General features: G+C 42.6%; 164 protein-coding genes and 1 tRNA gene (1 of these 165 running past the window's edge). 106 read left to right on the top strand and 59 right to left on the bottom strand.

Going from position 1 to position 169,261, the window contains the following annotated elements; genetic code table 11:
* The coding region (locus tag CVU62_08975; protein ID PKN37845.1) for a hypothetical protein at positions 1-971 on the top strand (971 nt) is incomplete at its 5' end.
* A 121-nt stretch (positions 972-1,092) separates the two neighbouring features.
* Complete coding sequence (locus tag CVU62_08970; protein ID PKN37844.1) at positions 1,093-2,139, top strand: hypothetical protein; 1,047 nt, start codon at positions 1,093-1,095, stop codon at positions 2,137-2,139.
* A gap of 58 nt (positions 2,140-2,197) precedes the next feature.
* Here CVU62_08970 and CVU62_08965 read toward each other — a convergent pair whose 3' ends face one another.
* From CVU62_08965 to CVU62_08955, 3 genes are read right to left on the bottom strand one after another with little or no spacing between them, the layout of a single operon-like run.
* Positions 2,198-2,701: an O-acetyl-ADP-ribose deacetylase gene (locus tag CVU62_08965; protein PKN37843.1), complete on the bottom strand. Its 504-nt coding sequence runs from the start codon at positions 2,699-2,701 to the stop codon at positions 2,198-2,200.
* A gap of 28 nt (positions 2,702-2,729) precedes the next feature.
* The gene (locus CVU62_08960; protein PKN37842.1) at positions 2,730-2,987 is read right to left on the bottom strand and encodes a hypothetical protein; all 258 of its coding nucleotides are present in this window, start codon (positions 2,985-2,987) and stop codon (positions 2,730-2,732) included.
* Positions 2,984-3,442 (bottom strand): hypothetical protein, encoded by a 459-nt coding sequence (locus CVU62_08955; GenBank protein ID PKN37841.1) that lies wholly within the window; start codon positions 3,440-3,442, stop codon positions 2,984-2,986. Before CVU62_08955 ends, CVU62_08960 begins: the two co-directional genes overlap by 4 nt.
* A 236-nt stretch (positions 3,443-3,678) precedes the next feature.
* Between CVU62_08955 and CVU62_08950 the strand changes: the two genes are divergently transcribed.
* Positions 3,679-4,257, top strand: coding sequence for a 3-methyladenine DNA glycosylase (locus CVU62_08950; protein ID PKN37840.1), 579 nt, complete (start codon positions 3,679-3,681; stop codon positions 4,255-4,257).
* A 24-nt stretch (positions 4,258-4,281) separates the two neighbouring features.
* Here the strand turns inward: CVU62_08950 and CVU62_08945 are convergent, their stop codons facing one another.
* Positions 4,282-5,328 carry an AI-2E family transporter gene (locus CVU62_08945; GenBank protein PKN37839.1) on the bottom strand — a complete coding sequence of 349 codons (1,047 nt, stop codon included), beginning with the start codon at positions 5,326-5,328 and terminating at the stop codon, positions 4,282-4,284.
* A 347-nt stretch (positions 5,329-5,675) separates the two neighbouring features.
* On the opposite strand from CVU62_08945, the gene CVU62_08940 reads away from it, so the two are divergent.
* Positions 5,676-5,882, top strand: coding sequence for a hypothetical protein (locus tag CVU62_08940; GenBank protein ID PKN37838.1), 207 nt, complete (start codon positions 5,676-5,678; stop codon positions 5,880-5,882).
* 194 nt (positions 5,883-6,076) lie between these two features.
* Positions 6,077-7,033, top strand: a complete 957-nt coding sequence (locus CVU62_08935) for a hypothetical protein (protein ID PKN37837.1) — start codon at positions 6,077-6,079, stop codon at positions 7,031-7,033.
* Positions 7,034-7,035: 2 nt separating this feature from the next.
* On the opposite strand, the gene CVU62_08930 is transcribed toward CVU62_08935, so the two are convergent.
* Genes CVU62_08930 through CVU62_08920 form a run of 3 tightly spaced genes read right to left on the bottom strand, consistent with a single transcriptional unit; the run spans position 7,036 to position 9,879 of the window.
* Positions 7,036-7,545 carry a hypothetical protein gene (locus tag CVU62_08930; protein ID PKN37836.1) on the bottom strand — a complete coding sequence of 170 codons (510 nt, stop codon included), beginning with the start codon at positions 7,543-7,545 and terminating at the stop codon, positions 7,036-7,038.
* 50 nt (positions 7,546-7,595) lie between these two features.
* On the bottom strand, positions 7,596-8,777 hold the full coding sequence (locus CVU62_08925; protein ID PKN37835.1) for a twitching motility protein: 1,182 nt from the start codon (positions 8,775-8,777) through the stop codon (positions 7,596-7,598).
* 19 nt (positions 8,778-8,796) lie between these two features.
* Entirely contained in the window at positions 8,797-9,879 is a 1,083-nt protein-coding gene (locus CVU62_08920; GenBank protein PKN37834.1) for a type IV pili twitching motility protein PilT, read from the bottom strand.
* Positions 9,880-10,129: 250 nt separating this feature from the next.
* On the opposite strand from CVU62_08920, the gene CVU62_08915 reads away from it, so the two are divergent.
* Positions 10,130-10,205 (top strand) — tRNA-Ala (locus CVU62_08915).
* Between the two features lie 247 nt (positions 10,206-10,452).
* Positions 10,453-12,237 (top strand): hypothetical protein, encoded by a 1,785-nt coding sequence (locus CVU62_08910; protein ID PKN37833.1) that lies wholly within the window; start codon positions 10,453-10,455, stop codon positions 12,235-12,237.
* A gap of 120 nt (positions 12,238-12,357) precedes the next feature.
* On the opposite strand, the gene CVU62_08905 is transcribed toward CVU62_08910, so the two are convergent.
* Entirely contained in the window at positions 12,358-12,990 is a 633-nt protein-coding gene (locus CVU62_08905; protein PKN37832.1) for a hypothetical protein, read from the bottom strand.
* 340 nt (positions 12,991-13,330) lie between these two features.
* Positions 13,331-14,356 (bottom strand): deoxyhypusine synthase, encoded by a 1,026-nt coding sequence (locus CVU62_08900; protein ID PKN37831.1) that lies wholly within the window; start codon positions 14,354-14,356, stop codon positions 13,331-13,333.
* A gap of 652 nt (positions 14,357-15,008) precedes the next feature.
* On the opposite strand from CVU62_08900, the gene CVU62_08895 reads away from it, so the two are divergent.
* Positions 15,009-17,087, top strand: coding sequence for a hypothetical protein (locus tag CVU62_08895; GenBank protein PKN37830.1), 2,079 nt, complete (start codon positions 15,009-15,011; stop codon positions 17,085-17,087).
* 3 nt (positions 17,088-17,090) lie between these two features.
* Entirely contained in the window at positions 17,091-18,527 is a 1,437-nt protein-coding gene (locus CVU62_08890) for a hypothetical protein (GenBank protein PKN37829.1), read from the top strand.
* 165 nt (positions 18,528-18,692) lie between these two features.
* Here CVU62_08890 and CVU62_08885 read toward each other — a convergent pair whose 3' ends face one another.
* From CVU62_08885 to CVU62_08825, 13 genes are all read right to left on the bottom strand, one after another.
* Positions 18,693-20,558: an acyl-CoA dehydrogenase gene (locus tag CVU62_08885; protein ID PKN37828.1), complete on the bottom strand. Its 1,866-nt coding sequence runs from the start codon at positions 20,556-20,558 to the stop codon at positions 18,693-18,695.
* Between the two features lie 170 nt (positions 20,559-20,728).
* A complete protein-coding gene (locus CVU62_08880) occupies positions 20,729-21,871 on the bottom strand; it encodes an acyl-CoA dehydrogenase (GenBank protein PKN37827.1) in 1,143 nt (380 codons plus the stop codon).
* 43 nt (positions 21,872-21,914) lie between these two features.
* Positions 21,915-23,054 (bottom strand): acyl-CoA dehydrogenase, encoded by a 1,140-nt coding sequence (locus CVU62_08875; protein ID PKN37826.1) that lies wholly within the window; start codon positions 23,052-23,054, stop codon positions 21,915-21,917.
* Between the two features lie 9 nt (positions 23,055-23,063).
* Positions 23,064-23,603, bottom strand: a complete 540-nt coding sequence (locus CVU62_08870) for an XRE family transcriptional regulator (GenBank protein ID PKN37825.1) — start codon at positions 23,601-23,603, stop codon at positions 23,064-23,066.
* An 82-nt stretch (positions 23,604-23,685) separates the two neighbouring features.
* The gene (locus CVU62_08865; protein PKN37824.1) at positions 23,686-24,867 is read right to left on the bottom strand and encodes a carnitine dehydratase; all 1,182 of its coding nucleotides are present in this window, start codon (positions 24,865-24,867) and stop codon (positions 23,686-23,688) included.
* Between the two features lie 139 nt (positions 24,868-25,006).
* Positions 25,007-25,927 carry a hypothetical protein gene (locus CVU62_08860; protein PKN37823.1) on the bottom strand — a complete coding sequence of 307 codons (921 nt, stop codon included), beginning with the start codon at positions 25,925-25,927 and terminating at the stop codon, positions 25,007-25,009.
* A 25-nt stretch (positions 25,928-25,952) separates the two neighbouring features.
* Positions 25,953-27,098, bottom strand: coding sequence for an acyl-CoA dehydrogenase (locus CVU62_08855; GenBank protein ID PKN37822.1), 1,146 nt, complete (start codon positions 27,096-27,098; stop codon positions 25,953-25,955).
* Between the two features lie 79 nt (positions 27,099-27,177).
* Complete coding sequence (locus CVU62_08850) at positions 27,178-28,401, bottom strand: acetyl-CoA C-acyltransferase (GenBank protein ID PKN37821.1); 1,224 nt, start codon at positions 28,399-28,401, stop codon at positions 27,178-27,180.
* A gap of 50 nt (positions 28,402-28,451) precedes the next feature.
* Positions 28,452-29,219 carry a 3-hydroxyacyl-CoA dehydrogenase gene (locus CVU62_08845; GenBank protein PKN37820.1) on the bottom strand — a complete coding sequence of 256 codons (768 nt, stop codon included), beginning with the start codon at positions 29,217-29,219 and terminating at the stop codon, positions 28,452-28,454.
* A 341-nt stretch (positions 29,220-29,560) separates the two neighbouring features.
* Positions 29,561-30,352, bottom strand: coding sequence for a TetR/AcrR family transcriptional regulator (locus CVU62_08840; protein ID PKN37819.1), 792 nt, complete (start codon positions 30,350-30,352; stop codon positions 29,561-29,563).
* A 55-nt stretch (positions 30,353-30,407) separates the two neighbouring features.
* On the bottom strand, positions 30,408-31,199 hold the full coding sequence (locus CVU62_08835) for an SAM-dependent methyltransferase (protein ID PKN37818.1): 792 nt from the start codon (positions 31,197-31,199) through the stop codon (positions 30,408-30,410).
* A 239-nt stretch (positions 31,200-31,438) separates the two neighbouring features.
* Positions 31,439-32,401, bottom strand: a complete 963-nt coding sequence (locus tag CVU62_08830; GenBank protein ID PKN37817.1) for a nitronate monooxygenase — start codon at positions 32,399-32,401, stop codon at positions 31,439-31,441.
* Positions 32,402-32,602: 201 nt separating this feature from the next.
* Entirely contained in the window at positions 32,603-33,511 is a 909-nt protein-coding gene (locus CVU62_08825; GenBank protein ID PKN37816.1) for a hypothetical protein, read from the bottom strand.
* 442 nt (positions 33,512-33,953) lie between these two features.
* Between CVU62_08825 and CVU62_08820 the strand changes: the two genes are divergently transcribed.
* The 4 genes from CVU62_08820 (at position 33,954) to dxs (ending at position 38,475) form a co-directional block, all read left to right on the top strand.
* Positions 33,954-35,291, top strand: coding sequence for an exodeoxyribonuclease VII large subunit (locus CVU62_08820; GenBank protein ID PKN37815.1), 1,338 nt, complete (start codon positions 33,954-33,956; stop codon positions 35,289-35,291).
* Positions 35,292-35,409: 118 nt separating this feature from the next.
* The gene (gene xseB, locus CVU62_08815) at positions 35,410-35,640 is read left to right on the top strand and encodes an exodeoxyribonuclease VII small subunit (protein PKN37814.1); all 231 of its coding nucleotides are present in this window, start codon (positions 35,410-35,412) and stop codon (positions 35,638-35,640) included.
* Positions 35,636-36,535 carry a polyprenyl synthetase gene (locus tag CVU62_08810; GenBank protein PKN38059.1) on the top strand — a complete coding sequence of 300 codons (900 nt, stop codon included), beginning with the start codon at positions 35,636-35,638 and terminating at the stop codon, positions 36,533-36,535. Before xseB ends, CVU62_08810 begins: the two co-directional genes overlap by 5 nt.
* A gap of 29 nt (positions 36,536-36,564) precedes the next feature.
* Entirely contained in the window at positions 36,565-38,475 is a 1,911-nt protein-coding gene (gene dxs, locus CVU62_08805; protein PKN37813.1) for a 1-deoxy-D-xylulose-5-phosphate synthase, read from the top strand.
* A 75-nt stretch (positions 38,476-38,550) separates the two neighbouring features.
* Here dxs and CVU62_08800 read toward each other — a convergent pair whose 3' ends face one another.
* Positions 38,551-39,618, bottom strand: a complete 1,068-nt coding sequence (locus tag CVU62_08800; protein ID PKN37812.1) for a 4Fe-4S ferredoxin — start codon at positions 39,616-39,618, stop codon at positions 38,551-38,553.
* 237 nt (positions 39,619-39,855) lie between these two features.
* On the bottom strand, positions 39,856-40,653 hold the full coding sequence (locus CVU62_08795; protein PKN38058.1) for an esterase: 798 nt from the start codon (positions 40,651-40,653) through the stop codon (positions 39,856-39,858).
* 470 nt (positions 40,654-41,123) lie between these two features.
* Here CVU62_08795 and CVU62_08790 point away from each other — a divergent pair, with 470 nt between their 5' ends.
* The 9 genes from CVU62_08790 to CVU62_08750 all read left to right on the top strand — a co-directional run bounded on the left by CVU62_08790 (position 41,124) and on the right by CVU62_08750 (position 49,595).
* Complete coding sequence (locus tag CVU62_08790; GenBank protein ID PKN37811.1) at positions 41,124-41,879, top strand: TlyA family rRNA (cytidine-2'-O)-methyltransferase; 756 nt, start codon at positions 41,124-41,126, stop codon at positions 41,877-41,879.
* Complete coding sequence (ispH, locus tag CVU62_08785; GenBank protein ID PKN37810.1) at positions 41,869-43,596, top strand: 4-hydroxy-3-methylbut-2-enyl diphosphate reductase; 1,728 nt, start codon at positions 41,869-41,871, stop codon at positions 43,594-43,596. The genes CVU62_08790 and ispH overlap by 11 nt, the downstream gene beginning before the upstream one ends.
* A 38-nt stretch (positions 43,597-43,634) precedes the next feature.
* Positions 43,635-44,234: a hypothetical protein gene (locus CVU62_08780; GenBank protein ID PKN37809.1), complete on the top strand. Its 600-nt coding sequence runs from the start codon at positions 43,635-43,637 to the stop codon at positions 44,232-44,234.
* Positions 44,235-44,277: 43 nt separating this feature from the next.
* Positions 44,278-44,499, top strand: coding sequence for a hypothetical protein (locus CVU62_08775; GenBank protein ID PKN37808.1), 222 nt, complete (start codon positions 44,278-44,280; stop codon positions 44,497-44,499).
* A 206-nt stretch (positions 44,500-44,705) separates the two neighbouring features.
* Positions 44,706-44,885, top strand: coding sequence for a ferredoxin (locus CVU62_08770; GenBank protein ID PKN37807.1), 180 nt, complete (start codon positions 44,706-44,708; stop codon positions 44,883-44,885).
* A gap of 236 nt (positions 44,886-45,121) precedes the next feature.
* Entirely contained in the window at positions 45,122-45,769 is a 648-nt protein-coding gene (locus tag CVU62_08765) for a dTMP kinase (protein PKN37806.1), read from the top strand.
* Positions 45,770-45,791: 22 nt separating this feature from the next.
* Positions 45,792-46,799, top strand: a complete 1,008-nt coding sequence (gene holB, locus CVU62_08760) for a DNA polymerase III subunit delta' (GenBank protein PKN37805.1) — start codon at positions 45,792-45,794, stop codon at positions 46,797-46,799.
* Between the two features lie 124 nt (positions 46,800-46,923).
* Positions 46,924-47,673: a stage 0 sporulation protein gene (locus CVU62_08755; protein ID PKN37804.1), complete on the top strand. Its 750-nt coding sequence runs from the start codon at positions 46,924-46,926 to the stop codon at positions 47,671-47,673.
* 23 nt (positions 47,674-47,696) lie between these two features.
* Positions 47,697-49,595 (top strand): methionine--tRNA ligase, encoded by a 1,899-nt coding sequence (locus CVU62_08750; GenBank protein PKN37803.1) that lies wholly within the window; start codon positions 47,697-47,699, stop codon positions 49,593-49,595.
* Between the two features lie 51 nt (positions 49,596-49,646).
* Here CVU62_08750 and CVU62_08745 read toward each other — a convergent pair whose 3' ends face one another.
* Positions 49,647-50,345 carry a hypothetical protein gene (locus CVU62_08745; protein ID PKN37802.1) on the bottom strand — a complete coding sequence of 233 codons (699 nt, stop codon included), beginning with the start codon at positions 50,343-50,345 and terminating at the stop codon, positions 49,647-49,649.
* Between the two features lie 254 nt (positions 50,346-50,599).
* Here CVU62_08745 and CVU62_08740 point away from each other — a divergent pair, with 254 nt between their 5' ends.
* Positions 50,600-52,315: an acyl-CoA dehydrogenase gene (locus CVU62_08740; GenBank protein ID PKN37801.1), complete on the top strand. Its 1,716-nt coding sequence runs from the start codon at positions 50,600-50,602 to the stop codon at positions 52,313-52,315.
* A 94-nt stretch (positions 52,316-52,409) separates the two neighbouring features.
* Here CVU62_08740 and CVU62_08735 read toward each other — a convergent pair whose 3' ends face one another.
* Positions 52,410-54,236 (bottom strand): hypothetical protein, encoded by a 1,827-nt coding sequence (locus tag CVU62_08735; GenBank protein ID PKN37800.1) that lies wholly within the window; start codon positions 54,234-54,236, stop codon positions 52,410-52,412.
* Between the two features lie 130 nt (positions 54,237-54,366).
* Positions 54,367-55,593, bottom strand: a complete 1,227-nt coding sequence (locus CVU62_08730) for a hypothetical protein (protein PKN37799.1) — start codon at positions 55,591-55,593, stop codon at positions 54,367-54,369.
* A 168-nt stretch (positions 55,594-55,761) separates the two neighbouring features.
* On the opposite strand from CVU62_08730, the gene CVU62_08725 reads away from it, so the two are divergent.
* The 3 genes from CVU62_08725 (at position 55,762) to CVU62_08715 (ending at position 58,240) form a co-directional block, all read left to right on the top strand.
* Positions 55,762-56,466 (top strand): hypothetical protein, encoded by a 705-nt coding sequence (locus tag CVU62_08725; GenBank protein PKN37798.1) that lies wholly within the window; start codon positions 55,762-55,764, stop codon positions 56,464-56,466.
* 82 nt (positions 56,467-56,548) lie between these two features.
* On the top strand, positions 56,549-56,893 hold the full coding sequence (locus CVU62_08720; GenBank protein PKN37797.1) for a hypothetical protein: 345 nt from the start codon (positions 56,549-56,551) through the stop codon (positions 56,891-56,893).
* 24 nt (positions 56,894-56,917) lie between these two features.
* Entirely contained in the window at positions 56,918-58,240 is a 1,323-nt protein-coding gene (locus CVU62_08715) for a hypothetical protein (GenBank protein PKN37796.1), read from the top strand.
* Positions 58,241-58,449: 209 nt separating this feature from the next.
* On the opposite strand, the gene CVU62_08710 is transcribed toward CVU62_08715, so the two are convergent.
* Positions 58,450-59,808: a hypothetical protein gene (locus tag CVU62_08710; GenBank protein PKN37795.1), complete on the bottom strand. Its 1,359-nt coding sequence runs from the start codon at positions 59,806-59,808 to the stop codon at positions 58,450-58,452.
* A 249-nt stretch (positions 59,809-60,057) separates the two neighbouring features.
* On the opposite strand from CVU62_08710, the gene CVU62_08705 reads away from it, so the two are divergent.
* The 5 genes from CVU62_08705 to CVU62_08685 all read left to right on the top strand — a co-directional run bounded on the left by CVU62_08705 (position 60,058) and on the right by CVU62_08685 (position 62,955).
* Positions 60,058-60,903: a short chain dehydrogenase gene (locus CVU62_08705; protein PKN37794.1), complete on the top strand. Its 846-nt coding sequence runs from the start codon at positions 60,058-60,060 to the stop codon at positions 60,901-60,903.
* Positions 60,900-61,397 carry a signal peptidase I gene (lepB, locus tag CVU62_08700; GenBank protein ID PKN37793.1) on the top strand — a complete coding sequence of 166 codons (498 nt, stop codon included), beginning with the start codon at positions 60,900-60,902 and terminating at the stop codon, positions 61,395-61,397. The genes CVU62_08705 and lepB overlap by 4 nt, the downstream gene beginning before the upstream one ends.
* Entirely contained in the window at positions 61,391-61,891 is a 501-nt protein-coding gene (locus CVU62_08695; GenBank protein ID PKN37792.1) for a hypothetical protein, read from the top strand. The genes lepB and CVU62_08695 overlap by 7 nt, the downstream gene beginning before the upstream one ends.
* A 45-nt stretch (positions 61,892-61,936) precedes the next feature.
* Positions 61,937-62,392: a hypothetical protein gene (locus CVU62_08690; protein PKN37791.1), complete on the top strand. Its 456-nt coding sequence runs from the start codon at positions 61,937-61,939 to the stop codon at positions 62,390-62,392.
* A gap of 80 nt (positions 62,393-62,472) precedes the next feature.
* Positions 62,473-62,955 carry a hypothetical protein gene (locus CVU62_08685; GenBank protein ID PKN37790.1) on the top strand — a complete coding sequence of 161 codons (483 nt, stop codon included), beginning with the start codon at positions 62,473-62,475 and terminating at the stop codon, positions 62,953-62,955.
* A 390-nt stretch (positions 62,956-63,345) separates the two neighbouring features.
* Here CVU62_08685 and CVU62_08680 read toward each other — a convergent pair whose 3' ends face one another.
* The 4 genes from CVU62_08680 to CVU62_08665 form a co-directional block, all read right to left on the bottom strand.
* Positions 63,346-64,170 (bottom strand): protease HtpX, encoded by an 825-nt coding sequence (locus CVU62_08680; protein PKN37789.1) that lies wholly within the window; start codon positions 64,168-64,170, stop codon positions 63,346-63,348.
* 60 nt (positions 64,171-64,230) lie between these two features.
* On the bottom strand, positions 64,231-64,722 hold the full coding sequence (locus CVU62_08675) for a hypothetical protein (GenBank protein PKN37788.1): 492 nt from the start codon (positions 64,720-64,722) through the stop codon (positions 64,231-64,233).
* Between the two features lie 81 nt (positions 64,723-64,803).
* A complete protein-coding gene (locus CVU62_08670; GenBank protein PKN37787.1) occupies positions 64,804-65,169 on the bottom strand; it encodes a hypothetical protein in 366 nt (121 codons plus the stop codon).
* Between the two features lie 239 nt (positions 65,170-65,408).
* On the bottom strand, positions 65,409-65,741 hold the full coding sequence (locus CVU62_08665) for a hypothetical protein (protein PKN37786.1): 333 nt from the start codon (positions 65,739-65,741) through the stop codon (positions 65,409-65,411).
* A gap of 289 nt (positions 65,742-66,030) precedes the next feature.
* Here CVU62_08665 and CVU62_08660 point away from each other — a divergent pair, with 289 nt between their 5' ends.
* On the top strand, positions 66,031-66,249 hold the full coding sequence (locus CVU62_08660; protein PKN37785.1) for a hypothetical protein: 219 nt from the start codon (positions 66,031-66,033) through the stop codon (positions 66,247-66,249).
* 127 nt (positions 66,250-66,376) lie between these two features.
* Here the strand turns inward: CVU62_08660 and CVU62_08655 are convergent, their stop codons facing one another.
* Positions 66,377-66,895 carry a hypothetical protein gene (locus tag CVU62_08655; protein ID PKN37784.1) on the bottom strand — a complete coding sequence of 173 codons (519 nt, stop codon included), beginning with the start codon at positions 66,893-66,895 and terminating at the stop codon, positions 66,377-66,379.
* Positions 66,896-67,519: 624 nt separating this feature from the next.
* On the opposite strand from CVU62_08655, the gene CVU62_08650 reads away from it, so the two are divergent.
* Positions 67,520-67,795, top strand: a complete 276-nt coding sequence (locus tag CVU62_08650; protein PKN37783.1) for a hypothetical protein — start codon at positions 67,520-67,522, stop codon at positions 67,793-67,795.
* 398 nt (positions 67,796-68,193) lie between these two features.
* Here CVU62_08650 and CVU62_08645 read toward each other — a convergent pair whose 3' ends face one another.
* The 5 genes from CVU62_08645 to CVU62_08625 form a co-directional block, all read right to left on the bottom strand.
* Positions 68,194-70,197, bottom strand: coding sequence for a TIGR03768 family metallophosphoesterase (locus CVU62_08645; GenBank protein ID PKN37782.1), 2,004 nt, complete (start codon positions 70,195-70,197; stop codon positions 68,194-68,196).
* 75 nt (positions 70,198-70,272) lie between these two features.
* Positions 70,273-71,727 carry a hypothetical protein gene (locus tag CVU62_08640; protein PKN37781.1) on the bottom strand — a complete coding sequence of 485 codons (1,455 nt, stop codon included), beginning with the start codon at positions 71,725-71,727 and terminating at the stop codon, positions 70,273-70,275.
* Positions 71,728-71,754: 27 nt separating this feature from the next.
* Positions 71,755-73,215, bottom strand: coding sequence for a hypothetical protein (locus CVU62_08635; GenBank protein PKN37780.1), 1,461 nt, complete (start codon positions 73,213-73,215; stop codon positions 71,755-71,757).
* A gap of 645 nt (positions 73,216-73,860) precedes the next feature.
* Entirely contained in the window at positions 73,861-74,238 is a 378-nt protein-coding gene (locus CVU62_08630) for a hypothetical protein (GenBank protein PKN37779.1), read from the bottom strand.
* 37 nt (positions 74,239-74,275) lie between these two features.
* On the bottom strand, positions 74,276-74,695 hold the full coding sequence (locus tag CVU62_08625; GenBank protein PKN37778.1) for a secondary thiamine-phosphate synthase enzyme: 420 nt from the start codon (positions 74,693-74,695) through the stop codon (positions 74,276-74,278).
* 246 nt (positions 74,696-74,941) lie between these two features.
* Between CVU62_08625 and CVU62_08620 the strand changes: the two genes are divergently transcribed.
* The 9 genes from CVU62_08620 to CVU62_08580 all read left to right on the top strand — a co-directional run bounded on the left by CVU62_08620 (position 74,942) and on the right by CVU62_08580 (position 85,901).
* A complete protein-coding gene (locus tag CVU62_08620; protein ID PKN37777.1) occupies positions 74,942-75,397 on the top strand; it encodes a hypothetical protein in 456 nt (151 codons plus the stop codon).
* A gap of 197 nt (positions 75,398-75,594) precedes the next feature.
* Positions 75,595-75,903 (top strand): hypothetical protein, encoded by a 309-nt coding sequence (locus tag CVU62_08615; protein PKN37776.1) that lies wholly within the window; start codon positions 75,595-75,597, stop codon positions 75,901-75,903.
* A 114-nt stretch (positions 75,904-76,017) separates the two neighbouring features.
* Positions 76,018-76,737, top strand: coding sequence for a hypothetical protein (locus CVU62_08610; protein ID PKN37775.1), 720 nt, complete (start codon positions 76,018-76,020; stop codon positions 76,735-76,737).
* Between the two features lie 108 nt (positions 76,738-76,845).
* The gene (locus CVU62_08605; GenBank protein PKN37774.1) at positions 76,846-78,024 is read left to right on the top strand and encodes an ATPase; all 1,179 of its coding nucleotides are present in this window, start codon (positions 76,846-76,848) and stop codon (positions 78,022-78,024) included.
* A 177-nt stretch (positions 78,025-78,201) separates the two neighbouring features.
* Entirely contained in the window at positions 78,202-78,936 is a 735-nt protein-coding gene (locus CVU62_08600) for a ZIP family zinc transporter (protein ID PKN37773.1), read from the top strand.
* 105 nt (positions 78,937-79,041) lie between these two features.
* Positions 79,042-79,374 carry a hypothetical protein gene (locus CVU62_08595; GenBank protein PKN37772.1) on the top strand — a complete coding sequence of 111 codons (333 nt, stop codon included), beginning with the start codon at positions 79,042-79,044 and terminating at the stop codon, positions 79,372-79,374.
* 687 nt (positions 79,375-80,061) lie between these two features.
* The gene (locus CVU62_08590; protein PKN37771.1) at positions 80,062-81,129 is read left to right on the top strand and encodes a 4Fe-4S ferredoxin; all 1,068 of its coding nucleotides are present in this window, start codon (positions 80,062-80,064) and stop codon (positions 81,127-81,129) included.
* 310 nt (positions 81,130-81,439) lie between these two features.
* Positions 81,440-82,012, top strand: coding sequence for a hypothetical protein (locus tag CVU62_08585; protein ID PKN37770.1), 573 nt, complete (start codon positions 81,440-81,442; stop codon positions 82,010-82,012).
* Positions 82,013-82,730: 718 nt separating this feature from the next.
* On the top strand, positions 82,731-85,901 hold the full coding sequence (locus tag CVU62_08580; protein PKN37769.1) for a hypothetical protein: 3,171 nt from the start codon (positions 82,731-82,733) through the stop codon (positions 85,899-85,901).
* On the opposite strand, the gene CVU62_08575 is transcribed toward CVU62_08580, so the two are convergent.
* Positions 85,898-87,439: an Alw26I/Eco31I/Esp3I family type II restriction endonuclease gene (locus tag CVU62_08575; protein ID PKN37768.1), complete on the bottom strand. Its 1,542-nt coding sequence runs from the start codon at positions 87,437-87,439 to the stop codon at positions 85,898-85,900. The two genes, CVU62_08580 and CVU62_08575, sit on opposite strands and share 4 nt — an antisense overlap.
* Before the next feature lie 113 nt (positions 87,440-87,552).
* A complete protein-coding gene (locus tag CVU62_08570; protein PKN37767.1) occupies positions 87,553-87,786 on the bottom strand; it encodes an XRE family transcriptional regulator in 234 nt (77 codons plus the stop codon).
* 492 nt (positions 87,787-88,278) lie between these two features.
* Here CVU62_08570 and CVU62_08565 point away from each other — a divergent pair, with 492 nt between their 5' ends.
* From CVU62_08565 to CVU62_08520, 10 genes are all read left to right on the top strand, one after another.
* Positions 88,279-88,479, top strand: coding sequence for a hypothetical protein (locus CVU62_08565; protein ID PKN37766.1), 201 nt, complete (start codon positions 88,279-88,281; stop codon positions 88,477-88,479).
* 345 nt (positions 88,480-88,824) lie between these two features.
* On the top strand, positions 88,825-89,322 hold the full coding sequence (locus tag CVU62_08560; protein PKN37765.1) for a flavin reductase: 498 nt from the start codon (positions 88,825-88,827) through the stop codon (positions 89,320-89,322).
* 184 nt (positions 89,323-89,506) lie between these two features.
* On the top strand, positions 89,507-90,040 hold the full coding sequence (locus tag CVU62_08555; GenBank protein ID PKN37764.1) for a hypothetical protein: 534 nt from the start codon (positions 89,507-89,509) through the stop codon (positions 90,038-90,040).
* A gap of 44 nt (positions 90,041-90,084) precedes the next feature.
* Positions 90,085-90,411 carry a pathogenicity locus gene (locus CVU62_08550; protein ID PKN37763.1) on the top strand — a complete coding sequence of 109 codons (327 nt, stop codon included), beginning with the start codon at positions 90,085-90,087 and terminating at the stop codon, positions 90,409-90,411.
* 218 nt (positions 90,412-90,629) lie between these two features.
* Positions 90,630-90,848 (top strand): hypothetical protein, encoded by a 219-nt coding sequence (locus CVU62_08545; GenBank protein ID PKN37762.1) that lies wholly within the window; start codon positions 90,630-90,632, stop codon positions 90,846-90,848.
* Positions 90,849-91,045: 197 nt separating this feature from the next.
* Positions 91,046-91,297 carry a GlsB/YeaQ/YmgE family stress response membrane protein gene (locus tag CVU62_08540; GenBank protein PKN37761.1) on the top strand — a complete coding sequence of 84 codons (252 nt, stop codon included), beginning with the start codon at positions 91,046-91,048 and terminating at the stop codon, positions 91,295-91,297.
* Positions 91,298-91,745: 448 nt separating this feature from the next.
* Positions 91,746-93,521, top strand: a complete 1,776-nt coding sequence (locus tag CVU62_08535; GenBank protein ID PKN37760.1) for a hypothetical protein — start codon at positions 91,746-91,748, stop codon at positions 93,519-93,521.
* A complete protein-coding gene (locus CVU62_08530) occupies positions 93,514-94,779 on the top strand; it encodes a hypothetical protein (protein ID PKN37759.1) in 1,266 nt (421 codons plus the stop codon). The genes CVU62_08535 and CVU62_08530 overlap by 8 nt, the downstream gene beginning before the upstream one ends.
* Before the next feature lie 253 nt (positions 94,780-95,032).
* Complete coding sequence (locus tag CVU62_08525) at positions 95,033-95,245, top strand: hypothetical protein (GenBank protein PKN37758.1); 213 nt, start codon at positions 95,033-95,035, stop codon at positions 95,243-95,245.
* Between the two features lie 150 nt (positions 95,246-95,395).
* Entirely contained in the window at positions 95,396-95,860 is a 465-nt protein-coding gene (locus tag CVU62_08520; protein PKN37757.1) for an NUDIX hydrolase, read from the top strand.
* A gap of 283 nt (positions 95,861-96,143) precedes the next feature.
* Here CVU62_08520 and CVU62_08515 read toward each other — a convergent pair whose 3' ends face one another.
* Entirely contained in the window at positions 96,144-97,934 is a 1,791-nt protein-coding gene (locus CVU62_08515) for an ABC transporter ATP-binding protein (GenBank protein ID PKN37756.1), read from the bottom strand.
* A gap of 233 nt (positions 97,935-98,167) precedes the next feature.
* On the opposite strand from CVU62_08515, the gene CVU62_08510 reads away from it, so the two are divergent.
* The 10 genes from CVU62_08510 (at position 98,168) to CVU62_08465 (ending at position 104,352) form a co-directional block, all read left to right on the top strand.
* The gene (locus CVU62_08510; protein PKN37755.1) at positions 98,168-98,401 is read left to right on the top strand and encodes a hypothetical protein; all 234 of its coding nucleotides are present in this window, start codon (positions 98,168-98,170) and stop codon (positions 98,399-98,401) included.
* Between the two features lie 308 nt (positions 98,402-98,709).
* Positions 98,710-98,946, top strand: a complete 237-nt coding sequence (locus CVU62_08505) for a hypothetical protein (protein PKN37754.1) — start codon at positions 98,710-98,712, stop codon at positions 98,944-98,946.
* An 843-nt stretch (positions 98,947-99,789) separates the two neighbouring features.
* Entirely contained in the window at positions 99,790-100,455 is a 666-nt protein-coding gene (locus CVU62_08500; GenBank protein PKN37753.1) for a hypothetical protein, read from the top strand.
* A 248-nt stretch (positions 100,456-100,703) separates the two neighbouring features.
* Entirely contained in the window at positions 100,704-100,895 is a 192-nt protein-coding gene (locus CVU62_08495; GenBank protein ID PKN37752.1) for a hypothetical protein, read from the top strand.
* The gene (locus tag CVU62_08490; GenBank protein ID PKN37751.1) at positions 100,892-101,080 is read left to right on the top strand and encodes a hypothetical protein; all 189 of its coding nucleotides are present in this window, start codon (positions 100,892-100,894) and stop codon (positions 101,078-101,080) included. Before CVU62_08495 ends, CVU62_08490 begins: the two co-directional genes overlap by 4 nt.
* 101 nt (positions 101,081-101,181) lie before the next feature.
* On the top strand, positions 101,182-101,562 hold the full coding sequence (locus CVU62_08485) for a hypothetical protein (protein ID PKN37750.1): 381 nt from the start codon (positions 101,182-101,184) through the stop codon (positions 101,560-101,562).
* 39 nt (positions 101,563-101,601) lie between these two features.
* Positions 101,602-101,781: a CsbD family protein gene (locus CVU62_08480; protein PKN37749.1), complete on the top strand. Its 180-nt coding sequence runs from the start codon at positions 101,602-101,604 to the stop codon at positions 101,779-101,781.
* Between the two features lie 32 nt (positions 101,782-101,813).
* Positions 101,814-102,101: a transporter gene (locus tag CVU62_08475; GenBank protein PKN38057.1), complete on the top strand. Its 288-nt coding sequence runs from the start codon at positions 101,814-101,816 to the stop codon at positions 102,099-102,101.
* A gap of 22 nt (positions 102,102-102,123) precedes the next feature.
* Positions 102,124-102,729, top strand: a complete 606-nt coding sequence (locus tag CVU62_08470; GenBank protein ID PKN37748.1) for a hypothetical protein — start codon at positions 102,124-102,126, stop codon at positions 102,727-102,729.
* Between the two features lie 384 nt (positions 102,730-103,113).
* Entirely contained in the window at positions 103,114-104,352 is a 1,239-nt protein-coding gene (locus CVU62_08465; GenBank protein ID PKN37747.1) for a hypothetical protein, read from the top strand.
* 62 nt (positions 104,353-104,414) lie between these two features.
* On the opposite strand, the gene CVU62_08460 is transcribed toward CVU62_08465, so the two are convergent.
* Positions 104,415-104,696 carry a hypothetical protein gene (locus CVU62_08460; GenBank protein ID PKN37746.1) on the bottom strand — a complete coding sequence of 94 codons (282 nt, stop codon included), beginning with the start codon at positions 104,694-104,696 and terminating at the stop codon, positions 104,415-104,417.
* 337 nt (positions 104,697-105,033) lie between these two features.
* On the opposite strand from CVU62_08460, the gene CVU62_08455 reads away from it, so the two are divergent.
* The 11 genes from CVU62_08455 to CVU62_08405 all read left to right on the top strand — a co-directional run bounded on the left by CVU62_08455 (position 105,034) and on the right by CVU62_08405 (position 114,848).
* Positions 105,034-105,663, top strand: coding sequence for a hypothetical protein (locus tag CVU62_08455; GenBank protein ID PKN37745.1), 630 nt, complete (start codon positions 105,034-105,036; stop codon positions 105,661-105,663).
* An 84-nt stretch (positions 105,664-105,747) separates the two neighbouring features.
* A complete protein-coding gene (locus tag CVU62_08450) occupies positions 105,748-106,653 on the top strand; it encodes a hypothetical protein (GenBank protein PKN37744.1) in 906 nt (301 codons plus the stop codon).
* Positions 106,654-106,744: 91 nt separating this feature from the next.
* Complete coding sequence (locus CVU62_08445; GenBank protein ID PKN37743.1) at positions 106,745-107,782, top strand: hypothetical protein; 1,038 nt, start codon at positions 106,745-106,747, stop codon at positions 107,780-107,782.
* Positions 107,783-107,796: 14 nt separating this feature from the next.
* Complete coding sequence (locus tag CVU62_08440; protein PKN37742.1) at positions 107,797-108,846, top strand: hypothetical protein; 1,050 nt, start codon at positions 107,797-107,799, stop codon at positions 108,844-108,846.
* The gene (locus CVU62_08435; GenBank protein PKN37741.1) at positions 108,821-109,963 is read left to right on the top strand and encodes a hypothetical protein; all 1,143 of its coding nucleotides are present in this window, start codon (positions 108,821-108,823) and stop codon (positions 109,961-109,963) included. The genes CVU62_08440 and CVU62_08435 overlap by 26 nt, the downstream gene beginning before the upstream one ends.
* A 439-nt stretch (positions 109,964-110,402) precedes the next feature.
* Positions 110,403-110,714: a hypothetical protein gene (locus CVU62_08430; protein PKN37740.1), complete on the top strand. Its 312-nt coding sequence runs from the start codon at positions 110,403-110,405 to the stop codon at positions 110,712-110,714.
* 17 nt (positions 110,715-110,731) lie between these two features.
* Complete coding sequence (locus CVU62_08425) at positions 110,732-112,201, top strand: radical SAM protein (GenBank protein PKN37739.1); 1,470 nt, start codon at positions 110,732-110,734, stop codon at positions 112,199-112,201.
* Positions 112,202-112,230: 29 nt separating this feature from the next.
* Positions 112,231-113,121: a hypothetical protein gene (locus CVU62_08420; GenBank protein PKN37738.1), complete on the top strand. Its 891-nt coding sequence runs from the start codon at positions 112,231-112,233 to the stop codon at positions 113,119-113,121.
* A 147-nt stretch (positions 113,122-113,268) separates the two neighbouring features.
* Entirely contained in the window at positions 113,269-113,649 is a 381-nt protein-coding gene (locus CVU62_08415) for a hypothetical protein (protein ID PKN37737.1), read from the top strand.
* A 27-nt stretch (positions 113,650-113,676) separates the two neighbouring features.
* Positions 113,677-113,871 (top strand): hypothetical protein, encoded by a 195-nt coding sequence (locus CVU62_08410; GenBank protein PKN37736.1) that lies wholly within the window; start codon positions 113,677-113,679, stop codon positions 113,869-113,871.
* A 173-nt stretch (positions 113,872-114,044) separates the two neighbouring features.
* Positions 114,045-114,848, top strand: coding sequence for a cyclase (locus tag CVU62_08405; protein ID PKN37735.1), 804 nt, complete (start codon positions 114,045-114,047; stop codon positions 114,846-114,848).
* Between the two features lie 96 nt (positions 114,849-114,944).
* Here the strand turns inward: CVU62_08405 and CVU62_08400 are convergent, their stop codons facing one another.
* Positions 114,945-115,913 carry an ExsB family transcriptional regulator gene (locus CVU62_08400; protein ID PKN37734.1) on the bottom strand — a complete coding sequence of 323 codons (969 nt, stop codon included), beginning with the start codon at positions 115,911-115,913 and terminating at the stop codon, positions 114,945-114,947.
* A gap of 153 nt (positions 115,914-116,066) precedes the next feature.
* On the opposite strand from CVU62_08400, the gene CVU62_08395 reads away from it, so the two are divergent.
* From CVU62_08395 to CVU62_08360, 8 genes are all read left to right on the top strand, one after another.
* Positions 116,067-116,828 (top strand): imidazole glycerol phosphate synthase subunit HisF, encoded by a 762-nt coding sequence (locus tag CVU62_08395; GenBank protein PKN37733.1) that lies wholly within the window; start codon positions 116,067-116,069, stop codon positions 116,826-116,828.
* 188 nt (positions 116,829-117,016) lie between these two features.
* Complete coding sequence (locus CVU62_08390) at positions 117,017-118,216, top strand: hypothetical protein (GenBank protein PKN37732.1); 1,200 nt, start codon at positions 117,017-117,019, stop codon at positions 118,214-118,216.
* Positions 118,217-118,322: 106 nt separating this feature from the next.
* A complete protein-coding gene (locus tag CVU62_08385) occupies positions 118,323-119,009 on the top strand; it encodes a lipoprotein-releasing system ATP-binding protein LolD (protein ID PKN37731.1) in 687 nt (228 codons plus the stop codon).
* Positions 119,006-120,244 carry an ABC transporter permease gene (locus CVU62_08380; GenBank protein PKN37730.1) on the top strand — a complete coding sequence of 413 codons (1,239 nt, stop codon included), beginning with the start codon at positions 119,006-119,008 and terminating at the stop codon, positions 120,242-120,244. Before CVU62_08385 ends, CVU62_08380 begins: the two co-directional genes overlap by 4 nt.
* 157 nt (positions 120,245-120,401) lie before the next feature.
* A complete protein-coding gene (locus tag CVU62_08375; protein PKN37729.1) occupies positions 120,402-121,172 on the top strand; it encodes an outer membrane lipoprotein-sorting protein in 771 nt (256 codons plus the stop codon).
* A gap of 9 nt (positions 121,173-121,181) precedes the next feature.
* Positions 121,182-122,606, top strand: a complete 1,425-nt coding sequence (locus CVU62_08370) for a hypothetical protein (GenBank protein ID PKN37728.1) — start codon at positions 121,182-121,184, stop codon at positions 122,604-122,606.
* 183 nt (positions 122,607-122,789) lie between these two features.
* Positions 122,790-123,734 carry a hypothetical protein gene (locus tag CVU62_08365; GenBank protein PKN37727.1) on the top strand — a complete coding sequence of 315 codons (945 nt, stop codon included), beginning with the start codon at positions 122,790-122,792 and terminating at the stop codon, positions 123,732-123,734.
* A 78-nt stretch (positions 123,735-123,812) separates the two neighbouring features.
* A complete protein-coding gene (locus CVU62_08360; protein PKN38056.1) occupies positions 123,813-124,397 on the top strand; it encodes a lysine transporter LysE in 585 nt (194 codons plus the stop codon).
* A gap of 743 nt (positions 124,398-125,140) precedes the next feature.
* Here CVU62_08360 and CVU62_08355 read toward each other — a convergent pair.
* A complete protein-coding gene (locus CVU62_08355; GenBank protein PKN37726.1) occupies positions 125,141-125,590 on the bottom strand; it encodes a hypothetical protein in 450 nt (149 codons plus the stop codon).
* Between the two features lie 167 nt (positions 125,591-125,757).
* The gene (locus CVU62_08350) at positions 125,758-126,336 is read right to left on the bottom strand and encodes a hypothetical protein (protein ID PKN37725.1); all 579 of its coding nucleotides are present in this window, start codon (positions 126,334-126,336) and stop codon (positions 125,758-125,760) included.
* A 146-nt stretch (positions 126,337-126,482) separates the two neighbouring features.
* On the opposite strand from CVU62_08350, the gene CVU62_08345 reads away from it, so the two are divergent.
* Both CVU62_08345 and CVU62_08340 read left to right on the top strand, forming a co-directional pair.
* Positions 126,483-127,100: a formylmethanofuran dehydrogenase gene (locus tag CVU62_08345; protein PKN37724.1), complete on the top strand. Its 618-nt coding sequence runs from the start codon at positions 126,483-126,485 to the stop codon at positions 127,098-127,100.
* Positions 127,101-127,270: 170 nt separating this feature from the next.
* Positions 127,271-128,200, top strand: a complete 930-nt coding sequence (locus CVU62_08340; protein ID PKN37723.1) for a hypothetical protein — start codon at positions 127,271-127,273, stop codon at positions 128,198-128,200.
* Positions 128,201-128,376: 176 nt separating this feature from the next.
* On the opposite strand, the gene CVU62_08335 is transcribed toward CVU62_08340, so the two are convergent.
* Positions 128,377-129,003 (bottom strand): hypothetical protein, encoded by a 627-nt coding sequence (locus CVU62_08335; protein ID PKN37722.1) that lies wholly within the window; start codon positions 129,001-129,003, stop codon positions 128,377-128,379.
* 185 nt (positions 129,004-129,188) lie between these two features.
* Between CVU62_08335 and CVU62_08330 the strand changes: the two genes are divergently transcribed.
* A complete protein-coding gene (locus CVU62_08330; protein ID PKN37721.1) occupies positions 129,189-129,962 on the top strand; it encodes an alpha/beta hydrolase in 774 nt (257 codons plus the stop codon).
* Positions 129,963-129,997: 35 nt separating this feature from the next.
* Here CVU62_08330 and CVU62_08325 read toward each other — a convergent pair whose 3' ends face one another.
* The 4 genes from CVU62_08325 to CVU62_08310 form a co-directional block, all read right to left on the bottom strand.
* A complete protein-coding gene (locus CVU62_08325) occupies positions 129,998-131,305 on the bottom strand; it encodes a hypothetical protein (GenBank protein ID PKN37720.1) in 1,308 nt (435 codons plus the stop codon).
* Positions 131,306-131,362: 57 nt separating this feature from the next.
* Positions 131,363-131,785 carry a hypothetical protein gene (locus CVU62_08320; protein ID PKN37719.1) on the bottom strand — a complete coding sequence of 141 codons (423 nt, stop codon included), beginning with the start codon at positions 131,783-131,785 and terminating at the stop codon, positions 131,363-131,365.
* A gap of 82 nt (positions 131,786-131,867) precedes the next feature.
* Positions 131,868-132,293, bottom strand: coding sequence for a MarR family transcriptional regulator (locus CVU62_08315; GenBank protein PKN37718.1), 426 nt, complete (start codon positions 132,291-132,293; stop codon positions 131,868-131,870).
* Positions 132,294-132,431: 138 nt separating this feature from the next.
* Positions 132,432-133,100: a nitroreductase gene (locus CVU62_08310; protein PKN37717.1), complete on the bottom strand. Its 669-nt coding sequence runs from the start codon at positions 133,098-133,100 to the stop codon at positions 132,432-132,434.
* Positions 133,101-133,407: 307 nt separating this feature from the next.
* On the opposite strand from CVU62_08310, the gene CVU62_08305 reads away from it, so the two are divergent.
* The 3 genes from CVU62_08305 (at position 133,408) to CVU62_08295 (ending at position 135,843) form a co-directional block, all read left to right on the top strand.
* Positions 133,408-133,836 carry a hypothetical protein gene (locus CVU62_08305; protein PKN37716.1) on the top strand — a complete coding sequence of 143 codons (429 nt, stop codon included), beginning with the start codon at positions 133,408-133,410 and terminating at the stop codon, positions 133,834-133,836.
* A 152-nt stretch (positions 133,837-133,988) separates the two neighbouring features.
* Positions 133,989-134,774 (top strand): hypothetical protein, encoded by a 786-nt coding sequence (locus tag CVU62_08300; protein PKN37715.1) that lies wholly within the window; start codon positions 133,989-133,991, stop codon positions 134,772-134,774.
* Positions 134,775-135,075: 301 nt separating this feature from the next.
* Positions 135,076-135,843: a hypothetical protein gene (locus CVU62_08295; GenBank protein ID PKN37714.1), complete on the top strand. Its 768-nt coding sequence runs from the start codon at positions 135,076-135,078 to the stop codon at positions 135,841-135,843.
* A gap of 259 nt (positions 135,844-136,102) precedes the next feature.
* On the opposite strand, the gene CVU62_08290 is transcribed toward CVU62_08295, so the two are convergent.
* Genes CVU62_08290 through CVU62_08275 form a run of 4 tightly spaced genes read right to left on the bottom strand, consistent with a single transcriptional unit; the run spans position 136,103 to position 140,876 of the window.
* The gene (locus CVU62_08290) at positions 136,103-137,224 is read right to left on the bottom strand and encodes an alcohol dehydrogenase (protein ID PKN37713.1); all 1,122 of its coding nucleotides are present in this window, start codon (positions 137,222-137,224) and stop codon (positions 136,103-136,105) included.
* A 7-nt stretch (positions 137,225-137,231) separates the two neighbouring features.
* Complete coding sequence (locus CVU62_08285; protein ID PKN37712.1) at positions 137,232-138,245, bottom strand: SAM-dependent methyltransferase; 1,014 nt, start codon at positions 138,243-138,245, stop codon at positions 137,232-137,234.
* Between the two features lie 7 nt (positions 138,246-138,252).
* Positions 138,253-139,356: a hypothetical protein gene (locus tag CVU62_08280; protein PKN37711.1), complete on the bottom strand. Its 1,104-nt coding sequence runs from the start codon at positions 139,354-139,356 to the stop codon at positions 138,253-138,255.
* A complete protein-coding gene (locus tag CVU62_08275; protein ID PKN37710.1) occupies positions 139,353-140,876 on the bottom strand; it encodes a hypothetical protein in 1,524 nt (507 codons plus the stop codon). Before CVU62_08275 ends, CVU62_08280 begins: the two co-directional genes overlap by 4 nt.
* 341 nt (positions 140,877-141,217) lie before the next feature.
* On the opposite strand from CVU62_08275, the gene CVU62_08270 reads away from it, so the two are divergent.
* The 14 genes from CVU62_08270 to CVU62_08205 all read left to right on the top strand — a co-directional run bounded on the left by CVU62_08270 (position 141,218) and on the right by CVU62_08205 (position 157,037).
* Positions 141,218-142,180: a hypothetical protein gene (locus CVU62_08270; GenBank protein ID PKN37709.1), complete on the top strand. Its 963-nt coding sequence runs from the start codon at positions 141,218-141,220 to the stop codon at positions 142,178-142,180.
* A gap of 14 nt (positions 142,181-142,194) precedes the next feature.
* Positions 142,195-143,100 (top strand): hypothetical protein, encoded by a 906-nt coding sequence (locus CVU62_08265; protein PKN37708.1) that lies wholly within the window; start codon positions 142,195-142,197, stop codon positions 143,098-143,100.
* 608 nt (positions 143,101-143,708) lie between these two features.
* Entirely contained in the window at positions 143,709-144,602 is an 894-nt protein-coding gene (locus CVU62_08260; GenBank protein ID PKN38055.1) for a phosphate ABC transporter substrate-binding protein, read from the top strand.
* A 22-nt stretch (positions 144,603-144,624) separates the two neighbouring features.
* Entirely contained in the window at positions 144,625-145,533 is a 909-nt protein-coding gene (gene pstC / locus CVU62_08255; protein PKN37707.1) for a phosphate ABC transporter permease subunit PstC, read from the top strand.
* On the top strand, positions 145,530-146,378 hold the full coding sequence (gene pstA, locus CVU62_08250) for a phosphate ABC transporter, permease protein PstA (protein ID PKN37706.1): 849 nt from the start codon (positions 145,530-145,532) through the stop codon (positions 146,376-146,378). Before pstC ends, pstA begins: the two co-directional genes overlap by 4 nt.
* Before the next feature lie 8 nt (positions 146,379-146,386).
* Entirely contained in the window at positions 146,387-147,196 is an 810-nt protein-coding gene (locus tag CVU62_08245; protein ID PKN37705.1) for a phosphate ABC transporter ATP-binding protein, read from the top strand.
* Position 147,197: 1 nt separating this feature from the next.
* Positions 147,198-148,100 carry a sulfate adenylyltransferase subunit CysD gene (locus tag CVU62_08240; protein ID PKN37704.1) on the top strand — a complete coding sequence of 301 codons (903 nt, stop codon included), beginning with the start codon at positions 147,198-147,200 and terminating at the stop codon, positions 148,098-148,100.
* Positions 148,100-150,016, top strand: a complete 1,917-nt coding sequence (locus CVU62_08235; protein PKN37703.1) for a bifunctional sulfate adenylyltransferase subunit 1/adenylylsulfate kinase — start codon at positions 148,100-148,102, stop codon at positions 150,014-150,016. Before CVU62_08240 ends, CVU62_08235 begins: the two co-directional genes overlap by 1 nt.
* A 146-nt stretch (positions 150,017-150,162) precedes the next feature.
* Entirely contained in the window at positions 150,163-151,107 is a 945-nt protein-coding gene (locus CVU62_08230) for a sulfotransferase (protein PKN37702.1), read from the top strand.
* Positions 151,104-152,225: a hypothetical protein gene (locus CVU62_08225; GenBank protein ID PKN37701.1), complete on the top strand. Its 1,122-nt coding sequence runs from the start codon at positions 151,104-151,106 to the stop codon at positions 152,223-152,225. The genes CVU62_08230 and CVU62_08225 overlap by 4 nt, the downstream gene beginning before the upstream one ends.
* A gap of 153 nt (positions 152,226-152,378) precedes the next feature.
* Positions 152,379-153,545 carry a hypothetical protein gene (locus CVU62_08220; GenBank protein ID PKN37700.1) on the top strand — a complete coding sequence of 389 codons (1,167 nt, stop codon included), beginning with the start codon at positions 152,379-152,381 and terminating at the stop codon, positions 153,543-153,545.
* 61 nt (positions 153,546-153,606) lie between these two features.
* Positions 153,607-154,530, top strand: a complete 924-nt coding sequence (locus CVU62_08215) for a hypothetical protein (GenBank protein ID PKN37699.1) — start codon at positions 153,607-153,609, stop codon at positions 154,528-154,530.
* 38 nt (positions 154,531-154,568) lie between these two features.
* A complete protein-coding gene (locus tag CVU62_08210; GenBank protein PKN37698.1) occupies positions 154,569-156,047 on the top strand; it encodes a hypothetical protein in 1,479 nt (492 codons plus the stop codon).
* A gap of 27 nt (positions 156,048-156,074) precedes the next feature.
* A complete protein-coding gene (locus tag CVU62_08205; protein ID PKN37697.1) occupies positions 156,075-157,037 on the top strand; it encodes a glycosyl transferase in 963 nt (320 codons plus the stop codon).
* A 322-nt stretch (positions 157,038-157,359) separates the two neighbouring features.
* Here CVU62_08205 and CVU62_08200 read toward each other — a convergent pair whose 3' ends face one another.
* Complete coding sequence (locus CVU62_08200) at positions 157,360-159,027, bottom strand: hypothetical protein (GenBank protein PKN37696.1); 1,668 nt, start codon at positions 159,025-159,027, stop codon at positions 157,360-157,362.
* Positions 159,028-159,791: 764 nt separating this feature from the next.
* On the opposite strand from CVU62_08200, the gene CVU62_08195 reads away from it, so the two are divergent.
* Entirely contained in the window at positions 159,792-160,727 is a 936-nt protein-coding gene (locus tag CVU62_08195; protein ID PKN37695.1) for a hypothetical protein, read from the top strand.
* A gap of 162 nt (positions 160,728-160,889) precedes the next feature.
* Here the strand turns inward: CVU62_08195 and CVU62_08190 are convergent, their stop codons facing one another.
* From CVU62_08190 to CVU62_08180, 3 genes are all read right to left on the bottom strand, one after another.
* A complete protein-coding gene (locus tag CVU62_08190) occupies positions 160,890-162,509 on the bottom strand; it encodes a hypothetical protein (protein PKN37694.1) in 1,620 nt (539 codons plus the stop codon).
* A 45-nt stretch (positions 162,510-162,554) separates the two neighbouring features.
* Complete coding sequence (locus tag CVU62_08185; GenBank protein ID PKN37693.1) at positions 162,555-163,643, bottom strand: hypothetical protein; 1,089 nt, start codon at positions 163,641-163,643, stop codon at positions 162,555-162,557.
* A 481-nt stretch (positions 163,644-164,124) separates the two neighbouring features.
* The gene (locus tag CVU62_08180) at positions 164,125-164,331 is read right to left on the bottom strand and encodes a hypothetical protein (protein PKN37692.1); all 207 of its coding nucleotides are present in this window, start codon (positions 164,329-164,331) and stop codon (positions 164,125-164,127) included.
* Positions 164,332-164,457: 126 nt separating this feature from the next.
* On the opposite strand from CVU62_08180, the gene CVU62_08175 reads away from it, so the two are divergent.
* The 4 genes from CVU62_08175 to CVU62_08160 all read left to right on the top strand — a co-directional run bounded on the left by CVU62_08175 (position 164,458) and on the right by CVU62_08160 (position 168,257).
* Positions 164,458-164,565: a hypothetical protein gene (locus tag CVU62_08175; GenBank protein PKN37691.1), complete on the top strand. Its 108-nt coding sequence runs from the start codon at positions 164,458-164,460 to the stop codon at positions 164,563-164,565.
* Positions 164,566-165,004: 439 nt separating this feature from the next.
* Positions 165,005-166,804 carry a hypothetical protein gene (locus tag CVU62_08170; protein ID PKN37690.1) on the top strand — a complete coding sequence of 600 codons (1,800 nt, stop codon included), beginning with the start codon at positions 165,005-165,007 and terminating at the stop codon, positions 166,802-166,804.
* Between the two features lie 680 nt (positions 166,805-167,484).
* A complete protein-coding gene (locus CVU62_08165) occupies positions 167,485-168,048 on the top strand; it encodes a hypothetical protein (protein ID PKN37689.1) in 564 nt (187 codons plus the stop codon).
* 146 nt (positions 168,049-168,194) lie between these two features.
* On the top strand, positions 168,195-168,257 hold the full coding sequence (locus tag CVU62_08160) for a hypothetical protein (protein ID PKN38054.1): 63 nt from the start codon (positions 168,195-168,197) through the stop codon (positions 168,255-168,257).
* Between the two features lie 270 nt (positions 168,258-168,527).
* Here the strand turns inward: CVU62_08160 and CVU62_08155 are convergent, their stop codons facing one another.
* Positions 168,528-169,261, bottom strand: partial view of a hypothetical protein gene (locus CVU62_08155; protein ID PKN37688.1) — the final stretch only. It continues 1,123 nt past the right edge of the window; the window shows 734 of its 1,857 coding nt (coding positions 1,124-1,857); the start codon falls outside the window, past its right edge — the gene reads right to left on this strand; its stop codon occupies positions 168,528-168,530.

The following is a 169,261-nucleotide window of genomic DNA, read 5'->3' as shown; positions in this document are numbered from 1 at the left end:
AAAAAGAGAATATAGTATTATGGCAACTCAAAGAAAAAATCCCTTTCTTTGTTTTGTCGGCGGTTTTCACCATCATCACACTTTATGCTCAATATCCCGATAAATCGGGATTTGTAAGAGATTTCCCCTTTTCCTTGAGTTCCCGGATTGCCAACGCGCTTGTTTCTTTTGTGACTTATCTGGAGAAAATATTCTGGCCCCATGATCTGATTTTTTTCTATCCTTTTTCAAATCAACTTGCAGTCTGGCAGGTATGGGGCGCTACTTTGCTAATTATTGTTATCAGCATTTTCGTCGTAGCAATGGTCAAACGATCACCATATCTCCTTGTTGGATGGCTATGGTATGCAGTAACTCTTGCCCCGGTTATCGGTATCATTCATGTAGGGAAAGGAAAACACGCGATGGCCGACCGCTATACTTATTTACCTCTGATTGGTATCGGCATCGTGCTGGCCTGGGGCATTCCGCTTTTGCTTAAGCGCGAAGATATACGCAAAAAAGTTTTACTACCGGCAGGAATATTCGTTCTGGCTATCCTGACAATTTTAACCTGGCATCAATGTAGTTACTGGAAAAACAGTATTGAGCTTTTTAGTCATACTTTGCATATAACACCGGATTATACCGATGGCTACTACAACAGGGGAATTGCTTACGGCAAGGTCGGTCAGTATCAGCTGGCCATCCATGATTATAATCAGACCATCAGCCTGGACGCGAGTTATATCCAGGCATACAATAACCGGGGTATTACTTATGGTGAGCTCGGCCAGTATCAGCTGGCCGTCGAGGACTTCAATAAAGTTATCGACCTGAGTCCTAATCATATAAAAGCATACTACAACAGGGGGCTTGCTTATTTTCTTCAGGGCAACAAAGAACGGGGCTGCCGTGATGCACAAAAGGCATGTGAATTGGGAAACTGTAAATTATTAGAAAATGCTAATGGTAAAGGACTATGCCGTTGATTTTCATAAAACTGACTTGGACTATTTTAAGAAACATGTATATTATAAAATAACTTTTAAAAAACGACGCTCATAGAATGATCATGCAGAGAGAAATATTTTAATTTGTGGAGGTAGTGTAATGATGGCAGATATCCAGGCCGCAAAAATTCCGGTTATATTACTTTACAGCGTTGATCCGGACTGGACGAAGGAAGAAAAAGACGAAGTGATCCATCTTACCAATCAGCTCGGTCAGGCGCTGATCGATGTAGGGTATCCACTGATTTATGTCCCCATTGCGGATGATGATATTGCCAGTCATCTTGATTGTTTCAATCCCGCCGACCATATCATTTTTAACTGGTGTGAAGGACTTCCCGGAATAGAACATAGTGAGTGGCTGGTGGTAAAACGGCTGGAGATTCTTGGATTTACCTTTACCGGCGCGGATTCCGATTCGCTGGCCCTGGCGCATGATAAATACCGTGTAAAAGCCATCATGGATCAAGAACGCATTCCCACGCCGGCCTGGCGTGTCTTTCATTCACCAGAACCGGGCGACTGGAATATATTCCCGGCAATTGTTAAGCCGATAAATGAACATTGTTCCATGGGCATTACACAAGACTCCGTAGTATTTAATCCTATGGAATTGAAAAATCGCATATCATTCATTCTTGATAAATATTCCCAGCCGGCTTTGGTGGAGGATTTCATTGATGGGCGAGAATTTCATGTTGCCGTCTTGGGCAATGAAAACCTGACGGTGTTACCCGCCGCGGAAATGGATTTTTCTTTTTTCGGCAATATCCAGGACAGGTTGTGCACCTACGATGCCAAATTTATTCCCGGCTCCGAACATTATACAAAAATAGAAACTCTCCTGCCTGCTCCTCTGACCAATGATGAAAAGGAGAATATGGAGTCGGTCTGCAAAAAAGCGTATCATGCTTTAGGATGCCGGGACTATGCCCGTATGGATGTCCGACTACGGGATAACGTATTTTATGTATTGGATGTCAATCCCAATGCAGATATCAGCATTGACGCCAGTATGGCATGTGCCGCCGAAGCGGCCGGCATCAGCTACGGACAAATGGGTAGTCTCATCGTCCACATGGCTGCTCAGAGGCATCCGATATTTGGTAGGTTATTTAAATCGACCAGTGAACAAAAAAAGAAATGATAATAAACACATTTTCTTTCTTACCTTGTTATTAATAATTTAGATAATTGGTGGGCTTCTATGGCAGGAGGGATTCGTAAACTTCTAGATCGCTTGGTGAAAAGCAGCAGAAAATGACCTCTTCTAATTTCGACGATTTTTGAATCACTTCAGATGCTGTATCCACGGCAACTCGAGCTGCCAGTTCAAAGGGATATCCATAAACGCCGGTGCTGATGCTGGGGAAAGCAATCGTTTTAAATCCTTGTTTGTTAGCGATGGCTAAAGAATTCCGGTAACAGGACGCAAGCAACTCCGGCTCGCCGTTTTTACCGCCTCTCCAAACCGGTCCCACAGTATGAATGACAAATCGCGCCGGCAATTCATAGCCCTTTGTCAGTTTTGCCTCGCCGGTTTTGCATCCGCCAAGCAGGCGACATTCTTCAAGCAGTTTGGGCCCTGCGGCGCGATGGATTGCGCCGTCAACTCCGCCTCCGCCAAGAAGCGATGAGTTTGCCGCATTGACAATTGCATCAACAGAAAGGGTAACAATATTTGCCTGAATTGCCCGTAATCTGACCATTGATGTTCTCCAGTTGCTTTATTATTTCTTAAGTTTTGTATTTGTTGAGTTCGCTGATAACCCACGGGTCGATTTCTTCACCAATGAGTACATCGCGATAATCGTTCCTGGCCAGTGTTACCGTGGCTTTCAGCTTTTCCATTGATCCCCTGGAAATAATAATTACATCACGATTTACTCGTTCTTCTTCCCTGTGCCATGATTCCGTGCCGTACTCGGATAATATATCCAGAACTTCCGGAATCTGTTCCTCAGAGAAATATCTTTCAATCCAGTCTTCTATCATTTGCCCTGAAATGCTAAGTAAAGAAAAATAATAAATGCAATTAGCGCAATGCCCATAACCAAAGTTCGCGCAGATATAGCCGTTGGTTCGATCTTTGACGAATTTTCCATATTGCCTATGCTGGTGGTTCCGTAGTTGTTATGGCCTGTCGTTATACCGCTTATGTCACCTGCTGTAATAATGTTAGCCGGCGCAGACCCTGTTTCGGCCGCCTTTAACACTTTTTTGTATAGTTGGCGGACGTCCTGAGGCATTGCGTCAATGCTCTGATATTCTGTGCCGTTGAAGATAATTTTAGTCTGCGTCATTGAAAGGTTTACATGGCGGTCTGCGCCCGCCTGTGAAGCCATCGCCTTTTCAAAAGCGTTCCGGATATCAGGGGGCATTTCTTCGATGGAGTTGTATTCCTTGCCGTTAACTTTGAATGTACGCTTAACATTGACGTTTACATTCATAGCATTTTCCTCCTGTTAGCCTTCATCAAAAAGCAGGAATTGCAAAGTTATTTTCTATACAGTCAACGACGTTCTTATTTTCCCGAACTTATCTAAATCACTATAGATAATAAATAATACCTTGACAGATTTTTTGCAACAAATTACTTCCATTAAAAATATTACAAAGGATCTATTACTGGATTGCCTACCGAAGGCTGGAATATGTTATATATTTTGTATACTTAATATTGATTATGAACATATTGGACAGAAAATTTTATCGGTATGATACGCTTAAAGTTGCCCGCGCGCTTTTAGGGAAAAAATTGGTGCGTCAAATTGGCGACCTGCGGCTTTCCGGCATGGTTGTGGAGACCGAAGCTTACTGCGGCAGGGAAGACAGCGCCTGTCATGCTCATCGCGGCAAGACGCTGCGCAATGCGATGATGTTCGGTGAACCCGGTCATGCTTACATTTATTTTACTTACGGCATGCACTACATGCTCAATCTGGTGACTGAAGATGAAGGCAGTCCGTGCGCTGTGCTTATCCGCGCTGTTGTGCCGCTTGCCGGAATAGAAGAAATGGAAGACCGTAGGAAGAGAAAAGGCGCAGACTTAACCAATGGTCCCGCCAAGCTTTGCCAGGCTTTTTCAATAGACAAAGCTTTGAACGGTTGGGATCTAACGCGTGGTGAAGAATTGTGGGTGGAGGATTACAAAATAATTTCTACTAAATCAATCATCACTACTCCGCGCATAGGGATAGATTATTCAAAGAAGACAGACAGAGAGGCTCTCTGGCGATTTCTGATTAAAACTGAAGAAAAATAAAAACCATGAGTGTTATTTGAAATCTTATTTCTGATAAATTTCCGGAAATAATTTCCAACCGGCGAGAAAAAGAGAAGCGATAACCGGTCCCAGGATAAAACCGGAAAATCCCATAGCAGCTATTCCGCCGAGTGTAGAAAGAAATATTAAAAGAGAGTGCATCTGAGTGTCACGGCCCAGAAGAACCGGTCTTAGCAAATTATCCACACTGCTGATAACCAGCGATCCAAAGATAAGGATGGTGACGCCTTGCCAGATATTTCCCAGCAATAACATAATAATGCCCGCTGGCGCCCAGATTAATGCGCAACCGATAGCAGGAACAATGGAAAGAGCGAACATAAGAACACCCCAGACCAGCGCCCTTTCAATTCCGGTTATATAAAAAATCATTCCTCCTAAAAAACCCTGAATACCGCCTATGATAAAAGTGAATTTTAAAGACGCTTTGGCTGTTGTCAAAAATTGATTAATAAAATGTTCCAGATGTTTATTATCTACGGGAATGTTTTCGGTAATGGTTTTCACCAGCCGTTTTCCATCGCGCAGAAAGAAAAACAGACTGTAAAGCATAACCGCGAACTGGACAACAACAAGAATTGTGTTTTGCGTGAACTCTGATATGTGGCTAAAAACGTAACTGGTAAGAACTTTAAAAGCTTCCTGTGATTTATTAATCAGAAAAGTCTGATCCAAGTTCAAACTGGCAAATATCGGCTTTTTGCTCAAAGCTTTCAGTGCTTCGGAAAAAGTGCCTATCCAATTGCTGCTATAGGAATTAAAGGATTGATAGATATCAATTATTTCCATAATCAGCAGGTCGATGAGTAATCCAACAGGCAGAATTAAACAAAGAATAATACCCATCATCGTTATGCCGGCGCAAATATTGGGGTTTACAATCTTTTTATTAATAAATTTGTATAATGGAGCAAATACACTGGCGATAAGGACTGCCCAGAAAACAGCGAAGAAAAAAGGTTTCAAAATGTAAGCTAATAAACCAGTAATAAAAGCCAGCAATATGAGAAAAATAATGTTTTGAAAATTTGTCTGCTGTTTATCTTTCATATTGTATTCTCTTTAAAAAATACGATGATAATTGTAATAAAATATTCAAAAACAATATGTTACGAAATATTTTACTAATAATAAGCTACAGCAACTTGTAAGTCAATTTATAAATCTGAGCATCAGGCCATGATAAAATAAACAAATTTCCAGAATTTAATTGACATATTAGCAAGTATGGCTATGTTAAGCAAAAGGTGGATAGGAAAATGTCCATAGATAAAGGAGGATATATAATGTTTACAGTTTCGGAAAAGGCGTTGGAAGTAGTTAAAAATTTCATCAAAGAGAAAAAGACGGATCTTGCAGTAAGGATTACAATGTCCATAGGTTGATCCGGTCCCGCTTTGGGCATGGCTCTGGACGAGCCTAATAATGGCGATGAAGTATTTGAAGAAAAAGGAACAAAATTTGTCATTGAGAAAGATATTTTTAATCAGGCAAAGCCAATCAATGTTGATTTTATAAGTACGCCGCAGGGGGATGGATTTAAAATAAATTCCAGCCTATCGCCCGCTGAAGGAAGCGGCTGCGGCTCATCTTGCAGTTGCTAGAAGTTCAGGGAGAGGATTTTCTCTCCCTTTTTTTGTTGAAACTCCAATTCCGAAAGCGAATAACCTAAAGGTCACTATAGGTGTAGCGGAATTGGTAAGTTGAATCCCGATGCATCGGGACAAAGCGGAGGGTTTAATACCCACGTAGCTTGCTGTGAAATCTGTTTCCAAAGCTTGCTTTGGGGTTAATACCCGTGATTAATATCATGATGGAAACAAACAAAAAAACAAAAAAAATTGATTCACTCGGAAATCTGTTCCGGCAAGGAAAATATCGCGAAGCGATTATCCTTGGTGAAAAAATTCACAAAGCATATCCTGAAGAAGAATCTGCCTTATTGATGTTATCATGGGCATATTATGACAGCGGTGACACGGCGCAAGCCGTGAAATATTTGAATATACTATTGGAGCGAGAACTGCAGAGAAAGGTTTTTACAGGTTTTGCTTTTGATGAACTCGTACGCATCTATAAGCAGGATAAAAATTTTCACAAATTGGTGGAAATTTGCGAAAGGGCGGTGACTGCACAACCGGAAGATGTCGGACTTTTGGCTGAATTAGGCAATGCCTATCTCCAATCAGGCAAGGCTAAAAAGGCTTGTGAAATTTATGAAAAACTAATTACTATCGAAGACGATAACCCCGTTTTTTATTGCTATTGGGGCGAAGCTTTATTTGCTGCCGGGTTGATTCAGGAAAGTGAAAAGGCCTATATACAGGCAAGTAAAATTGACTCTGATCAGCCGGACCGTTATTATTTTAAAATTGCTGTTTTATTTCAGCAGTCGGAAAATCATCGGGAAGCTAAAAGATTATTAAACAAATGTGTTTCCGTAAATCCGGCTAACCCACTATATTATTGTTCATTAGGAGATAGTCTTGTTGGTTTGGGGCAAATACCGCAAGCCTTGAAGTCTTATAAAATGGCAGTGCGGTACGATAATACAAGAGCTGGAGCTTACTATAATCGTTTAGGCCATGTGCTCATGAAGGCAAACCACTTTTTAGAAGCAGTTGAGGCTTTTAACTCGGCCATAGCCCATGACGCTGCGCAGCCTTACTATTTAAGTTTGGCCGCAGCTTATAAAGGAATGGGGCTTGTCGATCAGGCTGATAAAATTCTTCGTGAAATAAGCAAAATCAGATAGGGTTAAATTTCTACGTATTTGTGGTAAAATTTCTTAAATACGTGGTAAAAATATTCATTTTCATCTGTTTCTTTTTTAATAATCATACCTATTTGGCCAATGTCTTCTTTGTTGATAATTAAGTTGACGCTTTTATTATATGTATACATGTAGTCCATAGTGGCAAAATTTGCGCTAACTAAAACAACAAAAATTTTCCGGCGAATAGCCATAGATAAACTTTCTAAATATTTAAGAATGTAATTAACTCCATCAGGGCCGGCATCAAAATTTTCATTAACTACAATAAGATTAAAAGTATGAAAGTTTAAGCTTTTTAAAGCTTCTTTAACTTTTAACGATTCAATGACGTTAAAGTCAATTGATTTCAATGCGTCGGTGATCTTTTCCCTGATGACAGGATCGTTTTCGCAAACCAAGGCAGTTTGATTTCCCATATCCTGGTAACCAAAAGGCCGTCCGGAATAATCCATTTCCTCTTCTGATGCCGGTGTCAATTTTTCTTCAATCATGTTAATTCCCTAATCAACATTTTGTGTGGGCCATGGAAATAATTTTAAAATTATTTCCATTGGTCCATTTTAGTTTTACCATATGAGTTGTCAACTTCAAGTGTTCCAATACTGGTTGTTTTTTCACCGCGGGCATTTTTTATCGCGTCTATTCCACGATGTACATTAGCCCTGTTTGTGGCATATGAGATAGCCGTACTTTCAGTAATCAAGCCTTTTTCAAAAAGATCTACAAGACAATTTTCAAAAGAGATCATGCCGAAAGGTCTACCTTGTTCAATAATATCTATATACGTTTTCCCATCCGATTCGCCATGCAGGATAATGTCTTTTACTCGCAGACTGGTACTCATTGCTTCAAAGATGGCAATACGGCCGCCTCCGACTTTGGGTAACAAACGCTGGCAAACGATCCAGCGGATAGAATCTGCCAGACGTACACGTACCTGGTTCTCTTCGTCTGTCGTAAACATTCCCAGGATACGATTGATTGTTTGACCGGCATCAACGGTGTGTAAAGTGCTCAGAACAAGATGGCCTGTTTCTGCAGCATTCAAGGCTATTTCCACTGATTCGCGATCGCGCATTTCACCGACGAGGATTACTTTGGGTGCCTGACGCAGAGCTGCGCGCAAGCCGTTAGCGAAAGAATCAAAATCCTTACCTAATTCGCGCTGGTTAATGGTTGCTTTCTTTTGAGAGTGTGTGTATTCCACCGGATCTTCCAGCGTGATGATATGAACGGCTCTATTTTCGTTGATTTCATTAATGACGGCGGCAAGAGATGTAGTTTTACCGGTACCCGTTGCGCCTGTTACCAAAACAATACCGTTTCTTTCGTTGGCAATTTTGTAATAAGCTTCGGGTAATTCCAGTTCGGCGCATGAAGGAATTTGTGATTCCAGTTTTCTCAAAACTATGGAATATTGACCAAGTTGTGAAAATATATTTACACGAAAACGGGCAACTCCGGGCAACTCATAAGACAGATCGCAGGAGCCTTCTTTAATTAGTGCTTCCATCAGCCGATGGTCCTGGTTAATCAGGTTTAAAGCAAAAATTTCTGTTTGAAACGGTGTAAGTTTTTCGAAATGCGGTCTTAAATCAACAGGGGCTAATTGGCCGGATACCTCTACTTGAAAAGGTTTACCCACGGTTAGATTGATATCGGAAACATCCACATTGGATTCCAGCATTTTTGTCAGTATATGGTCTATCTCCGGTTTTCTCATAAACTATCCTCACAATGATTTATGCTTCAGTAAAATCTGTTGGTGGATATTTCAAAAGCGGACGGAATCGGGCTTTATCGTTTGCTTTGATGTAAGCCTCATCAGCACTGATCCAACCGCGGCTTAAAAGATCCATAATCGCATCGTCTAAAAGTTGCATTCCATACTTTTTGCCCGTTTGCATCATGGAAGGAATTTGATAGGTTTTGGATTCGCGGATCAAGTTACGTACCGCAGGGGTGGCAATACAAATCTCCAGAGCAACACAGCGGCTTTTGATATCAGCTCTTTTAAATAGAACCTGTGAAACAACAGCGCGTAAACCATCGGCCAACGTGGAACGAATTTGCAGCTGTTCGGCTGCGGGGAAAACCTCTATTACTCGATCAACTGTTTTTGCGGCACTGGTTGTATGTACCGTGGAAAAAACCAGATGTCCGGTGGATGCGGCTTCTACAGCGAGCGAGATGGTCTCGAGATCGCGCATTTCACCCACCAGAATAATGTCCGGGTCTTCACGTAATGCTCCGCGTAGTGCGGCGGTGAAAGATTTAGTATGGAGTCCGACTTCCCGTTGATTCACGATACAATTTTGGCTTTTATGAACAAATTCAATAGGATCTTCAATCGTAATAATATGATCTTTACGCAGGCGGTTAGCTTCATCAATAATAGCCGCCAGTGTTGTGGACTTACCGGAACCTGTCGGGCCGGTGACCAACACAAGGCCCCGCGGGAGAGAAGCTAATTTTGATATCACTTCAGGAAGTCCAAGCTGTGTGCAAGTTGAAATTTTATCGGGTATTTCACGAAATACTGCACCTATGCCGTTTTTTTGCCGGAAGTAATTGACACGATAACGCGCGAGGCCAGGAACTTCATAAGCAAAGTCAACGTCACCGGTTTCTTCAAAATGTTTAATTTTATGTTCCGGTGTGATTTCGTAGAGAAGCACTCTCAACATATCATTAGTGAGGACATCATATTTAATTCGCTCAATATCGCCACGGATTCTAAGGGCGGGTTGCTGGCCGGAGACAAGATGAAGATCCGATGCACCCTGGTCATGCATAAGCTGAAAAAAAGCATCAATTTTCGCCATGTATTACTCTCCTCAGTAGGAATTAACTATCTTCTATCATTTTTTTCGGAAAAGAATTAAATAAAATAATCAATTGTTAATGTTATAATCACACATATTTTTGCAGCCTTTTATAATATAACATTATCCCTTAATATTGAAAAACCTTAATAATTTTGTTTACCCAAGAATTATATTAACAATTTCTTGACACTAAGACAAGCAATAATATATGCTCCCTCACGTTTTTCTAGCGGTAATTCTTAAGGTTGGGGATGTAGCTCAGCTGGGAGAGCGCGACGTTCGCAATGTCGAGGCCAGGGGTTCGATCCCCCTCATCTCCACCAAAACCTAATCCGACACAATCCAAGAAAGTCCAAACAATTCAAAATCAGTTTATCGAGGGCGGGTGTGAAAGAATCCGCCTTTTTATTTGAAGCAATTCATAGCGGCTATTCCACTTGACATGATATAAAAAAAAGCGCATATTATCAAATAGATAAATTCATATGGCCATGATTAAAAATCATCAAGTGATCATGGTAGTCATTGTTTTCAACCTCATAGATTACCGCAAAACACAGGGGCAACCCGATGAATGATCAATCCAAAATAAAGCAGTCCCTGATTAAAGATTTATCTTCTCACGAGTACGCCGAGAGCATCATCAATACTGTACGTGAACCATTAATCATTCTGGATCATGATTTAAGGGTGGTTACCGCCAGCCGCTCTTTCTATGAATTCTTCAAGGTAAACCCTGAAGAGACCGTGGGACAGCTTATTTATGATCTGGGCAATAAACAGTGGGATATCCCCATGCTGAGGGAACTGCTGGAAACCATCCTGCCCCAAAAAGCAACCTTTGACAACTATGAGGTGGAACACGAGTTTACGACCATCGGCAGGCGCATCATGCTTTTGAATGCCCGGCAAATTGAACGAGCATCGGGAAAAGAACGGATCATCCTCCTGGCCATCGAAGACATCACCGAGCGTAAACGATTGGAAAACATATTAACGGATTCCGAAGAGCTTTATAAAGGCGTCTTTAAGACGGCGAGCGATGGGATCCTGCTCCTCGAGAAACGCGAAGGAAAGATAACCCATACTAATCCGGCTGCCGAGAAGATGTTGGGCTATTCCACAAAGGATAGCATCGGAAATAAACTTTCGGACATCGGTATTATGATCAATATGGATGATTTCCAAATGATAATGCAAAATTTGAACAAGAATGGTATTATTAACTACACGGATGTTTCGATAAAAACCAAGTCTGGGCGGTATATCGATACGGATGTATATCTCGTAGACAAGACGAAGTTGGTACAATGTAATATTCGTGACATCAGCAAGCGCAAGGAGATCGAATCTCAAAAGAAGGCCGCGCTTGAGTCGCTGCGGGAAAGCGAGGAGAGATACAAGGCTCTTTTCGACCGTTCGCTCGATTTTGTTTACAGCCTTGATTTTGAAGGCTGCTTCATCGATGCCAACGCCGCCGCTTTAAATCGGCTTGGCTATACAAGTGAAGAAATCCATTCTCTCAATTTTACCTCGCTCTTGAGCGAGGATCAGTTGCTGCTTGCAGTCAAAGTAATACGGGAGATTCGGGAAACCGGTATTCAAATGAACCTGCTGGAGTTCAGGTTGCGGTGCAAAGGCGGCACTTATATATACGTGGAGACACACGGATCCGCCGTCATGTCTAATGGAATACCTGTAGCGATCCTGGCAATCGCCAGAGACATCACCGAACGCAAACTGGCTGAGGCAAAACTTCAGCAGATCATTTACAGCCTTAAGAATGCCGTTGGCGCGACCATCCAGGTTATGGTATCCGCTGTAGAGATGAAAGATCCCTATACGGCTGGTCACCAGTTAAGGTCAGCGGACTTGGCCATGGCCATTGCCATGGAGATGGGATTAGCTCAGGAGAAAATTGATGGAATCCATATGGCAGGTTCCATACATGACATCGGGAAATTATCCATACCCGCGGAGATTTTATCCAAGCCCACCAAGCTGACAAATATCGAATTTTCTATGATCAAAGAACACTCCCGTAGTGGATACGAGATGCTGAAGAATGTTGAATCCCCATGGCCGCTGGCACAAATTGTTTACCAACACCATGAACGGATGGACGGATCCGGCTATCCAAGAAATCTGAAAGGGTATGAAATTATCATGGAGGCCCGCATTATGGCTGTGGCTGATGTGGTGGAAGCTATGGCTTCGCACCGTCCCTATCGTCCGGCTTTGGGTATTGAGGCAGCCCTTGAAGAGATAGATAAAAACAAGAGAATTATTTATGATGCTGCTGTCGTAGATGCCTGTCTTAGATTATTTAAGGGTAAAGGATATCAGTTTACATAGGATGGAGAAACTAATCCTACGTGATACGGAAACTTTATAGGTGTGACGCACAGAATCAACTAACCCGGGCGCGTGTGAAAAACCTATTTATTATCGTCTTGTGCGGAGCTGTCTTCAGGACTAAATCCATCCAAGAATGCCCATAAAGATAATTATCAAAAGTAGGTCCAATATATACAGTCCTGAGACTATGAATATCTTCCTCTTCATAGAGACCATATCGTGGATCCAGGCCGCGAAAAGGAACATGGGCAGGTAAGCGCACAGCCAGGTCAGCCAGAAGTTCGGCCAATTCCACCAGTGATAGTTCCACACCAGCATGCCCCACCGGTTAAGAATTATCTCCACAAAAACACAAAATGCCGCAAAGAAGCCCGCCAGAAACCAGCGGTTGTTGACACCGATGATTTTCATTGTTCTGTTCTCGGGGAGGAACTTGGCAAAGATTACTCCGGCGATTGCAAACATCATGCTGATTTCGATATTCAACCCGACAAGTATAACATAGGCGCTGTTGCTCGGGGTAACCCACACCGCTGAGTATCCGGATGAGTGGAACCAGAGTGCGTTGAACGTTTCCCATAGCCAGTCAAATCCCCAGACTGCAAGGCCGGTCAGGATGATAGACCACTTCTTCCTTTCCACCTCAGCAGCGTAGACATAGAGGACCAAGGCGAGAAACGGAATAAGATACCATGAAAAGAAATTGGTACTTCTCAACACTTCCAGTGCCTGCTGCGCATCTGCCGTCATTTTGCACCTCCACTTGCTGAATTTTTTTTATAAGAAATTGTTTTCTGTGTAAGGAAGTATAGAAATATCGATTTTTGATGTCAAGAAAACATTCACAGAGTTAATATAGCGTATGCATCGATGGCTGCGTCTAAGCTGCAATTAGTAATAATTAAGTTTAATAAAAGTATTATCCATAGTAATGCGGAGAAATGTTTTTATAATAAAAAAGCGGGTGTGAAAACATCCGCTTTTTTTCATGAGTGGTATATTATGGGGTATACAGAAAATTACACTTTGAATAAATGTAATTATTAAGACTCCTTATATAATTTATTCGATCCCCCTCATCTCAATAGTTTTATTTTTTCGCATTGAAGATTTTGGACAACTGCCACTTTTTGCGCTTCTTCCAGCCTCCTTTATGATAGGCGTAACTGGCCAAAAGCGGCAGGACTGTTGTTGCTTCAGCGTAAACCATCTGTTCGCAGGAAGAATCCACCTTGCCCCAGGAATTGGCTTCTTTGAGCGTAGAGCTGGAGCAGGCTCCGTCGCGCACATCCGCCACCGTGATTTGAACGGCGAATTTGTGCATCGGTACTTCATGTCCCAATATTTCCGCGCAAACAACCGTATCCTGAGCAAAATTTTTCGGAACACCGCCTCCAATCATCAGTAAACCGCTAGTCCCGGCTTTGATTTTAATATCGGTCAGTTCCCGGAAATCCTTGACTGAATCAATGGAGATATGATTGTCGGGACGGTCATTCTGGTGCAGCACCAGACCGAAGCCGGCGGAACTGTCGGAAAACGCGGGGCAGAAAATAGGAACGTCGTTTTCATAAGCCGTCTGAACAAGAGAATTTTGCTTTTTAGCGTTCTTAACCAAATATCTGCCCATTTCGGCGATGAATTCCCGCGAGGAGTAAGGACGAGGGTCAAGCGCGTCCGCTATTTTCTTGATGGCTCGGTCACAAGCCTGTAAATCATTTTCACTGATGAACGTATCGTAAATCCGGTCTATATAAAGTTTGCGCAATAATTTGTCGTCAATAAAAGGAGTGCCCTGGTAGTGTTTGAATCCCAGAGCTTCAAAGAAATCCATGTCGACAATGGAAGCACCGGTGGCCACTATGGCGTCAATCATGTTGTTTTTCACCAGATCAACATAAACCTGCATACAGCCTGCCGCGGATGTGGAACCGGCCAGCGTCAGGATAACAGCGCAATTTTTTTCTCTGAGCATCCGATCGTAAATATCAGCGGCGTTTGCCAGATCGCGGGCGGAAAAGGACATTTTTTTCATCGCGTTGATAATATCCACCGCGTTGATTTTTTTAATGTCAATGTGTTCGACTTTTTTACTCAGTAAATCTTTCTTTTTCATTAAATCTCGACTCCCTTAAATTTAATTAATTCGTATGCGCGTATTTTTAAATCATAGACTGCTAAAAGTCAACCCATAGAAGTTAACATTCATTTCATCATTCCCCATTTGTGAAGGAAATGATCAAAATAAGTCTAACAATCTAATAATCAGAGCTAATAAAATAAGCGCTAATGACGGCAATGCGGTATTTAATTCAGACGGATTTTATCCTGTAAAGTATCTCCTTTGTACGGGTTGCGTGCTGCAAAAATAACCCTTGACTCTTATTTTGAACATAAATATAAAGGCAAAATCACGAACAAGTTACTTAGCATTGAACATATAAAAACCGGCTTATATGACACGGCGACATTCAAATCCGTTAGCCAGAAACAATTGGTGTCATACTGCGGAAAAATTAGTCACATGCATAGATGACAAAAAATCAGACGATGATTTTAAACGCCTGACTATCCGGCAAGAGCGTCCGTAATATCCTGCCAAATTTCAGGCTACATTTTAACTGCCCCAATTAGACTTCGTCAACGTCATCAAGTAACTCGTTCAGAAATAAATACGATAGTGAACTCTGACGGATTCAGGCCGGAAAGATGATTCATCAAGCCTTTCAGGCCTGCCTGATTCCCTTGGATAAGGGAAAGGAAATCGTATGAAAAAAATTGCCGCTCTGGTAATAGCAAATCCACGCATGGTCCTCGCGATTGCGGCAGTTTTAGCTATTCTTTCTGCCGTGGGAGCGATTTTTACCCCGGTCAACTATGACATTCTTTCGTACATGCCCCGACACGTCGAGTCCGTTAAAGGTCAGAATATAATGGGGCAGGAGTTCAAGGCGGCTAACAAGGCCTATATCCTGATCAAAACCAAACAGACCTCGCAAATTTTAAAGATGAAGAACGACCTGGCGGCTATTCAGGGCGTCGAAAATGTCACGTGGTTGAGTGATTTGGTTGACCCTTCAGTGCCGGACGTCTTCATTCCGCCGGAAGTAATGGGCTTGTATAAGAAGGGTGATTATGCCTTGCTGCACCTGTCGTTTATCGACTCGGCCAAAACCACTGCTGCCCAGGACACCGTCATAAGAATCAAATCCTACCTGAAAGGTGTGGACAATGAGCACTTCTTTACCGGCATGCCGGTCTTTGTCTATGAGGATAAAATTCTTGTTAATGAACAGGTGCCCAAGTGCATGGCGATAGCCACGATCCTTACGCTGATCGTGATCTGGATGGCGACGGGATCGTTCGTTGTATCCCTTCTGTTCCTTTCCTCCATGGGATTGGCCATTTTGTATAATCAAGGCACCAATTTTTTCCTTGGTTCCATATCGGTGTCTACTTATTCTTTTGCACCGGTAGTCCAGTTGGGTGTGACTATCGATTTCTCCATCTTCCTGATGCATCGTTTTCGTGAAGAATGCCTGCGCATGGACAAGCCTGCAGCCATGGCCACGGCCATCGAGAAGACGGCCATGGCCATCATTCCCTGCGCCATGGCCACCATGGCGGGTTTTCTGGCCCTGACCTTCATGCAGATGAAGATTGGTCTGGATATAGGCCTGGTGATGGCCAAGGGAGTATTTCTTGGTCTGCTGGCGACCGTTACAATCCTGCCTGCCTTGATTCTGACCTTCGAACGCTACATTAAAATGCGTGATGTACAGATCGCCAAGGAGCGCTTCACACCTGTGGTCAAACATCTGCTGAAACGTCCCGTGTTGTTGCTTGTCTGCTTTCTTATTCTTTTTATCCCCGCGAGTTACGCTCGATATCACACAAAACTATCCTATAATCTTCAGGACATTACACCACAGGATCTCAAATCCATGCAGGCCGTACCTAAAATTTCGCAGGCTATGGGATCTATGGAAATAATTGACATCCTTTTCCCCCGCCAAACTCCGCGCTGGATGCAAAAGCAAGCCATTGACCGCATAAACAAACTTCCCGGAGTAATTCAGGCCATTGCCCTGGAGAGTCTGGCTGATCCGGCGATTCCGGAATCATTTATACCTCAACAGGCCCGTGAACGCTTTACGCATGGTGAATATTCCCGGGCGATAGTCAGAGTCAATGTCTTGTCCGGATCAAAAGAAGGCAATGATCTAATCCAAAACATACGGGATATTATTAAACAACAGCAAATTACCGGTGCCTATGTCTCCGGTGTGATGGCTACATGCAAAGACATGACGGACATGTCCGTTACCGACTTGGTCAGGGTTGATATTATGGGTTTGATCCTGGTTGGCTTTATCATTGCGGTTACGCTTACTTCAGTATCCATTCCCTTCATTCTGATGGCCGGAATCCAGCTGGCGATTTTTCTGAATTTGACGATTACCTATGTCAACGGCAACTTTATACCCTACATTACCCTGGCATCCCTGTCATCGATCCAGCTTGGATCATGCGTTAATTACGCTATCTTCCTGATTGCGCGCTACAGAGAGGAAAGACACATATTGTTGCCCAATGAAGCCATGCAAAAGAGTCTTTTGGGAACGGCACCCGCCATTTTTGGCTCTGGTTTGTGTCTTTTTTGTTCCACCATTGGTATGGTTTTTATCAGCGATATCGAAATGTTTAAGTCCCTGGCGCTTTTGATCGGTCGCGGTGCTCTTATATCCGTGGCTGTCGTTCTCATCCTGCTTCCAGGTGTAATTATAGTCTGCGATAAGCTTATCTGTGCCACCAGTTTAGGCTGGAGAAAGGTTATAAAGGAGTAAATCGTGAAAAAAAGTATAACAGTCTTAATAATCCTTCTTGTTTTTCTTAGTTTTGTTTCGAATGTATTAGCCCGTACAATATCCCGCAACGAGACAGTATATGTAAATCTAGATGACCAGGGTAACGTAAAAAAAACCGAGGTGGTCACCTGGTTACGAACGGACAATAAAGGCTTATCCCAAGACGTCACAATTCTCAAAGACGTCAAGAACTTACGGGGAACGGATATTCCTCAACTGACAGCAGATGGAAAACTTACATTTACCGTGCCGGCGAAAGACATATTCTACGGCGGCACCACCACCAAGAATCTACCTGTGAAAATCAACATCCAATATCGATTAAACGGTAAAGCTGTAAAACGTAATGTAATAAACGTTAAAAGCGGTAAATTGGAGATCATTATCGGCTTAAAGAACAAAACCAGCACTCTTAAGGAATTTACATACAGGGAAGTTGGCACCGGGAACACCAAGATTGCCAGGGACGAAATTCCGGTTCCTTTCATCGTCATGGTTAGCACTGATCTGGATATTGAACAGTTCAATAACGTAGTGGCTCCGGAAGGCGCTTTTGCTGTAGTCGGGCGCACCATGAAAATGAACTGGATCTGTTTTCCTTATCCTGAAGCAACCGTCAAACTCAGAGCTGATATTAAAAACGCTAAAATTCCATCTATCCTATTTTCCGTCATTCCTAAATTTCCGCCCCTGCCGGAGATGGATGTTGAGTCCAAGCTCAATCAGATTTATGACGGCGTAGATAAGGTTGGCACCAATTTAGTCAAGCTGGAAAACGGAGCGAATCAACTGAATGACGGACAACGACAAATGCTTGCTGCTTTAAAACAGGTAAATGACGGTACTGGCCAGCTCATTCTGGCTTCTAATGCGCAGATGGAAATTATTAATGGCGCCATTAAGATCAATGAGGGCATGTGCACCAAGATAACGCCCCTGACAAAAATTCCATTTGTGTCCGGTGAAGCAATAAAGGCCAAGCATTATCTGGATATTCAGAGAGAACTCCTTACGCTGGCCACCCAGGGCGGCCCGTTTTCACCAGAGATACTGACTTTCTTGAAGGAACAAGGCAAGGATACTCCGCCGGTCAAGGAATTCCCGGGCATAAAGGTTACTACTGATGGTATAACCAAGCTTCATGACGGCTCCCTGCAAATGATCGATGGTGCCAAAAAACTCGAAGATGGATCGCGGCAATTGCAGGCCGGAGCAGCTCAGATCAAAAGGGAAGGTACGGATACAATAAAGGAGCGAATGGTGGCCGGCGCCGATCCCATCATGCGTAAGCTTGCTTCCATTGAGACCGCCAAACAGCTTGTACTGAAATATGATCGTTTTGCCGGTAAGCCGAGCCCGGTGAAAAGTTCGGTAGAAATAATTATGAAAACCCCCGATGAAGCAGCCAATATAAAATAATGTGTCTTAACCTAAGACTTCACTTGATAGAGAGCGTCTAATTTGGTTTTGTGCCGTTATTGCTAATACTTACAAATCCACTGGAGCGTGAAGTTTATAAAACTAACAGATAACAAATGGGGCCCGGAAGGGCCCCACATTATTTTTATAATAACACCTCTTTTTTTAAGAGGCAAAGCTTTCTTCCGGTATATCGAGTATGGACATGTCTTCAGTCTTGATGGCATCCGCAATCGCGTTCACCTCCGGCAGTACGTTCTTGGCAAAAAACCTGGCAGAGTATATTTTCCCTGAATAGAACGCGGCGTCCTTATTATCCTTGCAGAGTTGCGCTAAGGCCTGTTTGTCGTTTATATCGATGCCTTTTTCCTTGGCCAGGGTATCGAGCTTCTCTTGAGCCACGCCGGCTTGCCAGAGCAGCAGCCAACCGGACACGACCTTACCCATCATCATGAGGAAGGGATAAGCGTTGTTAACGGGGATGAGAAACTTACCCTGTTTGGCGCAGGAGGCAAGATACATACCCATTTCGGTGAGTTTGTTTACGGAATTTTGCACGTCCGCCACCATATCTGTGTTGCCATTGAGGTTTTTGTATCTATTTATTGTGTTGCCCATTTCAGTGAGTAAAGACATAAAGTAAGCGCCCTTCTTCATGCCTAGTTTGCGTCCAATGAGGTCCAATGCTTGAACGCCATTGGCACCTTCGTAGATAGACGCGATTTTCACATCTCTCAGGAATTGCTCCACCGGGTACTCGCAGCAAAAGCCGTAACCACCGTAGCACTGCATCGCTGTTTCTGTGACCTTAAAGCCCACATCGGAGCAGTAGGCCTTAACGATGGGGGTGAGTACTTCGGCAATGCCGATCCATTTGTCCTTCTCCGACTCGTCCTTGGCCACTTTCTCCATGTCGAAACAGTAGGCAGTGAAATAGATAAGACCGCGCATGGAGTCGATAGCGGATTTCATAGACAGGAGCATCCTGCGGACGTCCGGGTGCTGAATGATGGGGACACGGGGGGCATTAGGATTTTTGAATTCCATGAGGGACGATCCCTGGATCCGGTCTTTGGTGTACTGGAGGGCATGCAGATAGGCGATGGAGCCGCTGCAGAGCCCCTGCAGACCGACCATGAGCCGGGCTTCGTTCATCATCTGGAACATGACCTTCATGCCTTCACGCTCGTTACCCAAAAGTTCTGCGTAGCAATTGTTGTTGTCACCCAGGGAGATCATGCAGGTGGCGGAACCGCGGATACCCATCTTGTGTTCTATAGCGGATATCTCATAGTCATTGCGCCTGCCCAGTGTGCCGTCTTCGTTGACGAGATACTTGGGCATGAGGAAGATGGAAATTCCTTTGGTACCGGCCGGATCACCCTCTATCCTGGCAAGCACAGGGTGGATGATATTTTCGAACAGATCATTGTCGGCTGCGGTGATGAAGATCTTAGTCCCCTGAAGTTTGAAGGTCCCGTCAGGCTGGCGAATGGCTTTGGTCGTCATGTTGCCCAAATCTGTGCCGGCGTTGGGCTCGGTGAGCGCCATGGTGCCGCCCCAGATACCCTGCACCATCTTGTCCATGTACTTCCTCTTCTGGATTTCGTTGCCATAGGTCAAGATAAGATGCGCAGCCCCCGCGGCGGCAAAAGGGTATGCAGCAAATGCGAAGTTGTGATAAAACCAGTCACTGGCACCAACGGCCACGCTGTTAGGCAGCCCCTGGCCGCCTTCCTCGGGCGGGAACATCATACCGATCCAGCCTCCCTCTTTGAACTTCTGCATTGCCTGATGAAAACACTTGGGAACCGAGACCTTTCCATCCTTAAGCGTACAGCCTTCCTTGTCGCCTTCGGACATGGTCGGGAATATAACATCCGTGCCCATTTTCTCGGCTTCGTTGAGGATCATGTCGAACATGTCCTTGGAAAAATCCTTGAATTGATCATGCTCGCAAAGTTTGTCCACTCCGAGCATATCATACATGATAAAATGCTGGTCCTTCACATCCACAATCTTGCTAGTCATCTCATTTCTCCTTTATGGTCTATTGTTCTGGTAAGTTAATGACCTGCTCCGAGAACTTGTACCTCAAATTAAATTAAAAATTTACTATTTTGCTTCTTTCCGTTTTCGCCTTCTCCTTTTGCGGTCTAATTCTTTTTACGAAGTCAGGATTGATTCTGTGTGGTATATTATTAACGCGATAAAAGGACTTTCGCGAGTGTCATTACCTCGGCTTCCTTTGTTCCCTCATAAAGTTCGAGGATCTTGGCATCACGATAATATTTCTGTACTTTGTATTCTTCGATATATCCATAGCCACCGTGAAGTTCCACGGCAAGATTGGCGCAGAAAACCGCTGTCTGTCCGGCCATGTATTTGGCCATTGCGGAGAGGTGATAATCCGGCTGACTGGAATCAAGCAGCCAGGCTGCTTTGTACGTTATATTGCGCAGGGCCTCTATTTTGATCCACATCTCGGCAAGTTTTTGCATGGTAATCTGGAAAGCACCAAGTGGCTTTCCAAAAGCAGTTCTCTCTTTACAATATTTAATTGACTCGTCCAGACACGCCTGGGAAAGTCCCAAACCCTGAGCCGCTACCATCACACGTGTGGTGTCAAAAAAGTGCATAAGTTGGTGGAATCCGGATCCTCTCTTACCAATAAGATTCTCTTTGGGAATCCTCACTTCATCCAGTGCTATCTCTGCCGTGTCGCTGGCTCTGATTCCCAGCTTTCCTCTTATTTTGGTTTTCGTGATTCCCGGTGCATCGGCAGGTACGATAAACTGACTGAAGCTTTTGTGAACTTTCTGATCCGGATCGGTAATGGCCTGTACCACCATCCAGTCACACACTGTGCCGTTGGTGATGAACATTTTATTGCCGGTGATTACATAGTCATTACCATCCTGGACAGCCCTTGTCTTGTAGCCTGCCACATCCGTACCTGCATTCGGTTCCGTATAGGCTCCCGCAAATACCGCGTCTCCCGAGCAAACCGAAGGAAGATATTTCTCTTTTTGCTCTTTTGTTCCATAATAGTAAATATTTTCACATCCGAATGTAGCAGCAACTATATTCAGACCTATACCCATGCATACCCGGGAAAGTTGTTCGGTTATAATGGTATTACCTAGAAATCCGGCACCGCTTCCTCCGAATTCCTCAGGTATCCAGCAACCGATCAAACCATTGACCCCGGCTTTCTTGCGGATCTCAGCGGTGTACTTTTCTTCCTCGTCTGCCATCTTTGCCACAGGTTCCACTTCCTGTAGGGCAAACTTATATGCCATGTCGGCAAGCATTTTCATTTCGTTAGATAACTCAAAATCCATACCAATCTCCTTTTATAAAATATTTAGTCTTACAGACGTAATCTCAATCTTTCAGAAGGTCCCTGGCGATGACCAGCCTTTGTATTTCAGAAGTTCCCTCATATATGGAAGTGGCTCTGGCATCACGATAGAGCCTCTCAACTTTAAAGTCCTTTAAATAACCGTATCCGCCGTGTATCTGCAGGGCCAGATAAGCGCTTTTGTTGGCGAGTTCCGAAGCGAAAAGCTTGGCCATCGACGCCTCTTTGGTGAAGGGCATTTTATGATCTTTTCTCCAGGCGGCAGACAGGGTCAGTAAATTAGCTGCTTCGAGTCCCGTGGCCATATCAGCGATCATCCATTGAATGGCCTGAAACGAGCTGATAGTCTTGCCGAACTGTCTACGTTCCTTGGCATATCTTATGCTTTCGTCCAGGCATGCGCGGGTTATGCCAATGGCTTGCGACGCTATGCCGATGCGGCCGCTGTCGAGGGCGGTCATGGCTATCTTGAATCCTATGCCTTCTTTTCCTATCAGGTTTTCTTTTGGAACTCTGCAATCATCAAAGAGAAGTTCCACTGTATTGGAAGCCCTCAATCCCATCTTATCTTCCCGTGTGCCTATGGAGAATCCGGGTGTGCCTTTTTCGACGATGAAAGCCGTGAGACCTTTGCTGCCTTTTTCCTGGCCTGTCCTGGTAATGAGATTCACTACATCAGCATACTGTCCGTGGGTAATAAAGATCTTCGTTCCGTTAATCAGATAATAGTCGCCTTTATCCTCGGCCCTTATAGAGAGGCTTCCTGGATCTGATCCGGCACCCGGCTCCGTAAGAGCGAAACATCCCAGCAACTTTCCCTGCGCAAGCCCGACAAGATATTTAGTCTTCTGATTTTCATTTCCGAACTTTAGTAACGGTTCTGTAGAAAGATTGGCCACGGACATAGTCACCGCAGTTGATGCGCACGAATAGGCTATTTCCTGAAGTGCCAAACTATAACTTACCGTGCTGGCGCCAACTCCGCCATACTCAACTGGTACCATCATTCCCAGCAAACCTAACTGTCCCATTTTCTTTACCACTTCCGTAGGGAATATTTCTTCTTTATCCCTTCTGGCAGCTTCGGGCTCTAATTCCTTCCTGGCGAAATCTTTAGCCATAAGTCGGACCATTTTTTGTTCTTCAGTTAGTTGAAAAGACATGTCGCCTCCTTATGGCACATATATGACAACCAGAAGCTCTGCCTTTTCATTGGTTGGATTGCTGAGCTTATGGGAAAGGGAGGAATCAAAGTTTATGCATTCCCCTTTCTTCAAGGTTGAAGTATTCTGACCTACTTGAATAGTGAGATTCCCTTGAAGGACGTAAATAAATTCTTCTCCCTCATGGTGGTATTCAACACCTTTGTGTTCCGTTTCCGGATTAATAGTTACAAGATAAGCTCTTAAATGTTTTTCCTCTCCGGACGCGGTAAGAGATGCATAAGCATAAGATGCGACTCTCTTCTTGTGGCTTGTTTTTCTTCGTTTGAAGGCTTCTTTATTTTCCTGAAGTTGATCCATGTCGATTTTGAGGACGCGGCTCAACTGGAGAACTACCGCAACAGGCGGGGCTGTTGTTCCTTCCTCTATCCCTTTGAGCAACTCTGCCGGATAACCGGTATCGTGCGCAAGAACTTCTATGCGAAGACCTTTTGCTTCTCTCAATCTGCGAAGTCTCGCACCAAAGGATTCTTCTGGTATTCTTATCATAAATCTCCCTTCGTATCTTTTAAGAGTACAGTTAACTAAAATAAAGGTATGTCGTTAATCAGTGTGCACCTGTAAATATATCTCAACTGAATAATCCTGTCTTTGCAAATTCATCGATTTCCTGATTTGTATAACCCAGATCAATCAGAACCTCACGCGTGTGTGCCGCACCGGAAACACCTGCATGCTTATACTCCGCAGGAGTTTCGGAGAATTTAATGGGGGTTCCAATCTGTTTGACACTCCCTCCACCGGGCAGCGCTACGTCCACAACCATCTTGCGCTCAAGTGTCAAAGTGTCGCAGAAGGTCTCCTTAAGGGTCAAAACCGGTTCGACGCAAGCATCAGTCCGGCTGAATATTTCTACCCATTCATCCCGTGTTTTCATAAAGAAAATCTCACGGATTTCTTTCTTAATCCGTGAGATTTCCCGGGGGTGAATGCCACCGGAGATCAGATCGGGACGGTTGATGGCATTGCAGAAATTAGCGAAGAAATGGGGCTCCAGTCCACCAAAACTGATATGTTTGCCGTCTTTTGTCTCATAGAAATCGTACAGTGTTCCGCCGTTGAAATATTCTTCCTCCCGCACCGGCTCACGGCCATCAAAAAGGAATCCCGCGCCGACTGTAGCGTTGAATGCGATCATACCGTCAGTCATGGAGATGTCGATATGTTGGCCACAGCCGGTGCCAAGGCGGTTGATCACTGCTGCGAGAATGCCGATGATGGCGTTGTTTGCGCCGGAGGCGACATCGGCAAGCTGAATACCTACAAGACTGGGACCGGATTCTTTTTTCCCTGAATAAGACATGACGCCGGAACGGGCGATATAGTTAATGTCGTGACCGGCTCGGTCGCGCATGGAACCTGTCTGTCCATAGCCTGTGATTGAGCAGTAAATGATGGCGGGATTAATTCTCTTTAGATCTTCATAGGCCAGCTTGAACTTTGCCATAACTCCTGGCCGGAATTGCTCGATTACAATGTCGTAATCAGCGATCAACTGATGGATGATGGTGATCGCCCTTGAATCCTTGAGATTCAGAGCCATGCAGCGCTTGCCTCGCCGTAGTTGTGTGCCCAGGGCGGACAACTTTATTTCCGGAACGATAGGAGGGGAAAAATCCACAATATCGGGTCGGGAGCCGGAGACGATTTTTAAAACGTCGGCCCCCATGTCGGCCAGACACATCGTGGCATAAGGTCCCGGCAACAGTGTCGTAAAATCCAGTATTTTTAAATCTTGTAACGCGCCCGGCATAAATTCTCCCATCATTTTTTAGCAGTCACGATGCATTATGCACGATCCCGGCAATTTTTTGAAGTACTCAAATCACAGGTTGTTCAAAATTTTTTGATTAACAACCAGCTTCATATTAAAAAAAAGCCGTTCTTGACTATTAATCAAAATATTTGGCTTTATTTGCCAGCGAATATCGAGCTTTCTGTTTGGCCAGTTCGTTGATCATGCACAGGCCGTTGCCCAGTTTGCAGGAATCCATCTCTATTACCCTGTTAAGCAGTTTATCAAACAAATCCGGATCTTTGATGACCGGACATAGATATCTGGCATAAAACACATCCACCAATCCGAATTCACCATTTTCCGCCTTGTTGCCATTGGCAAACGCTTCTTTAGACGGTTCCGGACCACCGCCCAGGCCCATCATAGGCGGCATAATTGCATAAAAGATACCCAGGATGTTCCAACAGGCTCCCCAGGCATAATTGGGATCGAGCTCAATGGCGCGCCTCCCCGCGGCAACGGCGTCCTGAATATCAATAATCTCATCAGGGTTCGCCAACTGCAACGTAACCCTCTTGGCAAGGCAGATTCCGTACCAGGTCAGAGCCTTCAACTCATCCTTGGTCAGGAACTTTACAGCCTCGGTAACTTTGGTCCCTTCTTCTATTGCCTTGCGAAACTTGGCATTATTGGCCTTCAGCGCCCGCATACCATAATCTGTTCCAACCTTGAACAATGATATGGCGTAGTCAATATTTTCATCCTCTACAAAAAGAGCATAGTCCGCATACAGGAAAGATGCTGTTGCCAGCAGGTTATAATCTGTCGGTGCCAGTTCGACCATGCCTGTAATCACCAACAGAGCGCCTGGAAATCCGTCCTTGATAAAAGCGGCATTTTTTTGCCTCATAAGTTTTTCCACGAGATCGTCCACCGACGTATTCACTGTGGTAACGGCGACCTTCTGCACGGTGTGCCTTGTTGCCGCACATCCGGATACACCCATGGCCAACAAAACAATCAAAAAGAGAATCGAAATACCTTTGAGAATCAGCTTAATCTTTTTCGTCATCATTCCAGCCTCCCAATAAAGTTTAGAATTATAACCCCATCATCTTTCCAACAATGACTTTCATCACTTCCGTAGTTCCCGCAAATATAGGAATGACTCTTACATCGCGGGCAAAACGGCAAATAGGATATTCTTCCATGTATCCGTATCCCCCGTGCAACTGTACGCATTGGTAAGCGACGCGGTTTGCCATTTCCGGTATCCAGGCCTTGGCCATGGAGACCTTCATGACAATATCCTCGCCGGCGATATAGTCGCAAATAAGGTTGTCCAGAAATGTTCTGCCCAGTTCAATTTCCGTTGCCATTTCGACAATCTTGAAAGTGTTATGCTGGAAAGAACTAATTGGTTTTCCGAAAACTGTTCTTTCACGCGAGTATTTTATTGTCATCTGCAGCATTGACTCGGCCATGGACTGCGCCATTATAGATGTAACGAGTCTTTCCCCCTGGAGCTTTTTCATCAGGAAAGAAAACCCCTGACCTTCTTGGCCCAGAAGATTAGCAGCGGGAACACGACAATCTACAAAGGTCAACTCTGCCGTGTCCTGACTGTGAAAACCCATTTTGTCGAGATTACGGCCTTTTTCAAAACCAGGTGTGCCGGCTTCCACACAGATAAGGCTGATGCCCTTGGAGGGCGGATCTGCTTTGGTGTCCGTTTTAACGGCAACGATAACGAGATCGCAATTTATACCATTGGAAATGAAGGTTTTCTGCCCGTTGATGATATAGTCTTTTCCGTCCTTTACAGCGGTTGATCTAATGGCTGCCAGGTCTGAACCTGTTCCCGGTTCCGTCATGGCAATCGCTGTAATAATATTTCCCGAGGCACATCCCGGGAGCCAACGTTTTTTCTGTTCTTCATTACCAAAACTGTTAATATAAGGAACGATAATATCGCTGTGAAGACCAGCAAGAAGGCCTGTGGCTCCTAAATAGGATAACTCCTCATTGAGGATTACGGAATACTCATAACCTGCGTTTGATCCTCCATATTGCTCTTCAAGCCAGGGACAAAGAAATCCACTCTTTCCCATTTTTATCCAGATATCTTTGGGTACGATTCCATCATGCTCCCATTTTTCGAGAAAAGGAGCAATCTCTTTTTCCAGAAATTTATGGAAGCTTTCACGAAATATATGATGCTCTTCGGTGAATAGCTTTCTGGGCATGAAATACTCCTTTCTTATTTATTTTTATAGGGGTCAGAAAGCGTTGTTTCTGCTGATAATGCTTTTCTAATGTTCTTACTTAGTCTACACGCAGAATAACCGCCTCACCCTGTGCCAAGCCACCGCATATGGAAGCCACACCGTAGCCGCCGCCCCGTCTCTGAAGTTCATAGGCCAGATGCATCGTGATTCTGGCGGCACTCGCGCCCACGGGATGACCGATGGCAATTGCACCGCCATTGATGTTGGTCTTTTCCAGAATCTCTTTCCATTTCTCGTAATTATCATTCGCCAGCATTTTTGTAGCCGTCAGGGTAACGGCAGCGAACGCTTCATTGATCTCAATCATATTCATCTGATCCAGCGTCAGGCCTGACCTGTCCAATGCCTTCTTAATGGTATAGGCCGGGATTTCGGCAATCGCTCTGGGCGCCGTCGCCGATGCAACGGTAGCCACAATCGTAGCCATAGGTTTTAGACCTTTCTCCTTTGCTTTTGTCCTTGTCATGAACAATATTGCGCTGGATCCCGCACTAATTGGCGGCGCATTACCGGCTGTTACCGTCGGGCTGCCATAAATAGGTTTTAGTTTGGCAAGCGCTTCAATGGTGGTTTTGCGGGGGGATTCATCCTTTTCAATGACTACAGGGTCTCCTTTTTTCTGCGGAATGATCACCGGAATGAGTTCTTCGCCGATTTTATACTTTCCCTCAGCGAAAGCTTTTGCATATTTCGTTTGGCTATCCAAAGCCCATGCATCCTGCATTTCTCTTGTTACACCGTGCTCCAGAGCAACTTCTCCCGCATCTTTGGCTACCGGGTTAAATCCCTTGGCGGCATAGCCCAGTTCAAAAAGACCATCTATGAGCTGAATATGTCCCAACTTTACCCCTTTGCGTAAACCCGGTGCCAGATGTGGTGTCCGGGGCATATTTTCGGCACCTACGGCCATGGCGATTTCCGCTTCACCCGCCTTGATAGCCCGAAAACCAAGACGCAGACAAGAGAGCGAGGAGCAGCAGGCCCGATCAAGGGTAAGCGAAATATTTTCTGCGGGGAACCCCGCGAGGAGAGTAGCCTGCCTTGCCGGCACATCCAATTCCAGAGCAACCTCCGCCAGAACACAACTGCCGTAGTTGATTTCATCGATTTCACCGGGGTTGATTCCAGCCCGTTTTACAACCTCTTGCATGACCATGACTCCGAGATCAATACTGGGGATATCCGCCATGGCCGAATTAAAATTACTGAAAGGTGTTCTTACGGCACTGACAATAACTATATCATCATCCTTGTGTTGCATATGGGATTATCTCCTCATCCGTTTTTTGTGTTTTATGGGGATGATGTGAACTATCGGGCAGCCATCCGAATGGCCCCATCAAGCCTGATCACTTCACCGTTCAACATGCGATTTTCGATAATATGTCTGACAAGAGTTGCAAACTCTGCCGGCTGTCCCAATCTCTGGGGGAAAGGTACCATTTTCCCCAGGGACTCGCGTGCCGCTTCCGGCAGACTATGCAGTAGCGGTGTATCAAAGAGTCCGGGAGCAATAGTCATTACCCTAATTCCATAATCCGCGCATTCCCTGGCAATCGGCAAGGTCATAGCCACAATGCCGCCTTTGGAAGCACTGTAGTCTGCCTGACCGATCTGACCGTCAAAAGCAGCAACAGAAGCAGTGTTGATGATGACGCCTTTTTCTCCATCCGCGTCAGGAACGTTTTTAACCATTTGTTCCACAACCAGCCTGATGACATTGAATGTGCCGACAAGATTTATCTGGATAGTCCTGTTAAAGGCGGCCAGAGGCATGGGACCTTTTTTGGATAAAACTTTCATGGGAGTGGCTCCTCCCGCACAGTTGATGGCGATGTTAATGGTGCCGAAGGCTTCCATGGTTTTGTAGATGGCTCCCTGAACAGCTGCTTCATCAGTCACATCCGTTTTGGCAAAGATAACGTCTTTGCCTAACTCGGCGGCCATTTTTTCGCCTCTTTCAACGGCAAAATCGAAGATGGCGATTTTTGCTCCGCCGGAAAGCAGGTTCCTAACGCAAGCCTCTCCCAGCCCCGAAGCGCCACCGGTTACAATTACAGTACTGCCTTGTACGTTCATAAAAGTCTCCTGTTTTTATTGTTGATAAGAATGGTGTTCCATAAATCTGTTGCTCCTGTCCCTCTGATCATTGTACAGATATCTTGAAGCATAAGAAAGCCCGCATGGGTTGGGTAAGTAACACATACTTATCTGGCTGTCAAATAAATTTTTATGATTCTGTTATGTGAAATTCTTAATGGCCATTCATTGTCGGACGGTCTTAAGTCATTAAAAATACTTGGATTTATGTGAAAGAAATTAAAGACAACATCAGGCCCGGGGAGATTGTGCCTGATGTAAAAAATGTTGCAGATTAGGGATGGTTACGACTGTTATGAAACTACAGAGTGAAAATAAGATTAATGAGAATCCTCGGCTTTTTTGCAGACTTTTTTTCTTGATCCCGTCTTTGCTTGTTTGGCAATGCCATCAAAAACTAATTGACAGATTTCTTCAGTGTATTCTTTGGTTTTTATTTTGGTTCCAAATATTATTTTAGGCAAACACAGATGTTCAATGGCGCCGATGATTATCTGGCGAATGTGACGGGGAGATATGTCCGAACGTATTTCTCCGTGTTTTATTCCTTCTTCAAGAATATCCAATAAAATATCCGCATATTCTCTGATCAGTTCGTAAGTTTCACCGGTAAAAAATGCCGGGAAATTGCGTATTTCAATTATCAGAATTTTTGCAAAGACCGGTGTATCCTGATAGTAATTCAAGGTCGAAGAAATGAATGTTTTAATTTTATTAAATGTTCCTTTGGTATGATCAAGGTCCTTGCGGAGAATTTTCACGAAGTCCGAGGAATATTCCTGTAGAACATAATGCAGTAAATTTCGTTTATCTTTAAAATACTTGTAAATTAAAGCCTCATTGACTCCGGCGGTGTTGGCAATTTCCGCCCAGGTAATGACATCAAAATTTTTCTTCTTCAAAAGAGAAATCATTGCTTTGGAAATCTTAAGATGTCCCGGCGGGATTGATAATTGCTTCTGATCTTTTGGTGCGTCTATCTTATCATTTCTGCATAACAAAGATTTTAACGACGAATCTGTTTTTATATTTAAATGAGAAGTGTTTTTGGGTAAGAAATTATTTTTGTTTGTTTTTTTGATGTTCGACTTAATAAGATATTTCTTATTCATGAGTCAACTATAGAAAGTCCGGTATAGTATGTCAAGAAAAACTTGGCCGCAAAGTTTAAGTCTTGCCGGCTTCGACCTCAAGACGCATCATGTCTATATGATAATTCCCCAGCTCATCCTTCGGGGATCTTTCATCAAATCCATCAATTAATTCTTCAATGAATTGATCGCGAAGATGTTCAGGTATCATATCCGTAAAAGTCATCCACACCGATTTAATGTTTCCTCTCATTCCCTCCCTTCCTTGAAAAGACGCATCCTTGGGAAAAAGCTCCACACGTTTTTCAACGAACCCGAGATCTTTTAGCCAGACGCGGTAATCATCAGTTCCGTAATAACTAAGAGTTGATGAAACGCCATAGATAAAATATTTGCTCCACTTCTCTTTTGATATTACATCAACTAATACCTGAGCCGCATTAAGCGCGTTTCCCTTACCCGCCATCTGAAATAATATCTTGCCGTTCGGTTTTAAACTATTTTTCACTCCCCGAAGCACGGCAACGTGATCCTTTATCCAGTGGAGCACTGCGTTGGAATAAGCTATGTCGAATTCATTATTAAAATCTATTTCGGTGGCATCCATAAGCTGCCAGTCAACGTTCGGATATCTATCTTTCGGGAAATTTTTTCTGGCAAAGTTGAGCATTTCTTCCGAATTATCAATGCCGACAACATTTCCATCCGGCACCCTTTTCGCGATTTCTATCGTCAGCTTTCCATCACCGCATCCTATGTCCAGAACGCTCTCGTTTCCTTTAAGCGCCAGCTTATCTAAAAGCTCAAGCCCCCATTTAAACTGCTGATGTGACGATTCTTTATAAGCTTCAGCATCCCATTTTACCATAAAGGAACCTCGTGCTCTGTGATGTTTCGGGTAACCCAATAGTTTAAAATATGATCTATCTCATGTATCACTTTTCTATTCGGAACATTCTTCAATGCTAAAATGGCAGATCAAATGTCAGGATCAACCAAAATGGCAATTCCATCAATAAAATAAATTCAGCAACCGACAAAATTCCGGAATATCTTTATGAGTTTGATCTAGACCCGCCAGATACGGAAATCATCGGAGATATATTTCTATGCGGCCAGTCTTTTAGCTACCACAGACGCCTGAGCGATGATGCGGTCGAAAAGTTCCTTAACAGTAGGGATATCATGGCAAAGACCGACATCCTGGCCGCACGAAATGATACCCGCGCCCAGATCTCCGTCATGATACATTTTCTTTGCTCTTTCACCGGAAACGATTTGCAGAACTTCCATAATATCACCATGGGTGTTTTCGAGCTCGAGACATCTCTGCGCCGCCGGACTAATCCATACCCTGTGTGTTGCTTCCAGTGAACGCATAATGAGCATCGTATCCAATTCACTGGCCTTTATGAGAGCGTTCTTTAAATTGTCATGAAGGGGAGCTTCTTTTGTCATCAATAAGCGTGTGCCGATGATAACAGCCTGTGCTCCCAAAGCCAACACGGCAAGAAATGATTCGCCGGTAGCAACACCGCCGCCGCCAATAACCGGAATTTTTAAACTTTCCACAACTCTTGGAACTAAAACCATTGTCCCGATATCAAGCTTACCCGTAGCACCGCCGTTTTCCTGACCAACAACCGTAATAATATCGGCGCCGAGACTTTCCGCTTTTTGCGCATAACGAACACCGACGCATTTGTGAATCCACACCAGGCCGGCTTTTTTAAAACGGTTGCACATATCTTCCGGTGCTGAGTGTCCCGAGGTCTCAACGATTTTTACGCCTTTTTCCAGTAACACATCCAGGTATTCATTATTATCAATTGGTTGCATGGTCGGGAAAAAGTTGATATTTACCGCGAAAGGTTTGTCTGTCAATTCGCGGATGCGATCAAGTGCTTCGGCAAACGCTTCTCTGGTTTTGTACATGCAAGAGGCAATGCAACCCAAACCACCGGCATTGGAAATAGCCGCTACAAAATCCGCTGATGAAATCCACATCATAGTCCCGCCAATAATCGGGTATTTAATCTTTAGCATTTCCGTAATCTTCGTCTGGAACATGAACAACCTCCTGTTTTAGTATTCATTCAAAAAATTTTTGCTGTAAAAAAACGGTGTCCTTTAATTCCACTGTTTTCGCATGGGATGAACCATAAAAAACTCAGGAATGTATGTCAAGGAAATCTTCACCACAAAATAATGTGGTGAAGATGATTAATTCTTGCGGCATGAGTCTAAGGGGATACGATGCTTGTTCCCAACTTATTGCGGGAAATAAATAACAGCCTGATCAAGAAGAAATTTCGACTTAACTCTGGCCAGTTCGTTTAAAATATATCCGCCGGGCAGAATCGCCGGATCTGTTTCTATTGCCTCACGCAAAGACTTATTAAACATAACCTGATCTTTTGCCAAAGGGCAATAATATTTGGCCCTGAAATATTTGGCCATCATGAATCTGTTACCGCTTACTCTGTCGGCGGCATCGAATTCTTTTCGCGAATTTTCAACACCTCCGGTAAGTCTCGCGAATTCGGGCAGAATGGAATTAACTATCCCCATAATTATATGAGATATTCCGTAAAAATAAGCCTCATCCAGTTCAATAGCTTTCAGGGCCAGTCCTGAAATTTTAGGTACATCCATGGCTACCGCCGCGTTTGCCAGTGTCAGTAACACCTTTAATCCATAAGCCGTTGATGTCCAGGCCAGTGCGTCCGCGTACTCTTTCCCCAGGTGTTTTGAGCATTCAGCATAGTCAAGTTCCTGCTCGAATTTTTTACGAAATTGTTTGTCCAGCTTTAAAGCACGTAATCCATACTCAATTGCAATATCATATAGCTCTACGGCATAGTCGGGATTTTCATCTTCGACAAAAAGTCCATACGCGGTATAAAGCATGCAGGTTCTGGTCAGTAATTTATAGTTGTTCGGTGACATTTCAGTGACGCCGGTAACCACCAGCAAAGCGCCCGGAAGCCCGTTTCTGATCTCACCGTAATTTTTACTATCAAGAAGTCTTTCCACAAGATCATCAACAGAGGTATCAATCATATTGACAGAGACCTTTTGAACCGTGTGGCGCGCGGCGGTACAACCGGAAAAACAGACTATCAGGAAGATAAATAAAAACAGCATTGATAAGATACATAAGAATCGCTTCTCCTTCATAAGGCTCCCTCCATTTTTAAATTTACGTAATTTAATAATTTTGGTGAAAGATCTTAACAGGAAACTATACTTATACGCTTATCTGTTTTGTGTTTCTAATTTTTTAAAGGAACTGTTCCGGCAATAAATAACAACATTGCCTTTTTCTGAAATATCAGGAAGCCTTCCGCTTATCGTAAAGTATATTTTAACGTTGGCGATAAGGATGAATGTAAAATTACATGTTCCCTCAACAACTGCCACCGGATGCTTACTTTGATAAGCGCTTCTTTTTTGGAGATGGGGAACAATAAACTATGTCTTATTGTATGTCAAGGGTAAATGTGAAGTAGGCGTCACTAGCATGGCCGTAGGAACTGATATTAGTTCGGCCACTCCGGTATTAAATTCAATCTTGTTTTACCCTTAAATATCTGGTAGTTCACAATGCAGGATTATACATATGGAAGAAATTCTTACGGTTTCGCAACTAAATAATAATATTAAATTTCTCCTGGAAGAAACATTCGGGTTTCTGTGGGTGGAAGGTGAAGTTTCCAATCTGCGGCGACCGCAATCAGGACACGTTTATTTCACTTTAAAGGATGATAAAAGTCAGATTAATGCGGTTTTTTTTCGCCAATTCGGTACCTATAAAAGGAAAATTAATTTCGAATTGGAAGAAGGTCTAAAAGTTTTGTGCCGGGCGCGGTTGAATGTCTATCTGCCACGCGGAGAATATCAACTTGTAATTGAATCAGTGGAGCCTCTTGGTATCGGCGCTTTGCAAAAGGCGTTTGAGCAATTGAAAGTCAGGCTTTCAGCGGAAGGGTTGTTTGATGAACGCTATAAAAAAAGTCTTCCCTTTCTACCCCATAAAATCGGTGTGGTGACTTCGCCTACCGGTGCGGTGGTTAAAGATATTTTAAATATAACCAAAAGACGTTTTCCCGTGGCGGATATATTAATTGCTCCGGTGCGGGTGCAGGGCGATGAAGCAGCAGCCGAAATAATTCAAGCTCTGCGCAACTTACATTCTCATGGTAGTGTTGACGTGATTGTTATTGCCCGTGGCGGCGGTTCCCTGGAAGATATCGCTCCTTTCAATGATGAAGCTCTGGCACGTGAAATTTTCAATTCGTCAATACCCATAGTTTCTGCGGTTGGCCATGAAACCGATTTTACAATTTGTGATTTTGTGGCGGATTTGCGCGCGCCCACACCGTCTGCCGCGGCGGAATTGATTGTGCCGGAATGGATGGAATTAATAGCAAAAAATCATACTTTTAAACAAAGACTGATAGACGGTTATTGCCGCTACCTGAAAAAAAGAAAAGATAGGGTTGTCGAATTTCAGGAAAGGCTCAAAGATCCACGTCGTCTTATAATTAATTTACAAATTCAACTGGATTACCTTAGAGAAAGGCTTCGGGCGGCTCTATATCAAAAAAAACAAGATCTATATAATGATCTTCGGCAATTGAATCTGCGAATGCAGCATCAAAATCCGGCAAGGCAGATCTATGAAAAAAAAATCTTATTGAAAAACGTTCAGGAGAATATGGTAAAAAGTTTTTCATATCGCCTGGCAGCAATTCGTGACCTGATTCGGAAGAACTCGGCTGTTTTGGAATCTTTGAGCCCTCTGTCCGTTTTGCAGAGAGGGTACAGCATCACACGCAGCACGGCCAACGGGATGATCGTTAGGCAGGTGGAGGCTCTAAGTATAGGCGAGGACGTTAATGTCCAATTGGCAAAGGGTAATTTTAACGCTAAAATAGAAAAAATATCTCAGGAGTAAGCTCCAATAGAGCAACAGGCGCTTTGCGAATTAGGATGGCGGCATTAAACAGCCGTCTGTGTTACAAGATTTTAACCCCTCAACTTGAGTTGGGGGATTTCTCTAACGGGGTAAAATTATGGCAAAAGAAAAATTTGAAGATGCTCTGGAAAAACTCGAAGATATAGTGAAGAAAATGGAAGCCGGCGATATACCGTTGGATGAAGCCTTGAAATCTTTTGAAGAAGGGATAAGGCTTATTCGTTTTTGTTCAGCCAAATTAGAGGAGACTGAGCGGCGTGTCGAAGTGCTCCTGGGAAAAGAAGAGTCCTTAAAAGTAAAAAATTTTCAGGGGGAAGACGGTGATTGAAAACGAGGTATTCTTAAAAGCGTACCTGCAGGATAGGCAAAAGATTATAGAAGAAGCGTTGGAACATTATCTCCCCGGCGAAGACAATATACCGGCTGACATATATAAGGCGGTTCGCTACAGTGTTTTTAACGGAGGAAAGCGGCTTCGGCCGATTCTTTGCCTGGCGGCGGCGGAGGCAGTCAGTGGAGATCTTGGGCCGGCCATACCGGTTGCCTGCGCTTTGGAATTAATTCACTCCTACTCTCTTATTCATGACGATTTGCCCGCAATGGATAATGATGATTTCCGGCGCGGCAAGCCTACCTGTCACAAAGTTTTCGGAGAAGACATAGCTATTCTCGCCGGTGATGCTCTGCTTACGGAAGCATTTGTTCTTTTATCCCGCGCGGAAAAAGTAAGGCTGTCTGCGGAAAGACATTTAGCGGTCATTCAGGAAATTGCCCAGGCTGCCGGAATTTGCGGTATGGTTGGTGGACAGGCTCTGGATGTATTGTCGGGAAAATTTACGCCTGACGAAAAAACACTTCGTGAAATTCACCGGCGTAAAACGGGAGCGTTGATTGTTGCAGCGGTAAAATCAGGAGCTATTATTTCCAATGCCGGAAAAGATAAGATTCAGGCGTTGGCTGAATATGGGATAAATGTTGGTTTAGCTTTTCAGATAGCGGATGATATTTTAAATGTGGAGGGCGACCGCGATTTAATGGGCAAAGAAACAGGCAGCGACGCCGCTCATGGTAAACTTACCTATCCATCTTTAATGGGATTGGATGTGGCTAAAGAAAAATTGGCAAAACATATAGACGCGGCAGAAGTGAGTCTCTCCGAGTTTGATGAAAGAGCGCGTCCGCTGCTTTTAATTGCGCGCTTTGTAATGGAAAGAAAATCTTAGTTGAATTTGAAATAAGAAAGGCATTAATTTTGGTAAGACAACTAAAAACAGTAAAATACAGTGTTTTGCAAAAAATAGAATATCCTGCGGATATCCGCAAACTCAATATAGTTGAGCTAAATACTCTGGCGCAGGAAATCAGAAGCCTGATAATTAATACAGTTGCAACTTCCGGCGGTCATTTGGCTTCATCTTTGGGAACGGTGGAACTGACTCTGGCTCTTCATTATGTTTTCAATACGCCGCGCGATAAAATCGTCTGGGATGTCGGCCATCAATCTTATACGCATAAAATTATCACCGGACGCAAAGACAGATTTCCAACTTTACGTAAACAAAACGGCCTCAGCGGATTTCCCAGAAGAGAAGAAAGTGTCTATGATGCTTTTAATGTCGGGCATAGCGGAACCTCAATTTCTGCAGCGTCCGGCTTTACCGAAGCCGGAAGTTTAAAAGGTGATAGCAAAAAAATAATAGCTGTTATCGGTGATGGCTCCATGACTACAGGAATGGCTTTCGAAGGCTTGAACTGGGCCGGCGATCGTGAGAAAAACATGATTGTAGTTTTAAATGACAACGAAATGTCCATTTCCCCGAACGTAGGCGCGTTGTCTTCTTATTTAAACCGCCTGATGACCGGCAATGCTTTAACTAAACTTAGAATCAACACAAAAAAGTTATTAATAAAGATTCCGGGTATTGGCAAATATATAGTCCGATTTATTCATCAGATAGAAGAATCATGGAAAACATTTTTTGTCCCCGGAGCGCTTTTCGAAGAAATGGGCTTTACTTATGTGGGGCCGCTGGAGGGACACCGGCTTAATCATCTTATTAAAAATTTTGAGAATGTCAGGGGATTTCCCGGACCTGTGCTTGTTCATGTAATCACCAAAAAAGGTAAGGGTTACGAATTTGCAGAAGAAGATCCGCTGGGCTTTCACGGGGTGGCTCCTTTTGATGTGGAAACCGGTCAGGCTATTTCTTCGCCAACAGATATTCCATCTTATACGAAAGTGTTTGGTCAGACCATTGTCAAACTCGCGCAGGCCGATTCCCGTATTGTGGCTATTACCGCCGCGATGTGTGAGGGCACCGGACTGAATCAGTTCTGCAAGGAATTTTCTGAACGTTTTTATGATGTGGGCATTGCGGAACAGCACGCGGTTACCTTTGCCGCAGGTCTGGCGGCGGAAGGTATTATTCCTGTGGTTGCCATTTATTCGACTTTTCTGCAGAGAGCCTACGATCAGATTGTAAGTGACGTGTGTATGCAAAAGTTGCCGGTTATTTTTGCCATTGACCGCGGTGGTCTTGTCGGCGAAGACGGCGCCACTCATCAGGGGCTTCTGGATTATTCATATTTGCGTTCCATTCCTAATATTGTTGTCATGGCTCCTAAAGATGAAAATGAGCTGCAGCACATGCTCAAGACGGCAGTTGATTGCGGATCTCCTGTATCGCTACGTTATCCACGTGGAAAAGGAGTGGGTGTAACTCTGGATAATGAACTCAAAAATCTGGAGATCGGGAAAGGTGAAGTACTTAAAGACGGGTCTGATTTGGCCATTATTGCGATCGGATCAACGGTCAATCCTGCTTTGGCCGCGGCAGAAAAACTCTTAGTGGAAGGATTCAAGATCAAGGTTATTAATGCCCGTTTTGTCAGACCCCTTGACGAAGAACTGATTCTGAAAACAGCAACGACGATTAATAAAATTATTACGCTTGAAGAAAATATGCTTCAGGGCGGTTTTGGCAGTGCTGTTCTGGAATTATTAGCAGAGAAAGGCTTCACGGACATTGTGGTAAAACGATTGGGCATTCCCGATGAGTTTGTCGAACATGCAACTCAGGCCGAGCAGCGTCACAAATACGGCCTTGATGAAGAAGGCATTATTCTGGCTGTAAGAGATTTTTTGAAAAAATCCCAAAACTGATAATTCCCCTAATTACATGAGTATATAACGGCTCAGAAGTTCATTTGTATAAATTGTTTTTCAGCAAAGATGGTATCAAGTGATTCCGCCTTCATGTTTTTTCGTTAAAATTGCAAATCCCAATTCAATCATCCTGTTATAAGGTTCATGCCTGTCTTCCCTGGGGATCATAGAAATCGATGCCGACGGACACGCCGTTGCGCACAATCCACAACCCAGGCATCTATCGCGATTAATGGCGGGTATGTCAGCAATCTCAATGGCTGCGACAGGGCATCTGTCAATGCATGTTGAACAGGAGGTGCAAGAGGTAGCGTCTATGATCGGTTCATACAAAGGATTAAAAAATTTTTCACGTAAAAGTCCCTTGCCCGCTATTCCTTTCAACGAGGCGCAGCAGCAGGGACAGCAGTTGCATATATTGGCAAGGTGTTTGACATTGGTACAGGCATGTACCAGCCCGGCTTCGTCCGCGCACTTGAGAATATTCAGTGCCTCGTTTGTATCAATTCTTCTGCCGATGCCGTTTCCGATGTAATATTCCGCTGCGGCGCCGAAACTAAGGCAGGTCTCAAGTTCATGGTTGCATCCTTCGCCGTTAATGTGTGCTTCCTTGCGGCATATGCAGGGTGCTACTGCGATGCTGGTAGCCGCGCGTATTTCATCCTCGATAAATTGATATGGCAAAACCGAGATGTCCGGCGATATGTTTTTCCCTACAGGGACCGCTTTAAACCCGGGAACATTGCTGGCACCCATTTCTTTTTGATACGCAGTCTCGTAATATTCCTTATACAACGCGGCCAACTCACTATCCAGTTTGCCGACAGAATATTCATATATGCCAACCATAAAAGGCGCGGTGTTATATAACGTTTCACCTTGCCGTTTCGAGCGGAATACGAGGCCTTTTAACGACATGCGTTCAAGCGTTTTTCCAAGATAGTCCGCTTCCATGCCAGTGCGTTTCGCAATGCTCTGAACATTTTCAGGAAACGGTGTGAGAAGCACGGCAACCCGGGCCTCCTCTTCGGAGAAAAGCTTTTTGAGAATTTTCATTTCAACGCCGGACGCGGTCGCGGGAAATCCCAGCGGAAACTGGTCAAGAAATTGCCTCAATAATGTGTATGCGTCATCTGACATATTCGAAATCTCGTTTATCAATTTTCCGGGATTATTAAATGACACCGCTTATATGTGAAAATATAACAAAACGTTCTTGTATGTCAATTGAGAAACTGTTTACAATAAGTCAAATAACCATATAATTTAAGCTAACAAAAAGGGCATAATAGTGTTGACTGTTCGCTATCATTTGACCTTACAATATCTGGTCTCTTACAACAGAAGAATGAGACAATAAATTGTAGGCAGGAATATTCAATATTTTGTGAGCCATTCCAATACCTTAGGAAAGTGATCCAACGGAGCGTCTTTGTGCGTCATCATGGAGACATGGTTGTAATCGTGCAGGTTGCCGTTTTTTTTGCTGAGTACCATAAAGTCTTTTACGTGATCACCTGATTCCATCATAAAATTCCAAACATCCTTATGATGGCCCAGGCATGGGTCATCGATTGCTGCCATGTAGAGTGTCGGAGGGAGATGAACCTTTTTTGCCGCCTCACCGTAATCAAACCCATCGGTAGTATCGACCCACTTCAGTGACCATATCCAGGCATCTGTGCCATGCCGTATTCCCGCCGATTCATCGTCACCCAGTCCCAGCTTGGTGGAAGGGAAATATCCATGTTTCTTTACTAATTCTCTACCGAGCCGGCAATAAACATGGTTGATTTGAAAAAGACGGTCCATGTTAAAGACACATATCCTGCGTTTTGCCCCGAGATATACTATTGATTTCACGAGCTCCCTGTATTTTGGAAAGCGCACTAAGGTCGAGGAGGTTAATACTCCACCCCATGAATGGCACACAAAGCGTTGGGGAACATTGCCGCGGAGAGATATTATTTTTTCGATAAATGCGGGTATGTCCTCGGTAATTGCCTCGGTTTGGCCATATTTTGAATTGGCATTAACATGAGGGGTACTTTGGCCCCTGCCGCGCAGGTCACCTACGTAAACATCGTAGCCGTATCTGGCCAGATAGGGACCAAGTCCGGCACGTCCCGAATCAGAATAACAGATCTTTCCGTTTTCCACCGCGCCATGCAGCATAAATATCGGGGGCCCTTCTTTATCTATGCAGATGTGTTTGAGATGAATACTGTCTATGGAGTCCATTGGAATCATTAATGATTCCATCTTTAATTCGCCTTTTACAGGTTCCATTGATGATACCTCTAAAACGAAAGCTCATTAAATCGGACAAGTGTTAATTTTTGTTAAACGTTATTATAACGGCTTTCAATATTCAGTAATGGCAATAAAATACATGAACACTGTTCATTATGTCAACCATTGTTCACAAATACTGCTGTGAGATTGATAAGAACTTACTTTTTTAGAGTTGGCTATTATGAAGAATTTCTGGTGTGTCAAAATAATCTTAGCCATAAAATGGAGAAACCATTGCCTGTCTTTTTCAAACTTGTTTTACCATGCAATATCTGGTAGTTCACAATTCAGGAATCACGAATTGAATAATATCTTATAATTTTACAACTCAACAATAATTACCTGAATATATGGCCGCCAAAAAGATTCGTTTGGATAAATTGCTTCTTGATCGCGGAATGTCGCCCACGATAGAGCGAGCCCGTGCGCTGATTTTGGCCCGCGCTGTGAAAGTTAATGACGCCTATCCGGATAAAGCGGGAGAGCTTGTTCCGATTGACTCAGAAATTCATATAAAAGGTGAAGACAATCCTTATGTGAGCCGAGGCGGATTGAAGTTAGCGGGAGCCCTGAAAGAGTTTAACTTGAATGTTGAAAATATTGTTGCCCTTGACGTAGGAGCCTCCACCGGAGGTTTTACGGACTGCCTTTTGCAGGCGGGTGCAAAAAAAGTCTACGCTCTGGATGTCGCCTACGGTCAGTTGGCCTGGAAGTTGCGCGAAGACAAGCGGGTGGTTGTAATCGAACGCACCAATGTCCGGTACTATGACGGCGCTGATCTGGACGAGCAAATTGATCTGGCCGTAATTGATGCTTCCTTTATTTCTCTGAAAATTGTTCTTCCTGCCGTTGTGAAATTGCTTGGCAATAAAGGGCAGATTATGGCGTTGATTAAACCGCAGTTTGAAGTCGCAAAAGAAGAAGTAGGCAAGGGAGGCATAGTGCAAGATCCCGCTATCCATGATCGCGTAGTGCAGGATATCAGCGAATTTTGCGAGTCTCTTGGTTTCGAAATTGAAGGAACTTGCGCGTCACCAATTTTAGGTCCGGCGGGCAACAGAGAGTTTTTTATTCTGGCGCGAAAGAAAGAACAGAATGGAAATTAAACTTGCCAAAACTGCCGGCTTTTGCATGGGCGTGCGCAGAGCTGTGGATATTGTGCTGGATATAGCGCAGCATGAAACCAGCCGCCGGATTTATACTTACGGTCCATTAATTCATAATCCCCAAACAATTGAACTGCTCAAAAATCGCGGCGTTAAGCCGATCGAAAATATCGAAGAAATAAAAGACAAAGAAAATGCCATCCTGATTATTCGCGCTCACGGTATCGCCCCCGCCGAAAGAAAAAAAATCAAGGAAAGCGGAATTAAAATTGTTGATGCCACCTGTCCGAAAGTTGGTTACGTGCAATCTATTATCAAAAAACACGCGGCTCTGGACTATACTGTGGTGATTGTGGGCGATAAGGAGCATCCGGAAGTTGATGGACTTTTGGGTTACACCGGCGGCAGGGGAATTATTATTTCCTCTTTGGATGAAGTGGATGAATTATCTTCCATCGATAAAGTCTGCGTTGTCGCTCAAACAACTCAGGATTCAGAAAATTACAGTAAGATTGTTGAAAAGATTAAAAATGCTTATCCTCACGCGATAGTATTTAACACTATTTGTTCTTCAACGGAAAAACGACAGGCGGAAGTTATAGCAATGGCGAGTGAAATGGATGCGATGTTCATAGTTGGCGGAAAAAATAGCGCCAATACCAGAAGGCTGGCGGATCTTGCTCAAAAGCAGCAAACTCCTTCTTTCCATATTGAAACTCCCGCAGAAATGGAAAATATTAATTTCATCCCCTATAATCGCATTGGAGTTTCGGCAGGTGCTTCCACGCCCAACTGGATTATCGATCGGGTGATGGATAAAATTATGGAAGGTCAAAGCCGTAAACTGAAGAGTATAGGCACATTGCTTAATCTTTGGATATCAGCGATCAAGACAGATGTTTATTCTGCTTTGGGTGCCGGTTGCCTTTGTCTGGCCTGCATGCTGCTACAAAAAATACCCGTGACACTGTCTTCCATTGCGATCGCATCTTTCTTTGTCTACGCGATGCATGTTTTAAATCGGCTGCTCAGTCGCAAGCCGGCCGGTCTTGTCGGTTCTTTTCGTGAAGAAAGTTACTACCGCTATGGTAAATTATATTTTTTTACCGCTTTATTTTCTATAGCGGTGGCTCTTACTTTGGCGTTAAAAAACGCGGTTATTCCTTTTATATTTTTGTTTGTCATTTCTCTTGCCGGTGTAATTTATAATATAAGAATCCTGCCTAAAAAATGGCACTTCCGCAGCTTAAAAGATCTGCCCGGTTCGAAAAATATATTTATGTCTGCTGCCTGGGGAATTGTAGCGGCAATTTTGCCTGCCTTGAACAGAGATTTTTCATTCCATGCCGGGTTAATCGTTGCTTTTGTTTTTACTTTTGGAATTGTTTTTATTCGTTCGGCAATGTCGGATATTTTAGAAATCCAAAGTGATAAATTAATAGGGCAGGAAACGATTCCCGTGTTCTTTGGCAGAAAGAGAACAATAACCATCCTAAGAATCATTTCGTTGATATTATTGGTTCTTCTTCTTTTTTCTTATTTGGTGGATTGGACTTCGGCTCTGAGTATTTTTCTGCTTGCCTGCATATTATATATATGGATTTGTTTTAGGTTTTGTGATAGAGAATCCGCGCTTTCCGGGGCTGTTAAGGAAGGCCTTTTGGAAACCAGCTATATCATGGCTGGTTTTTGTGTTCTCCTGTGGTATATTTTCTGATATAGGAGTTTGGCTCAGCGAAGAAGGGGGTTAGAATTATGAAAAAAAAATTGCTCGTGAAATTAGTTTTATTGACTTTTGTTTTGACGACGATCGCATGCGGCGGATTGCGTTTTTCCCAGTTAGCGCCGGAAGCTAATGATTTTCATCCAAAAAAAATAGCAGTTCTTCCCATAGAAATGGTGAGGCCTGAAGGGACAAAAGAAGTAAAGGCAGAAGTAGAAAAAAATATTGAAGGTGCGCTTATTGAAAAGAAGTGGTTCACCGGTGTGGTGGGAACGGAAAGTTTTAACACGCAGCTATCGGCCAACGAAGAATTAAATAAGGCGATGACGGAATATCTCTCTAAATTGCAGACAGTTAATTTTTCTGATCCTGATCTGAGTAAAAAAATCGGCGAATTACTCAGCGTTGACGCATTATTAATGGTCTCTGTTGATTCGTGGGATTATATTGTTGTGAAAGATGATAAAAAGGCGTTTGTCGGCATGACCATGAAATTATATGAAGCCTCCACCGGAAAACTAATGTGGAAAGGCGGCTATGATATAAAGGAAGATTATATGTTGATCAAGCCTGGTTTGACTAAAGTTGCCCGTGATGTTACTCGTAAATTGATTGCATACATGCCGCATTGAACGGGCGGAAAGAATTAATTTTAACCGATTAGGGGAAAATCAGATGAAAGAGAAGGTGCAAAAAGCTATTGAGCTTATCCGGCCCAATCTACAGGCCGATGGCGGTGATGTTGAGCTTATAGATGTCAGTTCAGATGGAATAGTAAAGGTAAAGTTAACCGGTGCTTGTCATGGTTGTCCCATGGCCCAAATGACTTTGAAGGCGGGGATAGAAAAAGTCATTAAAACGCAAGTTCCTGAAATCAAAGAAGTTGTAGCTGTTTAACTGTTCGTATTCTTTGTTGTAATTACCCTGCAAAACTATCTTGTTTTATCTTTGCTGTTTATGATAATGAGAATGCCGGATTGATTTCTGTTTAGTGAATTGACGATTATCATTGGTTTTGATTAACAAAGATTCTCTGACAACTAACTTGTTAGTGAACTTCAATTTTGTTGAAATAATTATTAATAAAAGGAGTATTAAGAATTATGGCTTATGTAATTACCGACGAATGTATAGCTTGCGGTTCTTGTGAGAGCGAGTGCCCTACCGAGGCAATTTCTGAAGGCGAAGATAAGTATGTTATTGACGCTAAACTTTGTAACGATTGCGGAACTTGTGTCGAACAATGTCCGGTGGAAGCAATTGTACCCGGGGACAATAAATAGATTATTTGGCAAACTCGAAACTGGGAATAGATCCATATTTAGAAGGATATATTCCCGGTTTCTCCTTTTTATATCCCGCGACTTGGGAATCCCCCGGCTCCTGCTTTAGGGAGGCTTTATTTACATACCACTTTTACTTGCCGCTAAGTACGCCTTAATATTTTAACAAAAATTAGAGTTGTGCATTTCAGGCAATGTGTAGTAATTTTTCCAAGATTAGGCGCGAGAGGTAGCCAGTGAAAAAATTAATAACTTTTGAAGGCATTGAAGGTTCGGGAAAATCAACTCAAATAAAGCTTGTTGCCGAATATTTAAGCCGGAGGAATGTGTCTCTTATTGTTACTGCGGAACCATCCGGGACCGACATCGGACGAAAAATCGGGAGTATCCTTTTTAACAGGGAACATAATAATATGTGCGCGGAGACGGAGATGTTTTTGTTTTGCGCGGCGCGATCCCAACATGTCCGAGAGATAATCATGCCCGCATTAAAACAAAATAAAGTGGTTTTGTGCGATCGTTTTTCCGATGCCACTTATGCGTATCAGGGTGCCGGCCGGGGCCTTGATAACAAATTTATCAAGTTAATCAACGATTATTCGTCGATGCTTTTGAAACCGGATTTGACCTTGCTTTTCGATTTGCCTGTTGAAATTGGATTGCAAAGAGCAAATAGGCGCAATGATAAACTCAAGGAATCTTCTTCCATCGATAGATTTGAAAAAGAAAACATGGATTTTCATAGAAGAATTCGGGAAGGTTATCTCAATATTTTGAACAATGATCCGGATCGATTTCGCTTAATTGATGCGAACCGCGATGTTGAAACGATTCAAAAAGATGTGCGCACGTGTATTAATAATTTCATAAATCTGAAAGATTGATTTTTAAAAGTACCATTTAATTATGTCATTTCACGATATATACGGTCATGAAAAAAAAATAGAAACTATCCGGAAAGCTTTGGCTCAAAAGCGAATAGGACATGCTTATCTTTTTAGCGGTATTTCCGCAGTGGGCAAGAAAACTCTGGCTTTGGAATTTGCCAAAGCTCTCAACTGCGAGAAAGAAAATACTCTCCATGATTCCTGTGGTGAATGTTCTTCCTGCAGAAAAATCCAGCGCCGTAGTCATCCCGATGTCTTTTCTGTCGAAGCCGATGGCCAATTCATTCGCATTGATGCCATTCGCGAAATTCAGGAGCAGATGAAATGTAAGCCGCTGGAAGCAAATCAGCGAGTGTTTATTGTTGATGATGCCGACAAAATGAACGATCAGGCAGCCAATGCACTCTTAAAAATACTGGAAGAACCATCTCCCTCTAATAGATTGATTTTGGTTACATCCCGACCTTACTCAATGCTACCGACGATCATTTCGCGTTGTCAGCACGTTCGTTTTAACCCTTTGCGTTTTGATATAGTGGCGAAATTTCTTGTTGACCGGATGGGCATGGACAATCAAGCAGCTCTGCTTTTGGCTGTCTTATCCGGTGGTTCACTGGGTCGTGCGATAGAATTGAATAAAGATGATATCGTTATGTATCGGACAGAACTCCTGGAATTGCTTTCCATCACACGTAAAGATGATCCTTTCAGCTTAATTAATTTCGCGTCTTTTTTGGGGCAGGGGAAAAAGGAAATCAAAGAAGGGCTGAATATTCTTAAAACGTTTTTCAGGGACGTTTTGATTTATAAAGAAACCAAAAAGAGCGACATGTTGATTAACCGGGACAATTCTTCTTTTATTTCCGATCAAGCCGGGCATTTATCCGGGGAGCAAATTCTTCAGAATATTGCTCTGGTCGAGCAGGCCGGGCAGACAATCGAGCTAAACGTCAACAAATCATTGACATTGGAAGCAATGGCATTTAAACTAAATTATTGTGAGACTCAAATTTTAAAAACGAAGTGAATTGAAATTTGTAAGTCGAACAATCCCGCTACAAGCGGAGGGTATAATAACCCACTCATTGGAGCGTAATTAGGGTTGCGCTAGGGTTTATACCCGTGATTAAAAATAACAGGCAGGGTGAAAATTGCTTATAAATATTATTGGAATAAAATTTAAGGAAGAGGGCAGAATATATAATTTTAACGCTGCCGATCTTATTCTTCATAAAAAAGATCAGGTTATTGTTAATACTGATAATGGTCTGGCGCTGGGAGTAGTAGCCGCTGATGTAAAAAGATGTCCGTTGTCGGAAGCTCCGGTAAATCTTAAGAAAGTCGTCCGCAAAGTGACAGCGGAAGACCTGCAGCGTAAAGAAGAGAACGATAAACTGGAAGAAGATGCTCGCAAGTTTTGTTTAGAAAAAATTCAAAAAAGAGGGCTTTCCATGAAATTGATTACAGTGGATTGCTCTTTTGAAAAGAGCAAAATCATTTTTTACTTTACCGCTGAAAATAGAGTTGATTTTCGTGATCTGGTCAAGGATCTGGTCCAAAGATTCAAGGTGCGAATAGAGCTGAAGCAAATCGGCGCCCGTCAGGAAACACGCATGACAAAAGGTATTGCCATTTGCGGCCGGCCGGTTTGTTGCGCGGGTATATTGCAGAATCTGGAGAGGGTCACAGTCAAAATGGCTAAAGAACAAAGCATGTCGCTAAATCCAGAAAAGATTTCCGGCTTGTGCGGCCGGTTGATGTGCTGTCTGGCTTTCGAACATGAAGGGTACGCCGGGCAGAAAAAATGCCCCAAAATTGCTAAGGCTGGCGGTAAGGAAGCTCCGGAAGACAAACGAACAGTAGACTTGGAAAAAATGGATGAGTTCGACAATTTTCAGTAATTAGTGATAGGGATTATTTTTGTATGTCAAAATCATTTTACATAACAACACCAATTTATTACGTTAACGCTTCGCCGCATATAGGACATGCTTATACGACAATTGTTGCCGATGTTCTGGCCAGATATCATCGCATGGCCGGCGAAAAAACTTTTTTTGTTACAGGCACCGATGAGCACGGCGATAAAATTGCTGAAGCCGCGCAGAAAGCCGGAATCACTCCTCAGGAATATGCGGACAAAATCAGCGCGCAGTTTCGCGCTCTTTGTCCTGAACTTGCCATTACCAACGATTATTTCATCAGAACAACCGATGCCAATCATATCGACACAGTGCGTTACATTCTTCAGAAAGTTTACGATGCCGGTGATATTTATTTCGGCAGTTACGGCGGTTATTATTGCTTCGGCTGTGAAAGATTTCTGACGGAGAAGGAAATAGTTGATAATAAATGTCCGGAGCATGGCAGGGAACCGCAATACATTGAGGAAAAAAATTACTTCTTCAAAATGAGCAAATATCAGGATTGGCTGATTGATCATATTAGTAAAAATCCTGATTTCATCCGGCCGGAAAGATATAGAAATGAAGCGCTGGCGTTTTTGCGTGATCCGCTGGAGGATCTTTGCATATCGCGTCCCAAGTCCCGACTGGAATGGGGCATCACTCTACCGTTTGATGAAAACTATGTAACTTATGTCTGGTTTGACGCTCTGATTAATTACGTTACCGCTCTGGGATATCCCGGTGGCGAAAAATTTGAAACATTCTGGCCCGCGGCCGAACACCTCATTGCGAAAGATATTTTGAAGCCGCACGGCATTTACTGGCCGACAATGCTCAAGTCAGCCGGCATTGAACCGTATCAACATTTGAATGTGCATGGTTACTGGAATTCCGATCAGAGCAAAATGTCCAAGAGTCTCGGCAATATTGTCCGGCCGCTTGATTTGAAGGATAAATACGGCTTGGATGCTTTCCGTTATTTCCTTTTAAGGGATATGGTTTTCGGGCTGGATTCCAATTTTTCTGAAGAAGCTTTCGTCCAGCGGTTAAATTCAGATTTGGCCAATGATCTGGGCAATCTGGTCAGCCGCACCATCACCATGGCTGTCAAGTATTGTGACGGCAAAGTGCCCCAAATCGACCTAAAGAAAAAAGATTCCGTCCTGCGTGATGCCGCGCTGAAGGCAGTTGCCGAAGTTGAATCAAGCTTTAAAGATATGTCACTGCATAAAGCCTTGATTGCCATCTGGGAACTTATCAATATCACCAACAAATACATTGTCGAAAATGAGCCGTGGACTTTGGACAAAGATCCGGCGAACAAAGAAAAACTAACGGCAATTATGTATAATTTGCTTGCGGCCTTACGGGCGATATCTATTTTGCTCATGCCTTTTATACCGCAAACCGCGGAGAAAATATTGCAGCAGGTTGGAGCGGGTGACGCTAAAAATCTGAATCTGGCCGGCATAAAGAAAGACGATACATTAAAGGCGGGGAGTCCATTAATCCGGGGCGAATCGCTTTTCCCTCGTATTGTGCAGGAAAAGGAAAACAAAACTCCGGAGAAAAAACCAGCCGTTATTAATTTAAAACCGGAAATTGACTACGAGGAATTCGCCAAAGTTGATTTGCGCGTGGGGAAAATACTGGCAGCAGAGGCTGTTCCCAAGTCCAATAAACTTATAAAACTTAAAGTCGATATCGGTGAAGAACGAACAATTGTTGCCGGAATCGGCAAGGATTACACTCCGGCGGATTTAATTGGCAAAAAAATAGTAATTGTTGCCAATTTAAAACCGGCTAAATTAATGGGAGTAGAATCTTACGGTATGCTTTTGGCTACCGATACGGATAACGGCCTGACTATTCTGACGTTCGACCATGAACCAAAAACCGGTGGGAAAATACGGTAACCGCTCCTCCTTTAAAGAAGAACGGCTACCAATGTTTTTATTATATCACGCTTATTCTTTCAGGAGTTTTTCAATCGCGGGAAGTTCAAATCCATCAACTACCTGGCCTTTGATATAAAACAAAGGTGTTCCTCTGAGTCCCATTTGTGAAACAAGCCGCATGTGAGTTTTAACAGTTTCATCAACTTTTTTATCTGTACATAAAGTAAGTTGGGCATTGTTGTCATACTTACCATTCATGACATCGTCGTAAGTCTTTAATACATCCTTTGAACATAGAATGTGTTTAATTTTGTCTGCCGATTCCTTAGACAGCGGGAAAAAGAAAACATATAAGGTTACGTCCTGTCGTTGAGAAAAGAATTTGTAAGCCAGGCGGCAGTGGTAGCAGTTGGGATCCATGAATTCTACGACAGTCGTTTTCCCCTTGCCAATTTTCAGAGCGCTGTCCAAAGGCATTTTAGCCATTTTTTGCGCAATTTTTTTTGCATTGCTATCCCTGGTCAGATTTTTCCCGTCTTTTGTAATCAAATTTCCATAAAAAATTACATCGTCTTTCGGCATATAGTAGTATATCTGGCTGCCGTTATAGACTTCATACAATCCTTTAATAGTTGTGGGTGTTATGCTTTCAAAATTATTTTTAGGGAAACTTTTCTTAAATTTATCTGCTACAAGTGTGTCTGCCGCAAACACACAAAGTGGAAACAGGAATGCAACAAACAAAAGAGTTGCCGTTAGTTTTTTCACCGTTTGCCTCCTTCAAAAAAATGTGACGCAGTATAAATTTAATTTAATTCCATGTCTAGTTAAAAATTATTTGTGTTGCCTTGACGTTTAATATCCGGTAATATCATCAAATAGTTCTGAAATCCGTTTCATTCTGACATAGTAACATTTTCATTTTCACCTTCATACTTCTATCAGAAAAGACAGAATCGCGTTAAAATAGAAAAATCGCCTGAGTGCGACAAAATAAAAATCATTGGAGAAAGGGGTAAGATATGAATTTTCTACTACAGCCGAAAAAATACAAGAGTCTCATGGCCGACGAAGGGTCAAAGGCTATCATGGACAAGACCATTGCCTTTTTTGAGAAGATGGGTAAAACGAGGCTTCTCGACGACTATAACAAGAAGGTCTGGTATAAGGAGTTTGTCGATTTCATCGGCAAGGAGCGGATATTTGCTAAACTGCTTACCCCCAAACAATATGCCGGGGGCGATCCCGATGCTCGCTGGGACACGGCGCGCAACAGCGAGTACAGCGAATTACTGGCTTTCTATGGTTTGGGCTACTGGTATTGTTTTCAGGTAACGATTCTGGGCTTAGGCCCTATCTGGATGAGTCCTAATGAAACGGCAAAAAAGAAAGCTGCCAGACTCCTTAAAGAAGGAGCGATTTTTGCTTTTGGTCTGTCCGAGAGAACCCACGGGGCCGACATCTACTCTGTAGAGACAGCACTGACACCGAAAAGTGACGGTACATACGTCGCTAATGGCGAGAAGTACTATATCGGCAATGGCAACGAGGCCGAGATGGTCTCCACCCTGGGCAAGATCAAAGACGGCACAGATGACTACACCTTCTTTGTTACCAATTACCGCAACAAGGCGTATGAATTGAAGAAAAACGTTATCTCTCATCAGGAGTACGTATCCAACTTTGCCCTTCACGATTACCCTATCACCGCGGACGATATACTCTCCCGGGGCTCCCATGCCTGGGATTCGGCTCTGAATACTGTAAACATCGGCAAATTCAACATCGGTCCGGCCTCCATTGGTATTGCTGAGCACTGCTTCTATGAAGCCATTACGCATGCGTCCAACCGCATACTCTATGGCGTAAAGGTAACCGACATGCCGCATGTGAAAAAGAACTTCATGGATGCCTGGCTGCGCTTAATCGGGATGAAGCTCTATCAGCGTCGGTCCACCGATTATTTCCGGGGCGCGTCAGATCAGGACCGGCGTTATCTTCTCTACAACCCCACGAGTAAAATGAAAGTTACTTTGCAGTCTGAAGAAGTCATCAACTTACTTTGGGATGTGATTGCCGCCAAAGGTTTCGAGAAGGACACAATATTCCACATGGCCGCCGCCGATGTACGCGGACCTTCCAAACTCGAGGGTACGGTGCATGTAAACGTACAGCTCATTCGCAAGTTCATGAAGAACTATTTCTTTAGCCCGATGGAGTATACAACTACGGCACCCGACTTTTCTACTGCAGATGATTTATTCCTGTTTAATCAGGGTCCCACCAAGGGCTTAGGCAAAGTCCAGTTTCATGACTACAAACCAGTGTTTGAGGACAATAAGAGTCTGCCGAATGTAGCGACGTTCATCAAGCAGATAGAAATATTCAAAGAGATGCTGGAAAAAGCCGGCCCGGACAAGGCTCAGGATATGGACCCCTCATGGTCACTGCCTGTGGGCGAGATGTTTTCCATTGTTGTCTATGGTCAGCTCATTCTTGAGCAGGCTAAGATCGACGGATTTGATGCGGATATATTAAACCAGATCTTCGACTTCATGGTGCGTGACTTTGCTCACTTTGCGCTGCAGATCTATGGCAACCACAGCTCCAAAGATGAACAGCGGGAATACTGCACAAAGATCATGCTTATCAAGGCAGTCGCGAATTCTGAGCAGTACAACAAGGTATGGGAAAAGTATGTTTCCGTTTTGAATGGCGAATACGCCATGAACGAGTAATAAAAAGTAATTTTACAAAAGCCCTAACAAGGGGAAAGCCACGCTAAGCCCATATCTTCCGTTGACGGAGGATATGGGCTCGTTTTCATAATTCTTAATACAGTTTTTCTATTTCCGTTGAATAGACCTTCAGAGCCTCTTTGCGCTTGAGTTTCATGGTCTGGGTAACTAATCCGTTTTCCAGAGTGAAATCTTCACTGGCAAATATGAATTTCTGAGGTATTTCATATCCGCCGTATGATTTTTTAAGATGTCGTTTAATTTCTTCCGATAAAAAATCTTGAATATTCTTATCCTTTACTACTTCCTGCGGGGAACTCTGCGCCCATTTAGCGATCCGGTCATCTTTTTTCATTGTCGCGAAGTCTGGAACAATTACAGCAATATTGTATGCTTTGCCATCGCCCCATACAAAAGCATTGGCAATGTTATGTAACAGCTTGATGTCGGTTTCAATAGATTCAGGGTGAATGTATTTACCGTTGGAAAGTTTATATTCATCTTTAAATCTTCCCGTAATATAGAGAAAACCGTCGTCGGTCAGGCGGCCCTGATCGCCGGTGCGAATTCCTGGAAAGCCTTGCCAGTTATCCTTCATCATGACTTGAGCGGTCTCACCCGGCTTATTGTGATATCCCATCATCACATGAGCGCCGTAAGCGATGATTTCTCCATCACCGCTTTCATCATCAACTATGGACTTGTCAATTTTTACGTGCATATTTTCCACACATTTGCCGACTGATCCATACCTGTTCCCCAAAAGCGGCGAATTCATTGTAATTGCGGGTGAAGTTTCGGTTAACCCGTATGCGTCGTAAGTGGGTATGCCGAGATCGGCAAAGAACATGGCAATATCAGGATTCATTACCGCGCTGGCTGTAAGAACGCCTGTCAGCCGTCCTCCGAATCTTTCCCTGATTTTTGAAAATACGATTTTATCGAGTATTTTAAATTTTACCGATTTATTCGCCTTGGCCCGGCATTTTACCGCTTCCCGGCACGTCATATCGAAAAGTATTTTCTTGAGCCCGCCCTCTGCGTGCATTTTCGCCTGAATACCGTCGTAGATTCTATTGAAGACTTTCGGGACCGCTATAAGGTATGTAGGCCTGACCTTGAGGAAATCTTCCGCCAGCGTGTCGACCGATTCCATCAGCGCGATAGCTCCGCCGAACTGCATGAAATTGTGCAGCTCCGCGCTCAGCCCGTAGCTGTGCGCCCAGGGAAGGATGGCCAGAGAGGTGGAGTTTTCATTAAGAACAGGATAGATGTGATAACCGGCTTGAGAGCATGCCGAAAGATTGCCGTGGGAGAGAAGTACGCCTTTGGGGTCTCCGGTAGTTCCTGACGTATAAATCAAATCCGCCGGCTCCGACCAATGAGGCTTATATGATTGGACCGGATTCTTCTTACCGGCTTCTTCCAGCGCCTGGAGGCTGTTTGTGCCTTCGCCGTAGATGATAAAGATTTCTTTTAAATTTTCGATTTCATCTTTAAAATGTTTTATCTTTTCAAAAAGTTTTTCATCTTTAACAAAAAGATATTTCAGTCCGCTGTCCTTGATAATGTATTGCCATATCTTCGTTAATTCCTTTTCGTACATCGGCACAAACATTGCGCCGAGCCCGTGTGAAGCGTTTTCCAACACATACCATTCGACGGAGTTTCCGATGATAACGCCTACCGCGTCACCTTTCTTTAATCCCAACTGGTGAAGGCCGCCCCTGGCGTTATTTATTCTTTCGGCAAGATGTTTGTAGGTTATCCACTCGTATTGTTTTGTTTGAAGATTTTTTGTTCCAATGGCATTCCGATCACCATATTTGGCTGCCGTGTCTTCAAATAAATCGACAAGATTTCGCGGATGTTTATAAAATTTATCCAGCTCTTCAATTTGCTTTTCCGTGTATGTGATCATAATTTCTCCCCTCTATATTGCGGTTCATTACTATGACCTGCATCCGAAAACAATGGACACCTCTTTAAGCTATTTTGACATTATTTTGTTCAAAAAGCAAAGGGGTGTCAATGTCGTTATTCAAATTGGATTATGCTTCGTTTTTGAATGTTGCTGGCAGATAGATAGAAAAGGTCGTTCCTAGACCAACAGCGGATTCGATTGAAATCAATCCATTGTGGTATTTAATGATGGAATCGCTGATGGCCAGTCCCAGACCGATACCGCCCCGGCCCTTCTTTTTTGTTGTAAAATAGGGATCAAATATACGGGAAAGATTTTCCGGGGGAATTCCCTCTCCATAGTCCTTAATTATGATTCTGACGTAATTTCCCTTTTTCAAAGACTTGATATTTGTTCCGATTGTTGTATTTTCGGCGATAAAATCCACAGTGCCGCCATCGGGCATGGCCTCTTTGGCATTGATCAAAACATTTTCGAATACCTGCCTGATCTGTTTAGCATCGATTTCGCAGGGCCAGAGCTCTTCGACTAAGGAGATATTACATTTGATATTGGAATCCTTAAAAACATTTTGGGCGGCCTCTCTCAAAAGAGGTTCCATCTGCTCCATTTTGTGAACCTGATAACCGCCCTGAGCGAACATGCTAAGCTGGTGAGCCAGTTGTTTAGCTTGCAGGCCAGCCCGTTCCGCCACTGCCAGCCCGTCTTCTATGATTTTATCTTCATCAGTAGCGGATATTTTGGCCAGAAAAACATTACGCAAAATCGCGGAGAGAAGGCTGTCAAAATCTTTCGCCACACCGCCCGCGAATGTGCCCAATGATTCCAGTTTTGTTCGTTGAAGAAGCTCATCCTGCGCCCCTTTTTGTTCAGTAATATCTTCCAGTGTTTCCATGGCGCCGAACAAATTATTATTGGAATCTCTCAGTCCCGCCGCGGTGATCCGAAACCATTTTCCCCTTTCGCCCATATCGGGGAAAAATTGCGATACTTCATAAGCATCGTCCAATAGTTTCGATTTGGTTACTTCTCCCGAGTACAATCTGCCACTTTGATATATTTCATCGTCCAGAATCAAATCGGCCAGACAAGGTCGCGAACTTCTGTAAAAAGCTCTCCATTGATGATCTGTACCGAGAACGTCGCTGGGTTTGATATTGCTCAGCGCCTGCAATGCCCTGTTCCAATAAATTATTTTATGATCCTTGGATAACACGAAAGTGGGAATAGGAGAGCCGTGTATAATACTGATTAGTCTTTGCTCGTACTTGCGGCCGCGCCATATCGAGTACACAAGACTGACAGTTGCTATGATTGCCAGACCCAAAATGAAGATGAGAAAATAATTATTCATAATTTAAGCCCGATTCTTATAACTTATTTTGATAGCAAGATTGAGATAAAAATGCAAGACCTCAATCCAATCAATTATATGCCTTGACTTAATGGATTTTCCCTTTGTATATTACAAATATAACTTAAAAATACAGGATGGAAGTTAAAAAAGAAATAAAGAAATAATATGGCTGAGTCAAACAAAAAAACCGGTATTGGATCATGGCCGCAGGATGACCGGCCCAGGGAAAAATTACTTAAAAAAGGCGCGGGAACACTGAGCAATTCCGAACTTCTGGCAATCCTTTTGCGTACTGGAGTAAAAGGAAAAAGCGCCATTGATCTGGCGCGCCGAATTATTGAAAAATTCAGCACCTTCCGCAACATGAGTCATACCGATATACGCGAGTGGAAAGAATTCAAAGGACTGGGGCCCGCCAAAATCGCGCAAATTCAGGCTGCTCTGGAAATCGGGCGTCGTTTTCGCGATGTTGAAGTCAATGGTTCAAAGCAAAAGATTGCTTCCGCTCAAGATGTCGTTGACATGATCATGCCGCAAATGCGCGACCTCAAGACAGAAATATTTAAAGTTGTCTATCTCAACAGTAACAATCGAATCATCGAAATCAGCGACGCCGCCGTGGGCACAGTCAACCATGCCATGCCGATTGTGCGGGAAATCATCCACACCGCTCTGCAAAAATTCGCTGCGGCAATTATCTGCGTCCACAATCACCCCAGCGCCAATATTGCGCCCAGCCCGGAAGATAAAAAGTTCACTCAGGAATTAACCGCCGCAGGGAAACTCATGGACATTAAAGTTCTCGATCACATTATTATCGGCGATAATACATTTTTTAGTTTCGCAGAAGAAGGATTAACAAGAAACTGACAAAATCAATTTTTTAGTGTAACTGAAAATGAAATTGTTACATTAAATACATTTGGCGGCAAAATATTAAAAGGAGAGAGCAATGGAAACAATGATAGCGTACTGCGGTATTATTTGTTCCAAGTGTCCGGTTTATTTGGCGACCCAGGCCGATGATGATCAAGCCAGAGCCGAGGTAGCCAAGCTCTGGTCAAAACAATACGGAATGAAGATAAAACCGGAAGACGCAAATTGTGACGGCTGTCTCCAAACAAACGGGCGGCTCTTTAGCCATTGCCGTGTCTGCGGCATCAGGGCCTGCGCGATGGAGAAAAAAGTAAGCACGTGTGCCGTGTGCGCGGATTACGCCTGCGAGCAATTGAAGGATTTTCACTCCATTGCGCCTCACGCGGGCAGAATGCTGGAAAAACTGCGGGCAAAATCATAAATACGAAAAGAGCAGAGTAATGATATGAGAAACTATAACGTTCTGATTATCGGTTCGGGTCCGGCAGGAATTTTCGCAGCGATATGGTTGGAAAAACTGGGGATGGATAAAATTGCCATTATTGATCGCCATTCGTATCCCGCTGGAGGACTGCTCAATGACGGTAAACTGAATTTTGATTACCGCGTCGGTCTGGATATTAATGAACTGCAAATTGATCGCGACACGGCAGAAAAAATGATGCAGGAAATTAAACAGGTGTTTATCGGATTTCCGCGCTGCAGGCAAGTAACCTTTATTGATAATAATAAAAAGCTTCTGGCACTTGAAGACATGGCCTCTGAGCATGACGCGCAATTTATCGCGCCCGAGCAGTGGCACTGGGGCACGGATAACGGCAAGGCGCTGGTTGATTATTTGCGCGGCTATCTGAAAAGAACCGATTTCCTGCTGAACACGGAAACTGTGGCCATCGAGAAAATCAGTGACAATAAATTCCGGCTTGTTTGCCGCTGCGATAAAAAAAGAACAAACTACAGTGCGCAAGTCATTTTGGCCGCTCCCGGACGCAGCGGAGCCTATTGGTTTCGTGATATGGCCAGTGAGCTCAATATCAACCATAATTTCGGTCCGATTGATGTGGGCATTCGCCTGGAGCTCAATAGACAATTTTACGATTGTATTACCGATATTGTTTACGATCCCAAATTTATTTTCAAAACACATCGCCATGGAGATAAAGTAAGAACCTTCTGCACCAATCCCGGCGGGCGGGTGCGGGTGGAAAATTACGGCAAATTCAAATTAATTAATGGCGATGCCCTCTCCGGCAAAAAGACAAAAAACACAAATTTTGCCTTGATTAACACCGTTGCTTTGACCAAACCGCTATCCGATACCACTGAGTTCGGGCAAAGTATTGCCAAACAATTTTTTCTGCTGGGCGGCGGCAAACCAATTGTTCAAAGGATAGGCGATTTTCGGGAGGGGAGAAGAAGTTCCGCGGCAACATTCAACAGTACGGTCCGTCATTTTGAAGTTTGCAAGTCAACCTGCAACGCAACCCCCGGTGACATCACTTTGGTCATGCCTGCACGTATTATGGACAATCTATGGGAATCGCTCAAATCACTGGACAAAATAATTCCGGGAATTCTTCATCCGTCAACATTGATTTACGCGCCGGAAATAAAGTTTTTTGACACACATTTTCCGACTGACCGTTATATGGAAACGAATATTAAAGGCGTATTTGTCGCCGGTGACGGCACCGGTAAAAGCCGCGGCATTGTGGGAGCAGCGATATCCGGCATCATCGCCGCGCAGGGGATTATGTCAGGTGTATAACACTGTGATTGGGCAAGAAAAATCTAGATTCATTTTGTTTATGGATCGCCGCAAGATAATTTCTTTTTTAAGTTCAGGTGCCATCTTAAGTAAAAAATCTTTATTTAAAAAAGCCCGGATAAAGTTTTACCCGGGCTTAGGTCCCATTTATTAAAATACACTTTCCGCCCGAACGAAAAAATTTGGGCTGCTGTTAATATTTTACTTAGCTAATTTTTGCCTGTGACCAGTATGTTATCAAGGTATATGTCATTACCATATTGGCTTATACCCAAAAATCCAAGGGTGACCGTTTGTCCCGCATAGGCAGTCAGGTCAATAGAGTGTTGTTTCCATCCTGTTGAACCGTCATAACGGTTGATAGTCGATCCTACGTCTGTCCAGTTGCTACCCCCATCTATGGAAACTTGGGCTTGTACTCTGTCTGTAGCGCCGGAGTATCCGGTGTCGTGATACATATAAAAGGTTAGTGTAACCGAGGTGATCGGACTGGGGATGGCAAAACCGCTTGTGCGGAAGAGGCGTGCTATTTCTCCACTGGAATAAGAATATGATTGGAAACGCGCCATGTATGATCCGCTTTGCGGTGCCGTGCCGGAAGGATGCAACGTGACGGTTGCGATACTCCAGGGGATGGTTCCGCTGACATTTTCGTAATTCCATCCGCCCGCGTCGAGTGAGCCTTCTTCGAATCCGTTATTGAGATATTCCGTAACAAGAGGAGTGCTTCCGAAGTGCCGAACGGGGCGAACCCACTCGACGACATTTTTGGCCATGTTGGCCGCTACGCCATCGGTGTTTTGCACAAGGATGCCGTCGGTTGCGTTGGCCTCGGTTGAACTCCAGTAGGCGTCAGTGGTGTAAAGGCCGCCGATGTATGCTCTCTGCGCGTACATTTCCAGAAGCTCGTCTCTGGAAGGCAGATACCAGTCTGTATATCCTCCGCCGGTGTAGTTTCTGCATATCAGCGCCGCACTAGCCGTGTGCCCTCCTTGAGCAATAATTGCATTGCTGTTAGCCAATCCTGTTCCCAATGCAGTACCTGTCGTTCCTACTGCTGTTGTCGTAACATTGCTCCACGACGCGTAGGGATCTGCGGAACCGCTGTTCCAGAGCTCAGGTGCTGCTTCCAGGCCGCTCATTCCGTCTGCTGTAACGTAGAAAACAATTCCACCGCCGGGACCGGTATCACCAATGGCAAATACTGTTTGTGTCCATTTGGCATAAACAGTAATATTTGCAGTTACTGTTGTAGATGCTGTAAATTCCGTTCCTCCTCCATCTACCTCTGTGTACCACCCGCCAAAAGTATAACCTGTCCTGGTCGGTTCTGTCGGTAATGTGCCTGCGGTTTGTCCCGATGTTACCGTTATACTTGTCGGATCGGCCTCCACCGTTGCTCCCTGGCTGTCAAATGTTACCGTATAAGTAAGCGCAGGATTACCCCACCCCCCTGGGCTGCAGGCCATAATCGCAAGGGTGGCTAGAAGCAATAAAGCAGTATAAATTTTTACTTGAATTCTCATGTTTCCTCCGGGGCAAAATATTTTTGTGGAAAATAATCTCATACTCTGGTTCAAAAATTTTCTATTCCTTACCTTAAAAAAGTAACATATAAAATTTATGTGTCAATTAAAAAGTTTATTTCCGGCGCAATTTGTATTTGAGATCCAATATCAGCATTAAACCCTGTATCGTATAACCAGGATTACCTTGACATACAAGGCCGATATTCTTATAGTTTAAAAAAAGTATGAAAATATTTTTTGCATTACAGACCGTGTGGGCAAATCTTCCAACAACTCGGGAGAATAAAAATGCGGGAGCTGCAAAATAAGAAAGTATTCATTACCGGAGCCGCAAGCGGAATCGGCCGGGCCACTGCGATAGCCATGGGCAAGTTGGGGTGCCGTTTGTTTTTAACCGATATAAACGGAGACGACCTTAAAAAAACGGTTGAAGTAATTTCCAACGTCGGCGGAACTGTGTGTCTGGCACGTCCTTTTGATGTCGGCAATTATCAGGCCATGGCGGATTTCGCTAAAGATGTTCACGCAGGATTCGGTTCTCTGGATATTCTGATAAATGTTGCGGGCATCGCGCTTTTTTCCCAGATAGAAGATATGAGTCACAATGATTGGGAAAAAGTAATCAAAGTAAATCTCTGGGGAGCGATTCACGGCCTGGAGTGTTTTGTGCCCGATATGATTCGCTCTGGTAACGGCGGGCACATAGTTACCATTTCATCAACCGCCGGTATTATCGGCTTGCCCTGGCATGTCGTTTACGCGGGAACGAAGCATGCTCTTGTAGGCATGTCCGAGGTTCTGCGCTATGATTTAAAAAAGCATAAAATAGACGTAAGCGTAGTTTGCCCCGGCGCCGTTAATACAGGGTTAGTGAAGACCGTGGAAATCCACGCCGATAAAGAAGCAACGGATAAGGCACGCACGCATTTTCTTAAAAGAGCAATTTCCCCGGAGAAAGTTGCGGATTTAATCATCGGAGCAATTCGCAGCCGCAAATTTTTTGTCATCACTTCCTTCGACATAAAGTTGCTCTACTTTTTCAAGAAATACTGCTTCCCAATTTATCATCTTATCATGCTGACAATAAACCGCTTTATGGATAAGTCATTAAAAAAGGCTATTGAAAAAAAATGACGGATAGCGCCATAAAAAAATTCTTTTTCCCGCAAATAACAAAACGCTATTTACTGCGCGTCGCCGTGGTTGCCATCACCGCCTTCATTATTTTTAAATACGTATTCATACCGTTTCGCATTCAGGGCGAGAGCATGGCGCCCAACTATGTCACCGGTTCGTTTAATTTCTGCTTTGCCCTGCGTTATCTGTTTTCCAAGCCCGCGCCGCCGGATGTTGTGACTGTGCGGATGGCAGGACAAAAGATTATGCTGCTGAAGCGCGTCGTGGCTACCGAAGGCCAGAGTGTTGAATTCAGAGAAGGCAATCTTTTTGTGGACGGCAAAAAAGTTAACGAGCCCTACGTCGCGGGCAAAAGCGACTGGAATATTCCACCCACTATCGTCAAGCCCGGGCATGTTTATGTAGTGGGAGACAATCGCAGTATGCCTGCAAGAGGGCATACTTTTGGTCAGACACCTGTAACCCGTATTGCAGGAGAGCCGTTATGGTAACAAAAAAGTATCTTGCCGTGGCGTTAATAATTGTTGCGGCAGGCGTAGTACTTTTGCTTTTGTCCGTTGACTGGGAGGCGAGGGCTGTGAAAAAGCAGTTACGCTCGCTGGCAAAAGAAATGACCTGGGCACCGGGCGAAAATCAATTGGAAATTATATCACGCATCAAACACGTGCAGGAAAAAATGGCTCAAACATGTCAGATCGATATACCGGGCTACAATATTTCCCGAGCCGTTTTACAAAATGATGTGCCGGCCTACCTGACGATGGGAAGAAATTATTATAGAAATCTTTCTGTTGAGCTTGAAGATTTGAAAATTGAATCTCTTCAGGTTCCGCAGGCGCATGCCGTCGCCACAGCCTATATAAAAGCAACCGATGCTTACGGCCAAAAGAACGACCAGGCGCTGGCGCTGGAATTCAACCTGCAAAAGATTGAGAAGAAATGGCTTATAACTGAGGCTAAAGAGATGCAGGTGCTTGAGAAGTGATGGAGCAAAAAATAAACAACTGCTTTATTGATAAAGGAGTGATTTATGAAAAAAAACATTTCAGTTATTTCTTTGTTGCTTTCGGTATTATTTCTTGTTGCCGGTTGTGAGAATAGTTCATCCGATTGGGTGAAATATAAGACAGACAAAGATGGGAATGTATATTCATATAGCAAAGGAAGCATGAAAGTGGATTCTGCAAATAATGCAGTTCAGGTCTTAGCTAAAGAAATCTATTCTGATGTCGGTAAAACGATAGAATTACAGTCCAGAATAAAAGATGGCTTGTCTGTGGAGGAATATGGAAACCTTTCCTCAAAAACATGTTTATATGAAATAGACTGTACGAAGCGCAGTATAGCTGTGTTAGCAATAAGTCATTATGATAAGGATAATAAAGCAATATATGCCGGAGGGGAAACAAAAGAAAAGAAATGGTTTGAAATACAACCTGATTCAACGGGAGATGCTCTTCAAAAGGCAGTCTGCCCCGGCAAGTAATTTAAGACGTTCTGCCGAACATAGCGCTGTGAAATATTAAACCTGGAACTTAGAACTTAAAATATTCATGTGAGTATCTTATGAAAGAACAAACTCGGCAGAGGGTGGAAAAAATTGGAGACAGTATTTTTTTGTCGCCTGCCTTTCAGGCCTTGACCATCGGTGTGCCTTTCTGCGTATTCAAGCTGATCTTCGGCCTGCTTGCTCTGCGCGCGGGTGTGGCGTCAGTCTCCTTTCGCGTCTTAGCCTGGCTGGTCATAGCCTGGGCTTTGACAGATCTGATCATGAACCTGACACGTATTTATTTTCACCTTTCCGGCCGGGAGGCTCCTGTTGAATACTGCACTATCGCTCAGGCCGGAAGACTTTTAAAAAGGCCGGGCCTTTTTCTGGCTATTGATACCTTGCTTTCCTTTTCCATAATCTGTTTTGTTCTTTGGTCCGGCTGGATTACACTGCTTGACCGTCAGGAAACCTATTTTTGGTATGCTGCTACCACATTGAACTTAATCAGCGTATCTGTTGTCAATATCTGGATTGAGCTGCGTCGTGAGCCAAGCTGATAGTGAGTCCCAAATTTAAGAAGCGAAGCGCACGGAAGCTTGTTGGACGAATTACACTTGGTGCGTAGCGCTGTGGAAAGACGAACGAAGCAAATTATGATAAAAGACCTCATAAACCTGCAACACAAGACCTTTAAAGAAGGCGGGGGTAATCTAAAATGGATAATATCGCTTATGAGATAGGTAACTTTATAATTAAGGCATTTGATTACGTGGGAATGGAAATAGTTGGAGATATATTCAGGTGGAGTGGCGTTACGGGAGCAGGATATGGAGTAATTTTTATTATTATAATTATAATTTTCTTACTCTATATTATTAAAAAATGAATAATGTATTGGAACCTATTCCGCAAATCCACGACTTGTCGGTATTGGCAGAGACGAGGGATTACGTCGAACCGTCCTTCATCTCCAGCAATCGTTCAATTCTCTTTTCAACAGGCGGATGAGTGCTGAATAAACTCATGATAGTTGAGCCGGAGAGCGGATTAACTATAAACATATGCGCTGTTGCAGGATTGGCGCCCATCGGCACAACCCTGGACATGTTGGACAATTTCATCAAAGCGCCGGCCAATGCTTCGGGATTGCCGGTTACTCTGGCGCTGCCGGCATCGGCTTCGTATTCCCGGGATCGGGAGATGGCCGTCTGCACCAGTGTTGCCGCGACAGGCGCGATAATGGCTATGGCAATGGCGCTGATAACACTGCTGTCGTCACCTCCGAAGAAGACACTCCAGCGTGATAACAAAACAACGGCGCTGGCAATAGTTGCCGCCATCGTGCTGATTAAAATATCCTTATGTTTGATGTGAGACAGCTCATGTGCTATGACGCCTTCGAGTTCATCATTGTTCATCAAACTCAAAAGACCGGAAGTTACTGCGACCGCCGCATGATCTTCATTTCTGCCTGTAGCAAACGCATTGGGTGTGTTGGTTGGAATAACATACAACTTCGGCATTGGTATTTCTGCTTTTTTGGTCAATGATTCCACCGCAACATAAAGATCAGGGGCTTCAGCCTGCGTCACCGGCTGAGCGTCATACATTTTCAAAACGATGGAATCAGAAAACCAGTAGCTGCCAAAATTCATTACGGCGGAAATTATCAGAGCGATGACAACACCTTTTCTCCTGCCGAGCAAATATCCGACAATCACCAGAAGACCGGAAAGCATACTAATCAACATGACAACTTTTAACGTGTTCACTTAGTTTTCTCCTAATGAGACTCGCTAATCCCGATTTTATCGGGGGAAGCGCAAGTCGAATTATCCCCGAAGCGTAGCGAATGGGGACTTGTTTAAAGTTTCTTCAAGCAGTTGTGATGTTGCCTCATAGATCTTCGGGTCTTTGCCGGCCTTAGGACCGGCTACATTGAGCACCTTGATCTCATTTTCTTGTAGCCAGGAAGAGAGGCTTTCTGCCGCCTCTTGCAGGGGCAATTCTTTCAAGTCTATATGAATCCAGTGTTTTTTGTGCTGTATGGCAAATTCTCTGGTTAATGCCGATCCACCGGTGAGAAATCCATGAGAGACGATCACGGTTCCGTCGGAATCGAGAACATTCTGCAGCGTTCGCTTGGAATAGTTTTCCGTGGGCATTTCCTGAAGATGATATTTTACGGGAAGCCTGCCGTCCTCGGTTCTTCTGCCTTTGGGAACCGACCCGCCATAGGGCATGTCATGGTCAATGGCAAAATCAAGCGCTGCCCTGTCCGCTCCGGTCTGCCCGCCGGATATGATTTTTTCTATTTTAAACATTATTGGTGCCTTTGATTATTTTAAATATTTATTGCAAAAATTCAAAATGACACGCAACCGGATTAAGACTCGTTAGATTTTTTATTTGAGAGATTTAGTCTTAATTATTTGCGAGATGTATTTCTCAAGTTTCTTGACTGCTTCGCTTGGTATATCGACGAATTCCACTCCCGCTTCATAAGATTTGTCCTCAATAAGGACTTTGATCCATTTTATTTTTCCCAGGGCGGATATTTCTTTTTCCAGATTCTTTAATTTGAAATCTATCTTGAGGAGGGTATCGACGGGGAAAAGAATACTGGACTCAATTTTAGCACCGGACGCAGAGATATCCTTGCTGTAGTTATACAGTAATTTTTTCTTAGTAATATTTTTTTCTCCGGGAGTGACGGATATAGTGATTTCGTTTAATTCCTTCAGTCGCTGAGCTTTCCTTCTTTCTTTCATAACGAACCTTCTCTCCTTTTCTGTTCACCATTTAGTGACACTCGCTGAGAGCAAGCGGAGTGCCGCTCGAAGCGCTAGTGGAATCCCGACGTCGTCGGGACGCCGCGCTGCGGGGCACTATTCACTATTCACGGTTCTTTCCCGGTTACTTAATTCCTTAAATCTGTTTTTCTTAACCTTGAACATAGAACATTGAACAGTATTTTTACCATTCACTATTTACTCTTCACCATTCACCTTTATAAGAATGGGTCATTTTTATCCTTGCCCCATGGCAGCATCTCAGATTCTTTCCCTTTCATAACAACTAATTCTCCGGGGTCAGCAACAATAACCCAGTTGTCCAAATCGAATTGAATGGAGTTAACGCGAGGGATGTTCATTAAATCCGAAACCAAAGCTTTGACGGTGGACATATTGAAATCTGTATTATTATTATTCCATAGAGAGCCGTATATACATACCGTTCTGTTGGAACTGGTATAACTGATTTTAGTCATATCAGCATTATGACTAACCAGAATATTCCTTACTTTTCTATTAAGTTCATACCTGCAGACTTCATCGGACATAATTACATTCCGGGGGAAGTACGATATTAAAATCTTTAAATACCGGCTTTCCCTCTCTTGATTTGTATTTTATTTTTCTTCACACTCTCACGCAGTGCATAATCTGCCCGCCTGCGCCGGTGGACATTATTTGGGGCACCAGTATTTTTATGCTTTTTGTCACTGGTTTTTTTCATCTGATTCCTTAAGACAAGCCAAGTGGAATAATAACCGGTTACGATTTATCTTTTTAGTTATTTGTATTTATCCATAAAGCTTGAAGCCTCCCCATATGCCAAGAAGTCCACCAATGGTACTTCCTACTAACGAAACGGAGATTGAGTCAGCACCGAGCAGTATAGGTGCATACCCTCCTGCTACGGAACCTATAATCATCCCAATCATTATGAAACTTTTTCTCGACATTGTATTTACTAATGAGCTTTTTTACGATAAGTTGAATAACATAATAGCACTATTCATTATTTTTAAAAGAAGAAAATACACCATCTCCTTTATTACAGATTAAAGTCCGGCATCTTTGCCGAGGTTGATGATTTGTTTGTTGGGGGAAGCCGTCAGGCAGTTAGTATTTTTACCATCTAGGGGTGAGGAGCATATACCCCTAGATGGTAATTTACTAAAATCTAAATAAATTAATCTAGAATACAGACATACTTTTCTTTACCAAAGAGAGAGATAGATCTTTTAACAGCATTAATCTCATTCATATTATACTCAGAATTGAAATCAAACCGTGTAAATAAAGAATTATAGAATTCTTTAAGAAAATCTTCTGGCCCTTGATTTAACACCAGGGTATATTTCTGTCTCCCAAATTGTAATGCCTTATCGTACGAATTCATGTAAATATCCACATTACCACGGTTTTTGCGACTTGTCCGATCTTTGACTATAAAGGTTCCCATATCACTTATATTGATTTCAGTTCCTAATTTAAGCCCTTTACGTTCTAAGTCTGGTGAAACAGCGACTATCCCGGTTCTAACCATTTCTCCGGAAGCTGTCTTACCTTTATTATGGTAACACTCCTTCAACGTGTACGCTGTCACTGATATTTTGATTTCTTCTGCCCATACACTGACAGATGAAATACACAGGATACAAACTCCTAAAAGCACAACTTTTGCTACTAATAGGTTTATTCTTGTCATAATGACCTCCTTGTGTTGAAAAGAGCAAAATCACTCTTTTGCACAGATTGGGTTATGGCTACCTTTGCCTACCCGTAGCTCCTCTATTTAAACACTCTCATAAAGAGTGGAATCTGCTAATTCGTCCTTATTGTCTCATGCTGATCTAGAGCAGAAAAAATATCAGAAGAATAAGGAAATGGAGTTTTAATAAAAGGTTACTTTATTTCTAACAGACTATATCTTGTGTGTCAAGTAAATTTTGACCACAAGATATTGAGTAACATATCTATATATATTGGTATGTTGCATGGACGGGCCAAGGTAGAAAAACAACATTTCGGGAAGGATTAAATACTCAATGTAGAGAAATAAGCTGGTTCGCATTGCTAATTGCATCCGGTGCGCAGTAATCTATTCAGACAATCTCATACAATCTGAACATTTCTTTCAATGGCTTGAACGTTTCATTATGAAAAAGAATTCAAAATTGGTTTTTGAGCGTTGTTGCCAAAGCAGGCATTAATTATATATCCTTATATTTCAAGCAGATAAAAATTATTTTGTTTTCCCTGAAGATCTGGCACGGTCTTTTCATTAATATAAAGACAAATAAACAAATTACCTTAAAGGAGGTAACAGATCATGAAAAAGACATTAGCAACCACAATAGTGACGATGGCAGTAATTCTTTTAACGGCAACTTTCGGATTTGCTGAATTTGCGGCAACAGGCGCCACTAATTTCCCATATTTCCAACTTGGATGCTTAATCCTTGGTGGATTGATCATAGTTTCCCTGAAACGTAAATATGAAAAGATGTATGTTGGAGAAGTAGTCGGCGCATTCGCTCTTTACACAATCCTGATGGCTATGTTCACCAACCCGGTTATTGAAGCTGTAAAAACATTTGTAAGCTAAAAAGTACTTTAACAGAAGATAAACAAAAAAGAATATTTCAAGTGAGGTAAGAGTAAAAAAGCATGATCTGTTAAAGTAACACACCTCCCACCCCACTTTTGCCCCTCAAGGTCAGAAAGACTTGAGGGGCTTCGTATTTTTATCTTTCACCTTAAATGTCATTGCGAGGCAGCCCTCGGCTGCAGCCTGTCCTCGATGTAATCGGGGTGGCAATCTATCTTCACCCTTTAGTGAGCCAAGCTGATCCCGATTTTATCGGGAGAAGCGTAAGGCGAATCCCGACTCGTCGGGATGCCGTGGGGCACCATTCACTTTTTCCCTAATCCTCCAATCCTCCAATCATCTGTCTTTACTCTTTACCCCTTTTGCAGAAACATAGCGCTCCTTCTTGCTTATGCTTATGGAAACAGTGCCTGCATATACGCCTTCATGGCCGGACTTAATTGTTTGTAGAGCATTGCATTATATGACGCATTGTAAGGGACTCCCGGTGCAACTCCATAGATGATCGTCGGGTCTGTGTTAGGATTGCCGGCGGGGAATTGGGCGCCTGCCTGCGGCCTGGTCGGGTCCATGCTGGGAAGGTTTGTAAGAGGAGGGGGGCCAGCAGTAAGTGTTGCCGGATTCGGATTATTTAATCTTAAATTATTTTGAACGATCTGCTGGGCCGCAATTGCATACTTGCGCGATGTCGCAGCAGGCGACCCTGCTTTAACCGCCGGGTCAACATTGATCGTTTTGATTGATATGGTATAGTCACTGTTTAGGTAGATTTCAAACGTGCGAAACTGCTGCGGGAAATCATGCAGCGATGAAGTTTCCACCTGCCAGAAGCCGTATTCAGGATGTGTTGGATCGGGAGAAATAAATGCTTTAACGGTATTGAGATGACGATGTCCGGCGATCCACATGAGAAGATTCGGCGTGTTTTGGAGAGTACTAACCAGTTCTGCCAAAGTTACGGCATTATCAGTAGTAGCTATAGTATCAGTCCACCAACTGTCCGTGGGTCTGGCAGTCCTGTCACCAAGCCACCATTCGGTCTCGTCGCCAATCTTTACGACGGCGATCGGGATATGCGCCGCGATGATCATGAGTTGATTGGCAGCCTGACCAGCCGCCAGTTCTGCCCGAAGCCAGGCCCAGCGGTTCGCGTCAAGAAACCCATGGCCGTGAATATCTTTAGAACCGTCGGCTTCCGACTGAGTATCGTCGAGCACGATAACTTTGATCGGTATATTCGACTTCGGCAGGAAACTATAACAGGCAAAACCACTCTGCTGGGTGGGATTGACCAGATTAAAACCGTGACCGACGGGATTTGAAGATGTATTAAAAAATTCGCTAATCCACTCCGTTCTCAAAAGCGAGCGGCGATTCGCATCGGCGATAACCGTAGGGGGTTCGGTGAACCCGGGGGCTCCGACCTCACCGGCATGGATAATGTTACCTAAAGGAGTTGAACCATCGATTACGCCTTGATAATACAATGTTCCCGTCTTCATGTTGTCCATATTGAACATGACTGGAAAGGTGCCTTCGAGAGTGGGGTTAAGAAAATCAGCTACAGCCCAGACATAACGGCTGATGTATGAATTCCGGATACCAAGAGTCGCGTTGGCATCGACAGGGAAAGAACCGATGTAGAAGTGATCGTGATTGCCGAGAGCCTGATACCAGGGGATCGATTTATCCAGTCCCGCGGCCTTGTAGGGCTTCTGGTAGTCGATGGTGTTTGCTCCGAGATGATCGCCGGAACTAGGGGTAATGACCTTGCCGTCAATGACGTCGATATACCACCTCAGCTCGTTGTACGAAGTATTGTTGCAGGTGTCGCCCAGAGAGATGCCGAAATCAAAAGGATTTGCTTTGTTATCTTTGTTGTGCAGGGCGTTTGCCGTCTGAATGGCGGCGTCGAGGACATGGGTGGTGTACATCATGATCGGTGAGTAGATGGAAGTGTTATTCCCTGACCATGTTGGATCAAGTTGCTGGAGGTAAATCATCTGGTTTGGCGCTTCTTTGTCGGTTATATGGATATCGGTGATGGTAAAGAAATTTAAAAGTTTTGCTTTTGGAGGAAGCGTTGGAACGACATAACCATCCGGCATGATACCGAATGTTGCTGAAGTGGTCCGCGTCTCTGCTGGCAGTGGAGCTCCGAATGTCCAGATGCCATAGCCCCATCCATCATATTGTGAAACCTGGGAAAGTCTTGTCGTATTAGATGCGAAGTCCATAGAAAATGAAAGCATCCGCTGGTCCGTTGTTTGAACATCGGAATCAATCGGGTATCCCTGAACTTGATTGTTATCACTGCTTGAGCATCCCGACAAAGAAAATATCAGCAAGCCCGTTAAAAAGACTAAACAGAACTTTTTGAACTCATACGATAGTTTCATAAAACGCCTCCTCTATATGTCTGAATATCTGTTGACTATGTTTTGATCCTTAACTCCAATATCGCGCCCTGACTCTCAGAACTTAGGAGCCGTTTTCGGCAGCGATGCGGAATCGATGCCTTCGCACAGCGCGTTGTTCACGGTCAGGTTTCCCTGGGCATCAAGCTTCACCGTCCAGATCGTGTCGTAATCGGTCTGCGGCCAGGGGAACGCCGTTGGTGGGACGGTGACGCCATAGCTCTGGAGAAGATACGTTATGAGCGGTGGATAGTGTTCGTGTTCCCACGCCAACAGTACGGTTTGATTGGAGAGATTGACGCCGGCAAGGTTCGTAAATAAAAAGTTACTGGTGGCTTCGGCTACACCCGGATCGGTCGCCTCCCCGATATAAAAACCCGCAACCAGATAATAAGGCAGATTATTGGCGATGGCATAAGGCAGCACTGTTAATGAGGGCCTGACATAGGAAACACTGAAGTCAGCCGCCAGAGTGAACGACTGAGCGGGGTCGATGGAATAAACCACGGTGGGACTGGGTTGGCCCCGCAGAGCGTAGGGAAGAAAGTTGGGAAGGGATAGCGCGCGCCATTGCCCCGCGCCGACAAAGTTGCCGTCTTCGAAACTGTCCGTCGGATGCGCCTCTGCGTGCCGGATCAGGTAAACCGTTTGGTTGGTGTTGGCTCCCGTCGGAACTTTGACGCCGTTAACCCCATCGATCAGTGTGTAACTGAAATAGTCCTGCTGCGTGCAGGAAGCGCTGACTATCGGCGGCGGTGGCAGCACCGGGTAGGTGGCGGGCGGATTCAGTTTGCTGTCGAAGGCAGCCAGGCTGGCGAAACCCTGCGGTGTAATAGAGATCACATAGACAAAATTTGTGCCCATGTAGGTATCGGGAAGATTCAGGTTATACCCCCTGGTCGTTTTGATATTTGTCAGCAGGGCACTGATGGTTTCCCATGGAGCAGAGAAGACATAAAAGCCCGGCTGATTTGCGTTGATGATACGGGTTACGAGGGTAATATTGTTGTTGCTCGCGTCGTTGAAAGCCAGCCCCTGGGCATCGGGGATGTATGGACTAGGCTCTATAACACCGCCGGGCACGTCCCCTAGAGCATACGCTGTATTGATCGGGTAGCTATTGGCGGTCGTACCTTGTACTGTGACCTGGTTGAGAAGGGCAAACTGCTGAATGAATCCGATTGCCGCCATATCAGGATAATTGTTTGCGGTCTGCAAATGCGTCATCGGTGCGAGCGTGTAAATACCGGTTACATTGTTTGTCCCCAGCAGATGCGTTTTCAGGTACGTGGCCATGAGGAGCGAGCGATGTAAACCCTGATTACTGAGGTTTGCCGTGTCTGAATTGACGTCACCGGGTGTCTGATACGCCAAATCCGGGCTTACCACAAAGATCAGATTGATGTTGTCTGCGGAAAGCGCAGGGTTGGAACCGGAACTGCTTGAGCATCCGGCGAGCAGTGTCAGGGCAAGAATCAGAAACAACGACCATACAAAGGATGTTCTTTTCATAATCGTAATCCTCCTTGTTTATGCACGTTAATAGGAGTTCACACAATCGATTAAGCCTTGTTCGTCCATATGGCCTATGCCGCACCAGTAAACAGGCCAATCCTTATCGGTAATAGGATTAAAAGTACCGGTAACGGGAATAGTGTAATTATGTCCTGAAAAATAGTGCTCTCTGTAAAGTTGCTGTTTTGCAATGTCCGTAGCCAACTCCGGATAAAGTTGCAACAAAGAATCGTTTAGAAAACCCTGCAGGAGATACGTTGTCGAAAATGTATAATAGTTGTTGAACTGTTCGGGATTGACAGCGAGGTCATAGTTCAGGGACATGTAGTCGGTAGCTTTGAAAGTATCGCCGGAAATCGTAAAGATCTTAAAAGCGGGATTATTGCCAAAATATGGAGCTATGCCGGGCGTTGTAACAGCCAGAATATCGGGTGACACGATGCGATATTCGTCCATATGCGTATGCGCGGTAAGCATCTGGGTTATCAGGCCCGGATACTTGGAAAGTATTTGCAGAAAACTTGTTTGATAGTCCTGGTTCCACATCATTGCGGCAGTTGTAATATGACCGTTGGCATCGACAGATTGGGCAGTCGAATATTTATCCGCCCCGGGTGGTACATGCATTAAGAGCCAAACCTTTTTACCCCCGGCCTGGGCCAACGCCAGTGTTGTATCAAGCCAGGCGAGCTCGGCGGTTACCGCACTCAAATTGGCATTGCCGAAATACGGGGAAAACTCAAATGTATTGAGTCCTATCACCATCAAGTTAGTTCCCGGCATCTCCGCGGAGTAATATCCTCCGCTCGTGAAAGTGTTAAGAAATGTCTGATGATCTGCAATGCCGTTCAAAAACTGTGTGTAGTATATTTCAGCCGTATTGGAAAGAAAACTGCTGTCCGGGCCAAGCCCTGTGTACGAATCGCTATTTCCGATGGCGAACATGACGGGAATGTTTCCGGCAGATGATCTCGCCTGCTGCATGAAAAAGGCAACCGTTTTGTCGGTAAATGCCTTCATGGCTGCAACGTCTGCATCGTTTCGAGGGCTGGAAGTTCCATTTATGTTCTGATAAAACTGTTGTGGAAGGTAATGCCCCAGAATGTCGCCGGTAAAAATAATGAGCGGACTCGCTCCTAAGTTCTGCTTTATGGAAGAGAGCGCAAGCGCAAGCAAAGGGTAGTTGGTATCGGCACCCCATACCGAAGGTGCTGTTATTTTCGATGTCTTAAAAATATCCTCCCACTCGCCGGCGTCTGCCGCGACAAGCGCCTCAAAAAGAGACGGATCATAAAAAGGATTGAAATGAACATCCGAAAAGACAACCACCGGGAATTCTTGAACCTGATTATTGCTGTCGCTGCTAGAACATCCTGATAAAGAGAAAATCAGCATGCCCACTAAAAAGACTAAGCATAACTTTTTGAATTCAAAAGACGTCTTCATCAAACACCTCTTCCGGTTTTGATTCCTAAATCGAATCATTTCCAATCCTGAAAAAATGATAATGCTTTGTTTAGAAGGAATGATAAAAACACAAAAACCCGCCTTTTTTCAGGAACAGGATTTCAATAACTTTTCCATGGTAATACCCTTCAAAAGGGGTTTAATGTGGTTGTTAACCGATTGACAATGCTTCATTTGAATGATGCTTATTTATAACGCTAAATAGTTGAAAAGTCAAGAAAAATTAGTGATACTCGCTAAGAACTATCCCAGGCACGAAGTGCCGCGGGATAGTGAGGACATTTTATTATTAAGAAATAAAACGAAGTGCAGCTTGAAGCGTAAGGCGAATCCCGACGTCGTCGGGACGCAGCGGAATACCATTCACTATTTTTGTCATTCCCCTTTTTTACTTCCCTCCCTTGAGGGGAGGGATTGAGGGAGGGTGAAAATTTTGTTGCCATTCACATTTCACCCTTCACTGTTTTTTCTAATCCTCTAATCTTTTAGTTTCTTGGATTCCGACCGGAGTTTATCCCGCGTATGCGGGGCCGGAATGACAAAGGAAGTGTTTACTTAATTACTTAAATCTTAAATCTGTGAACCTTGAACTTAGAACGTAGAACATTGAATAGTTTTTTTATCCAATCCTCCAATCCGTCTAATCCTCTAATCATCTATCGTTCACTTTCTTTTCTTCGCTGTTTTCTTCGCAGACTTTTTGGGTGCGGCGACATTTATCTTTTTGCCATCGGCGAGTTTACTTAACTGCCATTCGAGTTTTTTGATCTTTGTAAACGCAGATTTTATCTTTTTATCTTCATCCAGACTTTTGTTGCTTTTGAGAACAGCACAAGCAATTTCGCCCAGTTCATTCATCTGATCTTTTATTTTCACGTGCAGATTAAATAGCTTATACTGTCTTTTCCCTTCCTCGGAGAGTTCATTCATTTTCACGGATACGACATTCGCCCCCTGCATAACTGCAGCAAATCCTTCTTCCCATCCCTTTTTCACATCTTTTTTAATTTTATCCAAAAAACTTTCCATGTTTTTTCCCAATCCTCTAATCCGCCTAACCTTCCAATCTTCTAATCATCTATTCTTCCCCAATAACTTGCACAATAATTTCTCTGTGCCGTGAACGATTATCAAAGTCGATGAACACAACCTGCTGCCATGTTCCCAAAGCCAGCTTGCCGCTGACTACGGGAACGGAAAGCGAAGGCTTCATCAATGCCGCACGGACGTGAGAGAACCCATTGCCATCTTCCCATCGTCTATCATGCGCATAAGGGATGTCTGATGGCGCAATTCTCTCCAGTGCTTCTTTTAAATCCTGCAACGCACCGGACTCATATTCAATGGTCGTTATCGCGCCCGTAGAACCGGGACAGAAAATGGTAACCAGTCCATCGGCAACTGGTGATTGTTTTAAAATAGAAAACACCTGGGGAGTTATATTAATAATGTCGCAGAAGCCTTTTGTATTAATCGAAATCGTTTCTGTAAAAACCATGGATTGCCCCTCATATTCTGATGATGAAGAATAAAAAATTTGTCATGCTATGTCAAGTAATGATACTCGCTTATAGCGGGTCCCAAATCCCCGAAGTGCTGCGCCGGGAAATATTATGAAAACCAATCGTAAAAAAACGGGTTTTTATTGACATAACAAACCGTTCTTCATATAGTCTTGCTGTCAATAAGCAATGCCTTCTATATAAATAAGAAAGTAAAAATATCTGAATTGGTGAGATAACGCATGTCCGAAAAAACAAATGATACATTACCGAAAAATGCAACAGAGGCTCAGGGGCTTTTAATCAAAGCCTTTTACGAGAAATACGGCGATGAAATATTGCCCATAATCGACAACATTCTCGGACGTCAGGGCAAGGCTTTAGGACTTAAAGTCAAGAGTAAGCTGACAAATTGTAATCTTTCGACTATTGCCACGGCCTTTACAAAAAACTTCGACCCGACGACGATAAATGTGATTTCCATATCCGACGAAAAATTCCAGATTCAGGGGACAAAATGTCCTTTCGGACTGGAAAACACATCGAGGCAACTCTGCGAAGCGGTTATGGCGATTGATCGTGAATATTTTTGTACAGCAACAGACGGCAAGACAACCTTAAAGATTATTAAAACCAGAGCCGCTGGAGATGCTATCTGCGACACCGTTTATACCACCAATGCCGTAAACAAGGACTAACGTATAATTTTGGACCAACCAAAATGAATGAATTTACCACCGTATATGATTTAACATCGCAAAGCGCGCAAATGAGCGGATGGTTCCACTTTATTTTTAGCATGGTCCTGATTATTGGCGGTATCTTAGGAGTGATCTTTTATAAACGGATACGTGAGAAGTTAGCAGGTCCTCTACCGAGGAGTATATTCGGCATTATGGTATTAATAGGAATCGGATGGTGGTTAGGGCATGTGGAACTTTTCAATTATGCTATCTTGTGCAACGCAAAAAATATTGAGGTAGCAGAAGGTATCGTTCATGTAATTCGCACACAGCCCTATCAGGGACATACATCCGGCGACAAAATTACCATCGACGGTCAGCCGTTTGAAATTGACTACTTTCATGCAAATACAGGATACAACGAGTCGATTGCCCATGGCGGTGTTTTGAAAGAGGGCGTATATGCCAGAATACACCACTGCGACGGAGTGATCTATAAAGTCGAAATCATAAAGAAATAGCGTAAATGTAATTATCCCCGAAGCGCAGCGGCATACTATTCACTCTCTTATCGAAAAAAGATAACGGGCCTTGTGGCTTAACTAAGCAGGCCAGGCATAGGAGGTAACTTAACCATGAATGACGGTGTCCACGGTTCTGCACGTAAAATAACCTACAATTACAAATTTATATTCCAAGACGGAGAGGAGAGAGAATTTAACATTGAGTTAGACAGCGTCACTTTGAATTTAACACAAACGGAAAATAAAGCTCGCCCTGAATGGACAAAACTCGGCTGTTTCAAGTGCCCTAATTGTACTTTGAATGATCAATACGAATTCTGTCCCATAGCTATTAACATAGCAGACATCATAGATTACTTCCGCAATTTCGTTTCTCACGAACAGGTAGAGGTTATTGTTACTGCCCAAGAAAGAAAATATAGTAAAAAAGTAACTTTACAGCACGGAGTTAGTTCTTTGATCGGCATATATATGGTTACCAGCGGGTGCCCTGTTTTTGAGAAATTAAAGCCTATGGTACGTTTTCATCTGCCCTTTGCTACGGTAGAGGAAACTAAATATCGCGCCATATCGATGTATCTGCTGGGGCAGTATTTTTTATATCAGCAGGGCAGTCAGCCTGATTGGGATTTGAAGAAACTGGCCCAGGCGTATGAGAATGTAAGTATAGTTAACGAAAGCTTTTGTAAAAGGCTCAGGACTATTGAGGGTAAAGACGCTACTCTTAATGCTTTAGTTGTGCTTGATATTTTTGCCGGCAGCGTAAACTTCTCGATAGACAGCCGGATGGTAGATGATTTGGATTATTTGTTTAAAGGTTACTTAAAATAATGCGGTTTCTATGATCGTGAGACAAGCTGCAAAGATACTGGAAAAACAGGATGACAAAAGGAATATTTCATGATATTATCTTTGTAAATTGTAATTGACGGTGACAATATGCAAAGATATATAGAACGAAGCAAAGCCGGTGAAATACAAAAATCTCTACAACATAATCCGGTTACAGCGCTTATTGGTCCGCGTCAATGCGGCAAATCAACACTGGTCCGTCACATTCTGCAGAATAATAAAGATGCCCTCTTTCTTGATCTGGAACTTCCGTCGGACATGCGCAAGCTTGCCGACGCGGAATTGTTTCTTGGGGAACACTCCCGGCAATTAATCTGTATAGATGAAGTACAATTACGGCCAGATCTATTCCCGCTTTTAAGAGCGCTAATAGATAAGGACAGGCGTCCGGGGCGATTTCTTATTCTGGGTTCCGCATCACGTGATCTTATCAGGCAGGGTGGTGAAACACTTGCCGGACGTATCCACTACATTGAACTGACGCCTTTTACCTGGTCGGAACTTCAGAACGATAAAAGCGATAAGAATCGTGATTTTAAAAAACATTGGTGGCGGGGAGGTTTCCCGCCCGCGTTTCTCGCGCCGGAAGACTCGCAAAGCGATACATGGCGAAGAGATATGATTCAGGATTATTTGAGTCGTGACATACCGTCCCTTGGATTTACCATGCCCATACCAGTCATGTCGCGTTTTTGGAAAATGATCGCGCACTATCATGGCTGCATTTTTAATGCCTCGAAAATCGGTCAATCAATGGACATATCGCACAACACAGTTCGCAAATATCTTGATATTCTGGAGCAGACCTTCATGGTGCGCGTTCTGCCGCCTCTGGAGATCAACCTGAAAAAACGCCTGGTCAAATCGCCTAAGATATATCTGCGTGACAGCGGTCTTTTACACACCATTTTAGAGATTGACAGCATGACAGAACTTTACGGGTATCCTGTATTCGGAGCATCATGGGAAGGCTGGTGTATTGAACAAATTATTGCGTCGTTACCATTGTGGCAGCCTTTTTTCTATAGAACATCATCAGGCGAGGAAATTGATCTTGTCTTAGTCCGGGGGAAAAGACGCCTGGCAATCGAGATCAAGGCCTCACTGACGCCACATCTTTCACGGGGATTTGCCGACACAGTCAAAGCACTGAAGCCGGAGCGAGCCCGGATTGTATGTCCCATGACGGATACCGGATACCCGATTAGCAGTGGCGCGCGCGTACTGGGAATTAAGGAATGCTTAAAAGAATTGGGGACGATTTGAAACTCACAGTTTCCCTTATTTTTAAGCGGGTAGTCGATTTTTCTTCCCGCCCTTGAGGGGAGGGATTGAGGAGGGTGATATTTTGTTTTGTCATGCCATTGGCCTTTTCACCATTGACATTTTACTCTTTACCGGTATTTTAAACGTAGAACGTAGAACCTTTTTATGTGAACACTTATGACAACACAAGTTTTATTATATGCATTTCTAACCGGTTTTTCTTTAATCCTTGGTGTAATACTAGGCACCACTTTTAAATTCAGCCAGAGAATTATTGCGGCAATAATGGCCTTTGGATCAGGTGTTCTCATCTGTGCTTTAACTTTCGGGCTCATGGACGAAGCGTTTAAACATGGAGGGTTTGATGCCATAATCATAGGGTTCTTATTAGGCGGTCTGGTTTTTATATTCGGGGATTTTCTGATCCACAGATATGGCGGAAGAAACCATAAAAGAAAGAAGCATTTTACAACCATAAAAGAAACAAACGGGAAGGCAATTGTATTAGGCGCTCTTCTTGACGGGATTCCGGAATCAGTGGCTTTGGGCGTATCTCTTCTGAGTAAAAATGGAATTGGATTCTTAATGCTCGTTGCAATATTTATGTCCAACCTCCCCGAGAGCATATCATCCATCAACGATTTGCAAAAAGAGGGTTTATCCAAAAAGCAGATATATCTGTCATGGTCAATAGTAAGCATATGTGTTGCATTGAGTGTTGTTTTAAGTTTCCTGTTCCTGCAAAAGCTGGATTTAAATACTCTCGGCATAATCGAGTCTTTTGCATCAGGGGCAATCCTGGCAATGCTTGCAGATAGTATGATGCCTGAAGCTTATGAAGAAGGCGGATATCTTATCGGGATTTTAACCATCCTGGGATTTTTAACCGCTTTTATTCTTTCAAAATATTAGTGAGTCCCAAATTCCAGAAGCGTAGCGCACTGGAATTTGTTGGACGAACTATCCCAGGCACGAAGTGCCGCGGGATAATTCTATGCTGAATGAAATGGAGATAATATGTCAAAAGATGAACGCAGGATAAATAAAAGGGCAGATACTAAAGTTGAAATTTCATATGTACATGAACATGATTATCTCATATCTTTTACAAAAAATATTTCGGCAGATGGCATGTTTATTGAGACAGAAAAACCGCCGGCAGTAGGGTCAACAATAAAATTGATTTTTTCCATAGGCAATTTAAAAAAAATAGAAATAAATGCAGAAGTTATGTGGATTAACAAAGGTGCTTCGTCCAAAGATCATGGAATGGGTCTAAAATTCCTTAATATGCCTGCAAAAGACAAAGATGCAATCCTGAAAGAAATTAACATAGTCGCGATTCTATAGAAATATTTCAGAGATCGCTGTCCCTCGTTTTCCCACATTTGTCATACCGGCGGAGGCCGGTATCCAGTTTTTAACTTCCCTCCCTTGAGGGGAGGGATTGAGGGAGGGTGATTTTTTCTTTTTAATGAGCCAAGCTAAGAACGAGTCCCGATGAATCGGGACGACGTTCGAAGCGTAAGGCGAATCCCGACTCGTCGGGATGCCGCGGGACACCATTCACCTTCGGCCCTGTCCCCCGCTGGCGCGAAGTCGGGAGAGTTTCCGAGGGGTGTCCCGATGCAAAATCGGGACGGGGTGGAGTTTTCTTTTAACTCTTCACGTTTCTTTACTAACCCGTCCAATCCTCCAATCCGTCTAATCATCTATTCTTTGCCCCTTTGTCCTTTTCACCATTCACTGTTTTTTCTAATCTTCCAATCCGTCCAATCCTCTAAGCCGCCAATCCGTCTAATCATCTACTCTTTAATGACACTCGCTTTTACGTATTTCTTTCTTCCTGTAATTTTTAAACCTTCAGTCTTGATATTTATTCAACCGTTCAATTGATAATGATTAAATAAAAATTCTCTCTTTAGAAGGGATTGACAATTTTTATAATTAGAATAAGAGTACAACCCAGTTATACCATTGTTAACTCATCAACCTAACCCCTTAACCTTTATTCAAATAAAATGGAGGGACACAACAATGTCAGAAGATATTTTTCGCAGATTACAGCAAAGGCTTGATATGTATTCCTCGGGATTTCCCGCGACAGAAACGGGAATTGAAATAACTATATTGAAAAAGTTGTTCAATCAAAAAGACGCGGAGATGTTTCTCAACATGTCGCCTATGTTGGAAGAGCCGGGATTAGTTGCGCAGCGGCTGGGAAGTCCGATTGAAGAAGTAGCCGGTCATTTGGAAGACATGGCGAAGCGCGGCCTTCTTTTCAGGCTTAGAAAAGGGGATTCGGTCAAATACGGGGCAACTGCCTTCATAATTGGTCTGTACGAGTTTCAGGTCAAACGTCTTGATCGCGAACTGGAAGATCTGATGGAGCAGTATTTTGACCAGAGATTAAATCAATCCATAGCGGAGGCTGACGGGCTTTTACTCCGCACCGTCCCTGTAGAGAAATCGATTGTACCTGAACACCACGTGGCTGCATTCGATGACGCGGTTGCGATCATTAAGAATAAGGATATTATCGCTGTATCCGAATGCATTTGCCGGAAGGGGAAAAAAATCAGGGGCAAAGGTTGCGATAAACCCATCGAAAACTGTTTTTCGTTCGGGTCTTTTGCGCGGTTTTATATAGAAAACAAAATGGGAAGACAAGTGGATGTTGAAGAAGCAGTCGAAATATTAAGAAAAGCACAAGAAGCGGGGCTTGTAACTCAGCCCAGCACCGCCCAGAACCCTGGCGGGATGTGCAACTGCTGTGGCGACTGCTGTGGTATTCTCTTGGCGGTGAAAAAATTTCCCAAACCGGCAGAACTCGTATTTTCTAATTACCAAACTGTGATAAACGGGGAAAACTGCACCGGCTGTGAAATATGCCTGGATCGGTGCCAGATGGAGGCGATTATCATTAATAAAGACGGTGTTGCACAAGTCGACCTTGACCGTTGCATAGGCTGTGGTCTGTGTGTTACTACATGTCCATCAGAGGCGATGGGACTCATTCCAAAGCCCGATGCTAAAAGGCGAATACCACCAAAGACAGGCGGCGAACAGATGATGCAGATCGCGAAAAACAGGGGAGTGATGTAATATACTAATTTTCAATGTCGCATAAGATTGAAAATTGTGATGTTAAGAATATATCACCATCAGTAATACTCAATTCTGGCAATTGTTCCTTGCTAATACTTTGTAAGAAGTAATTACGACGATTACGAAATCGGAATTTTATTTCTTTCTTCCTGAAAGAAACCAATCGTCAACCGTAATAAAAATAGTAGCTTTCAATCCGTAATAAATGAGAATGTTTTTTCTCTTTAAAAAAATGGAAAATGCTATTATGTGATTTGGGTTATTGAGAAAAGCGAAGTTTGTATATTAATTATTGAGAGGAGAGATTATGCGCAAAATTATTGTTGCCATTTTTCTAGTTTTAACCTTTCTTTGTTCTCCGGCAATGAGCATAACGGCAGCAAACTGGTTTAATTATGCATTAGAATTATGGGATGGGGAAAAATATACAGATCCGGGGAAAGCTATTGAATATTTGAACAACGCTCTTCAACTGGAGCCGGATTCTGCCCTTGCTTACAACAGCAGGGGGATTGCTTACAGAAATCTCCACCAGTATCAGATGGCCATCAAGGATTTTAACGTGGCCATCCGTCTAAAGCCGGATTATGCCGTATTTTACAACAATAGGGGACTTTCTTATGTTTCCCTCCGCCAGTATCAGCTTGCTATCAAGGACTATAACGAAGCCATCCGTCTGAATCCGGATTATGCCGTAGCATACTACAACAAAGCTTGCTTATTGGCTCTGCAAAAAGACGCTATACAATCCTGCAACTCGTTAAGATTAGCAATGGAAAGGGGATTCAACGATTCGAAGCATATTCAAGAAGATAAAGATTTTGACAATGTAAGAAACACGGCATGTTTTATTGATATTCTAAATAAATATGGAAAATAAGTTAGCAGGCTAAAACTGGTTACAAATGGCAATCCTCAATTATGACAACTACAAAATACTATGGATTAGTAGGTGAAAGAAATATTTAGCCGACAAGATTTTCTTCAAATAATTAATACAAATTGTGTTAAGAAAAACTAATTACACTCACTATCATATAAACCGACCAATCATCTAAACCGTCTAATCCTCTATTCTTCTCTTTTCCTCATTTTATAGTTGCAATGTTTTTACTATGTTGTTAGTGAAATTCAACTTTTAGAAACGTGGTGAACTTTACCTGGCATGTAACACAGAAGTTGAAAAGGGTGTTTTTTACGCCGATTAAAAACAATAAAGGTCTTATCTTATAGAAGATAATCTAATTAGATACGAGTAAGTAGTAATTGATAAAGAACATTTAAATAATCATCCTCATTTGCTTTTAATCATGCCGACATCATGGTGCAGCAATACTCGCCTGCTACATTCCTCGTGCATCGCGGCAGTTTGCCAAGATTGTAGGCTAGGAGGTTTGTACATTCATTATTATGTAGCGGATCGCAAAAGAGTTATTATTTCGTTTATCATTACCGTCAAAAAATACTATGTTTTAAATCTTAAGCGCAATGCAAAAAGCGCTGTGCAGAGGCTTTCGGATTATTTCTGAGATAAGGATGAGGCCTTGATTTCATGATAATAATTGCGTAGACTATGAATCACAAAATAAAGGGATTGCATGACTTTCAACATTCTTGAGAAAATTCCTAGTATTACTTGGTTTGAGAAGCGAGCCCAGCAACTTCGCAAAGAAACCTCCGAGCGTATTGTTGTGGGATGGAATAGTTCTCACGCAAAATTGGATGATTATTCACACTTTGATCTATATCATGATAAGCTACCACTACCAAGTGGTCGCGCTGCTCTAGTTTTTAATGATCTAGTGACGACAACCGTCTTGACTGAGCATGTGCTACTGGAAGAAGATCCTTATATCGTTACATTTCTGGCCTCAAAAGTAATTGAGCAAACTTTCTATCAGATATACGATCCAATTGCCCCATGTCGTCCGATAAAGAATCTCTCAGTTGCCAAACATTACGGTATATTCTTCACCCCTCCGCACATTGCGGAAGTCATGGTTAAAGGACTCTCAAGAAAAGAAAAAATATCTACTCTCTTAGATCCCTGCTTGGGGAGTGGTGTCTTACTGTGCGCCTCGTTGATTTTCTCTAATGAATATAATTATGAACAATTAATTGGCGTTGAATTAGATAAGCAATTAGCGGAATGGGCTAAAATTGTGATAAAGCGTGTTGCAGAACTATCCGGTTATAACGGAAAGATTGCTGTTGTTGTAGGTGATGGTTTAAGCTATCTTTTGACCGAAACAATTATGCTGACTGCAAATGAGACTAGTGTGATTATTAATCCGCCATATGGCCGACTAAGGCTAACCAAAGATCGTGCTACTAACACTGAGACCTCTTTACAAAATGGAAATATTGAATTATCAACTTCTGTTTCCAATCTTCAGGCTAGCGTTGCTGATTATGTCAAGCATCTCCGCATGAAATATTCATTTATTGCTAATGAGCACGGAATCCTAGAATATTCGAAACTCTTTTTTAGAGCTTGTGCAGAGTTAGCATTTAATGGTGCCATGATTGCAATTATTTCTCCTGACTCTTGGATGTCAGGTAGTGCGGGGCGAGCACTGCGGAAGGTTCTTCTAGAAAGACGGTTAATTGATCGTATTATTCTAATTGAAGAAGATGGCGGGAAATTTTCTACAGTCAACCAAGCAACCTCGATAACATTTCTTGATCAAAGCGACAAAAAAGCTTTTAGAATTGATAAACTTTCAGAACCCAACAAGAGTCCTAGAATGATTAGTTATGAACGGTTAAAGTCGATGGCGCAAACAGATTTTGCAATACCTCGCGTTTCTGGATTTGATCTTGAATTATTCGAACGCCTATCTCAACTAACTAAATTGGGTAGAGTTTCTTGGGTTACTAACGCAAGAGGTGAGGTGGATCAAACGGTCGCTAAACCACTTTTTTTAGCTAATAAGACCAAAATTCGATTGGTTAGAGGGGAACATGTTGAACGTTTTGCATTTAAACACTCATCCTCATTGGAAAAACCGTCTTATCTTGATCCGCATGGTTTTATAGAATTCATTACCAATAAACCGAAACATCAATATTATGATGTCCCAAGAATAGTTGGTCGTCAATGCTCATATGCACAGCAGTCCAGGCGTCTATTATTTTGTCAAATACCAGCAAAACATGCGGTTGGAAACTCATGCAATTTTATCTCTGTTGCATCAGAAAATGAAATTGAGTCAGCGGAAAGGCTATATATCCTTTTAGGATTGTTAAATAGCGCGGTGCTCGATTGGTATTTCAGGATTGAGAACAGTAACAATCATGTTGGTAATTACGAGATAGATAATTTACCATTCCCAGAGTTAGAAGAATGGTTCCCTGTCATTATTTCTTGTGCTTATCAATTAGAACAATTTGCTAAAAATGAAGGCCAAGTCAACACAGACTGGCTTGTTGATCTCCTTGAAGCGGCTGTTGGACTGTCATATGGTCTTAACCCCGAAACCGAGCTTCGCGCAATTCTGTCTCAAATTGGCAGTTGCAATGTAATGAGATCTGTTAATTTTGCAGTTCATATGAAGCGAGGGGTACGTTTCTTGACTTCTGGAATCAGCAATTTATTCTTTAACCACTTGGAGCCATCACTTTCCGAGTTAGACCGTTTGATAATTTCCTACGTGCCAGAGGGCGGTAATTGGCAAAACATACCCGATAGTGTGCCATCAAAGCGTTTGAAGCAAATTCGTGAAATGACGGCTGAAAGAGGTGTCGTACGAACGACTTATTACGGACGCTTGAGGCGAGACCAACCCGCTTATACGATTAATACATACTATAATCGGCCCGGAAATGGAACACACATCCATCCAGTGATTGATCGCACTCTCACTAGTCGTGAAGCGGCCCGCCTGCAAAGCTTCCCAGATAAATACATTTTCCTAGGCAGCGAAGGGGCTATCCACAACCAAATTGGCAATGCTGTGCCACCATTACTGGCATTAGCGATAGGTAAAAAGTTCATTCAGTATGCTCAATCGCGTTGCTTAGTTGATGTATTTTGCGGCGCAGGTGGCTTGAGTTTAGGCTTAGAAAATGCTGGATGGGAAATCATCGGCGCAATTGACAATAATAAAGAAGCTTTAGACACTTATTGTTTCAATCGGCCTTGTGATTTAGAACCGAAGGCTTATCGGGCTGGTTATACTTCTGTTTTTAGACGAGATCTTCATGATCTAAAAGCATTTGAAAATATCATAGAACAATTGATTATATCTCTCAATGGGCGGAGTCTTGACATGTTGGTTGGTGGCCCACCATGTCAGGGATTTTCTCACGCTGGTTTTCGCTTAATTGACGATAAACGAAACGACCTAGCCTCTATTTATTTGCACTTTGCAGAAATGCTACGCCCTCGTATTTTTTTACTGGAAAATGTTGAGGGACTTGTTACATTCAACAAGGGACAGGTTCTTAAAGATATATGCCGGTCGCTTAAAGATATTGGGTATCGAGTATTTGAACCAGTGTGGATATTATGTGCGGAGCAATATGGTACTCCACAAATGCGGAGGCGGGTCTTTGTTGTTGCGACAACAGATTCCTTAATTGATTTGAGACCACCTGAGCCAGTATATAAAAAATGTAATGGGAGGAGAGAAGCCCGAATTGATCCTGACCTTTTTGATTCAGTCCTCCGTCCGCCGCACACTGTTTCAGATGCCCTATCAGGGCTCAGTTTGCCCGTAAAATCTAGTAATGAATTGCTTCGATGGCTTTCAGGCTATGAGTTCTAAATTTCATCTGGAATTAATTCATATCTACTGAAATCAACTGCGGCCGATTTTCCAATTGTATCAAAAACGGTTTGTAATATTTGTTTTGCTGTTATGTCTTTTTCATTTTGGGGCACCTTGTGAGAAACTAAGAGCAATGCGATATTTTTCTCTTTTTGTTCTGGAGTTAAAGACTCACGCATTGCATTTCGCCAAGCTTGATCTTCATGGCAAGTATTACCGGCAATCTGCTTGACTGCTTCTCGGATTATTCTTTCATTCTCTTGAAAGTCTGATCGAACCATATTACGGCGCTCAATAGGTTTCGATGCATATTCAGCTAATGCTTCGAATGCAATTCTGACTATTCTTGCTGCCAAGCTTTTGCGTAGCTTGGTTATTTTTTTTTGTGTTTTAACGTTAGCAAAGGTCAGATTTCCCGGATCAAGTGCGGTGAACTCAAATTCTTCTAGGGCATATTCTGGCTTCAATAAAGTAATCAAAAAACGCACTTGCCCGGTCTTACGTACTTCCCAAAGAGTCCTCAAATACATGTCTTGCAGTGAACGAAGAGAATTGCTCAATGCCTTGGTTTGATTGTCGTCGGAGACAATAGTCTTGTAACAATCCCAATGTGCTCTTACTTGCCAGGAAGCTACGCTCTGTTGCGTCAAATTTTCGTACTCAAGCAATTTATAAACATCGCGTATACTAAATCGCCGATTCTTAGCGGAATTATGGTTTTGGCAAGTGGGCACGAATAAGGGAAGCTGTTTGAAACCACATGCCAGGGGCCCAACGTGATCAGGACTTACTTTTTCAAGTATCTTTCCACAACCTGGGAAGGAACATGTGCCTAGACCAGCTTTGTTATATAAAGCATCAGCCAATGCCCAATTTCCTTCAGCCCACCATTCAAAACTGCGACGATCGTGATTATATCCGCGCATGTTATCATCAAATCGTCCTGGATCATTCTTTTTCCGACAAGTGTTGTGATAATCATGAAATCCATCTAGGCGATCTGGGGGATTCCCCATAAATCCCGGAGAAAGCATATATGATCGGATATAGCTGCTTTTTTCAAATGCCTCCTTAGTCATTCCATATTTTTTGAAGAATTTCCTTCGTTCTGGAAATAATGAGCAAAAATATTCCATAATTGAAACATCTGACATTATTTTCTCTAATTGAAGAAGAAAATCATCAATTGACTGTCCTTTAGTAATATCAAGTGCTGGAAAATCTTTATTCAGGCGATGTGCAAAGGTGTGATTAATGTAAAAATAACCAACATTGAAACTTTCTCCGCAAAGTCGACATACACGATAACCTGTTGGGTGAATAATTCTCGCTGCCAATGTAAATCGGTCGTTTTCATCGTTACGCCCTGGCAATCTTAATTGATCAGCCTTTTGCACCCACCATGCTTTACGTGCAAGATAATCCTTGTAAAATGAGGTCGTCTTCCCTGAACTTACTTGCCAGTTTATTCTTCCATCAGCAGCTTTAGCGTTCGGCATCCCCGCATAGTTATGATGAGATACGATCATTTTCATATATTCAATATAATTGGGGTGAGCCTCAAATTTTCCTCGACCGTACTTGTGACTAGTCAAATTTCAGTCCCTCGATATTGGTAGAATTGATAACTGTGGCACCATCAGTTATGTCAGTCATTCGCTAATTTTGTAACATGAGCAAAAAATGTCTGAGCATCAACGCTTAATGCATCGATTATTTTCTCCAGCGAATCTAAAGTGATGTTTCGCACCCCGCGTTCAATGCCAGATATATAAGTCCTATCCAGTCCAGCCTTATAGGCGAGATCTTCCTGACTCATGTCACAGGATTTACGGAAATGACGAATCGTCAAAGCCACAGCTTGAATTAGTTTTGTTTTCATTATTTTATATTCTCGTAATGTTTATTATTAGTCCACGGACTATAAGTCACATATGACTTAAAATGGTCAAAAAACACTTGGGGAAATAGTGTCAAATCTTTAATCTTGACATTTGACGCTGATTCTTTCCGCAATGTAATAAAATATTATAAGGGTCAACGGTTCTATTTAAATGTTCTGGATTCCCGGAAATCCCCGTCAATCCCCCTTTAGAAAAGGGGGAAGCAAAATAATTTCACCCTCCCTGAATCCCTCCCCGCAAGGGCGGGAAATAAAGATGTGAACGAAAGATTAGGTATGACTCAATAATAGCAAGGCGACTATTATGCAACGCTTTGCATATTAGTCGCGACTTTTGTGCAACGTCCTGATAAATAGTCGTTTATGAAAAGATATCTTTCCTGCGGCTTGCAAAATACTTCTAAATATATAGAATAAACTAAAGTGATAATTTAGTGTTTTTAGCCATAAGATAAGGGAGAATATTTTATCATGACTGATGAAATTAAAGATGTTGAAGCAATTGAAGATGAAGTTTTAGACGCCGAGCTGGAAGACGACGCTCTGGAAAAGAAAATGAGAAAACTGGAGGCGGAAGCTACGCGAATATTAAATCAGTCCAATGAACTCATTCGAGAAATGAATAAAGGAAAAGAAAATCAGGAAAAAACTGAAGAGCAGGGTGAAGAGTAAAAAGTTCTAGGTTCAATGTTCTATGTTCAACGTTCATGGTTTAAAAAACCGGTGAAGAAAACTCCACCTCCGTCACTGCGTGACACCCCCGCCAGCGGGGGACAAGGCTGAAGAAAACTGGATTCCCGATCATCCAGGCATTCGCCAGTCTGCGAGCCGGGAATGACAGATTGTCATTTCGAGGAATGAAATGACGAGAAATCTTTAAGATTCCTCATCCTCGACACGTCGGGATTCGGAATGACAAATAAGAGTGAGGCTGGTGGTAAAATATCACCCTCCCTGAATCCCTCCCCTCAAGGGAGGGAAGTAAAGAGGATAATGACAGTATGAAAGGAGATTATCATGAAAAATCTAAATTATATGAGCATTGCTGAAGATGCCATGAGTAAAATCAAGAAAGGAGCTTTCTTAACCGTTAAGGCCGCGGACGCGCTTAACACGATGACAATCGGCTGGGCCACTTTCGGAGTCATCTGGCAAAAGCCAATCATGATGGTGGCAGTGCGAACTACACGTCACACTTTCGGTATTATGGAAAAGGCTCAAGACTTTACTGTTACAGTCCCTTCAGGAGATATGAGCAAGGCAATCGCCTTTTGCGGATCGAAATCGAGCCGTGATGTGGATAAGTTCAAGATGTGCAATCTGGAAACAGCAGACGGGCAGAAGGTCGTGTCGCCGATCATCAAGGTGCCGGGGATTCATTTTGAATGCAAAATAGTTTACAAATCCGCTATGAATCCTGCTCATCTGGATAAAGATTATGATAAGGCCCTTTATCCGCAAAAAGATTATCACACGCTTTATTTTGGTGAGATACAAGCTTGTTATGAAACGTAATAGTGAAGGGTGAACAGTGAATGGTGAAGAGTGAAAGGGGAAAAGGACAAAGGCAAAGAATAGATGATTAGACGGTTTAGATGTTTGGACGGGTTAGCAAAGAAACGTGAAGAGTGAAAAGTGAAAAAATAAAGGGAATGATTTTATTTAATTTAGAGTTTCTTCTGGGAGATGGATTTATTTTATGAAGAACTTTAATCCCGACAGCTATTGTGGAATTTATTGCGGTGCATGTTCGGTATATATGAGCGGCGCGACCGGGCATTATGACGGGTTTGTTGCCTGCCTGGGAAGTGTGCCGAAAGAAGAAATCGCCTGCAGCGGCTGTAAATCCGATAAGCTTTATGCGGGTTGCCGGTTATGCAAATTCCGCGATTGTGCGGTGAGCAAAGGCATTGCCCACTGCGTTGATTGCGTCGATTATCCCTGCAAGATGTACAAGCAATGGCAATCGGCGGCAAAGTTTCTTCCTCACGTCAGTGAAGCAGCGCCCAGTTTGACGGTTATCAAATTCGATGGTGTTGATACCTGGCTTGCGGCACAGAAAAAACGCTGGTCTTGTCCTGAATGCGGCGCGCCGTTTTCCTGGTATGCACCGGAGTGCTCTGCGTGCGGGCACAGTCTTGCTTCCGAAGCTTATAAAATGGCCGGCTGGCGGAAGCTTCTTTGCCGTTTTCTTCTCCCCATACTGTATCGCAAGGCAAAAGGGAAAGCATAATAATTAGGGATGGCTGTTAATGAAATAAGGCGGGTGCAATTAATTTGAAACGTGTTAAAAAGACAGCAGATGAATTACTGACAATCCCGGGTGTTGGAAAATCTATTGCAGAAGATTTGCGAATTATTGGAATCAAGCAAGTAAATGATCTACGCAATAGAAATCCTGAAGTTCTCTACAATGATTTGCGTAAAAGAATGGGGAAACCGATAGATCGTTGTATGTTGTATGTATTTCGATGTGCCGTATATTTTGCATCCAATACCAAACATGATCCTGAAAAATTGAAGTGGTGGAACTGGAAAGATGCAGGCAAAGGAAAGTCTGTTCAAGGTTCAAGGTTTAAAAAACCGGTGAAGAGTGAAATGTGAAAAATAGAGGAAGAAAACTCCACCTCCGTCACTGCGTGACACCCCCGCCAGCGGGGGACAAGGCTGAAGAAAACTGGATTCCCGATCAACCGGCATTAGCCAGTCTTCGAGTCGGGAATGACGCGCAAGAAATAGAATGAGAGAACGAATCCTTTATTATTACAAGCGAAGCTTGTATATTAATGATTAGATTCACTAAGACCTTTAAAGGAGGCAATATGAATAACAGTATCTTTAAAATAATTGGAATTATGCTATTCTTAGTAATGTCAATTTTATGTCAGTCGTGCACCGAGGCTAAATGCATGTGGGATAAACAGGTATGTAATTTTAATTGTCCATCAACAGTTGGAATGAAGCAGGCTTGCGAACAAAAATGTAATATTTTATATGATATTTGTAGAAACAAAAAACAAATAATAGGGGACGGCGAATAGTGAATAGTGAAAAAGACAAGGGATAAAGAATAGAGGATTGGACGGATTGGAGGATTAGGGAAGAGTGAATGGTGAATGGTGAATGGTGAACGGTGAATGGTGAACGGTGAATAGTGAATAGTGAAGGGTATTAAATACTGGATTCCCAATGACAAAGCCGTAAAACTAAAACATTCAACAGAAGGAGGGCTAAAGTTATGAGCATAACCGGATTGATAACATTTTTAGCTATTGGCGCTGTTGCAGGTTGGTTGGCCGGGATTTTAATGAAAAGCGGCGGTTTTAGTCTGCTTGGTAATATTATTGTCGGCATAATAGGCTCGGTAGTTGGAGGCTTTGCCTTTGGTTTAATTGGTATCACGACCGGTGGCCTGCTTGGTTCAATATTTACTGCGACTGTTGGAGCCGTACTTCTGCTATTCATTGTTTCTCTGATTAAAAAAGGGTAGTAATCGGGGACGGTTAAAGGGGAAGAATAAAGGATTGGACGGATTGGCGGATTGGAGGATTAGAAAAAACAGTGAAGGGTGAAAAAGAAAAGCAGAAGGTTAGAGGATTGGAGGTTTGGACGCTTTAGATTGCCACGACGCCTGAGTGGCGTCTCGCAATGACAATTAAAAGGGTGAATGGAAAAAATCACCCTCCCTCAATCCCTCCCCTCAAGGGCGGGAAGTTAATGACTGGATTCCGGCCAGAACCATGCCGGATTAAAAAGATTTCACCCTTACCAATATTATTGTACTGCGTTTGAAAAATTAATAGGACAGGTATAATAAAAATCGTTAATCGAAGTCATTTTATCATCAAATTAACGAATAATTGACAAAGATGCGTTAATATATGAGAAAAATCAGGAACGGTTAATGGTGAATAGTGAATAGCGAAGGGGATTAAGAAATGTCGGACCTTAAACGAAATAATCTTGATAAATCATTATCTCCTTATCTTCTGCAGCATACATCCAATCCTGTCTGGTGGCAGGAATGGAGCGCGGAAATAATTCAGCACGCGGTTGACGAGAAAAAACCGCTTTTTGTTTCCGTCGGCTATGCCACGTGCCATTGGTGTCACGTGATGGCGGCTGAGGCTTTTTCGGATATCGAAACTGCCGACTTTCTGAACAGCCATTTTATCTGCATTAAGGTGGACAGAGAACAGAGGCCGGACATCGATCAGTTTATGATGCAGTATCTTACCGCGCTAAGCGGAAATGGCGGCTGGCCTCTCAATGTGTTTCTGACTGCCGATCTTCGTCCTATTCATGCGCTGACCTACGCGCCGCAATACTCATTTTTAAGCATAGCTAAAAAAGTTCATGAGTATTATGAAAAAAACGCTGATGATATTGAGCCTTTTATCAACGAAGAAGTACACCCATCGAATGCTGCAGAGGAGTCTTTAGTTAAAAATCTATTATCCTATTACGATCCTGAGTATGGTGGTTTTGGTCCGGCACAAAAATTTCCTCCGCACTCCACGCTGTTATATCTTTTGTATTTCCTCTGTGTGGAAAATAATCCTGATGTTCAAACCCTTTGCCGCAAAACTCTTGATGCCATGCGGTTGCGGGGACTCAATGATCATCTGCAAGGCGGTATCTTTCGCTATTGTGTGGATCGCCAATGGACAATTCCGCATTTCGAAAAGATGCTCTATGATCAGGCAATGGCGCTGTGGTGTTATTCCCTGGCTTATAAGGTTATTGGAGAAAACGAGTATAAAAAAATGGCGGAAGGCATTGTCCGTTGTCTTAATGATTGTTTTGCGGATGACGGATTATTCATTTCGGCGCATGACGCAGATACCGGACATGTGGAAGGGGCAACTTATGTCTGGGGCTATAGTGAACTTAAAGATTTCCTTGCGCCGGATGAATTTAAACGTTTTTGTAAATCATACTATATTGATGAGCAGGGCAACTTTGAAGGCCGTATCCACTTGATTAGAAAAAATGATGTTGATCTTCGGGATATTGAGGAGAAGCTCCTGTCTCTGCGTAAAAAGCGGCCACAGCCGGCGCGGGACAATAAAATTCTTTGCGGGATAAATGCATTAGTCGCCATGGCCCTGATTCAGGCCGGACGGAATCTGGAGCAGCCCCAATTGGAAGAAAAAGCCGCGCAGATCATCCGGCGGTTGATTGATTTGTTTTGGAATGGCAAAGCTCTGGGGCATTCGTATTATAATGGAGCAAAACAAAATCAAAGTTTCCTGTTCGATGCCGCGGCGCTGCTTACCGCAATCAGTATGATGTATGAAAATGATGCATCATGGAATACGCTGATGACGACAATGGCCGCTTATGTTGAATCGTTCCGGGACGGCGAAAAATGGGTGGAGTCCAGAGCGGCTGATTTTAAGCCGGTATTTGCTTCATGGTTCGATCATCCCGTTCCTTCGAGTGTCAGTCTCGCCGAAATGGGTTTGACGCGCGTCGCCTTGCTTACTGGTAAGGAGAAAAAGTCTAAATCTTATCGGGCGCCTTATCAGGCCGATTTTTTCAATATCACAGCAATGATGACCAACGGGCTTTTCCATGTGATCAGTTCCAGGAGCGCTGTGGCGTGGTCTCAACTATCACCAAATACTTTGCAAGTGCGCGGTGAAACCGAAAGCGATTGTTACAGAGGAACATGCAGGCCGTGGGCAAAACAGAATAAGCGGAATGGTTAAAGGTGTCCAGCGCCACACTTTTCTTTTGACATACAGGACTGTTTTATCTTATGCTTGCGCCATGAAAAATATAATTATTCCCCCCGGATTGTTATTGGTCATTGCATTTTTAGTGCTTGCGGGTTGCCAGGGCCGTCTTACTACAGTTGTTACGCACATGCCGTTAGAGCCACCGCAAAAAGATTATTTTCGTCAATTGCCGCCGGGCGAACTGGCATTAAGAAAAATTACCGATCCCAAGCAGATTCCAGACTACACAAAGGCTTGCTCTGATCTCGACGGCTTGCAGGAAGCAATCGCCCGCAGTCTAAGCTATATGGCTAAACCATCCAGCAAAAACTTCTATCCTTATGGCGACATCACTCACGAGCAGGCGGTAAAAAGCCTGCAGGAGCTGGAAAAACTTGTTTCTTTAAAATTGTCACCCCAGCAAATGAATAAGGTTTTGCGGGAAAAATTCGATACGTATATTTCAGTCGGCTGTGATGATCAGGGCACAGTATTGTTTACAGGATATTATACGCCGATTTTTGACGGTTCTCCTGTACGAACAGATCGTTTCAAATATCCTTTATACAAGACGCCTGACGATCTGATAAAAGATCCCGATGGAACGATTCAGGGACAAAGGGCGCCTGATGGACAGATCCATAAATACCCAAGCAGGGTGGATATACAAAAATCAAATATGCTTGCAGGCAACGAGCTTGTCTGGCTTAGCGATCCGTTTGAGGTTTATATTGTGCATGTGCAGGGTTCAGCCAAAATACGAATGCCTGACGGACAGACTGAAGGTATAGCCTATGCCGCTCATAACGGCTGGGAGTACCAGAGTATCAGAAAAAAAATGATAGCCGACGGAAAGTTTACCGAAAAAGATATCAACATGAAAGCTATGATTGATTATTTTAAGGCACATCCCAATGAAGTCGATATGTATGTTAATGAAAACCCCCGTTTTGTTTTCTTCAGGCCTGAGACAGGTGAACCGAGGGGTTCACTCAATGAATCGGTAACTCCATTTAGAACGATTGCAACGGATAAGTCCATTTATCCCAGAGCGATGTTTGCCTTTACCGCGGTTGATTTAGACACGCCCGTAGGATTTGCTTTGGATCAGGATACAGGCGGCGCTATCCGGGCGGCAGGCCGTTGCGATGTTTATATGGGAGTTGGTAACCGTGCCGGTGAACTGGCCGGCAAAACATACCGCGAAGGCCAACTCTATTATCTTTTTGTTAAGCCTGATAGTGAATAGTTCCTCGTGAATAGTGAAAAAAAGACTGCATGGTAGCACTATGACCCGGTTGCTTTTAGCGGGTATCACTTCGATCAAAGCTCCAACATAGTTTCATCTTGCCCTATTAGGAGAAAAGATTATGACAGTTGACTTTTTCTGCTGGAATAAGTGAACCACATGCCGGAAAGCGAAGGAGTTTCTTTCGCAAAAGAAGGTAGAAATCAACGAGCGTGATTTTTTCAAGACACCTTTCACGCGCGAGGAAATCAAGATGTTGTTACAGGGAAAATCAGCCTCCGATATGTTCAGTTTCAAATCTCCAAGTTTCAAGGCGCTGGGGTTGGATCAGGCAAAACTTTCTGATAATGATTTGATTGATCTCATGCTCAAAGAGCCGCGCTTTATCCGCCGTCCCCTGGTGAAGATCGGCAGGAATGTTTATTTTGGTGCGGACAGCAAGGTGTTGGTAGGAATTATCAAGTAGTCCCTCCGGGGGGATTTTATGACTGTCATGCCGTTGAAGAACGGCATCCAGGAAAAAATAAAACTGGATTCCGGCCTTCGCCGGAATGACAAAGATTCGATCTTTGTTTCTCTCGCTCTTAGCGAGTGTCACTAAAAGATGAAAAGCAAAATGAAAAAAACAAGTGCCGGAATTTTGCTGTATCGTGCATTAGATGATGGTTTGGAAGTATTTCTTATTCATCCCGGAGGACCTTATTGGGAAAAAAAGGATGAAGGATCCTGGTCTGTTCCCAAAGGTGAATTCGAAGCGGGAGAAGATCCTTTAGAAGCAGCTAAACGTGAGTTTCGCGAAGAAACCGGTTCTGATATCACAGGCGAGTTTATAGAATTAATACCACTAAAACAGCCCAGTGGAAAAATAGTTTATGCCTGGGCGGTTGAGGGAAATATTGATGCAACATCAATAAAGAGTAATCTGTTTACGATGGAATGGCCGCCCCGCTCAGGAAAAGAACAGGCATTTCCGGAAGCGGATAAAGGCGGCTGGTTTACAATTTTGCAGGCGCGGGAAAAGTTATTGGCAGGTCAACGCGGTTTTTTGGAACAACTACAAAAGTATTTGGGAATGGATTAAATAAAATATTGCCGGGTCCGACATCACGGGACTCTTAATGACATATAATTCTGGATTCCCGCCGGAGTTGATCCCGCGTATGCGGGACGGGAATAACAGAATGAAAGATTGCCACGGCGCACAAGGTGCGCCTCGCAATGGCAATTACAATAAATGAATTGCGGAAATGACAGGAGGCGGACCTGTGTAAAGTGCTGTCATACCGGCGAAGGCCGGTATCCAGTATTAAAAGACAAATGGATTCCGGCTAGACCCATGCCGGAATGACGGCTGTGGGCTGGATTTACATCGTACGCTCTGTCAAATACTCCCAGCGGTGGTAAAATTTATCCAGGGCGTCTTTATCTGCTGCAATTTCTTCTGTTAATTTATGGAGTAAAATATAGTCGCTGAAGTTTTTAGGGTCGGCCAACTGTGCTTCCAGTAATTTGATTTTGTCATGTAAAATTTCAATTTGTTTTTCTACATCCTGCAGTTCCAGCTTTTCTTTATAGCTCAGTTTTGTTTTTTCTTTTTTAGGTCCTTTATCTTTGTCTGTTTTGCGGGCATCGCCGGTATTTTCTTTTTTGCTTGTTTTTAAACTTTCTTCCCATTGTTCGTAGTCGGCAAAAAGTTCTGCCTTGGCATCAGTTGTAAAACCGATAAACAAACTGCATACTCGGGATATCATGTAGCGATCATGCGAAACGATAACCAGCAAACCGCCAAATTCCAGAAGATTTTCTTCGAGTGTTTCGATTGTTCTTATATCCAGATCATTGGTCGGTTCGTCCAAAAGTAAGATATCCGCAGGTTGAAGCATAAGTTTGGCAATTAATATTCTGGCCTGTTCTCCGCCGGATAGCGATGCAATGGTGGAGTTGATCTGCTCAGTTGCAAAACCAAAGCGTTTTATCCACGAAACAAGATGAACCGGTCTGTCTTTAAAGATGACGGTGTCATTGCCGTCGGCTAAAAATTGCTTGATGGTTTTTTGCTGATGCAGGGATTCTCTTAATTGGTCAAAATAAACTATTTTTAAATTGTCGGCATGCTCCACGCTGCCCGCATCAGGTTCTATTTGTTTGCTGAGCAACGTTAACAGGGTCGTTTTACCAACACCGTTTCCTCCGAGCAATCCAATACGCAAACCGGTTGTAAGATTGACGGTGAAGTTTTTCAAAATATGTTTATCGCCGAATGATTTGCTGATGTTTTTGATTTTAACCAGCACTTTGGTTTTTCTGTTGGAGGCACTGAATTCTATTTCGGTCCTGGATGTTTGCTTTTTCTCTTTTAAATCCGCCAATTCTTTTATTAAGTTATGAGCTTCGTCTATTCTGTATTTGGCTTTTGTCCTGCGGGCTTTGGGGCCTCTTCTTAACCACTCTATTTCTGCCCGCACTTTGTTGGACATTACGGCTTCGAGCTTGTTTTGTTGTTCAATGTAGAGCAGACGTTTTTCTAAAAAATCATCATATCTGCCATCGGAGTAAAAAATATTGCCTTCGTAGCGTTTGCTTATTTCCACAATTCTATTGGCGCAGCGCTCCAGTAAAAATCTGTCGTGACTGACCATTACCCAGGTAAACCTGGCGGAACCTAAAAAATTTTCCAGCCAGGCCAGTGCCTGATAGTCCAGATGATTTGTCGGCTCGTCTAAAATTAAAAGTTCCGGTTCATTAACTATCCCGCAGGCAATATCCAGCCGCTTTGTCCAGCCGCCGGAAAGTGTGTTGACTTTTACGGCATGATCATTAAAACCAACGATACTTAAGGCTTTGGCTGTTTTTACGTCGGCATTTTTAAAATCGGTGGCAGCCCTGCTGGCAACAATGTCCCACACAGTAGCGAAAGCCTCGTAATTACTGACTTGAGGTATATAGGCTGTTTTTAAGTTTTTTCTGATGGCGATATTGCCTGCATCGGTGCTTTCGAGGTTCACCATTATTTTAGTTAACGTGGTTTTCCCTGTTCCGTTATCACCGATGATTCCTATCCTTTCACCCTCGTTAACGGTCAGGCAAAGGTCTGTAAAAAGAGCTTTGGTTCCAAATGATTTGCTGATTTTGTCGAGATTCAATAATACGGCCATGCGCGGGACTATATATTAGCTTTGGAGAAAAGAAAAGTGAATGGTGAAGGGTGAAGGTAGAAGATTAGATGATTGGATGGTTAGAGGATTGGAAAATAGAAGATTAGAAGGTTAGAGGATTAGAGGTTTAGAAAAAACAGTAAACTTCATTTGTCATTCCCGACCTGATCGGGAATCCAGTTTTCTGTTCTTGGATCCCCGCCGGAGTAAAATCCCGCGTATGCGGGACCGGTATGACAGAAAATGTTTCACCCTCCCTCAATCCCTCCCATCAAGGGAGGGACGCAAAGAAAGGCGTAGGGAAAAGATTGCCACCCCGATTACATCGAGGGCAGGCGGCAGCCGAGGGCTGCCTCGCAATGACAGAGAAGGTGAAGGGTGCCCCTCAATATGTTGAGGTTCCACCGCATGTTGAGGCCGAACGAATCATTTCATACATCCCCCGTTGTTCCGTCTTGTTAATCTAACTACTTACTATTAAAGGATGAATTAAGATTTCTGATTATTTCCGATTGTTGGCAGGCTACTTGCAATTAATATCTTTATAATGAGAAAAAACAATAGGAGAAAGATTGAGGGGATTTAAAGATTACACGGATTATCTGTCTTATGCCAGAGTCTGTTTGTCTTGGATGGATGAGAAGGGACTTAAACGAACTTACAATATGTTACTTAAACAGCAACGAGATATCAACCCAATTAGTATATGCGACAAATGAAATTCGTGGCTCATAATCTAATTTAAATAAAAGGAGAGCAACGAAAACCAGACGTCATGTCGTCTGGTAAACCAAGAATTTTGCTGGGGTGTGAATCCGTGGACCATAAACAAAAAAAGGATCTGCAGAAGAAGACCGAAAGAAAGCTAGATAATAAGGATAAGAAACAACGCGAGAAGACACAAGAACTGGAAGAGTCAAAGGGAACACTAGTCATTCGTCCCGCCTGGTTCGCCGTGGTTGGGTTCGTTCTCTCGATGGTGGCAGTGCTCTCCTGGTTTTTTTTCCTTTAGTCACATGCGATCCCGGCAAACATAGGCACAGTCATTGACATTGATGATAAGCAACACTATCTTATAAATACGAGATACTGCGATGCCCGTATTGAGTCTATTCTACTGGAAGTTAACAAAAAAGAAATCACAGGGTCTTTGTGGTGATTATCACCCGTAAAAGACCAAGAATTAAAATGAAGGACTCCAGTTAAATGACAAGACGGCATATGCGGGTCTCGTTTTTTTTTGCCAGGGGAAATTAACAAGGAAAGGGGAGTTTAAAATGTGGGAAGCCGTAAGAGCTATAGGTAAAAAAATTAAAAGTGACAGAAAAGAAGTTCATGGAGGATGGATTGTCAGAACATGTAAAACAGATGAGGATGGAAGTGCTGAGGAACAATCTTTTGTGAGTGACCCAAATCACAAATGGAAGATGTCTATAAAGGAATCATTTTAGCCTAAAACAGAGGACCTTTAAAGAAAGGAGAGATGTAATGGGAGACAAGGGCGGCAAAAAAGACAAGGAAAAGGGGCAGAAGCAGAACGCTGTAAGACAGAAACAAAAGTCAAAAGACAAGTTTGATAAGCAGCCCAAAAGACAGCCTTAACATTAGAAGAGTTAAGGGAAATATTTAACTTAAGAGGTAACTCGTTGACTAATTTATAACCCTACTTTCCTTGAGGGTGCCAAAGACTGAAGTTAAAACCACGTTTCGTAAAAAAGAGAACGGGTTTTTTGTATTTTAAAAGAGCAGCTATGAAGAATGCCCTCAGAGAACAATTCAATGAAAAAAATTCATTGTCTTTAATCATTCATGCTCTTTTTTCAATAATTATGATAACAATATAAACGGAGCTGATATGCGCAAAATTATCGTTGCCGTCTTTCTTGTTTTAATGTTTCTCTGTTCCTGCTCGGATTTGAACAATGCTAATAAACTGAAGGCTGATAATACCGTTAAACAAAAACCTGATGATGCCATTGCCCACAGCAACAATGGGATTGCCTGCGCGAACCGCGGCCAGTATCAGCAGGCCATTGAAGAATATAACGAGGCCATACGCCTGCGACCGGAATTAGCTGAGATTTACAGCAACCGGGGGATTGTTTTCGCTAAGCTCGGCCAGTATCAGCGTGCCATAGTGGATTATAACGAGGCCATACGCCTGCAACCGGATTTAGCCGAAGCCTACAACAATAAGGGAGATGCTCACAATAGCCTCCATCAGTATCAACAGGCCATTGATGATTTCAATAAGGCCATCAGCCTGAAGCCGAAAGATGCCAACCTCTATTACAACAGGGGAATTGCTTACGATAACCTTGGCAAGCTGAAGCGTGCCATAGTGGATTATAACGAGGCCATCAACCTGAAGCCTGATGATGCCTTGGCCTACACCAGCCGAGGGCGTGCTTATTTTATGCTGGGCAACAAAAATCTTTTCTGCCGTGATGTGCAAAAAGCTTGTACATTGGGCGACTGCAAATTGTTTGAAATGGCTAAAGGCAAGCGATATTGCCCTTGATTCAGATGGGGACTATAAAACTGATTGCAAATGGCAATTCTCATCTAATCCCAAATTGAAAGTTAGTGAAACTCGCTGATCATGAATCCCCTCAATATGCTGAGGTTCCACCGTATGTTGAGGCCAAACGAATAATTTCATACATCGCCATAATTCCCTCTGATTAATCTAACCACATACTATTAAAGATGAATTAAAATATCTGAGTATTTCCGGTTGTTGGCAGGATAGTTGCAATTACTATCTGCATGATGCTGAAACAGAAAGATAAGAACGGTCAAACATTCGTCTCAGGTGTCTCCCCCCCATCAGTAGGGTTATGGTTATGCCTGATACCTACAAGAAAGGTCAAAAAGACCCGGATTAATTCTTTTATCTTGGACCTTCTCAAAATAGGAAGGGCACCTTTAAACCTGAACAAAAGGATGACCTTTAAATGAAATTGGGGAAAATTATGAATCCATTTGAAAAGTCTGCATGGGTGTTATTTTCGTTTATGGCATCCATTATTTTGATAGCATTTATTTTTGTTGCCGAGCAGATCTCCCAGTCAAGAGGGATAAAGACAGACGATGAATTAAGAGAGAGCAGAGCAGAAAAGATAGAGGTAACGGAGACGAAATGAAGACCGTCAGCATGTTGAGACAAAAAAGTTGAGTAGGCAATACCACTTATCGGGAAAAGCGAAGTTAGAATATTAATTGTTAAGCGATAAAGAATTCATAAATGGAAAAGAAAGAAGAATATCAAATCTCATCATCTGTGAATGAAGGAATTCTTGAAATTATTCTAACAGGCGAAGTAATAGAAAGTGCTGCTGAAAAGATAACAAATGAAGTGACCGCAGTCATAATGGAAAATAGCGTAGAGAATGTGCTGGCGGATATTCGTGCTATCAAGGGACGTTTCTTTACAGAAGCATTTTTTAATGTCAGAAATTACCCTCCCGATATTTATAGGCTTAAAGTCGCCATTATGGACATTCCTCAGAACGCTAACTTCCAATCGTTTCATGAAATTACAGCAAAGAAAGCCGGTGTGTCATTTAAATATTTTACCAATAACGATGCTGCGAGAGATTGGCTTAAGAGCAAGGAAAAAGAATAACACTCCAGCAGATAAATCAAAAACCTAAAGGAGAACAGTATGAAATCGAGCACACAAGACAAAGCAGAAGGCATGTTTCACAAAGTGAAGGGTAAGGTCAAGGAAGTTGCCGGGGAAATAAGCGACAATCCCAAGTTGGAAGAGGAAGGTACAGTTGAAAAGATAACCGGCCAGGTTCAGGAAAAGATCGGTCAGGTCAAGAAGGTTTGGGGGCGGTAGTAAGAGAACGCATAAGCTTGGATATTATTCATATGGAAGATTTTTTAACGTATGAAAACAGCCCGATTAACCATTTTTATTTAACCAAATTAAAAGAAAGGATAAAGATTATGAGCAATGTTTATAAAGTTATCGAAATTATCGGAAGCAGTGATAAATCATGGGAAGATGCTGCTAAAAATGCTGTTGAAGTCACAGCAAAAACCTTAAAAGAAATAAGGATTGCTGAAGTAAAAGAACTCGATATGAGAGTGGAAAAAGGAAAAGTTGTGGAGTATCGGGCGAAATTAAGAGTATCGTTTAAGTATAAACCTGAATAGATTTGTTCCGCCTTTGGCGGGAATGTTCGACTTACAAATAAAAGAATTTAAATCAGACAAACTGGAGAAGGTTATGAAAAAAATATTACTTTCGTTGTTATTGACATTTGTTTTTGCTGTACCTGCTTTTTCACAGATGAGGGATATGCCCATGGGAGGTCATGGTGGCGGACATGGACAGATGATGGAAATGGACCACATGGACATGATGGGCGGTGATATGATGTGCATGGAGAATGCGGATCATATGGGGCTTACCGATGACCAGATGGCGAAGATGAAACCAATACACAGAGAAATGCAGAAAAAGCAAATAAGATCAAAAGCTGACCTTAAGATTGCCCAGATCGAACTTATGGAAATTATGGAAGTGAAAAATTTTGATTTGGATAAGGCCACATTCGCGGTTAAGAAAATTGAAGATATGAAAACCGCTCAGCATTTGGAAATGCTAAAAGCCATGAAAGATATGCGGGCTATTTTGACGGAAGAACAGTTTAAAAACATGCATAAGATGATGTACATGAAAATGGGTGAGGAAAAACACGAAAAGAAGATGGATAAAAAAGACCATAAAAAACAAAGCCATAAAAAAACAGCGGATGATATGAAGGGTATGAAACACTAGAACAGTGAATGGTGAAAAATAGAGGATTAGAAGATTAGATGATTGGAAGATTAGAAGAAACAGTGAATAGTGAAATGTGAAAAGAAGGGACAAGATTTAAGTAATTAAGGAAATACTTCCTTTGTCATTCCGGCCCCGCATACGCGGGATAAACTCCGGCCGGAATCCAGGAAACTAGAGGATTAGATGTTTGGACGGGTTAGTAAAGAAACGTGAAAAGTTTAAGGAATTAAGAACTGGATTGCCAATAACCTGAATAATCTAAACACATTCAGTTGGTTAGATTATCAGGTGTTTAGTGTTCATTGATATATAAGGCCGAAATTCTTATGGCTCAATTATGAAGAGGCAAGATCATATCAACGACGCCGGAACGGAGGCGATATGATACCGAGTCAGGAATCCATTGAATCCACCCCAAAGGAACACCGTCCACGTGTGATTCGCATTGAACCCTCTCCCGGCACTATTATCGTTTTGCTGCTACTATTCGCCGGTCTGTGGGTGCTGAACAGGCTTCTACCGGTGGTTCTGGTACTTGTGGCGGCCCTCATTATCGTCGGCACCATAGGTCCCGCTGTTGAGTGGTTTGAAAAGCGGCGCATGCGCCGGGGTCTGGGCATCGCGATAGTTTTCACCGCACTCTCGGCAGTCACCGTTCTCTTTATCACAATGACAATTCCATCACTCATAGAGCAGGTTACGAGCCTTCTGAATCAGGAACCTGAACTGCGGAAACGTTTGGTGAATTGGTTGGCGGGTTCCCAACTGACCAGCCCCTTGGCAGTACTACTTAGCAAAGTGCATCCCGACGATCTTTTAAAAATGGTTACCTCGAATGCCCTCGAGTTTTCCACCCGCGTCGTCGAGATCTTCGCGTATATCCTGAGTTCCGTATTCCTCGCGCTGTACATCATGATCGATAGGGATCGTCTGCGAGGAGGCCTGTTTTCTATGGTCCCCAGGTCCCACCACATCCGGCTTTCCCGGATCATGCTGAATCTGGAAACCATCGTCGGTGCCTACATACGCGGGCAGGTGATTACCTGTGCTTTAATGGGCGCTTTTGTGTTCATCCTCCTGACTGCCTGCGGTGTCTCTAACGCATTGGCCATCGCGGTGTTTGCGGGCGCTGCCGACGTCCTTCCTTATATTGGTCCCCTGTTTTCGGTGGGCGCCGCAGTGGCGGCAGCTATCTCTCGTGGTCCTACCGTCATTATCATTGTGCTCGTGCTAATGCTTGCCTACGAAGAACTCGAAAGCCGAGTGATAATTCCGCGGATCTATGGACGCGCGTTGCGCCTCCCTTCGTCCGTAATCCTTTTGTCGCTTTTGGCGGGAGGAGTTTTATATGGCATCACCGGGGCGCTTCTTGCTCTTCCGGTAGCGGCGGCAGTGATGATGCTTATTGAGGAACTGCGCGTCGATTTGCCGGGACAGCAGGAGCAAGCGGAAGATGTGGCGATTAGGGAACGCGACGACCGAGGTGAAAAGGAGTATGAACGCCGGGCTGAAGGCATGCCCGCCGAGCAGGCCGCTGCCATCGCCGTCGATATTTCTGCCGATCGTCAGAAGGAAGAAAATAGTCTGACGAGAAAAACTGATGCACCCGGTAAAAAATGACTAAAGATAATAATCCGGGTTGAATTTGTTTTCTGATATTCTATAATTTGACATAATTGCCTTTAAGAGCAAACGATATATACTAGAACTCTAAGGTCGGCACCCAGTTGCGATGCTGCACGAATTGCCGCGAGCGAGTTTTCGGGAACATTTTTATGCGCACCGCGGTGTGCTGCTACAAGTGGCCCGATCGAAGTTGGATCCATTAGCCATTCATAAGCGAGTGGTGACCCATTCTGCTGTAAGCTCTGCGGAGAATCCGAACTGCCACCGCTGCAGGAAATACCCAAAAAACTCAATATGATCAAAAATATGATCTGACAGACAAACCGTTTGCATTTCATGATTAATTTACTTTAGCCTCCATTTCATAAAAAAAAGTGAAGCGCCATTGGAAGCAAAATGGCCGTTCTGCCGTTTTTAAGTTAGCAAAATAAGTATCATGAAGCAATATGCAATCTTTGCCTCTATCGGCAAGTGTCACTATTGAATTGACATACAAGGCTGAAATTCTTATAGTTCAATTTCTGTTGGAATTACTGGACAGAGAGGTGTTCAATATCCCACGGCACTGCGTGCCTGGGATAATTTCCAAATAGCCTTTGGATATTGGATAATTCGTCCAACAAGTTTCGGTGTGCTACGCTTTTGAAACTTGGGACTCAATAAGGAGGATGGAAAATGACTGCTGCAAGCGCTCAAGCATTAAGTGTTTTAAGAAGCACTGAAAACCTGCAATGGTACATCATACCGTTGATGGTGTCCGTCGTGTACATCTACTTTGTTGAAATCGAGAAGAAAAACTGGAGCCCGGTTCTGCTGGGACTGGCGTTTTGGGCAATCGAGTTTATCTGGGAGATTTTCAACGCGCTGCTGTTGCATTTTACAGATTACGCGCCTCTGTGGACAACGCCGGGGAAATCGGCTTTTGTTATTTATGCGGGTCTGAACATTGAAATATCATTTTTCTTTGCTGTTTACGGCCTGATGGTCTTAAAAATTCTGCCGGAAGATAAAAATATGAAAATCCTGGGCATCCCCAACCGGTTATTCATCCCCACGATCCTGGGTCTTGCCGGCGTATTTGTCGAGGTGCTTTTAAACAAAAGCAACATGCTGATATGGGCCTATAAATACTGGAGCTGGCCTAACATTTATTTCATTGTTGTTGCCTACTGTTTCCCACTGCTGGTGCTTGTCTGGCTGCATGATAATCTGACGTTGCGGGCGAAAAAGATCGGCGTGGTGCTTATGCCTGTCCTTGCAATCATGTGTCATATTGTGTTTGCAACAATACTCGGGTGGGTTTGATATCTTGTGGAATAATTTTACTTCTCACATCGGGAGAAATCGCTATTGTGGAGGTAATCAATAAATAAAGGATGTGTTACAAACATGAAAATACAGGCAGAGGGCGATTTTGGCGAGTGGATAACCGTTGGAGGAAACCAGCTTTATCCGGGTTATATCATTAAGGGTAGGCAGCGGCATTTAATGATCGATGCAGGAATGAATCTGATAGGTCCGGCATATATTGCTTCGTTGGAAAAAGTCTTCGGGGACAAAAACGCTCTGGACTATGTTTTTGCGACCCATTCCCATTTCGATCACGTGGGTTCTATTCCCTATCTCAAGAGAAAACTACCTGATCTTCAGGCCGGTGCATTCGAAAGAGTCGGAACTCTGATGAAAAAGAAATCCGTTCTCGATCTGATGACTTCCTTAAGCGAGCTCCAAAGAGGATTTTATCAAGATATCGTCGGTGATGAGGATGTTCGTCTCGAACCTGTGAATTTTGAGTTTAATCTCAAAGAAGGAGACCGGTTTGATCTTGGTGGTTTGACCTGCGAAGTTTACGAGGTGCCGGGACATACCGGCGACTCGCTGGCGTTTTTCATTCCCGAAATTCGCGCGCTCTTCGCGGGAGAAGCTTGTGGTCTTCCGGAAGGCGACAAAGACAGCCACGCAAAAGCCGAATTTCTATCTTCCTATGACGACTACGTTTCATCGCTGGATAAGCTCATAGGGCTTCATCCAAAATTTATCGGCATGGCTCACTTGTGGGTCTTTACAGACGGTGACGCCACCGAGTTTTTACAGCGATCCCGTGAATCCACTCCCCGGTATCGAGAGCTGATTGAGACATATCTCGATGCCGCAAACGGCGACATCAATGATGCTGTGCAATTAATGGCAAAAAAAGAGTACGATGAAAAAGGCACGATTGCCCAGCCCAGAGAATCTTATCTTGAGAATTTAAAAGCGCAAGTGCGGCAGGTAGCGTTAATATCTGCTCGTTAAACATCTTTGCGCGAGCTATGCCACCCAAATAGCATTTCCACCAATGGATCACTAGAGAGCGCGTGTTGCAATAACAAATAAGGAAAATGGAATGAAAAAGGATTTGCTGGTGACTTTGGCGGATGGCAATTACGTTGATCAGGCCAGGCAGCTTTTTTCCAGCGTGTATTGGAATGCGGGCTGGAAGGGCGATTACATGCTGCTGGCTTATGATATTCCTGAAAAAGATTTGAGATGGTTCTATGATAAAGGGATTCTGATCAGGAAATGCGAACCGATATTGACAGAAACTGAAATCCGTATCGGCCATGCTCCTTTAACGACTCTCTGCAAATTTTATTTGTTTACGCCGGAATTTAAGAAATGGAAAAATGTTGTGTTTCTCGACGGGGATATCGTTGTAAGAGGTTCACTGGAATCTCTTACTGAAGCGAAGGGATTTGCGGCGGTAAGAATTCTTAACTTGCTGCGTACTTCGCTGAAAGGGCAGTTTCATGATCGCAACAGGCGCAATAAGCATCTCTTCAGAGAGCTGGAGAGTAAATGTGATTTAAGCAGGCCCGCGTTTAATTCCGGTGTAATGGCTTTTTGCACGGATATGATATCCGAAGATGATTTTCAGAATCTTAAAAATATTCTTTTGCATTTCGAGGATATTATTTATATTTCGGAAGAAACGGTTCTGAATATTTATTTTCATGGCAAGTGGCAGGAGCTGTCTCAGGTTTATAATATTTGTCCAAGTTATGAGATTTATCATTCGGGAGGCAGTCCGGATAACTTGAAAGGAATTGTTTTACACACATATTCTAATTTCCCGGGAGGAAAACCCTGGAATCCTAAAAGTCCTTTGAATTCCGAATGGAAATCAAATCTGGATAAAGCCGACCTGATTGATATTGTTAATCCGCAAACGCCTAATAAAATATTGAGTAAGCGGGAAGAGGCGGAAAATGATTTTTATTTAAAGAATCTGCATAAACGTGATTTATATAAATATTGCCGTTATAAAATGTCTTATTATTACAGATACAATAAATACAGGCTGCGTGCAGGTGTTTTTCTGAAAAATAATTATCCGCAAATTTTCAAACTTCAAAGAAAGTTAAGAAACAAAACATTGATGTAATATCGGGATTTCTAATGAAGGTCATTACTGTTACTCCTGCGGGACGGAAACATTATCTGGAAATACTGGCTGAGTATCTTCTTAATAATCGCCGGTACATTTCAGAGCATCACTTCTGGCTGAATACTTCTGTTAAAGATGACATTGCTTATATTGAAATGCTTGCAGCTAAGCATCCCGATTTCTTTAAAATCAACAGGAAAGAAATGCTTAAAAAATCAGTGAACAGTATCTGGCAGTATTACAGGGATTATGTTGATGATGATACCATCTATATCAAGTTCGATGATGATATCTGTTTTTTCGAAAAAGATGCCGTGAAAAATCTTATTGAACACAGGATCAATAATCCGAAACCTCTTTTTGTTTTCGGCAACATTGTTAATAACGCAGTATGTTCACACTTTTTTCAGAAGGAAGGAATTGTTCCGATGCAATGGGGCAAGGTCGGATATGAATGCCTGGATATTAACGGTTGGCAGAATCCAAAATTTGCCGGGAAAATTCACAGAAAATTTATTAATGATATAAAATCGGACAATCTGAACAGATGGAAAATAGATCACGTAATAATGAATGATTTCAGAAGATTTTCGATTGGCGTAATGTGCTGGTTCGGACGTGATTTAAAAGGTCTGCCGGAGTTAAATTCAGGTTTTGATGAAACGATAGATTGCAGGACGGGAGCGTGGCGTTTCATTCATAGTGACGAATCATTTTTATCACAGGACCTGCCGCAGAGGCTGAATCGTCCCAACATGATTTGCGGTGACGCTCTGTTTGGCCATTTTGCATTTTATATTCAGAGAGATTACCTCGAAGACTGCACGGTTTTACTGGAAGAATACAAGGCCATAGCGTTGGGCGAAAATGGCTTTTCGGTCAAAGTATTCAGAATGATTTTGGGTATAGTGAAACGGCTGACGGGTAATATTTCTATAAATGTAAAAAGTCTTTATTATAAGTTAAGAAGTATTGTAAGAATGTTTCTTGAAAAAAACTATCCCGATACTTATAAATTCTTGAGAAGGTTGATAAATGAAAGAAAATTTTCAGACCGGTAATCTGACCTCTGCCGGAACTTTTAATAAACAACAGACAATAAGAAACGCCGTTTGTCTTTGCACCGACCGAAAAATGTTGATTCCCGCGTTATTCGTTGCTGATGCGGTGAAGTCTTTCGCCAAAGGTTCGGATCATAGCTTTGATACTATTATTTTCGCGGAGCCTTCGGAAGTGACGGATGTCCACAGAAGTTGGATGGAACAGCGCGGAATACTATTTTGCGAAGATATGGACATGTCGCGTCAACGAGGTGTCGGTAAATTTATTGAAAGGTTAAGTACTGCCACGATGATGAAACTATTTCTGGCTGAACATCTTGCCGGCCGTTACGACAAAATATTCTATCTCGACTGTGACCTGACTATCCACGGCGACATATCTTCAATATTTTCTCTGGATACGGCACCGTTTGCGCTGGCCGCTGTTCCTTCTGGCCGTGTTTGGACTGGTTTAAATAAGAAGGTGCACGATGATTTCAATGATCATTGCCACAAATTAGGCATGACCAAACCCTATCGCTTCTTCAATACCGGTGTTCTCTACATTGATGTCGAAAGATGGAACAGCGAAAAATTAGGTGAAAGGGCGCTGGAATTTATCCGGCAAAATACCGAGCTCTGTTCTCTTCCTGATGAACACGCGCTGAATGCTATTCTGGATGGCAACATCGCACAATTATCGCCTATATGGAATACGGCGCCTTCCCCGCGATGGCAAAAAATAAAAAACGGTAAATCCAGTGCGGTCATCATTCACCATATGGGTGATCAAAAACCATGGCGCCGGTTCGTCTATGGCAAGCCTTTGTTCTTCCCTGACCTGACAGCCTATTGCTGCTATAAGGATTTCCTTAAGGATTCTCCCTGGCCGGAATGGCTAGACGAGCAATGGGGCTGGCGCGATCTGTATATGAATATAAGAGGAGAAGTCGCCCGAATCTTGCGTATGTTAAGACTCAGAAGTAAATGGGAAGAGCCATCAGCCCGGCAGCGCAAGGCCTATAACGATGCTGTTCGGCAATATCATGTTGAGGCGCGGTTTTTTGACTTGGAACAAGGTATCGTTATCCGGGAGAACGGCAAGCTTCGACTGAAAAATAAAATTGTAACTATATGATAATATGGTATAAAATAATAATTGACTTGCAAATGGAATTTCCCTATATTGGCACCTAAACAACAAATTACCCATAAAAACATTTCTTGTTAAACGCACAGGAGGTGCAAAATGAAAAAAGATAGACAATGGCAGAAACCGGAATTGGATGTAATGAAACAAAGAAACACAAAGAAGGTTATTGGATCATCCAGTAAAGGGAACGTGCGTTACAATACAGGCATTGGTCCTACTCCTCCAGTGCCTCCTGTTAAAATGGCTTGTATTAAAGACGTTGAATAGAAGGCTCAAGACACCGGCTTTAAAAGAGTAAATTTACTGTTTGTATTTTTCCTATAGTGCTTAATACAGACGAGGGCTAGTTTTCTTTGACCGATGCGGTGATAATTGACAATTATTTAAGCCGGACCCGGCACTTATTTATTTCAAGGAATATTTTATGAAAACAAAAATAAAACCAGACGCCGTATATGTGGCGTCTGGTGATGTTGTTGTGCGTGAAGTGGAAAGTGAGATGATCATCATCCCGTTTGCATCCGGTGTCAACGATTCGGAGAACGAACCATATTTCCTCAACACTACAGGACAGGTTATCTGGCAAAGTTTGGACGGACGGAAGAGCCTGAAAGAAATAATTATGGATTTGGCTGCTGAGTTTAAGGTTCCTGTAAAAGTTATTGAAAAGGACGTTATCGGGTTTGTGGAAAAACTCCTGATGAGAAAGATGCTTGTTGAAGTCTCAGGGACTTAATTTATTACGGTATACATATGATAAATAAGAAAATTGATATTCAGGATACCCGGGAAATTCTCGGCTGGGCTTATTACGACATGAAATGGCTGACGGAAACCCAGGCCAGGGAAGCAAATCAAAAGAGAAATGAACTTCTGCAATCCATATCCGGCAGGGTAAACAGTAATTTTCTGGGAAATAAAATCGGACCAGGGAAATTATCGCCCGGATGTATGAGTTGCGGGCAGGGAACATGGTCATGTATTTTTATTGATTGCTTGTGTACGGCCAATTGCTTCTACTGTCCTCAGGACCGGAAAAACAAGAAGGAAGAGCCGCCAACGGAATCAGGGCTTATTTTTGATAATCCTGACGACTATGTTGATTATCTGGAGAAATTTAAATTTAAAGGCGCTAGCTTTTCCGGAGGAGAACCTCTTCTAAAGTATAAAAAAATACTGACTTATATCAGAAAAACAAGAGAGAGATTTGGCAAGGGAATCTATATCTGGTTGTATACAAACGGCGACCTGGTTGATAAACATAAGCTAAACAGCTTGAAAGAGGCCGGTCTTAATGAGATACGATTTGATATCGCGGCGAGAAATTATGACTTAAAAGCAGTAAAGATGTCTGTGGGTATTATCGATAAGGTTACGGTTGAGATTCCCGCTATTCCGGAAGATTATGAAATACTGAAAAAATGTTTGCCGCGAATGAAAGCGATTGGTGTGGCGCATTTAAATTTGCATCAATTATTCCCCACTCAATACTGCTATAAGCAATTTATTAATCGCCAGTACACCTTTTTGCACCAGCCCACCATGCCTGTTCTGGAATCGGAATTAACTGCATTACGATTGATTAAATATGCCGTGGATAAAAACATCGGATTGCCCATTAATTACTGTTGCTCAATTTATAAACACAGATTTCAGCAAAAAGCATACAGGGAAAGATTCCAGACTTTTATTAAAAAACGATACGAAGTGTCCACGGAATCGGGATTTATCAGAAGACTGGCTATTGAGGATACTCCGGTAAAAATAAAAAGACTCGTGAAGACATTTCAGGAAAATAAATGTAATGATAGCTTGTGGTCTTTAAACAAAAACAGTTCGGAATTGATTGTCCACCATTCGCTTCTGAAATATATTGATTTTAATAAGCACGGCCTGATTGTAGCTTATTTCGCGCCGCAGTTGGCGACTGTCCGCGATGAGGAAGATGAAAACAGCAAAGAAATCGCATTAAATTCCCGCCGAAAAATTTTTGTTGAAAGAAAATTTGTACACGAAATGAAAATAAAAAATTCCGTGGCCATAAAGAGTTTTCAGGAATTATTTATTAAAAAAATGAATAACGGTGATGTTTTTAAAAAATTCTATAGAGATTATGATTTAAAAATAAAAGCCGACATAGATAAGATGATGATCGAAAAAGACCGTCTTGATTTTTTGAAGTCATGGGAATTTATCGGCAGCGGGCTTTACAAAATTTATTGATAATATAGCGGCACGCGGTAAGCGTTTATATGCTAAAAAAAAAATTATTTTTCATCTTCGCCAGAAGTGTTTTAGGACGGTGCATTCCTGACAGAATATTTCTTTCGCTTTATTATCGAAGAAGAATGCGCAGGCGTCTGAATCTGCAAGATCCTCAATCTTTCACCGAAAAAATTCAGTGGCTTAAATTAAATTGGCATGATGATATCCTCACACAATGCGCGGATAAATATGAAGTGCGCAAGTTTGTGCAAGAAAGGATCGGTCCTGAAATACTAAAAGAGTTATACGGCGTTTATGAAAAACCGGAAGATATTGATATCAACAAGCTGCCGGATGCTTTCGTCTTGAAAGTGAATCGTGGCTGCAAACAGAATATATTCTGCAAAAAAAAATCGGAATTTGAGTGGAAGCATTCCTTTCATCTGTTAAAAAAATATTTTAAGAAAGATCTTTATCCCATCTATAGAGAATGGGCATACAAGAATATCACTCCCCGTCTCATCTGCGAAGAGCATCTGACTAAGAATGACGAAATGCTTTATGAATATGGTTTCTATTGCTATGACGGTGTCGTGCGCCAGGTAGAGATAAATAAATACCAAGCCGACTTATTCAGGGTAAATATGTTTGACATTGATTTGAATCTTTTAGAAAACAAATATGGTGACCCTGCTTTGCAGGAACCGGTTACAAGAACTCCACAGTATGAGAAAATGCTTGAGTATGCCGCTGTCCTTTCGAAAGGATTTCCTTTTGTCCGGGTGGATTTGATTTATGTAAATAACCGGATATATTTCGGGGAAATGACTTTTTATCCCCTGGCCGGACTGTGCAAACTCGATCCCGACTCGTTTGATTATTTTCTTGGTTCGTATTTAAAACTTCCTGCTTTACAGACAACCGTAGCAGCAGGGTAAGTGTGTAAATAATTAATCGCACGTTCGCCGAAATAGCCATCTTAGAGGGACAATGAAATAGAATTAATAAAGAGATTGCTTGCAGTGACAAAGTGGATTGGAATGACAAATAATTAAAGACATCTCCAATTAATGAAAGAGGTTGTGATGGCAAACAAAGTATGGCTGGGTGTTGGAAAAAAGGTTGCTCCTGCTCCATTCTGGTTGTGCGAAGCTGGAATTAGTATTGCCGGAAAGGTGATGCGGACTGTTTATCCAAGGATGTTTTCCAAAGATCACTACAGGGTCAGAAGTTTTCTTTTCCTGGAGCTTCTTCGTCTGCGTAAGCCCATTTCTCCTGAACATATCGCCGAGAGTTTGAATATGCCGCTTGATAGGGTGCGAGAAATTCTGGATAAGATTGGCAAGAGACAGAACTGGATTGTGAGAAACGTACAGGGTGAAGTAACCTGGACTTATCCGGTTACTGTGGAAGAAACGAAATTCAAAATTACTTATAACACCGGTGAACAGGTTTGGGCACCTTGAGCAGGCGACTCCCTCGGGGAGCCCTTCGTGAAAGGGCAATTAACCGGCCAGCCATGCAGCATGATACTGGAAACAAAGTGCGCGAATTCATCAAGTCCCATTCGCATGGAGATTGATAGCGCATTAAATTATCAGGTGCTTGATGAAGGTTCTGCCCCGCTTCTTTTTTTCCCGTTGGTGATATTTGGTTCATATTATTATGGCATACGGGACAGGTTTTGACCGGTGTGCGTATTCTTCCGGTCGGAAGATGATGCCAGGGAATATCGAAGAAATAACAAAGCGGTGATGGGGATTTATATCCCCATGGAAAAATGTATGGGACTGATACGTATTTTTTTCAGCGCTCTTTATCTAATTGAGTAAGAGAGAAAAAGAAAAAGGAGTGAGCAATAATGAAAATGAAAAAAATATTTATTGCGGCAGTGTTTATAGCTGTAATGATGACAATGACGTCCTGGACCGGATATGCTGCCGGACATATTGGACATATTCTGGACATGACATATGCTTATGACGAAAATACGATCTACTGGCCAAACGCAACACCATTTAAATTGACGCCGGAATTTCATGGAATGACCGAGAAAGGTTACTGGTATGCGGCCAACTTTTATGCCGCTTCAGAACACGGCGGTACGCATGCCGACGTGCCGCTTCACTTTGCAAAAAATGGGCGCACCATTGATCAGGTTCCTCTTGAGGAATGGATCGGACCGGCAATAAAAATCGACGTGCGGCAGCAGTGTGCCAGCGATAGAAATTACCTGCTCTCCGTCGAGGATATTAAGAAATGGGAGAAAAAGTACGGCCGGATTCCGGCGGGAGCATGGGTAATTATGTACACAGGAATCGGCACACAATTTTATCCCGACCGCAAGAGTGTTTTAGGAACCGATAAGAAAGGTCTGCCGGCGCTTCCTGAATTGAGTTTCCCGGCGTTTTCCCGGGAATCGGCGGAATTTCTTACGAAACAACGAAATATTAAAGGGATTGCCCTTGATACACCAAGCATTGATTATGGCAAGTCAACTGAATTTTGGGTCCACCGCGTTATTTGCGGCGCCGATAAACTCGCGTTGGAAAATATTGCCAACCTGGACAAACTTCCCGTCAAGGGAGCAACTCTGTATGTGATACCCATGTCGATAAAAGGCGGAACGGGAGCTCCGGCCAGGGTTTTCGCCATTATTCGCTGATGCGTGGAGTCATATGTGGCCGGAATAACAGTGGGGGAAAAATTCACCCTCCCTCAATCCCTCCCCTCAAGGGAGGGAAGAAAGAGGGAAAAAATGCTAGACGGCTTCAATCGTTGATGTCGGTTTGGTGGTGATGTTGTAAGTTACGCTGACGACTTCGGGAATTGTTTTGGTGATTTTGGCGGCGATGTCTTCCAGAACATCAAAACAAAGACGTGTCGGCGTTGCGGTTCGCGCGTCCACGCTGTCCCAGCAGCGGATTTCAATTTGATTGCCGAAAACCCTTTTGTTGTTGCGCATGCCTGTAACGCGATCTTCGTGCAAAATAGCCAGATACTGAAACACTTTGACATCTTTAAGCGCCGCTTCTGTAATGGCGGTCGCCTTTCTAACCAGGGCAATCCTGGCGGGTGTGACTTCGCCGATTACACGGGCAGCCAATGCCGGTCCGGGAAATGGTATCCGGTCAAACATAGCCTCCGGCAAACCCAATCCGCGGCCGACTTTTCGAACTCCGTCCTTGCGCAGCTCAATCAGCGGTTCTAAAATTTTATAGCCGAAAGCTTTCTGCGGATCAATTCCGAGTTGTTCAAAAACATTGTGTTGCCTTTTGATTCCCGCGACCGTTTCATCTACATCGGTCAGAATGGTTCCCTGCAGGAGATATTTAGCTTTGCTTTTAATTACCAGTTTGCCGAATATATTTTTGTAAAAAGTCTGGGTGATGGCTTCTCTTTTTTCTTCGGGATCGGTAATGCCTTTGAGTGCGGCGAAGAAAGCTTTGGAGGCAGGTACTACTTCCACCTGAATGCCGAGCTTTTTAAAAGATGCTGCCACTCTGGCTGGTTCGTTTTCCCGCATGATGCCATTATCAATGAAATAAGTTTTCAATTTTTTACCCAGCGCCTTGTGCCCCAGCGCCGTAACCACAGAGGAATCAACTCCCCCGGAGAGTGCATTGACGGCAAATCCGTCGCCAACGGCTTCCCGAATAGCGCGTACTTTATCTTCAATAAATTTCTCCGTGTTCATGTTCGCTGCTTTAATTTCTTTGATTTTAATCATGGTGTCTCCTTTGTGGTTAAATAAGATGGTTGATTATCTAAATTAAAATGATTTGCTTTTCAAGAATTAAATATTTTAATTATTTTAGTTGTAATATGAATAAGTTCGGTTTAAAAAGACCATACATTAAAATAATTTGGGGGAAAATATACTATGCAGCCGATTAAAATAATGCCTTGTCTGGATATGAAAAACGGAAAAGTTGTCAAGGGAATTCATTTTATTGATATTAAGGAAGCGGGCGATCCTGTCGAAAACGCTGCCTTTTATCAAACAGAAGGCGCTGATGAGCTGGCGATGCTGGATATTGCCGCCACGCTGGAAAATCGCAAGACACGCCTGGAATGGGTAAAAAATGTTTCCAGGGTAATAAATATTCCTCTGACTGTCGGCGGCGGAATTTCTTCACTGGAAGATATTGATATGGTTTTGTCAGCGGGAGCGTCTAAAGTTTCAATGAACAGCGCGGCGGTGAAAAATCCTGCGCTTATTCGACAGGCGGCTGATAAATTCGGCAAGGATAAAATAACGGTAGCTATTGACGCGAAAAGAAACGTCCAAATGCCTTCGGGTTTTGAGCTGGTTGTTTCCGGCGGCACATTGCCTGTGGCCAAAGATGCCGTAGTCTGGGCGAAAACTTGTCAGGAGATGGGTGCCGGTGTTATTCTGCCCACAAGCATGGACGGCGACGGTACCAAAGCCGGTTATGATATTCCTTTCACCAAAGCAATTTCCGCAGCTGTCACCCTGCCGGTTGTGGCTTCCGGCGGCGCGGGCAAACTGGAAGATTTTTACGAAGCCGTTGTGGAAGGCGGTGCAACCATTCTGCTGGCTGCTTCGGTTTTTCATTTCCGCCTGCTGAAAATTCAGGATGTGAAAAAGTATTTGCGGAATAGAGGCCTGACCGTCGCTTAACAAATTAGAATTGTTATAAATTCAATCCTCGAAAAAAGGAAGGGCGGGGAGGATTTCGGAACCCCTTTTTTTAAAAGGGGTTCACTAAAACTCCTTACTCAAATAACCATTGACACGCAGCCGATACTCTCTTATCTTTCCACATTACAGAGAAACTTTTCATCAAATATAACCTTAGGAGCAGACATATGACAAAAGATAATAAAGTAGTTCTGCGCAACAAGAAGGGTGATCTCAGAAAACTAGTCATTTTAATGAACAAACAGAATAAGAGGTTTATACCTCCATTCGAGCCGATACTCCAAGCCATTGATTTGGTGACAACGCCGGAAGAGCTTGCCCTACTCTTGAAAATGGGCACGGGTTTGTACTCATATGAACAAGCTTTAGCGCTCAGCGGCATGAGTAGTGAAAAATTCAATCCATTATTCGAAGTCCTTAAACAAAAGGCATTCATAAAGACACAATATTCTGAAGCAGGTACAGAACAATATACTCTTAATCCTTTTATCGTCGGTTGGTTTGAAGGCATTGTTACTTACTTGCTCGGCAAACCCGAAGAAAAAGAATTCGCGCGACGATATATGAACTTTTTTAATTCGCTGAGGAATCGTAACTTATTCCCCATCAGAAAGGTAATGGATATCATGGGCAAGTATGCTCCGGTATCCAATCAGAGTGTCGGCATAGTTCATGAGTCAAAGAACGAAAAGGGAAAGTCCAGGATCATTATTGATGAAAAAATAGTTGTGCCGGATTCTATGATTTATCCGGCAAATTCCATTAATGATATGATTATGGAATATGGAAGGAAAAGCATCATCGGTCAGTTTAAAGCCTGCATGTGCCGTAAGGTAACTGAAAATGTTGGTGATCCATGCCGCTTTAAGATGCCAGACGATATAGGATGCATGGGTTTTGGCGATCAAATTAAAACTTATATGAAATATGGATATATGCGTCAAATCAGCAAGGAAGAAGCCTTTGATATTATACAAAAGGCAAGAGATTGCGGCGCTGTCCATACGGTGTTTCACGAAAAGGATGATACGAAGCTCCCTCAAGTCGCTCTGTGCAACTGCTGCTGGGACTGCTGCGGAATATTACGCTCCTACAACATGGGAGCAGTTCCTTTGCGCTATAGCTGTTTTTATATGGCTAAGATTACAGATAGCTCAAAATGCACGGGATGCGGAAAGTGTGCAAAGTATTGTCCGACAGCCGCGATATCAGTCATAGATAAAAAAGTGCAGCTTGATACAAAGAAATGCATTGGTTGCGGTCAATGCGTTCATCAGTGTGCCTTCTCAGCCGTTGAACTTGTTGAGAATAAACGCACCGCGTTTCTGCCGATGCTCAAAAAATCCGAGATAAGAATAACAACATAATGACGATGTCACGCATATGAAACTCTGGGAGAACAATAAGGTATTGCTGATTCAGTTCAAATGAATAATCGATTTTAATCAATACTTTCATCTATGGAAAAATAAGATGGCCTTAATCGAAATGAAAAATATAACCAAGGATTATTATCTTGGCGAAACGGTGGTGCATGCTCTGAGAGGCATTGACCTGCAGATAGATAAAAAAGAGTTTGTGGCTATATGGGGACCATCAGGTTCCGGAAAAACAACTCTTCTGAATCTGATCAGCGCCATTGATGAACCTACTTTGGGTGAATTGACAATTGCCGGTAAAGATGTGCGATTATTGACTGATGATCAGAAAAGTGAACATCGCAATCAGGCCATCGGATTCATTTTTCAGGGATTTAATCTGGTTCCTGTTCTTTCCGCACTGGAAAATGTGATGCTGCCCCTGCAAATCAAAGGTGCGCCGGTGACCCAGGCGAGAAAACAGGCGCTGGCCCGTCTGGAAGAAGTCGGCTTGAGCGAACTTATCCATAATCGTCCGGCGAAAATGTCGGGTGGCCAGCAGCAGAGGGTTTCGATCGCGCGGGCGCTGGTTAATAATCCTTCTCTTATCATTGCCGATGAACCTACTGCCAATCTCGATTCCGAAACCGCCCGGATGATAATTGAGATTATGCGCGAGCTGAACGAAAAAGACGAAATCACTTTTATTTTTTCCACCCACGATCAGAGACTCCTGGATAAGGTTAAGCGCTCTGTGCTTCTGGAAGACGGTAAGATTGTTAATGGAGCGGCATATACATGATGAAATGGATGAAGCTGGCATTCCGGAATATTTTGAGAAACAGGCGTCGCTCTTTTGTTACGATGGTTGCTATCGGCGTAGGTTTTGCCGCGATCAGCCTGTATTACGGGTATATTCATAATGTGTATAACGGACTTGAAATTATGGCGATTCGAGGCGAGGGGCTGGGTAATTTAAGAATCAACAGAGCCGGTTGGCAGGAAAAAGGAAAGCTCGAGCCGGAAAAATATATGTTCTCCGGTGAGGATACTCAAAAAATCATCAAGCTTGTCGGAGAAGAAAAGGGCGTAATGTTGGCTACGCCGCAGATTCAGGTTACCGGCATCGTAACCAATGGAATAGTTTCCACTGTTTTTATAGCTCAGGGTGTTGTTCCCAGGGATGACAAAATTATTAAAGGACGATGGACTGAATATTTCCCGGTTATTGGACAACGCTTGAGCGACGATAAACGCTATGGAGTGGAAATAACGAAAGATCTGAGCAAATATCTCGATTTAACGCCGAACAAGGACGGGGTTGTTATGGCGCCCACAATAAGCGGACAGATGAATGCTCTGGATATACAAATAAACGGAGTTTATGATTCCGGCAATGATTTTTCCAACGATAAATTTATGCGCTTCAATTATTATTTCGCTCAGTCTTTGCTGGACACTCAGTCGGCGGAAAGAATCGTGATCCTGCTTAAAAATTGGGAAGAAACTGAGCAGATGCGAATGCTGCTTCTTAAAAAATTAAAGGCAGCAGGCATAGATTGCGAAATCAGAACATGGAATGAGCTTTCCATGTCTTTCTCCAAACAAAAAGCTTTCCTCGATACGATGTTTATGTTTATTTTCTCCATTGTTCTGGTGATAGTGGTAATGACTACGGTCAATACGATGGGCATGGCTATTCTGGAAAGGACCAGAGAAATTGGTACGTTGCGGGCTTTAGGTTTGAAACGCAAGGGAGTATCCGTTCTTTTCGCTCTGGAAGGAGCCATGCTGGGATTCTTCGGCAGTTTAATGGGCATTGTATTGCATACATGCGTATGGGCCATTGTTAAAGTTTATCCGCCCAAGTACATACCTCCCGGATTTTCCAAACCCGTGTCGATGTATGTGGATATGGTACCGCTGGTACTGGGTGTTTTATTACTGAGCCTTGTTTTGCTGTCCATGGTCGCGGCGATAATTCCCGCGAGACGTGCGGCAAGGCAGAATATAGTAGATGCGCTGGGACATGTCTGATAACGTTTAAATACAATGCCGCCTCGTTATCCTTTGACCGGGTGCGCAACCGAAGGGCGCGCAATAAAAACAAAGGATATTACATTACCGGGAAGTGACGCCTATCAGGCGGCAGCTTCCAATCTAAATAGTATATGTTAAAATTTTTTTTGTGGAGATGATGATGAGTCAACAATTTATGAAACTATCCTTTATTATAATTGGATTTGTTTTAATTGCTTTTTTGGGTGTGTTTGTGCCAACGGTTCACGCACAGATGAGTCACAAGGAAATGCTTCAAAAAGCGGATGAAGCTCGCGGCAACGCCGAGGGAATACAGTGGGAGATTTCCATGGATTCTATTGAGGGCGGACGTGAGCAGCATAGAACATTACGGGTAAACGCCAGAGGTTATAATTCTCTTGTCGATACTTTGGCGCCGGCTAATGTGAAAGGTCAAAAGCTGTTAATGCAGGACCGTAATATGTGGTTTTCCAAGCCGGGGCTTTCCAAAGCGGTTCCGATTTCCCCGCGGCAAAAACTGATGGGTACCGCGGCTAATGGAGATATTGCTTCTACTAATTACGCGGGTGATTATAAAATTGTAAGCACCGAAGATGGTCAATTGAACAGCGAAGCGTGTTTGGTAATGGATTTGCAGGCTGTGGACAGCAGAGCAACTTATGACCGGATAAAATACTGGGTATCGAAGGAACGTATTGTTGGGTTAAAAGCCGAATTCTATACCGTCTCCGGTAAAATGTTTAAAACGGCGACGTTTGAATACAAGAACAGCATTACCATAAATGACAAGCCGCGTGAGTTTATCTCCAAAATGATAATCAACAGCGCGATAATAAAAGATGATGTTACGGCTATTAAATATAGCAAACCTGTACTGAAAAAAGTTTCGAATGCTGTTTTTAATCTTAACCTTCTTACAAGATAAGATTGTTTTATGAGAAAAGACAAAACTCCCCAAATTATTTGTGCGACTTTTTTTCTGTTTATAGTCTTTTTTTTGTGGCTGCCGGTTATAACCGTGGCAGAGGAAATTTCTTCAGGGAAAAATACCGGAGAGCAGATCGAAAAAGTTGCTCCGGGAAATGCGACTGACGCCGAAGTTACGGAATCATCAGATGAAAATCAAACTCAATTCCAAAAAATCAAAAATCATTTTTCCGCAGATTTGCGGATTTATACTTATGGCATTGTTCAGGAACCGGCCAAAACGAGCCAGAATCCCAACAATGATTTTATGCAGTATCCTCAGTATATGGCCGTTGCGGAAATAAGGCCTGATTTTCGTTTTGATTCTAAATTCCTGGACATGGTCTTCAAACCACGGGCTAAATTCGACTTTCAATCATGGCAGGAAGGAGTGCTCAAAGACGAAACTAAGTGGGACGATGAGTGGTATGTAAACGAATGGCTGGTTCGTTTTAAAGCATGGGAAAAACTTTTTGTGTCCTATGGACGGGAGAATCTGCAATGGGGGCCTTCCTTCCTTTTTTCTCCGTCTAATCCTTTTTTCTACGATAATGGCAGGCGCAATCCTTATGTTGAAATTCCGGGTATGGATTTCGGCCGTCTGGTATTTATTCCTCACCGTCTCTGGACAATATCTTTAATAGTCAATATGAATGAAGGCCGCAATATTCTTCCTGGTCCCGATCCCTTTGAAAAAACTTACGCTGTAAAAATAGATTACACGGGCAGGGAAAATTATGCCTCTTTAATTGTTTCGCGAAAAGATCATAGAAAGACATTGGGATTATTCGGTGGATGGACTGTATCTGACGCTTTGCTGCTTTATGGAGAAGGCAGCATACAGAGAGGAAGTGATGCATTGTATCCTCAAAAGGATGTATCGCCTTTAGGAGCGTCAATGAGCAAAATCTATGAGGGTGACAGGGATGTCAAACCGATTATTTTGGTGGGAAGTTCTTATACTCTGGAAGGCAGTGGGACTTTTTCTCTTGAATACGTCTATAACATGCCTGGATACAACAGCGAAGAAGCCGATACTTACTTCGCACTCAGACGCGACGCGGCCACAGCTTTTGAAGCCGGCGGATCTCCGGGCTTACTGGGACAAGCTGTTTTATCCCAGACAGCAAATCCCGGACTGAGATTTTTAAGAAGAAATTATGTGATGCTGCAATATAATCAGGCAAACATCAGAAATAAATTGGACGTTACAGTTCGTTGGACACAAAATATCGATGACGGCTCCGCTCAATTTCTTGGTCTTTTGTCTTATTCCCTTGGAGACCATTGGGAACTTTTTTCTTCGGGTGTAGTCAATGCCGGACCGGGAGATACTGAATTTGGCAGCACTCTCAGTTATCAGGTAATGTTTGGTGTGAAATGGGTTTTTTAGAGTTTTTCTCTGAATCTGAAAATCGCTTTATATTTGTTATTCAATCCGATAATAAAATTCATTAATAATTACGATATATTTCAGTTAAGAGCCTTGACAGTAAGTTGTCGTCATGTTCTATTACAACGATGCAACGGCAGGATGTTTCATTAAATATAAAAATATATTTTTAGAGGTAACAAAATGAATAAAAAAATATTTTCGTTGATATTACTTTTTTTGGTTGCGGTTATATCATGCGCGGCGACCGATGCTTCACGTTATCGCGAAGGATCCAATGAGGGACAGGTTACTAATCTGACGGTGCAGGATGAACAGCGTTTAACTAAAGAAGCGCTTCCCAAAATGCTTAAGGATTATCCGGCAGCTAAAAATCAGGAAATTCAAAAATATGTTTCCGGTCTGGGAATCAAAATTGTCAGGGCCAATAAGCTGGAGGGGAATCCTTATCATTACACATTTACTGTTGTTGATGTTGCCGATATCAATGCTTTTGCCATGCCCGCCGGGTCAGTATTTGTGACAGCACCTCTTATCGCTATGGCTTCCAATGAGGCGGAACTTGCCGGTGTAATTTCTCATGAAATCGGCCACGTTGTCGCCCGGCATGCAGCGGAGCGAATGTACGCCATGGAAAAAGCTCAGAATAAGACTTGGATGTATGCAGCCGGCGGCGCCGCTGTTGGCGCAGTCGTAGGTTATGGTCTGGGAAGACTTATTTGTGACGAAGGTGATACAGCCTGTCATGCCAAAGCTGCCTTATTAGGAGGAGCAGTCGGTGTGGGTGGCGGTTTTCTTGCCCAGAAATATACCTTTCTGGTAAATTCAAGAGAAGATGAGATGGAAGCTGATCGTGCCGGTTTTAAGTTTGCTGTAGCAGCGGGATACGATAAAGATCAGGTGGGTAAATTTTACGAAAAGCTTCTGGAAATGGAAAAAAGCGGCAACAAAAGCGGGGGGCCCCTTGTCAAAAATCTTTCTGACGCCTTAAGCACACACCCGCCCAGCGAGGAAAGAGTCAAACAGATGAATGAAATGGCCGCTCAAAGCCCGGTAAGAAAAGCCATCACTAACACCGCAGATTTCAACAAAGCTAAACAGATTGCCGTGGCGATGAAAAAGAAATAAAATTTTACAATAACAGTGTTGACTACTCTTTTAACCATTTTTGTTTCATCTTTTATTATTGCGCTCTCCGGCGCTCTAATGCCGGGGCCGCTTTTAACTGTTACGATAAGTGAGAGCTCACAGCGCGGTTTTATTACAGGGCCGCTGTTGATTGCCGGCCATGCTATTCTGGAACTTGTGCTTGTCGCTGCCCTTCTTCTTGGTTTGGCACCTTTTTTTCAGTTGCCTGCTGTTTTTGTCGTAAGCGCCATTGGAGGAGCTTTGATTCTCTTCTGGATGGCTTTCGGAATGTTCCGTTCTTTGCCTTCGCTGCATCTTTCACTGGAGGGAAACAACACAAGAAGAAATCACCCGATGATCAGTGGTATATTAATGAGCGTGGCTAATCCCTATTGGATAATATGGTGGGCCACAATAGGACTTGGTTATATCCTCTATTCCTGGCAGTTTGGGTTCTGGGGAATTGCCTTTTTCTTTACCGGACATATTCTGGCTGATCTGAGCTGGTATTCTCTTGTATCGGCGGCGGTTGCCGGAGGAAGGAATTTTCTAACTGACCGCCTTTACCGTGGCCTGATTGCGGTCTGTGCTGTTTTTTTGGTTGTGTTTGCCGGATATTTTGTCTATGCGGGTTTTACGAAACTGAATGCCATTATTTTCTGATGGTGAGGTAGTGAACGCTATAACCATCTAAATAATTAATGATTTTAATTAAAAAGAAATGTATAAAAACTAACAAATAAGGCGTATTCTTAATTGTCCAGTCTTGGTTAAAGGAGGATTGTTTAATGAAAAAAATCACGCAAGTATTTTTGCTGTTTATTTTTGTTTTTATTGTCAACGCTTGTATACCAGTGCCGGTTCCCGTAGGTACTTCGTCACCAGGCTATGAACAGCCGTATGGTTATGGTTATGGCTACGACAATCAATATGGATATGACGATCAATATGGCTATGGTTACGACGACGAGTATGTCGATGTTCCGATAGTTTACGGAGAGCCAATGTACTATACACCTCCGATAACTGTAACATTTGTCTTCGATTATTTTACATATGAAATGGTTGGCGGGTATGTAGACATTGTCTTCTGGAGGGGTGGACATCGTTACCATCATGAACCATGGTATGATCATGGAAGAAGAATCTCTCCCGATTATATACGTACAAATCCGCATCATAGAATTCGTGGTCCTGAATTTTTCAAACATCGTGAAAAACTACGGAAAAACCATAAGATTTCTCACCCCGACAATTACTATGGTTTGAAGCATCCTAAAAAACCGGATCAACAAAGACCAAAACCTGGAGAGCAAAGGCCGCAGTTGGAACAAAAACAACCTCCGCAAATAGAGAAGCGACCTCAGTGGGGAGAGCCGCCTCCTAAACAAACAGAACAGCGTCCTTCACTGGAACAGAAAGGAATTCCGCAGGTGGAGAAGAGACCTCAATGGGGCGAGCAGGAACCACAGCAGACAGAGAAACGACCTCAGTGGAGCCAACAGCCTCAACAGATAGAGAAGAAACCTCAATTGCGTGAACAGGAAACACCGCAAACAGACAGGCGTCCTCAATGGGGTCAGCAGCAAACCCCACAGGTGGAAAAGAAACCCCAATGGGGGCAACAACTTCAACAAACAGAACAAAAACCTCAATGGGGTAAAAAGGAACCGCAACAGACAGATAAGCGCCCGCAGTGGGGACAGCAGCAGCCTAAGACTCAGCAGGGGACCTTGCGTCAGCCATCTCAACAGACAAAACAGCTTTATCAGAAAGAAAAGCAAAAACGTTTGCAGGAGAAGCAGAAAAAGATAAGAAAGAAACCGGAAAAGGATCAGAAACAAGAACAAGAACAAGAACAGACACCGGAGGAAAAGACAAAGCAGCGACCACAGCCGCGATGGTAAACGATTGCATAATGTGTTTGCCCCGGACGCACAATAAAAATGGAATGTAAAACAAAAGCGGCATCCCCCAAAAGTAAGGATGCCGCTTTTGTAATATTATGCCCTGAATAATCAATCTAATACCTTAATCCTGATGGTTTAATCTCGCAGCGGTCTGAAAATCCGGCGGGTGGTACGCCCATCGCCTGCAAGAGTCTCGCCCAGTAATTAACTTGAGCAGCAGTGCTAGCCAGAATCACGATTTCCCGTTCGCTAAATTCGGCTTTTAATTTACTGATGAATTCCTGCGGAAATTGTAAAGGCGTGCGGGAAATTAAAACAGCATATTCCATTGCGGTAATTTCGCGAGGTGAAAATGTTTTTACAGAAGCAATATCATTTATACCCTGCAGCACCGCAAGCTCTTTCGCCGTAATTCCGTATTGATCATAGTCATAATAATTCATATCGATGCAGAAAGGACAGGCTAAGGAAAAGGAGGTTCGCAGACGGACAAGCTTGAGTATCCGTTTGTCCAGATTGCCATCTTTGTGCGCAACCAAGGCTTCCATGATTCCGGAACTGATGGCTGCTTTTGGATACCAAGCCAGCAATTTACCGGGCAAAAGATCACGACCAGTCACTTTTCTGGAAATCCAAATGCCGATTTTTAAATAAAAGGGGATATGTTTAGGTGGGTCGATAAAGGCTTTCATAATCAACTCCTTGGCAGATTTAATTTATAGACCTTTCCTGATAATATGCTGTTGATCTTTTCATATTGCAATAAGTAATTTTATGATTTATTAAAACGTAGCGATTTTTTAAATTACGTTCAAATAAAAATTTTGGAACAGGTTTTATGTCTAATATAAACAGTAACAAGGAAATACCGGATGATCTGAATAAATGCGTGGAATTTCACGGACATATTTGCCCCGGCTTGATATACGGTTACCGGGTGGCCAAAGAGGCGATGAAATTAATGAACCTCTCGCGATCTGTTGATGAGGAAGTTGTTGCCATTTGTGAAAATGATTCCTGCGCTGTGGATGCTCTTCAGGTTTTGCTGGGGACTGTGGTGGGGAAAGGTAATCTGATAATAAATAATTTCGGGAAGAATGCTTTCACGGTACTGAGCCGCTCCCAGCGTCAGGCTTATAGATTTTCTCGAAATACCCGTTATGATTACAAAGGCAAGGCCAAAAGCGAGTTTGACCGGTTGGAGGCTGTTGTTGCTGCCGGAAATGCGTCGGAAGATGATCGGCGCAATCTGAAGCGACTAAAGGTAAATGATCTCTTGGAGCGTCCCTTCGAAGAAATATTTACAACTACAGAAATGCCATTCGATGAACCACTTTACGCTCCGCTTGCTCCATCTGAACCGTGTGCAATATGCGGTGAGATGACTATGGCATCAAAAATGATGAGATTAGAAGATGGGCGGCAGGTTTGCTTACCGTGTTCAAAAAAAGCATGAGGTCACCACCGGAATAATTTGCCATTAATAAAAAAAACATATATATGGTGGCCAGTTTTACCATTAATACGACTATCGCGCAGGTATGCTTAATTACCCGCATATTAAATGGCAACTAAAGAGTAAATGTACAGCTCAATGAACTATCAAGAAAGGTTTAAACTTAAGTAATGGATTGGAACATATTGGATCGTGAGGAAATAAAAGCAAGAAAATTAAAAGAGTTAATAAAGATATTTTATTTTTGTTTGTTAATTTTTTTTCTGCTGCCTCTGCCCGTGTCGGCTGCTGATAATCCTCTTCCCAAAGAATTGACAAATTATATCGAAGCTCTGAAGAAACAATGCGCGAAATATGGCTGGAGTGATATCAAGCCGGGAGAGATTCCATGGGAATATTATCGCACAACGCAGAAAAAACACCCGCTCATTTTTGTTCATTTTGGCGATTCGGGAAAAAATTGCGTTCTTTTTCTTGGGGCTGTTCACGGTGACGAGCCGCCGACCGTATATCTTATGCTCAAAATGGCTCACTACATAAAAGACAATCCGCAGATTTTTAAAGATAAGTGCATTGTCATTGCGCCACTCGTTAATCCCGATGGGTTCCTTTCAAAAAATCCCCGGCGGGTCAATGCCAACGGGGTTGATATCAACAGAAACTTTCCCACTAAAGACTGGCATGATGAAGCGCTGAAACAGTGGAAGAGAAAACAGCATAAAAACAGGAGATATTATCCCGGGCAAAAACCGTCATCGGAACAGGAAACTATGTTTCAGATTGCCCTGATAAAAAGGTTTAATCCGCAAAAAATACTTTCCGTTCACTCGCCGCTTAATTTTTTCGATTATGACGGTCCTTCCTCTGATTTGGATTCATTTGAACACTGGTTGGAAAAAATAAGTAAAGAATCAAATCACCCTTTGCGGAAATTTGGGTTTTTCCCCGGTTCTTTGGGCAATTATGCAGGCCATGAAAGAAATATTTTTACGTTAACCTTAGAGTTGCCTTCATCCAAAGCCGGTAAGGCTAAAGAGTATTTCGATAAGTTTCAGACATCGATTTTAAAATTTATCAATCTGTCCGTTTTAGTTGAGTAGTAACAACGTCAAAACTGGATTTGAGGTTCTAAGTATTTATTGTGAGACTCAAATTTCAAAAATGAAGTGAATTGAAATTTGTAAGTCGAATCCCGACTTCGTCGGGACAAAGCGGAGGGTGTAATACCCCGCAGCTTGCTTTGGGGTTTCATACCCGTGATTAACGTTGTCTCAAATTAAGGGCAAAAACCATTGTCTTTAGCCATTTCTAACAATTTGCAATTTCCCAATGTGCAAGCTCTTTGCGCGTCGAAACAGCCAAGCGTTTTGTTGCCATGCGATAAGAAATAAATACCCCGGTTATTATAAGCGCTGGCATAATTTGGCTGCAGGCTAATGGCCTTATTGTAATCTTCGATGGCTTGCTGATACTGGCCAAGTTTATCATAAGCAAATCCCCGACCATGATAGGCCTCGGCATCATTCGGTTGCAGGCTAATGGCTTGATTAAAATCTTCGATGGCTTGCTGATACTGGCCGATTTCACTATAAAGGGTTCCCCTGTTGTAAAATGCTTCGGAATAAGCCGGTTTGAGGCTAATTGCCTGATTGTAGTCCTTTATCGCAGGCTGGTACTGGCCAAGATTTTCGTAAGCAACACCCCTGTTGTAATAAATTTCGGCATCATTCGGTTGGATTTTAATGGCATTGCCCAAATATAAGATAGCTTTATGCGGGTCGGTAAATTTTTTGCCATCCGACAAGGCGATTGCCTTATTGAACCAGTCGGCCGCTGTTTCACTCATGGCCGGGGAGCAAAGAAATGTTAAAACAAGAAATATGGGAATTACAATTTTGCGCATAACGCCTCCGTTTACACATTTATATTGATATCATAATTATGAGAAAAATTGCAGCAAAGATTTTTTAATTTGGCGGAAGTGAGATCATAAAACGGTTTTTTGTTCCGCTCTTTTATCTTTGTTTTTTTATTCTTTCATGCTAAAAATCAACTCCAGGTTGAGATAGAAAATATGGAGGCAGACAAATGTCTCAAACAATTATGATGATTCACGGAATGTGGTGTAATGACTGGTACTGGCAAAACTATAAAAAGTTTTTTGAAGACAGAGGATATCGTTGTATTACCCCAATCTTGCGGTATCATGATATTGATCCCAAATCTGTTCCTCCCCCGGAGCTTGGAATAACAAGCATCCTTGATTACGCTGACGATCTTGAAAGAGAAATTAAGCGACTTGATTCTATGCCCATTCTGATGGGTCATTCCATGGGCGGTCTGCTTGCCCAGATTCTCGGAAGCAGAGGTCTTGCCCAATCTCTCATCCTTCTGACACCTGTATCGCCAAGAGGAATCCTTGTGTTAGAATATTCAGTTTGGAGGAGCTTTTGGAGTTCTCTAACCACTTGGAGAGGATGGAGAAAACCATTCAGGCTGAAATTTAATGAAGCAGTATATTCCATGTTACAAGTATTTCCTGAGAGGGGGCAACGGGAGATATACGAGCATTTCGTGTATGAGTCCGGACGTGCTGCGGCCGAGATAGGATTTTGGTTATTTGATTGGCGCAAAGCTACATATGTGGATGAATCCAAAGTGACATGCCCTGTGTTGGTTGTCGCAGGATCAGAAGACGGGATTACTCCGGCTTCCGTGGTGAAAAAGGTGGCAAATAAATATAAAACCGTTTCCACATACAAAGAATTCCCCAACCATAGCCACTGGGCTATCGGTGAGCCAGGGTGGCAGGAAATTGCTCAATATGTTGAAGACTGGCTGAAACCGCAACGAAAAGCATAAACACAACTTAATCTGAAAAAGATCATCATCGATCTTTATCGATTTTCCATGTCGATATGTCTGTAAAGATCCTGCGGTGTCTTAAACGGCTTGTGTCTCTCTACGCGATGAAGTTTGACGGCGCTCTGCTTGCATCCAATGGCGCATATGCCGCAGCCGATGCATAGCTCCGGCTTTAATTTCCATCGCTTGTTGTCTTTATCAACGGTAATTGCATGGAATAAACATCGGTTAGCGCATTTCCCGCAGAAAGCGCAAATTTCCTTATTCGATTTAGGAAGGAAGTTAGAAGGCGCCACAGCAGTGGGATTGTCCCAGCGTGTCCGTCCACGAACTTCGGAACAACAACACTCGCAACAAAGGCAAATTACCCTGCTGGTGTTTTCCTCCGAGTTTTCCGTTGCCGCAACAAGCCCCATTTCCATCATCCCATCAAGATAATCTTTGGCTTGTTTCTTGGTTACCTGCCTGCCCAAACCCATGCCCTCCATTGCCTGTCCCATAAAACCAAGCATGATACATGAACCGATAGGATTTCTTTCCCTGCATTCCCGGATACCGAGTTTTTCAGTCCGCTCCCGGCACGGACAAGGCACGAGCGTGGCAGAGGCTGCTGCGTCTATGATTTCGTGTGCTTCTTCGGTATCCAGGATTTTCTGTTCAGGGGCAAGTGTTTTAGAAACAGGAATTGTCCGGTATAAAGGGGTTCCCTTTGCGCCCGTTTCATAGAATTTATAGTATTTGTCTTCAATGAAAAATTTCTTATATAACTCAGCTCCTTTCAAGACTTCGGGACTGATTCGATCATGAAAATTCTGAAGATTTTTCAGAAGCGATATGTGAGGAAATGCGTATAATTTCATGGAAATAAATTCCATGCCCGACTTTATTCCGTATCTTCTGACACTCTCCAAAGTGCTCGTGAAAAACTCTGCCAGGACTCTGGCGGTTTCTTTGAGTCCTTCACCTTTGTAGGCTTTCCATAGCACAACGACTGTCCGAATAGGCCATGTTGCCTTTGAGGCCTTGATGATTTTACGCATATCAACCACGACATTCTTATCAGACATCTGCTTTAGCGCTTTATTAACTTCCACAAGTGGCTGGCCGGAAACTTTAGCTATTTGGGTTGCGGTCATGAAACTTGCAGGCTTGATTGTGGTAGAAAAAATGTCGGTTATGACGTTAAGATGTCTGGCTATTGTTGCTTCCTGGGGTGTGTAAAGTAACTGAAGGTATTCTAAAAAAGCTTCCGAGAAACCCTCGCCGGATTTTGATCGGGGTGCCCGCCATGCCATTTTGTTAATATTGGCGGCAATTGCGACATACGGGGATTCATTCATAATTATTTCCTCAGCTTCCAAACAGGTAAATCCAATATTATAAAAGGCATCTATTTATTAATCCGTTTCCCTTCCCAAGAGATATGAAAATGGAATAGCAACTAAATCGCCTATGATGTATATCACAAAAATTGCCGCTAAGAGAGTCGCATATAATGAATTATTTCCGCTCATCACCAGGGGAATATATACGCCGAGCATCCATACTGTCTTATATACAAGCTGCAGCATAAGGACGGGTACAAATCGGAGCGGTGCGCGTAAAGCAAAAATTGACAGAATGGCAAAAGCCACCATGGCACTGCCCATATATCCAAAAATTAAGGGATCCTGAGCGGGAAAAGGCATTAAACATTGGGTTGTTGATTGAACAAAAGCAGGAGCTACAATTATTAATAATCCGTAACCCCCCGCACCTAGTATGGTATACCAGTACATCAACTTCAACCAAGACCATCGAACATTAATGTTTGCAGACATTGCGACCTCCTTCTGTATTAATTTATTGTAAATAAATTAAAAGGCCTTTGATAAAGTTCCTTTCCAACCAAGTGTCCCACTATCAGGCCTCCGTCATTTTTTGTCCTAGCTTTTCCAGCGAACGTTCAAACGCAACCATATCTTTATTAAGCGTTTTTTTAATGTCTTCATTTAGTTGCCGTATGAGGGGCAGTATTTCTTCAGCCAATTTCCGACCCTTAGGGGATAACTGAATACAGATACTACGCCGGTTTGAAGAGTCTTCTTTTCGCTCTACCAATCCTTCCTTGACGAGACGATCGGTAAAACCAGTGATGGCTGGACTTTCTACCTGTATTCGTTCTGCAATGTCTTTAACATTACTGAATTCGTTCTCGAGCAAATCTAAAAGGATAAATACCTGACCAATGGTTACGCCATATTTTGACAGAGTGTTGTTATAGAAACGCTGCGTTTTTCGCGCAAGCGCTCCCAATCGGAAACAATAATAATCTCTGAATGTATTCATACTCCTGCCTATGTTAACAGATTAATAGTTAACACGTTAATTGGTTTTGGTTTGTTTGTCAATAAGATAATTTAAAGAAATAGCAAATACGGAATGTTGTTTAAATAATAATTATTACACAGTTAATTACTTCAGCGTTCACTCCACCCAAGTAGTCAGATTTTCCGCCGGTTCTCTTTCCGAGCGAATGTGATTAGCCGGGAAATTCAGATCAGGATAGCCAATGGCAATTGCAATCATTAAACGCTTGGTTTGCGGTATGTCGGTATGTTCGCGAAACACTTCCGGATATAAGACGCCCTGATCCTCGATGCAGGTACCAAGGCCAAAGTGCATCGCCGCAAGGCAGATGTTCTGCATTACCGCGCCTAGATCAAGCAGTGGTCCTGCTTCTCCTAAAACTTTGTCGCATATGATGATGATGGCTGCCGGAGCATCGAAAAAACGAAAACCCCGCTCCAGCCACCAGGCGCGTTTTTCCGTATCTTCACGCTGGATGTCCATAGCTTTGAACAACTGTTTGGCGAGAGCTATCTGGCGCTGTTTGTAAACACCTTCATTAGGCCAGCTTACCACCAGATGATCCGGTACAATGGGCGCCCCGTTTTTTAGTTTTTCCACGATAGCGGCTCTGAGTTTGTCGAGCTTTTTGCCGCTCACCACCGCAAATTCCCATGGTTGGGTATTCATGGCCGATGGAGCTCTGCAGGCAATGTTTAGAATTTCCATAATTGTGTCTTTGGGTACCGGCTTGTTTTTAAATGCCCGGATGCTTCTGCGCTGCTGAATGGCTTCTATCAAATCCATATTGATTGCTCCTCAAATGTTCCAAAAATTACATAATAAAATAAAGCTGCTCTTATTTTCATAAGAGTCTGAATAATTGGCGGGAGTGCCTGGAAATCGAACTCAATCCGCTGTTAAGATTATATGGTAATGTTAATTAATTAGCAAGAACTGGTCTGTCAAGGTAAAAAACAAATGTTTGTCTGTGCCTGTAAATTTTCAGGCAAAATGAATTATTTGCTGTTGTGGATTTCAATTGTTAAGTATGATAAATGTATAAAATATTACATCAATATATAAATTTTCCCAATTACCTTAAGGGGGGAATATGAAACGAATTCTTTTTATATCATGTGTATTTTTCGCTTTGGTAATTTCTGCTAACGCCGGAGAATTGTATCGATGTATTGATAGCAGAGGTAATTCAGTATTTACAGACAGTCCGCAAGATGGGATGAGAGGTTGTGTTCTAGAAGAATCTTATGTACAACCTTCATCGGAAGAGACGGAAGGTGAAAAGGGAAAGATTGTAGAAAAAGATAAGGTAGTTGAACGAGAAAAAGTAACATCCGAAGCAAAAGTGAAACGTATAAATGATTGCATTAATTGTTGCAATGACAGGATTCCGGGATGTTATAACTTTACTGCTGACAGCAGGCTTTGCACTGCGGAGAATCAAAATTGTGCTGCCATGTGCAAATCAGAAGGTTCTGCTCCTTCGTCGTGGAGTGACTGTTGGTCTCAGTCTAAAAAATAATTAACATGAATTAATAATGTTAATATCGAATTAAAAATATTTTAATGGTAATCCGAACTCTTGCTGATTCAAGCATATTGATTTATCCTAAGAAAACATCAATCTGTTAATTGTTAAGCGATATCTTATTGCAAATATTTTTAAGAAAAGGAATGACTATGAATTATTTTGATGAATCAATAATTAATGCTCTTAACGGGTTTTCCAGAGTATCCGAAGCCTTTGATTATTTCATGGCTCTTTTGATAAGCAATTACCTTGTAAAAGGTGGAATCCTGATGACGATACTTTGGTGGTTCTGGTTTTGGGATAAAAATGATAAAAAACAAAATCAGCCTTTGCGCGAGCTTAAAGGTAAAAAGCAGAATCAGCCTGTACGTGAGTGTAAGGAAGAAAAGCAGAATAAGCTTTTGCGTGAGCGCATTGTATTGACGTTAGTAGCATGTCTTATTGCTATATTCTTGGGTAGATTTTTAGCTTATGTTCTGCCCTTCAGACTTCGGCCCTTGCAAGGCATGGTTAACTTCATTGCCCCGTATGGGATCGATCCGAATGCTTTTGGTTCATGGAGTTCATTCCCCAGCGATCATGCCGTTTTATTTTTTGCACTGGCAACGGGGATATTTTTAATATCAAGAATGACCGGCACGCTGGTAACAATATATATTCTTCTGATAATTTGCTTTCCAAGAGTTTACTGTGGTCTTCATTATCCAACAGACATCTTTGCCGGTGCTCTTGTAGGTGTTGGAATTGGATGGCTTGTTATTACAACAAAAATTAGTAAATATATATCACAACCGGCAATTCTTTGGCTCAGCAAGGAACCGCGCTCTTTTTATGCGTGTTTTTTTCTTCTGACATATCAAATTGCCACCATGTTTGATCCTGTCAGAGAGATAGGGACCTTTTTTATGTGTCTGATCCTGCCGGTTTGATTTTTGGGAGAGCTTTGCTGTTAATAAAGAAAAATCCTCCAGTTCTGGTTGGCTAAGGTGTGTGTCTTAATCTTTTTAAGTCTCCCATATTTATTAATATAGTTGGCTATATCCAATGCATAATCTGAATAATAATAAATTAACAGATAGTAACCCTATATGCACTTCCGCGAATATATCTGCAAAGTTCATTATTTGTTAAATCAAATTTTAAAATCCGAAATAAACACAGTTCAACACTTTTTGCGATCATGATTGCCTTGACACGCAAGGTTACGTTTCTTATACTCACACAAGAAGAATGATTTTTATTAAAAAGGTACTGTGTCATATGAAACTCAGTAACATACCTCTGTGGATGAGGGCGTTTGGAATTCATTTCCCAATTGCCATGTTAGCACGGAGAAAGATGATAAGGACTTCAAAATTAATTACCCGATATGGTTCTATAAACATACGTCAAGGGACGACCGACATACATACTTTTTTACAGGTCATAAAAGATTACGAAATGCTTAAAATAAGAAAAAGTGACACCTGTCTTGATCTCGGTGCGAATATAGGATCGTTTTCATTGTATGCTGCGTCTAAAGGAGCAAAGGTAATAGCTTTTGAACCCGACAGTGAAAACTATGAGTTACTTGCCAGTAATGTTATCGGCAAAAACATAATACCGGTCAAGAAAGCAGTATGGAAAGATGATTTGGGAGTAGAATTATTCAGCTATAAAACATCAAAAAGTCGTGTTTCTGTATACAACCATTTTGAAGAAGCAGCGATCAGGGAGAAAGTGCCGAGCATTACTCTCCCGGAAGTTATCAAAACTTACAATCCGCAAATAATAAAATGTGACATAGAAGGCGCAGAATTAGAGGTCTTCAAAAAAATAGAGCAAACAGATCTTAGTAATATACGTGAGATGGTTATTGAATATCATCCTTTCAACAAAGATAATAATATAAAAAATTTTGTGGAGAAGATAAAATCTTTTGGGTTTGCAGTTGACTTAATAAAAAAGTCAAAAAATAATTTAAGGATACCAGTGATAATTCACGCTGCAAGGGAATAAAATAAAACCGGACTATGCACCGGAGAAAAACTATTTTTCATGTGTTTCGCAATCCATCGTTTAATCTATATCAAATTGAAATCCTTAAATCCGACAACGGCTGATCAATAAATAGTTGCAGGCTAAAGAAAAAAACCTGATGCTTTTACAGGATCAAGGTTTACTGAAGCTGAAAAATTAACCGTGTAACTTATAAGGTTTTCGTGAATATTTAAAAAAACTGATCTATAACTTAGGCATGTGGTGCAAATAAAAGACTTTACTTGTCGCAATTAAAGTTCACTAAAACCTTACAGTTTTCTTCAAGAATCTTTTCCGGTAAATTTAAAAGGTCACTGATTTCATCCGGACCATTGATGATACAGGTTACCGCATCGTCAAGAGATATGCGCCCATTGCGACACAAAGTCAAAATCTTTGCAAATGCACCGCCAAGATGCCCTCTCGACCCTATTATAGAAACCGCATTGGTAATCATGTGGTCCACTGCATCCAATGACAAAGGCTCACCGCTCCTGCCGAGAATAGCTACGCGTCCGTTAGCATTTAATCTGCGGAATACCCTGCTGATATTGGCCATGTTTCCGGACGCTTCTATTACAACATCAATAGAGGACGGGCCATGCTCGAAGAATTCATCAATGTCGTAGATCTCATTGCTCCATTTTTCGGCCAGTTTTCGCCTGAACAAAACAGGTTCAACCATATGCACCTGAGAGGCACCGAAAACAAACTTGCTCAACATGGCAGCAAATAATCCAATAGGACCGGCACCAAAGATGGCAACAACGTCTCCGGCTCCCACATGTGTGTTCTGGCAAGCTACATAGGCGACCCCGGCAGGTTCTATACAGGCGGCAGCCCGCATTCCTTTTTCATTTTGTGCTATATCGCTGACATCGTGGGTAATCATGGAAGGAACGTCGACAATATCACCGAAGAGCCCGTCTTTTTCCAATCCCAAAAGTAGCGCATGGCGGCATTGATTAAAGTCACCCCTTCGGCATTCATCGCAATAGTGGCAGACTATAATTGATTCAAATGTAACACAAGCGCCGGGTTGAATGTGGCGGACTTGCGATCCGACTTCCAGAACTTTGCCGATTCCCTCGTGGCCGATTATCCGGCCCGCAGCTGTGATCTGAGCCGGCGCTGAACATCTTATATAGCCTGTATCAGGATGCGCGGTTACGAGATGTATGTCCGTACCGCATATGCCCGCGTACAGCATTTTTACCCGAATTTCGTCCGGACGCAGTAACGGTAATTTTCGTTTTTCCACCACTATTCTGGGGTTCTTGTATATTTGGTGAGGTCCTGGTCGGGCAATACCTTTTACAGGATCAATGTCCGCATAAACGACAACGACTCTGGATTCCATAAATCATTCACTCCACCTTTAAAGGTTTGAACTCCATCAGCGATTGATGTGTGGGCAAAAGTTGCATTGTGCCCGCCAAAGTCAACCCCGCGGCTTTGGCCATCGTCTCATATTCGGCACAAGTATGAGCATCGCCTTGCGGAGTTGTTGCCAACATTCTAAAAGCAAACGCCGCCTGCTCCGGTGGTGATATGCGGTCCGGATTGGGCATAATATCTATCACAAAGACAGAACCGTCGACAGAAAGAGAATCTTTAGCCTTGCAAAGCAGATGAACGCATCCATCTTGATTAAAATGATGAAGTATATTAGGCAGTAAAACAAGATCGTAGTTATTGCCCCAGTCAATGTCGAAAGCATCACCACTCATTGTTATATATCGATCAGCCACTCCGGCTAAATCGGCATTTCTTCTGGCAACCGCCAAAACATTTTCCCAGTCAATGGCCGTGACCAAAGCATCTTTTATAACATTTGCCACTTCTATGCCAAAAAGGCCGTGACCTGCCGCTACATCTAACACTCTGCGTGGTTGCATTGCTTTTTTTGCAATGTAGGCGATGGTTCTTTTAGCCGCTACAGAAGCGAAAGGAATCATTGCCTGCGCGAATTTTACCCAAACGAGGCTCTCCTGTGAAATCTTTGTCAATCCGGAAGCTCCTCCTCTTATCACATAAGACGATGGATCGTCGATGATCATAGAGACTATTTCCGGCGCAGCCAGAAAATCAATTACATCACCAAGATAATTAGGCGACGTCCGATCGAGAAACCTTTTTGCTTCTGCTGAAAGATTATAGAGATTTGTATTTTTTCCCAACAAACCAATAGCACAAAGGAAATCACAAAGAATACGCACGCCGCGCTGTGAAGCACCGGTAATATCGGAGATTTGCTCAGCACTTAAACAGCGATTACCGATATTGGTAAAAATATCTAATTCAATAGCGGCCTTCATTGCTGCTGTCTTTTGGTATGAAAGACTTATATCATACACCGGATTGTTTGATATTTTATTCATTATATTTTCAGCGGTTTATAAAGTTCCTTATTTTATTAACGAGATCCTGTGAGTAATCTTCCGTCCAGGAGTTGTGATGCCCACGACATATGTTAATATAAACAGTTTCTCTGGAAATCCGTCTCCACGCGTACCCACTAAATTGCAGAGCAATATATAATACGGATACATTTAGTGAAAGAGGTTTATAATTGAAGAAAACATTTCTGTAATGCTGTTCTATCTTTTGGCGTTCTTCGGATTTGTCATCAAGCCTTTGCGTATGGAAAAGTCTGCCTGTATAGTATCCCCAAAAATCTTTTATTGATGTTCGCTTTTGAGGCCATGACTCCTGACAGAAGAGAAGAACGCGACGCCAGCTATCTTTCGTCAAAGCGTCCAACCCTATCAATTTTCTCCAGATCCAGATCAGGTGCTTATGCCGCTTACTTTTATGAAAACCCATTAAACGCATAAAGAAATCTGAAGTTGTATAAATGAACTGTGCGGACTTTCTGACTGACATTATTACCGGATCGATCATGACCACAGCTTTTATTTCTTTGCCCATTAAAATAAGTTGTCTTGCCACTTCAAATGCAACCAACGCTCCTTTACAGTGTCCCAGTAATATATACGTACCCTCTGGTTGTTCTTCAAGAACATTTTGCAACCTTTCTTTTGCCATATCTTCGATGGAGTCGGGCATATTCCCTTCATGAGGTAAATGAGGCGCTATTGCGTTGATAAGGTAATCTTCGCCTAGCATTTTGGAGAAGCTTTTTACGGACCACCCTCCATGCTCTATGCTGGCATGAAAAAAATGAATTATCTTCCCATTTGCAGAACCTATCAAAACGGATACTTGAGGCTTAATTTTATCCGCTGACATAATTTTATTTAATAAAACCCGTACCGTGCCCGTCTCGAATATTATTGACTTCGGTAATGATTTTCCTGTGAGCTTTTCGATTTCCAGCAAAACTTCCATTGAGAGTAATGAATCTCCGCCACACTCAAAAAAGTCGTCATCGATAGTCAAATGTTCATTCTTGAGTGCACTTCTCCAGATATCCAAAATTTCTTTTTCCACTGTAATGTCACTCAAACTTTCCTGTTTTATACTGCTCATGAATAAAGCTCGCTTAATTTTCTGCGCAGCGCCTTCCCGCCAAGACCTTTCGGAATACTTTCCACGATTTGAACTCGTCGGGGAATTTTATTCCATGATAAATGTGCGCTCATAAAGCGTCGAAATTCGACAGTGTCCAAAGTTGCTCCAGGACGTAACACTACTGCAGCTGCAACATCCTCGCCCAGTCGCGGATGCTGTACGGCAAAGGCCACAGCCTCGAGAACATCTGGATGTTTTAATATAATGGCTTCAATCTCAAAGGGTGAAATTTTTTCACTACCGCGATTAATAAGCTCCTTAATTCTATCGTGAATCGTTAAAAAACCATCCTTGTCCAAACTGCCAATGTCTCCCGTCCGAAACCAGTCTTTGGAAAAAGCCGTCTGATTCAACTCCTGACCATTTAAGTATCCCTTTATAACATTAGGCCCGCGAACCCAGATTTCCCCTTTCTGGCCTGACGGTAAAGAATCACTGTTGTTTCCGGCGATGATCACGGTATCATGAGGCGGAATTCCGACAGTTCCTGATTTACATGGCCCGGGTGGAGGCAAGTTTGTGGAAATCTGACTTGCTTCCGTCATGCCATAGTGTTCAAGAACAGGAATTCCCAGCGCCAGTTGCAAGTTTGATCGAACATTTTCAGGTAATGGGGCGCCACCTGAACCGGCAAAGCGAAGCTTATGATTCAAGCCCGATGAGGTTGAACCTAATTTTTCAGAAATTACCAAATGCATTGTAGGTGATGCTGAAAACCATGTCGGACTTAATTTCTCAAACCATTCAACTAAATTCACCTCATTAGGACTCGATGGGAACGCTACGCTGCCGCCGGAAAGAAGAGGTGCCAGTATTGTGAATGTCAGTCCATGGCTGTAATATGGAGGCGCAATGCTCAGACATCGATCGTTTTGATTGAGATTAAACCAAGTACGAGTGCGTTGGGCCGCGGCCAGCAAGCCTGAGTGATGGCAAGGAACTAATTTCGGTTCTGCTGTAGTTCCGGAAGTTTGAAATATGACAGCGACATCATCAGATGGTCCATTATTCATTTTAAATTTATTTGAAATATCAGGAGCAGACATCGAAAAAGAAAGTTCATGCTTATCCTGTGGTATAAGTTCGAATATAGCAATCCCCTGCTTTTCAGCGACAGACCGGGTGGCGGTATTTTCACCGGCCAGCACGCAGACTGCGTCTATGTTCAGAAGTTTGAGCCGTATTTCAATTTCTGCCTCTGTCAGATTCTGGTCCAGGGGAACGGCTGCCGCAAAACACGCAACAGCTACTATTGCCAGTGTGGCCGGTGCTGTATCTTTTACAGCAATTGCTATACGGGCATAATCTTTAAGTCCTGATTTGTTCAGTGTGTCAGCAACGTGGTCTATCTGCCCCGCCAGTTGGGCATACGAAAGTGGATGGTACTTTGAAGATATTATGGCAACAGCTGCCGGATTTACATGAGCAGAATTCTTTATTACTTCTTTGATACTATTGTTCTGTGAAAGACAATTCATCTAGTCATTATTCTTTTGTAAAGCTTATTTTCTTTGAGGGAAAATATAGGTTAATCATAATTGTATGTCAATGAAGATTTAGCCTCGAAATTTATAGTGCTACACCGATGAGAGAAGTGGTGGTATTTTGCGATATCAGTTCTCTTGAAAATCTTACTTTTATTTTGGTTCCTCCGACCGTCATAAAAGTGTTTAAAAAATTAGGACCGTAGCATCGTCCTCTTATTTGTTCAATTCACTCAACATTTAAACAGAAACTGGTCAAAAACTGCTGAGATCAAACTTAATATATGTTATAATTTAAAAAATAGTATACGTTTTAGAATAAGGAGGACACTTGTTTGACAAATGTTCCAGTAGCTTTCATTTGTGACAGCCGTTACGCTCTACCAACCGCTGTTGCTATCACTTCCCTGATTTGCAATAAGAATCAGGAAACGTATTATGATATTTATATAATAGCAGCCGACTTATCGGAAATAGAAATAGAAAAATTTTATGAATTAAGAGCAAGCAGGGCCGATATTCATATAATAAAAGTATCTTCGAAAAAGTTTAAAGACATACCTCAATTTATTCACATTACTTCTACGTCTTGTTTTAAATTTGATTTACCGAATTTAATTCCCCAGCATGATAAAATTCTGTATTTGGATAGTGATATTATAATACAAAAAGATTTGAGTGGTCTGTTTGAAATAAACGTCGATGATTATTATGCCGCAGTGGTCAAAGATATCGGGATGGTTGATAATGATCTTCATATTAAAGATTATTTTAACTCCGGAGTAATGATGCTGAATCTTAAATTGATGAGAAAAAACAATGCATCGACGGCATTGTTTAATTATCGCAAATCAGCGGAAAACTTGACTTTTATGGATCAGGATTGCTTCAACATTTTGTTTGATAAGAAAGTTAAATTATTGCCGACAATATATAATTGTTGTTATAACATTTTTATGCATTATAGAGGCGGTTACACTCTTGATAATATAAACAAATGTTTTGGAACGGATTATTCATCTTTGGATAATATAATAAATGATTCATACATTATCCATTTGGCCAGCCACGAAAAGCCTTGGATTTATTTTGATAGTGATTTTGTCCGTGAGTGGGACGAGTATTTTAAAAAGTCACCGTTTAAACTTCACAAATTAAAACGAAAGTCAGTTAAATTGCGAAGATTTATAGACTCACATAATTTTACAAAACTACCATATAATTTCCTCCAGCACTGGCATAATAATGGTTTTAAATTCGCCATGGGCAAAATAAGAAAAAAAATGTTGAAAATATAAAGTGATTGGTCGTTATGTTCAGGCACAAGATACGACAATTTTTGAATGGTTTTTCCTGGAGTCATAAGCTGGCTTCCAAAAGGATATTCCGGCAGGCATATTTAAAAAAGAGCGTAAAACAGCGTCTGTCGCCGCAAAATCAACTGTCATATTTTGTTTTGAACATTCTTGACCATTGCAATCTTAAGTGCAAAGGTTGCGACCATTTTGCCTCTGTTGCAGATGAGAGATTTGTTTCAGCGGATGATATAAAAAAAGACTTGGCCCAAATGTCAAAAATACTGAAAGGAGATTTTCCACGCATCGGGGTAATGGGAGGAGAACCTTTACTGCATCCGCAACTGAAAGAAATATTGATTTCCACACGATTGTCCTTTCCAAAGACACTAATTGAGCTTTTAACAAACGGGATTCTATTGCTGAAGCAAGACGAAGATTTCTGGCGGATATGCCGCGAACAAAATATTATCATTGCCAACACTAGATACCCTATCAATTTAGATTACAAGGCGATGAAAGAAACAGCGGCGACTCATGGTGTTATGTTTGAATATGGCAGAGGCACCGAAAAGTTTCCCAGATATTCTTATAAGAAAACTTTAGACATTGAGGGAAACCAGAATCCGACAAAGAGCTTTATCGAATGTTTTGGTGACAATATGTATCCGCTTTTGATGGAGGGCAAATTGTATGGATGCACCATTGCGCCAAATGTTCGTCATTTCAATAAGAGGTTTGGAACGAACATGAAACTTGAAGATGGAGATTTTCTGGATATTTACAGTATAGAAAAAGTATCTGAACTTCTTAATTTTATCGGCAATCCAAAGCCATTTTGCCGCTATTGCGATATAAGCAATCGATCGTATGGTAACAAGTGGGAACGATCCAGACAGGAAATGAGTGAGTGGGTTAAATAGATTATATTTGCTTGTACCGTCTTAGGATACCGCAATTCAAATGATAATCTAAAAATTTTGCAGTCATGCTCAACAGCAACTTAGCAGTTAAAGTCAAACAAGCAATTCGTGCAAAGAATACCATGTACTTTATTCTTAAAAAATGATTATTTGCTGTTATGCGTTAGTTTCACTTGTGACCGACGTGATCTTCAGGTTATTTAAGTTATCGGAGAAAGTTAAGTTAGAAAATTATACTATTTTCAATTCGAAGAAATATTAATCTACATTAGAATGACCTAAATAATTTTTTAACCTCGCGAAAAACCATACTTTGTGATAATAGTCCTTTCGATTTCCCAGGGCATTGTATTTCCCCTTAATGCGTGCCTTTTTATCACTGGTCGGTTGATGTGGCGGAAAAAATAAGTCAGTATCTTGTTTGTGATCACACAGATGTAAATTACGATCTTAATTTTTCTCCCGCAATTTTTAACTTAACAAAAAAATTTTCGAGGGGTTGGTTTTTTATGCTTCTGAAATGGATTAACAAGAAATCAAGCTTTGTGTTTTTAATGGCGGTTGTCGCCGTTTTTTTTCAATATGATTTGTCAAAACCAGCTCCGGCTATGGCGGCATCAGCGGATAAAAAAGTATCCATTGAAGGAACCATCAGGGTTTCCGGTGCATGGGCGTTGTATCCCATGATGATCAAATGGGCGGAAGAATTCAAGAAAATTTATCCGCAGGTTAGAATAGATGTGTCCGCCGGCGGAGCCGGAAAGGGCGTGACGGATGCTCTGACAGGTTTGGTGGATATCGGTATGGTTTCCAGAGAACTGAGACCGGAGGAAATAAGACAAAAGGCTTTTTATGTGTCAGTAGTTAAAGATGCCGTTTTCCCGACAATCAATTCAGGCAATCCGGTAATGAAAGAACTTTCACAGAAGGGATTGAAGAAGAAGTTTATGCAGGACATGTGGGTGACCGGCAGGGAAATGACCTGGGGTGAATTAACCGGCGTAAACAATAATCAGAAAATAAGAGTTTACACTCGTTCCGATTCCTGCGGCGCGGCAGAAACATGGGCCAAATATCTGGGTGCAAAACAGGAAGATCTTAAAGGAGTAGCTGTTTATGGCGATCCTGGTGTTGCCCAAGCCGTGAGAAAAGATAAAACGTCCCTTGGTTATAACAATCTGAATTACGCCTACGATATGAAAACGGGACAGCCGCAATCTGGCCTTCAGGTGGTACCAGTAGATGTCAACGAGAACGGCCGTGTGGATTCCGGCGAAAAACTACGCACAAAAAAGGAGGCTATCAAGGCAATATTGTCCGGTATTTATCCGTCCCCACCAGCAAGAGACCTTTATCTTGTGACCAAGGATTCCTTGCGAGGTGCGTCAAAAGTATTTGTGCAATGGATACTTTCCGACGGACAGAAATATGTTGAGGAAGTCGGTTATTTAAAATTAAGTGCCAGACAGATTAAAGAAGCTTTGAATAAAACAGGCAAGTAATGAGGGAGAAAAAGGCGGGAGGATGTTTGGAGAAGGTTTGTTGAAAAAAAGACAGATCAAAGAGGTTCTCGCGCTTTATTCCGGTCGCTTAATGTTGATTTTTATCAATGCTTTGGCGCTTCTTATTTTTTGCGGATTACTACTGAAAGCTCAACCGATTCTCCAGACCATATCAATATCCGATTTATTATTTTCATCATCCTGGCATCCGATGAAAAATGAGTTCGGCTTGTTCGTTTTCATTGTCAGCACGCTGGAAGTAACCATGCTGGCCATGATTATTGCCGTTCCCGTCTGTCTGCTTGCGGCTATTTATCTTTCGGAATACGCGAGCCGGCATTTTCGCGAATTCGCGCGGTTCATTATCGATATTCTGGCCGGTATTCCATCAGTTGTCTATGGTCTGTGCGGTGTGCTGGTCATCGTGCCATTGGTCGGCACTATTGGTGAACTTGCCGGAGTTTCGACAACCGGTTACAGCCTGCTTGCTGGTGGTCTTGTTTTGGCCGTCATGGTTATTCCATTTATTATTTCTATTACAGTGGAAGTATTGAGAATGGTGCCCGAGCCAATCAGAGAATGCGCTCTGGCTCTGGGTGCAACCAAATGGGAAACAATAAAATATGTGGTTCTTAAAAAAGCAAAAAGAGGAATTATGGCCGCTGTTGTTCTGGGATTTGCCCGCGCATTTGGCGAAACAATGGCCGTGTTGATGGTTGTGGGCAATGTTGCCTTGCTGCCATCTTCGGTTTTTGATCCTGCTTATCCTTTGCCCGCTTTGATTGCGAATAATTATGGTGAAGTTATGTCCATACCTTTGTATGATGCGGCTCTTATGTCCGCGGCGTTGATACTAATGCTTGTTGTCGCGCTGTTTAGCCTGACCGCTCATTACACACTGCTGAGAATTGGAGAAACAATCGAACGATGAAATCAAGAAAGATTGAAGAAAATATTTTCAAGTTCCTCATGGCTTTGGCGCTTTTTATGGTCTTTCTGGCCCTGGCAGGCATTATCATTGTTGTAGCCATAAAAGGCCTTTCTTCTCTTAATCTTTCCATGATTACCGAGACGCCGAAAGGCGGTTACTATCTGGGCAAGGAGGGGGGCATTGCCAATGCCATCATTGGGTCGCTTTATCTGGTAATCGGCGCTACTATTTTGTCGATTATTTTCAGCCTGCCAATAGCTCTGGCACTGCAGAAGGAATATCTGGGACGACGTTTCGCTGATTTTACCAGACTTGTGCTCGATATTCTCTGGGGAACGCCTTCGATTGTTTACGGTGCCTTTGGTTTTGTCATCATGGTTTATTTTGGTTTGAGAGCTTCTCTTTTAGGCGGCATTATAGTATTAACATTGCTGATGATTCCGATTATGAGCCGGGCCATGGATGAAGCCATTCGTCTTGTTCCCTTTGAGCTTAAGGAAATGTCTTACGCTCTGGGCGCGACAAAGATAGAGACAACACTGGCCGTTGTTTTGCGACAGGCGTTTCCCGGTTTGTGCACGGCGGTTATTCTGGCATTCGGTCGAGGAATCGGCGATGCCGCGTCAATATTGTTTACGGCGGGATATACGGACGAGATTCCTCGCTCTCTGATGGATCCGGTGGCGTCACTGCCGCTGGCCGTGTTTTTTCAGGCGGGTACACCGGTGCCGGAGGTTCAGGCCAGGGCTTTTGCTGCGGCCCTGATTCTTCTTTTTATTGTAATGATAATTAATATCATCGCCAGAATTTTAGGATGGCGGTTTTCAAAAAATATAGTGAGATAACTTCAACAATGTCGCATATCAGGATTAAGCAATTAAATATATCATATGGACGTCATCAGGTTTTAAAAAACGTCAGTCTTGATATACCCGATCGCCAGATTGTCGCTATTATAGGTCCATCAGGTTGCGGGAAAACAACACTGCTCAAGAGCATGAACAGACTTCTGGATTTGAATGAGGATGTAACGGCAATGGGCGATATACTTATTGACGGTGTTAGTATTTATAATGCCGCTATGGATGTCACTGAGCTGAGAAAAAAAATAGGTTTTCTGCCGCAGCGCCCTTATCCTCTACCCATGTCTGTTTTTGACAATGTTGCATTTGGACCACGTATTCATGGTTTGAAATATTTTCCCCGCGCTGACAAGGCCGTAGCAAATGACGGCCAGCGTTTAAAGGGTAAAAGCAAAACAAACATGCTTTTGTTTGTGGAGCACTATCTTCGTTTGGCAGGTCTTTGGGAGGAAGTCAAAGATCGACTGCATGAACCGGCGGCAAAGCTATCCATCGGCCAGCAGCAACGGTTAGCGCTGGCGCGTGTTCTTTCCATCGAGCCTGAAGTCATTCTGGCCGATGAGCCGACATCTGCCCTTGATCCTGTTTCCGCGAAGCTTGTGGAAGAACAATTCAAGCTGCTGAAGAAAAATTACACGATTATTATTGTTACCCATATTCTGCGTCAGGCCAGAAGACTGGCCGATTACATTGTTTTTATGTACATGGGTGATTTAATCGAACACAAACCGGCGGCGGAGTTTTTCGAAAGACCGGAGAATGAAAAAACGAAGGCCTATATCAGTGGAGAAATAAGCTGAAATGAATTCTTTTTCCATATCTTACTTAAGGCATCTTGAATCGGAATCCATCCACATCATGCGTGAAGTTGTTGCCGAATTTAAAAATCCGGTGATGCTTTATTCGGTGGGCAAGGATTCCAGTGTGATGGTGCGCCTGGCGCAGAAAGCGTTTTATCCGGGCAAATTTCCTTTTCCTTTGATGCATGTGGACACTGGTTACAAGTTTCCGGAGATGTACAAATTCCGCGAAGAATTCTGTCAAAAAATCGGAGCGCGCCTGATTGTGGAAAGAAACGAGGAATGGATTGTCCAAGGTTGTCATCCGCAGAAAATAGGCGTGGATAAATGCTGCAGCCATCTAAAGACCGGTGCTCTGCTGGATGCTTTGAGAAAACACGGATTTGACGTCGCATTCGGCGGCGCCAGAAGGGAAGAAGAAAAATCCCGTGCCAAAGAAAGAGTTTTTTCCCTGCGGGATTCCTTCGGGCAGTGGGATCCCAAGAATCAGCGTCCGGAACTGTGGGATATATATAATACCAGAATTAACGAGGGAGAAACAATGCGTGTTTTCCCCTTGAGCAACTGGACAGAGCGGGATATCTGGGAATATATCAAACTGGAACAGATTCCCGTTGTTCCTATTTATTTTTCTCTTCAGCGGGAAGTAATTGTTCAAAAAGGTATTCTTATTCCAGTCTCCGATGATTTCACCGGTGATAGAAAGAAAGTAAAAACGGTTTTGTGCCGTTTTCGCTCTCTAGGTTGTATCCCCTGCACCGGAGCCATCGCCTCCGCGGCGACAACTATTGACGAAATTATCGGTGAGGTTAGAGCCGCGAAAAAATCGGAAAGAGAAAACCGCGTCATTGACTTGACCAGCGACAGCTCCATGGAACAAAAAAAGAAGGAAGGCTACTTCTAGTGTACTCAGGTGAAAAATCTTTGCTGCGTTTCACGACCACCGGTAGTGTTGATGACGGAAAATCAACGCTGATCGGGCGGTTGTTGTATGAAACGAAATCCATCTATGACGATCAGTTCGCGGCAATCGAGAAAACCTCCAAAAAGAAGGGATTAAAGGAAGTCGAACTGGCCTACCTGTTGGACGGACTGGCGGCGGAAAGAGAACAGGGCATTACGATTGATGTGGCTTACCGTTATTTTGAAACGCCCAAAAGAAAATTTGTCATCACCGATACGCCGGGTCATGTGCAGTACACCAGAAACATGGTGACCGGAGCTTCCAAGGCCGATTGCGCCGTAATTTTGATTGACGCCCGCAATGGAGTTTTAACCCAGTCGAAGAGACACGGATTCATTGTCTCTCTTTTGCAGATTCCGCATCTGATTGTTGCGGTTAACAAAATGGACCTGGTTGATTACGCAGAGGATGTTTTCAGTCGTATCATCGAAGAATATGAAAACTTCTCTCAGAAACTGGATATTCACGATATCGTTTATATTCCCGTATCGGCCCTCAAAGGAGATAATGTTGTTACCAAGAGCAAGAAGATGCCCTGGTATGACGGCACACCGCTGCTGCATTATCTGGAAAATATCCATGTGACCGCGGATCGTAATCTGGTCGATTTTCGCTTCCCCGTGCAGTATGTCATCCGTCCGCATCTTGATTTCCGGGGTTTCGCGGGGAAAATTATTTCCGGAACGATTACGCCGGGAGAAGAAGTGGTCGTCCTGCCTTCAGGTAAATCATCTTCTGTCAAAGCCATTACGACTTATGACGGTGAATTAAGGGAAGCCTTTTGTCCGCAATCGGTCGTTCTGTCGCTGAACGATGAAGTTGATGTCAGCAGGGGTGATATGATTGTCCGGAAGAAAAATCTGCCTCAAATTGAAAATCGCATGGAAGCCATGATTTGCTGGATGGATGAAAAACCCATGACCATGACCAAAACATATATTATGAAACATACGACCAAATACGTTAAAGCTAATATAACAAAAATAATTTACAAGGTTGATGTTGATACACTGCATCGCCAACCGGTTGAAGAGTTTCATCTCAATGACATAGGAAGAATAGAGATTAGCACCTTAACACCGGTTTTTTTCGATCCTTATAAGTTAAACCATGTCACCGGCAGTTTCATTTTGATTGACCCTCTGACCAATAACACGGTTGCCGCCGGAATGATCAGAGATGTCGCCAGACATATTGAAGATTATGCTGATACAAAGCCCAAAGGAGGCGATCAACCTAAAAAATCGCCGCATACCATATGGCGGGGATTAAATATTGAACTTGCCGACAGAGAAAAGCAAAATGCTCACAGGGCGGTTGTGCTGTGGTTTACCGGCTTATCCGGTTCCGGTAAATCAACAATCGCCGCCACTCTGGAGAAAAGATTGTTTAATCGAGACTGTAAGACAACGTTGCTTGATGGCGATAATATCAGGCACGGTCTCTGTTCCGATCTGGGCTTTTCCGCTTTGGACAGAAAAGAAAACATTCGCCGGGCCGGGGAAGTCGCGAAATTATTTTTTGAGCATGGCAATATCGTTCTTTGCACATTTATCTCGCCTTTTAGGCAGGACAGAAATTTCGTAAGAAGTCTTTTCCCCGAGGGAAAATTCATTGAAATTCATGTTCGTTGCGATATCGATGAATGCCGCAGGCGTGATCCGAACGGATTATACAAAAAAGCGCATTCAGGGCTGATAAAAGATTTTACAGGACTTTCTTCACCCTACGAGTCTCCGGAAAAACCTGATTTAATCATCGATACCCAAAATTACACCTTGCAAAAATGCGTTGACATATTGGAAGAGTTTCTAATCGGTCATTCCATAATCCACAATAAAAACATTTCGAATTAACAGAATACGGGTAAGAAATGGCTGAATCTTAACTTAAGATATGATAATGATATTTTACAATAGGTTGTTTACGATCTGTCATTAGAGTACCACTGAATAACCAAATAGGAATGTAATATAAATAGAAATAAACAAAAAAGGGTTAAATGGGAGAAAATTTAAAACAAATCGCCCCGGTATTGCCGAATTTTTTGATTGTCGGAGCTGCCAAATGTGGGACAACGTCTCTTTACTACTACCTTAAGCAACATCCTGACGTATTTATGAGTCCCTTGAAAGAACCTAAATTTTTTAGTAATTATAAGACGACTCCAGGCAAAGGTATGGGCGACAATTTTAGATTTAAAAAAAAAATTAATTCTTTTGATGATTACGTTAAACTTTTCAAAACAAACAACGGCAAGAAGGCAGTGGGCGAGGCAAGTGTAGACACAATTTTCTATTTTGAGCGAACAATACCAGCTATTAAAAGCTATCTTGGTGATCCCCGGATCATTATAATCCTGAGAAATCCGATAAGACGTGCCTATTCCGCCTATAATTTTTTAGTACGGGATGGATACGAAGAACTGTCCTTCAAAAATGCCCTGATCGCGGAGGAACAAGGAAGGCGAGATGAATACTCATTTATTTGGCAATATAGGAAATGTGGTTTGTATGCTTGTCCGGTGCACGCCTTTCAAACTAATTTCAGCCGGGTAAAAATTTTACTCTACGACGACTTAATGCGAGATGCAATCACGCTGGTTCAATCAGTATATGCGTTTCTTGATATTGATCCCGACTTCATTCCGAATACGGAACACAGACACAATACTTCAGCCATTCCCCGCTGGCGTCTTTTGAATAATCTTTTTATGAAACCGAAAAGACTACACAAAGTTGCCCGAAAAATTGGCGGTACTATATTAGGCATGGATCGATGGATTAGCCTGCGTGATGGTATTCGCGCTACCAACATGCAAAAGCCATTGCCCATGAATCCTGAAGTTGAACAGGAACTCAGGCGGTTCTATCGCGATGATATTTTAAAACTGCAGGATTATATTGGTAGAGACTTGAGTTCCTGGCTCAAAGGAGAAGATAAATGAAAATATTTAACCTTAGGGATGTACTACCGCAAATACCTGCTCTCATGCTGAAAGGTAAATTTGATTTTGAATTCGAAATGCTGCCTTACAGAGCGGAGAATATACGCTTGCGTAAAGCGGTCAATTTTTTTATAGCCGGCCTGAACCAGTTTTTATTGCCGGCGCGGCCGCTGGGATATCCGGTCATTGCCCAGGTGGAACCGGCTAATTACTGCAATCTTAATTGCCCGCTGTGTTTGACTTCATCCGTAACCAAAGCCAGGCCCAAAGCTCTTTTGTCGCTGGAAAACTTTAAACGTTTCATAGACGAATGCGGAGACCATCTGTTGTTGCTCATCCTCTGGAACTGGGGAGAACCATTTCTGAACCCTGATCTTATTCCGATGATCACCTATGCCAAAGCGAAGGGAATAGTCGTTCATACCAGCACCAACGGTAATGTGTCGCTGAATGAGTTACAAATTGAAGCATTGGTGGATTCCGGTCTGGATAGTCTGGTCGTGGCTGTGGACGGCGCCAGTCAGGAAACCTATGAGAAATACCGGCAGGGTGGCCGTTTGGATCGGGTTATTTTGAACATTGAAAATATTCTCCGTGTACGCTCAGCAAAAGGCCGAACAACGCCTCGTCTCAATATGCGTTTTGTCGTCATGCACCATAATGAATCCGAATTACAACAAGTCCGGGAGCTTGCTCAAAAACTAGGGGTTGATTTCTTTACTCTGAAAACGGTGGATATGCCTCTGGATAGAGGATGCGATCTTGATAAAACCTATGCGCCGGGGGAAAACAGTTACCGAAGGTACGACTACGATAAGGAAACTTTTACGCGGAAAGAAAAACCTTTTGTCTGTATGCGACCGTGGAAGCGCGTTACTCTGGAAGCTTCCGGTGAGGTCATTGCCTGCGAATACGACTACAAAAATGCACATTCCTTCGGAAACATCGGCCATAATGGAACACTCCGTGCCTGGAAGAGTAAAGCTTCTGAGGATTTCCGGAAGGTATTCAATCTGGGGAATAATGATTCTTATTTGTGCCGCAACTGTACCTATAAGAACAGAATTGCCGATGATTGCACAATCGAACGTTTCAATATCAAGCCTGCAAAACCATGATGAGTGTATCCGGAGTATGGATTGATGCCGAAGTTTAGCAGGATAAATCCAGTTTGTTATAGGGGGAAACTTCTGCCTCAGGCGCTGGCAACACTTCGCGGCCAGGGTTGCCGGTTAGAGGCTCCAAGTTCATATCGAGGTGGGTTATAGACAGTGAAGATTGCTCTTTTAGGTCCGACACATCCTTTTCGGGGTGGGATTGTACATTTCAACGGCAATTTGGCCAAAGCTCTCCGCAGCAGACAGGAATTGAATGTGGATTTGTTTTACTGGTCCAAGCCCTATCCCACTTTTTTGAATGCCGGCGCTGCCGCTTCCTGGCCGGATGAGCAAAGCTCCACAACCTTTCACCAAGTGGGTCTTAGTATTCTGAGTTATACCAATCCCATGACATGGATAACTCTGATCAGACTTTTGCGGCGTGGCCGATACGACATCTTCATAACCCATTGGGTGCACCCGGTTCACTTTCCGGTTTTTAAATTTCTATTCACGGCTATCCGGTTCTTGACGAAAACAAATATATGCCTGATCGTGCATAACTGCCTGCCCCACGAGCATGTGCCCGGCGCCGCCTTTATGAGTAAGTCCGTTATGAAAATGGCTCACCGGCTGGTAATGCATAGTCTTCCGGAATCAGAGCTGGGTATACGAATCGGGCTGAAGAAAGAAAATATAGTAACAGCATTTCACCCCATTTATGATCAATTTGCGCTCCCGACCGAACCGCGGGAGTCAATTAAACGCGACCTCGGTCTGCGTAAAATTGTGTTCCTTTTTTTCGGATTCATCAAGCCTTACAAAGGGCTGGAATGCCTGGTGGAAGCATTCTGCAATCTTGCGGCCAGATATCCTGACGTTTCCCTGCTTGTGGTGGGAGAACAATTTCACGAGACACAAGGGAAAAACCCTGAAAACGATTCTCTTCTCAGGAACTTGCCGCTGGACGATCCCATCAGGAAACAAATTGTCCGGATCGACCGCTATGTGGCCAACGAGGAGGTTGGCCGTTATTTCTCAGTTGCCGACGTGCTGGTTACCCCGTATCTGTCAGTAACACAATCCGGACCACTTCAGGTGGCTTATGCTTTTGACAAGCCAGTTATCGCCAGTGATTTACCGGCCTTTCGTGAATGTGTCAGTCATGGAGAAAGCGGATACCTTTTTTCGACGGGAGATGCGCGGGATCTTGCGGACAAGATGGAGCTCTTCTTGAACAAACCAGTTGACTCCGGGCAAGTGCGGCAGTATCGTTGGCGGTTCAGTTGGGAGCGCTATATCGGGCTGATGCTGGATTCCCGGCATACAGGAATTAAGTAATTTATTTTAATCTTTATGAAGCTCTCTTTGCTAAAGAAAGAAACATCTTTAATTAAAAAATATGAGCAATATTGAAAAAGAAGACAGTAAGAAAAGTTCACCAATAGTCAGTGTTATTCTTTTGACCATGAACCGGAAAAAGATGCTGGAGAGTTGTTTGAGGTCAGTGCAGAAACAGGCGCATCCGAATATGGAAATTATTGTGGTCGATAACGCGTCTTCTGACGGAACCGGGGACATGATTCAAGGCATTTTCCCGGATGTGCGATATTTTTATTCTAGTGATAATCTTGGTGTTCCCGGCGGAAGGAATTACGGAGTGCGAATGTCCACAGGGGAGTTCTGTGTATTTATCGATGACGATGCTGTTTTCGCTGATGACAAAGCACTTAGCCGTGTAGTTTCTTATTTTCGCTCCGATAGGGGATTAGGTTGCCTTGCCTTTCGAATTGTGAAGCCGAGTGATGGGTTAGAGGAATACAAAAGCATTCCCAGAGGGGACAAAAAAATAATCAATGAAGATTATGAGTGCAGCTATTTCTGCGGTGCCGGTTTTGCTGTTAGACGCGAGATTTTTTTGGAAATCGGGATGTTCTGGGATCACCTGTTTTTTATCGGTGAAGAACAGGACTTCAGTTATCGCCTTATGGATAAAGGATATAAGATTTTGCATCCTTTTTCGATATCCGTTATGCATTATGAAACACCGCAGGCGAGGGTTCCGGGAAAATGGATATATTTCGGTATTCGAAGCCGGTTTTGGATTTCCTTGCGCAACCTGCCATGGCTGTACGCGGTTTCATATACTTTTTTATGGTGCGGATATTATTTTATCTTATCACTTCGACATCGGCATTTTACTTATTTTGTTCAAGGTATTAAGGACGCGTTGGCAGGTGGTTCTCTGGCGATACAAACTCGTTATTGTATTTCCAGAGAAACGATAAATAAATTGAAAAAACTGTCAGGCAGAGTCTATTATTAACGTACGTCCATTATTTCATAAAAAGAGGATAATCGTAATTGTCCAAAACAACACCAACTATTAATGGCAGAGGCGTTGCCTCCATAGTCAAAAACTTAATGTACCTGCTTGGCGGTAAGGGAGTGTATTTTGTTACGCGCTTCTTCTACGTTGTCATTGTGGCAAGAGTTTTTGGCCCTCAAATCTATGGTATGATAAATTATGGGATAGCCTGGTATTTGATGTTTATACCTCTTACCAGGATGGGTATGTCGGTAGTTTTAAGCCGAGATGCGGGGAAAAGCAGACAAACAGGCGATCATACGGCAAATGTTACTCTGGCTCTCAGTATAGTGTCAATAATCGCGGTAACTGCGGCTTACATAATTATTTCACTTTATTTTGAAAATGACCCGGCGTCCCGTTCAATGGTGCTTATTTTTTCTTTTGCGTTAATCGGCCGTTCACTGGCTCTTTGGACAGGAAGCGTTTACACTGCCTATGAATGCAATCAATATTCCTTCCGTCAACAATCATTGTTTCGTTCTCTGGAAGTTGTTCTTGGTCTCGTCGTAATTTTTATCTGGAAAGAAGTTATCCTGGTGGTTGCGATTCATGGATTAGTCTGGTGTTTGGAAGCCATTTACGGTCTGGTAATAATAAACCGCCGCGTACTGGTTTTAAAATTAAATGTAAAATTTGCAGAAATGAGTCATATTTTTAAGCAGGAGCTTCCTCTGGGTATTTCCATGCTTTTAATGACCATACCGTATCAGGGGCCGTTAGTATTTTTTCGTCATGTGATTTCTTCCGGCGATATTCTTGGACAGCTTGCGTTGGCCATGCAGCCTTTATTTCTTCTTGCCAATATTCCGTATGCCTTGAGTGGCACATCTCTTCCGGTTCTGAGCAGGTCAGCGAGCAGAAAAGATGGGAAAGACCGCATTTACGCGGAAACGATGATTCGCTTTTCGGTACTACTTGGATGCTTGGTGGCTTTGTTGGGAACCGCATTCGCTCCCTGGTTGATAATAAAAATATTCGGAGCTCGCTATGCTCAGGCCGGCAATTTGATGGGACCGGTGTTGTGGATATTAATTCCCTTTACAGTACGCCAGGCTTTATCCGGTGTATTGCTGGCTCATAAAAAAGATTTTCAAATATTAGTCGGCGCATTGATTGCCGCTGGTACTTTTGTCATAATAATTTCAGAAGCGGTTTTGAGATATAAAGCTGCAGGCGCTATATTAAGCACTGCGGTTGCTATGTCTCTGACAACCTTTTATTTTATGTTTTTATTGCGAAGGTATATCGCGATCGATCTGCATTCTGTAATTCTAAAACCGCTACTGGTTGTCGTTCCCACTGTCGTAGTGTTTTATGGCCTGAACTTTGCCGGACCGATATTTTCTCTTCTGGGAGCTTTTGCAATTATGTTTCTAATATGTTATTTCATTAAATACCTGACACCTCAGGAAATAATCTGGCTGAAAGATTCTTTTGTATGGATAAGAAAGAAATTGTCTTTTATTAAATAATTATTCCCATATAAAAAGGACCAAGCAATGAAATTGATCATTCAAATTCCATGTTATAACGAATCTGAAACTTTGCCCATTACTCTTGCCGCTTTGCCGCGGTCTGTTCCCGGTTTCAATAAAGTGGAATGGCTGGTTATTGACGACGGTAGCACTGATGATACCGCGAGTGTGGCAAAGAAAGCAGGAGCGGATTATATTGTAAGATACACTCGTAATCAGGGACTGGCCCGTGCTTTTATGACCGGAATAAACGAATGTATCCGGCTCGGGGCGGATGTGATTGTGAACACGGATGCGGACAATCAATACTGCGCGGACGATATTTCCGCCTTGACTCAGCCGGTTTTGGACGGACGTGCCGATTTGGTCATCGGTGCGCGCCCCATTTACAGCATCCGCCATTTTTCGCCACTGAAAAAAATCCTTCAGAAGATCGGCAGTTGGGTAGTTCGAATTGTCAGCCGGACACGTGTTGACGATGCGACGAGTGGTTTTAGGGCGTTCAGTCGAAACGCGGCAAGACAATTCGTGGTATTCAACAACTATACCTATACCTTAGAAACACTCATTCAGGCGGGTCTAAAGAACATGTCGGTCGTTTCCATTCCTGTGCGCGTCAATCCGGATCTTCGTCCATCGCGACTTATTAAAAGTGTACCGGTTTATATATTTAAATCGTTTGCGACAATTGTCCGGATTTTTGTAATCTATCGGCCTTTCCGTTTTTTTGCAGCCATTGGCCTGCTTTTATTTGGCTTGGGATTTATAGTAGGAATGAGATTCCTCTATTATTATTTCACAGGTGGCGGAGGCGGTCACATCCAGTCTCTTGTTCTTGCGTCGGTACTTTTGGGCATGGGTTTCCAGACGATCATGGTGGCTTTTGTCACAGACTTGCTGGCTTCAAACCGGGTGCTGCTCGAGAAGATCAGCTTTCGGCAAATGGGAAACAGTGATTCTAAAGACAATCGAGAGGTTGATTCATAACATCGTGTAGACGGGGTGTTAAGGTAATAAATCATCACAGTGGTTGTAATATATAAACCCGATCTTGGCGTTTTGGCACTTTTTTTTAAAATCCACTGTTGTACAAGTAAAGACCTTCGTTATTGTCAATTATAATATTGTTATTATGCTGGTCTTAATCCGCTCCAAATATTTGTACCACGGGATAATCCCATCAAATATTCATAACCATATTATTGGATCGTTACATAGCTCTAAAAAATGTCAGAAATCGGATTAATACGGCTGTTTTCACGAAAATTTATAAAATATAAACAGATGAAGAGCATGTTCAAATTTCATTTTAAAAATGAACCAGAATAATATTTACATCTGCTTTATTCAGGAGAGATTGTTTGAACGTTCCAATTCTTGTCATTTGACCAGCCGGGACATTTGTACCGAATGTTTCCGCCAGAAATTGATTGACCTTGTTTGGAATATATACAATGAAACAGCGTCCGCTTGAGGAATGGGTTTTTACTTCATTAAACAACATTTTTGCATCCTCGGCGAGTTTCGTCTGATTCTTGAGAAGTCGGGAAACGTTTTGACCGCCTATGCTTCGTAATTTCGACGGTGGATACGAATAGAAATGCGGATGTGGTTTTTCCTCTCTCAGATAATATTCGAGAAATCCCCTGGTCAAAGACGTGCAAATAATGGTGTCGCCCGGAACCAAACGTTCTTTGATGGTTTGCGCTATTATTTTGTTCCCGGGTTTCAGGTCGATTCTGTAATAATCATACAATGTAAATAAAGAAAAAAACATAATAAGAATAACTACCGCATACCGTAGAAAAACGGGACGGAACTGTTGAATGCCAACTGCGGTCAAAAGACAAAAAGCTGGAAAAACAAGTTGGTCGGTGCGTCCTGGTATGTATATACTGGAGCGTAACCAGGATACAATTGCCGCGCAAAGCAAAGGAATGAAACAATAGACGGCAAGCCAGCCAACTCCTGTTTTCCAACGGTCATATTTTTTGCTGAACAGGGGAACCAGACTGATTATTAGTAATAAAAGCATAATCAGCACCGGCAGGATAGGCATCCAGCGCAGTGAATTAAGGGGCACATAGGGAGGCTGCGAACCTCCGGGAGAGAAGGAAGAAACGCTCATGAAAAGCGATCCTCCGAAGCCGTATAGATTCCAGAAGTAATCCCTCCATCCGGTTTTGGGTAGTGCTGAGATCTGGCCGGAAAGAGATGGGATCCAGATGGCATAGACAGCACCTATGCAAACCATACTAAAGCCCCACCACAAAATAGTTCGGCGTTGTCGAAAAAAAAGAAGGATCAGCAAAGCCTGGGCGGGAAGAAGAAACAAACCGTAATTATGAGTAAAGAGGCATAGTATGGTGAATATTCCGTACGCTGCAAGAAATGAGCGCTTCTTTTCCCGAATAAAAAGCAACAGGTAGTACATGGACATAAGAGACATGAGGGGCAGAAGTGTGTACATCCTGATTTGCTGTGAATACATGATCTGAATAGGGGCTACAGAAGCAATCAATGCCGCATAAATTCCCACTTTTTCGGAAAATATTCTTTTGCCGGTAAAATAAACAGCAATGACCAACAAAACTCCGAACAGAACGGACAAACTGCGTAATGCCAATTCCGTTTTTCCGAATACATCCATCCAGTAATGTAATAACAAATAATAAAGAGGAGGGCTTGCATCATGGCTGATACGGGCAATGACACCGGAAGGATTGAGCTCCGCAATAATTACGGAATTTGCTTCGTCAAGCCAAACATCTTCAGCGCTGATATCATAGAACCGCAAAAAAATTGCTAAGACCGCGATTACCAATAGAAAGGCATATCCAGAATACTTGATCACGCGATTGTTATACCTGAGGCTTTTGATAATGCCTTCTTTTTGTATCTGATTATTATCAGGCGGGGATTTGAGTTTTGTTGCTTTTACATCCTGCCGGTTATTTTTTTTCTTTCTCTTCGACATAATTTATTTGTCAACAAAATAATCTTTCAGCGATATCCATACTTGGATGCTTCCGTGGAAACAACAAATATTCTACTTTTCAGCAGGGGCGGATAACATATATCGATTAAAGTATCTGATACATGTTCCCCGCTTTTTGACAGGATATTACTTTCACAAGGGCGAACTATAAGAAAGGTAATTCTGTATGTCAAGAAAATCTTAGAGAATTAATATTGTTTATTGCAGACTGAAACCTTAACTTGTGGTAATAAGTTTATACACGGGAAAGCACTTGAATTTCCCAAAGAAATTGATTAACCATTGGCATTCTTAAAGGAGTTCACAAATGGAAAATAAGCCAACAAATAATATCTCAACATTTATAAATAGAAAAAATATTTAAATTGTTTTCACAGAAGACGCGATAGAGGATTGTGTCGAAAATTTGAAGAACGAAGTAAATGCTATAGTAAAGTTAATGGACCACGATAGTTTGTTAGCGGATTTTTGCACGTTGAAGATACCTCGCATATTTTCAGTATCAGAAATGATCCTACCCTTTTGCATATTCAGCCTGTGTTTGTGGACATTCCGGGAAATACTGAATTCCAAAATTTTCGAGACCGTGGCAAGTAATGCCGGAGCAAAATGAAATGTTTTACTGATATTGATGTTGCAAGAGACTGGCTCAAAAGATAGCAAAGAAAAGGCAAAGAGTTGATTCCTTGATTGACTTATATGTAAAGTCGGATATTAATTAATAAAAGATTCTGTATGGAGATATGATTATGAAAAGATGCTCATTTTGCCTGGAAGAGTTTCCGGATAAAGTTACTATATGTCGTTACTGTGGCAGGCGGCTTGAAACAGTACCGCTGATTGGAAAAAAGACTTCCGTCAAATCTCCGAAAAAAAGACAAAATGGAACGGATTCTATTGACTGGCAAACAAAGCTGGGGGAAATAGGGAAAGACTATAGGATACCCATCATTGTAATTATTATCTTAGTCGTCAGCATTATATTCACAATTTCACAAAAACCAAACGTCGACAAAAGCGCCCAACAAATAAAAGCGATTGAACCCCAGAAGTTTGATGCTCCCGCTGCTCCGGTACATGAATCTACTTCAGCATCTGAACCTGCTCCGACACCTGTCGTGGCTAATAATTTGTTCCGTAATGCATTTGCCCTGTGCTCCAGGGGAAAATGTACCGACCCCGAAAAGGCTCTTGAATATCTGAACGAAGCAATTAAACTGAAACCGGATTACGCTGAGGCCTACAACAACAGGGGGAATGTTTATGGTGACCTTGGCCAGCATAAACAAGCAATTGAGGACTATAATGAAGCCATCCGCCTGAAACCGGATTATGCCATGGCCTATAATAACAGGGGGGTTACTTATCGCGATTTTGGCCAAAATCAGCGAGCAATTGAGGACTATAATGAAGCCATCCGCTTAAACCCGAATGACGCCATGGCCTATAATAACAGGGGGGTTACTTATCGTGATCTTGGCCAAAATCAGCAGGCAATTGAGAACTACAATGAAGCCATCCGCCTGAAACCGGATTATGCCATGGCCTACAGCAACAGGGGTGATGCTTATCTTACTCAGGGTGACAAAGAGTCTGGATGCAGTGATGCGCAAAAAGCATGTGAATTGGGAAGTTGCAAATTGTTAGAATCAGCTAACGGGAAAAAATACTGCCGTTGATTTGATGGTGAACTCAAAAAATTGATTATGAATATCAATCCTTAAGTCTGACAGCGGCCCATTACTGTAACTCTGCAGGAATAGTCAAATATTAAAACGATATGTAGTTGAAAGTAAATGGACTGCACCCCAGGGATGCAGTTCAACCGGACTTTCTATAATTTACGTATATGGGGAGTAAGAATCGATAATTTCGCTAATCGGTTTTCCATCCAAGTCGTAATTTGTTAAACCAAATAAATGTAAAAATGTGGACGCGAAATCCATAATGGAAATCGTTCTTCCTATAGATCCAGGTCTGATTCCGGGTCCCGTCACAATAAATAATCCATGGGGCCTATGATCTCCCGTGCGGCAATAATTGTACTCACCTTCGAGTAATCCAATCTTTTCCGAAGTCAATTTAAGCAAACAGGATTTGTTATTCAATCTCTTGCTTCCTATCATAATTTGTTCATTCCATTCGACTAAAAGATCCGGTAAATGATCAATATATTCGCCTTGAAAAAAGTCAGAAGTTCTTATGACCCTTTGCACCATCGGTTTACCGCTATCCATTTCAACAATACTTAGCAGATCTTTACTTAATTCCTGACATAAATCATTCAATTCTTTTCCCGATTTTATAAAACCATCTGGTTCTCTTCCTTTCAGATTAATCCGGATGCCGCTTACCAGGTTTCCATTTTCATGGGGAAAACATTTGCAATGCTTTAAATCAAATTTGAAAGAGATTTGTGAAGGATCTTCACCAACAACCAGGTTTTGTTTGGCTGATTTGTAGAGTGGAAATAGTACCGGCCTCAAAGCCTCCTGAATTGTATTGGGTATTTTCTGCCATTTTGCTCTTGTCATATTAAAAGTCTTTTTAATTATCCCTTGAACATCGGAGACAGGTCTTTTTCTTAACAGATTCAACTTCTCTAAAATATCTTCAAGCAAGAAGTTTGCACCAATATTATGGGCCATGCCATGAGTTGCAAGGAAAAAAACAAGCGTGTTTTCGTCAACATGTTCTAAGATCTTTCCCACAGCACTATCGATGGCTCTATATACTTCACGGACAGGATCTCCCGTGAGAGCAACAATTTTTTTATTATAATTAGGATGGTTAGTGTCGTGAAGATGCCAACATTGATGACCTACACAATGACTCTCAGAAAACACCTGAGCAAAAAAGTCCCATTCATCTTTATCCATGTAATTTACGGTAAGCTCGCATTTCTTATTAACACCCTCGAGCAGGTGATTTATAAATCTGCAGAAATCACGGGGAGACCTCCCATAGGAGTCACAAGATGCTTTAACCGGATGGTACCCAAATCTCTTGATTACGTCACCCTTTAATTTTTCCGGCCATGTATTAAATCCGTATACTCCATCATGGGATGCCCATTCCACCATTTGAATGCCATTCAATCCTTGCGATGTTCCGGACAAGGGAATATCCAAGATAGCAACTTTCTTCCCGGCGTTGCTCAGAAGATTCCAAAAAGGTTCCCGTTTGCTAAATTCACCAGGATTACAATGATGGAATTCATAAGTATTCGGTTTTATTTGGTTTAAACGATGGAAACCATGACGCGCAGGATTCACGCCTGTATAAAAAGATGGCCAGGTTGATCCTTCATATAACCCTTCAATACTCATTGTTTCTCCGACAAATCCTTTTGCAAAAAGCGATTGAATATTCGGTAATGTTCCATCCGTGGCCCATTTTTGGATTAAAAATTTATCCCCCGCATCCATTGCCAGTAACACGATTTTAGCGAAAGGTTTCATTACTGCATCTCCTGATAATTATAAGAATCCTGGCTTTTAATCTTCTTAAAAAGTGTTATGCATCCAACTACATCTTTTGCAGGCGGGAAACTGTTTTTCCCGAAAGATTATTGATCTGAAATGTCTGGCACTCTTACAGTTCCAAATATTTTCAAAACTATTCTCACGGATATTGCCAAGTATATAGTCATCAATCCACTCGTCAGGACAGAATTTTAAATCGCCGTTAGGTTTCACAAGTACTGCAAGGAAAGGTGCCACACATCTTTTCTTTAACCTATAGCCATCAGAATAAAATTCGTTAATTGCTTTGCCTTTAAGATTTGGAAAGAATTTAATTTTTTCCTCACTTCTTAGCTGAAATATTTCATCGGACAATGCATTTGAATCAATGCATTGAGAAAAAGGGATGCAATGAGATCCCGATCCAGGAGCTGTTCTGTCAATATTTTTATTAACGGTTACTTTGTGAAGCTGCAACTCAGATGGAGTAATAAACCAAAGATGATGGATTGTAAAATAATCTACCTTATCTCCGGTCATTTTTTTTATTGAGTTAATAGTTTTTTTTAAATGACCAACAATCGAAGGGCTAATAGTTATATTTACAGTTATTAGAGGCTTTGTAATGTCTTCCCCTTGTTTGCAATTCAAAAAATGCTGCATATTAGACATTACTTTTCTGTAATTACCTTGTCCGCGCATTTTATCATGTAACGCCTCGGGCCCATCGATTGAAAAAGTAATATGGTCAACACCCAATTGTACGATTTTCTGAATCTTCTGTTTGTCCAAAAGAATTCCATTTGTTGTAAATGATGCTTGTAAATTGAATTTTTTTACATAAGCAATTATTTCCAAGAAGTCTTCCCGGATAAATGGTTCACCTCCTCCGAAATATATATGAGGCCTATACACGATTAACTGATCTATTAACCCTAATATTTCTGCTGTCGTCATCTCTGAATTTAAATATCTATCACCAATCCCACTTTCACCATGAAACCAGCACATTTTACATTTCAAATTACATTTGTTACTCAACTCAATATCAACACAGACAGGCCCTTTTGAAAAATAATTGGAGTGAATAAAACTTATTATTCTAAAATATTTACGAAAAAGAGACAACATAACTCGCCTATAATTATGATTTAATGAATATCCATTTCACTGTCCATTATACGAATCGCAATATATGACAAAAATTAATTTAATATTGAAACTATCTTTTATGAAGCGTCTATTTCCCATTGCATATATTATTATTGATTCGAAGCTCTTCTCGATTTCTTCGAAACAAATCGTGCATTATCATCAGAGTTGTTATCTACTATAATGATATCATACGATAAATGATAGATGGTCACAGCATCTTAACCTGACCCGGGTTACTTGTAACATACGTTATTTTACTTTTCAGCAATTCTTTATTTATCAATTCAGGTAACCCTCTGGCAAATGTTGCTTATGCTGAATGCAAACAAAAAAAAATAAAAGCTGAAATGAAAAATTGAATATAAAATGTGAGGTGCTGTGTTGATATTTATAAGTTGAAGAACTTCATGTGCTTCGGAATCCTACGAAGGCGCAAAAGTTTAGAAGTTTCATCTTATCAATAAGATATTGCGGTATTAACGAGAAGATAAATCATTGTTCCGCCTTGACTTTTTATAACTACATAGTCATCGGTAACATCATCAATGATTCCCTCACTTGCAAAAGGTTCCGGCGCTCCAAAATTAATCGTACATTTAGTATGGTTTGGGTTAAATGTGCATTCTCTTCCAATCTGCTTCTTTAATAATTCTTTATAAGCCATTTTGCGATTCCTTTCTTTAAATGTTATTTACTTCAACATTCTGATAGCTTTCTTAAAGTCATCTTCATCAATGGTATTATACTGGCCAAACATCGCTTTAGTTTAATATTATAATAACACTATTCATTGTTTTTAAAAGAGGAAAATCCAAAGACTGGTGAAACAATAAAAATAACAGCCAGATTTACAGCAAAATTTAAGCCAGCAATGGCATTTAATGAAACGGTGACGTAGCTTTTTAAGCCTTGGGAAAAACGAAGATTGATGGAGGGAAAACAGTGAAAGAACTCTTGAGTGGACAATATTCAAATCCGGTATGGGGTACTTCAAGTCGGAAGTTTAAAGAAAATTAAAGGATAAAAACTTCTTCTGATAGTGTCGCTTTTTTAATTTTTCCAATTCACACAACATTTCAAACTGAACAGCTTATATGTTACAACATCTTATTATTACTTACTTTTAACATGAAAGAAATATCATATTGACACAGAAGCCAGTAAGATATACAGTTTCAAAAATTATTCAAAACGGCATTAATTCAGACTCATTAGTTGATTGACAAATTGCTGATTTATTAGCAGACATTTCCGTAAGGTACAGTTTTCCTTGTTGTGTCGTGGCAGTTAATGAACAACATAAAAATATATTAGGAGAGATATTAAAAGGAGGTATTATGAAAAGATATGCCTGGGTATTAAGTATTTTTTATTTAGCAATTGTTTGTCTTGTCCTGGCAGGTTTTTCAAAAAATGTTGGAGCTAACAGCGGCCCTGTTGCTCAGGATCCTCCTACCCTTGCATCCCCTGTTCCTCCTGGTTATTCCGTCCCTATACTAAAGGATGATTATACCGTTATAGCAAGATATGGCAAATCATTCCTGGCAGAGTACAATGACGGCGGGTCATATCAAAACAAGAAAAGGCTTCTCTATCTGCAAGGAGGTGCCAAATTAAACACATTACCGGCAACAAGAGGCAAGACGGATGCATATCAGAGGGGTTTTGCCGAGGGATACCTTTGTTCTAACGGGGTTTATCGGATGACACATGACTATGTGGATAACTTTCTAAGGGGCCAGATAAGTGTATATAATGGAGCGCCTGGCGACCAGATACCCCAGGAACTTGTGGATGAACTTAAAAATGTATTATTGATAGCAGTGAGATCCCAGGACTATGCCGTTCCCCAGAGGTACAAAGATGAGATGCAGGGTATCGCTGATGGAGCAATGGCTTATTTCGCAGAAAATGGGATCAATAAAGAAATAACCTATAATGAAGTAGAGATGATCAATGTAGGGTTTGATATACTCTATAGCCTTATCTATCAAGGTGGCAGTCTCGCCTGTAATGAATTCGCTGTGTTCGGGAATGGAACCTTAGATGGCAGAGTCTATCATGGAAGGGACTTTATGTTTACCACGGGTGGCGGTGTATTTTCTGACGAGGCCCTTTTAATAGTACAAAAACCTAATGAAGGCTTTCCCTTTGTGGCGGCTTCTGTGCCCGGATTTGTAGGCTTCCCTACCGGCATGAATGCAATGGGCGTGAGCATGGGTATGGATATGGTACCAAACAGGCAAAACAGGGCATTAGTCACCGGTATGGGGGTCTTGCTCCTATGCAGGGATGTTGTCCAGTTTGCGCAATATCTGGGGAATACCAATCAGAATCAATATGACCCTCGCTCCGCGATTGACAGGGTTCGCAATACGTCCCGCGGTGTTTCCTGGCTCTTACAGATATCAGACAAAAATAATTCCGTCGCGTTGGAGACTGTTACCAACAGTATGATTCCGGACCAAAGCGGACTTTTTAGTACGCTCTCAGCAATTCTTCCTGGATTTGGTGCGGCCTATGCTGCTTTACCAAGTCCGATCCAGTTCAGCATTATAAATGCTGCTGGCACTACCGTTAACCTTGCTACTGAAGGATATGGCAATCTTTACCTTCACCCGAAATACGGTGTTGCAGTAAGATCAGCTGCGTATGTTTACCCGGAGGAATTAAATAACTACCAAATAGTAATCCAAATGACTGATCCTCTAGTTTCGAGCGCACCAACTACCAGCATCTCTGCCTTTCCTCCACAGATAGAGAATAAGCCTGATCTGGTGGGCATGAGCAACCACTATATCCTACCGCAGATGAACTTGACGCAAGCAGGCATATTCTACCATACCATAGACACCGAGCAGGGAGGAGGAAGGGAATCTGAGTGGCGTTATCGAACCATGATGTCATATATCTTAAACTATTATGGTAACATCGATGCACAGACTGCCATGTACCTTATCGACTTTCTTAACCCAAACGATCAGGAGAGAAGCGGTTCCTTCTATGGAACCTCAACAACACAGGCAGTAGGTGGCCACCATGTGGTTATGGATACCACATCACTTCAGATGTGGGTTCTCCATGGCTACTATGACGAACCATGGGTACATGTTGATCTTAACAAGTTTCTCAAATAGGTAAAAAGAACGAGAGAGAGGGACAGCCATAAGCTGTCCCTCTCTCTAAAAGTCTTGATTATTGTCCATGCTTTTCTCCTTTTCTAATTATTATTAAAGATAATATCCTACCCACATGACGTTATAATCCTTTGACATTTATTGTTACTTAGGAACACATAGAATCTCTTCCAAGTATACCCATTTTTCATACACAATTTGAAAAAATGGACCACTCAAATTTCAAATCCAGTATGGAACGCTAAAGTAGTAAGGTTAAAGAAATTTATTCGATAAAAACAGGAATTTGCAAATATATTTGGCGGAAGTGCATGGGAATCGAATTCGTCCGCTATTATAATTAATTTAGTAATATCAATTAATTAACAACAGTGAGAATGTTAAGGTTAAAGAAAAGTTAAAGGATAAAAATTTTCCCCCTTAACCTTGAAGGTTTCATCTGAGAAAAACATTCAACCTTTCAATCGCTAATAAGAAATTTACATACGACACTTTAAGGCAAAGATTTTCTTGACATACAATAATGTTCTTTATATATATCGCCATTCAAAATAATGCCTCACAATAATAGCTTCACCAGTACAATAAGAAAAAGGGATTAGAACTGCTCAACACAGAACATTTGCAGGTATGTTCATTAATCAATGATAAGAAAAAATTTTTAAAACAAAGGAGTGGATATGAAAAAGACTTTTGCATTCAGAATGAGAAGATTCAATACAAAGACAATTTCCATTATTACATTGATTTGTTTTTTTATTTCAGGTTGCACTGCAATGACGAAAATTAGTTCTCCTCAGTCCAATGTTTCTTTAAGGATAGATGAAAAAAAATACTCATCTATGCCGCTGGAAGATAGTTTTGGAGTTACAACCTTCGGTAATTATTTGTTTGTAGCCGAAAAAGAGGGATATGAACCTGTCTATGGGGAACTTCCTATGGATCTTAAAATTTCATATCTTGTTTTGGATATATTATTTTTCACACCGTTAATGTTGCTTAACCTTTATTCTGTATTTCCTAATTATGAAATTGATATAGATAAAAAAATTATTCGTTATAGCTATGATAAAACACAATGGTGGGAATTACAAATACCAATTAAAGAATCTGAGAAGGCAAAAGAATATTTTAAAAAAGCAGATAAACAAGATAATAAACCGGTTGCAGATAACAAGACTGTTACAGATAACAAATCTATTGCCGAAATAACGAGCTCTCCAAAAATAGAAAGCAATAACTGACAGTATTTTATCAAAAACTAAAAGAAGTTAGTATTCACTAAAGCTAGGAATGATTGAAATTCAACCCCCTTGGCTTTGGCATTTTTATTTTTATCAAAAGAAAAGCATGAAAAGGAAGGAATCCGAGGACAGGGGAGGCAGTCAAAATAACAACTAAATTTACACCAAAGTTTAAACCAGCAAGGGCATTTAAAGAAGCGGTGAAGTAGTGGTAAACTAACACCGATGGAAAGAAAAAAAGTAAAAGTGTTTCTTTCACCTACTTATCCACAGTATTCGGCATTCATTTAAATTAAGGATTGCCATTCGTAATCCTCAATTAATAATCCATAAATTAGATTATCAACACATTAGTAATGTAACTTACATTCTACTTCATTAATTCTACAAACCTTTATCCATAAAACTGGCACACCATATAAGAAAGGCCGCAAGGCATTTGCCCGGCGGCCTTTCTGTTTACTTAATAAATGCAATTATTAAGGAAGCATCTGCGCTCCATCAACCCATGCCGAGCCGCTGCTGCCGGCTGTTGTACCCGTGCCAGCCGTCACGCTAAGGTTAGTCAGTGTGTAAACCGTATCGACTTCGTCGGAATACAGACTGATGTAACCGCCCGTGCCGCCGATACCGCCTGATGCCGATGCGTTGCCACCCTTGGATGTCAGCTTGCCTGTCGACGTCACATTCCAGCAGTATCCACCATTGCCGCTCCCTAGATAGATGTCGTAAGAGTTGCCTCCGGTACCGCCTGATGCCGTAGCATTGCCGCCGCTATTGTCAATCGTGCCGCTCTGCGTAATCGTTGTGATCGACGTACCATAATTATAATCGTAATCGGTGGCCAGCTCGACATATCCGCCCGTGCCGCCGATACCGCCTGATGCCGATGCGTTGCCACCCTTGGCCGTGACATTAGCCTCGGAGATGATCGGGTAAGCAGGTAGGTATTCGCTATAATACTCGCTGTAAGGTGCGTAGGTGTATAACTCGTAAGACCAATCCGATGCGTTGCCGCCTTGTGTCGTGCCGTTGCCGCCGCTGAGGTTGATGTCGCTAAACCCGAGGAGTTCCACGTCGGGAGCCTGGCCCAGGTAGTTGTAATCGCTACTGCCACTATAAGAAGAGTAAACTTCCACATAGCCGGCATTGCCGCCGGCCTCCCCATTGCCGCCGTTCACGTTGAAACTACCCGATATCTGGCAGACGCCCA

It is taken from the genome of Deltaproteobacteria bacterium HGW-Deltaproteobacteria-2 (assembly GCA_002840505.1).
Classification (GTDB): Bacteria; Desulfobacterota; Syntrophia; order Syntrophales; family Smithellaceae; genus Smithella.
The sequence above is the reverse complement of the archived record's forward strand: the minus strand, read 5'-3'. Positions and strand labels throughout refer to the sequence as shown.

Excerpts from the sequence above, each read along its gene's own strand:
- CVU62_08970 (PKN37844.1), top strand. The coding sequence starts at position 1,093 with ATGATGGCAGATATCCAGGCCGCAAAAATTCCGGTTATATTACTTTAC.
- CVU62_08965 (PKN37843.1), bottom strand. The coding sequence starts at position 2,701 with ATGGTCAGATTACGGGCAATTCAGGCAAATATTGTTACCCTTTCTGTT.
- CVU62_08960 (PKN37842.1), bottom strand. The coding sequence starts at position 2,987 with ATGATAGAAGACTGGATTGAAAGATATTTCTCTGAGGAACAGATTCCG.
- CVU62_08955 (PKN37841.1), bottom strand. The coding sequence starts at position 3,442 with ATGAATGTAAACGTCAATGTTAAGCGTACATTCAAAGTTAACGGCAAG.
- CVU62_08950 (PKN37840.1), top strand. The coding sequence starts at position 3,679 with ATGAACATATTGGACAGAAAATTTTATCGGTATGATACGCTTAAAGTT.
- CVU62_08945 (PKN37839.1), bottom strand. The coding sequence starts at position 5,328 with ATGAAAGATAAACAGCAGACAAATTTTCAAAACATTATTTTTCTCATA.
- CVU62_08930 (PKN37836.1), bottom strand. The coding sequence starts at position 7,545 with ATGATTGAAGAAAAATTGACACCGGCATCAGAAGAGGAAATGGATTAT.
- CVU62_08925 (PKN37835.1), bottom strand. The coding sequence starts at position 8,777 with ATGAGAAAACCGGAGATAGACCATATACTGACAAAAATGCTGGAATCC.
- CVU62_08920 (PKN37834.1), bottom strand. The coding sequence starts at position 9,879 with ATGGCGAAAATTGATGCTTTTTTTCAGCTTATGCATGACCAGGGTGCA.
- CVU62_08910 (PKN37833.1), top strand. The coding sequence starts at position 10,453 with ATGAATGATCAATCCAAAATAAAGCAGTCCCTGATTAAAGATTTATCT.
- CVU62_08905 (PKN37832.1), bottom strand. The coding sequence starts at position 12,990 with ATGACGGCAGATGCGCAGCAGGCACTGGAAGTGTTGAGAAGTACCAAT.
- CVU62_08900 (PKN37831.1), bottom strand. The coding sequence starts at position 14,356 with ATGAAAAAGAAAGATTTACTGAGTAAAAAAGTCGAACACATTGACATT.
- CVU62_08895 (PKN37830.1), top strand. The coding sequence starts at position 15,009 with ATGAAAAAAATTGCCGCTCTGGTAATAGCAAATCCACGCATGGTCCTC.
- CVU62_08885 (PKN37828.1), bottom strand. The coding sequence starts at position 20,558 with ATGACTAGCAAGATTGTGGATGTGAAGGACCAGCATTTTATCATGTAT.
- CVU62_08880 (PKN37827.1), bottom strand. The coding sequence starts at position 21,871 with ATGGATTTTGAGTTATCTAACGAAATGAAAATGCTTGCCGACATGGCA.
- CVU62_08875 (PKN37826.1), bottom strand. The coding sequence starts at position 23,054 with ATGTCTTTTCAACTAACTGAAGAACAAAAAATGGTCCGACTTATGGCT.
- CVU62_08870 (PKN37825.1), bottom strand. The coding sequence starts at position 23,603 with ATGATAAGAATACCAGAAGAATCCTTTGGTGCGAGACTTCGCAGATTG.
- CVU62_08865 (PKN37824.1), bottom strand. The coding sequence starts at position 24,867 with ATGCCGGGCGCGTTACAAGATTTAAAAATACTGGATTTTACGACACTG.
- CVU62_08860 (PKN37823.1), bottom strand. The coding sequence starts at position 25,927 with ATGATGACGAAAAAGATTAAGCTGATTCTCAAAGGTATTTCGATTCTC.
- CVU62_08855 (PKN37822.1), bottom strand. The coding sequence starts at position 27,098 with ATGCCCAGAAAGCTATTCACCGAAGAGCATCATATATTTCGTGAAAGC.
- CVU62_08850 (PKN37821.1), bottom strand. The coding sequence starts at position 28,401 with ATGCAACACAAGGATGATGATATAGTTATTGTCAGTGCCGTAAGAACA.
- CVU62_08845 (PKN37820.1), bottom strand. The coding sequence starts at position 29,219 with ATGAACGTACAAGGCAGTACTGTAATTGTAACCGGTGGCGCTTCGGGG.
- CVU62_08840 (PKN37819.1), bottom strand. The coding sequence starts at position 30,352 with ATGAATAAGAAATATCTTATTAAGTCGAACATCAAAAAAACAAACAAA.
- CVU62_08835 (PKN37818.1), bottom strand. The coding sequence starts at position 31,199 with ATGGTAAAATGGGATGCTGAAGCTTATAAAGAATCGTCACATCAGCAG.
- CVU62_08830 (PKN37817.1), bottom strand. The coding sequence starts at position 32,401 with ATGTTCCAGACGAAGATTACGGAAATGCTAAAGATTAAATACCCGATT.
- CVU62_08825 (PKN37816.1), bottom strand. The coding sequence starts at position 33,511 with ATGAAGGAGAAGCGATTCTTATGTATCTTATCAATGCTGTTTTTATTT.
- CVU62_08820 (PKN37815.1), top strand. The coding sequence starts at position 33,954 with ATGGAAGAAATTCTTACGGTTTCGCAACTAAATAATAATATTAAATTT.
- xseB (PKN37814.1), top strand. The coding sequence starts at position 35,410 with ATGGCAAAAGAAAAATTTGAAGATGCTCTGGAAAAACTCGAAGATATA.
- CVU62_08800 (PKN37812.1), bottom strand. The coding sequence starts at position 39,618 with ATGTCAGATGACGCATACACATTATTGAGGCAATTTCTTGACCAGTTT.
- CVU62_08795 (PKN38058.1), bottom strand. The coding sequence starts at position 40,653 with ATGCTGCATGGCGCGGTGGAAAACGGAAAGATCTGTTATTCTGATTCG.
- CVU62_08790 (PKN37811.1), top strand. The coding sequence starts at position 41,124 with ATGGCCGCCAAAAAGATTCGTTTGGATAAATTGCTTCTTGATCGCGGA.
- ispH (PKN37810.1), top strand. The coding sequence starts at position 41,869 with ATGGAAATTAAACTTGCCAAAACTGCCGGCTTTTGCATGGGCGTGCGC.
- CVU62_08780 (PKN37809.1), top strand. The coding sequence starts at position 43,635 with ATGAAAAAAAAATTGCTCGTGAAATTAGTTTTATTGACTTTTGTTTTG.
- CVU62_08775 (PKN37808.1), top strand. The coding sequence starts at position 44,278 with ATGAAAGAGAAGGTGCAAAAAGCTATTGAGCTTATCCGGCCCAATCTA.
- CVU62_08770 (PKN37807.1), top strand. The coding sequence starts at position 44,706 with ATGGCTTATGTAATTACCGACGAATGTATAGCTTGCGGTTCTTGTGAG.
- holB (PKN37805.1), top strand. The coding sequence starts at position 45,792 with ATGTCATTTCACGATATATACGGTCATGAAAAAAAAATAGAAACTATC.
- CVU62_08750 (PKN37803.1), top strand. The coding sequence starts at position 47,697 with ATGTCAAAATCATTTTACATAACAACACCAATTTATTACGTTAACGCT.
- CVU62_08740 (PKN37801.1), top strand. The coding sequence starts at position 50,600 with ATGAATTTTCTACTACAGCCGAAAAAATACAAGAGTCTCATGGCCGAC.
- CVU62_08735 (PKN37800.1), bottom strand. The coding sequence starts at position 54,236 with ATGATCACATACACGGAAAAGCAAATTGAAGAGCTGGATAAATTTTAT.
- CVU62_08730 (PKN37799.1), bottom strand. The coding sequence starts at position 55,593 with ATGAATAATTATTTTCTCATCTTCATTTTGGGTCTGGCAATCATAGCA.
- CVU62_08725 (PKN37798.1), top strand. The coding sequence starts at position 55,762 with ATGGCTGAGTCAAACAAAAAAACCGGTATTGGATCATGGCCGCAGGAT.
- CVU62_08720 (PKN37797.1), top strand. The coding sequence starts at position 56,549 with ATGGAAACAATGATAGCGTACTGCGGTATTATTTGTTCCAAGTGTCCG.
- CVU62_08715 (PKN37796.1), top strand. The coding sequence starts at position 56,918 with ATGAGAAACTATAACGTTCTGATTATCGGTTCGGGTCCGGCAGGAATT.
- CVU62_08710 (PKN37795.1), bottom strand. The coding sequence starts at position 59,808 with ATGAGATTATTTTCCACAAAAATATTTTGCCCCGGAGGAAACATGAGA.
- CVU62_08705 (PKN37794.1), top strand. The coding sequence starts at position 60,058 with ATGCGGGAGCTGCAAAATAAGAAAGTATTCATTACCGGAGCCGCAAGC.
- lepB (PKN37793.1), top strand. The coding sequence starts at position 60,900 with ATGACGGATAGCGCCATAAAAAAATTCTTTTTCCCGCAAATAACAAAA.
- CVU62_08695 (PKN37792.1), top strand. The coding sequence starts at position 61,391 with ATGGTAACAAAAAAGTATCTTGCCGTGGCGTTAATAATTGTTGCGGCA.
- CVU62_08690 (PKN37791.1), top strand. The coding sequence starts at position 61,937 with ATGAAAAAAAACATTTCAGTTATTTCTTTGTTGCTTTCGGTATTATTT.
- CVU62_08685 (PKN37790.1), top strand. The coding sequence starts at position 62,473 with ATGAAAGAACAAACTCGGCAGAGGGTGGAAAAAATTGGAGACAGTATT.
- CVU62_08675 (PKN37788.1), bottom strand. The coding sequence starts at position 64,722 with ATGTTTAAAATAGAAAAAATCATATCCGGCGGGCAGACCGGAGCGGAC.
- CVU62_08670 (PKN37787.1), bottom strand. The coding sequence starts at position 65,169 with ATGAAAGAAAGAAGGAAAGCTCAGCGACTGAAGGAATTAAACGAAATC.
- CVU62_08665 (PKN37786.1), bottom strand. The coding sequence starts at position 65,741 with ATGTCCGATGAAGTCTGCAGGTATGAACTTAATAGAAAAGTAAGGAAT.
- CVU62_08660 (PKN37785.1), top strand. The coding sequence starts at position 66,031 with ATGGTACTTCCTACTAACGAAACGGAGATTGAGTCAGCACCGAGCAGT.
- CVU62_08655 (PKN37784.1), bottom strand. The coding sequence starts at position 66,895 with ATGACAAGAATAAACCTATTAGTAGCAAAAGTTGTGCTTTTAGGAGTT.
- CVU62_08650 (PKN37783.1), top strand. The coding sequence starts at position 67,520 with ATGAAAAAGACATTAGCAACCACAATAGTGACGATGGCAGTAATTCTT.
- CVU62_08645 (PKN37782.1), bottom strand. The coding sequence starts at position 70,197 with ATGAAACTATCGTATGAGTTCAAAAAGTTCTGTTTAGTCTTTTTAACG.
- CVU62_08640 (PKN37781.1), bottom strand. The coding sequence starts at position 71,727 with ATGAAAAGAACATCCTTTGTATGGTCGTTGTTTCTGATTCTTGCCCTG.
- CVU62_08635 (PKN37780.1), bottom strand. The coding sequence starts at position 73,215 with ATGATTCGATTTAGGAATCAAAACCGGAAGAGGTGTTTGATGAAGACG.
- CVU62_08625 (PKN37778.1), bottom strand. The coding sequence starts at position 74,695 with ATGGTTTTTACAGAAACGATTTCGATTAATACAAAAGGCTTCTGCGAC.
- CVU62_08620 (PKN37777.1), top strand. The coding sequence starts at position 74,942 with ATGTCCGAAAAAACAAATGATACATTACCGAAAAATGCAACAGAGGCT.
- CVU62_08615 (PKN37776.1), top strand. The coding sequence starts at position 75,595 with ATGGTATTAATAGGAATCGGATGGTGGTTAGGGCATGTGGAACTTTTC.
- CVU62_08610 (PKN37775.1), top strand. The coding sequence starts at position 76,018 with ATGAATGACGGTGTCCACGGTTCTGCACGTAAAATAACCTACAATTAC.
- CVU62_08605 (PKN37774.1), top strand. The coding sequence starts at position 76,846 with ATGCAAAGATATATAGAACGAAGCAAAGCCGGTGAAATACAAAAATCT.
- CVU62_08600 (PKN37773.1), top strand. The coding sequence starts at position 78,202 with ATGACAACACAAGTTTTATTATATGCATTTCTAACCGGTTTTTCTTTA.
- CVU62_08595 (PKN37772.1), top strand. The coding sequence starts at position 79,042 with ATGTCAAAAGATGAACGCAGGATAAATAAAAGGGCAGATACTAAAGTT.
- CVU62_08590 (PKN37771.1), top strand. The coding sequence starts at position 80,062 with ATGTCAGAAGATATTTTTCGCAGATTACAGCAAAGGCTTGATATGTAT.
- CVU62_08585 (PKN37770.1), top strand. The coding sequence starts at position 81,440 with ATGCGCAAAATTATTGTTGCCATTTTTCTAGTTTTAACCTTTCTTTGT.
- CVU62_08580 (PKN37769.1), top strand. The coding sequence starts at position 82,731 with ATGACTTTCAACATTCTTGAGAAAATTCCTAGTATTACTTGGTTTGAG.
- CVU62_08575 (PKN37768.1), bottom strand. The coding sequence starts at position 87,439 with ATGAAAATGATCGTATCTCATCATAACTATGCGGGGATGCCGAACGCT.
- CVU62_08570 (PKN37767.1), bottom strand. The coding sequence starts at position 87,786 with ATGAAAACAAAACTAATTCAAGCTGTGGCTTTGACGATTCGTCATTTC.
- CVU62_08565 (PKN37766.1), top strand. The coding sequence starts at position 88,279 with ATGACTGATGAAATTAAAGATGTTGAAGCAATTGAAGATGAAGTTTTA.
- CVU62_08560 (PKN37765.1), top strand. The coding sequence starts at position 88,825 with ATGAAAAATCTAAATTATATGAGCATTGCTGAAGATGCCATGAGTAAA.
- CVU62_08555 (PKN37764.1), top strand. The coding sequence starts at position 89,507 with ATGAAGAACTTTAATCCCGACAGCTATTGTGGAATTTATTGCGGTGCA.
- CVU62_08545 (PKN37762.1), top strand. The coding sequence starts at position 90,630 with ATGAATAACAGTATCTTTAAAATAATTGGAATTATGCTATTCTTAGTA.
- CVU62_08540 (PKN37761.1), top strand. The coding sequence starts at position 91,046 with ATGAGCATAACCGGATTGATAACATTTTTAGCTATTGGCGCTGTTGCA.
- CVU62_08535 (PKN37760.1), top strand. The coding sequence starts at position 91,746 with ATGTCGGACCTTAAACGAAATAATCTTGATAAATCATTATCTCCTTAT.
- CVU62_08530 (PKN37759.1), top strand. The coding sequence starts at position 93,514 with ATGGTTAAAGGTGTCCAGCGCCACACTTTTCTTTTGACATACAGGACT.
- CVU62_08525 (PKN37758.1), top strand. The coding sequence starts at position 95,033 with ATGTTGTTACAGGGAAAATCAGCCTCCGATATGTTCAGTTTCAAATCT.
- CVU62_08520 (PKN37757.1), top strand. The coding sequence starts at position 95,396 with ATGAAAAAAACAAGTGCCGGAATTTTGCTGTATCGTGCATTAGATGAT.
- CVU62_08515 (PKN37756.1), bottom strand. The coding sequence starts at position 97,934 with ATGGCCGTATTATTGAATCTCGACAAAATCAGCAAATCATTTGGAACC.
- CVU62_08510 (PKN37755.1), top strand. The coding sequence starts at position 98,168 with ATGACAGAAAATGTTTCACCCTCCCTCAATCCCTCCCATCAAGGGAGG.
- CVU62_08505 (PKN37754.1), top strand. The coding sequence starts at position 98,710 with ATGTCGTCTGGTAAACCAAGAATTTTGCTGGGGTGTGAATCCGTGGAC.
- CVU62_08500 (PKN37753.1), top strand. The coding sequence starts at position 99,790 with ATGCGCAAAATTATCGTTGCCGTCTTTCTTGTTTTAATGTTTCTCTGT.
- CVU62_08495 (PKN37752.1), top strand. The coding sequence starts at position 100,704 with ATGATGCTGAAACAGAAAGATAAGAACGGTCAAACATTCGTCTCAGGT.
- CVU62_08490 (PKN37751.1), top strand. The coding sequence starts at position 100,892 with ATGAAATTGGGGAAAATTATGAATCCATTTGAAAAGTCTGCATGGGTG.
- CVU62_08485 (PKN37750.1), top strand. The coding sequence starts at position 101,182 with ATGGAAAAGAAAGAAGAATATCAAATCTCATCATCTGTGAATGAAGGA.
- CVU62_08480 (PKN37749.1), top strand. The coding sequence starts at position 101,602 with ATGAAATCGAGCACACAAGACAAAGCAGAAGGCATGTTTCACAAAGTG.
- CVU62_08475 (PKN38057.1), top strand. The coding sequence starts at position 101,814 with ATGGAAGATTTTTTAACGTATGAAAACAGCCCGATTAACCATTTTTAT.
- CVU62_08470 (PKN37748.1), top strand. The coding sequence starts at position 102,124 with ATGTTCGACTTACAAATAAAAGAATTTAAATCAGACAAACTGGAGAAG.
- CVU62_08465 (PKN37747.1), top strand. The coding sequence starts at position 103,114 with ATGATACCGAGTCAGGAATCCATTGAATCCACCCCAAAGGAACACCGT.
- CVU62_08460 (PKN37746.1), bottom strand. The coding sequence starts at position 104,696 with ATGAAATGCAAACGGTTTGTCTGTCAGATCATATTTTTGATCATATTG.
- CVU62_08455 (PKN37745.1), top strand. The coding sequence starts at position 105,034 with ATGACTGCTGCAAGCGCTCAAGCATTAAGTGTTTTAAGAAGCACTGAA.
- CVU62_08450 (PKN37744.1), top strand. The coding sequence starts at position 105,748 with ATGAAAATACAGGCAGAGGGCGATTTTGGCGAGTGGATAACCGTTGGA.
- CVU62_08445 (PKN37743.1), top strand. The coding sequence starts at position 106,745 with ATGAAAAAGGATTTGCTGGTGACTTTGGCGGATGGCAATTACGTTGAT.
- CVU62_08440 (PKN37742.1), top strand. The coding sequence starts at position 107,797 with ATGAAGGTCATTACTGTTACTCCTGCGGGACGGAAACATTATCTGGAA.
- CVU62_08435 (PKN37741.1), top strand. The coding sequence starts at position 108,821 with ATGAAAGAAAATTTTCAGACCGGTAATCTGACCTCTGCCGGAACTTTT.
- CVU62_08430 (PKN37740.1), top strand. The coding sequence starts at position 110,403 with ATGAAAACAAAAATAAAACCAGACGCCGTATATGTGGCGTCTGGTGAT.
- CVU62_08425 (PKN37739.1), top strand. The coding sequence starts at position 110,732 with ATGATAAATAAGAAAATTGATATTCAGGATACCCGGGAAATTCTCGGC.
- CVU62_08420 (PKN37738.1), top strand. The coding sequence starts at position 112,231 with ATGCTAAAAAAAAAATTATTTTTCATCTTCGCCAGAAGTGTTTTAGGA.
- CVU62_08415 (PKN37737.1), top strand. The coding sequence starts at position 113,269 with ATGGCAAACAAAGTATGGCTGGGTGTTGGAAAAAAGGTTGCTCCTGCT.
- CVU62_08405 (PKN37735.1), top strand. The coding sequence starts at position 114,045 with ATGAAAATGAAAAAAATATTTATTGCGGCAGTGTTTATAGCTGTAATG.
- CVU62_08400 (PKN37734.1), bottom strand. The coding sequence starts at position 115,913 with ATGATTAAAATCAAAGAAATTAAAGCAGCGAACATGAACACGGAGAAA.
- CVU62_08395 (PKN37733.1), top strand. The coding sequence starts at position 116,067 with ATGCAGCCGATTAAAATAATGCCTTGTCTGGATATGAAAAACGGAAAA.
- CVU62_08390 (PKN37732.1), top strand. The coding sequence starts at position 117,017 with ATGACAAAAGATAATAAAGTAGTTCTGCGCAACAAGAAGGGTGATCTC.
- CVU62_08385 (PKN37731.1), top strand. The coding sequence starts at position 118,323 with ATGGCCTTAATCGAAATGAAAAATATAACCAAGGATTATTATCTTGGC.
- CVU62_08380 (PKN37730.1), top strand. The coding sequence starts at position 119,006 with ATGATGAAATGGATGAAGCTGGCATTCCGGAATATTTTGAGAAACAGG.
- CVU62_08375 (PKN37729.1), top strand. The coding sequence starts at position 120,402 with ATGATGATGAGTCAACAATTTATGAAACTATCCTTTATTATAATTGGA.
- CVU62_08370 (PKN37728.1), top strand. The coding sequence starts at position 121,182 with ATGAGAAAAGACAAAACTCCCCAAATTATTTGTGCGACTTTTTTTCTG.
- CVU62_08365 (PKN37727.1), top strand. The coding sequence starts at position 122,790 with ATGAATAAAAAAATATTTTCGTTGATATTACTTTTTTTGGTTGCGGTT.
- CVU62_08360 (PKN38056.1), top strand. The coding sequence starts at position 123,813 with ATGCCGGGGCCGCTTTTAACTGTTACGATAAGTGAGAGCTCACAGCGC.
- CVU62_08350 (PKN37725.1), bottom strand. The coding sequence starts at position 126,336 with ATGAAAGCCTTTATCGACCCACCTAAACATATCCCCTTTTATTTAAAA.
- CVU62_08345 (PKN37724.1), top strand. The coding sequence starts at position 126,483 with ATGTCTAATATAAACAGTAACAAGGAAATACCGGATGATCTGAATAAA.
- CVU62_08340 (PKN37723.1), top strand. The coding sequence starts at position 127,271 with ATGGATTGGAACATATTGGATCGTGAGGAAATAAAAGCAAGAAAATTA.
- CVU62_08335 (PKN37722.1), bottom strand. The coding sequence starts at position 129,003 with ATGCGCAAAATTGTAATTCCCATATTTCTTGTTTTAACATTTCTTTGC.
- CVU62_08330 (PKN37721.1), top strand. The coding sequence starts at position 129,189 with ATGTCTCAAACAATTATGATGATTCACGGAATGTGGTGTAATGACTGG.
- CVU62_08325 (PKN37720.1), bottom strand. The coding sequence starts at position 131,305 with ATGAATGAATCCCCGTATGTCGCAATTGCCGCCAATATTAACAAAATG.
- CVU62_08320 (PKN37719.1), bottom strand. The coding sequence starts at position 131,785 with ATGTCTGCAAACATTAATGTTCGATGGTCTTGGTTGAAGTTGATGTAC.
- CVU62_08315 (PKN37718.1), bottom strand. The coding sequence starts at position 132,293 with ATGAATACATTCAGAGATTATTATTGTTTCCGATTGGGAGCGCTTGCG.
- CVU62_08310 (PKN37717.1), bottom strand. The coding sequence starts at position 133,100 with ATGGATTTGATAGAAGCCATTCAGCAGCGCAGAAGCATCCGGGCATTT.
- CVU62_08305 (PKN37716.1), top strand. The coding sequence starts at position 133,408 with ATGAAACGAATTCTTTTTATATCATGTGTATTTTTCGCTTTGGTAATT.
- CVU62_08300 (PKN37715.1), top strand. The coding sequence starts at position 133,989 with ATGACTATGAATTATTTTGATGAATCAATAATTAATGCTCTTAACGGG.
- CVU62_08295 (PKN37714.1), top strand. The coding sequence starts at position 135,076 with ATGATTTTTATTAAAAAGGTACTGTGTCATATGAAACTCAGTAACATA.
- CVU62_08290 (PKN37713.1), bottom strand. The coding sequence starts at position 137,224 with ATGGAATCCAGAGTCGTTGTCGTTTATGCGGACATTGATCCTGTAAAA.
- CVU62_08285 (PKN37712.1), bottom strand. The coding sequence starts at position 138,245 with ATGAATAAAATATCAAACAATCCGGTGTATGATATAAGTCTTTCATAC.
- CVU62_08280 (PKN37711.1), bottom strand. The coding sequence starts at position 139,356 with ATGAGCAGTATAAAACAGGAAAGTTTGAGTGACATTACAGTGGAAAAA.
- CVU62_08275 (PKN37710.1), bottom strand. The coding sequence starts at position 140,876 with ATGAATTGTCTTTCACAGAACAATAGTATCAAAGAAGTAATAAAGAAT.
- CVU62_08265 (PKN37708.1), top strand. The coding sequence starts at position 142,195 with ATGTTCAGGCACAAGATACGACAATTTTTGAATGGTTTTTCCTGGAGT.
- CVU62_08260 (PKN38055.1), top strand. The coding sequence starts at position 143,709 with ATGGCGGCATCAGCGGATAAAAAAGTATCCATTGAAGGAACCATCAGG.
- pstC (PKN37707.1), top strand. The coding sequence starts at position 144,625 with ATGTTTGGAGAAGGTTTGTTGAAAAAAAGACAGATCAAAGAGGTTCTC.
- pstA (PKN37706.1), top strand. The coding sequence starts at position 145,530 with ATGAAATCAAGAAAGATTGAAGAAAATATTTTCAAGTTCCTCATGGCT.
- CVU62_08245 (PKN37705.1), top strand. The coding sequence starts at position 146,387 with ATGTCGCATATCAGGATTAAGCAATTAAATATATCATATGGACGTCAT.
- CVU62_08240 (PKN37704.1), top strand. The coding sequence starts at position 147,198 with ATGAATTCTTTTTCCATATCTTACTTAAGGCATCTTGAATCGGAATCC.
- CVU62_08230 (PKN37702.1), top strand. The coding sequence starts at position 150,163 with ATGGGAGAAAATTTAAAACAAATCGCCCCGGTATTGCCGAATTTTTTG.
- CVU62_08225 (PKN37701.1), top strand. The coding sequence starts at position 151,104 with ATGAAAATATTTAACCTTAGGGATGTACTACCGCAAATACCTGCTCTC.
- CVU62_08215 (PKN37699.1), top strand. The coding sequence starts at position 153,607 with ATGAGCAATATTGAAAAAGAAGACAGTAAGAAAAGTTCACCAATAGTC.
- CVU62_08205 (PKN37697.1), top strand. The coding sequence starts at position 156,075 with ATGAAATTGATCATTCAAATTCCATGTTATAACGAATCTGAAACTTTG.
- CVU62_08200 (PKN37696.1), bottom strand. The coding sequence starts at position 159,027 with ATGTCGAAGAGAAAGAAAAAAAATAACCGGCAGGATGTAAAAGCAACA.
- CVU62_08195 (PKN37695.1), top strand. The coding sequence starts at position 159,792 with ATGATTATGAAAAGATGCTCATTTTGCCTGGAAGAGTTTCCGGATAAA.
- CVU62_08190 (PKN37694.1), bottom strand. The coding sequence starts at position 162,509 with ATGAAACCTTTCGCTAAAATCGTGTTACTGGCAATGGATGCGGGGGAT.
- CVU62_08185 (PKN37693.1), bottom strand. The coding sequence starts at position 163,643 with ATGTTGTCTCTTTTTCGTAAATATTTTAGAATAATAAGTTTTATTCAC.
- CVU62_08180 (PKN37692.1), bottom strand. The coding sequence starts at position 164,331 with ATGGCTTATAAAGAATTATTAAAGAAGCAGATTGGAAGAGAATGCACA.
- CVU62_08170 (PKN37690.1), top strand. The coding sequence starts at position 165,005 with ATGAAAAGATATGCCTGGGTATTAAGTATTTTTTATTTAGCAATTGTT.
- CVU62_08165 (PKN37689.1), top strand. The coding sequence starts at position 167,485 with ATGAAAAAGACTTTTGCATTCAGAATGAGAAGATTCAATACAAAGACA.